Source organism: Chitinophaga agrisoli, assembly GCF_008386695.1.
In the GTDB taxonomy this organism is placed as follows: domain Bacteria; phylum Bacteroidota; class Bacteroidia; order Chitinophagales; family Chitinophagaceae; genus Chitinophaga; species Chitinophaga agrisoli.
Genome location: NZ_VUOC01000002.1, coordinates 1,287,223 through 1,517,908 on the forward strand (window position 1 = coordinate 1,287,223; position 230,686 = coordinate 1,517,908).

The window sequence follows — 230,686 nt, forward strand, 5'->3', positions numbered from 1 at the left end:
ATCGCCCTCGTGGCGGGGAAATCCAAGACGGTAATGCAACGCGCCTTTCCACCATACGGAAGTATTGCCCTCGTAGGCATTACCGGGGTGGATGGTTTGCAGCGTGTCTTTTATCGCGGGGTATACCCGTACACCGGCCAGGGTATGGAAGGCGGTTGTTTCCGCCGCTTGCAGGAAGCGGGGATCTTTTGTGAGATCATAGAGGTCCAGCAGATCCCACCAATAGGCGTAAAAGGAAGCGTTGTAAAAAGGCTGTTTGCTTAAGGGCGTGGTTTGCGCACCATACACCGCCCGGGTTATATACGCCGCCGCATCCCGTACGGTAGCATCCAGCCAATGCTGGTCTTTTGTTAAACGGTAGGCTGCCAGCTCCTGTGTCCATTCCGGTATCTGTACGGAGTAGCCGTTGGCCAGTCTTATCTTATCGCCGGGCAGGGCTACCTGTTTTAACCAGGGATTGGCCCTGCCTAACAGTTGATCTAATCCCTCATAATAAGCGGTGGTGAATTGTGTGTTAAAAGGGCTTAGCAAAGCGACCTTCTTATTAACGGCATGGCCTGCTACAAAACGCTGGTACCCCCATCTAAACCCGTTACGCGACAATGTATATTCAATAGCCGGCAATGCCCGGCTGGTATAAAAACTTTCATCATGCGCCAGCACGGCGGCAGATACGAGGGCCAGCGGCGCTGCCTGTACTACGGTAATGAGCTGCGTTGGGTCTGCTTCTATATCATAAAAACCTTTTAGTACCGGGTCCCAGCCGGCGGCGGTATCATTACGGATAAGATCTGTGATGTTGAAGGCTGTTTCCGTTAATGAAACTGCCTGTGTGCGGTAATCCTTTACGCGATAGATGCTGTCTGAAATATATTCCAGCGCATCATTCCAGTTGGCGGCCAAAATACCCAGCGCAAAATGGCGGGTAAGGGATTGCCCGGCCTGTACCTGTGAGTCGTTTAAACCTAATATAGGCGAACAGCTGACCGGCTGCACCTGGTTCCGTTCGTTTTTAATAGTAAAACCCATGGGCGAGGTATATGCCTGCGCCCAGTCCAGCGGAAAGCTGGCAGGCGTACCGCTGATGAAGCTGGTCATCACCCCGTTACCTTGTTTAACTTCTGCCATGGCCAATGGCTGTGGCATCATAGCGGAGGGCAGCAGTATGGGTTGCGCGGGGATACGCTGGTACTGGAACATGGGCGGCAACTGTATATTGGTCACCTTGTCCAACGGGAGCTCATTAAAGGCGGATACCACCAGGCTATAATACCCTGTTTGTTGCGGTGTATATGTGAGCGTTAACTGCAGGTGACTGGCCCCGGCATTTAGCTGCCAGGTACCTTGCAGGGTATCGCCATCTGTTGTTTGATAGGTGACCGATAGCTTGTTTGCTGATGCTTGTTTTACCGCTATGGGCCGGCAGGCTTTTAGTGTACCTGCCAGGAAAGGATTGCGCAGGCTTTCCGGCGCCAAAACGGCAAACTTTTTTCCGCGGCTTAGAAAACTGCCATAGGAACGGGTACCGTTCCAGGAAGGGAAGAAACTGCCAAACCCGATCTGTGGTTTGACAGCGCTTAGGAGGAACACGCGGTTCCCCTCGCTTCCCCCGGCTATAGGAATCCATTGATTGGCTGTGTTGTGAGCCGCCGCCTTAACAGCGCTACGTGCAAAGATGCCGTTGGCGTTCTGTACAAATTGCAGGCGCAGCCGTTCATTGCTGATGGCCGCCACCACGCGGGCCGTTGACGGGATCGCCGCAGGCCCGGCAAAGGGTGGAGGCGCAGGAGGTGTATACGGCGCTGTTAATGGTTTTAGTTTATACCGCCGCAGCTCCGCCACCGGCTGCGCGTTGGGATCAACATTATCTTTAGCCAGGAAGATAGCATCGCAACGTCCAAAATTGCCGCGGGTATCTTCCAGCGTTAGCACATTTTCACCCGCGGTGAGTATAGTACTGCCTATTTTCTCCCAATAGTACCCTTCTTTGCCATGGCGGCCTGCCTCCTGTTCCACAGGTTGCTCATTCACCGCCACCCTGAACAGGCGGGTACCGGGTTTGTTGGCCGGATAATCCACCGCGCGTACCCATACCGTGTAGTTGCCTGCTGTTTTAACAGCGATCACGGTAAAGGCCGGCGCAGCCTTGCCGGAGAAAACACGCAGTATGCTGTCGTTAGAAGCTTGCATACCAGCGGCCCTTTCTGCCTGCCATCCGCCTTTAAACTGAAAATCCTCCGCTTCCACCAGCATAGGCGTTTGCGCCAGTACTGTTGGCATATAACCTATACCGGCAAACACTGTGAGGAATAGATATATTGCTAAGTGCGTACGCATGGTTTATTGATAGTCTATCTCTATAACATTCAGTCCGTAAGATGGTAGCTGCACATGGAGCGTGGCGCTGTTTTCCAGTTGCCGCCGTTCTCCGTTTGCGCTGATATTGTACATGCGTAAGGGTTGTAAGGTCTGGTGATCCATCACCCCGGCATAATTGACCTGTATAGTCCCCTGCTGCGGGTCATCATCGTCATTCAGCAGTAGCAGGAACAGTTTATGTTGTGTAGTATTAATAGCGCAGTAATAATCCAGGTAAGGGTTATCCGTTTGCAGCAGGCCTTCTTTCAGTAAAAGATTGGCAGTAGTGCCGTATATATTACCCGGCGCAAAGCCGTAGGTTTGGTGCGGCCCAACCTTAGGAGCAATAAATCCACGGGGAAATACTATTTCACCGTGAGAGCGCAGCTCCATTTCTGACAGCAGGTAATCCGTGATCCAGCCTATCTGCCACCAGGCATGGTGTGGGTAAGGGCCTGCCCCTTTATTCATCACATCCCAATAATAAGACGCTACCCCGGTGGCCGTATCTACAAACGCATCCCGGCCCAATGCGCCGGCCCTGGCCATATCCAGGAAAAGAGAGTCGCCTGTTAATGTAAACAGCCGTACAAACATACCGGCATGGCTGGCCAGCAATATAGGGCCGCGTTTATTGGCGGAGCCCATGATACCGCCATGCTCAAAGCTGAGGCCCGCCTGGCTGATCTCCCAATCCTGCCGGGGCGTCCCATTCACTGTTTTTGCGGTATTGTTGGGAATAGGATGTGTGTAAATGGAAGTAGTGTATAACTCGGCGGTGCGGATAGCTGCCTGCAGGTATTTATCTGCTTTGGTCAGCGCATACAGATCCAGCAATGCCTGTGCGCTTTGTCCGGTGGCAAAGTCCGGCGCAAACCGGGTATCGCCGCATACGCCCAGGAAATGCCCTTTGTCTGTGGCATTCTGGATATACCAGTCCGCACCGCGTTTAGCAGCGGCCAGGTATTTAGGATCGCCCAATATTTTATAGGCTACCAGCAGCCCGTAGAAAGTAGGGCGCAGGTCTTCTACCTCGGTAAACATTTGCCGGCCGGTACCCTGATCGTAGGCTACGGCCCATTGCCCGTTTTTACCCATCCAGCTTAGCAGGCGGTCTGCGGCTATTTGCAGCGCATGTTTTACAGCGGTATCGCCGGGGTTGAACAACAGCATATTGCCCATATCCAGCATCATGTAATAGGTAATCGCAATAGGCTCTACATAGGGGCCCCATTCTTCAGAGAAGCGTTTGCTCTTGTACAGGTAATATTGTCCGGCGGCAGCACCGTAGAAAAAGCCAGCGCTATCTTCCTGCTGCTGTAGTTTAAAATTGCGCGCATAGGGTAATCTTGTTTGACGCAGGATGGAATCGCCGGTAACGGTAGCCAGCATCCACATGGCGCCGTAGTCTGCATTCTTCATCGCGTCCTTATCAGAACCGTATACGCCACCCAGGTAGGCTTGTGCGCCTATTTCTTTCCCTTTATAGTTCTCCGTATGCCACATGGAGGTCTTATCATCCACCACATAACGGTGCATGGCGAGTATACGATTGGTAAGGGAGCGTTTGGTTTGTTTAAGCGTTAGCCCGTCATGAAAGTGGTAAATATCGTTGACTGCGTGTTTATATACCTCATACCAACCCCCATAGCGCAGGGTATAGCGGAAATTAAAACTAAGGGTGTCGCCACTCCGCAGGTAAGAGCCTTTTTCGCCCAATACAGGATGATATGCCGTAGGCGTAAGGGCCGCCTGCCGGTTCATGAGGGATAAGCCCAATAACCAGTCCAGCTGCGTATTGGTGTTTTGTACCCAGGGGTCGCGGCCCGTACCCGGCTCCGGTATTACGGCCAGGGTGAAACCTTGTTTGGTATTGATAAAGGGCGATAGGGTGGCGGCCGTTCTTTCCCTTACGATCACCGGTTTATCAGGGATACCTTGCATATATGCATAGGCTTTTATCAGATCATGTGCTATGGCATCACTTTGAAAATAGCCGGGAATGCCGCCCCATGCCAGCATATTTTCCGGTATGGTAGCCAGGGTGGGCGTTGCCAGGGAATAATAACCATCCTGCCTGGCCTGCAATTTCATATGCACCTTTATATCCCCGGGGGACTGTTTGTCCAGTTCCCAGGCGGCGGTGATGACCGCCTTCTCATTTTCTGCTGCAAAAATGAACGGACCGGTAATGCCACCCTTCATAGCGGATGGATAAAACTGTATGGCCTCGCCGGCGGTATTCATAGGCACGGGTCGCAGCGCCTCTTCCCATACACCGGTAACATACTTGTACTGTGGCTCCGGAAAGTTTATTGCCTTGCCCTGTTTATCGTACAGGGTTAGCGGCGTATTACCTGGTTTTTCTTTTGAATACAGCAAAGTATACTCCCCGCTGCAATGCGGGAACGTACGCCACTTTTTACCATCTTTTACGCTGATGCTTTGCAGCTGCCATTGCCCTTTATTATTGGCCCAAAGCAGCTGCAGGGAACCATTTGACAGCATAACACCCCTGACAGGGCTTGTTTGTGCAGCGGCTTGCCTGTAATACCCGCAGGCGGCCAAACATACGAATGCGATCGTTAATAACTTTCTTACCGTCATATATTAATTCAGTACGCTTTCAACTATCTCTCCTACCCTGGCCGCCTTGATCTTTCTGGCTGCCCGTAAGGGTAAAAGCGCAATCAACAGAATGGCTGTAGCAATACCGGCTACTAGCGGGGCGCTCTGTTTGGAAAAGAAACATAAGCCGTATAACAGCAACGCAATAAAGGCCAGGGAAAAAGCGATCACTTTTAAACCGAAACGGTTCTGCTCCCGCACGGCTACTTCTTCTGCCGCATCTATCTGCAGTACGGTTGCCTTGCGTTGTGCCTTTACTTTGCGTAGCCGCAGATATTCCATGCTGACATGTCCCCGGGAACGGGCGTACGCCTCATACAATACCAGCATCAGGAATGGCAGCCCCACGCCCAGCACCATTTCATTGGCGCGGCTTAACCCATACCCAATGGTAAAGGGGAGCAGCATTTTAAATACCAGGTTTACGCCAAGCGTTATACAGGTAATATACAGGGTTGCCTTCCCAGTTAATCTACGGGAGAAAAGCGCCCATATAGGCGGCGCGAGCAACGGCCCACCTGTAACGGCGCCTATGCTCAGGGTAAACTCTACAATGCCGCCAATATAAGGCACTATCAACGCAATGCCTATCATGCCCAGGCCAAAGAACCAGGAAGAGGCCCGCGCTACCTGCATGAGCTTTTTATCAGAAGCATGCGGATTGATACTGCCTTTATAAATATCATTGGTAAATACAGCGGATACTACGTTGAGGGCGGTATTGGCAGAAGCGGAAGTAGAGAAATACATGCCTGTAAGTATAAGGCCCATCAACCCCGCGGGCAGCACATGCTTACAGATCATAAGATAAGCATTTTCCGTTTCCAGACCGGTGAGCCCGGGGTTAATGCTCCGGTATAACATAGGCGGCAGCATCCATAATACCGGGCTGATAATATACAGCGCCGCAAACAGGTAAGCTACCTTACCGGCCGCCTTTGGCGTATCTACGCTGGTATAACGCTGTACAAAGGTCCAGTTGCCGCCTATATAGAAAACATGATATAAGGCAAAGGCCAGGATAAAGCCCCAGGAGTATTCGCCATTTACCACGTTAAAGAACCCTTCCGGCGAGAAGTGCAGGAAATGGCTCATACCACCGGAGGCGTCAAAAGCCAGCGGGATAATGATCAGCACCGCCGCCGTTAAGATCACAAATTGCAGGATATCCGTTACCATTACCGCCCATAAACCGCCTACGGCAGTATAGGCGATCATGAACAGTCCCAGCACCACGGTACTTGGCATGAGCGGGAAACCCAGTGAAGCGCTTACCAGCCTTGCCACGGAATACAATACAGAGCCTTTGATCAGCAAAGACACCACCATAAAAATGTAGATGTAACTTTTTTGCACCGTAAAACCCAGCCTTTCGCGGATAAACTCCGCCGCGGTGAGGTTGCCGGTGGCTTTCCATTTGGGGGCCAGGTATAAACCGGTGACCAGGCCGCCAATACACATGGTCCATTGTATGGTAACGGCCACCCATCCGTATTTATAAGCAATGGAGCCCCAGGCCACAAAAGTACCCGCGGAGAAAAAGCTCATAAACAACGAGAGGCCGCCAATAAACCATGGCACTGATTCGCCGGCGGCAAAAAAGGATTTCAGGTTGCGGCCTGTCCTCGAAAAGGAGAAACCCACCAGCATGATGAATAAAGAAAACACTACAATTACGGAAGCATCAATTACAGGGCTCATCAGATGATAGTTAAGGTCAATTCTTTGGTTAAACGCCGGGCGCCGTTATAACGTACGCTGGATATTTCAAACGTTATTTTATACGTGCCCGGTTTGGTATAAACGTATTTATAAGACGGCAGCGTGGTGCTGATATTCTTCAGTGCTACGCCGGCATCCGGCGATACAGAGGTTACATCAAACCCTTTTGAGATCACCCAATCCTCATTATCGCCGGTGTTCTTGCTGCTGGGCATGAGCAGCTGCGCGGTGGTGATGGACCATACGTAGCCGGGATTCTTAAAATCCACCACCTTCCATCCGGCGGTAGCCATGGTGGCCAACGGGCTCACTACGCTGTCTTCTGACACATTATTGGCCGTGAAGGTCCGTACTACCCAGCGGTTCTGACCCTGTGGCTTATCATAATCCGTATACCGGAAAGCCACATAGATCAACGAAGGGTGTTCCTGGTTGGTGAACTCCTTCAGGCTAAGGACCCCGGACGGCGTATTATCCTGCCCGGTGGAGAAAACAGCGCGGTCAGAGATATCCGTCCAGGTGGCCGCTTTCACATTTGTGGTATCTGTAATGCCGTTAAAGTTATTGGATACCATCAGTTGCAGGTTCTCGCGGATCATACCAAACTGCACCAATGTCTTAAAATCTATCTGCAGGTCATTATTAGCCGTGGTACGGTTCCGGTATTCGTATTTATGGCCGGGTTCGCCGGAGTAAAAAGTGATGTTATCCGGGTTGCCTGTTAACAGAAAAGTGACCGTATCCCCTGCTTTATAGGTGAGCGCATCTGTGGAGATCTCCAGCTCCGGGTCTTTCACCTTTTCCTTGGCGCAGGCGGCCAATGTTATTACAGCTATCAATATATAAAATGAGTTCCGCATAATTAAACGTTTAAGGTCATTACTTACCAACCCGGGTTTTGTGTAACGGTATGGTTAATAGTAAGCTCTGTGGTTGGGATAGGGAATAATACGTTCCTGGCAGTTACATTCTTAGCCGCATTGCCCGCATACTTATAAGCCGCAGGGGCGGTAGCCGCAATATCCGGCACCAGCGATTGCATGTTGGACACATATAGCCCCCAGCGGATAAGATCGTGTTTACGCGCACCTTCAAAACACAGCTCGCGGCCACGCTCATCCCGCAGCGCTGCCTGAAAACTTTCCTTGCTCAGACCGGCCGCCAGGTCTACTGCCGCATCCGGCGTATTTACCGGTTTACCGTAGCCTCTTCTTCTCACCATGTTGATGGCATTATAGGCGTCCGCATTGGGGCCGTTCACGGCATTCTCCGCTTCCGCTTTCATGAGCAGCACATCTGCGTACCGCATTACCGGGAAGTTAGTCGAGTTGTACACCCGGTTCTTAGGCGATTGTGTTTCATACTCGCGACGCCATTTACCGCAGGTGCGCTCATAGATCTGTGCAGCGGTGTAGAACGATTTTGTAGGCACGCCACCGGTCACCACGTATTTATACGGGGCAATGGCCCAATCCCGGCGCGGATCGTCCGCTGCAAACAGGTTAAATAACCTGGCTGTAATATGCAGCGCCCCGCCGGAGTAGCCGATATTATCATCCGGGCATTCCAGGCCGTTTTCAATACCTACCGAGCCGGCCAGCTGTACCGCGCCTTGCTGATTGCCGTACATGCCTATTTCCCACAGGCATTCTTTTGGTTCATTAATATCCCTGGAATGGTTGATGAAGATCTGGCTATAATCCGGGTTCAGGGAATGTTTGCCAGATGCGATCACTTTATTGACATAGGTAAGCGCATCCTGGTATTTTGTTGCATCGTTCAGGGGCGCACCGGCCATGGTCAGGTACACTTTGGCCAGGATAGCCTGCACCACCGTGGTGGTTATGCGCTCATTATTGGTATAACTGCTGATATCATTTACCAGCGGCTCCGCCTCTTTCATGTCCGCTACAATTGCCGCATACACATCCGCTACGCTTGCACGCGGCAGGGCCGCTTCTGTAGGTGATTTAGTGGAAGACAGTTTCAACGGCACCCCGCCAAAATTATCTACCAGTATGAAATAGTAATATGCCCTTAGAAAAAGCGCCTGGCCTTTGATGGCATTTCTTTTCGCCTCGTCCATTACCGGTTTGTTCACATTCTCCAGCAGCAGGTTGGCCCGGTCTATGCCCGAATAGGCCACTTCCCACAGCTTGCCTACATCCAGCTGTCCGGCGTCAAACTCCATTACCTTCAGCTGGTTTACGGTAATGCTTTTGTAAAAGAACTCATCGCTGATCACCAGGAAGCTGAATAAACCCCGGCAATACATCCTGCCAAAATTATCTATGAGGCGGTTATATACGCCGTTCAATGCGCGGTCCAGGTCTGCTTCTGTGTTAAAGTAATTGTCCGGCGTAACAAAGTCTTGCGGCGCCGTATCCAGGAACTTGTTGCAGGCGCTAAAAACGCTGCTTGTAAGCACCAATAGTAAGATGATAGATCTCTTCATGATCGTAGCGTTTTAGTTCGTTAAAAGGTCAGGTCAAGCCCAAAGGTGATCGTTCTTGCTTTGGGATATGCGGACCAGTCAAAGCCCGGCGTAAGGGCAGATTGCCTTACAGATACTTCCGGATCCAGCCCGGAGTAGCTGGTCCAGGTAACCAGGTTCTGTGCCGATGCGTAGATCCGCAGGGACTTGATGCTGACCCTTCTCAACAGCTCAACAGGCAGGTTATACCCCAGGGCTACTGTTTTCAGGCGCAGGAAAGACCCATCCTCTATGGTACGGGAAGAATATACCAGCGGCCCCTGCCCGCCTACTTTGTATAAACTGTTGTTCTGGTTATCCGGCGACCAGCGGTTAGCGTAGGAAGCAAACATATTCAGGTATTGCCGTTGTACATCGCCGTTCTCAAACTCTATACGGTTGGCATTCAGGATATCATTACCGTAACTCCACTGGAAGAACACATTCAGATCAAAATTGTGGTAAGTGAAATTATTGGAGATACCGCCGGTATGGATAGGGTTGGGATTGCCCACAATGGTGAGATCCTGGTTATCCACCTGGTTATCGCCATTGATATCCTTGTACTTGATATACCCCGGTTGTATGCTGGCACGGGGGCTGCCATTGTTGGGCACATTGCTTTTTAACACATAGCTGCCATCCGGCTGCTTGTTAAAATCACTGTACTGATAAATGCCATCAAACATAAAGCCGTAGAATAAAGCAATGGGATGGCCCGGAATAGCGATATAGGGATAAGCGTTGTTGAAGTTGCCCCAGGTGATCCGGGAAGCGTAACTGGGCTCGCCTTCATTCAGCTGCAGCACTTTGTTACGGTTAAATGAGATATTAAAACTGGTGGACCATGAGAATTTTCTACGTTGGATATTCATCGTGTTGACCGTAAACTCCAGCCCCTCGTTGGATACCTTACCTATGTTACGGATGCCGCTCAGGTAACCGGTAGAAGGCGCCAGGGTGGCATTTAACAGCAGATCGCGGGTATTCTTCTTGTAATAGTCCGCGCTGAGCATGATCCTGTTCTTAAAAAAGCCCAGGTCCAGCCCGATATCCGTTTGCGCGGTAGTTTCCCATTTCAGCTTTGGATAGCCCAGGTTGTTGGGAATAATACCCTGTGCTGTTGAATTACCAAAGCTATACCCGGAGTAAGGGAACAGTTGTAAAGAGGTGAGATAGGCGAAATCAGACACACGGTTGTTGCCCGTTAAGCCATACCCTACACGCAGTTTAGCATCAGATATAAACCGTACCGGTTTCATAAACGATTCTTCTACGATACGCCAGGCCACCGCACCGGAGGGGAAGTACGCCCAGCGGTTATTATCCGGGAACTTAGAAGAACCATCCGCGCGGAAGGAAAGGGTGAGCAGGTAGCGGGATTTATAACCATAATTCACGCGGCCCAGGAAAGACATCAGCGCATTGTCTGATTTTGCTGTGGGGGCGGTATTGATGGTACCTTCATCCAGGCCGCTGATGCCCAGCAGTTCATTGGGCACCTGGCTGGCAGAAAAGCCGTAGCTGTAGGCGGACACTTTCTGCAACGTCATACCGCCCATTATATTCAGGTTATGATCCCTGTTGATGACCCTTGCATAGGTAAGCGTATTCTCATTGAGCCAGCTGCTTTTTTCCGCGTTGATCACGGAACCGTTCACCCCCAGGTTGCTGCTCTTGGGATTACCCAACCGGGTATTGGCATTATAAAACAATTCTCTCCTGATGGCTTCTTTGGTAAGGCCGCCCGTTACCCGTAAGGTGAGGTATTTAGCCGGCGTATACTCTATATAGGCATTAGCGATCATGGTATTGTTGAACACCGGGTTATACTCATTCTGTGTAGAGATGATCGGGTTCATACGGTATTCGTTCAGCGGGTCCACATCCGGGTCAAACGGTTCTGTGATGAGCGAGCCATCTGCCGCAGAATCGCCAGTCACCGGGCGGTAGCCCCACACGCTGTACATAAGGCTGGACGTAGGCCCATTGCCGGTGGTATTTGAAATGGTGCCAAAAGTTCTGGTAGCGGTGTAGTTCACATTCACGCCCGCTTTGATCTTATCGCTCACCTGCTGGTCTACCACTATCCGGCCCTGGTAACGGCGGAAGCCGCTGTTGATAATAATGCCGTCCTGATCCAGCAAGGAACCAGACAGCGCATATTTGGTACGCTCATTACCGCCTCTTAAAGACAGGCTGTGGTTTTGCATGAATGCTTTACGGAATACCTGGTCCTGCCAGTCAACGCCTGCTACATTCCTGTAATCCTCCAGGGTTTTACCGTTATTGAGGTATACCGGTGTATAAAGGGTAGGATTCAGATCCAGCTGGTATCTCACAAACTCGTAGGGGCTCATCATCTCCTGCTTTTTAATATTCTGCTGTGTGCCCATCCAGGTTTGATAGGATACTACCGGCGCGCCGGTCTTTCCTTTTTTAGTGGTGATGATGATAACGCCGTTGGCGCCCCTGGCGCCATAGATAGCCGTAGCCGAAGCATCTTTTAATACTTCGATAGAAGCGATTTCCTCCGGGTTAAAGATGTTATTGGAAGGGTTTTCGATAGGGAAACCGTCCACTACATAGAGCGGGGAGTTTTCCTGTGTTACCGAGTTATTGCCGCGGATCACCACATTCAGCGGTGCGCCCGGCTGTCCGTCATTGGCGGATACCTGTACGCCGGCTACCCGTCCGCCCAGGGCCTCTTCAAAAGAAGGCACCGGCGCTTTAGTGAGATCAGCCATCTTCACCTCCCCTACGGAACCGGTAACATCTTTACGCCTGACGGTACCATAACCGATCACCACTACATCATTCAGGCCCCTGATGGCGGGCAACATGGTGGTGTTATACACGCTTCTGCCGGCTACCGGTTTTATCTCTTTACTCAGGTAACCCACATAAGAGAAAAGCAGTGCAAGACCGGGCGTTTCAGGCAGGTTCATATTGTAGATCCCGTCTTCGTTGGTGATGGCGGATACCGCGCCATTTTTTACGCGAACGGTTACGCCTACCAGTGGCGTACCTTCCGCATCCGTGATCTTTCCCGTGATGGGTCTTGTTGTTTTTGCAGAGGACGCAGCCGGCTGTTGCGCACGGGCGTCCATCCCCAAACAGATGATAAAAAAAGAAAGCAGTATGTATCCCGCTGATAAGACAATACTTTTATGCATACCCCCAAACTTGTTTTAGTTTTTGATTGATAATACGGCATAGGCCCCCTTAGGGCAGTTTAAGCAGCGACATGGCGCATGAGTGAAGGAAAAGGTAGGTGTACAGGTGTAGGGATCATCTGCCGGGAGCAGATCGTTAATAACGTTTTTTTCATATCGTGTGAATTTATTATTCCAAAGATTATAACTAACCCTTATCCGGGGAACAAAAAAATGGATGTTTTAACATTGGGAACATTCCCAATTAGTGGGAATGTTCCCAAATATGGAATTATTTTGTTTCTTTATGGCAGGCACTTAAATCACCCTTGATGAAGCGGCACCAGGTAACTATCGTTGACATAGCAAAGCAGCTCAATCTTTCCAAGTCCACCGTTTCGCGGGCCCTGACCGGGCATCCCAGCGTACATGCCGCCACGCGGCAGGCCGTGCTGGAGCTGGCGGAGCAGCTGGATTACCAGCGGAATATGCTGGCCATTAGCCTTATCACCAATAAAACCAATACCATTGGCATTATTGTGCCTGAGTTCTCCAGCTCATTTTTCCCGAACGTGATCATAGGCGCGCAGGAAATAGCCAGTAAGGCCGGGTATAATACGGTGATCTGTCAGTCTAACGAAACCTACGAAACAGAGGTAGCCAATACCAAAGTAATGCTGGCTAACCAGGTAGATGGGTTACTGGTGTCCATCACTAAAGAAACAAAAAACTTTGACCATTTAAAGGTGTTTCAGCGAAAAGGTATTCCCATCGTATTCTTCAACCGGGTATGTGACGATATGGATGTGCCCAAAGTAATTGTGGATGATTTTGATGGCGCTTACCGCGCGGTGACCCACCTGATCGAAAGCGGCCGCAAACGGATCGCTCATCTATCCGGGCCGCCGGCTTTAAAAATAAGCGAGAAGCGGCTAAACGGCTATAAGGCAGCCCTGCGAAAAAATAATATAGAGCTGGATGAGGAGCTGGTGATCCCCTATGATCTGAGCCTGGAGAAGGTGCCTATCTATGTGAACCATCTCCTTAACCTTGATAATCCGCCGGATGCTATCTTTGCTATTAATGACCCTACGGCCATAGAGATCATACAGGTGATCAAAAAAAGAGGGTTGAAGGTGCCGAAGGATATTGCGGTAGTGGGTTTCAGTAACGATTATGCATCCGGGCTTATTGACCCGGCGCTGACGACGGTATCACAGCCGGTAAAGGAAATGGGGAAAACAGCGGCGCAGCTGTTGCTGGACCAAATGAACCGGGATGTAGCGGATTGGAAGAGTATAATAAGGGTGTTGAAAACAGAATTGATTGTGAGGAATTCGAGTTAGATATATTTTTATATTATGAGATGATAAAATAACATTTAGGACAGGACCTTTGTGATTACTCCGGCACTTTAATTTTGCCAACACCCCTCAATTTCCTAATATTAAACCATGAAAATAGCTACTTATAACGTGAACGGCGTAAACGGCCGCCTGCCGGTACTGTTGCGCTGGCTGGAAGAGACCCAACCTGATGTGGCCTGTTTACAGGAGCTGAAAGCTCCACAGGAAAAGTATCCTTTACAGGCTATCCAGGATGCGGGCTATGAATCTATCTGGCATGGGCAGAAAAGCTGGAATGGCGTAGCCATTCTGTCGCGTATAGGGACGCCGCTGGAAGTAAGGCGTGCGCTGCCCGGCGATCCGGAAGACCTGCACAGCCGTTATATAGAGGCCGTTATCAATGGTATTACCATTGGCTGCCTGTACTTGCCTAATGGCAACCCGGCGCCGGGGCCTAAGTTCGATTATAAGCTGGCCTGGTTTAAACGCCTGCAGGCGCATGCACAGGACCTGCTGAACCAGGATATGCCGGTGATACTTACCGGCGACTACAATGTAATGCCAACAGAACAGGATGTATATAAACCGGAACGCTGGGTGGATGACGCCCTGTTCCGCCCGGAGACACGGGAGGCTTTTCATACGCTGGCTGCCCAGGGCTGGACAGATGCCATCCGGACACTGCACCCCAAGGAAACCATTTATACCTTCTGGGATTATTTCCGGAATGCGTATGAACGGAATGCCGGATTGAGGATAGATCATTTTCTGCTTAGCCCGCAGCTGAAGAAACGTTTAAAGGCGGCGGGGGTAGACAGGCATGTACGGGGATGGGAGAAATCGAGCGATCATGCGCCTACGTGGATCGAGCTGGCGGAGAAATAAATATCAGCCTTCTAAATAAAAAAAGGGTGTATCAGCAAATAAACTGATACACCCTTTCTGTTTCCCTATCAATATTCTTTTACATCTTAATAAACGTCTTCGCCACCAGACTTCCCTTCACCAACATCCTGATCACATACACACCTGCGGGCAGCCGGCTAATATCCAGTTTATTATCATAAGCAGGCACCGCATAACGCTGACCCGTCATTTTGCTATAAACAGGATATACCGCCTTGCCGGACATGTTAACACCATCCGCAGCCACCGTGAGTGTATTGCTGGCCGGGTTAGGATATATGTTCAGATCTACCGCTGCATCAGCGGCAACTGCCTTATCCAGTACCAGGCTGCCGCCGGAAGCACCATTGTTAGCTTCGAACCAGTTGATATTCCATCCTCCCGTAACGGCAAACACGCGTAAGGTTTGGCTACCAGCAGACAGTGTTACCGTAGCGGTTTGTGTGATCCAGGTCTGCCAGCCATTAGTGGCGGGGATATTTACGGTTGCCAGGCTACTGGCGCCGGAACGCAGCTGCAGCTGTCCGCCGCCGGGGCTGGCTACTCTGAAGCCGATGGTATAGGTACCTGCTGTTTTTACGTTCACTTTGTAATCCATCCAGTCATTAGCGTCTATGAAGCCTACGTCTTGTATGCCGTTTACATCGGCGGTGTTTTCCAGCTGTATGCCGGTCATGGCGTCATATTCTTCTGACTGTATGCGGCCGGGTAAGGTCTTACCTGCCTGCGGGTTGGCATTGTTGATGAATGTAAGATAGTTGAGATTAAAGCCGCCTGTTTCCATAACGATGCGTAATACCTGTACGCCGGTAGTGAGCGCAGGGGTAGTGACAGCTACCGTTTGATAAGCCTGCCAATCACCGGTATTAGGCACATTGATAGAGCCGGAGATGTTTACGCCATTCAGCTCTACATGGAAATGAGAGCCGTTGTTGGGAGAGGCTACGCGTGCCTGCAGCGTATAAGCGCCGGGGAGGGTAACATTCACAGTGTAGGCGATCCATTCGCCATTGGCAAGACCACCCACATCATAACCGCCTTCTGAGCAGCCATCTAGGTCTACTGCTTCTGTGGGGCGATATTGCCAGGGCTTGGATACGGTGTCTGCATCGAAGTAAGCCAGGTTCTGACCGCCCAGGTCAAAATCTTCTGCTTCCAGTTTGCCCGGCAGGGTGACTGCGCTGCCGTTGAAAGGCGTACCGCTGGCCACTACAAAGGTTACTGTTTTTGTACCCGTACCGCTGGCATTGGTAGCGCTCAGCGTTACATTATAGGTACCCGGTTGTGTGGGTATGCCGCTGATCAATCCAGTAGTGGTATTAATGCTAAGACCCTGGGGCAAACCGCTGGCGCCATAACTGGTTGGGTTGAAACTAGTCTTTACCGTATCTGTAAACGGCAGGGCTGCCACTGCCTGTATGGTAGCGGCATGCTCTATCACCGGTTTGTTAACGGAGAAGTCGAGGTAGTTGATATTAAACCCGCCATTTTCAATTACCACACGTACCACGTGCGCACCGGTAGCCAGCGATGGGGTTACCGCGCTTACGGTTTGCCAGGTCTGGTAGCCCCCGGTATTGGGCGTATGGATAGTGCCGGAGATATTTGCGCCATCCAGCTCCACATGCAGGGAGCCATTAGCGCCGGGGTCCGCAACACGTACCTGTACGGTATAGGTACCAGCTGTAGTGATGTTTACGGAGTACTTGGCCCATTCTGCCGGTTGTATATAACCCATGTCATAACCGCCTTCTGAGCAAGCTTCCAGATCCACGCCTTCATTGGGTCTGAACTGACCGCCCTGGTTAGCCGTGTCCGCATCACTGTATGCAATGCCTTGGCCGCCGTTATCGTATTGCTCTGCCTCTATACGGCCCGGTAGTGTAAAGGGGGTACCGTTAAAAGGCGATTGCCCTGCGGGTTTGTTCATGGTCAGCACCAGGGTCTTAGTACCGGTACCATCCGTATTGGTAGCGCTGATAGCGATATTAAACACACCGGATGATACGGCGGTACCGCTGATCAATCCCGTTTGTGTATTGATGCTTAGCCCATCCGGCAGGCCGGTGGCGTTATAGCTTTGCGGCGTATTAGTAGCCGTGATGTTGTACTGGAAAGCAGTACCCGCTGTACCGGTGGCAGTGGTTGCGCTGGTAACTACCGGTACCAATGTGCCGGCTGCTGTTACAGCGCTAACCGTGTTGGAGAATGAGCTGTTGCCTACAGCGGTAGTTGCGTATACGCGGTAATAATACCGGGTAGTAGGCGTAAGGTTCTTATCCTGGTAAGTGCTAGTATTGGCCGCAACGGTAGCTACATCATTCCAGTTTATACTATCTGTGCTGCGCTGGATCTTGAAATTGGTTTCGTTGGTACGGTCTGTCCAGTTGAGATTGATCTGGCTCTTAGAGGCAACGGTAGCGCCCAGGTTCACCGGCGCAGCCAGCACACGCGCAATTACTTCCGCTATTTTGCGGGCGCCGGTGGCGTTAGGATGGATGCCGTCGCTCTGGTACCATTCCGGATGGCCTTGTAATGGCGTGTTGAGATCAATAAGGCCCGTGCCTTTCTGCGCAGCGATCTGTTTCACCAGCGGGATCACGCCGTTGGTAATGATGCTGTCATTGATATCAAAGTTCATGGAGAAGGCCGGGATAGGCAGGCAGATGTAGATAAACGGATGTGATGGCAATGACCGGAAGGTATCGATCAACTTTCCGTAATCGGATACAAAATCTGCTTTGTGCACCCAGTTGTAGTTCTTGGCATCGTTAGAGCCCAGCTCTATGGTAACGATGTTCGCATTGAAATTAAGCGCCAGCGGGTAATTGGGCCGCTGTACATAGGGAAAATCCGCGCTGGTCATTAAGGTAGCGCCACTTTCTCCAAAATTGCCCACGTTCCAGCCATTGCCCAGGATAAGGCCTACCTGGGCCGGATAAGCTTCTGAGGGGGCTACGCCAAAACCGGCGGCTACGCTGGCCCCTATCTCGGCCACTTTAACCTGTGCCCGGCTAAGGGACTGGCATAACAACAGTACGGACGTAAAAAATAGTACGCCTAAACGTTTCTTTTTGTAATAAGGTAACATTGTTCAAAGGATTTAATTGATGGAATGGATAAATATCTGGGTTAAAAAAGGTTAAGGTTTTCCGGATCTAAAGCTGGTCAATTGTGGTATAGTTTTCACTGTTCTTTAAATACGGTTTTCAATATGGTTCTATAGCAATATTAAGCATATATCGGGAAATTTGCAATATGGGATAAGATGGAATACCCTATTTTGGGGATGGTACAGACTTATAACGGCAGCTATGAGGAATGTAAAAAAAACCGCCATAACGGCGGGTTTTTTATTTATAAATCTATTTAAGATCAGGCTACGCCACCATTAACAGCGATGTCTTGTCCATCGATCCATTTGGCGTCGTCGCTGGCCAGGAATACCACCACTTTGGCAATATCTTCCGGTTCGCCCAGGCGGTTAAAAGCGGCCATTGCTTTGTTGCGGTCAATTACTTCCTGTGGTTTTCCTTTCAGGAACAGCTCTGTATTGGTAGGGCCGGGAGATACGGTGTTTACATTAATGCCCCTGGCGCCTACTTCTTTGGCAAATACCCTCGACATTTGGTCCACCGCGGCCTTAGTAGCGGTATAGGTGCTATAGGTAGGCACCATTAAACGTTTGATGGTAGTGCCAAAATTGATGACAGAGCCATTATCTGCCAGGCGGGTAGCGGCTTCGCGCAGGGCATAGAACACGCCTTTTACGTTGATATCGAACTGGCGTTCTACATCTTCATCTGTAGTATCCTTTAGCAGCTTGGTGATCATGATACCGGCATTATTTACCAGCACGTCTATCCTGCCAAAATGAGCGATACCGGCGTCAAACAGGGCTTTTACCTCTGCGGATTTGCTTACGTCTGCCTGTACGGCGATAGCCTCGCCGCCGTTGGCTTTAATTGTTGCTACTACTTCTTCTGCCGGGCCCTGACTGCCAGCGTAGTTAACGATCACTTTTGCACCGGCTTTTGCCATATGCAGGGCCATCGTTGCGCCAATGCCACGGGAGGCGCCGGTAATCAGGACTACTTTGTTAGTGAGAGTGCTCATAATATGCTGTTTTTATTTTTGTTTGATTTGATGATACAAAGCTACTACTGAAGCAGCCCCTTTGGGGTACAAGAATTATAGGAAGAGGTGCAAAATTTAAAGGTAGGGGTAAAATATAAAGAAAATGCTTAAGTTTAGTATAAGTATATCAACCACGTATGAGAGCGCTCCTTTTAATTACCGGCTTACTATTGCTCATTGCGGTAGAGATCCTGCGCGTATACTTTATTATGCCGTTCCCCGGCAGTCAGCAGGGAGATACTATCAATATTGCTTACTGGCTGCATAAGAACATTAACTGGTTAAGGTTGCTGGGTGGGTTACTCATCCTGTATCCCATGATCCATATTTTCCGTCATTCGCGGGTATGGAAGAAGATCGTGCTGGTAGCCGGCCTGCTGTTATATGCAGCGGTAGTTTACCTGTTTAACTTCCGCTTCCTGGCGGATAAAATGTTCCTGCCGCCCAACCGGCAGGATTATGCAGCCGCGGACAACAACCGCATACCGGCGGAAAAGCTGGTGATAGGCGTGGTGATCAATAACGAAGCGAAAGCCTACCCTATACAACTGATAGGCTACCATCACCAGGTAAGGGATACGGTTGGCCATACGCCGGTAATGGTGACCTACTGCACCGTATGCCGCACCGGCCGGGTATTCAGCCCTGTGATCAATGGCCGGGAAGAGCAATTCCGCCTGGTGGGTATGGATCATTTTAATGCGATGTTTGAGGACGCCGGCACCAAAAGCTGGTGGCGGCAGGCCACCGGCGAGGCTATTGCCGGCCCGCTGAAGGGCAAACACCTGCGGGAGCTCCCCTCCCACCAGCTTAGCCTGCGGGCCTGGCTGCGGCTGTACCCCAACTCCCTGGTGCTGCAGGCAGACACCACTTTTAACGAGCAATATGCACAGCTGCACCTGTTTGACAAAGGCACTATTAACAGCGGACTTGAAAAAAGGGATCCCGCATCCTGGCGTTTTAAGTCATGGGTGATCGGTATACGCCACCGGCAACATGCCAAGGCCTATGACTGGAATGAGCTGACCAGTAAACAGCTGATCCAGGACTCTATACCGGATCTGCCCCTGCTGATCGTGCTGGACGGGGATACCGCCTCCTTCCGTGTATGGGACCGCCGGGTGAATGGCGCCCCGCTGCAATTTGTGAAAGGGCATGGCATGGATGTGTTTACAGACCTTAACACACAATCTACCTGGGATGTTAGCGGCCGCTGTATTGCCGGCCCGCTGCGGTCACAGATCCTGAAGCCTGTACAGGCCTACCAGGAGTTCTGGCATTCGTGGAGAACATTCCATCCAAATACGTTACACCAGGAACTACAATAAAGATGCGCTTATAAGCGCAGGACAAACAGGAACAATGAAAAACAAACACATTTGCGTGCTCACGCTGATCAGTCTTTTTATGGCTGTACCTGTCCATGGGCAGGACCACTATATTCCCACGGCAGCCTGGTACCTTCCCGGCATCTCCTATGAAGCCTCCTCCAGATTCCGTTTCGTGACCCAGCTGGGGTACAGTGAATACGTGAAGGGCTTTCTTGCTTATCCACAGGCGCTTTATGTGCCTAACAAATACCTTACCCTGGGCGCCAGTTATTTTTATTACCGGTCTGCCCTTATTGCCGGAAAGCCCTATACAGAGCACGATGTGGTGGGGAATGTCATAGGCTGCTTACCGCTGCGGAAAATTGTGCTGGAAGACAGGAACCAGGTCTTTGCCGCGCTTTATAGCAGCGCCGAAAAGCGTCAGCTGTACCGGAACCGTTTACGTTTACTCGTACCTTATACCCTGTTCCGCAACCAGGGGAAGGCCTATGTGTTTGATGAAGGGTTTTACCTGTTTAACGAAGGTAAATGGTACCGTAACCGGGTGGCCATTGGCAATAGCTTTGACCTGCAGCGATGGCTGAACCTCGATGTTACTTATATATGGCAGTCAGACAGCTTTAGCGGACGGCTTAACATGGTGTTTGTTGCGTTAATGGTACAACTGAAGCGCAAGCATTGATCCTGTCTATTGCCCCCTTTGTATGCCCCAATGTTTATTGGGCTGGCTGCCCATTTCCAGTATTAAGGTTTTGCCGGCGTTGATATCGCTTTGCCGTATATAAAAAGCAGATAAAGGCTGCCCTCCTACCGTGGCGGACTGCACATACATATTCTCCGGCGAGGCATTCCTGGCCACGATGGTAAACTGTGCCGCTTTATAATACTCAGGTTGCAAATGGATGGTAATGCTGCTGAACACCGGGCTGCCAATTTCATATTTAGGGTCCGGCTCACAACCGCCGTTCATCTGGAAAAGACCCATTTTCATAAGCACGCATAAAGAGCCCATCAGCCCCTGGTCTTCATCCCCGTTATATCCAAACTGCGGGGAAAGATCGCTGTACACACTATCCAGCACGGTACGGCTCCAGTACTGTGTAAGCCATGGCGCGCCGGCGTAGTTAAAGATAAAGGCGGCCTGCATATTAGGCTGGTTGGAGTAATTGATCCAGAGGCGTTTGTTATTCACAAAGCCGCCGGGCAGTTCCGGATGCTGATCACAAAAGCCATATTGCCTTGCCACCTCAAACTGTTGATTCAGCCGGGTTATGGCGGTATCCTTTCCACCCATCAGCGTAAAAAGCCCTGGCAGGTCATGCGGTACAAACCAGGTCCATTGTGCGCCATTGCCTTCTTCAAAACCATGCTCATATTGCAGCGGGTCATAGTTGGCGCGCCAGTTGCCGGCACGGTCTCTGGGGACAATAAATCCAGAATGCGGGTTATAGAGATGCTGATAATTCTTTGCCCGCTGCAGGAATAGCTGCGCATCATCCGTTTTGCCCAATGCCGTGGCCAGCTGGGCCAGGCACCAGTCCTGGTAAGCATATTCCAACGTCATGGCGGCGCCATCCTGGTGCATGCCATAAGCGGTATCAGATACAGGATAAGGCACGTAACCATTGGCTATATAATGCTCAACGCCGCCGCCTTTTGCCGTATTATGCTCATAACCGGCCTTGCTCATCATACCGCCGGGGAAATGATCTTTCCGCAGCCCTTCATAAGCCAGGTGCATATCAAAACCCCGTATGCCCTTTTGCCAGGCAGATACGTAAAAAGGCGTGGTCTGCGCGCCGGTCATTACATAGGTGTAATTGCCACCGGCCGGGCCGCGGGGTATTAAGCCGCCGCTTTTATAATATTCCAGGAATGCGTTACAAAAGCTTTCCACTATCTCCGGGTATACTAAAGACCATAAGGTGTTCAATGTCCACTGCGCGCCCCAGAAGGAATCTGAATTGTACATAGGGAAGCGCGGATGGCCCGCAGCATCCAGGGGTACCTGTTTAAGGGCGCAGGCAGCGCCGGTGCAATCTGTCCATTTACCATCCACATCAGAGATCACGCGCCGGCCCTGCAGGGCATGCCACAGGTCCGTATAAAAACGGCGTTGCTGTTGCAGGCTGCCGCCCGTAAGCTGGATCCTGCCCAACAGCTTATTCCATTCCTCCTTTGCAGCAAGGGCCACTGCATCAAAATTCCAGTCCGGCGCTTCGTGCTGCAGATTAGCCGCAGCAGCTGCCTGGCTGGTATAGGATAAACCAACTTTCATTAGTACCTGCGCCGTATTGTTGCCCGTTAGCTGTACCAGCAGTTTGCCCTGCTGCCCGTTCCATTTAAGCGGCGCGGGCGCGGACTTACCATTTTGATATAACACCAGCTGTTGAATGGGTTGTTGGAATTGAGCGGCAAAATAGACCGTATAAGGTTTGGGCCTTCTTGAGGTAGGGCCATTGATAACATACCCCCTGATCTCCCGGTCGCTGATACGCTCAAAACCACCGGTGATGATATTGGAAGGCCCCAGCAGGCCGCCCAGTTCAAAGATCACACCGCGCTGTTTATTTGCGGGGAAAGTATAGCGGTGGAGCCCTGCGCGGCTGGTAGCCGTCAGCTCTACTTTAGTAGCATAACGTTCCAGCACTACGGCATGATAACCGGGCGACACCGTTTCATTTTTATGGGAGAAAGGCGAGGCCGCATTCCGGAACAGCTCCGCATACCCATTGGCAGAAAACGTTACGGGCATCACCGCCACACCGGCCAGCTGCCATTCATGGATATGACTGAAATCGCTGATCGTATCCACCTTATACCGGTAGCCTGCATCCCAGTCGCCCCCGGCATGATTATCCGGGAACAGGCTCACCATACCAAAAGGCCTGGCGGCGGATGAAAAGTAAAACCAGCGGGAGTTTTCCGCATCCAGCTGCGGGTATACCAGGTCTGCCGGTTGCTGTTTTTCCTGTGCCGCCAAGGGCAGAAATCCTGCTAATAAAGCAGGGAGCAGCCATCTTCTTTTTCCAGTCATGTGCATCGCTTTAAGATAGGCAGGAAACGTTTAATTGATATTGCCGGGCCCTGCCATACAATTGTTAATTTTACAATTATAATCGGTTTCTTACAATTATTATTTTGTGCTGAAGACCGGTTGCCCGGCACATAATGCACGGGCTGCTACATGGCTTAATAATCCATCTTTTTGAAATGTTTGTCCATTTACGATTTGTGTTAGTATGACTAGGTTTACAACTAAATAATTCCACCGAACGAAAAACAATAAAAGGCTCAATTCCACATGGGACAACGAAAAACGTCTTATAAGGGTAATTAGTACCGTCAATCCATTTTCTAAATCCAATTTGAACCACCATGCACAGCGCCACGTTCCTTATTTGGAAAAAAATTCCATTCGTGCCCATCCTGTTGATTGTCTTTCTGACATTAAACAGCTATGGACAGCAGCAGGTTACTGTAACCGGTGCGGTAACGTCAAAAGATGACGGCGCCCCGCTTCCCGGCGTAGCCGTTACTATTAAGAACACCAACCAGGGCGTTGCCACAGACGCCGACGGCAAGTTCTCCATCCGTACCAGTTTGGGAAGCACGCTGGTATTGAAAGCCCTGGGCTTTGCGCCCCAGGAAGTAAGCGTTACCAGCCAAAAATTGAGTATCGTGATGGAATCATCAAAAAGCGATCTCAATGAAGTAGTGGTGATCGGTTATGGTACTGTGAGGAAAAAAGACCTTACGGGCGCCATTGCCAATATCAAGGGGGCAGATATAAAAGCGCAGGGCGTAAGCGATGTAACCAAATCCCTGCAGGGCCGGTTACCGGGCGTAACGATCGAATCTGCCGGCGGTAACCCGGGCGCAGGCACCCGTATCCTGATACGGGGCGTAGGCACCTTGGGCGACGCCGCTCCCCTATACATTGTAGATGGTGTGCAGGTACCCAGCATCAATAATCTAAGCCAGCTGGATATACAATCCATAGATGTATTAAAAGACGCATCCGCCGCTGCCATTTACGGCTCCCGGGCCGCCAACGGCGTAGTACTGGTGACCACCAGGAACGGGAAGAGCGGACCTCCTGTTGTACAGGTGAATGCCAACTATGGGATACAGAACCTTGCGCATAGAGTGGATGTACTGAATGCAGAACAATGGGCTAACGTCAGCAATGCTGCGCATGACGCCGGTGGCCTGACAAGGCTGGACATTGCGCAGAACCCATCGTCCCTGGGCGCCGGTACTGACTGGCAGGATGTGATCTACCGGACCGCACCTGTACAACAATACCAGATACTAACCAGCGGCGGCGGCGATAAAGGCACTTACAGCATATCCGGCAGTTATACGGATCAACAGGGTATTGTAACGGTAACTGGTTATAAACGTTACAACTTCCGCGCAAAATCAGAAACAACCAAAGGCCGGTTCCGGTTTGGTGAAACCGTATTGTTAACGCGGGAGAAAACGATCAACATGGCCGGTGGCTGGGGTGGCCAGGGAGGTAACCCTGTAGGCTCCGCGGCCAAGATGATCCCGGTATTCCAGGTTTATGACAGCAGCGCGCTGGGAGGATTTGCGGGCGCTTATGGCCCAGTGGTGAACGTGGCCAATCCGCTGGCGCAATTACATCTGGAAGACATTAATACCACGTCTTCCAATGTGCTGACAAATGTATTTGGAGAAGTGACCATTATCCCCGGCCTCACTTATAAATTGAATATGGGATACACTGCCAATTTCACCACGGATGAGGATTACCAGAAACGGCATACAGTTGGCACCCTATTTACGCATGCCACCAATGATCTTAGCCTGACCAAAGAAGAGACCCAGCTGCTGTTGCTGGAAAATACGCTGAATTACAGCAAAACATTTGGCAAAAGCAGTATCCAGGCCCTGGCAGGTTATACCTATCAGAAAACGGATTACAGCTACCTGTTAAACGCCCGCACTGATCTGCCGGATGGTTTAAGGAATATAGACGCCGGCAGGGGCACCTCCACTAACCAGGGCAACGGCCTGGAGAGCGCCCTGTTATCTACCCTGGGCCGTTTGATCTACTCCTATGACGACCGGTACCTGTTAACGGCCAGCTTCCGGAGGGATGGATCCTCCCGGTTTGGCGCCGCTTACCGGTATGGCAACTTTCCTTCTGTTGCCGCGGGCTGGAATATCTCCAACGAAAAATTCTTTTCGTCACTCACCAGCGCTATTCCCGTGCTTAAGCTAAGGGCCAGCTACGGGATACTGGGCAACCAGCAGATAGACGATTACCAATATAGCGCAGTGATCTCCTCCAATATTAACTACGTTACCGGCCAGGAGCAGCAAAAATGGTTTGGCGCCATACAAACGGCTTTTGCCACGCCCAATATTAAATGGGAGAGTACCAAAACCTCTAACGTGGGCGTAGACGCCGCCTTTCTGAAAGGCCGCCTTACCCTTACAGCAGATTATTTTGTTAAAACCACGAGCGATGTGCTGTTAAACGTACCCATACCCGGCTCTACCGGCTCTATCAGTGACCCGGTGGTGAACGCCGGCCGGCTAAGAAATAACGGCTTTGAGCTGGGCCTGGGTTATGCTGACCATGCGGGCAAATTAAACTATAGTGTGTTTGGCACTTTCTCCAGGGTGAAAAATAAAGTACTGGAGTTGGGCACCGGCTCCCAGAAGATCTTTGGCGGACAGCCCACCCACCACGGCGCATCCAGCACCTTAACAGAAGCCGGCGGGCCTATTAGCGCATTTTACCTGATAAAGGCAGACGGCATATTTAATTCCCAGGAAGAGATAGACGCCTACGCTAAAAACGGCGCCCTGATCCAGCCCAACGCGGCGCCGGGCGATATTAAATTCCAGGATACCAATGGCGACGGTCAGATCAGCGATGAAGACAAAGTGTATGCCGGCAGCCCTTTCCCCTCTTTTGAATATGGCTTTGGCATCACCGCCAACTACCAGCATTTTGACCTGAATGCCATTTTCCAGGGAACACATGGCAATAAAATCTACAACGGCCTGCGGCAGGACCTGGAAAGTATGAGCCTGGAGTTCAACTATTCTACCGCCACGCTAAATGCCTGGACGCCGGAAAAACATACCGATATACCGAGAGCGGTGACAGGCGACCCTAACATCAACGACCGTACGTCTACCCGTTTCCTGGAAAGTGGCTCATATCTGCGTATGAAAACGCTGCAGATAGGTTATACCATTGGCGATCCATTGAAGAATAAATTGAAGATCAGCTCCCTGCGAGCTTATGTAAGCGCGGACAACCTGTTCACTATTACCAACTACACAGGCTATAATCCGGACCTTGGCAGAACAGGCAGCATATTTGACCGCGGCGTGGATTTTGGCCATGTGGCCTATCCCATTGCCCGCACTTTATCTGTAGGACTGCAATTAACTCTTTAGAAAAAGTAATACTGATCACGTATGAAAAACATTATCATTTTTATAGCGGCAGCCAGCCTGGCCCTGGGCTGTAAAAAAAGCACCCTGGAGCTGTTGAATCCCAATCAGCTCACCACAGAGACCTACTGGAAAACGGAAACGGATGTACAAAGCGCCCTGGCGGCCACTTACGGCCTGTTAAGGGATGTGAACGGAGGTTTCTGGGGCGTGCGGGGTATTGAGACCAGCAACGGCCGGGGCGATGATTTCTTTATCCGTAATGACGTAGCAACATTATACCAGCTTTCTACTTTTACCAATACGCCTGATAATGGCCCGGTAAATGATATGTGGAATACCTGTTACAGGGCCATTTTCCGCGCCAACCAGATCATGGAGAATGTTGACAAAGTAAGCGAGCTCTCTGCAGATGCAAAAGCGGCTTACGTAGCGGAAGCTAAATTCCTGCGCGGGTTAAACTATTTTATCCTGGCCATCAATTTTGGCGATGCGCCTATTAATTTAAAAACAGCGGCTACCAAAGACGATTATTTTGTAGCGAAGTCCCCGGAAGCGGATGTATGGGCACAGGCAAAACAGGATTTTACGGACGCCGCCGCCGGCCTGCCGGTTGCCTATGATAAGCAATGGGTAGGCAGGGCCACCCGTGGCGCTGCTATCGCCTATCTGGGCAAAGCCCAGCTATATACAAAGGACTGGCCGGGTGCTGCCACTACACTGGCAAAGCTGACAACCGCGCCTTTTAACTATCAGCTGATGCCGCAGTACGGCGATAACTTTGTGGTAGCCCACGAAAACAACCAGGAGTCTGTATTTGAAATACAGCTGGGCGATGTAGGCGGCACTGACCCATGGGCCGGCGAAAACTCTGCCCAGGCCCTTGGCGTTACCACCGCCCAGGAGTTTGCGCCTGCGGAAGTGGCCGGCTGGTTTGAAGTAAGCCCAACGGATAAGCTGTTCAATGAGTTTAAAAAAGAAAAAACCGTGGACAATGATTTTGACCCGCGTATGTATGCTACGCTGATATGGGATTATCCGGGCGCTACTTTTTACACCAAACCATTCACCAGCTTTAAATTGATTTTTGGCTACAGTTCCATGTTCAAAAAATACCAGAACTATACGCAGAAAGATGAGATCACGGGCGCCAGCGGCGCATCCAACTACACCTCCAGCAATAATGAACGGGCCCTGCGTTATGATGATGTGCTGCTGATGCTGGCAGAAGCGCTTACCATGCAGGGCAAACCGGGCGAAGCTTATCCATTTGTAAAACAGATCCGCGACCGGGCCAAACTGGCGCCCCTTACCGCCGGCCTTACCCAGGATCAGATGATGGCCGAGATCAGGCACCAGCGTATGCTGGAATTCGCACGGGAAGGCCAGCGTTTCTATGATCTGAAAAGATGGGGATTACTCAAACAGGAGATCACCAATAGTGATAAAGTAGGAAAACAATTTTATGTAGCGGGTAAACATGACTATTTTCCCGTACCGCAGCAAGAAATGAATTCCAATCCCAAGATGGTGCAGAATTCACATTGGTAATTTAAACGACTGATCCAATTGTAGGTATTATGAAGATAACAGCCATCTTTTCTATTAGTACATTTTTGCTACTGGGCTCCTTATTGGTAGCCCGGGGCCAGCAATGGACCGCCACTCCGCCCTTTAAGGAGGAGACAGACCTTTCCGGCGACTGGCGGTTCCGCACAGACCCCCAGGACAAGGGCGAGCAGGAGCAATGGTACAAACAAACGCTACCGGAAACGGTAAAACTCCCCGGTTCTATGACCACCAACCAGAAAGGGGATGATATAACGGTGAATACACCCTGGACAGGCAGCATCTTTGACTCCAGCTGGTTCCATGACCCGGCGTACAGCCAATACCGTATAGCCGGAAAAGTAAAAGTGCCTTTCTGGCTGCAACCGGACAAATATTACAAAGGAGCCGCCTGGTACCAGCGTACGATAGACATACCCGCAAACTGGGATGGCCGCGAGCTGGAACTATTCCTGGAGCGCTGCCATTGGGAAACAAAGGTATGGATAGACGATACCTATGCAGGTATGCAAAACAGCCTGGCTACCCCGCATGTATATACGCTAACGGGGAAATTGGCTCCAGGCCAGCATACACTCAGCATCCGGGTAGATAACCGGGTGAAGGATATAGACGTTGGTCCCAACTCGCACAGCATTTCAGACCACACACAGGGCAACTGGAACGGGCTGGCCGGCCGGCTGCTGCTAAAAGCGAAAAACGATGTTTACATCAGCGATGTACAGCTGTATCCGGATATAGCCGCCAAAAACGTTACCGCGCTTATAACGGTGCGTAACAACAGCGGCAAGCCGGTAGCTGCCAATGTGAGCCTGCAGGCGATGGCGCAAACACAGGGAGCTGAAACTTTACAGCAGGTAGCCGCCAGTCAGCAGGTGGATACCAGCGCGGTTATTAAAGTGGTATATCCTATGGGCCAGCATCCCCTGTTATGGGATGAGTTCCATCCCAATGTGTACCAGATGACGGTTGCAGTATCTGCCGGAAAGCCGCCGTATGATATCCGGCAGGTGTTATTTGGTATGCGGGAGTTTGCCACCAAAGGCACGCACTTCACAATCAACGGCCGCCCCACTTTTTTGCGGGGCACGCTGGAATGCGCGGCTTTCCCTAAGACAGGTTATCCGCCTACGGATACGGCCTCCTGGATGCGTATATTCCGCATCTGCCGGTCCTATGGGCTTAACCACCTGCGCTTTCACTCCTGGTGCCCGCCGGAGGCCGCGTTTGAAGCGGCAGACCGCTCCGGCTTTTACCTGCATATAGAATGTTCTTCCTGGGCCAACCAGGGGGCTGTTATTGGCGATGGGAAACCGCTGGATGCATACATCTATGAAGAGAGCCGGAAGATCGTGAAAGCCTATGGCAACCACCCCTCTTTTTGTATGCTGTTATACGGCAATGAACCGGCCGGCAAACACCATGTGCAGTACCTCACGGATTTTGTAAAGTACTGGAAACAGCGGGATAGCCGCCGGTTATACTCTACCGGCGCCGGCTGGCCCATCATCAGCGAAAGCGATTTTAACAGCACGCCCGCGCCCCGCATCCAGCAATGGGGAGAAGGGCTGAAGAGTATCATTAACAGTCAGCCGCCGCGTACGGATTATGACTGGTCTGCCATCATCAGTAAATGGCAGCACCCTACCGTAAGCCATGAGATCGGCCAATGGTGCGTATACCCGGACTTTGACGAGATCAAACAATATGATGGCGTGCTTAAAGCCAAAAACTTTGAGATCTTCCGCGATCAGCTGCAGAAGAACGGGATGGGTAAACTAGCCCATGATTTCCTGCTGGCCTCCGGAAAATTGCAGGTATTGTGTTACAAGGCAGATATTGAGGCCGCGTTGCGCACGCCTGGTTTTGGCGGTTTTCAACTGTTAGGGCTTTATGATTTTCCGGGACAGGGCACCGCATTAGTAGGTGTGCTGAACCCCTTCTGGAGAGATAAAGGTTATGTTACCGGCCCGGAATACAGCAGCTTCTGTAATGCGGTAGTGCCGCTGGTACGGCTGCCTAAAATGGTATACCTGAGCAATGAGCATTTAAGCGCGGATGTGGAAATAGCGCAGTTTGGCCCGGCCGTATTAACTGGCGCTACGCCCTCCTGGCAGATCAGTAACAGCGAAGGGCAGGTGCTTTTTAAAGACGATCTTCCCAAAAAGGATATTCCTTTTGGCAATGCCATCAACCTGGGACAGATCAACACCAGCTTATCATCCATCACCAAACCATCCCGGCTTACACTAACGGTTGAAGTGGCCGGTTATAAAAACGCCTGGGATATATTTGTTTATCCAGCCTACCTGCCCGCTGCTGACCCGCATATACTGGTTACGCAGGAGCTGGATCAACAGGCGCAGGATGTGCTGAATAGTGGCGGTAAGGTATTGTTATCGCTTAAAAAAGGCGCGCTTAAAGCAGACAAAGGAGGCGATATCGCCATCGGATTTTCCAGCATATTCTGGAACACCGCCTGGACAAAACAGCAGCCACCGGTAACGCTGGGCATCCTTTGTGATTCAACGCACCCCGCGCTCCGGGAGTTCCCTACGCAAAGCTTCAGCAACTGGCAATGGCAGGATGCTATGTCGCACGCCGGCGCGATAAAACTGGATGCTGTTAAAAAGGGTTTACAGCCCATTGTAAGGGTGATAGATGACTGGGTAACGGCCAGATCACTGGGGTTGCTGTTTGAGTGTAAAGTAGGCAAAGGCAGCCTGCTGGTGTCCGGCATAGACCTCGTTACAGACCGCGCACGTCGGCCGGAAGCCAGGCAGTTGTTATTCAGCTTACAACAGTATATGCATTCCAAAGATTTTAAGCCGGACGCGAAGGTGGATCTGGCGCAGATCACCGCGCTGTACCAGTAAACAAACGCGCTGAGGGCTGTTTAATACACGCCTGTATACAACGAGGGCGTCTCTTATGCGGAGGCGCCCTTTCTTTTAGCTTTTCTTATGCTGATTTTTATAAGAGGCGGGCGATTTCCCCATTAATTTCTTAAACAGGCGGGAGAAATAATAGGGATCCTGGAACCCCAGCTCCGCACATATCTCCTTAATGTTACGGTCACTGAAATAAAGGTACTGGCAGGACTGCTGTATTTTAAGCTGGCTGAAATACTGGTTGGGAGAGCTGCCCATTTTGGTCTTGAACAATCTTGAATACTGAGATACAGAAAGATGTTGCTGCCTGGCCAGCTGCTCCAGCGTGAACATCTGCCGCAGGTTGCGTTTCATAAATGCAATGGAGTCTGATACCACATCATCGTCCTGGTAAGCGGGATTGATCTCCTTAAAATAAATAAATGATGAAATGTAATTAAACAGCTTGATGTTGGCGATCTCCAGCTCTTTTTCATCAAAGCTGCTCTCCAGCAGGGATATGATCTCTTCAAAATCCCGGATCCGTTTTTCATCGTAAGGGATGGAGAGCATGCGGGTCTTATGCTCATAATACCTGGCTGTTAACAGATCCGCCGCCTCTCCTGTAAAATGCACCCAATAGATGCTCCAGGGATCATCCTGTGCGCTTTTATAGTGATGCGGAACATTCTTTGGGATGATAAAAAAAGTATTAGGCGCCAGATCAACGGTTGTTCCCGGCAGCTGGATCACCCCCTTCCCTTCTGTACAATACAGCAGGATATTCTGGTGGCAGCCTGCTTTCCGCTCCCGGTCGTGATTTACGGCATGCGGATAAAAGCCCATATCTGTGAGATAGAACCGGTTAATCAACCCATTCTTAATAACGTTCTTTCTGATGTTGGGCGGAAGCACGATCATCCGTTGGCCGATGAACCCTTCCTTGATCTTTTTTGAAATACTTTCAACACTATTCATAAGATCAATATTCTTTCATGAGTGGAACTGTATACAATATCACTATTTAACCATTAAGGCCGTTACCGGTAATAACATTGTCCATTATTGTGCGAAAATAGTCCATCCATAAAATATATTTTGTCAACCGATCGGTTGCATTTATATTTGCAACCGATCAGTTGCTTATACAATGAGGAGAGATGTATTCCAGGCCATTGCTGATCCTACCCGGCGGGAGATCATTGGCGTTATTGCAAAGGAATCGCTTACGCTAAATGCGGTGGCGGCCACTTTTGACATGAGCCGGCAGGCGGTATCCAAACATATAAAGATCCTGGTGGAGTGCGGGCTGATAGAGCTGGAGACCCAGGGCCGGGAGCGATATTGCAAACCTCGCCTGGAAAAACTGGGCGAGATATCCGGGTGGATAGCCCAATACCGTCAATACTGGGCCTCCCACCTGGATTCCATGGAAGACTACCTGAACGAAATACAAAAAACTGCTAAACCTAAGCAACATGCCACAAGAAAGAAATAGCCCTACCGCAGACCGGGAACTGTATATTACCAAACTGGTGAATGCGCCTGTTTCCCTGGTGTGGGAAGTCTGGATCAACCCCGAACATATAGCAAAATGGTGGGGACCAAATGGTTTCAGGAATACAATAGAGAAAATGGACATGCGCCCGGGCGGCGAATGGGAGTTTGTTATGCATGGACCTGACGGCACTGACTACCGGAATAAGAATGTATTTACGGAAATAGTGAAGGAAGAACGGATCGTATACGAACATGTAAGCGCGCCCAAACATACCGTTACTGTGACTTTTAGCGCGCAGGGCGCACAAACGCTGATTACCTGGCATATGGTGTTCCCTACCAGAGAGGACCTGGAACAAACGGTACGGATCTTTAAAGCAGACGAGGGCCTGCGGCAGAATACAGAAAGAATGGCCGCTTATTTAGCCAGCATACAAGCTGCGTAAAATCACCATCATGCGATACATTATCATCCTTATAACTTTAACCATGCTAACAGCAAACAGCACTTACGCACAAACCGCCAATGCGGGTCACTATGCAGATATAAACGGCCTGCATATGTATTATGAACTACATGGCGAGGGACCGGCGCTGGTACTGATCCATGGCGGCGGCTCTACCATCAACACCAGTTTTAGCCAGCTGTTACCCGCCCTTGCCAGACATTACCAGGTTATTGCTGTAGAAATGCAGGCACATGGCCGTACAAACGACCGGAACCAGCCGTTGAGCTTTGAACAGGACGCAGATGATGTTAGCGCACTGCTGGATCATCTTAACATCAAAAGCGCGGCTATCTTTGGCTTCAGCAATGGCGCTACTACAGCTTTGCTGATGGCTATACGGCATCCGCAACAGGTAACGCGGGTAGTGGCAGCCTCCGGTGCATACAAACGCACTGGTTGTGATCCCAGGTTCTGGGAAGGTTTTCAGCACGCGAGCCTGGACAATATGCCGCAGCCATTAAAGGACGCCTACCTGCAGGTAGCCCCCGATCCTAAAGGCCTGCAGACCATGTTTAACCGGGATGTGGAACGCATGCGCAATTTTGAAGACATGAAGGATGAAGAGATCCGTTCCATTACTGTGCCTGTACTGGTGCTGCATAGTGATCACGATGTATCAAGTCCGGAGCATGCCGTGGAAACATACCGCCTGTTACAACATGGCGAGCTGGCCATATTACCCGGCGGCCACGGCGAGTACATGGGCGCAGCGGAAACCAGCCAGGCAGGTAATACCATGCCAGCCGCCACGTTGACTATCTTAACCACATTCCTCGATAAGCCCATCGCAAAATGAACCCGGCAGCCAATTTAATTACGCAATTCAATCATACCATAGACCAATGGATCGCTTTCCTGGACGACTATACGCTGGAGATGTTATGCCAGCCGCCCCGGGAAGGATCCTGGTCACTGGGACAGGTATACAGGCATATCATAGACGATACCAATTACCAGGTGGAACAAATGCTGGCAGCAGCTGCCAGCACCGCTAACAGTGAAGGAGAAATGCGGCCGGACGGGCAGGCTATGTTCCTTCGTAACAGTTTTCCGGACATCATGATAGAAGGCCCTGCCACTGGTTCCTATATTCCGCAGCCGGCAGATAAAGTAATACTGCGGCAGGAGTTGCTGGCGATCAGGAAAACAGTGAATGACTTACACACATCCACAGATCTGAATGCTGCTGCCGGCAAAACGGAACACCCGGGCTTCCGTTTCTTTAGCGCGCTGGAATGGCTGCAGTTCGTAGAAATGCATATGCGCCATCACCTGCGGCAAAAGCAGCGGATCGATGGCGCATTGTTGCCCGGCGAAAAAGAGCAGGGATAGCAGCTATTTTTTTAATAAGGTGTTCTCATATTTAATGGTTTTTCCCTGCTCATCAGCATACCCTTTTAAAGATGTAGCAGGCGGTAATTTCTCATGCTGATAGCTGGCTATTATTGGCAGGGTTTTGACAATCATTAATGCCGTATGCAGATCGTCCAGCTTCAGGGTACCTGCCTCTATTGCTTTTAGTAAAGCCGTGTGTTGTGAAACAGACATATTATACCTATCCTCGCTGGCGGTTATCAGGTCTACAATGCTTTTACGCAGCACGGAGTCGCCGATCCGCTCAGAAAGCGAAGTGGCGCTTCTGTAATAATCCTCATTCTTGTTGCTATACCAGTTAAAGACTCTTAAAGAGTCCTGCTTGCTATCTGACAAGCTGTCCAGCTTATCTTCCAAATGTTTTAACGCAGGGGTGTTCCCTTCCAGCTCTTCATACAAGCTCCTCACTATGCTTATGCCTCCTCTTTTTGATGAAAGAAGGTCGTACGCGGATGACCGGCTATCATCCAATGCCTTAGGAGTAGGATGCGTAGTGGTCTTTTCCTGCGGATGGGACCGCGTACAGGAGGCCAAAGCCAGCATCAAACATGCGGCGATAATTATGGGTAGTTTCATATAGGGATATATTAAGACATAAATAAGTTAACCGGTTATTTTGTCACCACTTCTATCCGGCCGCCATTCCTGAACAGCTCATGCGGCACAAAGTATCCGTTCAGTTCCTTTCCGTTCACTTTTATAGCAGTAAGCGCGCGGCCTTTACCGGTTTTGGTGAGGGTAAGCAGTTTACCGGTGCTGGTCTTCCACTTTACTTCATCAAACAGCGGTACGGTTACCAGGTATTCCGGATCTGTAGCAGAGAAGGTGTACAGGCCGGAGGCGGTGAACACATACCAGGCAGACATTTCCCCGGCATCGTCCATGCCGCATAATGCGAGGCCATCATCCCCTATGCCATAGAGGGTATTGAGGATAGTATCGATCATCTTCTGGGATTTTTCCGGTTTGCCAATGAAGTAGTAAGCAAAAGGCGCTTCATGATCCGGCTGGTTACCGTGGCAATACTGGCCTATCATGCTCTCTACGTTGCGGGCAATATAATGCGGGTTCCAGGGCAAGGTAAAAAGAGAATCCAGTTTTGACTCAAAGCCTTCCTTACCGCCGTACAGCGCTATCAGACCCGGCATATCGTGCGGGGCAAAAAATGATACCTGCCAGGCGTTGGCCTCCCGGTACATATATTCATAATACGGATACTGCGGGTTAAAGGGTGTGATCCAGTCGCCGTTTTCCAGCCGGCCCCTCATAAAACGGGTGGCGGGGTCAAACATATTCCGGTAGTTCTTTGACCGGGCCATGAGCAGGCGGTAGTTGGCCGTATCGCCCAGCTTTTTGGCTATCTGGGCCACGGAGTAATCATCGTAGGAGTACTCCAGTGTCTTGGATACGCCGGCATGCGCTTTTGTTTCCACGTTAGGGTTGGTGATATCCGGGTCTGAGATGTATCCTTTTTCTTTATACTCTTCAATGTATGGGCGGGCGCCGCCTGCAACATTCGCATTTTTTAACAGGATGGCATAGGTACCTTTTACATCAAACTGATCGATGCCTCTCAGGTAAGCGCCAGCAATGGAAGAAGCGCCATGATCGCCATGGAAGAACGTAGGAATGAATCCTCTTTTGTCGCCCACATCCTTCATGGATTTGATCACATCCAGCGTTACATGAGGAGAGATCAAACCCAGCAGCACGTCCTTATTACGGTAGGTATCCCACAGAGAAGGCTCTGTATAATAGTTAAAGTCTGCTTTTGCTACTTGTTTTTTAGCGTCTGTGAACTCGCCGTTCACATCGCTGCGCAGGGCCGGCCACAGGAAAGAGCGGTACAGGCAGGAATAGAACATCCGCCGTTGTTTGTCCGTTCCGCCTTTTACCTGTATGGTTGATAATAAGGTCTCCCATTTTTGATTGGCCTCGTTACGGATCTGGGTGAACGATTTACTACCGATCTCTTTTTCAAGGTTCTGTTTTGCGTTCGCCGTGCTTACAAAGGATAAACCTATTTTCAGCTCCACTGTTTTTGCCGGGCCATCTGCCAGGTGCACCACGGCAAAGCCGCTACGTTGTCCTTCGTCCTTTTTCTCCAGCTTTGCTACCGGCGTGTTCAGTACTGCGTAGAAATAGATCTTTTCACCTGTTTGCTGGTATCCCTGCAGGGCCGTGTTGCCTACCTGCTCAATGCTCCAACCGGAGATGCGGTTGTTGGCCTTTGCCAGATCAAACAGGATCTGGCGGTCCTTGTTGTCTTTATATTCATATTGATGATAACCGCAGCGCAGTGTGGACGTTAACCGTACATCCACATCGTAATCTTTCAGGTAAACCTGGTAAAAGCCGGGCGCGGCGCTTTCCTGTTTATGGGAGAACCGGGAGCCAAATGTGCTGCCGGGATGCGAGAGCGGCAGAATGGGAATGTTGCAGAGATTCCAGTGACCTTTGTTGGTATGCGTAAAGCCGTAGATCACACTGTCTTCATACTGGTAACCAGCGCCGGACCCGTATGCGGTAATAGGGCTCAGCTGCACCATGGCATTGGGCAGGGAACTACCGGGAAAGGTAAGACCGGCCCATGAGCGCCAGTCCTTAGGCAGCTCATACCCCAGGATCTTGGGGTCTGTCATTGGCGCGGTACCAATGAAGGTGTTTACATATTTTGTATAACTGGTGGCTGACTGGGCTTTAGCGGTGGTCACAGCTATCAGCATCCCTAACGCGAAGGCGGAAAAACGGCTTATTGAGTACCTCATTTAACGTGAAAAGTTTTCGTCCGCGTTAAATGTATAAAAAACACGTCTAAAATTATAACCGCCCTTACTATTAAAGGGCGGTAAATACTGTTATTAATCAATCATCTATCCTGGACCGGTCTGCTTTCTTCACCCACTCTTCCAGGCGCTCCAGGTCGGCAAATATGGGGCTTAGCAGGTTAGCGAACTTTTCCTGATTGGCCTGCGTATCCGCAAAGGCAAAAAAGCCGCCTGCTTCTGAATCAAATTCGATATGCGACAACAGTTCCGGATCCAGCGCCTCCACTATTTGCGTGGCATGCGCTTCCCAGCAATAACCGTTGCCTTCGTAATCATTTCTTTCAAACAGATAATAATAGGGATAGAGGTCTTCCCTTTCAATTTCAACGGCTATGCTAAACTGTCCTTCCATATCATGCAACTGGAAAGGAAAATATGGCTCCATGCTTTCTCATTTTTGCCCGAAAGATAGCCAAAATATGTTTTTCCTATTTCTTTTCTACAATAGCGGTTGTTACGTAATACATTTTTGTAATAGCTGCCGTATCAAACAAAGGCGCTTCATTGGCTTTTAATAACTGCTTCTGCCAATGCTCTGTAGGAACCACCTTTAGTTTTGCCTGCTCATTTTTCAACACCAGCGGCATGTTAAAGCCGCCTACACAATTAGCCCAGCGGTATGACACTTCTTTGTGAGCCTTATCAAAAGAAAGCTCCAGCCGGGGGATCTGGATGGTGCGCAGGTATTGGTCAAATACTTTGTTGTAGTTATAATGCGCGTTCTGTGAGATATAGTTTTCGATCTGTTGTGTAGTGACCGTCTGGTGATAGAAGGTCTTATTCATACCCCGCAGCATTTGCCGGAAAAGGGTATCGTTATCGATCCCATGCCGGATAGCATGCAGCATGTTGGAAGCTTTGGGATACATATCGCCACTACCCTGCGCGTTTACATTATAAGGGGGAATGATAGGCCGGTCATTATGGATACCGCGCCTGATGCCGGCATTGTATTCATTGGCGGCATCCTTGCCAAAGATATAATCGATGAACAGGGTTTCGCTGTAATTGGTGAACCCCTCGTGGATATACATATCCGCCAGGTCTTTACTGGTGATATTATTGCCAAACCATTCGTGCCCGCTTTCGTGGATAATGATAAAATCCCATTTCATGCCCCAGCCTGTGCCGGAGCCGTCCTTGCCGTTATAGCCAAAATGGTATTTATTGCCATAGGATACGGCGCTTTGGTGCTCCATACCGGAATGGGAAGTTTCCACCAGCTTATAACCATCTTCATAGAACGGGTAAGGGCCAAACCAGAACTCCAGGCTTTTGAGCATATTATGCACCTGTTCCGGCATATAATCTCTAGCTTTATCCAGGTTATAATCCAGCACCCAGTAATTTACATCCAGCGGGCCTTTTTCACCGGCGTAGGTTTCACTGAAGTTCACATATTTACCGATATAGGGGATGATGCAGTAGGTGCTGATGGGATTTACCACCGCCCATTTATAGGTAGTACTGCCATTGCCATTCTCTTTTTTAGACTGCAGCCGGCCGTTGGCCACTGCCACCAGTGTATCCGGCACGGTGATGCTAAGGGAGGCTCCATGATCCGGCTCATCGCTCTGATGGTCTTTACAGGGGTACCAGACAGAAGCGCCACCACCCTGGCAGGTGACCGTCATCCAGGGGCGGCCGAGAGAGTCCTTGGTAAAGGTCCAGCCGGCAGACCAGGGCGGACGTACCGCCACCTTTACCTGGCCATGGTAAAATACGGTCAGTTTACCTTCTGTTGCCTTTTTTTGCGCGGGCGCCTGCACGTGCCAGGCATTCCCTTCTCTTGTAAAGGATAACCGGGCGGTGTTATTTAATAAAATGCTGTCTATCTCCATGGGCTCCTGCAGGTCCAGCTGCATGGGCAGGCGGTTATTATCCTTTACCACTTTGTAGGTAATGGTGCTGGTACCGCTGATGGTCTTGTTATTATAATCCGGCGTAACAGTAATATCATAACGCATTACATCCCACCAGGCGCGTTCCGGGGTGATGGTACCCCGCAGGGTATCTGCTTTGGTAAAGATCCTGGCTGCCGGTGTTTGCGCCTTAGCTGGCTGCAGGAGCAGCAGGCACAACAGACCGGTGATCATTGCTTTTATAGACATGGTGCTCATAGCTGGTGTAAGATGTTGCATAAGCACTAACTTAACTATTAATGGTTAACCAGGCTTATCCGCGTTTGGCTGAAACTTTACGAAAATTAACCTTATGGCCACCTGCCAAATAATTCATTCAGATCCGCATACGGTTTAGCATCGTCCGCATAACTGAATGTACCTTTTCGCAGTATCTCTTCTGCCGCTCTGAAAAAAGCGCCATAGGCAGCCCTTACAACGGATGAGCCTACGCTTACGCGTTTTATGCCCAACTGCTGGAGCATATCCAGGGACAATTCCATTCCGGAGATCCCCATGATCACGTTTACGGGGCGGGGCGCCACGGCTTTTACCACTGCCGTTATTTCTTCTGCGGTTTTGAGGCCGGGCGCAAACAGCACATCAGCGCCGGCATCGGCAAAGGCTACGAGCCGGTTGATGGTATCCTTCAGATCCAGCCGGCCGCGGATCAGGTTTTCTGCGCGGGCGGTTAAGGTAAATGGGGTGGATAGGCTGCTGGCTGCTTCCACGGCTGCCTTTACACGTTCTACGGCCAGTTCAAAAGGGTAGATGGGATCTGCAGGGTTACCGGTGGCATCTTCAATGGAGCCGCCAGCCAGGCCTGCCTCCGCGGCTAATAATATGGTGGCGGCGCATACTGCCGGGTCATCTCCAAAGCCGTTCTCCAGATCGGCGGATACCGGCAGGCTGGTGGCCTGGATGATGCTTTGGGCGTTCCGCAGCGTTTCTTCGCGGGTAATGGCCGAGTGGCCATCCGGTTTGCCCAGCGAGTAGGCTAAACCGGCGCTGGTAGTAGCGAGCGCTTTGAAGCCAAGCGCTTCCAGCACCCTGGCAGATCCTGCATCCCAGGGGTTGGGCGTTACAAAAATGCCGGGTTGCTGATGAAGGTTCCGGAACTGCCTGGCCCTTTGCTCCCATGTGGTATTATTCATAATATGGATAATTTAAATACTATCACACAAGTTAGAACATCACCAGTATAGAAAAGTCAACAATACGTGTCGGCAACGCAACAGTCTGGCAGCGGCCATTATCCTGCCGCCGGCGCTGGCCCGGGATTTGACCTTTATAATGGATTAAAATGATGTGATATGCCCTGGTATAACGGAGATTACCCGCCATCTTATAAAAACCAGCCGATAAAGCTGCGGGAAAAAGCCGTGGAGATAGCCAATAAATTACTGGAAGAGGGCGTGGAAGAAGGGGAAGGGATTGCCATCGCCACGGGTCTGAAACGCGCCAGGGAGCATTTCAAAAAACAACCATCATCACCCAAAAAGAAATAAGATGCATTTATTCCGGTCATTGGCTGGCGGTTTAGCCGGCGCTATTGCACTCACTATTTCCCATCAGCTGCTGAGGCGTTATGTAAATGACGCACCGCGGATGGACCTGCTTGGCAAACAGGGGCTGGAAAAGCTGATCAAGGCTTCCGGCCGCCGCCTGCCCTCACAGGCAACCATGTATGCGGGAACGCTGGCGGGCGATATTGCAGGTAACGCCTTATATTATGCCATGGCGGGTATTAAACCCAAAGCCGGTTTATTGACCGGCGCCGCACTGGGGCTGGCTGCCGGCCTGGGCGCAGTAGCCTTGCCAGATAAACTGGGCCTTGACCCGGTATACAGTAATAAAACGAATGCTACCAAATTGCTGACCATTGGCTTGTACCTCACGGGCGGGCTCGTAGCCGGCGCTATGTATACCATCACCGCAAAAAAGACCACATGCAGGACCAAAGCTTTAAGATCAAGGTTGGGGAACAGGAATATATTGTGATACGGTCATCCGTACCGGTTGACGAACGTATTTACCGGATAGAAACGGGTTGCGAATACCTGTTCTCTATACGCTATAACGGCCCAGGCAACTGGGAGCTTACGGACAGTAAGGTGGTACCTATTGATGATGACCTGGTGCCGGCTATTGGCGCAGCTATTGAACAAACGGATGTGGAAACCTTTATGGCCTGATCTTTTACATGCAGCAGATAAAAAAAAGCCTATTCAGATCGGGTACCAGCGGTCTTGTATTACCCGTACCCAATAAACAGTTTTTCCCGCCTGCCTACCAGGACAAAAGCCGGCTTTGTTATTACAGTTCCCTTTTTAACAGCATAGAGGTTAACAGCTCCTTTTACAAAATACCGCAGGGCGCTACTGTAAAAAAATGGGCAGACAGCGTAACGGAAGATTTTGTATTCACTTTTAAACTCTGGCGGGAGATCACCCATGTAAAAGGATTAGCGTATAACCCTGCTGATATTCCCCGTTTTCTGGACGTGATCGACAATGCAGGCCCTAAAAAAGGGTGCCTGCTGGTGCAGTTCCCACCTTCGGTAACAGTGGATCTGTTTGCGGAAGTGGAGCAGCTGCTGGAGATCCTGCAGGATAACACCCGGGCGCATGACTGGAAGGTAGCATTGGAATTCCGGCACCCCTCCTGGTACATAGGCGAAGTATATGAGCTGGCAGACGAATATAGCTGCAGTATTGTATTACATGATATCCCAAAATCGCGGAACACACAATTGAATAAACAGGCCGGCTTTGTGTACCTCCGTTTTCATGGCCCCACGGGAGATTACCGGGGCGGTTATACCGATGCATTCCTGCAGGAGCAGGCAGCCCGGATTGGCCAATGGACCAAAGCGGGTAAGGCAGTATATGTATATTTTAATAACACCGCCGGCGATGCGGTCAGCAATCTTATGACGCTGAATAAGCTGGTGGCGGCTACGGGCACATAACTATGCCCCCTCCTCCTGCTTGAGCGGCAAGACAATAGTGAAGATGGCGCCTTCGTTCTCTTTTCCGCTGGCCTGGATAATGCCGCCATGCCGTTCTACGATCTTGCGGCACAGTGATAAACCAAGGCCGGTGCCTTCAAACCGGTCTTTTGAATGCAACCGGGAAAAGGCCTGGAAGATCTTCTCCGCATGCTGCTGGGCAAACCCGATCCCATTATCCTCAAAACTGATCCTGATATAGGGTTTGTGCCCATCTAAACCGGCTGTCCGCGCTTCTTCCGGCAGCAGCTCCCGGGCAGACATCCGGATGAGGGGCGGGTTATCAGGCCGGGAGAATTTCAGGGAATTATTGATAAGATTAAAAAACAACTGCGAAAGCAGCACGGCCGAACCCGCTATAACAGGCAGGCGGCCGTATTGAACCGCGGCCTGTTTTTGCTGGATCAGGATCTCCAGGTCGCTCTCGATCTCGCGGATAGTATCATTCAGATCTACCTGCTCTGACATGAGCGCGGTACCCTCGAACGAAGAATAGGAAAGTATACCTTCTATCATCGTATACATGCGGGTGGCAGCGCGTTCCATTGAATTTATAAAGCCTACACCCTTTTCGTTCAGCTGCCCGTTGCATTCGCTGCGCAGGAGATTCGCGAACAACTTCATTTTACGCACCGGCTCTTTCAGATCGTGGGAGGCTACATGGGCAAACTGCTGCAGGTCTTCATTAGAGCGGTGCAGGGCACGGGTGCGCTCTTCCACCAGTGCCTCCAGTTCTTCCCGGCTGCGTTTAAGCGCTTCTTCTACCAGGCGGATCTCTGTTATATCCCGGGTAGTGCCCGCCACCGCCTCCACTTCTCCCCTGTCATTCAGCACCGGAACAAATATGTAATCGTAGATCCTTTTGCCAAAGACGGCATGGGGAAAGGAAACCTCCCCGCGTATGGGTAACCGGGTAGCGACCACCTGGTCAATCTCCCGTTCGTGCATTTCCGCGTGCCAGTCTTCATAACCATTTTCACGCAATCTTTTCCCAACGGCCTGGTCCCAGGTTTTTCCCCACATGGTCAACAGGGCTTCGTTGGCATAGGTAAAGCGGTATTGCAGATCGAATACATAGATCAGGTCAGGGGTATTATTGGTAACCGTTTCGTAGAGCCGTTTGCGCACATCTGATTCCTCTTTTGCTAACCGGAGCGCGTCTTCCATCTGCCGGCGGGCGGTAATATCGCTGGCTGCGCCAAACCATTCCACTATTTCACCTTCCCCGTCAAATATTGGCACTGCGCGGGAGAAGGTCCAGCCCGGGGTGCCATCCGCCCGGAGCACCGGGTGCTCCAGCTCAAAAATGCTTTTGGTGGCAATGGCTTCCGCTATGACCTTTAAAACACGCTGCTGATCCTGGGGCTGAATATATTTATCCAGCCAGTCATCGATCGGTTCTCCCGTATTAGACAGGAAACCCCGGCCTTTCAGCTCACGCATCACCTTCCAGTCAGGGCTCATCCGGTACACCACCTCTGAGGTAGCCGTTACCAGTGCCCGGAACCGCTCTTCGCTTTCGACCAGCGGATCCTGGGTTAACCCGGAAAAGGGAGATGAATGATCGGTTTCTCCTGGCTTCTTCGACTTCATATAGCTAAGATATTTCTGGAAATTAATAAATTCCAACAATTATTGTTCCAGCCAATGGTACCCCTCATTCCGTGGTAGGGTGTAACGTTTATATGCAGTTGCAGTAACGTTGCTAAGCAGTAGCGATGCAATTACGCCCCGTAAGACAGCCCCGGTCAGCCCCATGACTGCAGAACCCGGCATTTAGGGCCGTTTCTTTGAAATTCATAATTCTTTCTTTGCTATTGCTATCAATCCCGGGCGGTATGCGCCGCAACTTTGTACCATCAAACAGCTAATAACAAAGCATATTATGAAAACGCAAAAAACATGGTTTATCACCGGCGCCTCCAGGGGTTTTGGCCTGGATATCACCGCCGCAGTACTGGCATCCGGCGACAAAGTAATAGCAACCGTACGCAGCCAGCCGGAACAACTGGCCGCCAGTTTTAATAACCACCCGGACCTGTATGTAGTCACCCTGGACGTTACCAACGAAGCCCAGGCAAAAACAGCTGCGGAACAGGCTATCAGCCATTTTGGCCGTATTGACGTGCTGGTGAACAATGCCGGTTACGGCATCCTGGCCGGCGTAGAAGAGGCCACCGCTGAGGAGGTAAGGCAAAATTACGAGGTGAATGTGTTTGGTATCCTCAATACGATCCGGGCCGTGTTGCCGTATATGCGGAGGCAGGGCACGGGGCATGTGATCAATATATCATCTATTGGCGGCCTGGCTGGTTACGCCGGCTGGGGCGTATATGGCTCTACCAAATTTGCCATAGAAGGTTTAACGGAAGCGCTGGCGCAGGAACTGGCGCCCCTGGGCATCTATGCCACCGTGGTAGCTCCCGGGTTCTTCAGGACCAATTTCCTGGATAAATCCTCGCTTATCAGAACGGCAAACGAAATAACCGATTACGCCGCCACCGTGGGGGCCGTACGGGAATTTGCCACCCAGGCTAACCGTCAGCAGCCCGGCGATCCTAAAAAGCTGGCGCAGGCCTTTATTCGCCTGGCCGCCGCGGAAAAACCGCCGGTACACCTGCCGCTTGGTACAGATACTTACCAAAAATTCTACGAAAAGGCCAAAGCCTATGAGCAGGAAATGGAGGCATGGAAGGCCGTTGTTACCAGCACTGATCATGAAGATGTAAAGGCCACAGCCTGATATAACGTGGATGTTACGGGGCGGCAGTATCAAAAATATGATACTGCCGCTTTTTGTATTATTTTCCGCCTTATTTATCCGCTATGGAAAGGCTACTGCAACAACTGAAGGACATACATCATTTAAGTACGGAAATACAACAACAGCTACAGGAGTGTTTTACTAAAACAGTACTGCCAAAAGGAGAGTTCCTGATCACGGAAGGAAAGGTTTGCCGGCACCTGTATTTCCTGGAGCAGGGCTGCCTGCGGGGTTTTTATAACCTGGATGGGAAGGAGATCACCCATTGGTTTGGATTTGAGAATGATTTTGTGACCTCTTTCCACAGTTTTATTACCCAGGAACCAGCGGTGGAGAACATACAGCTGCTGGAAGGTTGTATTTTATGGGCCATTTCGAAAGAGTCCCTGGCTACCCTGCTGAACACCTATCATGAAGCAGAGCGGCTGGTGCGGATCGCTTACGAGAAGTATTACATCCGGCTGGAAGAGCGGTATGTGAATGCCCAGTTCAGGACCGCCACGGAGTTGTACGAAAACCTTTTACAACGCGCGCCCCATATTATAGAAAGGATCTCCCTGGGTTATATAGCCTCTTACCTGGGCATGTCACAAGAAACCCTTAGCCGTGTACGTAGCCGGCTTTAACAATTACGTTACCTGTTTTTGACTATTGTCAAAAGATGTCTGCTACCGGGACTATAGCTTTGTGTTCATAATGTTACTCTATGGAACACAAAACCACACAACAGCCCTCCGGGGCCTTTATTGCCGCCGCCTGGGTAGCCCTTATAACCGGTGTAGTCGCTTTTATCATCGGTTTATGGAATGCAGAAATGCAGCTCAATGAAAAGGGATATTATTTTACGGTATTGATGTTTGGCCTGTTCTCCGCCGTTTCCGTACAAAAAGCCGTACGTGACCAACTGGAAGGTATCCCTGTTACCAACATCTATTATGGCCTGGCCTGGTTTTCCGCTTTATTATGTATCGTACTGCTCACAGTAGGCCTGTGGAATGCTGATATGAGCAAGAGCGAGAAAGGATTCTATGCCATGTCATTTGTGCTGAGCATGTTTTCCGCCATTGCTGTGCAGAAAAATACGCGGGACATGAAAGCATCGCAACCACAACAACGTCCGGATAATGAACAATACCATTAATGGCTTCCATTGCAGATAACCGCTGAGCGCTCCTTTTGGAGCGCTTTTTTTGGCTGTAAAAAGAAGGCCGGTCATTGCGACCGGCCTTTATTATTAGTATGCATATTTACTATTTAACCGCTTTCACCTCAAAATCCTCAAATGTTACCGGGAAGCTTTTTTTGCCCGGCGCTGCGGCTACCATGCCTATCTGCGCTTTTACATTGGGCGGAAAATAGGCCAGGCGTAACATATCATATTTCTGACCATCGAATGAATATTTTATTTCCACGTAATCGCCTTTTCTTAACAGCTTCAGCCAAACAGCAGCGGGGCTGTCATGACGGGGCACTACGGACCAGTCAGACACTTCGCGGGTTACCACGGCGCTTACATTCTGCACCCCATCCACATATTCTATACCGGTCTTGATCCAGTTCTTATTATCGATCCTGATCATTAAACCGGCCTGGTGAAAGAGCTCCTGGTAATGACCGCTGATCTTTACGCTGGCTTCAAAATCGCCCTCCTGTTCCTGGTAATAAAAAGGGCCGTTATCGCGTATAAAACCGTAGTGTGTAACGCGCCAGTAATCTGTGGCCGGGTCAATAGTGGCGTCCAGCTTTTTTGCGTTGCCGGACCATTTAGCAGGTTCGTTATACCATTTCATAGCGGGTGATTGAGCAAACAGGTTACCAATACAAAAACTAAGTACAAAAACAACTAACAGGCTTTTCTTCATAAATGGGTTTGTTTAAAATAACGGCCAAAGTTAATCTATTTTGGATGCCAGCAGGATGGTGCTGGCGCCAAAGAGGGCAATTAATGCAAATGACCAGCGCAGGCTCAGTGCTTCCGCTATAAAACCGATGAGCGGCGGGCCTATGAGGAAACCCAGAAAGCCCACGGTAGATACGGCGGCAATAGCCACGCCAGGCGGTAACGTTTTGGATTTACCTGCTAATGCCAGCACCAGCGGCACAATGGAAGAAACGCCCAGCCCCACCAGCAGGAAACCCAGCGTAGCCGTGATGATACCGGGGGCAAAGATGGCGAGCAACAACCCCGTTGTACTGATAAGGCTTGCGCATTGCAATACATGCTTTGTACCAAAGCGGGTTACAATACCATCCGCCAGGAAACGCCCGCCGGCCATAGTGCCCATAAAAGCAATATACCCCACGGTGGTCAATGATTCCGGGGCCTCTACTATCTTCTGGAAGTATACGCCACTCCAGTCGAACATAGTGCCTTCTGTTACCAAGCTGGCAAAGGCGATCAATCCCAGTAGCAAGATCTTACGGTCTGGCCGGGCAAACAGCGGCTGCGCTTCTGCCGGCGCATCTTCCGGCAGCAAAAACCGCCAGCCGGTTAATACCAGTAGCCAGCACGCAAGACCGATGATCCAGAAATGCTGCCATACCGGCCAGTTGAGATTAACGGCCAGGGTACCCACCGCCACACCGGTAAAACCCGCCAGGCTCCATAAGCCATGAAAAGAGGCCATCACGGATCTGCCATACAAGGCCTCCACCCCTACCGCCTGCGTATTCATGGCTATCTCAAATACATTGTTCATAAACCCAAACAGGAACAGGATAATGACCAGCTGCCAGATCTGCGTGGCCAGGCCTATCATCCCCAGCATAAAAGGGAATAACAGCCCCGCGGCAATGAGCACGCGGCGGCTTCCCAGGCGGGTCACCATCCAGCCGGATACGGGCAAACTAACCATCAGGCCTATGGGCAATGCAAACAGCACCCCTCCCAGCCCGGCATTATTGAGCCCAAAATGGGCTTTCATATCATGAATACGGCAGGCCCAACTTGAATAAGTCAGGCCTGCGATAAAGAAAAAGATACATACCGCTATGCGATAGGTACGTTTCAGATCAGTGGTTAATGAAAACATAAGCAGTTATTTATAATGGCGCTGCATATTGTCCTATATGCTGGTAAATGTCGTCATAATCGGAGATCTTCACAATATCTTCCAGGTGCGCTAATTTCTTATTGGCAATACCGATGAATTGAATGCCCATATCCCGCGTGGCCAGGTAGTCCCAGTTGCCATCCCCTACATAGGTAATGTCTGACAAACCCAGCTGCAGGCCATGCCGTTCATTCATGCGGCGGATGGTATGCCCGATGATATCCTGCCTGGCCAGTGCATCCTGGGCGAAAGAAGCTGCTGTACAACCCTCAATATTAATGCCGGCGCAGCGCAGCTTAAACAAGGCAGACTCCCGCCAGCCACCGGTGGCCAGCCCTATGCTGAGCTGCGGTTGCCGGCAGAGGAAGGCCAGCGTGTTGCCGGCTTTACGGATCTCGCGGATACTATCCGGCTGGCTTTGATAAGCCTGTTGCAGCAAACCGCAAAAATGGGCGATGAACCGCTCCCGCTCTTCCGCGGTGAAGGTACGGCCCAGTCTTTCCCGGAAAAGCTGGTCAATGATACCCGAGTCTGTGGTGTTTTTGTAATAACCGTAATTGGTCTCAAAATCCCGGAAGCCAAAAGTTTCCTCTATGGCGCGGGTATAACAATGATCGTCTATTTCAGTGGTATCGGTCAGGGTACCGTCTATATCAAAAATGATGTATTTCATAACAAGGCGTTTAAGAGATGCGTATTACAGATTTGAGGCTGCTGATATTGTTGCTCCGTTGCCGGTTATCCAGGTCACAGCCCAGGTCTTTAATGGCGGCGCTGAAATTATCCAGGTCGTACTCATGGGTGATGATCTTCTGCAGGCCCAGTTTTCCGCTGTTGATCAGGTCCACTGCGTGCCGGAACGTATCCTGTGAATCGATAGAACCGATAATGGAAATACTGCGGTCCGCAATCTCCCTTGGGTTGATGGTCTGCTGGTTATTACGCAGGCCCATGAGCGAGATCTTACCACCATCTGCGATGGCCTTGATGGACTGCTCCAGCAGGCTGGCGGTGGTATCAACGATAAGATCGTACTGGTCCTTCTGTGGCACAAATGCGGGCGCGATGCTCCATCCGCCGGAGAGGATATTGTTCTGTTCTATGAGCTTTATCCGCTGTGGCGATGCTTCGTAGATCACGCCATCCTGTATGCCGTATTGTTTTAAGGCCAGGTAAAACAGCAGCCCTATGGGACCGCCGCCCAGCACAGCGGTACGCATAAAAGGCGTAACGGCCAGTTTTTTTACGGCTGTTAATACACAGCTTAGCGGCTCTGACAAAGCGCCCTGTTCAAATGGGATATTATCCTGCAGCGGATAGATAAAACGTTGTGTGGTCTTAAAGTACCGCGTAAACGTGCCGTCTATGGAAACGCCTGCTTCTGTAGTTGATTTTAAGAGGCAATGGTTGCGCAGCCCTTTTCGGCAATTTTCGCAATAGCCGCAGTAGTAAGTAGGATCAATGATCACCCGGTCGCCAATGTTACAATTATCAACGCCGCTGCCTTTGTCTACCACTACGCCGGCAGACTCATGGCCTATGATCACCTGTGGCCGGGCCAGGTATTCGCCGGAAATAATACTGAGGTCCGTACCGCAGATACCCGTAGCGCGCACCTCCACGATCACCTCGTCCGGCAACATGATAGCCGGTTCTTCTTTCTCTTCTAACCTGATATCCCAGGGATTGTTATATACGATCGCTTTCATGGATATTTATTTTACAGCTGGCTGAATAATTTGTCTAATCTTTCGCAGATCTCTGCGATATCATCGAGGGTGGCAGTAAGCGCAGGCCTTACCTTCACCACGTTCCCAAATCCATAACGGGAGCCGCGGAGGATAAGGCGATGATCTTCCAGGGCCAGATCGATGATACGGTTAGTGAGCTTAACATCCGGGGCGCCTTCTTTATCTACGATCTCCAGTCCCCACATATAACCAACGCCACGTACATCACCGATCACATGCCCGTATTTCTCCCCGAGCTGCTGCAATAGACTGCCCAGCACTTTACCATTCTCCCGCACAGTTTCCAGGAAACCGTCCCTGGATACTACTTCCATTGTTTTTTGCGATGCGGTGAGCGAAAGCAGGTTGCCGCCGGATGTATAGGAGTGCTCGAACTTTTCCAATACGGCCAGCTCTGCGCGGTACAGGATGGCTGCCGCCGGTATGCCAATACCGCCCAGCCCTTTGGCCAGGGTAATGATGTCTGGCTGTATATCAAAATGCGCACTGGCAAACATGTAACCTGTTCTGCCAATGCCTGTTTGCACTTCATCTGCGATGAGCACAATATCCAGCTCATCACAAATTTTGCGGATGCGCTCAAAATACCCTTCCGGGGGAATGATGTTGCCGCCGTTACCAAGAATAGGCTCCATGATCATGCAGGACACGTTGCCTGCGCTGGCGTACTGCGCGTAATCATAGATCGCTTCTGTACAGAGGTAACCACAGGCCGGCGCGCCTTTGGCGGCGTAAGGACAACGATAACAGTAAGGGGCCGGCACAATACCATTCTGCGTGACCATGGTATTGGAAAACGATTTACGGCGGAAGGCATTTCCGGAAATACTGGTGGCAAACAACGTCTGTCCGTGATGGGACAGCGAGAGGCTGATGACCTCATTTTTCCCGTTGTACTTGTTGGCGATCTTTACGGCGCCTTCATTGGCGGTGGAGCCGATAATGTCACGCATCCAGCCGTCTGTGATGTGCTCCGGCGCGTGCTCCAGGATACTGTCTAATACATCCTGTGCCAGCTGGCCGGTGAAAGAGGATGATACGTGGATCAGGTCTTCTACCTGTGTTTTAAGGGCGTCTACGAGCTCGGGATAACTGTAGCCTAATGCGAGGTTAAAGGTGCCGGACACGGCATCGATGTATTCTTCCTGCGTTGGCGTGTAAAGGCGGATGCCACTGCCTTTTGTAAATGTTACATTGGACATGGATAAAGGTTTTTGAGGGTGAGGTATGCGTTTACGGTGAATAAAGGCGATATGCTATTGCTGCGGACAGCGCATGCTATTACCAGGGTCTTTCATGGTTTTGTTTTTCATCAAAATATGGAAACTAAATGCTTATGTACACTACGGGTTACATAGGATAAAGTTGGATACTGCTCATATACAATTTTTAAAAATGACGTAGAATTTGTAACGGGTTAAATACGGGTCCTAAAATAAAATCCATTCCGGATAATTTATTTTTTTTGTTTTAGAAAAATGAGGTACTATAAATAACAATGGAGGGTGATCAATGTTTTGTAGTCACTGCCATGATGTGCGGGCTGAGGGCAATAAGATCTTCATTTGATTCTATTAATGCTATAAGGCGTTGCACCTTATCGTTATAGCGCTGATCGCCTATCTTCTGCTCAAGATCACCGATCATCCAGCCAACGCTTTCAATAGCGGTCAGTGATACTAAGTCCAGGCCGCTGTCTGCTATCTCCTGTTTTATCTCTGCTGGTGTATGAAAGCTGGCGGTGGTAAAGTATTGCGGGTTGTCAGTGGTGTTTACATGTATTCCGGTTTTCAGGTCTTGTATTACCAGTTTCTCAAATTCATCATCCTGTATCAGATCATGCCGGAAGCCATCAAATAGTGACGCATAACGGGAGATAACTGCTGCTAATAAAACACCGCCTTTTTTCAGCACTCTTTTAGCTTCTATGAGGGCTTTAATACGATCCTGCCGTTCTGTAAGATGATATAGTGGGCCTAACAGCAGGACTATATCAAATTGATCTTTTTCCAGATCAAGATGGGTGGCATCCCCTACGCTGCAGCTATCGAGTTGTACATTATGCTTATGCGCGTATTCACTGGCCCAGGCGATATGCTCCGGGCTCAGATCAACTAGGTGGACATTATGTCCCAGTTGTTTTAGCCAGAAAGAATATACGCCGGTGCCGCCACCAATGTCTAAAATATTCAGTGGTCGGGATGTTAAATAACGGCTGATGATCTGTTTTGTTCTCAGGCCTTCCAGCAGGAAATCGGGTTGTTCCAGCCGGTCCTTTTCCATTCCTCCGGCGTAAAATTTCAGGATGGTATCTTTGTGCATGTACTAATTTAATAAATTAAGGCGATTTTATGCACGGGTCTTCCTCAAGCAAACGCAGGGCCAGGTTATTGCTGCTGGCTGCTGGCAAGGGAGTTATATGAAAGTATGATGGTACGGGAAAATAAAAGCTGTTTCATTTTAGAAATTTTTACTCCGGTTGAAATTACGAAGCAATTAGGCATGATCAAAAATCAAAATACATATCTTTATAAAAAATAACACTAACAATATCCCTCCTATGTTTCAAAATAAGAATAGCTGCTTGTACGGTCTGGTATTGCTTATCTCATTATTTAGCTGCAGACAACAAGCCGGCAACACGGAGTTTGAAGGAATCATTACTTATAAGATCATTTACAAAGACTATACCTTAGGGGATTATGGAGATACCTTAAAGGTTTTCTACTCCAAAGGCAATATGATCAGGGCATATAATACCAAAGACCCCAAGGGACTAAGAAAGGAAATCTTTCTGGCTAAAGGCCCGCGGTATTTTATGAACATAGGACCTTCCGATACCCTTTATAGTTATGATATCACAAGTAATAACTTGGTGTTGACCGATACAAAGAAGTTGCAAAGCAAAAAGATACTAAATTATACCTGTGAGCGGTTTGATATGTATGCGACCCTTACAACTAAGTCCGGGGCGCCTGTATTCACAGCGCAAAGCACCACCTTTTCCAGGGATGCGCTGAAAGTAAACCCACTGCATTTCAAAAACTGGCGTTTTGGTAACTTTAATATTTATGTGGAGCACGCAGGATCCCTGCCTTTGCGGTCTGAGTCTACAACAAAGTACAGTGACAAAACCAGCATGGGGACTAAGATCTATGAAGCCGTTGCAATAGCGCCGCAGCAATTAGATCCTAAGATGTTTGAAATAGATGAATCAATGGTCAGGGAGTTTGTTATGCCGCAATAAATATAACCGGCTATTTCTCCCTTACATAGCGCTCAATGATCTCGTGATCTACACCAGCGCCTTCTACCTTTTCTATTCCTTTTTGCGTGAGCGTATCATTACTGATATCAACCGTAAAGGTAAAAGTCTTTCCTTCCCAGTTCCGATCCGAATAGTAATCCAGGTGCTCTGTGTAGGTAACGCCTTCCAGGGTATAGCTGCCGCCGCCGGCGTCGAAATGGTTGGCGGAGTCTTTAGGCGCGTCAATATCGTGCTTCAGAAAAGCAAAATGGTGGTCGTTGATGATCTTTATCATCCGGGTGCCCTTTGTATAGTCTATAGTGACGGTATCTCCTTTTGTAATGGTGGCGCCGGAGATCAACCGCCAGGTGCCGTTAATGGGCTGGGTGACGGTAACAGATGCATTACAGGACAACAGCAGCCCAAAGGGCAGCAGCAACATAGGTAAGAACGTGTGTTTCATGAGATAAATATAAAGAATAATCCTAGTCTTTACCGGTACATGATGTCCGTTCTCAGTAACTAAATGATCTCTTTTCTACTACGCCAATACGTTGCGTAGGCCCCACCTATTTTTGCCAGGCAAATCCAAATTACCGTTAACCTTAAAAAAACTGAAGTATGACCCCGGTGTATTTATGTTCCCGTTTAGCGGGTTGGTTCTTCCTTGTAACCACGTTTTCCTGTGAAAATAAGGACAGCCTGCTGCACAGCGCCCCTCCTGTTAAAGCCAATACCTTATCAACAGTAATTGCGTACAATGGAGAGGCTACAGTTCCCCTTTCCTGGTATCAGCTGGAGTTGAAGCTGATAAAAGAAAGCAAGGAGCACAATTTCCTGATGACCGCCCGTACCATTGCCTATACCGGCATTGCCTTACGTGAAGCCGCCGGCGCCGGCGCTTTTGGTATCCGCCGTTTAGGTGGCCCGCAAGTGTTTCCAACACCAGAGAAAGGCAAAAAATATATTGCTGCTATTGCCGCCAATAGCGCCATGGCCAATATCATGCGTGGGATATTCCAGCATGCGGGTATGGAAAACCAGCACCTGATCACGCAGCTGGAGAATGATAACCTGCAATTGTTAGCGGGTAATTATTCCCAGGAAGAGATCCTGCGCTCCGTTAATTTTGGCAGGCTGGTAGCTATTGCCGTTTATCAATGGTCTAAGACGGATGGCAGTTGAAAATAACTGCGCTATAAAAAAGCCCCCCGTAGCAATAATAGCTGCGGGGGGCTTTTTAGTTGCAGGAGTAGGCATTAATGCGCTAATGCCTTTTCCAGTTGTCCGATCTTTTGCTGCTGCGCTTTTATCTGTTTATCCTGTTCTATCAGATGCAGGCTCAGTTCTTCTATTTTCTTCAGCAGCATGGCCTGGTTCTTTACCAGGTCCAGCCCGTCTTTTTCCACTTCTTTTGCAGACGGGATCTCCGGCAGGTGATGATGCTGTAAAATGAATGCTTCCAGCTGAGGCAACGACATCGCCGGGCGGTCTTTCTCAAATACATAGTCCGGCCAAAGACCTGCGGGCACCTCTATTTTAGTAAGGGACGCTCCCACTGGCCGCCAGTTGGCCACTCCGTTAAAGTCAGACATGAGCACATACCCGGGAACAGCGCCGGTAGGTATCCTTAACCCGGTAGCGAAAACACGGCCATTTACCTGCAGTTTGTCGCCATTATCCTCTGCGGTACCAATCAGGGTGTTACCGCCTTGTGAATTAAAACGGTTCTGTCCATAAGTGTTTTCTATACCAATATGGGTAACGCCGTTCAGGTTATCCAGCTGAGGATTATAATAGATACCACGTGCGATATAAGTATTACCGGATGTATTGGCTATTGGCGGGTCTATCAGCAAAGTGGCCACTTGTTTTCCACTGGAAGAGCTGGGGTTACCCCATCCCTGCCGGATACGTACAATGCTGGCATCATTAAAGAAATCACGCGTTTGGATCTGGGAGCCTTCAAATACCCAGTTAGCTTCCAATGCGCCAAAAAAAGAAGATTGGAAATGTACGGAGGATATTTCGGAATCATCCAGGCGAATGCCCTGGTGCAGGCCCATTAATTGGGTTACATTCATGCCCTTGGTAATCGAAAAGTTATTTATCTGCATATGGGATGTTACCCGTGCAATGCCATCTACATCCAATTTAGCGCTGAGATTAGGAACACTGTTACCTAACTGCAGGTTACCGCCGGATGTAAGCGTCATCTGTGTAATATTGCCTGTTTTGAAGACGATGGGCATTTCATCTATGGTGCCCAGGAAGCTGGGCGCGTTATTGATAGTATTACCAGAAGTGGACCAGGCGCCGGTAGCACTGCCGCCCCCATCATTTACCAGGATCACGTTGCCACTGCCGTCTACCGATAATACCTTGCCATCTCCGGTAGTGGCCGGGGATGCGCTGGTCAGCTGCATCAACTGCAAACCACTGGTATTAGCTACCGGGCTGTTAATAGATACGCGGTTGGCCGGGGATACCGTACCAAAGCCAAAATTGCCGTCAGCGTCCAGCACCAAACGCATGCTGGTAGCATTCTGATCCCAGATAAAGAATTTATTGGCTACGCCAAAATGCGGTTCAAAAGCGTTGCCTGCACCTATATGGTACTGGCGGCCGGTGCCTTTGAAGCCCAGCATCGTATAACCGTCGCCCAGGCCATCTTCCAGCATGGCTACCGGGTTATAATTACCGCTTTGATGTTTATATACATGCAGGGGCGCTAATGGCGATGCAGTGCGGATACCCAGGTTACCAGCGGCGCCGTCCAGGATCAGGTTATTGGCGCCCAGGTTCAGGGTAGTAGTGCCGGTAAGACTGCCCCCCAGGGACACGGTGGCAGCGGTACCGGTACCACTGGTGCTAAGGCCGTTACCGGATAAATAAAGCTGGGCATGCAGGCGGCCGGAACAGGCCAGGCAAAAAAGGGCGATAACAAGGAAACGGTTCATGGGATAAGAGATTGGGATTAATCGTGATGGTTATTTTGATATACCTAAAATTATACAAAGTTTTTAATCGTGCGGGAGGCTTTTGTTGTCTGATATAGTTAAATACGAAAAAGAAATTTTGCATGCAATATTAAAAATGCATAAAAAAAGATGCAACTTTAAGCAGTGAACAATTGACCCGTTAAAACCCGTGTTCCAGTTTTTGTAAACCTATCTTTAAAACCCATGAGCCCATACCTCGCGTAGTATAAACATCCTATATCATTGATCTAAAACCCTCATAACAATGAAAAACCTATTCATCTTTGCATTCCTTGCTAACATTATCCTATTGGGGCCGTTACAGGCACAAAACAGCGGACCTATTGCGTACTGGAAGCTTGACGAAAGCAGCGGCAACACAGCCGCAGACAATTCCGGTAATAACCAGAACGGCAGCCTGACGGGCTGTACCTGGCAACCCACAGGCGGTAAGGTAAACGGCGCCCTGCGTTTTAATGGCAGCTCCGACCTGGTAAATATCAACACCGCTACCGGCTCCGCGCCGGCGCTTTCCGTAGCGCTTTGGTTAAACGCATCCACCGTTAAATACCAGATCCCCATTGACAAATTACCATCCAATGGTACGGCGGGATGGTCTGTAAAAATGCGTGAGAACGGAGAGATATGGATCCGGATCGGCAGTGAAGGCAATCATTCGGACCTTATATTATCCAATGCCTATACGGCCAATACCTGGGTGCATCTGGCCTTTACTTTTCAGAACGGCAACCTGGCCGCGTATATCAATGGCGCCGTTGCCGGCACGCAGATAAACATTCCCCAAACAGTGAATAATACTACTACGCCGCTACGGCTGGGGATCTCCACCATTAATGGGAGTGAAGCATTTGGCGGATTGCTGGATGATATCAGGATCTATAACCGGGTGTTGAGTTATGAGGAGGTTATGCAAATGAATGGCATTACCCCGCCGGTATTGCCACAGGTTGGCGACCTGACCATGTGGTATAATACAGAGTCCGGAACGGAGTTCACCAATGCCTTACCTATCGGCAACGGCCGTATGGGCGGTATGGTCTATGGAAATATAGCCCAGGAACGGATCGGGCTGAACGAAGCCACGGTATGGAGCGGCAACCCCGGCGCCAATAACCGGGCAGGCGCCGCTAATTTCCTGGCGGAAGCCCGGAGCCGGATCTTTGCGGGCGATTATACCGGCGCAGACAACCTGGTGAACAGCAACATGATCAGCTCAGGGAACCAGGCCTACCAGCCGGTGGGCAACCTCACCCTCAATTTTGCAGGTCATACGCCCGGCAATTACTACCGGGAACTTGATCTTAAGACCGCTATTGCAAAAGTTACCTATGTTTATAACGGCGTTAACTACACGCGTGAGTATTTTGCCAGCTATCCTGACCAGGCGATCATTATAAGGTTAAGCGCAGATCAACCGGGAAAGATCACGTATACCGCCGGTATGAATACCCCGCATACACCCGGCAGCGTTGCGGTACAGGACTCTAATATGCTGATCCTGAACGGGCAGGCGGATGCTATCCGGTTCCAGTCTCGCGCCAGGATCCAGCATGATGGCGGTACTATCACCAACAACGGGTCCAGCATTACCGTAACCGGCGCCAACAGCTCTGTTATTGCCCTTGTTATTGGCACTAATTTTAACAGCTACAATAATGTAAGCGGCGACCAGGCCGCCAGGGCCAGTCAATATGTTGCTGCCCTTGGCTCAAAAACATATACGCAAATAAAGCAGGACCATATTACGGCTTACCAGCAATTGTTTAATCGTGTTACGTTTAATCCCGGTCCGGCCAATACTGCTTTTTCCGGTTATCCTACCAATCAGCGGATTGCCACATTTGGTCTTTCCAATGACCCGCAGCTGGTAAGGCTGTATTATCAGTTTGGCAGGTACCTGCTTATCTCCTCTTCGCAGCCCGGCTCACAGGCGGCGAATTTGCAGGGCGTTTGGAATGACCAGATGAGCCCACCCTGGGGTAGTAACTATACAACCAACATCAACACAGAGATGAATTACTGGCTGGCAGAATCTGCCAATCTGCCGGAATGTGCCACGCCGTTAATTGATAAGGTAAAGAACATGGTACCGCAGGGTAAGCTCACTGCGCAGGCGCACTGGGGCGTGAACAGCGGATGGGTAGCCCACCATCAGACAGATCTCTGGAACCATACTGCCCCTATGGATGGCCCCTGGGGCTTCTGGCCTACCGGCGGCGCATGGCTCACCAAACATCTGTGGGAACATTATCTTTTTGACCAGGATGCCAGCTACCTGGCGGACGTATATCCTACGATCAAAGGCGCCGCAGAATTTTTCCTGGCCAGCATGGTAACAGAAACCGTGAGCGGTAACAACTACCTGGTGACCTGTCCCAGCCCTTCGCCGGAGATCATGTTTAACGGCAACTCCTGGTTGAGCTTTGGACCTACTATGGATAACCAGATCATCCGGGATGTTTTTAACGCCACTTTACGTGCATCTGAAATATTGAATATAGACGCCTCCTTCCGCAGCCAGCTCACTGCCGCCATTGCTAAATTGCCGCCCAATAAGATCGGCCAGCATGGGCAATTGCAGGAATGGTTCTATGACTGGGACAACCCTGCGGATCAGAACCGGCACGTTTCTCACCTGTACGGTTCTTTCCCCGGCAACCAGATCACCAAACGCGGTACGCCTGCTTTTTCAGACGCCGCCAGAACAACACTGATAGAGCGGGGCGATCTTAGCACCGGCTGGTCGCTGGCATGGAAGATCAATTTATGGGCAAGACAGGAAGATGGTAATCACTGTTATGATCTGATCCGCCTGTTACTAACACCTGCCAGGACCTATAACAACCTGTTTGATGCGCATCCTCCTTTCCAGATCGACGGTAATTTTGGCGCGGTATCCGGGATTGATGAAATGCTGCTGCAGAGCCAGAACGGAGAGCTGCAATTATTACCTGCCCTCCCATCTGTATGGGCCAATGGCGTTATTAACGGCTTAAGGGCCCGTGGCGGGTTTGTAGTGGATTCCATGATATGGCGGAACAGCCGGCCGCTGAAGACCGTCATTACCGCTAATAATGGCGGCGTATGCAATGTGCGCTACGGGAATGTGGTGAAGCAATTCAATACTGTTGCTCATACCAGTTATACGCTGGATAGCTCGCTCAACGTGATCAGCCAAACCAGTGGCGCCCCTGTTATCTCCGGCAGCGACAGCAGCTCCGGTACAGCCGGCAATACTTATACTTATGCCATTGTAGCCAGCAACAGCCCCACCAGCTATGGCGCCGCAGGTTTACCCCCGGGTCTTACCATTAATACCAGCACAGGCGTGATCAGCGGCAAGCCTACGACCGTTGGCAGTTTTAATGGCACTATCAGTGCGGCCAATGCAAACGGCCGCAGCACCAAAAAGCTGGTCATCACTATTAGCAATGGCCTGACATTCACGCGCACCGGCGCTGCCACTAAACTGGCCATGGCGGATGCCGGCACAGAGAAGGATACAAAGCTTGCCTACTGGCCAACGCCGGTATCGCGGGAATTCCATATCCGTATGGATGGTTCCTATACTATGGTGGAAGTGGTGGATGTTCTTGGGAGGGTACGCTACCAGGATAACGCTATCAAAGGTGCTACCGCACTTAACCTGGACCTTGGCCACCTGGAAAGCGGGGTTTATTTTGTGCGGCTGCGTTCTGGTGATCATGCAAACACTATACGTATCGTAAAAACGCGGTAGATTTATTATAACAGGACGGCTGCATCATATCTGGTGCAGCCGTCCTGTTTTGTGTTATGCCTCCAGTTTGCGGGCCAGGTAAACAGCAGTGCGGCCGCCCTTTGCCGCCGCTACCTGCTCCGGGGTTCCGGCGGCCACTATTTTTCCGCCCTCCTCCCCTGCGCCGGGGCCGATATCAATGACCCAATCACTTTCTGCAATGACGGTCATATCATGTTCTACTACTATGACGGTATTACCCGCTGTTACAAGGCCGTTCAACTGTGTCATTAACTTCTCCACGTCTGAGGGATGCAGGCCTGTAGTAGGCTCATCCAGCACATATAGCGTATGCCCGTGCTGGGCGCGTTGCAGCTCTGTGGCCAGCTTAATTCGTTGCGCCTCTCCGCCGGACAGTTCCGTGGCCGCCTGACCCAGGCGAAGATAGCCCAACCCTACCTGCTTAACGGTGTCCAATGCATGATAGATAGCCGTATCCTGGGCAAAGAAATCTGCCGCCTCATCTACCGTCATATTCAGCACATCCGCAATATTCTTGTCCTTATAGGTGACCTCCAGGATCTTTTTGTTGTACCGTGTACCGTTACAGGTGGGACAAGGCGTATACACGCTGGGCAGGAAAAGCAGCTCTACCATCACAAAACCTTCTCCCAGGCAATGCGGGCAACGGCCTTTGGCCACATTGAATGAAAAACTGCCGGCGTCGTATTTACGTGATCTGGCCATTTTAGTAGCCGCGTATAAACGCCGCACATGGTCAAAAAGGCCGGTATAGGTAGCCAGGTTAGAGCGTGGTGTGCGGCCTATGGGTTTCTGATCAACCGTTACCAGCCTTTTTATACCCTGCATGCCGGATACGATCCTGCCTTCCAGTGTTTGAGGGGACAGCTGTTCCAGGCCCTCTGTTTCTTCACCGGCGGTTGTATCCCGTGGCATGCCCAGCTGCTCCGCCACCAGTTCTACCAGCACCTGGCTTACCAGGCTGCTTTTGCCTGAGCCGGATATGCCGGTCACGCTGCTAAAAACGCCCAATGGAAAAGCCGCCTCCAGTTGGTGGAGGTTGTTTCTTGTTACGCCTTCCAGTTTTAGCCAGTCCTTTGGCTGCCGGTACTGCCTTTTTTTACCGTTTGTTGCCGTATTGCGGAAAAAATATTTTGCTGTCAGCGACTGATTTATTGCCCGTAATCCATCAGTGGGGCCGCTGTACAAGATCTCTCCACCGCCGACTCCCGCGCCGGGGCCTACATCCACGATCCAGTCTGCATGGCGGATCACATCTGTTTCATGTTCCACCACAAAGATGGAGTTGCCGGATGCTTTTAGTTTGTCCAGCGCCCGTAACAAGGCTTCGGTATCCGCAGGGTGCAGGCCGGCGGAGGGCTCATCCAGCACATATACTACGCCAAAGAGATTGGAGCGCACCTGTGTGGCCAGGCGCAGGCGCTGCAGTTCGCCGGGAGAAAGTGTAGGCGTTTCCCGCTCAATGGTCAGATAACCCAGCCCCAGGTCCATCATCACATCCAGGCGGGCCAGCATATCTTCTGCAATGCGCCGGTAACGATCTCCTTTTCCGGGTGTTTCTTGTCAATCTTATGCGAGCTGGCATATTTAGCGAACAAACGATGCAACGCGGCCAGGGGCAGCCTGGATAACTCCGTTATATCCTGTCCTGCAAATTTTACAGCCAGGGCTTCTTTACGCAAGCGCTTTCCGTTGCATAAGGGACAGGCGCTGCTGATCATGTACTGCATCACGCGTTTTTTCATGAGCGCGCTCTGTGTATTGGCAAATGTTTGCAGTACATACCGCCGCGCGCCCGTAAAGGTACCCATATAACTGGGTTCCAGTTTTTGTTTGCGCGCCCTTTTCATCTCCTCTGCCGTAAAACCGGAATAGACCGGTACGGTAGGCTGCTCTTCTGTAAACAGGATCCAATCCCGGTCTTTCCGGGGCAGGTCGCGCCAGGGGATGTCTACATCATAACCCAGGGTCATCAGTATTTCGCGGAGGTTCTGGCCGCCCCAGGCGGTAGGCCAGGCGGCGATGGCCCTTTCGCGGATGGTCAGCGAATCATCCGGCACCATCGATTGTTCTGTTACTTCATATACCCGTCCTAAGCCATGACATTGCGGGCAGGCGCCTTCCGGCGTATTGGGTGAAAATCCTTCTGCATAGATGATGGGGGCGCCGTCCGGGTAATCGCCTGCGCGGGAATATAACATCCGCAGCAGATTGGACAGGGTGGTTACGCTGCCAACAGAGCTGCGGGTACTCACGGCGCCCCGCTGCTGTTGTAATGCGACCGCAGGTGGCAGCCCCTCGATGTTGTCCACCTCTGGTACCGTCATCTGGTGAAATAATCTCCTGGCGTAGGGAGACACAGATTCCAGGTAGCGGCGTTGCGCCTCTGCATAAATGGTCCCAAAAGCGAGCGAAGACTTGCCGGAACCGGATATACCGGTAAAAACCACCAGCGCATCCCGCGGGATATCGAGAGAAATGTTCTTAAGATTATGCTCACGCGCTCCCTGTACGCGCACAAAGCCGGTAAATTCACTATGACTTTTCTGTTTGTACATGCGGCAATTTAAACAAAAATCAAGGTTGTGATAAGTTGGCGTAGACTTTTGGGGATGCCAATATGCGGAAAGTGAGGTTGATACGGCCGGCGGTTTCCTGTTTGGTCTTGGGTACATGATGCTCATAGTGGTCCTGCATGGTATCGCCCATCAGCAGGAGGCTGCCATGGGTAAGCGGGATCTGCAACTGGTTCACATCTTTACGGGTCTTATGGCGCACTTTAAACAGCCGGGTAGCGCCAAAAGTAACAGAGGCAATGGTATGATGCCTGCCGTCTGCAGGAAGGGTATCGCTATGCCAGGATACGGAATCGTTCCCATCCCGGTAGTAATTGAGCAGCACACCGTCAAAGCTGCATTTGCAATGCGCCTCTACCAGTGCTTTGATCTCCAGCAGGGGGGCTGTCCAGGGCAGGCCGTCTCCGCCGCCGAACCAGGCGGTCAGCCTTGGATCCGGCAGCATCTTATCATACATTTTACGCGTGCGCTGCCGCCAGGGGGTACTGTCTTTTAATATTTGAAAATAGTGGTCAGCTGTGGATCTTGGGAAGAACTGTTCCCACAGCTTCAGCTCCGCACCGGGCAGCTGAAAATCAGTAAATCTTCTTTTTCCTTCGTCAAATAAAGCCGTCTCCTCAAATAGATTCATACCACAAAGGTACAGAAAATACTAAAAATATTAGCAGGCTGGTCAAACAAAAATGCCGGCTTAAAGAACCGGCATTCTATTAGCCCATTACAAAGGGATATTTTTTTCAATTGTTCAAAACAGCTTTTCACATAAAACATGCATTACGTTTGCGCGGCCCCCTGCCTGTACCCCATGGGACTGCATTGCGTATGTTTTTTGAAATAATTACAGAAGTGCTGGCTTTCGGCAAAACCCAGCCGGTAGGAAATTTCTTTTACAGGAAAATCTGAATACCGCAACAGCGATTTTGCTTCCGTAATTGTTTTTTCTGTTATCCAGGTGCTGACGGATCTGCCCGTTTTACTCTTTATCACATTATTCAGATAACTGGGATGCAGATTAAGCTGGCTGGCGTATTCCTGCACCCGGTATGCTTTGTCCAGTATGCCCTGACTAAGCTCCCGGTAGTGTTTTTCCATTATCTTTTTAAAATTGCTCACGATCTGCGAAGATCGGTTGCCTTCCAGTATAGGGCTGTAATCCGTCCAGAAATATTCTTTGATCTTAATAAGGATGGCAACAAATAAATGGCCGATCAGTTTATTACGTAATGGAGAACCGGAGAGATAGGCCCGCTCAATCTGCAGGTACAATTCTTCGAACTCACGGAACTGCGCAGGCGGCAGCACCTGTGGCGGCACCAGCTCTGACAGGATGAAAGAAAACTCGTCAAAAACATTGGCATGTACGTTCTCTTTCAGGAAGCTTTCACTTAAGGTAACAAGATAAAGCTCCTTTACCTCATTCATCGTGAATTGTTTGATATGCCCGGGATTGTTGAAGTAAACGGTGCCTGGCTCCGTGATAAAAGCATTGCAGTCTGAAGAGCAACAGCCGGAAGCGTTTTTTACGAACACAAAGGAAAAGAAGTTGGCCCTGTATACCGGCGACCGGTAGCCGCGTGGTATAGGGAAATTGCCCAGGTTATAGATGGAGAATTCACTATTGGGCGGCAAGCTGTCAAGATTAACCCCCATTTGATCGTACAGCTCATATACTTTATTAAATACTAACATTGCTGCATGGTGCAGTGGCATATCCAAGCGGTTTAAATTTGTAATGTAAATAAAGGGCTCACATTGGTTCGTTAACATACTGGCCTGCCTTAAGGGGGATGGCAGTCAGATTGTTCACTGGTGTTATACTGGCGGCAAATTACTTTATTTTGGGGTTGGCCGGGCAAGGTTTTACATACCTAAATGCCTGTTTTACATATCTATTTTGCCTGATTTTATGTATGTTTGAGTGCAATTCATCTAACCTGTACCTATGGAAGAAAAAGATTCGATTTTCGACGCGGACTTTGAAACTCTTGCCTTTCCCCGTAGAAAAAAGCTGTTACCCTGGTGGATAAAGACCTTTGCCTGGATCTTCCTCATACTATCTTTTTTTGTACCGGTGGCGTTTGTGCTCAGCTTTCTTGGGTTTAGTTCCCAAATGGAATTATATGGCATAAAACCGGAGAGAGCCAGTTCGGTGCTGGGGCTTATCCTGATGGCGCTCTTTGTGTTTAAAGGCATTGCGGCATTTGGGTTATTAAAAGAACGTGATTGGGCAATAATCGTTGGAATGACAGACGCCGTTATTGGTATTGTTATCTGTACTTTTATGATGATCATGCACCCCTTCGGAGAAGGCAACGGGTTTACGTTTAACTTCCGGCTGGAATTGGTGTTGCTGATACCGTATTTGATAAAATTAATTAAGATAAGGGTTCCATGGGCACAGTCGCGTGGAAGGAATGTTGTTTAATGCTGGTATGTCCATAATAAAGCCCTCGGGGCAGTTCCTGAGGGCTTTACCAAGGCAGTCCTTTGTTTGCTTATTTCTTTAGATCCGTATCAATAACGGAAATACCAAATTCCGGGCTGAGCTTTTTGTACAGCGCCTCCGGCTCAACGGTCACTATGGCCTCCAGGGTGGGAGAAACAACAGCTTCGAGCAGGTGCCCGCCGCGTACGGTACCGTCTTCTGTGCCAAAATTAACATGCCCATGTACCACCGGCGTACCGTTATACAGCGCAATATCCCCTACCAGGGAGGTGATCTCCGCAAAATTATCGATCTTAAATACTTTGAACATTTGCCGGGATTTATCGTACCAGCCGTATTTTGATGAGATGGCGTCTCCAATGGCCGTAAAATGGGCGCTCTGTACCTTGTATTTTATGGCAAATTCCTTTAGCCCGGACAATACCTCATCACCAGCAGCAAATATGACCGCGTATGTTTTGGTAGTGCCGTTATCGCTTATCAACTTAACTTTTACACCCGGCGATCTGCCGGTAAGCGGCGGTTTTACAGGGGATACATATTCCTGTTCCTGGGCATTAGCGGATAAACACACTAACATGAAACCTAAAAAGGTGATGGCCAGCGCCGGCCGGATTGACAATCTGATCTTCATGTGATCTTACAATTGAACGAGTGAGAGAATATTAGACCTATCAAATTACCCCTGATAAGCAGCGGAGAAAATACGGCGAATTTTTATTAATTTCTGCATCCGCTGTATTTTAGCGCTAATAAAAGCCAACTCATCGCACCATGAAACTGAAAGATTTTGCTGTAGAGCGCTATTTTGCCAGGTATGAGTTTACCACGCACCATCAGAACGCCAGCTCCCCGGTTTCCAGATCCATACGCGTAGCCTCCGGGCATCCGTTAGTAATATAGGGGTTAGCAGTGACGGGGAACACCCCTTTATGAGGACTTACTACCACGCGGCCTGTTGCAATACCGTCCAGCGCATCCATCAACCTATCCTTGCTCTCTTCATTGTGAGCGTTTATATAACCGGAGATCGCAAAACCTTGTCCATAACGCTCCAACGGAACCAGTGCATCGCCCTGGCATTTATATATTTTCCCGTTCATACACAGGCCCCACGGATTTTCTATCAACCTGCTACTATCAGCGCCAATGGCATACACGAGCAGCTTCCCGAATATGTTCTGTTTGACCTTAAAACTGTCTATAGCAGGCGCATTGTCCAGGAATTGTTTGTAGGTAGTGTACACCCCGTGGGTATAACCGGGTGAGGTTAAAATAGGCGCCTGGAAACGCTGCTGTTCCGTTGCAAGCACACCTGCCAATGTTTGCGGCGACCATTCATCTGATGGTTTGCCTGCCGCCTGGGCACTACTCTCCTTAAATAACAGCCGAAGGATATCGGCAATGTTGTCATCATGCTTATTTTTTATGCCCCCTCCTCTTTTAGCAATGGTGCGGTCAAAGATGGTCAGTAAGCGGTACTGGTCCTGGCCGGCAGACATATAAACAGTTGCTTTTAACTGGACATATGCCCTCGAAGGAATCATCCCCTCACTGATCCGCAGTTCATGCACGATCCACAACAGCTGTACCCCGGTATCTTTAAAGACGCTTTTATATTGTGCATCCACAAAATCCTGTAAATACTGCTGCCATGGTTTATCTGTAACACCGCTGACCAACTTGCCCATGGCGCCCACTTCTACAAATCCCAGCCGGCTGGTATCACTGCATATGGGGATTACGCGGATCCCGCTTACGGATACCGGGGGCAGTTCCAGGTTTTTACCTGTATCGGCAGATAGACTGATGATCTTTACCCTGTCTGCAACGGGGAGTTTATTTTGCGTTTGGGCATGTGCGGCGCTGGCGCAGGTAAATAGCAGGGCGGCGGTAACAAAAGACTTCATAGGTTCACAATTATCAGATCAATGGATTTTATGCGTCAAATATAAGTGTTTTTAATTATAAATACCGCCGCCCCTTATCTCAATTTACCCTTCTTTTCTCCTCTTCCGTAGCCGTGTTTCTTTTCCTGGAGGCTTCGATCTTTTTACCAAAACGGTAAGAAAATGAAACACTTATGCTACGAGTATCATTACCCACCCGCATGCCGTTATGCTGATCCAGGTAATTATTACTTAAACGGTATGGATTGCCGTTTAAGATATCGCTGCAATTGAGCTTTACGGACCCCTTGTTATGCAACACCGTTTTGCTGAACCCGATACTTATATCATTGTTGCTGGCTACATATAAAACGCCCTGGTTAATGGGCGACCTGTAATAGGTCTGCAATTCTGCTTTCAGACCAGCAGTTTTACTCAGCACAAATGATTGTGTGGCGCTGAGCTCTGTAGCCCAGTTATGCGAGGTATAATAACTGGTGAGGAAATCCGTACCCTGCTGCCTGTAAAATCCGCTCAGGGTGAAGTTGGCCTCCCACCAGGGCGCCGGGGTCAGATTTACCAGGAAAGTGAGGAAAAAGTCGTGGATATATCCAAGATTCAACTGCGTGTCATAAGAGGTGTGCTGTACATTATCCTGTATGTTTACATTGCTGAATAACCCCTGCATACCAGAGTAGGATGCAGATACAGTATAAAGCTCCTTTAGCGTATAATTCATTTCCGCATTGGTGGTAATATAGGGTTGCAAAGCCGGGTTGCCCTGCTGAAAGCTGTATGGGCTGCTGTAAGCCCGGGCTGGATTCAGCTGTTTATATTCCGGCCGGTCAATACGCCGGTTGAAGTTAAAGGCAAACTGGTGATCATCAGAAGCTTTATAGCTCAGGGAAACCGTAGGGAACAATTTCAGGTAATTGTTATGGTTCACGGAATCCAGCGTAATAGCGTTGCCTGTAGTGCGGGTATATTCCGCCCGGAGCCCTGCCTCTATACTCCACTTGCCCATATGCGCATTGGCGCTGGTATAAGCCGCCGCTGTGTTCTCACTATATTTAAAATGATTGCTACGGCTAATATCATATACGGGTTTACCGCTGCCCATCTCGTAGTAGTCAAACTGGTTATCGGTATGGATGCCGGTATATTTTACTCCAGACTCCAGGTTCCATTTATTTCCCAGGGCATAGGTATAATCCATTTTTCCGGACCATATATCAATATTCTGAAATGAGGGTGTGTAAATATCAAAAGACCTATAGGATGCGCCATCCGGCAGCACCGTATTGGTGCTCACGTAAGTGCCTGCGCTATTCCGGTACGGTACATAGTCAAGATCTACGTTAAGGCTTTTGCCTGCGCTGTCCAGCTTTACTTTATAGTTTACGTTATAGCTGTACTGGCTGGTGGTCCCACCAAGCTCGCTATGGGTATTGAGCGTGGAATCTGCCTGTGGGCGATGGTTATTAAATACCGGGTTAGTAATGTTATACGGGCTGCTACGGTCCGCATTATAGCCGTTTACCAGTACGCCTATCACCTGGCCGGCGCCCAGGTCATAATCCGCACCCAGCTGGTAGCTGTGCGCCCGGATCTCCGGCACTACGGTACGGGTATTTTCCCAGTAAGCATAGCTGTTGGGGGTTTCGAAGATCGTATATCCTTCTATAGGGCGCCGGATCTTTTTATCGGAGTAGCCATAGTTGCCATAAACATTCAACTTATCCTGCCGGTAATTGAAGGTAGTGCCGGCGTTATAGCTGCCATAGGAAGCCTGTGTATAGCCTGCGTTCACAGTACCATTGAAGCCGTTAGCCTTTGGTTTTTTTGTGATGATGTTTATAATGCTGCCGCCTTTTGCATCATACCTGGCAGATGGGTTGCTGATCACCTCTATCTTGGCTACCTGGTCCGATGGCAGGCTGCTTAAATAGTTTACTAAATCTTCACCGCTCAGCTGTACGGGCTTATCGTTCACATAAATAGTGGCGCCCTTACTGTTGGCGGTTACCTGCCCCTGATCGCCTGTTTGTACGCCGGGGGCTTTCCGCAGAGCGTCCCATACGTTACTGCCGCTGGCCAGTATACTATTCTGCACATTAAATACAGTACGGTCTGCCTTATGCTCTACCTGTGGCGTATGGCTAACTATTTCCACCGCTTTAAGCGCTGTTTGCGTTTCGCTCATTTTTAGCCAGAGGGTATCTTTTGGCAAGCTAAAAGCCCCGGACAGTTTACCATAACCTATTAGGGTGGCGGTAAACTGGTAAGGATCATTATTGAGGTGGTTGAAGACAAATCTTCCCTGGTCTGATAACTGTTGATCCACCTGTTTACCGTGCTGGTATAACATGATAGTGACCACTTCCAGCGGATTGCCTTTAAGGTCTGTCACCAGTCCGCTGATCCGTTGCTGGGACATAACCGGTATACTAAGCAGCAGGAGGAATAAGAAATATAATGTTTTCATGTCGTTGAATTTTCTGATGCAAACCTATACATAGGCTGTGTAAACGTCGGTTAAGCTGCGTTAAATACCGTTAAATCGTAGCGCGGCCACTGGCATATGCATCAAATTTTGCGAACTTTGGATCATGAGATCATTTTCAGCAAAATATGCTTACCCTTTGGTGGTGCTTTCTTTACTGGTGAGCATTGCGTTACAGGTAGCCTGGTTACGCCAGCTGTTTGTGGAGCAGCGGGCCCGTACTTTTGAAGACATTGAGGAGCTGGTAGCCGTAACAGCAAAGAACAATATCTATAAGTATGTGCAGGCAGAGCCCAGCGATAAAAGCACGTTTCAGCAATTCCTTTTATCGCCGGCCTGGATGCAGATCAGACAGGGTTTTGACGATGCTTTCGTAAAGGGAATGTCGCGTACTTTTTCTGAAGACCGCGGGCCAGACAGCTCTGTGATCGAGCTAAAATTTACTTTTTACACAAAGCCCAGCCACCGGCCCCATGGCACACAGTTCTGGCAGGATCTTCCTATGGACCAGAAGCTGCGGGAGGATAGCCTGTCCCTAATACAGATGAACAAGACGGTAGAAGCCGGGCTCCGGAAGCTGGGCGTTACCGCGCCGCACTATTACCTCTTACAGGATTATGCAAATAATAGTACCGATGTCAGTCATCCGGAGGCACGTAAAGCCGCTTTTGTGAGCAAACGCTATTCTTATAATCTCCAGCACCTGAAAAGGTACCAACTCGTAGTGAGCGCTGTGGATGGCCTTGTATGGTATAAAATGCGTTATTATGCAGCCTCCAGCATACTGATGCTGTTGCTAACCGGCGCTGCCTTTTATTTTATATTAAAACTTATGCGCAACCAGCGTTTGTATGCAGAAGCACGGGTGGCATTCACCAGCAACATGACGCACGAGATCAAGACCCCTATTGCTACCGTAGCGCTGGCCATTGAATCTATCAACAAGTATGACCTGATCAATGATCCTGTAAAACTGCAAACCTACCTGGATATCAGCCGGCAGGAATTGCAGCGGCTAAACCTTATGGTAGAAAAAGTGCTTAACCTGAGCCAGGAAAACAGCGCGGAACAATATCAGCTTAAACCGGCCCTGTACGACGTACAAACCGGCCTGCAGGAGGTCATCAGCTCCATGGAACTGCAATTTGCGGCTAAGGGGGCCAGCTGTACCTTTACTCCCTGGCAGGAGCCCTGCTTTGTTTATGCAGATGCCGTGCATTTGACAAATGTTTTTTATAACTTGATAGAGAACGCGGTGAAATATGCCGATAAGCCTTTACAGCTAAATATCACCTGCAGCTGTAACGACACTGAAGTAAAGATCAGCTTTACAGATAACGGCCCGGGTATTGAACCTATTTACCACGACAGGGTATTTGAGCGTTATTTCAGGGTGCCATCCGGGGGCGACCGGCATAATGTAAAAGGATCCGGCCTGGGGTTAAATTATGTAAAACACATCATAGAAGCGCATAAAGGCGCCATCCTGTTAAAAAGCGAAGCAGGTAAAGGGAGCACATTTATCATCAATCTACCGGTAGCAGCATGAGTGTTAAAGTACTATACGTTGAAGACGAGCCTTTTTTATCCCGCATTGTAAGCGATGGTTTAGCCAGCAGCGGGTACCAGGTTGAACTGGTAGCTGACGGCAGCCAGGTTATGCAAACCTTTAGCAGGTTTAGTCCTGATATCTGCGTATTGGATATCATGCTGCCTTCCAGGGACGGTTATGAGCTGGCGGTAGAGATCCGGGGACAATACCCATCCCTGCCCATTATTTTCCTAAGTGCCAAATCGCTTACAGAGGATGTGGTAAAAGGTTTTAAAAGCGGTGGCAACGATTACCTGAAAAAGCCCTTCAGCATGGATGAATTGCTGGTACGTATGGAAGCCCTGCTGAACAGGATACCTGCCAGCGCCGGGGCGGGTACTCAAAAAAACACCGTATATACATTTGGCCCCTGTAAACTGGATACTGTACAGCAAACCCTGACTACCTCAAAAGGGGTACATGCCTTATCCTTCAAAGAATCTGCCTTGCTTGAACTATTGATCCAGAAAAAGAATGATACCCTCGAAAGACAAGAGGCATTATTAAAGATATGGCAGGATGATACTTACTATAATACCCGGAGCATGGACGTATTCATGGCGCATTTGCGCAAGCTGTTAAAAGATGAACCGGGCATACAGATCCTGGGGCTGAGGGGTGTGGGGTACAAATTGATCTGTTAGTACCAGACCGGACACTGCAATGTAGCATGCCCGGTCCGGTTTGTGGAATATATTTTACGGTTGCTCTTCCTTGTCCGTATCATTCTTATCCTCCTTATCGCCAGCTTCTGCAATTTTCTTGACAATAGAAGATACAGGCCCTTCCATCTTTTCCTGTGGATCAGGCCCCATTGTTTCAGGATCAGGCTTCACGGGTGAATGGTGCTTTTTCTGCTCCTTCTTAGCCTTCTGTTCAAGTTTTTTCTTGTCAGCCATAATACACTGTTTACTGTAATACGCGTTAAAATCATGCCATCATAGGGTGATTTATTGCTTTTATTGGAAAGGGCTGTTACTTTTGCGATCTGGAACGGCATTCTGCCATCTTTATAGACAGCCGGGGAATTGACATATGATAAATTTTAACACTGAAATAGGCGGATTCAATTTTGAGTTCAAGACGATGAATATACGGGAATGGAAATTATTCCAGGTATATGTAAGCATTGAGGGCGTTAAGCGCCGTTTTCATATGGCCGGCAATGAGCAGGGTTTCAGCATCACAGATAGTTTCCCGGAGATCAAAGCGCTGGAGCAGGAACTTTCCGATGCCATACTACAGCAGAAAAGAGCTACGGTCTAATCAGCATTACCACTATTTAAGGGAGATAAATAAATCTCCGGCACTAAATCAACTTGTCCAATTCCGCCCGTTATCATGGCTGGTTAACACCCGTATAGCTTATTATCTGGATAGTATCTTTGCAATACCATCAACGAAACACGATATGGTAAAGAAGATGAAGACTGCGGAATTTATTGCTTTGTCTGCCTGCTCCATGGCGCTTACGGCAATGGGCATTGATATTATGCTTCCTGCATTTGCAGCGGTCAGGATCCATTTTCATCTGCCTGCGTCTTCTACGGACACGGCCAGGATCATCTCATTCTTTTTTATGGGTCAGGTAACGCAGATCATTTTTGGCGTGTTGTCTGACCGTTATGGGCGCCTGTCCATCCTCCGGGTTGGATTTCCGTTCTATATTATCGGTGGCGTCGTTGCCGCTTTTGGCCCCAGCCTTCATATCATATATGCCGCCCGTTTTTTGACGGGCATGGGCGCTTCCGCCGTTTTTATGTCAACCATTGCGGCGGTGAGGGACCGTTTTGTCGGGGATGAGATGGCGCGGATCATGTCGCTGATATTTACCATTTTTCTATTTACGCCGGTAGTGGCGCCTTTTCTGGGGTCCGCCATACTGGCCATTTCATCCTGGCAGGGAGTGTTCCTGGCGCCTCCGCTGATGGCGGTGATCGTATTTTGCTGGTCGTTCCGGCTGGAGGAATCCCTTCCACGGGAACACCGCGTACCGCTTGATTGGGCAAGCATTGGAAGGTCTGTCAAAGCGGTATTAAGCAACGGGGCTTTTCTGCGGTATACCGGTATTACCACCATTCTTTTTACGGCTTTAAGCTCCTATGTGGCCAGCTCAGAACATATTGTAGGAGAGATCTATGGCAGGCCAAAGCTGTTCCCCTGGATCTTTGCGGGCACCGGGTTACTGATGTCCGGCTGTACGCTGTTGAATGCCCGTCTATCCGCTTTGTATGGATCACGGCGTATCATCAGGTGGCTGTTGAGCATCTATACTTTAATAGGCGGTTTGCTGCTGCTTTGCACATTTATGTCAGGCGACCCGCCGGCCATGCTTATATTCTTTGCGGCCGTAGCTATTATGCTGGGTATTAACCTTGCTGTGGAGCCTAATAGCAGTTCCCTGGCACTGGAGCCCATGGGGGATGTGGCGGGCATGGCCGCGTCTATTTATGGCACCGCCTTCTTTTTCTTAGGCGCCACGCTGGGGTCATTTATCAGTCATTTAATGCACCATAAGGTACTGCCGCTTGTGCTGAGTTTCTTTATCATGGGGGTGGCGACCGTGTTGCTGGTATTTAGCGATGTTCGCCCACTGCGTGAGAAAGTGACCAGACAACAGGTATAATACAATACATTTTCATATAAACTCTACTTGTGAAAGCAATACAATTAACGCAATTCGGCATACCTCATTTACAGCTTACAGACATTCCCACGCCTGCCATCGGTGAGAGCGAAGTATTGGTAAAGACCACTGCTGTAGCGCTTGAATATCATGATCTGATCATAGTGGAAAACAGGATACCCTTTGGCATACCGCTTCCACTCGTCCCGGTTTCAGAGGGAGTAGGTATAGTCGAAAATGTTGGCAGTAAAGTGACCCGCTGGAAAAAAGGCGACCGGGTGATCATCCCGTTTATTTCCCGTTGGCAAGCAGGAAAGAACACGCCCTATAACGACCAATTGAGAACCAGCTTTACGCTTCCCGGGTTGCTGGCGGCATACAGCGTGCAACCGGAAAATACGCTGGTCCGCACGCCCGGTAACCTTACAGATACAGCCGCAGCCTCATTGGCGGTTGCAGGGCTGACGGCCTGGACCTGCCTGGTTGAACAGGCTAATATCCGGGCCGGACAAACCATTCTGGTACAAGGTAGCGGTGGCGTTTCCCTGTTTGCGATACAAATAGCCAAAACATTCGGGTTAAAAGTGATTGCCACCACCGGCAGTCAGGAAAAGGAGCAGCAATTAAAAGACCTGGGCGCTGATGAGGTGATCAATTATAAAACATTCCCTGCATGGAGCCATGAAGTAAAGCGCCTGAACGGAGGATCCGGCGTGGATGTAACAATGGATATGGCTGGTACTGATACTATTGAGCAAAGCATCCTTTCCGTAAAACAGCATGGTTTTGTTGGATTGATAGGCCTGCTGACAGGCACTAAGCTGACCATAGACCTGATCCCGCTCATTACAAACTATATCCGGCTGCAGGCCTATTCTGTGGGTAATGCCCAGGAATTACACGACCTGGTGCGCGCCATTGAAACGAATAATATTAAGCCTGTTGTGGACAGCGTGTTCCCAATCGAAAAAGTGCAGGACGCTTTCCATAGATTCAAATCAGGAAAAGCATTTGGAAAGGTGGTCATTACATTCTGATATTGAACTATTTGTTATCATAAAAAAGGTATGATCAATATCTAAATTATTAACTTGCAATAGTTAATATCTTAAAACAAGGCTAATGGATATTGATGCTATCATTGATAACGTATATGTGCTGCCGGAAAAGTCAAGGGAGCGCCTGAAGGCCAATATATCAGAAATAACCTATCCCAGGGGGCATTTGCTGTTTAAGGTTAACAAGATAAGCTCCCGGATCTATTTCATAAAAACGGGCATTGTGCGCGCCTACGCAGAAACGCCAGATAATGAGATCACTTTCTGGTTTGGCAAGGAAGGCGATACCGTGATCTCCATGAAAAGTTATGTATATGACCAAAAAGGCTATGAAAATATAGAGCTATTAGAACCCTGTGAGCTGTATCAAACGGACGCAGAAGACCTGCGCAAGTTATTTAATGAGGATATCCATATTGCCAACTGGGGAAGAAAGTTTGCCGAGCAGGAGCTGGTAAAAGTGGAAGAGCGGCTTATTTTCAGACAATGCAGAACGGCGATGGAACGCTATAAAGAGCTCATATCCACAGACCCTGCATTACTGCAACGGGTACAGCTGGGCCATATTGCTTCTTACCTGGGCATGACGCAGGTTAGTTTAAGCAGGATCAGGTCTGAACTAAAATAGCCGGCTTATTTTTTATCATTTGTAAAATTTTTACCCGTTATAACTTGCGAACTTGCAGTTATAAAATCAATTACTGTGAACTGGATCATTTTAATCATCGCGGGCTTGTTTGAGGTAGCCTTTACCTCCAGCCTGGGCAAAGCAAAAGAATCAACAGGCACGGCCATGTATCTGTGGTATGGCGCTTTCCTGTTTTCATTAACAGCCAGTATGCTGTTGTTAATGAAAGCCACCCAGAGCCTGCCCCTGGGAACCGCTTATGCCGTATGGACAGGCATTGGCGCGGTAGGTACCGCCCTGATAGGGATCTTTGTATTTAATGAGCCGGCTCATTTCTGGAGACTGTTTTTTGTGGCAACGTTAATAGGCTCGATCGTAGGATTGAAAGCTGTTTCTGAATAAACAAGCGGCATAAACACCGTTCCTTCATAGGCTGAAACGATGTTTATGCCGTTTTTTTTAATGAAAATACTGCCGCAGGTCTGCTTCGTACACCCGGCCGGTTTCATCAGAAGCCAGCACGATCCACGGAGCATCCGCAGGGAATGGCGCCCTGGATACTGTACAATTGTTAACCCTTGCCTGCAGGGAGGCGTCCGCCACAATCACTACCTGTTTCCTGACCAATATTCCGGCCCTGGTGGTATCTATCTCTGCAAATTCAATACGGTCTTTATTCCTGCCGGTTTTATCATAGATGGTATGCCCTGTCAATAATAATCCGCGCTGCGCCACGGCGATGATAACCGGACGGCTGGGCTCTGCTTCCGCCGTGCGGGGCGCATAAGGGAAGTTTGACCATACGCCGGCGGGGTTGCGTACCCGCAATACCAGCTGGGGACAGCTATTGCTATCAATGCTGTTCTTACTGACCATCCATACTGTTCCGTCGGCCGTTAGCGCGGTATGCAGGTGATCATCCGCCGTTTTATTACCCGCTTCCACAATCCCCTGCCCTTCCCAGTCATTGGCGGCATGGCCGTTCCGGTGCAGGCGGTATTGTACCGCATCCTCCTTTTGGTTGGACCAGCTAACCATCACTGCCCCGGGCAGGGCCGTAATTACGCTGATATCGTCCTTACCAATGCCGCGCTTCATGCTGATGGCCTGGCTCCAGGCGCCTTTAGCACCAGCATGCCAGGCGTATACAGTGGTGGCGCCATCCGCCGCCACCCACCATTCTCCGGCGTCATCCCTGGCTATAGTGGCCGTTTCAATATCCTCTTTTGCGGGCGTTTTTAATACGGCCAGTACCGTAGCCTTCCATGGCTTATCCGGACCAGATGAGGTGAGCCTGAATACAACCAGTGAATCCTGCGCTACCCCTACGGCTGTAACACCATCCTTATCCGCCCATACATCCGCCCTGCCGGGCACAGCTTTCAGTGAACCGTTCACTTCCGGATGTTCTTTCCAGCCACCGGTAGTGCGCTGCCACAGCGAAGGTCCGTTAGACCGGGGCAGCAGCGCCCACCAGCAGTTATCCTGGAACCACAGTTTTGATTGCGGTTTATCGGCAGTAGGATTGGCGGCGTCTACTGAGAAAACCGGTCTGTCTGATGGCGCTGTTTGCGCATACACGCTGCTACTGAACAGGGATACGCATAACAGTGATATTTTTATGATCCTGTGCATATGTTTGATCGTTTATTTCGCGCCGGGGTTTTGGTCTATTTTAGCAGGGTTAACATCGATCTGGCTTAAAGGCACCGGCAATACCAGCTGCGCAGGCATCAATCCGCCCTGCACTTTTGGTCCCAATACGGCAATAGCCCTATCTGTTCTTACCAGGTCAAACCAGCGCTGTCCTTCAAAAGCAAATTCCACTCTCCGCTCCTGCTCCATCGCCAGCCGGAAATCCGCCTGGGAAGCGATCCGCAGGGCCGGGTTGGCATTAGTGGCCGTTTTTTCCGGCAGGCCTGCGCGCTGCCTGATCCTGTTTAGCAGGCTAAGGGCCATACCATCCGCTTCAAATGAAAGCTCGTTCAGCGCTTCCGCATACATCAGCAATACATCCGCATAACGTAATACCGGCCAGTTATCATTTGAGCCGCCACTTTTGATGGACTCATCATGGAACTTGTATTCAAACCGGCCCTGTAAACCTGTTACCGGCTGGCCGTTTGCATTTGTATAACTTTCCCGCAGGGAGGCCGCTTTCCGCAGATCGCCGCTTTCATAGGCAGCGATCAAATCCTCCGTAGGGATGTTATAACCGCCACCCGTAGTAGAGAAAGAAAACAGCGGGTATTGATAAGGGAAATACCTTTCCGTAAAGTTAGCGCCTGTACTGGTGGATATGCTGGCCAGGAACTGAACGGCAAAAACAGATTCCTTGCTGTTCTTCTTTTTGGCATCCCACAGGTCTTTATAATCCGGCAGCAGATCGTATTGCCCGGAGCTGATCACCTTATTGAGTATATCCTTTGCGCCGGCATAATTATGCATGGTCAGGTATACCTTGCCCAGCAAAGCGCCGGCTGCCCCTTTGGTGGCCCGGCCTTCCTGCCCTGTCACCTGCAGCGGCAGTACGGCTTCCGCAACAGTGAGATCGGTCACTATCTGCTTATATACATCCGCCACATCCGCCACATCCGCACGGCCAAAAGAATAGGCTTCTTCGATGGTCTTGAGGCTTTTGGTGACCAATGGCACTTTCCCAAATACGCGTACCAGGTTAAAATAGAATAATCCTCTCAGGAACTGCGCCTCCCCTGTTATCTGCGTTTTTACATCCGCTGAGATACCGGCGTCCACTATCCTGTCAAGGATCATATTCACATCCCTGATGCCTACATAGTTATCGTTCCAGATGCTTTCAACGATAGGGCTGGTGGGCTGTACGTTGAACTGGGTAAGATCATAATAAGAGAAGCGGGTACTGGCTGTTGTGCCCATCTCCGTATTATCTGACCGCAGATCACCTACCAGCTGCATATTATCATCATACTGGCCACTGGTCTTTAAGGTAGCATAGGCGCCGTAAATAGCATTCAGGAAATCATCCTGCGTTTTGTAAAAGTTCCCCTCATTTGCATTGGAGATAGGATTGAGCTCAATAAAATTCTTGGAACATCCCTGTATAATAAGGCCTATACATAACAGGCTCAGAAATTTGCGATTAAGTTGCTTCATTGCTGCAATATTTAAAAAGTTACATTGAAACCTGCAGAAAAGGTTCTTGCCAGCGGGTAGTTGAAATAATCAACACCGGGCGTAAGGGCGCTATGATAAGAGCTTACCTCCGGGTTATATCCTACGTAGTCAGTAAATGTGAAAGGATTCTGCGCGCTGAAATAAACCCTGGCTGCAGACATGCCTATATGACCGATCAGCGCAGCGGGGAAATTATAGCCCAACGTGATATTCCGTATGCGCAGGTAAGAACCATTCTGCATGTAGAAGCTGGAGGCGTCGCGCCTTACGCCATATACGTCCGTAATGGCCTTGAAGACTTTCCCGTTGCCTGGTTGCTCCGGCGATCTCCATCTGTCCCGGGCAATGCCCAGGTTATTGGTCCTGCCGGTCATTGACAGGGACTGCCGCATGCCAAGGTCCATGATCTCTGCCCCCTGCACGCCCTGCAGCATCACGCTCAGGTCTACATTGGCAAAGGAAAAATGGTTGGTGATGCCGTAGGTAAAATCCGGTTGATAGTTGCCGAGGATGGTACGGTCTGCCGTTGTGATCTGGCCATCTCCGCTTACATCCCGTACGATCGGATCGCCGGGTCTGTCTGTGGACAGGTGGGCATGATGATCTATCTGATCCTGGGTATTGTACACGCCGTCAAAGATGTAACCGAAAAAGTTACCGATGGGTTTTCCCACTTCTGTGATATGTGAATCCCCGCTGGTGCTGGCTATGATGGGAGCGCCATCAGCGCCTAGTTCCAGCACGATGTTCCTGTTCAGGGAGAAATTGAGGTCTGTGGACCATTTGAACTTGCGGTCAATATTCCTGGTATTGAGCCCTATTTCCAGACCACGGTTCCTTACTTTTCCTATATTTTCCAGCGAGTTCACCAGCCCTAATATGCTGGGCACCGGCACGTCTAGTAACAGGTCGTTGCTCACACGCTGGTACAGGTCTACCGTAAGATTGATACGGTTGTGCAACAAACCAGCCTCAATGCCTGCATCTGCCTGGGCTGATTTTTCCCAGCTCAGGTCCTGGTTAGATAAGGTGGAAGGAGAGATCCCGGAAACATGTTTACCGCCTATTACATAATCGCTGTACCCCAGCAGTCCAATGGCGCCATAGTTGGCAATATCATTGTTACCTGCAAGCCCATAGCTGGCGCGTACCTTCAGGGAACTTACCCAGGGCAGGGAGAAGAATTTTTCGTTCGATACCATCCAGCCCAGGGACAGGGAGGGGAACACACCCCAGCGGTTGTCCGCACCAAACCGGGAGGAACCATCGCGACGGATGGTAGCCGTAGCAAAATACCTATTGCTGTAAGAATAGTTTACCCTGGCCAGGTAGGACAGCAGGGACCATTCTGACCGGAGGGTACTGCCACCGGAGATCTGTCCGGCATTGAGCGTAGGTACCAGATTGTTGGGAAAATTAGTAGCGCTTAGGGACACCATCTCTGTAGTGGCTTTCTGCGCGGTAAAACCCATTAAGACCTCAAAATTATTTCTCAGGCCCGCGTTGAAATTATAGTTCAGCGTATTCTCTGACAGCCAGCTAAAATCCGTCCGTGAGTCATAAGAGCCTGATGCCTGCGTTACCTGCTTTACCTGTCCGGGATTGGCCGGCAGGTCATTTACGTAGCTGTTAAAGAACTCGTTAATACGGTCTGAGTTATAGTCAAAGCCCGCCATGGATTTAAACTTCAGCCCCGGCAGCAACTGTAGCTCAGCCGCTATATTAGCGGTGGTGCGGTTACGGTCGTTCCTTTTATTATCCTCGTTGATGAATGTCATGGGGTTCGCTACCTCAGATACGCCATAACCAAAACCTACAAACGAAGGATAACTGCCGTCCGGGTTCCTGGTGCCGTAGATGCCCGGCGTGTTGATAAGGGTACCCAGCACGCCATCATTGAACTGTCCTTCGTCCTGGGCCATTTTATCATTTACAATGGCGGTGCTGAATGCGCCGCTTATATGCAGGACCTTCAGTGGCTGTGCATCTATATTTCCCCGCAATGAGTAGCGTTTAAACCAGGAGTTCTTTATTACGCCATCCTGGTTATAATAAGCGCCGGAGAGCATGTATTTAAAATTATCTGAACCGCCGGAAACGGACAATTCGTTATTGTTCACCGGGGCGGTCCTGAATACCTCGTCCTGCCAGTCTGTTCTCACCCAGTCTTTCTGATCATATAAATAGGGAGAGATCTGGTAAAGCGGCGATCTTACGCTATTGGGATCGCTGGCATGCCCACCCAGGTATTCCCATGCGTTGTTCCTGGCCTCTATGGCAAAATCCACAAATTCCTCCGGCGAGAGCAGGTCGAGCTTTTTATTTATCTGGCTCAGGCCCACGTAAGAATTCAGGGATACTTGTGGTTTACCGCTTTTCCCCCGTTTTGTTGTGATAATCACCACGCCGTTAGAGCCCCGTGAACCGTAGATGGATGTGGCGGAAGCATCTTTTAATACGCTGATGGTCTCAATATCGCCCATATTAAAATTGCTCAGGGATGATTCTTCCAGCGGAAAACCATCTACCACATATAACGGCTCGTTACCAGCCGTTATTGATCCTGTGCCACGTACACGTATGGATAAACCCGCGCCCGGCGCACCGGTGATCTGGCTTACCTGCACACCCGGCAGCTTACCCACCATGGCTTCTGTAAGGTTAGCGCCGGCTGCATTTTTAAGGTCTTTTTCGCCCAGCGTTGCCACGGCGCCTGTTACTTTTTCTTTCAGCTGTGTGCCATACCCTACCACCACTACTTCATTCAGTTTGGTGTGGGACAGCTCCAGCCGGATCAATAGCTCTTTACCGTTACCGGGCCTTATCTCTTTTGCCTGGTATCCGGAAAAAGATACGATCAGTAAGCTACTGGCAGCGGCTTTTATATGAAACCTTCCTTTATCATCCGTGAGGGCTACATTGCCGTCTTTTATCCTTACCGTGGCCCCTGGCAGCGGAAGGCCGGTCTCCGCTTCCACCACCCTGCCGGAAATATCCGTCAGCTGCTGGCTACCGGTGGCCTCCATTTGCACGGAAATCGTTTTGTCATTCACGGCAAAGGATAGTCCTGCGGTCCGGTGCAGATAATCGAGTACGTCCTGCAAGGATGTTTCGTCGAACTTTAGATCATCCACAGATACCTGTTTCAGTTCCGAAGGATCATACAAAAAAGAATACCCGGATTGTTTCCTGATGGCGTTGATCACCTCATCCGCAGTGCTATGCGGCAAATGCAGCGTGATCTTTTTGTTCAGCTCCTGCCGTTTTTGGGCCATAAGGCTGTTTGCCGGCAAGCAGGTAAACAGGGTAAACCCTAAGATCAAATAATAAGCTCCCAGTTTCATCTATTTAAATTTATTTTTTCAATGGCAATATTGTCCCTTCAGCCCCGGGGGGCCTTGCATTTACCTTATCCTTTATTATTTACAGATCAGCTTTTAGTAGATAGTATATCCCCCGTCTTTTGTGTGGCTGAATTTCAGATTGTGTACGAAGAGGACAGACCTCAACACCACAGGGAGCGTATCCCTGTCAAATTCTCCCGCTATATATTTATCCTGTATAAGCTTATAATCATAGTGAATAGGCACATGGTATAAATGGCTTAACCTGTTCAATGCCTCTGGCAATGGTATTTTATTCAGCACGATCTTACCGGTGACCCATGCCGCGGGATCCGCTGTGATAAAATTGCCTACCGTCATACTGCCGGATGCGTGCGTATACAATGCCACCTGTCCGGGAGTCAGTATACAGGTTGTATCGGCTGCATGAATGGCTACTTTACCATTGAGCAAGGATACACGCACTTCTTCTTCGCCGGGATATGCTTCCACATTATACGCTGTTCCTAATACCTGCGTGGTAACCGCGCCGGCTGTTGTATAAAAGGGATGGGCATTATCCTGCTTTATGTCGAAAAAGGCTTCCCCTGTTAGTTTTACCCGGCGTTCCTTTTTACCGAAATCCCGGGCTATATATACATGTGCGCCGCTATTCAGCCACACGGTGGACCCATCCGGTAATGTTGCCTTGTAGGGTCTTAACCCTTCATTGGAGATGCTATCCTGGTAGGCCAGTGCACTACCGCCTTTTGCTCCGTTAAACAGTCCCACTCTGAAAAAGAAGGTACATGCCACCAGTATCGCCAGTGTTGCCGCCACTGCCACCCGGTAAAACCATTTACGGCGGGCTGCCAGCCGCAGGGGATTAGCCGCCTGTATATTATCCCCGAGCCTTGTCTTTAAGCGTTGTGCCATATCTTCCGGCATCCGGCCGGATGTTTCCTGCCAGTCTTCCCAGAGCCATACCTGCATCTGCCGGCTGTTCTCTTCATGCTTCAGCCATTCTTCCACCAGGGCAGTTTCTTCCGCTGTACATTCTCCGCCGAAATACCGGACCGCAAGTATTTTATCTACAGAATTGTTCAAGTATCGTTTTTAAAGATGAACAAAATTGTTCCCATCTCATTTACGTATGAAGTAGACGGAGGGTAGTATTCGCCTGCGTTGGTTAACGATTTGGTAATATAGGAGAACTTAACAATTCCGTAACAGTGGATGTATAACTTTGCTGCGATGTCTGCAAATCCACATCCATACCGTCTTTTCAATCAGTTATTCGAAGCCACAAAGGACAAGCTTTATGCATTTGTACTGAAGCATACGCGGGATAAACACGAAACGGAAGATATCCTGCAGCATTGTTACATGAAGTTATGGGAGCACCTGGAGCAAGTGGATATTGCACGTATAGACAACCTTTTATTCACCTATGCCCGGAATGTGATCATAGACCAGGTAAGAAAAAAGAAAGCTTCTATCATTGTATTGGAACCAACGCTTGCGGATACAGATCTGCGGGCTGACAACACTTCTCCTGAAAAGCAGCTGGATCTGAAAGAGCTGAAAGCGCAGGTAGGATCTGTTATTGATAAATTGCCGCCCAAAAGAAAGCAAGTATTTATACTTATCCGGATGCAGGGTATGAGCTATGATGAAGTATCCAGGCAGCTGGGTATTTCAAAGCTTACTATCAAACAGCATATGCACAAAGCGTTGCAGTTCCTGTGGAAAGAAACAGGGCATCACTATGTTCCCTGCCTGATAGCATTGTTCCTGGCTGCGAGGTTGATCTGATCTTACCCTTCTTACTAAATTAGACATATAAGCCATATATTTGATCCCCGGAGTACCCTATTTGCCTCCCTTTGCGATATCCTTAATGTAAATGTCGTCGTGAATGTTACTCCTATTTTATCATCCCTCAAACTATTACAATGGCTACAAAAACCGTTCAATTTACTGTAGAGGTCAGGAATCTTGTAATCACTTCAGGCCTTTATGCGGTCCGGGGTATTGTCACCGGATATACTGACACTGTTCGCACAGAAACATTCCAGGGAAATACGTTTACTGTTCCAGTGAATGAAAACGAATCTGAGTATTTTTCCGTAACTGTTTTGATAAAATCATTTACAGTCAATGGCGCCGCCCATGGCATACCAGAGAAACCTATCACGCTCCTGGCCACTTTTTATTTACCAGCTGTGAATGCTGCAGTAAAGATCTGCCCGGAGTCATCGATCGCATCTATCTACACATTTGCCCGTATGACGACTGTTGACAGCCGTGGTAACGTAGAGATGAATGGCAGCATGCGCAATATGAAGATCGCGTACGGCATGAAGCAAAACATTTACAAGACAGAAGGCGGCGTGGCAGATATGATCAAACAGTCCCCTAATGGATTTGAAACTAACAGTTACCCGATGTTCAACTCGCTGTGTAACCTGTTTTATTACTGCCTCATGAACCCCGTGTCAGACACGGGAAAACTTTACTATGACCAGTTCCTCGCATACGCCTGGCATGAAGCAGATACCCCAAATACCACTTTCCTTGGCGCGGTAAGGAACATGTTGTATGAGCCATTCGAGAATGCGGACAAGATCTACCTGATGCTTGTTAACAAGGAGGAGATCTATAAAGATTCACTGATCTCCATGAATATCGCTGATGCCCGGAAAGTACCAAACCAGTGGACGCTTACCCTAAAGACCAATTTATCCGGTTCAAAGAATTTTATACCCGCCGGTACCGCTTATGTGGTATTTGACGCAAATGATAATGCCTGGGTAGCCAATAATTTCAGGGCCGGTGGCGGCGATTCCGGCACCCATTGCCTTGTTTACAAACACGACGCTACACCCGCAAGCTTCTCCCCGGTGCAAGGCGGAGGGCTGTTAGGCGTAGGTTTTGGCGTGGCAACAGACCCGAAAAAAGAATATATATCTTTTGGCAATTTTGGCTGGGGAACTGAGTTTAATAATCCGCAGGAAGGGAGCATTTCCCGGTTCTATTATAAAGACGGCAAGCCGGTAAGCCCATCCAATGGCTATACGCCAGGGCTTTCCCGCGTGCAGGGCATGAACTATGATACATCCGGTAACCTCTGGATGGCCTCTGTTGGCTGCCAGGATCCGTTTGCGCCCGCCCCCACCGTCCCTTATGCATTTAAGAGCGAGCCCAGTGCGGTGGTGGTTTACCTGAATGGTGAGCCTACCGTTGAAAATATGCTCATTTGCGACGAGTTCCCTATTAAGAGATCGGGTGATTCAGATGAGATCCTGTCTGCAAGAACACCTTATCTTAAGGTATTTCATGTACTGCCTGACAATAAAGGGAATGCCTATGTTTCCTGTATAGGCAACTATGATAAGGACGTGAAAGAGAACTGCGTGGCTTCTGCCGTATACAAAGTAGCGATGGAAGGCAAGAAGCTGGTGGTAAAAAATGCCTGGTACAGTGATTTTTACAGCGATGTCAATAAACAGTACGGCTTTGAATCGCTCCGTCAGCTGGCTATTAATGCCGACGGCGACGTAATTGTAGTGGGCGTTGCCAGCAGCCGGGCTACTATATTGAGCAATGATCTTTCCACCGTGAAGGGGTATTACAACATCAATACATTTAATCCCTGGGGCATAAAGATCGATAAACAGCAAAACGTTTTCCTGGCCAATTTTGGGCCCGACAACGCGCCGCCGGCAGCAGATAATACCTTCGATATGGATAGCCCCTTTGGCGTAACCATGCTGCGCAACCCTTCTGACCCGGCATCCGCACGACTGCTTACTGTACCCTCAGGCGGTGCAGAAGTAATGCTGGCTAATGGTCACCCGCTGTACGGCACGCAAACCAAACCAATGCCTCCTGGTTCAAAGCTGGAACCCGTTCGTATGGTATCTTACCAGCCCATTATGCGGCTTACCTCTACCAATATAGACGGTGCGGGTAACCTGTGGTGCATGAATAACTGGAAACCTGCTGCTATAGTGGATGTTAAGGAAAACCCGGGCGGGGATGGCGTGGTGATCTTCCTGGGGATCGCGGAGCCGGAATAAACATATAAAATCTATCGTATATTCGCGGCGGGTAGGTAGCTCAAATGGAAGAGCACCTGCTATGCAGGCAGGAGGTTGTTGGTTCGATTCCTTCCCTATCCACTTTATAAGTATAGCTATATGCCGGAATTTTCGCAGCAAGAGTGGGATAAGTTCTATGAGATCTTACAGTTCCTGGGTAAACACCCTTTTGATTCCCCGGACACGGACCGTTTAAAGGGCCTGGTCACTAAAATTCACAAAACGGCTAAAAAGAGTATAAAACAAGCGGCGGCGGCCAGTCGTAAGGCGGCAAACCTGACAGCTGTGCAACAAACCACTGTTTTTAAGCTTTCTGTCAGGCGATCGCCTGCCAATACCATTCCCATTCCGCTGCAACATGCACTGCCAAATGCGATCGTCTGTTATGCCTGCAGGATCCTTTACAGGGATCTACACCATCATTACCACCGGTTATGCCCGGACTGTGCGGATATCCATCTGCAAAAAAAAGCGCAACGGCTGGAACTGAACGGCAGAACGGCTATCGTTACGGGCGCCCGTATGAAGATAGGGTATGTAACAGCGCTGAAACTGCTGCGGGATGGCGCTACCGTAATTGCCACCACCCGCTTTGCGGCAGATGCGCTGCTGAACTATAGCCGGGAACCGGATTTTAATAGCTGGAAACACCGCCTGTTTATTTATAGCCTGGACCTTATTTCCATTCCACAACTCGAGCTATTCCTGCAATATGTACAGGATAATTTTACCAGCCTGGATATGATCATTAACAATGCGGCGCAAACCATCTCCTACCCTGCGGCCTATTATAAACCGCTGCTGGACAAAGCAGCCGCGCTGGGCGCTGTTGCACAGGATGATCAATTACGGATGCTCGTGAGCCCCATGATGACCGCTCCGCTTCAAATTGAGGCAAATGAGCAGCTGCTGGCGGCACATACATTCTTTCCCGCACACAAAACAGACACCTTCAATCAACCGCTTGATCTGCGTACCAGCAACTCCTGGACAATGAAACTGGAAGAAGTGGATACAGCGGAGGTACTATCTGCCAACCTGGTGAACAATATAGCGCCGTTCATGCTGAATAGCCGGCTGAAACCCATGCTGCTGCGCTCTGCATTTGCGGATAAATATATCATCAACGTCAGCTCTTCCGAAGGGCAGTTCAGTTACAAGGGGAAAACCATCTATCACCCCCATACGAACATGACAAAGGCCGCCTTAAATATGATGACCCGCACCAGTGGCCAGGACTATGCTGATGACGGTATTTATATGAATAGTGTGGATGTAGGCTGGGTATCCACCGGTAACCCCATTGAAAAACGCAGCCGCCTGGAAGAGAAAGGTATTATTCCGCCCCTTATGCTGGACGACGCCGCTGCCAGGATCTATGATCCGCTCTGCCGGGGCATGCAGGGCGAGGTATTGTTCGGGAAGTTGTTTAAGGACTATGTGGAAGTTAGCTGGTAATTAGCGCGTTCACCAATTCCACCGCCTTTGCGAACCGTTGATCCCAATCCCCCGATATTTCTACATAAGAGATCCCGTATTGTGTTAACACCTGCCGGTGTGATGCATCCAGCAAATTCCGCTCTTTCTCGCTAAGACGTGTACCATCCTGGTAATAAGGCACATCATTATTCAGATATAAATAAAGTGCAGCTTTGTTGGCAGCAAAAACTGACGGGCTTATCTGCAATGTTTCGTTGAAGGTAAAAGCAGCGTATGAGATGGTGGTGTGAATATCCGTATCAATGATCAGCAAAGGGCTGTTTCCGGCCATCATTGCTGTTATGCTGGCAGCATGCGCATCTGCCACCTTATACAGGTCCTGCACGCTAAAATGATTCGAATCCGGGATCAGCTCACGGCCCGCCTCCATTACCGCGTTTGCATTGAAATGCGCTGCCAGCTTCATGGCCAGTGTAGTTTTACCGGTGGACTCCGTTCCCAGCAGCACGACTTTGGTAATATAACTCCGTTTTACGGCATCCGGCAAATACTCCCAGTAAGTCCACAGATCAGCCCTGATCTTAGTTGCGGACACCGGGAACAGATCCTTTTCCATATTGAAAGGGATATGCCGTATACCCATAAAACCTGCCACCAGGTCGCCATAAGGCTCTGAAGTGACCACGATATTCCGGCCTGGCAATAATTGGCTGAATTGTGCCGCCCACAATTCAGCAACACCGGCATCCGTTTCGGAAGTATTTGGCAGCAGTGTTTCATCATATTCAAAGACCGTTACCCTGATCCGTACACTGGCTGCAAAAGAGCTTTCTATCCAATGCTTCCGGGTAGCGGCGGGTATTGTTTCCTTTGTGCTGCAACAAATAAGTACCGTAAGCTCATCGCAAACAGACAGGGCAAAACGGATCATGGCCTCATGACCCTTATGAAAAGGCATAAATTTCCCAAATACAAAACCCCTATTCATATACCAGTGCTTTTTTCCATGCTACGAGGCCCAAAATGGCCAGTCCCAGAAAGATCAGATATTCCAATGACAGGAAATAGACTCCCTTAACAAAATAAAGCGTTACACATATCACATCTACCGCTATCCATAATACCCAGGTCTCTACCTGTTTTTGGGCCAACAGCATGGTAGCCAGGATGCTGGCCATCATCACAAATGAATCGATATAAGGATAGGCGGCCGGCAAAAGAAAATAGCGCGGCAACCAAACATGTAAACGGCTGATCACACTGCCAATGGCCAATGCGCCTATCAGCAACAAAATACTATACCAGGCAATGCCATTGCGGGATAAGCGGCTCACGGGCAGCGTAGCCGACCTTGTTTGCCAGTTATACCAGCCAAACAGGGTAACCACCAGGAAATAAACCTGCAGGAACATATCCGCATACAGCTGTACCTGGAAGAACAACACAAACAAGGCTATTTCATTGATGATGCCTGTGGGCCATGTGAGTACATTCGTTTTGGAAGCATAATAAACGGATATCAATCCCGATATCACCCCTATCAGCTCTATATAGCTGATCTGGTAGCCTATTATCCCGAATGCAATATGATCAATATTAAAAAAGCTCATCAGAAAGTATATTTGAAAGCAACATATACATTTGCCGGCGCCTGTACAAAATAGCTCATTGATCCATCTGCCGCCAGGGCGCCATTGTTGTAATAACGCGCGTTGGACAGGTTATTGATGAATAAAGTAACAACATATTGCGGAAACGTGTATTGTATCCTGGCGTTGAACAACGTGTAATCCCGGATAAGGCCCATATTGGCAAAATCGATATAAGAGCTGCTTTGATACCTGCCGGAAATGCCCGCCAGGAAACGCTGGCGCTGGTAAATAATTTCCTGGTTGATGATCAGTGCCGGCGTCAGCACCGGTTTGAAAGCACCCGTTTGTTCCGTGATCTTGCTGTAGTTCCAGGAACTATTATTAACCAGGCTAAAAGACCTGCTTAACTGGTAGCTGGCAGATACTTCCATCCCTGTTCTGAAGCTGCTTTTAACATTATCAGTGAGTACCAGGCCGTTGGGGCCTATCTGCCCGTTGAGCACGATCTCATTTTTGAAGCGCATATAATAAGCATTCAGCTGCAGCGCCCCGCGATTTCCGCGGATCCGGGCCCCCAGCTCCTGGTCCACCACAAACTCAGGGTCTTTGTTATAGATCAGTGGTTTTAACAGGCTATCTGCCACCAGGTCGTCATTGCCTCCAAAAATATCATTCCGGGTAGGCTCCCGGCCGGTGCGGCCAATGCTGTAGTAAATGCTGGCCTGTTTGCTAACGGCATAACTGATACCCGCTCTGGGATTCAGGAAATGCCATTCCAGCCTTTCCAATGGCACGCTACCCCTATATTGAAAACCGGCATAACGGTATTGCAGATCCGTATAAAAAGTGAAGCCGCCCAGGTAGTATTCAAGTTTGCTAAAGGCGCTTAGTTCCTGTTTATAGCCGCTGTTCCGGTACAGCTCACCCGCCACATCATCTACCCCCTTATGCTGCCTGGTATACCAGTTACCATGGATGCCGGTGGTCCATTTGTTATGTGTATGCGTTAAGGTGTAATTGCTAAAGAGGCCCACAAAATGAGAGCGGAAGTTATAGTGAAACAACTCGCCATTGGAAGGCAGACCTATAAAATTGTTGCCGTCAAAGCCATACCCGCCTTTCAGGTAGGTATAGTAAATGCTGGAGATGATGCTGGCATGCATTGAGGGGTGCCATTGATGCTGCAGCTGCGCCAGCCCCTGGAAAAATGCGTCCTTCTCCGCTTTTGTATTCGCATTGGTTTTCCGGTTAATGGAAATGAGGCTGTCAGCCACCGGCAGCCAGGCCATCCCATTCCTTTGATGCCCGGCCATAATGTTAAGCTTCCAGATACTTTTATCATAAAACAGGCCCCCGCTGGCAAACAGGGACCGGGAGTTATTGAAGGCATTTTCCTTGTAGCCATCCGTATACACCTGCGAGGCGCGCAGATACATAGCTCCATGCTTTTTAAGACCGCTTTTATACTCGCCAAAAGCCCGCAGGCTGTTATAGGACCCATATCCCGCGCCCAGCGTAAAGCCTGCAGAATCCGTAAGATCAGGCGAAAAAAGCTGCACACTGCCGGCATAGCTGGCTACGCCATTTTGAGAAGTGCCGGTACCGCGCTGGATCTGCACGCGGCTAATGGAGTTCAGTATGTCCGGGTAATTGGAGAAATACGCGCCCTGGTCTTCCGGCTCGTTCAATGGCATCCCGTCCAGGGTGGTATTGATCCTGGTTTGATCGATACCGCGTAAACGGTAGTAGGAATATCCCTGTTGGCTGCCCGCATCGGAATATACGGTGATAGCGGGTGTTTCCGACAACAGAAAAGATGGTTCCTGGCCAATATTCTTTGCCTGTATAGCCGTTTTGCCCAGGTTCAGAAAACTAACCGGGGTAGCTTTATTGGCTTGGTAAATAACTATTTCATCCAGGTGTTTAATACTGTCTGATTGTGCATAGGCGCTCATGCCACCCAATAGGCAGAACAGGGCCAACGTAAAAATTATCTTCATATAAATATTAAGCCCACCTCAATTAGGAGATTACCTGGGGTGATATTGTCCCATGAGTTAAAATTACAATATTTATTTAATTGGCCAATTGTCCTGGTTTGAATAATTATATATAAAAAGCCGGGCGCCCCAGGAAAATATCCCAGGGCGCCCGGCCACAGATATGCATAGTCTTAATTCTGCGCGTCTATCGCCTCCTGCAAATTATCAATAGGCGGTTTGTTGAACTCATATCCTGAATAACCGAAGTTCTGGTTAAGCTGGCCTTCCCTGTTGGCGTTTATTTCCGCCTGGGATATGGGCCACAGGATGTGGTAGGGACTTGCCGTGAAGGTAGCGCCATACACGGTCTTTACGCCTTTATTATAAAAATTGTTATACTTCGTAACACGTTCATACCAGTAGCTGCTTTTAGACAGATCCGCCACGGTGTATGTTTTGCCAAATTCATCCGCCTTATGCGTGAGGGCGAAGATATAGGATACGCGGCTCAGTTCCATATGCCGCAGCTCTTCATAAAAAAGCTCCCTGGCCCTTTCGTCCATGATGGTTCCCATGGTAATATCCGCAGCTGAATACATTTTTGTGCAATGCGCCCGGCGGCGGATGGTATTCAGGTCTTCCGCAGCAGCGCCCTTATCGCCTTTCCAGAAATAGGCCTCTGCACGCAGCAGGTAGGTTTCCGCCAGCCTGTATATGTACCAGTCAGCGGCGCCCCCGCTATAGTTATCCACGGTCTCGCTCCGGGGTGATTCTATCCACACTTTATAATGCGGCCAGTCATACCAGCAGCGGATGGTATCTGTTACCAGCAGCTTACCAGCGCTGTTATATTTCTCCAGCGGCTTTCCATAATACGGATCTCCGGATGTGAGCAGGGAAGGATTGTTATACACCATGTCTTCCATCCGCATCCAGTTACCGGTAGTGGAGCTGTGGCGCAGATCGTCTGTATCATCCCAGATACTGTTGGTGCTGTACCAGGTGGGTCTTAATATGCCAACACCCCGGCCATAGGTCTTGCGCAGATCAATCTTATCATGCGTTTGGGTATAGCTGGTACTTGTACCGGACTTGCCGGAAGGGGTATTGATCAGCTGATTGCCGGTGCCTGAAATAAAGGGCAGTACGTTCCTCATGACGATCAGATCCTGCCGGCTGTTGGCAAAATCTTCCCGGTCAATAATATTATAGATCGTTTCCTTATTGGTAGCAATGGATTTGTTGGGGCCACGGTGCAGGTCCCAGATCACGTTCCTGGTGATGTTATGCACGGCTGGCATGGGGTTTACAAAGGTACCAAACGGCGCCTCCATCAGGGAATATCCGGAACTGGTGATAAGGCTGTTAGCCACCGCTATAGCTTTGTCGAATTCCCCAACGGCCAGGTAACATTTGATCAACAGTTGCTGACAGGCGCCTTTGGTGACCATTCCAAAATCGCCGGTAGCCGGTACATGTTCCACCGCAAACTCCATGTCTTTTACTATCTGTTGCAAGATCACTTCCCTTTTGGTAGAGCGGAAATTGAATTTGGGAGAGGTGATCTCTTTTGTGAGCAGCGGCACATCCCCAAAATCAAATACCAGCCAGAGATAGCGGAAAGCGCGGTGAAAATATGCCATGCCCAGGATCTGATCCCGTAAAGTAGGGTCCAACCCAGGTACCTTATCCACGTTGGATATGATGGTGTTTGCATATTTAACGCCTTTATATCCTTCAAACCAGAAAAAATCAATTTTATTGGTATTGAGATCGTTGTTATTGGAGGTAGGCGTGATCAGGGCATTTAAGTCCTGCGCCGGCCCGGATTTATCGGTAGTGCCGATGACAGCCACATCTGAGAAAATGAGGTCTGTGACAATGGGCGCCGCCTCTCCTGTCCATACATGGCTAAGGTTCCTGTTGCAGCTGGTAATGGCAGCCTCCAGCCCTTCCCTGGAAGTGAAGGTGATAGTAGGCTCATAAAAGGACAGCGGATCCGGTTTCAGCCAGCTTTTTGAACAGCTCATTGGCAGTTGTACAGCTATCAGCAGTAATAAAATCCTGGCAGTTTTATATAGTGTGATCTTCATGTTGAACTCTGTTTAATACTTTTAAAAAGTGGCAGTAAGCCCTACTGTATAATACCTGGGCATCAGGTCCGTAGTTTCAGGATCCCAGTACTCCCATTTCCTGGCCCATACTATTGCATTGCGTACGCCTGCATAGATCTTGAACTGGCTCATATCCAGCCTCCGGGCTATAGCTGTGGGCAGCGAATAAGAGATGGATACATTATCCAGGCGGATATATGTTTTATCAATTGCGCGCTTAGGCGTTATATTCTGCACATTAGTGGAGTTGAGCCTGGCGTAGGTATCAGACGGGTGATCCGGCGTCCAGTATTTCCGCACATAGGAGCTGCTCCAGGTGGTGCCTGCGCCAAAATTATTCAGGTAATCATCAGAAATTGCCTTATGCCCCCAGTTAGCGTACATATTGAAGGATACTTCAAAGTTCCTGAACAGGGTGAAATCATTGCGCAGCCCCCAGCGAAAACGTGGGGTGGTGTAACCCAGGAACTGTTTATCTTCATTCGTATATTTTCCGTCACCGTTCACATCCTCCACTTTCACATCCCCGGGTATTTCGCCGTATTTGGCAGCCTGCTCCCTTTCGCTTTCCTGCCATATGCCCTGTACCTTATAATCCCATATGGTGGCAATATCATGCCCAATGAACCATTTGTTGGATATATCATCAATCTCCCTGGATCCCGTTACTTTGCCGTTGGCGTCTACCACATCCTCATACGTATAGTATAGGTGTTTGATCTGGTTCCTGTTAGCGGATAAATTGAACGTGGTGGTCCATTCAAAGTTCTTCCTATCCATGTTCAGCGAGGTAAGCCCCAGCTCGAAACCCTTGTTCACCACTTCACCCAGGTTGGTAGTTACAACGGTGAACCCGGTAAAATCAGGCAGGTTCTGGTCCATGAGTAGGTCTGTAGTTGGCATATTATAGAACTCCAGGTTACCCGTGATACGGTTCTTGAGGAAACCAAAGTCCAGTCCTATGTTCCAGGCTGAGGTAGCCTCCCATTTCAGGTTGTAGTTGGCCATCCGGTCCACGTACAATTGTGACAGTTCATATACTGTGCCATCCGGCTGCACGTATGGATAACGCCCGGTACCAGTGGTAAGGTTAGATAAGGCCTGGTATATATCGATGGAACGGTTACCGTTCATGCCCCAGGACAAGCGCAGCTTGCCGGTGCTCATGGGCGCCCAGTGGAAAAAGCTTTCGTTGGCGAAATTCCACGCAAACGCCAGCGAGGGGAATGTAGCCCTTGGATTAGACGCGCCAAATGCGGAGTACCCATCCCGGCGTATAGACGCGGTTAGCATATACCGGTTATCGTATGAGTAGAACAAGCGGGCCATCAGCGCATCGCCGGTGCTTCTACGGTCATCACTGCTGACAGTGGTCTTTAAAGGATTACCGGCGCCCACGTTATGAAAGCCCAGGGCGTCTGTTGGGGAAAAATCCCTGGCCACGATCTTATCTTCCCATGACCGGTGCTCCTCCGCATTCTGTAAGAGCGTTACCTTCACGCTATGCTTTTTTGCAAAAGTGTAGTCCCATGAAATGATGTTATCTATCTGCCAATCAAATTTCTTTTCATTTTCCCGCACCACTTTGCCATTATCCGTCCACAAGGGGTTCAGCGCAGACTCGTGATACCTGTAATAGAACCACTGCATGCGCGGGGAGAAGTTCAGCTGGTAAGAGATATTAAAAGGCAGTTTAATAGTCTGGTAAAGGGTGGTGTTTAAAACGGTAAATCCCCTTTCATACTGTTTATACTGGTTATTGTAAGCCGTACTTGTACCATGGTTCACGCTGGCTCCCATGGGATAGGGATCCAATATTCCGTTGGAGTCATAAGGTAGTGCAAAAGGCGAATTATTGATGATCTGGCCTTTCCAGTCTGTAACGAGGTTGCCGTCGTTGTTATCCGGGTCCCGGTCTGTACGGTCCTGGAAATTGATGTTCACGCCGGTATGCATCCACTTGTTCACCTTTCCGTCTAATTTGATGTTACCTCTGTAGGCGCGGTATTTATCCCCCACCACAATGCCCTCGTTATTCAGGTAGCCCAGTGACATATAATAATTGACCGCATCCTTATGCCTGCCGGAAAAGCTTACGTTATAGTTCTGCTGTAATCCGTGCTGGAAAGAGTGGTCGAACCAGTCATAGGTCTGGCCTTTAGCATAGTTTGCCCGCTCTTTGTCAAACAGGCCTATACGCTGCAGCCAGATATCGTCCGGGCTGCCGGTGAGGGCGTCATAAGCCAGCCAGTCATCCATTGAAATACCGTATTTCGCCAGATTTTCGGTCGTGGGTTTCACATATTTTGCCGGGGTGGCCCACCGGGAGGTACTGTTAAACAGGTCCGTACGGTAGTTCAGGTAGCCCTGCGCGTCATACACGGGCCTTTTTTTGCCCAGCACGCCTACACCGGTACTGGCGTCAAAGCGGATGGTGGGTTTATCTGTTGCGCCTTTTTTCGTGGTGATGATGACCACGCCGTTAGCCGATTTGGCGCCATAAATGGCGGCGGCGGAGGCATCTTTCAGCACATCAAAGTGTTCTATGTCCTGGGGATTTATTTCAGAGAGCTCTCCAAAGAATATAACGCCATCCAGCACAATGAGCGGGTCATTGCTGGCCTTCAGGGACCGTTGGCCGCGTACCTGCATTTCGCCCCCGCCTTTTGCGGCGTTATTCTGCTGAACAGATAGCCCCGGTATGCCACTCCGCAGCAGGTCCTGTACGGAGCGCGGGCTTTCTTTTTGCAGTTTGGCCGTCTTTAGCTGGCTGATAGCGCCGGTAAGATCTTTCTTCTGCATGGTGCCATAGCCCACTACCACCACCTCATTCATGTTTTGCTGCTGGTTCTTTAGCTGCACCCGCAGGGAGAAATCGGCGCCGGCCTTGAGCGTATAACCGGAAATAATTTGCGTTTCAAACCCAATGAAGGAAAAAGTAAAACTGTATCCAGCTCCCGCGGGTAAACGGTTAAAGGTAAAAACGCCGCTGCTGTCTGTTTGCACAGCAGCTGAAAAATTGTTTGTTGCATTTTTAACGGTAACGCTCACTCCCCAGAGCGGCACTCCCTCCTCTTCGCTTCTTACGATGCCGGTAACATCCGCACGGCTTTGCGCACGAAGCAGGAGCGGGAAAAGGCAATAGATCGCTAATATGCCCAGCAGGGCATACGTGGAATTCCATTTTTTCATGTTTACGTGTACTATCTAGTTAGGCAATAGAAGATCTGTCGTTGACTTAAGCAACGTCACAGGAAGTTGACACCCGTATATTTTGGTTAATTTTTCTTTTTTATGATATAACTACCGTCTTCTTTTTCAATGACAAGATTGTTGAGCAGACCTATATCTTCCAGTATATTTTCCAGGCTGTCTGTTTTATGCATCCTTCCTGAAAAATACTTAGTGTGTATGTCTGACGGATAGTAATAAATATCTACCTGGTAATAGCTGCTAAGCTGATCAAATACTTCTGACAGCGGCGAGGTATCAAAAGTGTACCAGTCCGGCCTCTGCACCGTGCGGGCATTATTATTGGCAATACCTGCTTTAACCAGATGCTCCGCGGGTATATGGCGTGTTACGCTGGCCAGCATGGTGTTTTTATTATACGTCAGCTCATCGCCCGGTAACAGGATCACCTTTTGCTTCCATGTTATCTGCGTGGTGTCAGCCGCCGCTACCTGCACTTTCCCATCATGCACTTTTACCTTTATTACATTACTTTCCGTAAATGCCTGTACCGTAAAGGAAGTGCCCAATACCGTTGTTAACAGCTTGTCTGAATACACGGCAAAGGGCCGGGCTTTATCCGTGGCAGCGTCAAATAAGGCCTGCCCGGATAAAAAAACAGTCCTGTCTTTTTCTGATACAAATGGTTCATAATACCGGATGCTGCTGTTTGGCGATAATGTTACGGCAGAACCATCCTCCAACATTATCTTCATCAGCGTATCTGTAGTATTCCTTTTTTCCACCATCTGCTCCGTTCCGCCCACAGCGGCTCCGTTCTGTGCCACAAAGGCTTTTTTGCCGGATGGATATAACCACAGCAATCCCACTACCAACCCGGCAGACGCCGCAGCTGCCAGCCAGGCCGTTTTAACCCTTCTGCCTTTCTTAAAAGAGTGCCTGCTTACCGTTTTAAATAATCTGCCGGAAAGTGCTGGATCCAGCCCGTCTTTTGCCTCAAAATTGTCCCAGTCCTCATCCGTCATATAGTTATTCCATTCTTCAGGATTATTCCGAAAATATTCCAGCACCAGCGCTTTCTCAGCCTCACTGCACTCATTCCTGAAATACTTGTCAATTAATTCCCGTTGTATCATTTCCAGTTAAGATTATTGGGGCCTTCTTAATTATATCGTGTGAAAAAAGGGCATCCCCTAATGAGAAGAAAAGTTTTTTTTACCGCAGCAGGTATACCAGTAGCAGGAGTGTCAGAATATTGCGCAAATGCTTGATAGCGAGGGTCATATGGTTTTCTACGGTTTTTACGGACAGGGAGAGCAATTCGGCAATTTCTTTATAGGATTTAAATTCATAGCGGCTGAGCTCGAACACTTTTCTCCGGACCGGGGGCATCTTATGGACCAGTTGTCTTATCCGTTGCTGCAGCTCTTTTACCTCTACCGCCTCCGCGCTATTGGACGTATCAGCTTCCGTAGGCTTTTCCTGTTGCTGTAATTTGCCTCTGACAGCTTCTTTCCGGAACAGGTCAATGGTAGTGGCGCGGGCAATATGGAATATGAGCTTAGCTACCGGCTCTGACTCGTTCAGGTGCTGCCGGTAATTCCATAATTTAATGAAGGTGATCTGGGTAACCTCTTCCGCCATATATTCAGAATGCGTCTTGGACAGCACATATAGGTACACCTTTCCGTGATATTCATTGAATAATTCTTTGAAAACGGAAGCATCCCCTTCTTTCAATGCAGCAATCGTGGTAAACGTGGACATGATCTAAATATGAAAACCGCTATTGCCTGGTAAAATACAAAAAAAACAACAGGTTGCTAATGTGTGGACAATTATAGCACAAACGTACCAATGCTTTTAATTATCTTGCATTTACCGCTTCAACACAAGCACCTCAATTACGTTGAAGCACCCAATCACTTTCTCTTAACCTAACTATGTGAACTATGCGCAACCTTTACCCCCTATTGCTGCTGCTCCTGACGGGAATGCACAGTTACAGCCAAAACACCTCGCTCAGCCCCAGGTATACAACGCCAGACAGCGCGCAGATCCTGGATTTCCGGTATGGCAAGGTGTTAACCGTTAAACAAAATGGCGCTACAGCCACCTACCGGTTGGCAGATATAGCCACCGGCAACGCAATTACCGTTCCTTTTACGGGCAATACAGCCCCAATACCCGGCAACCCATACGGATATGTTTTCCGCGGATGGGTAACGCCTTATGGCGCCCTTATACAAGCACCCTCCAGCTACCTTGGCCCCTATACTACTCCCTTATATGAGTATAACCAGGGTACGGTTACCCAACTTACGCAAGTAACAAACAGCGTAAGCACGGCGGGCGATTATGTGTTGTGGACAAGCACCGACTCAGCCAGCCATGGGCTGATCCTCCGCAACATGGCCAGTCATCAGCAGCAGCTGATAGCAGATAGTGTAATAAGCGGCTCTGCAGTGGCCGCTAACGGCCTGGTGGCATATGCAACCCGTGGCGATTTTAGCAGCGCGCACCTGTACCGTTATCAGAACGGGGCAAATACCTTAATTGACCAATGGGAACTTCCGTATCCTAATCCTGATTATCCACCCCAGTTCTATAGCATCAGTACAGATGGCGAAGGCATTGCTTATCTGAGAAGCCCGGATGAAATTGGCTCCCGCGTGTACGTATACAATCACGATTCCGTTAGCTATGTGCTCACCCAGGGCGATTACGGCGGCTATGCTGATTTTCCCATAGCCAGCTATGGCGCTCCGCTGATCAACAACGGGTATGTAGGCGGCATCCTGCTTTCTGCCCCCTACTATTATAATGTACAAGGGCAGGTATATACGCGCGATCAGCAGGGCGTGCTGCGGAATGTGCTACCCATACAAACAGGATCCGCTGTTGGCATCGCCAACATGCTTGCCATTTCGCCCCAAGGTGATATTGCCGTAGCCGCCAAATCCGGCAATAATTATGCAACCTATATCATTAACCAGGATGGCAGCGCGGTAAAAAAGGTAGCGGATGAGAGCCTGCGGGCGTATTATGAAGATAGTACCTGGTTTGTTGCCAGCGACCGGACCATATATGCTGTTAACCTGGATACCGCTGCGCGGCATTACATTACGCCTATCACCAAACAGGTATACACCCATAACCGGGTACCCATTACATCCGCTGATTTCCTGTCGCATTATATAGGCCCTGACAGCGGCATGGGGCGCCTGGAAAAGATCCAGTTCCTCTCCCTTCCTAAAAAGGGACTGCTTGTTGCAGCCAATAACCAGCCGGTATACCCCACCAACATCAGTTTTAACCGGGATATGCTGGACTCACTCAAATACAGCGCTTTTAGTGTTCCGGGCAAAGATACCATCCGCTGGCGCGCGTTTGATGGTTTAAAGTGGACAAACGATACTTCTATTTATGTGACAGTGCTGCCCGCGCCGGATACCATCACGCCTTTTGAGCGTACCACGCTGGCAGGTAAGCCTATCCGGTTCTGGTCCGTAAACTTTAAACAGCATTTTACGGGCAAGCTGGCCGGCATCCGCATCAACCGCCTGCCTGCTTACGGTAAGCTCACCATTGGCGGCAAACAAATTTTTTATGAAAGAAGCCGGGATATTACCCTGGCAGAGATAGATAGCATGTATTATACGCCTAACCCCAATATCATTGGCGTAGATACTTTACAGTGGATGGCTTATAATGGCACAAGTTATACGCCCAATGATACGCCGGCCATTCTACGCGTATTCCCGGAACTGAATACACCGCCTATTTTAAGAACCGTAGAAAGCAGCTACAGCCAGAGCGGAGCGGCCGATACTATTCTTATTTCTAATTACCCCAGGGCACAGGCATATACCGATGTAACGGCAGTGGTGGATAATATACAGGCGCTGCCCATTGCGCCCGACCATAGTTTTGTGATAGTACCATCGGATCTTAGCGTGGGCGCACATCAGCTGAAGGTGTTGTTCAAAAACCGGCTGGATAGCATTAGCGTATTAAAAAGCTTTACCATTACCAGTCCGTTTGCCCCTATGATGGTAGGTGGAGAACTGCACCGGCCGTTAACGGCGGAGCAGGGGGTACAGGTATGGCCTAACCCATTCAGCGGGCAGTTCACGATCAGCGGGTTGGATGCCAATAACAACTATACGCTGCGGTTGTATGATGTACAGGGACGGCTGGCGCTTACTGAGCGCTCGTTTAATTTAAGCAGGAAGGTGGTGTTACCAGGCGTTAACAAGGGAATGTATGTGCTGGAAGTGTATGATGATAAAAATAAGAAAGTGGTAAAAAGTATACAGCTATTGAAGTTGTAGTATATAGTAGCCCTGCGTATAAGCTTACGCAGGGCTATTTTTCTGACAACTAAAAACCTCAATACTCATCACTGGTAATCCCAAAACCCAGGTTCATATCCGCCGTATACTCCGGTTGCTCCTGCACGGCTGTCATCACAAATTCAAACGTAGGCTCCAACCCCATGCTTTGCCTGGTTTGACCACCCAGCACAGTAACCGTATACCAGCCATTGGGCAGCGCTATATTGGCTACCCGGTGCTTTTTTAGCAAGCGCACCTTTTCCGCTGTATAGTCCCGTAAATAGGGAATGGTATACAAGTAGACGCTTTCATGGGCTACCTTAAGAATATACCCCTCCCTTTTTATCTGCAGATCATTGCCTTCTTTCATTAACTCAGGGGTTTCTCCGGAGAGGTTGAAATATATGGTATATGGGTAATTTTCAATACCCGGTAATGGCACCATAATACCTTCTTTGACAACATTATCCCCCTCCTCACTGGTTGTAAACTCCGTTACCAGGTCATTGGGCAGGTGGTGCTCCTCTTTATACTGCAAAAGCAGATCAGGATCTCCCAGGATGAAATAATTAACAAGGTCATTGAGAACTTCTTCGAATTTTACGACAGCCATGGTTTAACAGTTATACGGGAAATTACATAAAATATTTTCCTTCCGGGGTATCCGGCTAATTCCACCCTGGACCCCGGCCCTTGGCCCATACTGGACCCCTAACCATCTGCACATTGCCTGTAGCTTTGTATATTATGCCACCGTTTTACCATCTTATCGTTACGGACCGTCATCTGAAAGTTCCCATTGCAAGACAGATCAGCAATCAGATCGTAAACCTGATCCGTGATGGCGTTATTGTGCCGGGGGCTGCCCTGCCGGCTACGCGGTCATTGGCGGACTTAATTAAGACCAACCGGAAAACGGTGGTAAGGGCTTACGATGACTTGTTAAGCCAGGACTGGATAGAGGCGCTGCCCCGCCGCGGATACCGGGTTAAGCAGGACCTGCCGGTACTTAAACCAAGATCATTTCAACCACCCAATAAGTTTGCCGCCGTTACTGAAATACCGCCCGCGGTAGCCGCTAATGAGGATATCTATGCCCTGATCAGGACCACGGTACCGGAACACGAGATCATTGTTAATGACGGAATGCCGGATCACCGGCTGACGCCTGTGCATGATATGCTCCGCGAGCTCCGCAGACAGGCAGATAATATTTCACTGGCCCGCTCCATGTATTACCTGGATGATGGCGGAGCCCCCACCCTTAAAGCCGCTACGGCCAGCTTTATAAACAGCTCCCGGGGATTAAATGTGAACGACAGGAACGTTGTTATCACCAGAGGGGCACAAATGGCCATCTTCCTGGCAGTTTCACTATTTGTTAAACCGGGTGATCATGTTGTGGTAACTGATCCCAATTATATTTTCGCAGACGAATCATTCCTGCATGCCGGCGCCATCATCAACCGGGTAAGCGTGGACGCAGAAGGTATGGTGGTAGAAGAGCTGGAAGACATTCTGCAGCAGCGGAAGATCAAGATGTTATATATCGCGCCCCACCATCACCACCCTACAACAGTGACCATGAGCGCTGAAAGACGGCTGAAATTATTACAGCTGATCAACAAATATGATTTTTATGTGATCGAGGACGATTATGACTACGATTTCCACCATGAAAACCGCCCGATCCTCCCGCTTGCCGCAAGTGGCCATGGCGGTAAGATCATCTATGTAGGCTCATATGGCAAACTGGTGGGCCCCACCGTGAGGATGGGATTCCTGATCGCGTCGCCGGAAGTGGTAAACCAGGTAAACCGCCTGAAGCGTCTCATTGACCTGAAAGGCGATACCCTTATGGAGTATGTGATTGCCGACATGATAGTTTCCGGGGCACTGGACAGGCATATTAAAAATACCAACAAAATATACGCTCAGCGGCGCAAGCTTTTTTCGCATCTATTAACCGAATACTTAGACGATGAGCTGCATTTTGAGCCGCCGCAGGGAGGGCTTGCTTTATGGGTAAAGCTGGCTGCGCGGCATGATCTAAAGCAGGTCATGAGAAGAGCCGGTAACAACGGGCTTCATTTACTGGGAAGTTTTTGCCTGGACCCTGACAATCCTCATGGCAATTCCATCCGGTTAGGATTTGCATCCCTTTCTGATGAGGAGATTGCCCAGGTGGTAGAGGTACTGCGCACCGTGTTAAAGTAGCGCGGGCAATTCTCACTAATTCACTGGACCATCCCGGACTGCTATAGCTGGACCCCGGATCACAGCATAAGCGGCAATATCTTTACGCCGCTTACTAATAAATAGCAGACTAACATGAAAACCGTAAAGGCGTTACTTTATTATCTTGGGATCAGCAACGGTGTAACCGGTATCTGGGCACTCTTTTTCCCCAAGCAATTTTACACCAGCTTTCCAGGGTTCGGGTTTCACTGGATTGATATTATGGGACCATTCAGTGATCACCTTACCAGGGATGTGGGCGCGTTCTTTTGTGCGATAGGTTCAATGGCCATTTTTGCTGTTATAAGACCAGCTATAAATAAAATCAGGCTAGCCTGCTATTCCAATCTTGTTTTTGCGGTTCCGCACCTTATTTATCATTGTTACATGATCCATATGTTCCCTACTGCCGCGGATAAGTTCTGGGGAATTCTGGCGTTGGCACTGGGTGCAATTGCGCCGGTTATCATCTTGCTGAAACTGAATGTAACAAAATCCATCTGATGAAAAAGAGCATCTTCTTATCCGCCATAGTATGTTTACTGGCAGGCGCCATCACCGCATTCAACACCATAAAAGCTGATAGCGGAGAACTATCCCTGAATTTTAAACATGTTGTAAATGGCGTTCCCTTAAAGCTTAATGATAACAGCGCCCACTACGCCAACGCAAACAACGACGAGTATACCGTCAGCACTTTCAAGTACTATATAAGTAATATCACGCTTACCACCACAAAAGGAAAAGATGTAGTAATACCAAACATCTGTTTCCTGATAAATGCGGCCGATCCCGCCTCACTTAAACAAAGCATAACGGGCGTACCAGCCGGCAAATACAAGGGTATTAGCTTTACTATCGGCGTGGACAGCGCCCGTAATTTTGCCGGCGCTCAAACGGGCTGCCTTGACCCGGCTAATGGTATGTTCTGGACCTGGAACAGCGGATATATATTCCTGAAACTGGAAGGGTACTCACCGCAGTCAACTGCCAAACTGCACAAGCTTACCTTTCATGTAGGCGGTATAAAGCGGCAAAATACCCTTCGCACTTTTTCGCATTCGTTTAATAAACCGTTGCAGATACATGGAAACGAGCCGGCAGCAATATCCATCACCACCGATGCCGCCGCCCTGTTCAAAGGGCAAAACCTGGTAGACTTTGCAAAGTTGAACTCCACCATGGGCGGGCCTAATGCCGTGCTCATAGCAGACAACTACAAGAACGGGCTTTTTTCTATAACAAATGTGCAGCAAGGTAGGTATGAAAATTAAACTATTGGTGTTTGCAGCGGGTTTGCTATTTATTGCCGGCGTTAATACATTTAGCGGCCTGGCAGACAACGCGTTCAATACCGGCGACACCGTATTGTTTAAAACACCGGAAAATTTCCCATCTCCGGTGTATACGTTCCAGGGCAATCCGCTTACTTTAAATGGCTTTAAGCTAGGCCGGGAACTGTTCTACGACCCGATCCTGTCTAAAGACAGATCAATATCCTGCGCCAATTGCCACCAGCAATTTGCAGCGTTTGCCCAACTGGATCATCCGGTAAGCCATGGGGTGGATGACTGCCTTGGTACCCGCAATACCCCTGCCCTGTTTAACCTGGCCTGGCAGCAGGAGTTTATGTGGGATGGCGGCGTCAATCATATTGAAGTATCGCCGCTTAATGCGCTCACGAGCGATTGCGAGATGGCTAATAACTTACCGGAGATTGTGGACCGGTTAAAAAAGTCTGATAAATATATAGCGCTTTTTCAACAGGCTTTTCATACCACTGACATCAACTCCCAGTTACTGCTTAAAGCGCTTACACAATTTACAGGAACGCTTATATCTGCCAATGCTAAGTATGATAAGGTGATGCGGCATGAAGAGGGCGCACAGTTCGATAGCGAAGAAGCAGCCGGCTATACTTTGTTTAAAGCAAAGTGCGCAGCCTGCCACCGGGAGCCGCTGTTTACAGACCTTTCGTACCGTAGCAACGGCCTGGACACCCGTTCTGATGACGCCGGCAGGGATACCATTACACACCAGGATGCTGATCATGGGCTGTTTAAGGTGCCTTCCCTGCGGAATGTGGAAGTATCCGGCCCTTATATGCACGACGGGCGCTTTGACAATTTAGCGCAGGTGCTGGAGCATTATAATGCCGGAATGGCCAGTCCGGACAATCTGGACCCGCTGTTTAAACCAGCGACCAAACCGGGCATCACGTTAAGCATGCAGGAGCAAACGCAACTGACCGCTTTTCTGAAAACATTGACAGATCACGAATTTTTAACTGATCCTGCATTCCAGGACACCCATAAAAACAATGAACAATATGAGTAAAAGAGTAGTTATCCGGGAGAAAGAGCCAAAGGCCTATGAGATCATGTTTGAGTTTGAAAAGTATCTTTCCAAAACCAATTTAGCGCCCTCCTTAAAGGAGCTTATCAAGATCAGGGTTTCTCAGATCAACGGCTGTGCATTCTGCATAGACCTGCACACGAAAGACGCCCGGAAAATGGGAGAAACGGAACAGCGGATCTTTGCGCTGAGCGCATGGCGGGAAACGCCGTTTTTTAATGAAACGGAAAGGGCGGTGCTGGCGTTGGCGGAAGAAATTACATTTATACACAAAGGCGTTTCTGACGAGACTTACCAACAGGCCGCCAGACTGATGGACGAACAAACACTGTCACAGGCCATCATGGCAATTATTGCTATCAACGCCTGGAACAGGATTGGTATTACCACACACCAGCAGCCCAGTTTAGATTAACGGATCTGCGCATAAAAAAAGGGAGTTGCCACATGATGACAACTCCCTTTTTTTTGAATGCTAATATCATTCCGGAGCGATGAAAGGTTTGCCTTTGTCGCCAATGAAAACAGCGAGTAATTTAACGGGTTTGGTCTTGCTCAGATTCTTCGTGGACCCGTGCAATTTGTTAGGCTCTTCATAAAAAGCATCGCCGGCTTTATAATGATACACCTTACCGTCAAATGTAGATTCAAATTCGCCTTCTATCACATAAGCGAAAGTAGGTATCGGGTGACGGTGGCCGGGAGACACTTCACCTGGCTCAAAAGTTACCAGCACCATTTTCACTTCCTGGTTCTTCAGGGAGGCCGTATTTAACAATTTTGTAAGCACTACCTGCGGTGGCGTTTTTGTAACGTCGTCATGCTGTTGTGCCTTTACGGAGGTGATGAAAAAGCCGGTAATTGCCAATGCGGTCAATGCTAATTTTCTCATGATCTTTAATTTTATCAGGCAAAATTAGCTGCTGCGCTGGACCCGTTCAGGGTCCAGTTATGAAAGAGTGGATGGGCCACGGGCTGGCCCCTACTCTGCTTTAAGGCTGTTTACAGGGTTCACAACAGCCGCTTTTACCGCCTGGTAGCTTACGGTTGCCAGTGTGATCAGCAGTGCGCCGATGGCCGCGATCGCAAATATCCACCAGGATAGTTGTGTGCGGTAATTGTATTGCAGCAGCCAGCGATGCAGGAAGTACCAGGCCAACGGAATTGCGATGGCACAGGAGATCACCACCAGCCCTACAAAATCTTTCGACAGCATTTGCCAGAGATTGAAGACAGACGCGCCCAGCACTTTGCGTATGCCGATCTCCTTTGTACGTTTTTCCGCCACAAAAGACGCCAATCCAAACAGCCCCAGACAGGAAATAAAAATGGCCAGCACCGCAAAGAAAGTGATCAGATTACCAACACGCTCTTCGTCGTTGAATTTTTTGGCATATTCTTCATCTATGAATTTATATACAAAGGGACTGCCGGGATTGTACCGGGCAAATACGGCTGATATTTTGGCCAACCCTTCCCGCAGGGGAACACCGGGTTTGATGCGAACAGTGATTATCCGGGCCCAGGCAGGGTTAAGGTGAAAAATAACCGGCAGTACGGGCGCATAGGGAGATTCCATCACCATATCCTTTATTACACCAATGATAGGATGATCCTGGCCAAACACACGGATGACCTGTCCTATTGGTTCCTTAAAGCCGGTGAGTTTAACAGCAGATTCGTTTAATATAAGCGCGCCGGTATCGGCAGGGTAACTCCGGGAAAAGTCGCGTCCTTCCTTTATGGTCCAGCCAACTGTATTACCAAAATCATGAGACACGGCAATGGTGCCGGGGCTTACTACAGTGGCAGGATCCTTCCCTTTCCAGTCGATCAGGTTATTAGACCATACTTCTGTAGTGGCACTGTTAGACTGCGCCATATCTGCAACGGCGCCGGTTTGCAGTAGCTCATTCCGGATGGCGTCATAATGTTCCTGCCCTTGTATATCCGGCGTATTCATATCAATTGTGATAAGGCCTTCGCGGGTATACCCCACCGGCCGGTGGCGCGCGTGCTGTACCTGGCGGTAAACGATAAAGGTGCTGATCATTAGCGCTATGGACACCGTGAATTGTATTACTACCAGCGCTTTGCGGGGAACTGCCGCAAAACGGCCTGCCCGGAAAGTACCTTTCAGCACCTTTACCGGTTCGAAACCGGAAAGGTAAAATGCCGGATAGCTGCCGGAAACAAGCCCGGTCAGTAAAGTGAAGCCCAGTACAAACAACCAGAACAGTGGAGCGCTCCAGGGAATGGACATCAATTTATCAGAGAGGCCGTTGAAGAATGGCAGGGATAGCTGCACCAGCAAGAGGGCAATTACCAGCGCCAACAATGCCACTGTCAGCGATTCGCTGAGGAACTGCCCGATCAGCTGCCCGCGGAATGAGCCAATGGCCTTGCGGATACCTACTTCGCGGCTGCGCTTTTCACTGCGGGCGGTGGAAAGGTTCATAAAATTAATACAGGCCAGCAGCAGTACAAATATGCCAATGGCGCCTATCAGCCGTACCATGCCGATACGGCCACCCGTTTGAAGACCGTCCTTAAACTCGCTGTAGAGATGCCATTTTTCCATAGGGATCAACACCAGCGCCTCCTTGGTAAATGTAATATGCACGGTAGGCACAGTTGCAATCTTACGGTTCACGTTATCAATATTGGCATGGTCCGCCAGCTGTACAAACAGCCGGCACATATGATTCTCCCACTCCGTTTGCGCCTTTTTTATCCATTCCGCGCCATTGACATATCTGCGCCAGGGCAGCAGCAGCTTCACGTTTCGATGCGTGGTATTATAAGGCAGGTCTTCATAGACGCCTGCCACTTTCATATCTATTTTGTTATCCAGGCGAAGTATCTGGTTCAGGGGATCAGCATCGCCGAAAAGCGCCCTGGCGGTTGATTGCGCCAATAGCAAAGAAGAAGGGTCTTTTAATGCGTCCGGCGTGCCGCTTACCATTTTCAGGAACATATCAGGAAATGCCTCCTGCGCCCATACGCCTGTTTGCGAGATCTTTTTATCACCTGTGGCCAGGATATGCGCCTCTTCGTACGACACCAGGGTTACGTGTTTGAAATCGTCCGCATACTTATCGCGGAGCTCATATCCCATCGGTATGGAGGCGGTTCCCCCTGTATAAACAACATTATCAAACGTGGCCTCTACCATTACCTGTGCTATCCGCTTATAATGCCTATGATAGGTATCAAAGGAAACCTCATCCCAGATCCAGAGCCCGATCAGTAACGCCACCGCCATGCCGGTGGCCAGGCCCGTAATATTGATGGCGGAGTATAATTTGCTGTGCCGCAGGTTGCGGAAGGCAATCTTCAGGTAGTTTTTCAGCATAAACGTTTCATTATAAGGCAGTGATGTAAAGGGAAAGCGAACAATGTACCAAAGAGCTAAGTTATTAGTGCTCAATAGTGTTTTAATGATCTTACTATTGGAGTTGTCCGGAATCGGACACTGGTGTTCATTAATGAAAACAGGACAAGCAGTAAAATACCACTTGTCCTGTTTGGAGATATTATCTGCCGGCGTTATTAGCGCGCTGTTTTTATCTCGCCGCCTTTTAAATTTATCAGGCCTGTATATACCTGGCCGTTTTTAAGCACTATGGCTTCCACCTGATGGATGTCCTGGTTAATATTATACTTACCCAAACGGGACATCATATTAATTTTTGTGACGCCATTTTTCTCTGCTGCCTGGAATTTAAGCAGGCTATAAGCGCCGGTTTTAAAACCCCAGCCCTCGCCGGCATCCCAATATAACTCGCCACTGGCTTTACCCTGGGCATCCAGGCATATAAACAGGGTTAGTTTGTCTATTGACTGTTCATTGGTATGCTGGATAGTTTTTCCTGCAGGAATAATGCTGCCGCCCTTGAGCAGCAGTTTCGCCTGATAGGGATCAGACTGATCGCCATCAACCAGCTGTAACGGTTCCCAGATCCCTTTAGGCAGTTGCGGGTCTTTGGCAAAAGAAGGTATCACCAGCAGATCTTTGCCGAGCAAAAATACCTGGTCCTCTGCCCTTAGCCCTGGATCTGCAGGATCGTCAAAAAACACGGGACACATTAACGGCAAGCCGGTTGTATGTGCATTGTAGAACAAGGTATAGAGGTAAGGCAGCAAACGGTATCGCCGTTCCAGCGCTATCCTTGACGTTTTTTCAATATCTGCGCCAAATGCCCAGGGCTCTTTGTCATTAGTGCCCGCGCAGGCATGGCCCCTGGCAAAAGGCATGAATACGCCAAAGCCCAGCCATTTTGCCCACAGATCTGCGCTGGTATTGCCTAAGAAACCGCCAATATCCGGTCCGCTAAAAGGCTGTCCGGATAAGCCAAGCGTAATGGACATGGGTACGGATACTTTCATAAACCGCTCATCGGCATAGTTATCCCCGGTCCAGGTGGCTGCAAAACGCTGCCCGCCCAGCAGGTTAGCCCGTGTTAAAATAAAGGGCCGTTTATCGGGTTTGGCAGCCATCACCCCCTCCCGGGTTGCCTGCACCATCAACCTGCCAAAAGCATTATGGTATAACAGGTGTGGCCCTGCCGGTAAGCCGCCGCCACCACGATGAGGCGTGTTATACGGCATGGTGCCCAGCCGCAGCTCCTTAGGGAAGTCGTTATCATTCACTGCAGGTTCATTCATATCATTCCAGATCCCATCCATACCGTTGGCCAGGAAATCACGATACAAGCCGGCCCACCACTGGCGGGTGCGGGGCATGGTAAAATCCGGAAAGGCGCAGTCGCCCGGCCATACTTTTCCATGGTATTCTTTTCCGGTGGTATCCTTCACCCAAACGTCCTTTGCCGTACCTGATTGATACACGGCGTAGCTGCTATCGAACTTAACGCCGGGATCTATCATAAACACGGAATGAAAATTCTTTGCGTGCAGGTCTGCATTCAGCTGCTTAGGGTTGGGGAAATTCTTTTTGCTAAAGGTGAATACCCGGTAACCTTCCATATAGTCGATATCCATCCAGATGGCATCACAGGGGATCTGTTTTAAACGGAAGGTATCCGCAATCTCCCTTACGCGTTTTTCCGTGCCATAGGAGAAGCGGCATTGCTGGTAACCTAAGGCCCACCTGGGCGGCATTTCAATAGTGCCGGTTAATTCCGCCAGCCCTTTTACTACATCCTGCGGAGATTTCCGGTCTATCACAAACACCCGGAACAGGGCGCCTTCCGTATTAAATTCGATCTTATCCGGGTTGGTGGTCAGCTCAGATTTCCAGGGGCTGTCAAACAGGATCCCAAAGGCGGTGCCGTCTTTTCTTACGCCCAGTACCCAGGGGTGGGTTTGGTAAAGCCGCTTGCCATCGTCTGTACCATAGGCGCCGTTATCTGTGTTCCAGAGTTTGATGGTTTGACCATTCCTCAGCAGCGGGCCGGTTACTTCTCCTCCCCCATACAGGCTGATCTCGCCTTTCAAACGAACACTGGCATTTGCCTTACCATCTGTTAAGGAAAATTCAGGGATGATGCTCCAGCTGGCCGGCACGGCGGCATGTATGGATGGATTGCCCTGTAGCATCAATGACGGCGTTTTGGATGCATCAAAACCGGCCGGAATAAAGGCCGCAATTGAATTGCCTACTAGGCCGGATTGTTTGATTGGAATATCCTGCGCATAAGACGCGGACCATAGAAAGAACGCAATAAAAAACAGGTAATATCTCGACGATCGTGTCATGAAATAACTGGCAGTTAGGTGAATGAATTGAAAAACCTGCTGCCCCATACCATAACACGGTTGGGACAGCAGGTGGAATGTTAGCACAAAGGACTTTAGTAGCCCGGGTTTTGTACAAATTGCGGGTTGGCGCCCATAATATCGCGGCCTATCGGGAATATGATCGTGTGGTTATCTGGATCTGGTTTCTTATCCCACCAGGTGCCGGTAGTAAATACGCCCCAGCGGATCAGATCCGTACGGCGGCGGTTTTCGCCAAAGAACTCGCGGCCCCATTCATCCAGCATCTCCTGGTCAGTGAGCTGGCTGCCATCTGGTTTATACAGGCTTGGAGAACCGGCCGGGTAGTTGCGCTGGCGCACGGCATTCAGCAGAATTGCGGCGCCCGCCTTATCGCCCGTGCGGTATTTACATTCCGCAAGCGTATAATAGATCTCTGACAAACGCACCTCTGCATAGGCGGATGTAATACGGTTAGGATCAGGTGTAGGATACAGCGGATATTTCAGGAAAAATACACCGGAGTTATGGTCCGCATGATCCATATTTGATGTCTTATCCGAAATTTTTGTCCCGGGTTTTGCATCAAAGAACCATCCCACCTGGTCGCGGATAAACAGCGGGTAGTTGCCCTTATTGCCCTTCACAGAGTCCGTTACCAGCCGGCCGTTCACCTGGTGCTGGTATGGCAGGTAGCCGAAAAGGAACATGCCTTCACGTTTACTGTTGCCCAGGTTCTTGTACAGTTTCAGGCGATAGTCATCGGGGTAATGCTGGAACTTAACAAAAGGTTTGCCCAGTTTAAAGCTATATTCAACGCTATCTACATCCCTGCCGGGTTGCAGCGCGTATTTGGGATTGGACTGACCAAAGTCCGTAAATCCGCAATATAAGGGCGCGGCATCGTAGGTCAATGCCCAGAAATACATACCGCCATCATACTGCCAGTGCGTACGCGCCAGCGTGGATGGGAAGCCATAGATCACTTCTGACTGAGGGCCGGTATTGGTATAATCAAAAGGCGCATCCCAGCGGGTATCCAGCTGATAGCTGCCATATTTGCCGTCTATGATATCCTGGCTAAGTTTGGCGCAATCTGCAAACTTGTCCTGGTTAATATACACTTTGGCGTTGAAATACAGGCGCATCAGCAATGCGGCTGCGCCAGCCTGTGTCCAGCGGCCAATGCTGTTATTGGTGGTTCCGTCAATGACCAGTGCTTCGCGTTTAGGCAGATCCGGCAGGGCTGCCTTCAACTCTGACTCAATGTAGTTAAAGGTTTCTTCCGGAGTTGATTGTTTGTTGCCCTGGGTGGTATGTTTTACATCTGTTATGATCTCGATATTACGGTAAAAATCAAAAGCCCTTAAATATAACCAGGCCCGCAATGTTCTAAGCTCCGCTTTAAAATCGGCCAGCTCTGTTGCCGTAACATTGAGTTTAACCGGGTCTGTAATACTTTCCATATCCTGCAGCGAGTTGGTGCAGAGTACTATACCCTGGTAAAAAGCGGTCCAGGAATCACTGGTGAACCTATCTGTTGTATTCCAGGTGTGATAGTGCATGCGCTGGTAGTAACCCCCATCCTGCCAATCGCCCTGGCGGTTAAAGGTGCCTATCTCGTCCGTGCTGTTTTCCTCAACGGAATAACTATCGCCTCCCTGTATGCTCCAATAAGAGTGCTCAAATGGCCGCAAAAAATCCCTGATCACATCATCGCGCCTGGTAAGGAACTGTGACTGATCCACTTTATCATAAACATGCTCATCCAATTTTGTGCAGCTTCCCAGCATCAGGGCGGCGGCCAAAGTGGCGTTTGTTATATATTTCTTATACGTGTTTTTCATACTGTACCGGTTGATTGTTTAGAATGTTGCCTGTATGCCGCCCAGCATCTGGATGGTAGACGGGTAAAAGTCCAGCTTATAACCGTCTTTTATATTGCCTTGTACACCGGGTGTTAAGCCGTTCACAGGGTACAGGTCCGGGTCGCCGCCTGTAAAGCTGGTAAAGGTATGCAGGTTGCTTACGGCTGCATAGATCCTTAGCGCCTGCAGGTATTTAGAGTTGATCTGGAGGTTATAACCCAGCGTTATGTTGTCGATCTTGACAAAAGAGCCTGACTCCAGGTAATAATCTGAAGGACGCAATGTGGTTCCCGCCTGTGTGATCTTCGCATATTTGTTGCCCGGATCATAGGCTGATTTTAAGGTATTGGAGCCGGCTTGCGCAACCGGGGTACCTAAGTAAAACGCCCGCATGTTGAACAACTTGTAACCAAAGTTGCCGCGAAGGAAGATGTTAAGGTCCCAGTTCTTATACGTGAACTGATTACCCAGCGAGCCCGTGAATTTAGGCAGACCATTGCCTACAAACTGGTAATCATCCCTGCTCGTTTGGTTGGCCGGTACAATCGTTCCATCTTTTTTATAAGCCAGCAGAGAGCCGTCTTTATCTATACCCGCGGATCTTAACATATAAAAATCCCCGATACGGTGGCCTTCCTGCAAACGCTGGATCTCACCGGGCGTACCTGGCGAAGGCAAACCAGCCACATCCTGGAAGGGAGCGCCCTGGTACAATGCATTGGAGAAGGAAACGAATTTGTTACTATTATAAGCGGTGGTAAAGGATACGTTATAGTTAAACGCCCTGTTCCGTATTACCGCTGCGCTCAGCTGGATCTCCAGGCCGGAGTTCTTCATGGTTCCTACATTCGTAAATGTTTTCGCCTGCGCGTTCGGTGGCAGCGGCACATTATAGTCGCCCAACAGGTCTTTGTTGGTACGTACATAATAGTTCACGGAACCGGATATACGGCTGTCAAATATTTCAAAGTCAACGCCTACGTTAAAGTTGATCGCTTTTTCCCAGCCCAGCAGGGGGTTAATGTTCTGTGAGGGGCCATATACCTGGTAAGGCACTCCGTTAAAGGTGAAATAACCGTACCCGCCATATAAAAGCAGGGATTTATAGCTGTCAAAATCCTGGTTGCCCGTTATACCATAGTCCGCCCTCAGTTTCAGGTCGTTCAACCAGCTGATCCTGTTCTGCATAAACCCTTCATCAGAAATACGCCAGGCAACTGACACCGCCGGGAAATTCCCCCATTTGCTATTGAGGCCAAATTTTGAGGAGCCTTCGTGGCGGAGGCTGGCGGTCAGGATATACTTATTATCAAAATCATAGTTTATCCTGCCGTAGAATGCCGCCAGTTTGGAATCATTCTGGGTAGAGGATACTGCATCCTGCCCATAGCCCGCGCCGCCGCCATTATAGGTACCTGAGCCCAGGTTGTTCCACTGGTAGAAATCAAACGGGATATCGTAGTTATGAGCTTTGAATTGCTGGTAGTTGAAGTAGCTGTAAGAATAGCCCCCGAGTACCTTAAAGTGATTCTTTTTAATATCGAGCGCGTAGTTGACCGTCCATTCCAGGTTCCGCTGATCGTTGTCTATCTGTTCCTGGGAGGCCTCGTTTGTTTTAGTGGTCAGATCGGAATGCACAACGGTTGTCAGTGTAGACGGGCTGAAATTCAGATTCTTGTAGGACGATTTGATATTAGATACTGTTACCGTAGAATACAGATTCTTCAGAAGATTCACCTTCAGGGAGCCGCTCATATCCAGTTCCTTTATCTCTGCCTCGCTCTTTATAAGCTTGGCCCTTTCAACCGGGTTATTTGCGTTGAAGGGCTGGTTGTTAATAAAATTATATCCCACGCCATCGTAGACAGGTATAGTAGGGTTCAGCGTGATCGCATTGGTAAAATTGCCCTTGTCAGCGTTGCTGGTATGCATATACCGGGGCGCCACGTTCAGCGAAACCGTATATACATCGCTTTTGGAGGTATGGTTCAGGTTCACACGGGCGCCATATTCCTTTTTATTGGCGCGCAGATCGATCCCGTTGGCATACCGGTAGTCGCCGGAGGCAAAATAGTTATCCTTTGCCGTTCCGCCGGAGATCTGTACCGTATGTTTCTGCGCATAGGCCACGGAACGGGTAACCGATTTTATCCAATCCGTGTTACCTCCAAAGTCGGTAGCCTGGGATTGCGGCACATTCACCCGGTACTTACGGAACTCGTCGGCTGTAAGCAGATCCGGCGCCATGGTCAGTTTATCCATGGTGAAATAGCCGTTGTACACCAGCTTTGATTCGCCTGTGCCTTTTTTGGTAGTAATAATAATAACGCCATTACTACCACGGGTACCATAGATAGCCGAAGCGGCGCCGCCTTTCAGCACGTCAATAGACTCTATATCATTTTGGTTAATATTATCAATATTACCACCCGGCACCCCGTTTATAACGTACAAGGGGCCCAGGCCCGCGCTGCGGGACGACACTCCGCGCAGCTGGATATCCGGCATGGAGTTCGGATCTGCAGTGGCGGTGTTGGAGATAGTCAATCCCGCTACTTTTCCCTGGAGAGCCATCAGCGGGTTATTGGCAGCGACGGTTTTCAGATCCTTGGCGCTCACGTGTGTGATGGCGCTGGATACCTCTTTCCTGGATAATGTACCATAACCCACACTTACTACCTCAACGCCTTCAAGATTCTGGCTTGACGCCGACAGCTTCACTGTTATGGCGCCCTGGTCGGTCACAGGGATCGTCTGTGTAGTGTAATTAAGAGAAGAAACGATCAACTGACGGGCATCTGCCGTCAACGTTAACCGGAAAGTACCATTTCCATCAGTGGCGGTACCCGTACTACCGCCTGCAATTCTGACAGTCGCCCCGGGTATGGGAGTACCGGTAGCGGCATCAATCACTTTTCCATCTATGACCCTGTTTTGCGCAATTGCCGGAAGTACGAGGGCAAAAATGAGCGCGAGAGTACTCGATAATCGTAGAATTTTTGTTAGCATAACAAGTCTGCTTAATTGGTTCATAAACGCGGACATTCATCGTTCATCGCTGCAGCGGATGATTGGTGACGCCAACCGCCGGTCATGGCGTTTTTATTGGCGGACCAAATTAAATCACTAATGAGGCGTGTGATCCCCTACCGGCGCCGCCCGGTACGAAAATCTAACCGTTTCTAAAATTATTTGTTTGATAACCAATTATTTATTTCGATCATTGCACTGGAAAATCTAACGCTTCGGGAGGCGTTTTTACTGGGTTATTGAACAAAAAGCGGCTATTTTTACCGCAACAGCATACGGAAATTGGTTTTCAGGCAGTATGGCCAAGGGGACAAAAATGGTCAGGCCACTGATTTTAGAGCGGGTTAAATTAATTTCGAATCGGGAAACATCATTTGGGGGACCACCGCTATATACGGCGGGAAAATTACGCATTACCTTAAAATTAGATCGCTGATCTATATGAATAAAGTATTATCTATTCTACTCCTTCTGCTTATATACATTAATGGATTTTCACAAACCAGTAAATCTGACAGTCTGCTAGGGGTGCTGAAATTTGAGCTGACCAGGGAAAACGCCTACAACCTGGACAAAGAAAAACGGATCAACCTATTGCGGTTTGAACTGCTGCAAACGGACAGCGCGGATTTTGATGCGCAGTTTGACCTCTATTCCCGGATCTTTGAAGAGTACCGCTCCTTCAAATTTGATTCTGCCTTTGCTTATGTGAGACGGATCATCCGCCTGTGCACCAAATTCGGGAAAGAGGACCGCCTGGTCCGGAGTAAGCTCCTGCTGGGAACTACGCTACTCAATTCCGGCTTTTTTAAGGAAGCTTTTGATGTTACCGGCGAAATAGACACGGCGATCCTGTCCCAGGCGCTAAAAACCGAATACCTGATCCTGCATGCGCGGCTGAATGCCGGTATTGCAGAATATGATAATGACGCTTACTTCTCCCCCAGCTATCGGAACCAATCGGAGGCCGATTTTAAAAAGGCGGAGATCGTTACCCCTTCCAATGATTTTGAGCAGACCATTAACCAGGCCTTCCTGCCGGATTCCGTCAGGCATCAAAAATTAACGGCGGACTATTTCTATGATTATATTATCCGCCGGCGCCTGCCGGAACATACTGTTGCCATGGTGGCCACCCGGATCAGTTTTGCCTACACGGGCCGGGACCGGGTCCGTTTTCTGGCGTTGGCCGCCATCAATGATATCCGTTCCTCCACCAAAGAAACGCTGGCCATATTTTTATTGGGACAGGAGCTGTTTAAAATGGATAACATCAATGACGCCTATATCTGCATGCAGGAGGCCGCCCGCAATGCCAAATTCTATGGCGCCAGGAACCGCGCGGTACAGATTGAATCCATTCTGCCGCTGGTCGCCAGTAAACTGATCGATCAAAAACAACATGAAAAGGATAAGTTGCTTATTGGCCTGCTCCTGTTTTTGATCGTTGCCGTGGTATTATTCTTCCTGCTGGTGATCTACCGCAGGCAAATTTTACGGATCAAGGCCAATGAGCGGGTGATAAAGGAGAAAAACAGTGAATTGGAAACCGTGAATGGGAAGCTTTGGGAATCTTCTAAGATCAAGGAGGAATTGATCGGGTTGTTCTTTAAGACCTGCTCATCATATATAGATACCTTAGATAAAATTAAACATCAAACCCTGCATAATATCAAACTGGGGAAATATAAGGATGTTGGCCAGTTTTTAAACAATGTGCATATAGACGAGGAAAAAGGGAATTTATACAACATGCTGGATAGCGTATTTTTAACGATGTTCCCCAATTTCATTGCTTCTTTTAATACGCTGTTGAAAAAGGAAGACCAGATCTGGCCTAAGTCAGGAGAAACATTGAATGCTACGCTGAGGATCTTTGCCCTGATGCGGTTGGGAATAAGCGAGCATGAGGCCATTGCCAAGATACTGGATTATAGCGTTAGTACGGTGTATACGTATAAAACGCGGATCAAGTCGCGGGCATTGGTACCGGCAAATGATTTTGAGCAGAAGATAATGGAGATCAAGTTTATTGATAGTAATCAGTATTGAGCAGGTGTTAACGATTGCTGTCTTCCGTTTGTTTATTCCAGATCCTTGCTACTTTTTCGATTTGTGCGCTTGTCATCTGTTGCGTCCGGATCACTGTCCGTACGCCGTGTATCATTATCATTGAAGCTTTTCCTGTTTCTATGAAGTATCTGAAGTCCGATCCGTTGCTCAGTTTAATACGGCCGAATGTAAATATGCCGCACCTATGCCCTTTAAACTCACCGTAAGACGAATCTGCAGCATCCAACAGGTTGCCCGTTATTTCAATTCCGTGTTCCCTCGTAATTAATTTTTGCGTTGTCAAAATACTAAAATTGTCATGGTCCAGAATAGTAGAGCAGATTATTAGCTCATTTTCCAGGTATTCCATTTTAAAACCAGGGTAGCTAGCTTCGAACTCCGCATTGGATGGATAAAATTTAGTCCATTTATAGTCGTAAGGCTTCATTGTGCTCCTTTTGATCGCAGCAATGCAGATGTTGTGTATCGATTTGTCTGATTTTGTCATATAATCTAATACTATTAGATTCAACGATCAATAATGCTGGAAATAATGCTGCCCTTTTTTAGCGTAGTTTCAACAAAGTACATTGAACGCAACGGTGATGATGATTTAAAATCGGTTACGGCAATATCGCTAAAATTTCCTCCTTTATTAATAGGCGCCTTAGGGCTGGGATGGATCAGATCACCCATTTTCAGGTGATCCGATCCGTCTTTAAGCTTTATCCATTTCCCATTATTATAATCATAAACTATAATGCGGGCGTTTTCTCCCTCGTAACAGATCAGATAATTTATGAGACGTATCCTTTCTCCGTTCTTTCTTACTTCAATAACTGACCAATCCTTATTTCGCCAGTCAAAATCCGTACTGATCTGCTCCAGGAAGAGCCATCTCAAAGTTTTATCATTAAGGCTGCCAGGTTTGATCACCCAGATATCTGACATTGCGGTTAATGTGCTTTCATATAATTTCCTTTCATCCTCGCTGTCTGCCTGTTTTACAGCAGCATTCAGGGCGGCCAGGCTAATCTTATTCCAGTGATAGAATAAGTTGTAAATACCTGGATCCGACGAATAAAACACCCCTAATATACAGCAATAGCAACTGAATAGTATGTTCATTGTTATTGGGTAACAGGCTTCTGATATTGATAATCATACTGCTTCAGTATCTTACCATCCTGATCCCGGACCAGTTTTAACCTGCCGAAACCATCATACTCATAGGTATTTGTTCTGCCAGCCGGATCTGTAATGGTATTCACGCCATATAACGGGGAATACGCGTAAGTGGTAATAAGGGCATTTTTTAACCTTGCATCCGTACGAAGCGGAGCAAGAAAATTCTTTACTGCCACATCTGTAGGGCTTACCTGGTTACCGAAGCTGGAAACGGCGGCTGCGCCTCCAAGCACACTCTCAACAGTGGCGTAATCAGCATTTTTGATCTCAGCTATAGGAAACTGACGGTTATAAGCCCATACAAAACATGTTGCCATCCCATTTTCCTGACCAACCGATTGAGGGTTTTCTTTGTTGTCATATGCATAGTATCTTAACCGTACATCCACAGGATTAGCCTGGACTTGTGTCTGAACCGTTTGCGGCAAAATAGAAACGGCGTTATTAGGCCAGTTTTTCTTGTAGTTGGTCGATAGCTTTTGTTGCATCACCTGGTTCACCTGTTGTTCTGTTTCTACAACAGGATTGATCATATTGCGGTTAAGCATATCCTGGTAAGGATCTGTTTGTCCGGCCGCCACCTTATCTGCCGGATAGGTATAGATTTCGACCACCGGCTGGTTCTTGCTATTTGTGAAATTCTTTTTCTTCACATAATAGTAATTGGGATCATATTCATTGCCGGTCGTAGTAGTGATAGTTTGCCCGGTTGCAGGATCCCGCTCTGTCACAACGGTGCTTTCAATATCCGTTCTGCCTGCCATGGGCAGATAGTCATTATATAAAAAAGCGATGGCAGGGTAATTCGCCACTTTAACGGAAGTATACCCTGCGTCAAAACCATCTGGCACATTATATAACACCGGCGCGATGGAATAGGAAGTAAAATTATGCAGCACTGCCTCGTCTGAATAATTGGGCATCAATTTATCCGTATAGTTATAGGTGGTGGTTTTAACTATATTATCATTTGCATCATAAACTACCTCCTGTTTTAGAGATCCAAAAAGCCATGTGGCATTTGTTGCCGGCACAAATGGGAAATTACCGTTTGAACCGGTGCTGGCAGAAGAGAAAAAGCGCTCGATCTTACCATTGCTCTTACCATTATTTTTCAAATATTCAATGGTACGCCTGTAGGCGACAGGGCTTCCTGCAGTATACATAATATCGTAAGCAGAGGTACTTTGACGAAGACGGATCAACGGCGGCCCTCCCATATAAGTCTGGCCAGCCGACACTGACACATTCAGCAATCCTTCATAACGTGTCGTGTTGGTATAGGTGGGATAGGTTAAAAGGGCGCCTGAAGAAAGCCCATCCAGCCCTTTATATTCATATTCCCTTACTGAAACCGGGGTTGCAGAAATGCCGTCATAGTCAGAGATTTTCTTTGCCCGCAGCCCTCCAACATATGGCTGTAAGTGGCTATATTCTATGGTGTGCGATGTTGCTGGCTGCTTTTCTTTCCATTTTAAGTAAACTGTTGCACTATAATTGGGAACAGTAAGCATGGTGTAGTAGAAGCGTATAGTGTATTGTGTACCCTTTACAAGGGTGGGAAGGTTGAAGGTAATAGAGGACGATTGACCAAAAATAGTGGTAAAGTCCCTTGAAACCAGAGGAATCCCGTTAGGCTGCAATATTTCAAATCTTAATGCGCAGCTGCCATTACAGCTCCCTGAGCTGTTGGGTTGCAGTGTCATAGTAAACTCATTGGCATCCGGTTGCTCTCCATTGAATGTAAAATAGACATCCTGGTAGGAAGGCGTAGTATTTTGGGTGAACAAGGGATAGGATTGCACCTGGTCAATGTATGGCGGGCCTTCCACCACTACAGAAACATACTGGGTTAACCAGCCATCATAAGCCTCATTGGGCTCCATTTCAAATTCAGTCCAGCCTCCGGTGGGATACACCATCCTGGTTAGAGAGCCAGCCCGGCAAGCACTCGAGTCTGTATCCCGGTTAACGCCCGGCAGTTCGAATAATCCACCAACACCCGCGGGAATAATTTCATGCGGGATCCTCCGTTCATGTTCCGAAAATATCCAGCCGGTGGGATAGCCCCAATGATCCTGATGATTATCCAGCCGTGGAGGTAAATAAGGTTTATAAAAAAACTGGTAGGGGGCGTCTTGCACTTCCGCATTTAACCCGGCAAAGGGAATAACTTTTGTTAGCGTGGCCCTGCTGTTACTCAAGGAGTAATCCTGCTGGAGTATATATCCCCTCCCCAGCTGTTTATTAGGGTCCTGTATTAAGATCCTCGAAAGCAGATAATCCCCCGGCAAGTCAGTTCTTTGCGTAGTATTGTAAATGAATTGAATATTGAGCCCCTGCGGCAGGGAAATCTTTTTTAGCCTTTTTCCATAAACTTCCTGGTCATGGGCAGAATATGACCATAATACCCCAGGCGAGAGGGTTGGGACAAGATCAGTTGCCTCTGTTTCTGTTATAGATGTAGTATAACTGTTAATATGTGTATCGTCGTATTCCAGGGTAATATTATCCTGTCCGGATGGCGACTGAATAGCTGTCAGATACCAGGATGAAATAAACTGGCCATGCAGCGGCGCGCCGCCAAGCCATGTAACTTCATAAGCGCTGAAAGTATATTTAACGCCATTTTCGTCGGTGATCGTAAACTTTGTGATCCCCGCATCTCCACCAGGCACTGAGTTGGGGGTTATCTCTTTTTCTATCTTCAGCTTCTGCGCATCTATCATTAAAACATCGCCGTTCCTTCCAATAACAAACCTTCCGGACCGGCCGTTAAAATTAAAGTTGAAAAGGTCCTCTTCAATATCAAGTACCCTATTATAGGCCCTTACAAAAGGAGAGAACGAGGGGGAATTGTGAGGGTCGTTACCCGTTGCGCCATCAAAATATGGCGTATTCAAAAAGCCAGCGAAAGATTCGTCGGGAAGGCCCCTCATTACCCTGGATATCACACCACCGGCATTCAGCGCCCAGCCCAGGCCAATATTGGAGGCAACTTCATCTACTCTTACTCCTCCCTCATGATAGTCAAGTGATACCGCCAGCGATAGTCCGTTGTTTTTTCCGGCATATTGGTATATGGGAACGTTTATCTGCGGAATACCTGTTGCAGGCCCTACCGGTATATTACCAAATTTGGCAAAGGCGGCGGCGTTGGGAGCTGGCGGCGCCGGGTTGTCAAATGTTGGGTTAAGGTTATTAGGTGTTGTCTGGCTAAAAGCGGTTGTATAAAGCACAACCAGCAAACATGATATAAGGAACTTTCTCATCTTCTTATGTGTCGTAAGGATTCATTTTTTATTCTCTTCCTGTAACTGCCGGATCATTTCCAGCTGTGCGTCACTATTTTTCTGGAGCTGGATGATGTACAGGGTTAACTCCTCCACCTTCTGCAGCAGTTTCTTATTTATCTCGCCCAGGTCCAGGCCGTTTTCCAGCACTTCCTTTGCAGAAGGGATATCCGGCAGATGTTTATTTTGCTTTACAAATTGCTCAACTTCGGCCAGTGGCATAGGCGTATAATTATTTTCAAATACAAAATCTGACCAACCTGTTTGTGTCACCTTCACTTTTGTGGAAAAAATATCTCCATTTACGGCCAATTTAGCCTGTGGATTGGCGGTCCCTATTCCTACATTACCATTCGAGGCTATCCGCATACGCTCTTTACCAGCTGTGCCCATTGTTAAACTCATATACCGTTCGCCTCCAACAGACATATAGCCGGAGAGGTCGATAAAGGTCTTGGTAGCCGGGTTGCTGCCCCCGCCTGCACTCAGCCTTAAAAAGCCATCATCGCCCAAATGAAATCCTGTACCGCTGATCCCCCTTATTTCCCCTGTTATTGTTCCACTACTAACAGCCGGCCGGGGCATTGTATTATCCAGGCCGGACGCTATGTTTATCCCTCCATTAACTGAGAGTTTACTGGTTCCGGTAGCAGACATGCCTATGCCTACGGTACTGGCAAAATAATTGAGGCCTGATCCATTGAAATAACCTGAATTTGTGTAGGATACCCCTCTTCTGTTAACGTACGGGTCTATAACTGTTTTATAGCTATTATCGATATAGGTAACCGGGTCCTTGCCTGCTGGCTCTTTATAAGGCAACGGCTGCTGTACGCCATCATATACTGTTGGGTTTACGTTATTATCAGACTTGCAGATATAGCTGGTACCTCCGCCCCTTAACCAGATAATTATAACCCCGGCATTATTTGCCGCAGTGGCATCCTTCCAACCTGCAATAAACGTACTATGGGCGGTATCAACACTATTGTCCTGGTGAATATCCGCATCAATGAAATTTGACTTGCTGCCCCAGTTCGTGGTATGGAACCTGAACCTGGCAATAACGGATCCCCGCCAGTCTGCATCGATGTGCACATTGGAACGGCCTAACTCTACTTCCGTGGCTACGTTCGCGTTCCAACTCTCATCAAAAAAAGTAACGGGATAAAATTTATCCAGATCTCCATTTACGGTAATGGTTTGTGCTGTCTGCGCAAGGATGATCTGAGCGAAAAAACAGCAAGGCAAACAAACGGTTAAGTATTTAAGAAACTGCATCATAGGTATAATATGTATAGGGTGTAAAATTGAAGCATGGGTACGCATACAATCTGCATTGGTTGCAATTATATCCCGCCTCAATTTAATGGTGCTTGTCCTTGGTACGTGCTCGTCATACGGTCCGCGTTAACAACTGAAAAAAGTATAGGTACAGTGGGTAACAACATCACCCTCCCGGGACACTAACACAAAGGAATATATTTTTTCTTAAGGTTGCAATAACCCTTTTGATATAATATTCGTTCATATATGTTCATGGAATAATATATCCATTTCCCCGGATGGTATTTAATATAAAAACACCTTTGAAGTAGTAAAAGGCCGCCCCAAAATCAGTTTTGAAGCGGCCCGTTATCAGCCTACTTCCCTAGTGCAACGGCGCCGCCGTCCACGAAATAATTATGGCCTGTCATCCACTCGCCGCGGGGAGATACCAGCAATGCCACCATTTCCGCTATTTCATCCGGCCGGCCTATTCTACCTAACGGCACTGTCTTAAACAACGCCTCCGGAGGAATGCCCATGGCGTCCGTGATGGTTTTACGTACATCGTTACCACCTGGCGTATCCACCATACCAGGCGTTACCACATTCACCCGGATCTTGGCCGGCGCCAGCTCTGCCGCCAGGCCAAGCGACCAGGCATTCAATGCAGCTTTTGCTGCGCCGTAATGCAATAAAGGAGCGGGAAAAGGCCCAGCCCCTCCGGCGGAGATATTTACAATAGCCGCTGCCGCCGACTGTTGAAGGAAGGGCATTAAGGCCGCCGTCATCCTTACGGCGGACAAATAATTAATGCTAATGGCATCCTGCCACTCTTCATCTGGAATGGCAGCCGTGCCTGGCAGCAATGTTCTGGCAGCGCCAGCATTATTGATGAGGATATCAAGACCGCCCAACCGGCCGACCGTTTCCCGGGCCAGCGCTCTTGCGCCTTCATTGGTGCTGATATCCCCTTTGATAAAGATCGCGTTCACCGGCGTATCTGACGTTTTGCTGCGTGCGGATACTACCACTGTTGCACCGGCGTCTAAAAGCCGTTGTGCAATAGCGGCGCCTATGCCGCGGGAGCCTCCCGTTACCAAAGCTTTCTTTCCCTGTAATTCTTTTGTTAAGTCCTGCATTGTATTTGATTTTAATTTCAATGCAAAACTGAGGAGATATGAGGCCTTAAAAAATGAACTAATTCACTTAATTCGTGTGAATTAGTTCACATTGTTTGATGAATCTGTAGTTTGCTGAGCTGGCGGCAGGTTACGGTTACGTATTTTAGACAGGAATTCCCTGGTCATGCCCAGATAAGAGGCGATAATATATAAAGGGAAACGTTGGAGTAACTGAGAATATCGCCCGGCAAATGTTTCATACCTTTCTTCGGCTGTCTGGCTGATATTGGAGAGTAATCTTTTCTGTGCGTGGATGGCGGTAAGCTGGGAAGTAACCCTGTAAAAACGTTCAAATTTCGGATACTGCTGCATCAGCTGCTGTTCCGCCTCATAGCTGATCTGCACAATCGTGCTGTCTTCTACAGCTTCAACGAAAAAAGTACCCGGCTCCCGTAAGATAAAGCTGGCCGGATCGGCAATCCACCAGTCCTCTATCGCCAGGGAGATAGTATGCTCCTGCCCGTTATTGTCAGAAATGAAGGCCCTTAATGCGCCTTTTAATACATAGTTACGATATTGACAGATATAACCTGGCTGGTGTATGTATTGCCTCTTTTTTACTTTGGTAACCTGCAGCAGGGAGATGAAAAAAGACTCTTCCCCTTCCGTTAACGGGATGTATTTCTTTACGTAATTCACCAGCGGCGTTAAATCTTCCATAGACAAGTTAAATTAACACAAAGATCGTATTTATGGTATCAATAATTACCCGGCATTATGGATTTTACCAGGTAAATGCATCTAATTTTAAATCTAAATGGATGAAAGAACTATCCCTAAAGTACCTGGCCATTGCCGCCATTAACATGGTAATATTAACCCTATTGCAAGCATTATGGACGGACAAACTTGAATTGATATTAAATAATTGGTTCCGGCCAATAGAGTTTTTAAAAATCTGGGGCGCGACGGTAATATCAGTGTCCGGAATATGGTTATTCTTGTTATATACGAAAAGGAGAAGTATAAATTCCGTCAAATTTAAACTAACGGGCGCCATCATGGTCACATTAATAGCGTCATCGTATCTATATACAACTTATATACAAAAAGCCGTCCGCAATATTCTTGTAAATGAAACACACCCAAAAAGCACCATTAGCAAAATAAGGTCCGGAAATCTCCTTGCAAATGGCACAATGGCGGATGGCTTATCGCTATATGAATACCGGGAATTAGCGGAGATGAATCGATTCCCACCGGTTCCTGACCAGGCCCAAAACATTGAATACAGTTATCAATATGACGGGTTTCTTCCCGATTATAGTTTTACCTTACTGTATGAACTGCCCAAAGGGGTTAAGGTTGATTCATTTAATTACACAGAAAAAGGAATTTCGAGAAATCAGTCGGTTGATACTTTAGAAAATACGATACGTGTAATATATACTGAAGTGGTGTATTGAAGTTCACATCCTTATTCGTCAGATAGCGAAGCCTTGAAAGCATTTGCGCTTGCATTTAAATCAGCTTGTGAAGATAAGACATTGATAATGGACCTGTTTTCAAAGGCGGAGTTAGATTAACACCAATAAACCGGATGAAATCTGTTTCAGACGAGGAATATGCCAGCCTGCAAACAGCTTAATTCCGCCCCTGGATCTGTACCTGGCTTACGTATTGACCGCACGCCCGCGCAGAATGTCGGTAAAAAAAACATAAGCAGCCCCGCAGGGCAACTCACTGTCTAGCAAATAAAAAGCACCTATTGAATAAAGTTCAATGTGTGCTAAAAATTAATAATAAGTTTATAGGTCACTACCGGTTTATGGCGCTATATTTGCAAAGCCATCGTTAACTCATCTATTTGAATTGTTTATGCAGGAAAGCTCTACCAAAACCTTCAGCGTTCGTTTCCCCGACATATATCAGCGTATACAGGCCATGTGGGAAACCATCAGGGGTGAACATACGCAGGAAGACGGATCCTCCTCTTTGGCCGCCATTGGCCTCAATGAAGTCAGTTTTTACGACAAATTCCCCGGAGCAGACCTCCCCTCCCGTTTCCGGCAAGGCTGTATGGAACAGCGTGGCGATGTGGAACTGATCGCAGACAAGACCTTGCCCCTGGCCGGCCTGGCTTCGTATATCCGCACCGTGAAGTCAGACGAGTTTTACTTTTATTTCGGCCTGGTACAGATTAACAATGAATACTGCTATACAATTACCGGCGATTGCGGGGTGAAAGACCAGGCCTTCTACGAACCGCTGTTCGACGAGATCTGGCAAAGCCTCCAATACTTTGGAGATCCCGGAGAAGAGTTTGCCAAACAGCAAGCCGCTATCGATGCGATGTTTGCAAAGTATGCGCCAGCTACAAAAGAAGCAGAAGAAAAGAAAACAGCGTCTCCCTTCCACATTCCGGCGGATGGGCAGGATTCCTGGGAGCTGGGCGGTCATCAGTTCCGCCTCCTGCCAGACAGCAAAGTACATATCTCTGAAACAGATGGGGCCCTGTATGTAAGACTGGATGGTGAAATGCCAGGTTATAGCGATGACGCGCACGGACATCTGCTGAATGATTATGAAGACGGCAAAGTGTATCTCCAGTTCTATTTCAAAGGGATCTACAATAACGGCACCCCTACCGGTACATTCATTTTTGAGCAGGAAAGAGATGAAACATACCGCTCTTATTTATGGAAAGGCGGCTTCCCGTTCTCCTTCAATTTTAATGGTACTGCTACACTGCAGGATGGCTGGCTGGGCATCAGCGGGCATTTTGACAATTACCTGCTGCAGGTCGCCAAACGCCTGCCCGTAGAAGAGCTGGAATGGACGAAGTACCGCTTTCTGAGCGCCGAAGAGCTGGAAACCGCTACGCCGGACATTGTGCATCATATTCAGCTAACCAATCCAGACCCGGCCCTGCTGAACGATACGCTGCATCCATTTACCGAAATGGAAACATTGACTGTTTTCTATTCGTCAGACAATGAAGCCGCCACCAGTCTGCTGGAGGTACCCACAGCGATCAAGGGATTTATGTCCCTCCGCGAGCTGAACCTGACAGGCATCCGCGGCATAGACAGCCTGCCACAATGGATCGGTGACCTCAAAGAACTGGAGCGCCTGGACATCGCAGGCAGTCAGATAGCGGACATCCATCCTTCCATTTTTCAGCTGCCGAAGCTGCAATACTGCTATCTGTCCAATAACCGACTACAATCTATTCCACCAGTGCTGCCGGATACGCTGAAAACACTGGTACTGGAGAATAATCAGCTCACTTCATTACCTGCGTCTTTGTCAGCGCTGCCACAGCTAAGGCACCTGAATATTTCCAGGAACCCGCTGCAGGAGCTGCCACCAGGATTGGAAAAGATAGCAGATCTCAACCTGGAGCTGGAAAAGAAAATGTCCCTGCTGGACTATACCTATCACGGAGCCAATGGCAAAGGCGTCATTCCTTATGACGGTACGATGTTCCAGGCCATTAATGATACCGGTCTGCGTCAGACGCTGGAGAATGCGGTCAAAGCCCTTCAACTGGGCGACTATCAACAGGGGCTGCTGCAACTTGCCCGTCAGTCTGTTGCCCTTGCCACTACAGCGCCAGATGATTATGCCAACACAGGCAATCACCGCTTTGGCGGGCTGCCTGATCTGCCGCCGGATATCGCCTATCCTTCCTTTACTGATCAGAATGGCCATGAGAAAGGCCTGCAATTCATCGCACAGCTGAATTGCGCGGATATCAGCCATTTGCAGGATTATTTACCGCGAACAGGCATGCTGTACTTCTTCATCCAGGATCAGGAAGAGATGGGCCCCAAGGTCATCTATTTTGATGGGGATCTGACCACCCTGCAATCCGCAGCCGGTCTGGATATTGAAGAAGATTACATTTTCGATCAGAACGGCATTTACACACCGTTCCAGGCAGCGGCAGACAAATACCCCGGCATACCGTTCTTCTATAATGCACGGGATTATTTCCAGGATAAAGCCCCTGAGCTGGAGGCTTTGGAGGAGATGTACGATGAAACGAAAGCATTGAAAGAAGCGCTATATCCTTCCGTTAACCCGGTACACAGTGTTAACAGTTATGTATTCAAACAGCACGATACGCCGGAAGCAGAGGCCGTGAATGCGCTGAAAGGCAAACCGGAAGATTGGATGGTGTTGCTGCGCGTAAGTAGTGATGACAATACGGGGTTTAATTTCTGGGACGCGGGGGATATTTATTTTATGATACATAAGAGTGATCTGGTGCAGGGGGATTTTTCGAATGTTTATTGCGGGTTGGAGAGTAGTTGATAGCTATACGTTAATACCCATTTGTTTATTAGCTGATTGCCTGGTCCAATTCGTTCCGGATAAAATTTACAGGGCGGAAGCTCAGTTTAGCCACCACTATTATAATATCCTCCTCCAGCACGCTGCGGCCACAGCGCTCCTTCGTCAGCGTCAGCAAGTGCCGCCAGGTTACAAAAGGCGCCGGAAAATCGTCATCCGTAAATTCAATTCCCAATTCAGCTTCTAGCCCCATGATCAATTCCAGGAAGCGGGCATACCAGTTCTGCTCGTCTATCATGGCACGCGTTTGTGCTATTGTTTCCTGAGAATTGATTGCTATATGGCCACAGTGCTCACAAGCGATCTGCGATAGCAACATATCTGATACCTGGAAACAAGATCTGCCGGCGCACTGTTTACATGTGAGTAGAAACGGCCCCATATATTATTTTGTTTCTTCGTTATCCTTACACATTTGGAAAAGTAGAAGGCCACGCTGTAGCCGGAATTCTCTTAACCATGCATCTGCTCTTTCCCCTGACCATATCTCTATCTACAATACTAACTACAATTCCCTTATCCCCATTGGGAAAGTTTACCCTATCTCCCTGGTGCCGGTAACCGTCAAGAATAACCTGTTCGGGAACAGAAGACAGCGTTTCCTCTGCAAGGAATGGTGACGGTGGAGGGCTTGCATAACCTGGGTAGCTATGCCGTTGAGGATCTGTAAAATCCTGCCCCATATGATGAACAGGGGGAGCCTGGTATGGATGAGTTAAGGCAGACTGACGGCCCATTTCTGTCTGGTAGGCCTGTTGCCCCATACGTTTAGGACGCGCGCCGCCCGTGTTCCGGTAATCTGTGGTCGCTGTATTATCCAAATGAAGGTCCTTATTTGATCCGCCTCCCTGATCTAACCTGAAGTGAAGGGAGTCTGGTCTCACAATTCCCATAGGCCCCATCGCCGGGTTGCTATTGATCTGCGTAAAAGGCATTCCGCTTTGGACAGCTTTTTTTTCAACTTCATTATAACGCCAGCTTGATATACCTCCTTTTGTTTTTGTTGAATCGCTTTCGTCTGTATAAGTCCTTGCATCATTGTCAAAGTTTCTACCGGGATCGTCTGTACTTTTTTGGTTTTGGTCCAGCTCAAAAGGATGGCCTCTAACCCTATTTGTCACAGACGGTATACCCGCATATCTGGTTTGACTTCTTTTCACATCATGAATATAAGCGCCATTGTTCGTAGGCTGAATATGCATGCCAAGATTTAATCCGTTCTGGTGCATCACCAGAGATGGCGCCCCAGGATCACCAAAGGTAAGTGGTGAAGTAGGCTGCGGCGGCTGCAGCTGATTCTGGTAAAGCACATATTCTGAGCCATGGGCAGAAGGATCCTGCCTGTGTCCCCAATAGTGGCCCTGTCCTGGAGGAGGCATCATTTTTTCAGGGATCGCATGGGCGCCTGATGCGTTTGTTGAGATCTGGGAAGGGCCTGGTTTATAAATTGTTAAAAACCGCATATCCTGGGCCATTTCATGCCCCTGCTGTAGTTGTTCAGGAGAAAGTTTGTGTATGAAGGGTGTAAACACCGTTCCGGCAGGCACTTTTCCCGCCAGTTCCTTCAGATAATTGATCAAATGTGCTTTGTCAGAGAAAACATAGATCTTGGTCCTGTCGTCGTTAAGTGTTACAAATTTTTCATAGAGCCCGTCTTTCTTCAAATCGTCCACAATATCTGAAGGAGTTGCATTTGTTCGTGGCAAAGGATTGTTACCAACGGTGATCGCCCTTTGTATTATGCCCTCATCATTCTTAGTATCCATTTTTTGAAGTGGCTGAACCGCAGGTTGAGATACCCCTGAAGCATTATTATGATATGCCGCTGCCCGGGAAGAAGCGGATGAGGCGTCGTTACTTTGGCTTTTATTGGACATGGTATGGAGGACCGGGCTATTTATTGTAATATACGCTAATTTCTATAAAATAGTTTTGCCGTAGGCGATTACATGCCTCCAATTGCTATTGGCCTTCGGGCATTTTGGACCCATCTCCGGGAAATGTATGCATTGTTCAGGCGCCGTAAGTGCTCCATCTTTGCAGGTGCATAAGATAAGATAAAATGAAACATTTTCAGATTCCCGGATATGCAGACGTATCATTACAGAACCGTCAATATTTTGACTTTTACAAAAAGCAATTGGGCAGCCTGCCCAACCTGTATGCGATGCTGGCGCATTCTGATACGGGGCTGGACGCCTATCTCCGCTTTCATGATCATAAGCAAAGCCTTACCATTCCGGAAAAAGAGATCATCGGCCTTATCGTTGGAACGGTCAATCAATCGGTCTATTGCCTGGAAACCCATGTTATGATCGCCCGGTTGAACGGTTTTACCGATGAGGAGATCAGGGAGGTCAAGGGAGGATCGGCACGGTTTAACGAACGTTACCATGCCCTGGCACAGCTGGTCTTTAATATTATGAGCACTAAAGGCCATCCGGCAAGCACACAGCTGGAGGTATTTTTTGAAGCCGGTTATACCAATGAAAGCCTGGTTGATGTGATGCTGTGCATCGGCGATAACATGATCACCAACCTGCTTAGCTGTACCATGCAGGTCCCATCCGACTTTTCTCCCGGCCAGGTTTAAAGTAAACGGCATTATGCGCTCTGGCCGCGATCAAAACGCTGAATGGGCACATTGCCAGGTAGTTACAGTCTCTTTTATTCAAATTTATAAATTAGCTTTGATGCGCCAGGAGCCAACCTGGTTCCGGTCACCAACTTAATTGAATGACACAGATTTTTCTCCATAGTCCGACCAATGCCCAGTTCAGGCTGGTTTATGATGAAGCTCATTTCGACCGCGTTTTTTATGGAAAAGACAGGAAGGATAAGCTGCTTACTATTGCCTGGAACAAGGGAAAGGACCAGCAGGTCAATATCGACAACGTGGTTTATTTGTTTCCCGCCAACACGATCCTTTGCCTCATGGTCAACGAAACCTTTCATTTTGAAGATCCGTCAACGATCGTAGCCTGGCAGTTCAACAAGGAGTTTTACTGTATCGTCAATCATGACAAGGAAGTAAGCTGTGTGGGTTTTCTATTTTATGGCTCGTCTCAAAAGATGTTTGTCAGCCTCAATGAACATCATCAGGAAAAGATAGAAGCCCTGCAACATGTCTTCCTGGACGAGTTTTCCACCTCGGATCATATCCAGGGCGAAATGATGCAGGTGCTGCTCAAACGTTTGATCATTATTGTTACGCGGCTGGCCAAAGAACAATATATTACCGAAAAAGAGCTGACCGGCGACAAGCTGGACCTGGTCAGGAAATTCAACCTGCTGGTCGAGAACCATTACCGCAAAGAACACCAGGTCAAATTCTACGCGGAGCAGCTTTTCAAATCTCCCAAGACACTGTCGAATATGTTTGCGCTATATAATCATAAAAGCCCGCTGTTGGTGATACAGGAAAGGGTATTGCTGGAAGCCAAAAGGCTGCTTTTTTATACGGAAAAAACGTCCAAAGAAATTGCAAATGACCTGGGCTTTGAAAACGCCAATCACTTCAGCAAATTCTTCAAAAAACACACCGGCAAGGTGCCGACCGAATTTAAGAAGGTCAGCCCGGTTGCCTAATTCTATGCTCCGCCTTTATCGCTAACCGCCGGTTCTGGCCTGGCATCTTACCCATTCCCCCCTTCCCATGCCTATTTCGGGAAATTGGGACCATTCTTCGGGCAATCCGGGTATTGCCCACCCTTCGTTTTCATCTGACCTTTGGAGTATCAAAAAAACAGCAAAAAACACTTCAAACAATGGAAACGCTCACCACTTCTACTTTGTCTCAGGACGCTCCACAAACCGCACAAAGCAACTTAACCAAACTGGCCGCCTGGATAAGCGAAAAAAATCTGCCCTTCCTTATTACCAGTATTACTATGATCGTGATGCTACTTTGGGCAGGTTCCTTTAAAATGACCAGCCCGGGCGCCGAAGGCATTATACCACTGGTGTCAAACAGTCCCTTCATCAGCTGGCATTTCAAATTATTCGGGCCTTATATCGGCTCAGACATCATTGGCCTTACCGAAATTATTGCCGCCCTCCTTTTCATCACGGGCTATTTCAAACCCAAAGCCGGCATCCTTGGCGGCCTGATAACAATAGTCATGTTTTTCATTACCAGCACCATGCTTATCACCACACCTGACACGATAGTAAAAGTCAATGGCATGGGGTATATGAACAACCTGGGCCTGTTCCTGTTCAAAGACACCATCTCACTGGGGGTATCTTTTTACCTCATCAGCTATTTTGGTAAAAAGGCTATCCTTTCCGAAAATAAAAAATAACAACCCATCGCCGCAATTTGAATCAACAAAAACAAGCAAAAATAACGATATGAAAGCTTTCCCAATTCCAACCAAAGATCAGGTGTCTCCCGCTAACCAGGCTATTTTCGATAACCTGACTAAAGTGGTTGGCCGCGTGCCCAACTTATACGCCACCCTGGCTCATTCAGAAAACGCACTGGGCAACTACCTCGCCCTGCAGAACGGCAAATCATCCCTGCGGGCTAAAGAACGCGAGGTAATAAATCTCGTAGTCAGCGAGGTGAATGGATGTTTATACTGCTTAAGCGCCCACACCGCTTTGGCCAAAATGCAGGGTTTTACTGATGAACAAATATTAGAGATCCGCCGTGCCGCGATAACATTCGACTCCAAACTGGATACGCTGGCTAAACTGGTTAAAAGCATCACCGAAAACAGGGGACATGCGGACGGGGTATTGCTTGACAACTTTTACGCCGCCGGTTATAATGAGGGCAGCCTGGCCGATGTGGTGATGGCAATCGGCGATAAGATCATTACCAACTATATGTTTGCCTTAACTGCCGTCCCCATCGACTTCCCGGTAGCACCTGCGATCTAATCATAAAGATTCATTCACGCTCTATTCATTTCGATATGGAAACTTCAATGATACCTGCATACTTTGAACGGTTTGGCCATCTGAATATGAGCCGGACTGCAAATGGCATATTAACCGTACGTTTTACCACCGATAATGGTCCGATCGTATTTACCGGAACTGACCACCGTGATTTTGTCGAAGCCTTTAGCCAGATAGCCCAGGACCGGGATAATAAAGTAGTTATCCTGACCGGGACCGGTGATGAGTTCTTTGCGCAGATTGACGGCCCGAGTTTAGGTGATATTACGAACCCGAGAGACTGGGATAAGACCTGGTGGGAAGGTCAGCAATCATTACAAAACCTGACCAGTATTGGCGTACCTGTAATTTCAGCCATTAATGGACCAGCTACCGTCCATTCGGAATTTGCTTTAACGGCTGATATCATCATTGCAAGCGAACAGGCGTATTTCCAGGATTATCCCCATTTAACCTTCGGCATCGTGCCCGGCGATGGTATGCAAACCGTCTGGGCCAGGGCGCTGGGCGAGTACCGCAACAAATACTTCCATTATACACAACAAAAGATCACTGCCCGTGAAGCGAAAGTCCTGGGCGTAGTTGCCGAGGTATTACCCGATAACGCATCGCTGATGGACCGCGCAAATGCACTCGCAGCGCAACTGCTCTCTATACCGGAACTTACGCGCCGGCACATGCGGGCTATGTTTGTTGCACCGCTCAGGAAAGCTTTGCTGGAACAAGTAGGTTATGGTCTGGCTGTCGAAGGCATTACGGCTACAGATCTGAGGATCGCGGCGGAGGAAAAGAACAGGTAGATACGTTAGGGGATATAGTTTCAATTCTTTTCGCATTTAAATCAACGCGTGAATGGCATAGAAAGAGGGTGTCTCAAAACTAAAGAGACACCCTCTTTCTCATCGTATCCTTATACATTTGGAAAATTAGAAGGCCTGACCATATCTCTCTGGTACTTGATTGTTGATTGCATTTAGAAACCATACATACCACCGGAAACGGAGATGAGTTCACCGGTGATCCAGGCTGCGTCATCAGAGGCGATAAATACAGCTGCTTTGGCGATATCCTCCGGCTGCCCCCTGCGGCCAAGCGGTGTATTGGTAATAAACATCTTCTCGTAGTCACTACCAGGAGTAACACCAGCACTACGTGCACCTTCAGTATCCGTCGCCCCCGGGAGGATAGAGTTGATCCGAACGTTTCTTCCGCCGAGCTCTTTTGACAAAGCTATGGTGAAGGCATCTAATGCCGCCTTGGTGGAAGAGTATAAAGAGGCTGCCGGAAGCGGGTACTTGCTTGCTCCCGAACTGATATTGATAATATTCCCCCCTTTATCGCCAAACAGTTTCAATGCTGCCTGAGTGGTGAGTACCGGCCCTAATACATTGACATTATAACTCTGGTGAAAAGCTTCTACTGATATTTGTTCAATAGGCGCGTAACCTTGTGCAACAGCGTTATTCACCAGGATATCCAATGTACCGAAGGCCTTTTCCGTTTCAGCAAACAGCCTGCTTACATCTGCTTCGTTTGAAACATCGGCCTGTACAGCAATGGCGGTACCGCCATTATCGGTGATGGCTTTCACCACCTTGTCAGCGCTTTCTTTGCTGGAGGCGTAATTCACAACAACTTTTGCGCCTGCTGCGGCAAAGTATCTGGCGATGGCTGCACCAATCCCTTTGGACGAGCCTGTTACTATTGCTACTTTATTTTCTAATTTGCTCATTTTCCGAAAGTTTAAAAGATTTAAAGGCACGGCTTCTAATTCGTGCCAGTGAGGATAATTATTTGGCGAGATAGGTCATACCGCCATCAACAAGGAGTTCGGCGCCAAGCAAAAACGAAGAATCATCAGAAGCCAGGAAAACCGCCGTTTTACCGATGTCAGCGGGTTGCCCGATCCTGCCTATCGGCATTACGCCTGCGAAGTGTTTTTTTACCGCTTCAACTTGTTCTGCCGGAACAAACTTGTCAAATGCCGGTGTATCTGTCGTACCGGGTGTGATGACATTTGCCCTGATCTTTCTATCTAACAAATCATTTGAAAAGGATTTCGCAAAAAAGATCACCGCTGCTTTTGCAGCGCCATAAAGCCCGAATGAAGGATACGCCCGATGTGCTGCGTTTGACCCGATCAGGATGATAGAACCACCATCATTCATATAAGGGAGCGCTTTATTGACAGTGAAGAAAACACTTTTCAGGTTCAGATCTAACAGCTTGTCATAGTCGGCTTCGCTGGTATCTGCGACAGTTCCTGTAGTTCCAGCACCTGCATTAGCAACAATCACATCTATCTTGCCCAACTTTTCAGCAGTATCTTTAAAAACGCTCTCTAACTCAGAAAGATTGGTGACATCGGCATTAAGGCCTATGAAATTGTCCCCCAGCTGCGCCACCGAACTTGCTAAAGTTTCCTGGTTTCTGCCAATGATCGCACCTTTGGCGCCTTCATTTTTAAATGCTTCAGCGATGCCAAAACCAATACCGCTATTACCGCCTGTAATCACGGTTACTTTGTTTTTTAACTTATTCATTGTTTCTTTTTAAATGTTGCGACAAAGGTAGAGGGTCCAAGTTATTTTAAGTAACTTTGTACTGAAAAGTAATGGTAACACCGGTGTAACTAAGTAACATATGAAGTGTGCAATAACAGCGTTTCAACAGGAACAAAAAAAGAGAACCAGATCAGTTCAGGATGCCATGTACGCGCTAAATGGCAAATGGAAGATCTCAATTATTTCATCGATCTGCTGCTTTGGGAAAAGACGATTTTCCGATATTTTAAATGACGTGGAAGGTATTTCCAATAGGATGTTGAGTAAGGAGTTAAAGGAACTGGAAATAAACCAGCTCGTGAAACGGACGATTTTAGATACGCAGCCTATAACAGTTCAATATGAATTGACGGAGCACGGCAATACACTGCAAACCATTATCAGCAACCTGGCAGAATGGGGTGTTGTACACCGTAATAAAATCACCGGTAAAAAGGTAGAATCGATTGAAACTTCTTGTAATGAAAAAATAGATGTATGATGGGAATTGGCTGTTCAATTGCTATCAGCAACCTTATATGTAGGTGATCTCTACATCTGGAGTTAAACGGCATACGAACCACTGGACTCCATGAAACAATCCGGTTAATTTATGCGTTGGATAAGGCTTCCAGTGGCCCAAAAAACAAACAAAGTGGGCAAAAGCCCACTTTGTCAAGTGATGTCGGGATGACAGGATTCGAACCTGCGACCTCGTCGTCCCGAACGACGCACGCTACCGGACTGCGCTACATCCCGAAATGGGTTGCAAATTTACTCTTTGATTCCAAATATCAAAAAAATATTTCCTCCAGGCGCCTCCATTCCCTTCAAAAACACCCCGTTTTAACCCAGTTACCTAATCCGGCACCCAAGGACTTGTAAACCTATTTCAGGACTAGACCACTTATAGATAACCGGTATATAACCCGTATCTGACCCGTATGTAACCCGTATATAACCCGTCCCTTTATAGATACGGCTTATCTACCGCTTATATTCCTTTTTGCTACGAATTAAAAACCCCTTATATTGCTATATATCAACCATTTATTAACCGTATACACCCCAGTAATTACATGGCTATTCTTAAAGAAGGTATAGACTTCACCGGCAGCATCGGTAACATGACTGCCTACAAAATGAAAGGATCAGACAAGATCATCCTGCGTAAAAAAGGCGGGGCATCAAAAGAAAAGATCCATAACCACCCCAGGTTTGAGCTTACCCGCCTGAACATGAGCGAGTTTGGCGGCTGCGCTAAAGCCGTTAAAAGCATCCGGAAAACACTGTGGTATGTGAAATCCCTGGCGGATCACAACTTTACGCCCTCGCTTACGGAGTTATGCCTGTACATCCAAAAACAGGACACACAGAGTAAACGGGGTAAGCGCAACGTATACGTATCCCGCCACCGCCCGCTGCTGGAAGGTTTCCGGCTCAATGAGCAAACAAAGTTCGGGGATGTGGTAGCCGGTACGCTCGCCTGTACCATAGACCGGGAAAAGGCATCAGCCACTATACAACTGCCTGCCCTCCTGCCCGGCCTTAACCTGCAGCTGCCCTGGAAGCAGCCGCTTTTCCGCTTTATTTTTACCCTGTGCGTCGCAGAGGACGCCATTTTTGACGCCAGACCCGGATGGGAAAATTATCCGGAACCGGAGCAACCTGCTATTGCCCATCTGTATACAGACTGGCATATGAAGGAGGAGCCCTTTGACGCACGTAAGCTGGCACTGGAATTAAACCTGCCCACGCCATTGGAAGACCGGCATACGCTTATTGTAGCCGCAGGCATTGAAATGGGCCTCCCTGTCTCCCATAATTTCGTCAAAACAGTAAAGTATGCCGGTTGTGCGGAAATACTGGCAGCGGGTTAACAGCTCGGGCCTTAGAACCACCATCTAGTGGCCCAACAATACTGCCGGCAAATTAATGCATAATCTCCAGGGCGCCCATCCCGGCGATAATTATTACTTTTAGTTCATGAAAGTACTAGTCATCGAAGACGAACCCGCCCTCCAGACTGCCATCCGGGAGTACCTGGAGCAGCAGGGCTATGTTTGCGAGACAGCGCCGGACTTTCCGCAGGCGCTCACCAAAGTAAATGACTATGATTATGACTGCATCGTAGCGGATATAGGCCTGCCCAAAGGCAATGGGCTGGATATTGTACGGGAGCTCAAAGTACTGGAGTCCAGGGCCGGTATAATAATCATTTCCGCCAAAGACTCCCTGGAGGATAAGCTGAACGGCCTGGACCTGGGCGCAGACGATTATCTCACCAAACCATTCCACCTGTCAGAGCTGAATGCCCGTATTAACGCCATCCTGCGGCGCAAACACTTTGATGGCAATACCACCATCCAGTTCCAGGAGATCCGGATCCTGCCGGCCTCCAAAACGGTGCTGGTGCATGATACGCCGGTGCTGCTTACCGGAAAGGAGTACCAGCTGCTGCTGTATTTTATAGCCAACCAGCGCCGCGTAGTAACAAAGACCGCCCTTGCGGGGCACCTGTGGGGGGATGTATACGACCAGGCAGGCTCTTACGATTTTATCTACACGCATATCAAAAACCTGCGTAAGAAGCTGCTGGAAGCCGGCTGCGAGGATTATATCAAAACGGTGTACGGCACCGGCTACCGCTGGTCTGATCAGTAAACCGATCGTTATTTATGAAACTGCTTACCAAAACCACCATCTACTTTCTGCTGATCATGCTGCCGCTGCTGACCGTCAGCGCCTTTTACCTGTTTTCGCAGTTTAATAAGCAGATCCGGCATGAAATAGATGAAGAGCTGCTAAACGACCAGATCCAGTGGATACGTTACCTGGATACGGTGAACCTGCGTAGCATGGTGTTTCACTTCTCTACGCCGGAGTTCAGCCTGCAGCCGGCGGATGGGGCCACGCAGCAAAAGCCCGTAGTACAAAGCGTAATGCTGTACCAGGAAGTAGAAGGGGAAAAAGTGCCTTACCGCCAGCTTACACAGCTTATTCCCATACAGGGTAAAACCTACCTGCTCACCCTCCGTAAATCGCTGATAGAGCGGCGTGATCTTATCAAGAATATCTTTTTTGTGATGATGATCGTGTTTGGCGGGCTGCTGGGTTTTATTCTGCTATTGAACTGGTTATTGAGCAAGCGCCTCTGGCGGCCTTTCTATCAATCCCTGGAAAAAGTACAGGGCGTACAGCTGATGCAGCTGGGAAACCTGCGCTTCTCCCCCACTTCCACGCATGAGTTCAGCCGCCTGAATGCGGCCTTGAATACGATGGCGACCCGCATCCACCGGGATTACATCAGCATAAAAGAACTAACGGAAGATGCCGCCCATGAAATGCAAACGCCCCTGGCCATTGCAGAAAGTAAGCTGGAGGTGCTGCTGCAGGATGAATCCCTAAGCGAGGCCCAGCTGCATGCTATTGGGCAAAGCACGGAGGCCCTGGAAAGGCTAAGCCGCCTTAACCATTCCCTGCTGCAACTAGCCAAGATAGAGAATCATCAGTATGATAAAACGCAGTCCCGCAGCCTGCAACAGGTTACCAACCAGTACCTGGGCCTGCTGGATGAGCTGATAAAGGATAAACAGCTTACGCTGGATACCAGGCTGAGTGGCCCTGCAGCCTGGCAGATGCCGGATGCGCTGGCGGATATGCTCGTGAGCAACCTGCTGGGTAACGCCATCCGTTATAACTATACGGGCGGCCAGATCAGGGTACAGCTGGATGATCAGCAGCTTGCTATCAGCAATACCAGCGATGCGCCGGCCATACCGGAAAACCAGCTGTTCCAGCGCTTTAAAAAGGGTACGCCGGTAAGCGATCATTCCAACGGGCTGGGCCTGGCCATTGTGAAAAAGATCTGTGATACTTATAACCTGCCCATCCGTTACCAGTTTGAGAATGGCGTGCATACGTTCACGGTCTTCAGATTCTCTCCAGATTCAACCGCTTCTTTTGCAGCGTAGGGTTCATGATCCTACGCAAAAAGTAAAGCATGAAACAACTGTTCATAACCCTAACAATATTCATCTGCTGCTTTGCCGCACAGGCCCAGCAACTGACCCTTATTGTAAGGGATAGCGCCAGCCGGCAACCCCTGCCCGGCGTTTCCGTGCTGAATACCGGTACCCAAAAAGGCGGCGCCACCAGTAACACTGGCATTTTTTTACTGAACCGGCAAACCAGCGGCAGCGCACACATGCGTTTTTCCTTTATAGGATATGAGCCGGCCAGCCTGGAAATCTCTTTTCCCTGGACGGGGGCAGACACCATTCCCGTACTGCTGAAAGCACAGGGGGAAAACATCAATGAAGTGGTGATCAGCTCTACCCGCACCAACAGCCGCATAGAAGACCTGCCCATGAAAGTGGAAGTGCTGGGCCAGGATGATATGGAGGAAGAAAGCGGCATTAAACCTGGCAATGTAGCCAGCATATTGGGCGATCTGTCTGTGATACATATCCAGAACACCTCTGCCGTTAATGGCAACAATGCCATCCGTATGCAGGGACTGGATGGTAAGTATACCCAGCTGCTGCGCGATGGTATGCCGGTGTACGAAGGTATCAGCGGTAATTTTGGCGTACTGGCCATTCCGCCGCTGGACCTGAAGCAGATAGAGATCATCAAAGGCTCCGTATCCACGCTGTATGGCGGCGGCGCTATTGCGGGCATGATCAACTTTATTGCCAAAACGCCCGGCCCGGAGCCGGAGCTGACGGTATTACTGAACCGCAGCACATTAAAGGAGAACAATGCGAATGTATATTATGCAGAGCGTTATAAAAATACCGGTCTTACCCTGTTTGCAGGGGCTACCGTGCAGGATGAAAGCGATGTGAATAAAGATGGTTTCAGCGATGTGCCGCGCCTGCGGCAGTATACCCTGCACCCGCGTTTCTTCTGGTATGTAAACCCAAATAGTACGCTGGTAGCCGGTTACACAGGTACTATTGAAAGACGTGCCGGCGGTGATATGCAGGTATTATCTCATGAAGCAGATAACATCCATCAATATACGGAAGTGAATAACAGCCAGCGCCATAGTGTGGACATACAGTTCACCCGCCGGCAGCTCTATGGCGGCACACTGACCATCAAAGGCGTGGCCAGCCTGTTTCACCTGGATAATACCGAAGGCGGCTTTGGCCTGCGCGCCAACCAGGGCAACCTATATGCAGAAGCAGCCTATAACAAAAAAAGCGGGCGGCATAATTTTGTACTGGGGCTGAATGAAACCGGCGAAAAATACAGGCGGGCCAAAGGCGACAGCACCCTGCTGAATAATTATACCTATAGCACTACCGGCTTTTTTGCGCAGGATGGTATTGATATTACGGACAAACTGCTGGCAGAAGCAGGTATCCGCCTGGACTATCACAATGTATACGGCTGGTACCTGCTACCCCGCCTGGCCCTCGTGTATAAGCCTGTAGAAGGCCTCTCCCTGCGCCTGAGCGCCGGTACCGGCTATAAAACGCCGGCCATCTTTACCATGCAAACACAGAATATCGCCTATCGCGATCTGCTGCCGCTGGCAGGTGGCATGGAAGCAGAAACCAGCCAGGGGCTGAACTTTGACGCAGGTTACCACACTTCCATAGGCCCGGTGGATGTAACGCTGAACCAGGCCCTGTACCTGACCCGTATCTTCCACACCATATTGCCGGTATTACAGGCGGATGGAAAATATCTGCTGGCCAATCAGCCTTACCATGCCAACAGCGCCGGTACGGATACGTATCTACGTCTGGAATACGAGCACCTGGAGCTCTACCTGGGTTATAATCATACTACCTCCAAGTATCGTGATCCCGCCCATACTTTTGTACCCTTTGCACCGCGGGATAAATTTGCCAGCACCCTGGCCTATGAAATACCGGAAAAATGGCGCTTTGGTATAGAGAACAGCTGGGTAGGCCATCAATACCTGTACAATAACCAACTGGCGCCTGATTACTGGTTTTGGGCCGCGATGGTCTCCCGCCAATTTGGAGAACATTTTACAGTGGTGCTGAATTGCGAAAATGTATTTGATGCGCGTCAGGGTAAACATGAGGCCTTATATACAGGCAGCGTTAGCAACCCGGTGTTTCAACCTTTATGGGGGCCGATAGATGGCCGTATCACCAATCTTTCTGTGAAGTATACGTTATAACATACAGAACAAGTTATGCACATGCTGCGGGTTTTGTTGTTTATTTTAGTAAATTTATTTCTCCTCGTTTGATCAGTACCAGTAAGGACACAATTACACACGAACGGATGCTCGCATAACACAATTTATTGGTTTACCCCTAAATGTAATTAGTACATGATGTCTGACCATTTACACACGGCGGAGCGTATTGCCGCTCCCCTGGCGGAGCATTGGTTAAGCAGCGACCTGGAAGCATTGCTTACCACCCTGGACGATATCGTATTTGAATTAAATGAGCAAAAGATCTTTACGCGCGTATGGTGTAATAATGACGCGTTGTTGTTCTGTCCGCGGGAAGAGATCACCGGCCGCAGCGTACATGCCGTATTAGGCCCGCAGAGCGCTGTATTTTCCTCCCTGATAGATGAATTATTGAGCACCGGCGAGCCCCAGGAACTGGAGTACCAGGATTACCGTCCCGGTATGGATAAATGGTTCCGGCTGCGTATCACGCTTATCAAACGCGGGCTGCAATACAGCGGTAAACATGTGATGGCTGTCATCAAAGACATTACCCCTTACAAAAGGGCCCAGCTGGAACTGATCCATGCCAAGGAAACGGCAGAAAAAGCCGCCAGCGCCAGAAGCGAGTTCCTTTCCGTGATGAGCCACGAGATCCGTACGCCCCTGAACGGTATTATTGGTATTGCCAACCTGCTCGAAGAGACCACGCAACACGGTTCCCTGGTACATAGCCTTAAATACTCCGCCCATCACCTGCTGGCCCTTATTAATGATATACTGGATTTTAGCAAGATAGACGCCGGCAAAGTAGAGCTGGAACAGATACCGCTGGACCTCAAAAGCCTGATCAAGGATATTGAAAGCAACTATCAGCCCCTGGCAAAATCAAAACATATACGGCTTTATACTTCTATTGATCCCGACCTGCCGGATAGGCTCACGGGCGATCCGGTAAGGCTGGGACAGATCCTCAATAACCTCATCAATAACGCTATTAAATTCACCCATCGCGGCGGCGTTTTTATAGAAGCACAGCTGCTGAGCGAGGACGCCGGTACGGCCACCATCAGCTTCTGTGTGCGGGATACCGGCATTGGTATTGCACCGGAGATGCAGGGCCGCATCTTTGAAAGCTTTGTACAGGCGCAGTGCGCTACTACCCGGCAACATGGCGGCACAGGCCTGGGACTGGCCATTACCAAAAGCCTGGTAGAATTGCATAACAGCAGCATTGCTGTAGAAAGCGAGCCGGGGCAAGGCACGGCTTTCCGGTTTAATATCAGCTTTCAGCTGCCACCCGTTGTACCGCAAGACTGTCCACCGGATAATCAACTGCAGCTGCAGGCCTGGCTAAAAGATAAACAGCTGCTGGTAGTGGAAGATAATTCCATCAATGCCATGGTGCTGGTATACCAGCTGCAACGCACGGGCGCATCCACCGTTACGGCCACCAATGGCAGGGAAGCGGTGGAAAAGATGCGCCAGCAGCATTTTGACGGTATTATCCTGGACCTGCATATGCCGGAAATGGACGGTTATGATACCATCCCCTTCATCAAACAGCTGCAACCCCAGGCTTTTATTATTGCGCTAACGGCGGATGTGATACCGGAGGTAAAAGAAAAGCTGCAACGCCTGCAGGTGAATGCCATCCTCCATAAACCCTATGATGCGCCCGCCCTGTACCGTACCCTATGCCGGCTGGCGGATGTATGAAGCCTGTACACTTTAAATAATTTATCTGTTAACTTTGCGCCTTCAGCTAATTATCAATCTAATTAATGATGGCTACTACACTGAGTGAACGGGACCTGCAGGTGATCTGGCATCCGTATACGCAAATGCAAACGGCGCCTGCCCCCATTGGGATCGTGCGCGGAGAAGGCGCTTCTTTATACGATGAGGAAGGCAACCGTTATATAGACGCTACCTCCAGCTGGTGGGTGAATATACACGGGCATGCCCATCCCTATATAGCGCAACAGCTGGCCGCACAGGCCCTACAGCTGCAACACTGCATCTTTGCAGGCTATACGCACCCTACAGCAGTGACCCTGGCGGAAAAGCTGCTGCCCATACTGCCCGGCCGACAAAGCCGCGTGTTTTATTCTGATAACGGATCTACGGCGGTAGAGGTGGCCCTTAAAATGGCCTTACAATACTGGCATAACAAGGGCGTGCAACAGCGGAAAAAGATACTGGCTTTCCACCACTCCTACCATGGCGATACTTTTGGCGCGATGAGCGTAAGCAGCCGCAGCGTGTTCACTGCGCCTTTTGATGAGCTGCTGTTTGATGTGCATTTTATTGATACGCCTTCGGCGGACAATATAACGGCACTAAAGGCAACCATCCAGTCACTGGGAACGGATGCCATTGCCGCCATTATATTTGAGCCCCTCTTACAGGGCGCGGGCGGTATGCTGATGTATGAAGCATCCGCACTGGACCAGCTGCTGAGCTGGTGCCAGGAGCAGCAGATCCTGCTGATTGCGGATGAGATACTGACAGGTTTTGGACGTACGGGCAAGAACTTTGCCATGGAGAATGTAGCTACGCCGCCGGATATGATCTGCCTCTCCAAGGGATTAACAGGCGGCGCCATGGCGCTGGGCATTACTACCTGTACCGCTGCTATCTATGAAGCTTTCTTATCAGAAAATAAATTAAAAACGCTTTTTCACGGGCATTCCTTTACCGCCAATCCACTGGCCTGCAGCGTAGCATTGGCCAGCCTGGACCTGTTCCTGGATCCCAATTGCGCACAGCAGCGGCAGCGGGTACAGGCGCAGCACGAAGCGTTTATACAACGGCTATCGGCCTCCAGTGCGGTAAAACAGATCCGTTTGCTGGGGACTATACTGGCTTTTGAGATCGTTACGCCGGGGCAGGATACTTATACGAACCAGCTGGCGGATGAGTTGCACCGGTTCTTCCGGCAAAAGCGGATCATGCTGCGGCCATTGGGGAATACGCTGTATATACTGGCGCCTTATTGTATTACGGATAAGGAGTTGGGCGAGGTGTATGGGGCGATCATGGAGTTTCTGGAGCGGTATTGATACATGTAATGCGCTAATGTGCTGATAAGTATATTACCAGCACATTAGCACATCAATACATTAAGATTTTACGGGCACTTCTACTTTTGTTTTATCCCACTCCACTACCAGTTTATTGGCCGGTAAGGTGATGGTCAGCTTTTCTACCGGGCTGCCTACAGTAGTGGCAGGCGCGGTTACCTTTAATACATCGTTGCCTTTGATCTCATTGTATTTGAAGGCGCCCCACTGTTTCAGCGTGCTATTCAGGATAAAGGTCCACTCGCTTTTACCAGGGATGGCAAACAGCGTGTAGGTACCTGCTTTTACCGGTTTACCCCCAAATGTGGCGTTTTTGGCAAAAGTGATCTCTGTAGCTTCGTTAGCGCCAAGACGCCAAACTTCGCCATAAGGCACCAGTTTACCAAAGATCTCCCGGTTCCTTTTGGAAGGTTGGCCGTAGCTTACCTTAACGTCCTTGCCTTCGGCGGTGATACGCGGACTTTTAGGCGCTTCTTGTGAGAATGCCATGTAGGAGGTGGTGCCTAGTATGGCCAGGAATAAAAAAATCTGTTTCATATAGTTGCATTTAATTTAATGGCTAAAAACCGTGCAGGAATTTACAGCTATTCAACAGATATACCCGTACCACTCATCCAATTTCAGGAACGCTTATATTACCTGCATTATTTATTACGCTCACAGCGCTCTTTTAGTTCAGTAAGGCCCTGTTCCACCTGGGGGCCCATAAGACGGTCCGCCATAAAACCACGGAATTTCCACCAGGGCAGCCAGCCCAGTTTTGTCACCAGGTACCAATGGATAACGGTACCGTCTCCATTTTTAGTGGGTTTTATCTCCAGTCCGGAGCTAACCGGCCTCATATCATTATACAGTAGCTCATAGTATACGCCTTTAGCGGGCTCGCTGCGTGTGATGGTCAGTTTACCGCTAGTAACGCCTTGTTTTTTAGGATTGGCCCAGCTATACCAGGCGCCGGTACCGTAAGCCGGTTCAGAGAACTCCAGGGAATTAGTAGCCTCCATTTTAGTCCAGGGGTTCCATTGGGACCAGGTACGCAGATCGTTGATCTGGCCGTACACTACCGTCATAGGCGCATCAATAACGCCGGAACGCTCTACCACCGCCTGAGAAGGAAATAATAGGGAAAGCAGGGAGATCAGTATAGCAAAACCTACTATACTTATCAGTATAAGTTTGATAAAACGCATGCGCGAATTTACATATAAAAGGGGAAGCTAAAGGGGGATAATGTTTGTTTAACAGGGATGGTTGCGGCGGAATGCCTAGCCTCGTGAGGCAGTGGCCAATTGTTGCAAGCCTCTTTCAAAATCTTTTCCTACCCATTTATCCATCATCAACCCCATCAGTTTGCGGGCGGGATGCTGCCCTACCGTCATTTCCATGCCCCAGGTAACCCGGGTGCCCTCTCCTGCCGGCTCAAAGCGGAAGTATCCTTTGCTGCCGCCCTGTTCCATAAAGTTGATATTAGTGGCAATATATTCATAGGGTCTTGACTCCGTGATAATAAGGCTGCCTTTACCTACATTACGCTTTTTGCTTTCCCAGCTATAACCGGCGCCGGCGCCGCTCTCCTTTTCACCGTAGGTGATCTTCATCTCCGGGTCCAGGTTATGCCAGGGCGACCAATGCTCCCAGTTGCGCAAGGTATCTACCTCCCGGAAGACCACTTCCGGACGGGCATCCATGAGTAAGGACCTCTCGATCTTTAAACGGGAAGGCAGGTAAAGGGAGAAAACGAATAGCCCCAGGATCAGTGCCGCTAAAGCACCCAAAATGAGATACAGGACTTGCATGTAGTCAATTTAAGTAAAAAAGCAAAAATTAAAAAGAAAAAGACAGCCGCCCTTTACTTTTAACGCTTGCCCCTACCGGCTATTCCCACTTGAATACTTTGATGGTGATGGCATAGATGACAATGCCCCAGAGTACCATTACGCCCAGTTCCAGGCCAATGTTCCAGAGGTGCAGCCCTTCAAAGGCCACTTTGCGGAAAGCATCGTTCAGGTAAGTGAGCGGCATAATGCGGCAGATGGGCTGCAGCCATGCAGGCAGGGCATCCACAGAAAAGAAAGTACCCGCCAGCAGGAACTGCGGCATGGTGATGATATTGGCAAATAAAGGGATCGTACTTTCTGTACGGGCCACACTGCTTACCAGGAAACCAAATCCCATAAAGATGCCCAGGCCAAATAAAGACAGGACCAGCATCTCTGCAAACGTAGCCACGCCATGCACCAGCGTAAAACCAAAAGCAAAATACCCCAGGCCAATGATCACGATGGCGCCAAATAACTGGAACAATAAGCGGGACACTGTTTCGCCCAGGATGATATAGGTACGTTTTACCGGTGTGGCAAAGAAACGTTTTAATACCAGGGTTTGCCGTAAGCTAAAGAACAGGAAGGCGGTGGTAAATACGCCGCCGCTGAGCAGGGAAAAGCCCAGCATACCGGGCAGCACAAAATCGATAGTGCGGTATACCCGGCCCGGCACAACCGCCGTGCGGATCTCCGCTACGGAGGGGCGTTTGTAGAACTCGTCGTCCGTACGGTTGATCACATCCTTTAAAATAGATTGGAATACCTGGATCTTATCTGCACCGGCGGTGGATGTACGCACCGCTATATCATAAGCAGGAGCGGCCGTTTGTGCGGCCTTGCGGGTAACGTGTACGATGGCGGTGATACGGCCTTTGATCATATCGTCCTCCATTTCTGCAGGCGACTCATACACCAGCTTCACGCTTTTGGCGGCGCTCAGGCCCCGGAACAGTTCACTGGCCGTATCCGTACCGGGGGCTACGCCCACCTTTACGGTTACCGCGCCATTGCCGATGAAACCGAACACCAGGATAAAGATCAACGGGAAAACTATGCTAAAAACCACGGTGGAAGGGCTCCGGAACATCGCCCGTAAACTGCCTTTTGTAATGGCCATCATGGCCTTCCACTGACTGTACTGCACCGCCATAAATACGATCTGCTTTAAAAAAATTGCGTAAAACTAAGCTGTTTTATGCCATTTCCATAAAAAATCCCGGGGGGAGCCCGGGATTTAAGAAGATTTTAATGCAATGTGCTGATTTGCTGATCTGCCAGTATGCTGATAAAAATGCAGGATCTCCGGCTTTCATTAGCACATTATTTTATTAGTAGATCGAACGGCAGGCGGGCCTGTATTTCGCCTTCCATTTCCTGCAGGCGTTTGATCTGCTGGTAAATGCTGTAATTGGCGCCCAGTTCCTTTTTAACGTAGCTGGCGCTGGCATCGCTGCCAAAAGTCTTCATCAGCTTTTCCAGCGGCTCTTTCACCTCCGGGTACTCCCGCAGGCGGTAAGAGGATACTTTGGCCATTTTGGCGGCGCAGGCCACCGCTTCGTTCAGGCCGCCGATCCGGTCTACCAGGCCTAACTGTTTGGCCTGTACGCCACTCCATACACGGCCCTGGGCTATGCTGTCCACCACGGCTGCCTGCAGCTTACGGCCGGCTATCACCCTGGATTTAAAGGTGCTGTAAATGCTGTCTATCGCTTTTTGTATAAACTGGCGCTCCGTTTCCGTCATAGGGCGGGTAGCGGAGCCCAGATCTGCGTACTGGGCCGTTTTTACCCCGTCAAAGGTAACGCCCAGCTTATTTTTGAAGAAGTTCTGCAGGTTGGCCATCATGGCAAACACGCCAATGGAACCAGTGAGGGTATTGGGCTGTGCAAAGATGGTATCCGCCATGCAGGAGATATAGTACCCGCCGCTGGCCGCATAATCACCCATGGATACCACTACCGGTTTGGCCTTTTTAGCCAGCTCCAGTTCGCGCCAGATGGATTCTGAAGCCAGGGCGCTGCCGCCGGGGGAGTTCACCCGGAATACGATGGCTTTGATGCTTTTATCTTCGCGCAGTTTGCGGATCTCTTTGATATAGTCCTCGCTGGCGATGATCACATCTTCATTGCCGGATTTGCTCACGATAGAGCCCTGGGCATAGAGTACGGCTATCTTGCTATCACCGGAGGTAGATTTATAATCTGCTCCGCTCTCATATTTGGTGAGGGATACAAAGTTGATATCGTCGCCTTTTTCCAGGTTCAGCTGTTTGCGCAGCTCATCCATCACCTGGTCGTCATACCGCAGGCCGTCTACCAGCTTTAGGTTCACTGCATCGTGGGCGTTCTGGATCAGTCCTTCGTTGGCGTAGCGGTACAGAGTGGCGGTATCCAGGTTACGGCTTTTGCCGATGTTAGCCAGGTAGTGGCCATACAGATCGCTCAGGTAAGCGCGGGTCTGGATGCGGTTAGCCTCCGTCATCTGTGTTTCGCGGAAAGGCTCCGTAGCGCTTTTAAAGCGGCCATCGTAAAAGATCTGAGGCTGGATCTCCAGCTTTTCCAGGGTGCCTTTCAGGAACATGATGGTAGTGGAGAAGCCTTGAAAATCCACGCCACCTTGCGGGTGCAGGAAGATCTTATTGGCGGTGGAGGCCAGGTAATAAGCCTGCTGGCTCATCCCCTCCCCATAAGCATATACGAATTTACCGGATTTGCGGAATTGCAGCAAGGCGTTGCGCAGCTCTTCGCTGGTGGCAAAGCCATTAGGATTACCGTCTGTTTTAAGATAGATCCCCTTAATATTATCGTCCTTGGCGGCATGCTCGATCATACGCACGGCGTCGTATAAGCCGGGCGTTTCACTGGCGTCCCTTTGCAGCAGGGCGCCTATCGGGTTGTTTGTTTTCTGTTCACCGTAAGGCTGACTGGTTTCCAGCACCAGCACGCTGTTTGGGTCGATCACTACTTTTTCAGGGGCCAGGGCCTTGCCTATCATCGCCAGCATAACGATGATGCTGATAACCCCAAAAACTATTAATGCCAGCAGGGATGCAAAGAAGATCTTGAAGAAGTTACGCATATGAATCAGATTGGTTGTGCTGTCTTTAGTTGCAGCTTGTTAAATTGTCCAGTAACCAATCACAACTGTTTTTTTCAAAAATAAGGAATATGGCTACTTTTGCGCCGATAAATATACATGAATACTGCAATATTACTTATAGGTGGCAATTTAGGGAACCGGACAGCTCATTTGCAGCAGGCGGTACAGCTGATAGATCAACAAGCTGGCCAGGTAACAAAGGTTTCTGCCTTGTACGAAACAGCGCCCTGGGGCAATGTGCAACAACCGGATTACCTGAACCAGGCATTGCAGATAACCACTCCGCTGGAGCCACTTGCCCTGTTACATGCCGTGATGGAGATAGAACGCGCTATTGGCCGTATACGGCAGGAAAAATGGGGCGCCCGTGTAATAGACATTGATATCATCTTCTATAACGATGCGATCGTATCCGTGCCGGAGCTGAAGCTGCCGCATCCGCGCATGCAATACCGCCGGTTTGTGCTGGCGCCGCTGAACGAGATAGCGCCGGACTGGATACACCCTGTGTTGCAGCAACCGGTGAGCGCGCTGCTGGAAGCGTGTAAGGATGATCTGCCGGCGAATAAAATTAATTGATGTGCTAATGTGCTGATATGCTAATGTGCTGATGGAATAGACAGCCTGGCAATTCAGCACACTAAACACATTAGCACATTAGCATATCAGCACATTAGCACATTAAAACCCATGAATTACCGGTTCATTACCATAGAAGGCAATATTGGCGCTGGCAAAACCACGCTGGCCAATATGCTGGCGCGTCATTATCATGCTAAACTTATCCTGGAAGAGTTTGCGGACAATCCTTTTTTGCCTAAATTCTATGAGAAGCCCCGGCAGTATGCTTTTCCACTGGAGCTGTTCTTTATGGCGGAACGTTATAAACAGTTGAAGGATATGCTGCAAACGCAAGACCTTTTCAGCGATGTGGTCATATCCGATTACCTGTTTATCAAAAGCCTGCTGTTTGCGCGCATTAACCTGGCGGAGGATGAATATAACCTGTACCAGAAACTGTTTGAGATCATTAATCCCCAGCTGGTGCAGCCGGACCTGCTGATTTTCCTGAATGCCCCGGTAAGCCGCCTGCAGCAGAACATCAGGAAACGCAACCGTTCCTACGAGCAGCAGATCGAGGATGAATACCTGTTGAAAGTACAGCAGATGTACACCCAATACCTGAAACAACATGCCGTACGCACGTTGATGATAGATACCACACAAATTGATTTTCTGGCCAACCCGGGTCATTTTACGCTGATCTTACAGGCCCTGGAGAAAGAATATGCGCCTGGCATCCATTACCTGGAGGCCAACGGGCAGTAACCCATTTACGCGATGCGGTGAGCAGCGGGCATTTCCCATGATATAAAGATTCTCTATGCGAGGATAAATATTATTGTTTAGCTCTATATCGCAAAGACCATTACTTTTGTTCTACAGTTGAACAGTGAGGAAAGAGATGATCCCTGAGAACGGCATTTGGAAAAGGATTAATAGATAGCACGGACTTAGAAGCACGAGGGAATTACGACAAAATCTTTTGCCAGCGTTAGGGTATTACGAATTATTAGTTACCAATTACAGCGGCGCTTCCGTAAGGCAGCAACCGCAGGTCTTGATGGGCAATGGGATATAGAACCATTAGCAATAGCCAATAAGGTGAACAATGAAAAAACGGCTTGCCTATCATTTGTAATTTGTAATTGATAATTCGTAATTTTTTTATGCCTCCTCCTGTGCGGCAATGCTGCTGGCGGCAATGAAACCGCTGGTCCAGGCATGCTGAAAGTTAAAGCCCCCCGTTATCCCATCCACATCCATCACCTCTCCCGCAAAATACAGGCGCCGCGCCAGTTTGCTCTCCATGGTGGAGGGATTGATCTCCGTTAACCGGATACCGCCGCAGGTCACAAATTCCTCTTTAAACGTTGTTTTTCCCTGTACGGGTAATTCCATGGCGGCCAGGTTTTTCACCAGCTGCTGCTGCGCTTTGGCAGGCATATCCGCCCAGCGGGTGGCGTCTGTGATGCCGGACTGCAGCAGCAGGAACTGCCACAGGCGCTGCGGCAGCTCAAAGGGGTTTTTATTGAACATTTTCTGCGGGCCTAATGAAAAGCGCAGTGCCTGCAGCTCTTCACGCAGGGTATTTTCATTAAAAGCGGGCGTCCAATTTATAAGGGCGGTGAAGCGGTACTGCAGCTGCTGCAGATCGCGGGCGCCCCAGGCGGAAAGGCGCAATACGGCCGGGCCGCTCATACCCCAGTGGGTAATAAGCACGGGGCCCTGCTCCTGCAGTTTAGCGCCGGCCACCTTTACATGGGCCAGGGGCACGCTTACCCCCATCAGGGCGGTAATGGCATGGCCGGGCGTATTTAAGGTGAACAGGGAGGGCGCAGGCGCTTCTACCTGGTGGCCGGTAGCTTTTAACCAGGCAAATTTATCTGCCTGGGCATACCCGCCGGCAGCTACGCAGAGGTAATCTGCCTGCAGGGGCGGGCCTTGCTGGAGGGTTAGCTGCCAGCGGCCGTTTTCCTGTTGCTGTATAGCCGTAACATCCTGGTGCAGGGCCACTTTTACCTTGTACTGGTCCGCCTCCCGCAGCAGGCAGTCGATAATGGACTGGGAACTGTCTGTAACGGGGAACATACGCCCGTCTGCCTCTGTTTTCAGCATTACGCCCCTATCGGCAAACCATTGAATGGTATCCGGCACAAAGAAGCGGCCAAACGCCTTTTTTACAAAGTGCTGGCCACGTGGGTAGTGTTTGGACATGTAGGGGATATCAGGGGCAGCATGCGTAACATTACAGCGCCCGCCGCCGGATACCTTTACTTTAGATAACAGTTTACCCGTCTTTTCCAGCAGCAGTACCTCCAGCTGTGGGCACAGACGGGCTGCATTCACGGCGCAGAAAAAACCTGCCGCGCCGCCACCGATAACGATGAGTCTTTTTTTCATATCCGCCGCTCCTTCCATTCGTAATCCGTAATTGGTCATTCGTAATTATTTCCCTTGCCTTAAAATTTTCTTAAAATAGTTTAGCTGCCTGCAATAATAGCTAAAGCTATTGTATTCTTATATTCTATAACCTATATAGCATATTTTTTGCTATTATCGCATTTTAAATTTCTTTGCATGCAACACCTACGCGCCGTTTTGAAGCAGTTGCGTTTGCAGTGGTGGCTCCCTGCCTTTACGATAATGCTGATCAGTGCTTTTGCCCTTTTGCCTGCTGACGATTGGACTGACCGGGTGGTAGAAGCCCTGGACGAATTTGCTAACCGTTACCCACAGGAAAAAGTATACCTGCACCTTGACAAGGACTATTATGCCTCCGGAGAGACCATCTGGTTCAAGGCCTATATTACCCTGCAAGGCCTGCCCGATACCCGTGCGACCAACCTTTATGTAGAACTGGCAGACCGCAGCGGCGCCATTGTACAGAAGAAATTGTTTGCGGCCGGTAATGCCGGCGCGCCGGGTAACCTGGATCTGCCGGAAACGCTGAAACCCGGTATGTACCAGCTGCGGGCCTATACTTCCTGGATGCTGAACTTTGACCAGGCATTCCTTTATTCCCGCACCATCGAGATCTTTGACCCGCAGAAGCGGAATAACCCGCCCACCCGCGACAGCGTTAGCTCCACCGCGTTTTCCGTACAGTTTTTCCCGGAAGGCGGCGATATGATCATTGGGCAGAATAATATAGTAGCTTTTAAAGCCATTGACCAAAGCGGTTATCCTATAGGCGTTAGCGGTATAATAAAGGACAGCAAGGGCCAGAAAGTGGCCGCTATAGAAACCCTGCATGACGGTATGGGCCAGTTTGAGCTGATGCCCGCCAAAGCCGGCGAAACCTATAGCGCAGTCATAAAAGCCGCCAATGGACAGGAGAAAAGCATTGCCCTGCCGGCCGTAAAGACCACCGGCGCGGGCTTGAAAGTATATAACCGCGGGGCCCGCGTATTTTACCAGGCGATGGTAGCCAACCCGGCAGATACTGCTTATGATGAACTGCTGCTGATTGGCCAGATCAACCAGCAGCTGGTATATAAAGCGCCGTTAAAGGTGTCTGAAGGCCGTATCAGCGGTTTTGTGCCTACGGCATCCATGCCATCCAGTATTATGCAGCTGACCCTCTTCAGCAAAAGCGGCCAGCCGCTGTCTGAAAGGCTGGTATTCATCAGCAAACCGGACCGTCTGCCCCTGGCCTTACCGGATGACGCCTCCATTGATACGGAAGAACGCGGCAAAAATACCGTGGTGCTGAAAGTGCCGGACAGCCTGCAATCCATCCTGTCCGTAGCCGTTACGGACGCAGACCTGGTGGTAAAGGACCCGGATCAGAACACCATCGTATCCAACCTGCTGCTTACCTCTGACATGAAAGGATATATCCATAATCCGGCCTGGTACTTCACAGATACCTCCAAACTGGCCACGCAGGCCCTGGACCTGGTGATGATGACCAATGGCTGGCGGCGTTTCAGCTGGGAGAAGATCCTGAACAAACAGTTCCCTGATACCCGTTATCCCTATGAGCAGGGCATTTTGCTGAAAGGCACCGCCTTTACCAATAACGGCCGTTACCAGCTGGCAAACGGTAAAGTGGACTTCATCATTAAACAGATGACTGACAGCAGCACCATGATCGCCTCTGCCCCTACCAACAGCATGGGTGAATTTACCCTGCAGAACATGGTATTTGCAGATACCGCCCTGATCTACTACCAGGGCAATGATGCGCAAAAACGCTGGAAAGACGTTACTGTGAAGTTCAATACCCATTTCTTTGAGAATACGGCATCGGTAGCGGGGCCTTTCCCCTTCCGTATACCGCCGGCCATCGATAATAATACGCTGAAAGCTTACCTGACCACCGCTTTTGACGCTAACAGGGTGAACCGGTCCATCAATAGCCGCACCATTTTCCTGAAGGAAGTGAACATCAGCGAGCGGAAAGTGACCAAGGAAGAGTCTATGGATAAGAAGTACGCCAGCGGCTTGTTTTCCGGCGGCGATGGGTACTCCTTTGACATGACCAAGGAAAATGCCAGCTATATGAACGTTTTCCAGTACCTGCAGTCAAGGGTAGCCGGTTTGCAGATCACCGGGGACCTGAACAATCCTTCCCTCTCCTGGCGCGGCGGAAGCCCTTCCCTGTACCTGAATGAGATGCCGGTGGATGTATCCATGATCAGCAGCCTGCCTGTAACGGATATTGCGCTGGTGAAAGTATTCCGCCCGCCGTTCATGGGCGGTATTGGAGGCGGCGCGGGCGGCGCTATTGCGGTATATACCAAAAAAGGCGGCGAAGGCGGTGATAATACCGTACGCGGCTTTGAGATGTATAAGAAACCGGGCTATACCGTAGTGAAGGAATTCTACTCACCGGATTACGCGGTGCATAAAGAAGTGCATTCCCTGCCCGACAAAAGGATGACCCTTTACTGGAACCCGAACCTGCCAATCGATACCAGCACCCATACTGCCAATATCGTTTTCTACAATAATGACTTCTCCAGGCATTTCCGTGTGGTGGTAGAAGGTATTGGCGCAGACGGGACGGTAGGCCGGGTAGAAAAAGTATACTAACCCCCGGGTATAAGTTGTTAGTCGTTAGTCGTTAGCCATTAGTAAAATCAGATACAATAAATATCTTTATACTAATGACTAACGACTAATTATTTTACGTTATGACGAATCATGTGTTATCGATTGCCATAGATATGGACGAGACCATTGCAGATCCGATCACCAAAGCCCGGGAATGGTATTACCGGGATTATGGTAAAGTATTCTCCGAAGAAGAGCTGTATGGCAAAACCCTTTCTGAAGCATTACCCATTGATCATAAGGGCAAGATCCTGGAGTACCTGAACACGCCCGGCTTTTTCCGCGACCTGGCCGTATATCCGCATGCGCAGGAGGTGCTGGAAGAGCTGAACAAGAAATACAAGCTCTATATCGTATCTGCCGCTATGGAGTTTCCCCACTCCCTGAAGGATAAGTATGACTGGCTGATGGATAATTTTCCGTTCCTTACCTGGCGGCAGTTTTGCCTGTGCGGCGATAAGAGCCTGGTGCAGACAGACATCATGATAGACGATCTTATCCGTAACTTTACGCATTTTAAGGGTAAACCGTATCTGTTTACCGGCCATCATAACGTACATATACAAGGGTATGACCGTATCCTGAACTGGGAAGATGCGGCGGCCAAATTATTGTAACCATTATTGTGCAAGCTATGCGTATATTAAAACGCTTACTGGCGGCCTGGATCTACAGTATATTGCTTTATTGTTTGCCGGCAACGGCACAAAAGCTGCAGCCAGGCTTTGACCCCAAAGAATATGAACAGCTGCTGCGGGTAACGGCCCTGCAGGGAGATACTCCCTGGACAAAGCTCGTGGTTCCCTACCCGGACAATTGCCGGCTCATATACCGCTCGCCGGTAGTGGGCATGCTGAACCGCTGGGATCTATGGTTGCACGAGGACCATACGGCCATCATCAGTATACGGGGTACCACCGGCACAGCGGTATCCTGGCTGGCGAATTTCTACGCCGGCATGATCCCTGCCATGGGCACACTGCAGTTAAATGACAGCACCCGCTTCCCTTACAAACTGGCCAGGGACAGCGCGGCGTATGTGCATGCCGGCTGGACGCTGGGCATGGCCTCCATAGCGCCCGATGTAGTAAGCAAGATCAAAGAATACCATAAGAAAGGCATACGCAACTTCCTCATCGTTGGGCATAGCCAGGGAGCGGCCATTGCCTTTTTGCTGCGCTCATACCTGGAGTACCTGGATGACCCGGACTTTCCCAGGGATATCCTGATCAAGACCTATTGCAGCGCTGCGCCTAAACCCGGTAATCTGTACTATGCATATGACTATGATTTTATTACCCGTGACGGCTGGGGCTACCGGGTGATCAACCCACGGGATTGGGTACCCGAAACGCCTTTTTCCATACAGACCACTAATGATTACAACAGTGTAAATCCGTTTGTGAACCTGCATAAAGGGTTGAAGAAACAGCGGTTTTTTATACGGTTGGCTGTGAACTATATGTATGGCCGGCTGGACCGCTCCAGCAAACGGGCCAGCCGCCGCATGCAGCGGGTATTAGGCAAACTGGCGTATAAGCAGGTACATAAGACACTGGCGGAATATGGCCGGCCTGATTTTGTGAACAGCCATAATTATACGCCCGCAGGATCTCCCATTATACTGTACCCGCAGGATGGGTATGACGCTAAATTTCCGTTCGATGGTAAGAACCTGTTCGTGCACCATATGGTGGCGCCGTATGTGTACCTGCTGAAACAGATCTATAAGATAGACTAACGTATGTATAAAAAAACGGTAGCGCAAACGAGATCCGTCTGCGCTACCGCCATCACTAACTAATACTTACTTATTTCTTGCCATTGCCGCCGCCATGGCCTCTTCCGCCACCACGTTGTTTCTTCATTTCTTCCATCTTCTCATTGTACTTTTTGAACTGGTCATCGGTCAGGAAACCTTTTACTTTGGTATCGCGATCGTCACCCAGTTTTTTGAACGCATCCCTGTCAGGACGGTTGCCAGTGGCTTTTGCATCTGCGCGCAGCTTTTCCATAGCTTTATAGAACTCGGTATAAGCGTCGTTCAGTTTAGTTTTCTGATCGTCTTTGAGGGCCAGATCAGGAGACAGTTTTTCTACTGTCATCTTTGCCCTTTCTTCGGGCGTACGGCGTTGATGATCGCCCTGATCCTGTGCCTGTACTCCAACGTAACTGGCGAATAAGCACGCCAATGCTAACATAATCCTCTTCATGATGATTAAATTTATATTTTAAAAAATGGTGTATGTATGTCTGTAATTGGTTAACGTCGCGGGTTGCGGGGATGGAGGTTATCCCTGCGGAAAGGAGCGGTCATCCGGTATACCACCTGGTGGATGAGGGTATCAAAACCAGGGCGCTGGGATGAGTCGCACAGGTTACGTACCTGCTGAAAGTGGTGGAAGGTCTGCAGATCAATGGCAGCCTGCCTGCGCCCGATCTCTGCCGCGGCCAGCTCCAGCACGGAGTCTGTAGTTTCCGGTGTATACAATAACCGGTAAAAGCTATCCTTGGCGTTGCGCATATCGGTGAGCAATGGTTTCATTTTTGTCCAGTGCTGATCCCGGAGCTGCTGATAGGCGCCCAGCTGCTCTTTTGAAAAACCGGCCTTTTCTTCCAGTATCTGTACCAATCCTTGTCTGCCTGGCTGATCATGTTTGCGGGAGCCATTCTGTTTCATGTTAATGAACACCAGCAATACAATCATGTTGGTTATTAACAGCACTCCTACAATGATCAGTAACACCTTGTTTTTAGCTATTGCCATTTCACTCCATTTTATCGTCATCGTATATTGTTGGAACCTCCAACCGGTATTCCTCTGCAAATGCCTGTAAGGAAGCCTGGTCTGTGCCTGTCGATTGCTGTTCGAACTGCCGTATCAATACAATGCTGTTCAGCAGCAGGATAATAAAAAGCCCTGTAATGGCTACGGAAGGCCGTGCTATCCATCCCAGCACGCGCTCCCAGGCGCTGCTGCCTTTCTGTTGTAAACGCGCCTGCAGACGGGTAAAAAAGAAATCTCCCGCAGCTGCCCTGTTTGCGCCATCGAGGCTATTCATGGCAGCGTTTACTTCATCCCTTATTTCATCTTCTCTTTTCTTCACGGTATACAGTTTAAAGATCCTGTTTCCTTTCTCTGTTCCTTACTATTAATTAGACGCCATTCTTTCAAAAAACCTTCGCTATTTTCCTTCTTCCGAATAATATTTTTCCAGTAGTTTGCGCAAATTAGCTTTAGCGCGATGCATAAGCCCTTCTACGGTGGCCATGCTCATATCCATTACTTCTCCTATCTCTTTTGCAGGCAAACCTTCCAGTTTGTGTAATACGAACACGGCCTTTTGCCGCTCCGGCAGCTGATCCAGCGCTTTGAACAATACGGCGGCCCGCTCTTTATTCTCCATTTGCACGCCGGGGTGGTGAAAGTCCGGCGCTGCGTCTGCAATGGCCTCCTGCCTATCCCCAAACAAGCTGGACACAAGGCCCCAACGTTTTTTGCGGTTCCTTTTCTTCACAAAATCCAACGACTTGGTAACCGCAATGCGGTACAGCCAGGTAGACAGTTTGGCGTCTCCCCTGAAAGAACCGATGGACTGGTATACCTGCACAAATACTTCCTGTGCCACATCCTCTGCATCCGCCTCATGCTGTACAATGCCTAAGACGGTATTATACACCATATCTTTCCAGGTTTCCACCAACTCCCTGAAAGCCGCCTGGTCTCCTTTCTTTAGCGCTTCCGATAAATCCTGTTCAGTGAACGAGCTCATTTTTTTTAGCTGCGTAGCTTTTAGCTTTTAGCCGTTAGCCATTAGCTGTTTAAGAATTAGTCCGCGTGATAACAGCTGTTGGCTGTTGGCTTTGGGCCTTTAGCGTTTGGCTGTTGAATAATTAGTTCGTTAGTTGATAGTAGCTGTTAGCTATTCCTGCCTCGTTCTGCCGCCGCCCATACCACCGGTCCTGCCACCACCGCCGCCAGGCCTTGTGCCATCGGGTGATAAAAAGAGCCCGTTGGGATGCCGCATCATGTTCCTTTCGTCTTCCTGTTGCTCTGTTGTTTTATCGGTCTTATAGTTCTTGATCTTGTAAGTAAATGTAAGCATAAAGTACTGTTTCAGTACCTGGGTCTGCACGTCCTCCACATAGGTTTCCGTAGTGGTGCGGGTAATGCTGCGGTTCTGGTTCAGCAGGTCAAAGATGGTGAGGCGGATGTCTGCGCGCTGATCCTTCAGGAACTTCTTACCGGCGCTTACATTCCACAGCCAGTACTGCTGGTTATATCCATCTGTTAAACCGCTGTACAACTGGTTGGTAAGATCGTTAGAGAATACCCATCCGTTCTTTGACAGCAGGTTTAGGCGTAAACCGGCGGCAGAAGAGAAATAGGTATTATTCAGCGTGGGCTGTATACTGTTCTTCAGATCGTTGAAGTTAGCGGAGTAGGACAGCGTAAAATCCACATACTCGCTGATATTGCTGGAGAGCACTACGCCCAGGTTATAATTATAACTGTTAGAGGTATTGGTGATGTTATTCACGATACCCGGCGTACGTGCCCAGGTAAAGCCTGCATTCAGGTTCACATTGGTCTTGATGGGCTGCACGGGCATACCAAAAGTCAGGAAAGACCGTACGCTCCAGTAACCATCCATATTTACCGGTTTGGACAGCTGCGAGCCTTTGAACAGCGTAACGGTGTTGGTCAGCGCAGAGTCTTTAGAGGCAATATAGGTGGCGTTGGTCACATAATCTTTTGTGTTCTGCACAAAGATGTTGGCAAAAAAGCTCATGCCCTTATCCGGTTTGGTATAGCTATACCGGGTGATCAACTGGTTGGTAGCCTGCTGTTGCAGTTCCGGGTTACCCGTAGAGATAAACAGCGGGTTGCTGTTATTGATCACGTTCTGCAGCTGGCCTATGGACGGGTTGCTGGTAGATACCCGGTACATCAGGCGCAGGTTGTTATTATCGTTAAACTTCCAGCGTAACATGGCATTAGGCAGCAGGTTGCTGAACGTTCTGCGCACATCTGTATTAAGCGGGAAGGTCTGGTCGCTATTCAGTTCTGAATACTGGTAAGAAACGCCTACGGACAACATCACGTCGCGGGTACCGTAACGGTAGGTAACGCCGCCATTCTGTGTTTTATAGGTATTCTCAAATACGTTGGATAAGCTGGTATCCGGCAGTATGTATTTACCGGTGAACTCATCAAAGTGGAAGGTTTCCTGGTCCGCATTATTCTTTGACCAGGAAGGGTTATAGTTCAGCTGTAATTGCCCATGCTGGCCAACCGGCTCTGTATAGGCAACGTTAGCGGAGATCTGGTAGCCATTGCTGTTAGGGCTGGATTGCTGCCGGGTAGAATCATTCAGGCCCGTTTGTCCTTTAAAATAAGTATTATAGGCAGTCAGGTTACGTTCTCCGTCCTTATCATTTAAGCCCAGGTTAAGACCTACGGAGATGGTACGCCCGCGTTTGCTAAAGGCATGGCGGAACAGGATACCTGTGCTGGCGTTATAACCGGAGGTGCTGCTGTTCTGATAGTTCTCAGAGCGGCTTACCAGGCTGCTGTCCGGCAGGGAGTTTACACCGTTTGTTTCCGCATAGGAATTGTATTTCTGGAAGCTCACATTGGGCGTAAACAGCAGGCTGTTGGCGGAATCTATCTTATACTCCACGCGCATGTTAATACGGTGGTTATAGTTCTTGTTGCTGGTTATCTGGTGCTCATTATACAACTGGCTGGAGTCCCCGGTAAGGAAGGTGCGCCTGTTGGTCAACTGATCGTTGGCGTTATTGGTATTGTTAAAGAAGTAGCTGCCGCTGGCGGTTATTTTTTTACCCCATACATCAGAGAAGTTTACGCCAATGGAATTGGTTTTGGTAATACCATCCTGTTGACCAACGAGGAAGTTACCGGCGTTACCGCCGCCACCTCCACCGCCACGGCCACCTCCGCCGCGACCACCTCTTCCACCACCACGGTTACCGGCAGCATTGCCTACCACACCCAACAGATCCTGGGTAGAGAAGTTCTGCTGGTTAATGTTATTGGTAATACCGATGATGGAGATCCGGCGGTCGCCATTAAACAGGCTTACGTTGCCGCCTGCGGAATAACGGTCGTCTGTGCCATAGCCGGCAAATACCCGCCCGAACTGGGAGTTCCGCATCTGGCCACGTGTTACGATGTTAATGGTCTTGTAGGAGTTACCATCATCAAAGCCGGTGAACTGGGCCTGATCGCTCAGGCGGTCAAATACTTCTATCTTATCTATCACTTCTGAAGGCAGGTTACGAAGGGCGGCCGTAGCATCGTCCCCAAAATATTCCTTACCGTCCAGTAATACTTTCTTTACGTCTTCGCCCTGTGCTTTTACGCCTGTGCCATCTACGGTAATACCGGGCATTTTCTTCACCAGGTCTTCCGCGGTAGCATCCGGGTTGGTTTTATAAGCGCTGGCGTTATAAGCAAGGGTATCCCCTTTCTGTTGTACCGGAGGTACCATACCGGTGATGGTCACGCCTTTAAGAGCTGTGAACCCACGGTCCATCATGATAGTGCCAAGGTCCTGACGGTTGGCATTCACCCGGATGGTCCTTGTTATATTCTTATATCCCAGGAAGGTCACGGACATTCTGTAGGCCTGTGCGCTGAGGTTAGGGATGGTAAATACGCCGTTACCGTCTGTAACGCCGCCTACTATCTTGGTAGAATCTTTTACGGAGGTAAGCTTTACCGTAGCGCCGGGCAAAGCGAATTTCTCTGTCTTATCCTGCAGCACCCCTTTTAACAGCAGGTCCTGTGCAAACACCGCCGGCGCAGCGGTCAATACTAAAAGCCCCGTGAAGGCGATGCGTTGTACTATTGTACTCATCAGATACGATTATACCTTATTGGACGACGGATTAAAGCAGAACCTTTGCTCTATGAAAAAAAATTTTAATGATTTAACGTGGTATGGACCGCCGGCCATCAAGTGATCGACGAAATGGCTTCTTTTTACTGCCAGCCGGCAGGGATCAACTGCGGATGGTTTTATTAAAAAAACGGTTTAACATCCGATTAACCATTAAAGGATTTTTAAAGTTTAAGTTTGTAAGGCACGGTTATCAAACAGTGTATTTATCAAGTCACATTTAGTTTTCGCAGCATAGTTACTCGTCCCGAAAGGGAGGGGAGCATTATCAATCAGGGCGCAAAAAAGGGGCACCGTTACCGGTACCCCTTCTTTTTTTGCGTCAGGTGGAGAACCACCTCCATGAAAAAAAGGCCGCCTCTTATGGCTGAGGCGACCTTTGACGGTTATTTAGTGTAAGTATGACCCTCCGTTTATGGCGGCGTGGCACACTTAATCTATATTAATCCTTGAGTTTATGCAGGAAAGTAGATAAGCGGAACAGCAGCTCGTCCTGCAGGCCGGCACGCAGTTTGGCTTCCTCATCGGTAATGCCTAAACGGCGCAGGCGTTGATAATGTACATAAGAGCCGCCTATCAGTTCCAGGCATTCCTGGATCTTTTCTTTGATCTCCACTTCTTTTGAGCGTTTATCAAATTCTTTCTTGGTCAGGATTTTATCCACGAAGTAGAAATTATCCTTATCCTCTATCCAGTCTGTGCCTTCGCGGTGCTGGGGTTTATATACCTCCAGGTAGCAGCTGTCCAGGCGCAACATCTTGCCAAACTCGGTGCGTATATCTATCACGGTGGGCTTACCGGAGGCGGGGCCTGTCATTTTCTTCTTAATCAGGTTGCTGATGGCAACGCCCATTTCGCCGGCGCTCATCAGGATCTGGTTAAGCTCTGAGAATTCCAGTCCGATAGTGATACGGGTATAGCGGTTGCCGGTCCTGATCTTGCCAAACAGGTGGGGGGCTGCATGCTCATCGAACACGATGTCCTCTACATTCAGTTTGGCAATAGTGCGGTAGTTGGGGGTATACCCTTCTTCTACCGGCGTAGGCCTTTTAGCGGGAGCTTTAGCGGTTACCTGGCGGTGGCTGAACTGGATAAAATCATCCACGAAACGCAGCTGTTGCTTACGCAACCTGGCGTACATTTCATGGGTGGAATAATTGCTGATCTTGGTGAGGAGCGTCAGGTCGTTCCAGCTATCAAAATGCTGTACTTTTTTGAGCTCATCCAGTACGTCCACGGGGGCCATATTACGGCGGTAGAGCAGTTCGCCCACCAGGAATATGGCGTAATCATGCACCACATAACCCAGCTCAGGCAGCACGTCGTAGGGACTGCGTTTCTGATCGCGGGCGAGGTTCAACACTTCAACGTCTGACATAACCGGTGATAATAAATATGTTCTGGCTGCGGAGCGCAGCTTTTTGCTTACGTAGTCCAACAGGTGATCGTTCACCTGTCCATGATTCACAAAATCGTGCAGGATCTGTACAAAACGTTTGGATGCGGGAAGCCCAAACTGCGAAAGGATATCGTTCTCCATATCCCCCACGTCTTCTTTTCCTGGCTTCACGTGCCCATCCAGTTGCTGATAACGGTGATAATACTCCTGCAATTTCAGTTTTAGCTGATCCATATATGCTATATTATTTTATTATTTATACATTCATTAACAATCCGATCCGGCTGCTGCATAGCAATAGCCAGTTTTTCAAATACTTATAGTTGTTATAAGTACACAATCAATAACTGATTCATCATCAGTGAAATAATGGGTAGCGGGCTAGTAGTAGGTAAGTTTATATCTAAGGGAACCTTTGGGTTAGGTATAGTGTTTATCCCCTTGATTTTCAACTCATATTAATAGAAAAGCCCAGCAATCCGCCGAGCTAGTAAGTAGATTTTGCGAATGCAAATATAAGCATTTCCCCCGGAAAAGCCAACCGGAAGGCCGTAAAAACGGCCGCTTATCCCAAAAAATCAGCCTGTTTGCGCGGTGGTCATTGAGCGCCAGGATAATAGCCAGATCTGCTTATCCCAAAAAAATTGCGTGACCCGGCGGGCATGGATTACCTTTACCGGATGTCTATCCAGGCGGTACAATATGACAAAGGGGCTTATGTAGGGCAAAAGGTGCAGGAGCGGCATTTTGGGCCTATCATTACCACGGAAACAGTGTTCCCGGAGGGTTTATCATCCGACTGGCATTATCACAGCAATCCCCATTTTTCACATATCCTATCCGGCGGCAGCCGGGAAATTAGACCGGGTAGCGCGCAAGTGCAGGGAGCAGGCGCCGGGCTGTACTATTATCCCGGTATTGCGCACCAGAATGTGGATTACCGGCCAGGCACCCGCATTTTTAACATAGAGCTGGAACCGGCATTCTTTGATCAATACGGCAGCCTTATACCAGGCGAGTCCCTGATGCTGGGCAATCACCGTCCTATTAATACCAGCGGCCTGTTGAAGATCTTAAAAGAGCATTATCTCCATGATACCGAATCCGGGATAGCCATTGCGCAATTATGCCTGGGCCTGGTGCAGGATCATGCGCCCGCAGAGAAATTGTATCCAGAGTGGACGGAAAAGATCCGCGAGGTACTGAATGACCAGTGGGACGCGCCGTTGACACTGACACAACTGGCAGAACATTTATCACTGCACCCGGTTACCATCTCCCGTTACTTTACCCGCTATTTTACCTGTACGCTGGGCGAATATCGCCGGCGTGTAAAAGTAGAGCGGGCCTTGCCTATGGTACGGGAAGGCCGTTTATCGCTTACTGAAATAGCTTATAGCTGTGGCTTTGCGGATCAGGCGCATTTTACCCGCACTTTTCAGCATATTACCGGTTTGTTGCCCAAACAGTATAAGCACCTCTGACAGTCCCCCTCCTGAAAAGGCCGCTTATCTCCCATTAAAAAATTCCTCCAGGTTAAATCCATTCAATTCTGCGCCGGTATGCCCCGCTAATTTTGCCGTATGCAAACTGCTACCATACGGCTCATACAACCACAGGACGATCCCCAGCTGGCCATTATTATCCGGCAGGTGCTGACGGACTTTGGCGCCAATAAACCCGGTACCGCCTTCTTTGACGCAGGCATCGATCACATGTATCGCAGTTTCTGCACTCCTTCCGCCGCCTATTGGGTGCTTACGCAGGATGAGCAGGTACTGGGCGGGGCAGGCATCTACCCTACCCCTGGTTTGCCCGCAGGTTGCTGCGAGCTGGTAAAATTATACCTGCTGGCCGCTGCCAGGGGAAAAGGGCTGGGTAAACAGCTGCTGGAACAGTGTTGTATAAGCGCCGGGGAAATGGGCTTTACACAGCTGTACCTGGAAACGCTGCCAGAGCTGTATACCGCCATCCCCTTGTATGAAAAGATGGGTTTTGTTCACCTGTCTGCGCCGCTTGGGCAATCCGGCCATTATGGTTGTTCTGTTTGGATGATAAAGGATCTATAAAGCAAAAAACTACACGACATGTACCTTAAGCGATGGATTGTGTGCGTCTTGTTATTATCAGCCGCCAGCACCAGTTTTAGTCAGGCCCGCAACGAGGCCCTTCAGCGGGTATTTGAAAATTATTATCAGCAGCGGCTGGCGCTGTCACCGCTGGACGCCACTTTTAGCGGCGATCACCGGTATGATGATCAGTTACCGGCGGAGGGCGCCGCCAATACCGCCACCATGGCGCAGTTTTACCGGCGCTACCAGGATTCGCTGCGTTTATTCCAGCGGGAAAGCCTGGATATGACAGACCGCATCTCCTACGATGTGCTGCAGGCGCAGCTGCAAACCGGGCTGGATGCGGCAAAGCTGCACCTGGAGTACCTGCCCATTAACCAGTTTATCTCCACCCCCGCCCTGCTGGGCATGCTGGGCTCCGGCGCCTCCGCCCAGCCGTTTAATACCGTGCATGATTATGATAACTGGTTTAAACGGGCACAGGCCGCCGTACGCTGGATAGATACCGCCATTGCCAATTTTAACCAGGGTAAGGCCGCCGGGGTTGTGCTACCCAAGGCACTAGTGATAAAACTGATCCCGCAAATGGCGGCCCTGGCCAAAAATGACAGCAGCAACCTGTTCTACCAGCCGTTAGGGAAGATGCCGGCCTCCTTTACGACTACGGAACGGGCGCATATTACGCAGGGTTACCGGGAGGTCATAGGCGGGCAGCTGTTGCCGGCTTTTGACAAGCTGACCAAATATCTGCAACAGCAATACCTGCCAGCCGCCACTACCGCCTCCGGTTTGTATGCCCTGCCTGGCGGCAAGGAGATGTATGCCTATTGGGTGCATTATTATACCACTACCGACGAGACCCCGGAAGAGATCTACCAAACAGGCCTGCGGGAAGTAGCCCGTATTACCGGGGAGATGGAAGCGCTGAAAAAGCAGGTAGGTTTTAAGGGCAACCTGCAACAATTTTTCCACTACCTGCAAACGGACAAAAAATTTATGCCTTTTACCACCCCGGAGCAGGTGCTGAACGCCTACCGCCAGATCTACAAAAAGATCATGCCGCACCTGCCGGAATTGTTTGACGTTCGCCCTAAGGCAGGCTTTGAGATCCGCCGTTTTGAAGCCTTCCGGGAGGCCTCACAGGCCGGCCCCGCCTATACCATTGGCTCTATTGACGGCAAACGGCCCGGGGTGCTGTATGTACCCGTACCGGACGCCCGCAAGGTGAATGTTACTTTTTATGGCCTGGAAGCCACTTTTATGCACGAGGCCATCCCCGGGCATCATTACCAGATATCCCTGCAGCAGGAGAACACGGCGCTACCTACCTTCCGCCGGCAACCAGCCTTTAATGTATTCCTGGAGGGCTGGGCCCTGTATGTGGAGACGCTGGGCAAACAGCTGGGCTGTTATACGGACCCCTACCAGCAGATGGGGGCGGTTAATATGGAAATACACCGGGCCATACGGCTGGTGCTGGATGTAGCCCTCCATACCGGTAAAATGACGCGGGAACAGGCTATTGATTATATGATGCAGCATGAAGCAGTGAGCGAATCCATTGCAGTGGCAGAAGTGGAGCGTTATATGGCAGCCCCGGGACAGGCGCTTTCCTATAAAATGGGGTCTTTGAAGATCCTGGCGCTGCGGGATAAATACCAGCGGTTACTGGGAGCAAAATTCAGTTTGCGTAAGTTCCACCATGCGCTATTAACGCAGGGGGATATGCCACTGACAGTATTGGAAAGCTATCTTGACAAGTGGGCTGCCACATTGTAACTGCCAGTTTGTAATGGTACTGTATTTGCTGCTGAACTGGTATGAAAACACGTAAACTAACAGTACCCTATAAGGGAGAAGCGTACGATGTGGACATAGCCATCGTACACAAAAAAGCGGCAGAGTGTAGAATTACCGCCTGCGTAGCCGGACAGGAGATACTTTTTGTATCCAATAACAAAAACTGCAAGCACGCGGTATACCGTGAGAATATTATAGCAGAGGGTTTGATGGATGAGATAGGGAAACGCATTTGCGAGGAATGCCTGTAAGGTGTTTATACCGCCGGTTTAGGCATTCTCCTGATCTCATCCTTCAGCCATTTTGCAGCCTGGTCTTCCAGGGGCCGGCTGGATTGCCCCTGTATTAACCGTAAGCCCCATTTCCTGCCCGCCAGCTCAAACAAAGGCTTATCCTCCGTAATAGTCCACAACACATGGGGCTTATGACAAATGAGGAAACGGCAATCCCAGGTAAGGTAAAAAGGCTGTAAACGGCCGTTATACATGTTATGCGGGTTAGTTCCCCCTTCCTCCTGCGGCTCATCCTCCTTTTTCTGCAGCGGTTCTCCAAAAACCCAGAACCAGATGTTCTGCAGTTGATGAATGTATTCCACATACCGTACTTTTTCATAACCGGTGAACTGTAGTATCCAACGGTTGTTGTTACCGGCTTTAAGGAAAACGGGCATGCCATTATGGCCTTTTGTCCAGTTATTGAAATCGCCACCGCGCACCAGGTTAAAACCCAGTTTGGTGAGCCGGTTGGCTTGTATACGAAGGGGCTCTAATTGCAGGCACAAATGAGGCAGTATGGGGTAGTGATGCTCCGTTACTTTTACCACTTCCCGTCCCAGGGCAAAGTAGTTACCCAACCTGGCCTCCTCTAATTCCACTGGCATAAACTACAGGTTAATTTTCTCCGTAAAACTAATATTTTTAGCAAAACAAAGAAAAACCGTTTGATCTATGGCATCCCGTGTTTACAAAAAGGTAATATAGTTATGCAGATATAGATATGAATTTCTTTTATATTGTAGTTTCATCCCAACCTAATCTGATCATTTTATGAAAACTTACCAGGAACATTTTGAGGAGAGCTGTGCGTTGCGTGACAGCTATTGGCAAGCTGCGGGAGCGGTGGACGCGGACGTAATGGCCCCCGTAATAAACCCTGCGTTCATGGGCGGCCCCGCCTGGCCATCCCTGCGGCAGGCTTACCTGACCATACGCCGGCCAGAGACGACCATTATGGCCAGCGACGGTTTAAGTGATCCTTATGAGGATATGGACAGCAACCCTGACAATGCGGAGTACAATGGCTTTGGACTGGAAGTCTATGTGGTAGCCGAAAAAGTGACCGGCAGTATACAGGGTACCTGGGAGCTGCAGCTGTTAATGCAGGCGGCAGAGATCCTGGCGCGGCAAGGTAATGTGGTAAGCCTGCTGGATGAGCTGACCTACATCACCACAGAATTTTACAATGTAGATGTACCAAAGGAGTTTGTAAACAGCGAGGGCCGTATAGGCGCTATCTTTGGGCTGCCGGATGAGCAACTGCCCGGCATGCTGGAACTTTCGCTGGAGCCGGTAAAGATGGTGAATGTAAAGTTGCTTACCCTGGCAGAGCTGAACTATATTGTTGAGCATGGAGAGGCCGGCCGCATGAAGGTAGCGGAGCTGCTGATCCAACAAGGTAATGCCACCTTATCTTCCCTGAGCAGGCCATCTGTAATATAATTACCCGTTTACCTGGAGCGCACGCCGTAATAGCCGTTCATAAGCATATCAAAAACAGCGGCCGGCAGCATACATTTGAGCGTAGGTATCATGGTCTGGGCCAGCCGGCCGGAGAAGTAGCGGTGCGCCGGGTTACGGCTTTCCACGATGCCGCAGAGCTTTCTGGCCAGCCCTTCCGGGCCGGGCGCCGCGTACTTATCCTTTTTTGCTTTGGATACCGCATTCTCGTAATCGCGCTGCAGCCCCGGATCATCCAGCACAAAACCCGTTTTGCTGTCGTTATGGGCAAAGCCTGATTTAAGATCGCCGGGGTTAATGACCACTACTTTTACGCCGGTAGCGCGCAGTTCCATACGGAGGGTATCTGAATACCCTTCTATAGCGTATTTAGAGGCGCTGTACATGCTTTGATAGGGCCAGCCGGATAAACCCGCCAGGGAGCTGATATTTACGATAAGCCCCTGCTTTTTGCCGATCATACCGGGTAATACGGCGCTGCACATACGAACAACGCCAAAGAAGTTCACTTCAAACTGTTTTTTTGCCGCAGCTACCGGCATGGTATAGGCAGGGCCTGCGCTGTAATTGCCCGCATTGTTCACCAGCACGTCCAGTTTACCTTGTGCTGTAATGATCTTTTCTATTGCGTTACTTACTGAGGCATCGTCTGTCACATCCAATTGAATAGGGCGGAAGGGTACTGTGCTTATACGTTTCAGATCGCGCGTAGAACCGTAAACAATATGGCCTTTGAGGTGTAATGCAGTGGCACAGGCAAAACCGATACCGGATGATGCGCCTGTAACCAGGATCACTTTCTTCATTTACTGATGCAATTAATTTTTCTGATGCAATTAATTTGATACAGTAAAGCTAAAGGCAATTGAGCAGTCACAACATCACCAAACCCGGGTACCCCGGGAAAAAGGAAACCGGCATGCGCCAGGCCAATAAGCGCATACCGGATATTTTCAATAAACGACGGGTTTCCAGCAAGTGTGAGAGTCGGGGTTATTACACAATGGTTTGTTCTTCTGTTCTATGTCTGTTAGTCTATTGTTCTACTGTTCTATATGGATAATATATTCTATAACACGGCCTCTACCAGGAAAGCGCCTTTCCTGCCAATGGCCTTACTGAAATGCTGATTAAAATCTTCCAGGGTGGCTACACAGCTAGCCTCCAATCCTATTTCCGCGGCAATTGTTTGCCAGTGCCAGCGCTGCCTCACTGCTTCCGCAGCGTGTGAATACATGACCATGGTAATATCCAGGTTGCCGCGTGCGATGATCCTTAATGCCAGCAGATTATCCATAGCGCTGCCCCCAGCGGCCAGGCACAAGACCTTTCTGCCAGGGCTTGCAATGGCCACGCCCAGGCTAATGCTGAGCATACTGCTCTCCGGCCCTGCCGCCTGCCACAGATAATCATGGAAGCGGCCGTCGTGGGCCAGGTTTGGATAAGGCCAATGAGCGGACAAGGATTCATCACAGATGATCGTATTCTCCGGCAGGTGCCGGGCTGCGATCCGTATAATATTTTCAGGGGTCAATGGACCATCCTGGGGCGCCGCCTGCAAGGATTGGGTTAGCCCAGGCGTGCTTTTAATAACTTCCCTCCCCGTCATGTATAGCCTATCTTTTGATTTAATAACAGGGGCAAAAATAATTTGCCGGAGGAAGCTATCCTATCACCAAAAGCGGTGATCAGATACCAATACGGGGTTATACAATACGCTGGTTAATGGCCAGCGCCACCGTTTCGGTAAGCGAGCCTACGCCCAGCTTTTCGTAGATGTGTTTCATGTGGCTGCGTACTGTCTCGTAACTGATATTGAGATCGCCGGCAATCATTTTATAACTCTGGCCATTGACCAGGCAGGCGATGATCTCTTTTTCGCGGGGTGTAAGCTTATAATCCACCACTTTATCTTCCGTTTTAGATGCATTCTGCTGCAGCACGCGGAATACTTTACGCGCAATACCGGGGCTCATGGGCGCACCGCCAGCCAGTACATCCTTGATGGAATCGATCAGCGTGGTATTGATCTGGCCTTTGATCACGTAACCGGAAGCGCCGGCGATGATAGATTCATAGATACGCTCTTCGTCTTCAAAAACGGTCTGCATCAGGATCTGCACGGCGGGCACTTCTTTTTTGAGGCTTTTTACTGCTTCAATACCGTTAACGCCGGGCATTTCAATATCCATTAACACTACATCCGGCTGGCATTGCAGCACATCTTCGACACAGTTTTGCGCGTTTTCAAAAACGCCTACCAGTTCAAACAAAGGATCTGTGCCCAGCAGTAAGGCAATACTGTTCCGGATACTACTGCTGTCGTCAAACATCGCTACTCTTACTTTCATACTTTACGTTTAAATATTAAATATTAACCGGATGGCGCATCCCGCTCCGGGCGCGCTGTTTATATCCAGCCGGGCATTCAGTTCGTCTGCCCTGTGTTTTAAGTTAACCAATCCGTTCCCCGACAAGGATTCCAGGCGGCGCTCCGGCGCTGACGCCGGGTCAAAGCCCGCTCCGTCATCCTTTACTTCCATCTCGATGACATTATGCTGGCGCAGCCTGATAGCGACGTCCAGGTTGCGGCAATTGGCATGTTTGATGGCGTTATTAATGGTTTCTTTGAGTATGAGGTAAAAATTCTTGCGCACTACCATGGCCAGGCTTGTTTGGGCCAGCTTCTGATCCGCCTCCAGGGAAAAACATATACGTTTGGCGTCGCATAAAGGTTGCGCGTAGGCCCTGATCCTTTCCACAATACTGGTAAAATTATCATTGCGGGGATTAATCGCCCATACGATATCCGCCATTTCCTGGATCATACCGGTAGAGGATTCCCCTATGGCCAGCAGCACTTTTTTCAGATCGTCCGGTTTATTTTCTTCGTGATAGATCTTGGCTACTTCGCTGTAAATGCTGATGCTGCTAAGGGTAGCGCCCACATGATCATGCAGGTCCTGGGCAATCCGGTTCCGCATGGCCTGGCGTTTAAGCATTTCCTTGATGCGGTATTGATAGAACAGGTATCCCAGCGAGAACACAAACAGGAATACGAGCAGGTAAAACCACGTGGTACTCCAGAAAGGCGGCAGTATTACAATGGCCAGGGTTTCGAAATGCTGCACCTTACTGCCCCGCCAGTTGCTGGCCTTTACTTTAAAACGGTATTTGCCGGGCTCCAGGTTGGAGTAGCTGGCCACATTCTGTTTGCCGGCGGCTACCCAGCCTTTATCATACCCTTCCAGCATATAGGCATAGTTGAGATTATCCCCGCTGTATTCCGGCGCTGCATACTCTATGGAAAAATAGTTCTGGAAATGGTTAAGCGTGATCTCCTTCTTCTGCAGCAGCTGGTTATTGGATTTGTCAAAGATCCTGAAGTCTGTGAAATATACTTTGGGCTCATTCCAGATTCCGGCTACTTTATCCGGGCTGAAACTGAGGTAAAAATTCTCTCCGCCCGCATACAGCGTGTGATCCTTATCCTTGTATATGTAGCCCATGATGCCGCCATTGGTCTGGAGGCTGGGCAGATCATAACAGCTATATGTTTTGGTAGCAGTATCATATTTATGCAGGTGACCGTTGCAGATCATCCAGATATTGCCCTGTTTATCCGATTGCAGGCCTTCTGTAAGGTTGCTGGATTCCGCGATATGCATGAAGCTGCGGGCAGAGGGCTGGTAGTAGTTTAAACCGCCGCCATAGGTGCTGATCCAGAAATTGCCCCTGCCATCCTGCTGAATATCATATACATCGTTATTGCTGATAGAGGCATTGTTGCCCGTATCATAGGTGTGATATTGTATAGGGGTAAGGTCCTGTGGCTGCCATTCTCCCAGGCCGGATTTGTTGGTAGCCAGCCAGAGGGCGCCGCGGGTATCGCGGTAGAATTTCCGGATCATATTATCCCGGATATTGAAATGCCGTACGATGTTCCGGGTAGTATCCACGCGGGACACCCATTTTTTGTCTACCAGGTCATAATACGCGAAATACCTTCCGTAAGGCAATACCAGTAGTACCGGGTGCTGCGCGATGGTATCCCGTACTACAGATACAATGCGGGAACCGGTAAGATGGCGCATAAGCGGATCATTTTCCGTATTGGGCAGCAGCGCTACGGTATTGGTACGCTCATCATACCTAAACAGGGAATAATCCGTGCCTATATAGAAGCTGCCATCCACATCCTTATAGAATTTAGTGACGGATAATTCCTGGCCTTTATAAATGATCTTACGATGCTCATATGCGGCGCCATCGCGGCGTTGCACATAAATACCATCGCTGGTGCCTATCCATAGTGTATGATCTTCATCCTTATAGAAATCGTATACATACACGTCTACATCCTTACTGGTTTTAGGGAAGACATGCTGTTCAAAAGGCGCAAACAGGGGGTTCAGGTAGCTGACGCCCAGGTTAGTGCCTATCCATACGATACCGCGGCTGTCTATATATACATCATTCACATGGTCATTGACCAGGGATCCATCTGCCGATGCACTATGCACGTAGTGATAAAGGGTATCCCTGTTCCTGTCGTACACGGTAACGCCCTGGTCTTTACCCGCCATCCAGATACTGCCTGTCCTGTCTTCCGCGAATGCAGCTATTTCGTCTGATGGATAGGCTTTCTCTGCCGCTGCACCGGCGGGCTGGCGATATACGGTATTGCTCCAGGAGCTAAACCAGTAGTTCTGTTTGCTGTCTTTAAAAATGGCCGGGATAGCCAGATGGGGCAATCCGGCATAAGCGCCCTGGTAACGCTGATCTTCCCGTGACCGGAGAGTACGGGTATTGATCTTTAGCAAACCACCTTCTGCCCGGCCTGCCAGCAGCGTATCGCCGCTATCCATAAGGAGGGAGAGGATGCAGCAGGATGTATGCTGCTGTACGGGCATATCGAATTTTTCTGTCTTTTTATTGAACCGTATGGGATTGCTGCCGGTGGTGGCCAGCCAGAGGTTACCCAGGTGATCTTCTGCGATCTTATTCACCCCTTCGCCCGGGAAATTGGCGGAATCACGGGCATTGTAGACGTATTGTTTGAATTGCTGTGCTGCGGGCAGGTTGTAGTTATAGCGGATGAGGCCCGCATCTTCTGTGGCGATCCATATAATGCCGTCCTTATCTTCATAGAGGTCGTTAATGGTATTGCCTGCAATACCCGGCTTTTTGTTATAAGGCTCATTCTTAAAAACGGTAAAATAGCGGCCGTCATAGCGATTCAGGCCATCTTCCGTGCCAAACCACAAAAAGCCGCGCTTATCTTCCAATATGCAGTTTACCTTGTTATGCGACAATCCATTCTCGTGCCTGAGCGTCTTAAAAAAGGGTAAAACTGTCTGGGCGCCTGCGGAAATGGGTACAAACAGGAATACAAACAGGACAAAGCGGATATGGCATAACATCTCCTGGTTCTTAATTTTCATTGTTCTCTAAGTTGTAACCGCGCTATCTACCTCGCAAAAATATCTCAATGCCTCCGGGTGCATTTTGTTTTGCGGTTCTATATTGTTTGTTCAATAGTTCAAAAAGTTGGCATCAACAAAAGAAGGGGGCTTCTTTTCCTGATACAGTTTGCTCAGATCTTAAGCATCTCTATCTGACATATATCTGATAAGGGCCGGAAAATACCTGAAAAACAATGCTTTCAGATACCCATTATACTACGATGATCTTGTGAATATGGTTTCCCCGAAAGGTTTTAAGACTGCAAATATAATGGTGTAATTGAGTATCGCGCAATAAAAAATAATAAACCTGGCCGTAAAACGGCCAGGCGCATACGATTTAGGGGTTATTTAAGGTTAAACCTAATGCCACCGCCACCATCACGCAAGGAGGAGTAGCCCGCGTACAATTCCAAACGTTTTGTTAAAAAGAAGCCCAGGTAGATGCCGCCGCCCGCCGTGAAGCGGCCATTATAGTCATAATAATATTTTTCGCCATAATCGTTTACGTAGTTACTATAATGGGTACGGCTACCCAGGGAGAGGCAAAGCTCTATATTGAAGCGGTCTGTAAAAAAGCGACTGTAACCAATATCCACGGTGGAAGTAAGGTAACCATGGCTGGTTTCTGTATACCCATCCTCCAGCACCGGCTCTCTGTATATGCCTCTCATCCGCAGGGGGCCAACGGTATATGCGAGATGAACACGCCCCTTATCAGACTGAAAGGTAAGCTCCAGGGTGCCGGTTTCGTGGTTGTGAACGCCAAGGCCTACACCCATGACATTTTGAGCATTCAAGGCTGCCGGGGTAACCGGGAGAAAGAGGAGGAGTAACAGATGTTTCATGCGCATAGGTTTGTAACAGGTGTAAATATAGAGCAATTAGATAATGGATAACGCGGCCCGGGGATAAGTATAACAGTATTTAACGGGGTATAACATTGGTTAACGGAGGGACAAAAAAATGAGGATGTATCTAAGACACATCCTCATTAACAAAAAGGCTTTATTTACTTAGCCAAGTCCGTAAACCCGATATCATCCAGGATGATCACACCGGATTTAGACCTGTCAAAGATCAAACGGACGTTATGCAGTTTGTCTAATACAAATTCCGGGTGTTTCTTTTGTAAAGCATCCAGGTTAAAATAGAAGAAGTCCGGGATGGACTCTGCATCATCATTTGAGTTCAGGTATGCGAATTTTGTAAGTTTCTTTTTTATCTGTGGCTGCAGCGGCGCACAATCACTAAGGGGGAACCGGATCTGATGCCCCTGTTGATCTGTTAACTCGAGGGTAAAGTCGATGGCTTTCTTCTCCCCTGCTTTTTCCTGCTTAGCATCTTTTTTCTCCGCTTTCTTTTCTGTAGTTGATTGCTTACCTTTTTTAACATGGCTGGCGCTTTCATCGCTTTCCGCCAGGCTAAAGACCAGGGATTTGCCAGCCAGCTGCAAGGCGGCGCTATCCGGTAAGGTAAAGGTATAAGTGGCCGGCAGGGAATCTGCCCCTTCCCTATCCCATCCAATAAAGGCCGCACGGGTAAGCTCACCATCCCACATCAGTTTATGCATGGCCTCGCGCCAAACGCTCAGGTGCTCTGCCGTGATGGATACGCCGGGCATACTGGCTGTTTCCAGGTTCAGGTCTTCTTCATAACGGGCAAGGAAAGCAGACTGGCTGTTCTCAAACTGGTTAAAGTAGATCTGTTTAGGCAGCCATTGACGGCCATAGCGGTAGTCCTCAAACAGCGGTTTATAAGCGGAGTCTCCTTTCAGGTTCAGATCCAGGAAGGCGCTGATATATACTTTGGCGATCTGCTGCTGATCTGCAGGCGGCATTAAATTGGTGATGTTATACAGGTTAGCATAAGGACTGCTTTGATCATACTTTCCCCAGGCAGTGCTGAACTGGCCATGGTTGGCGTGATGTACATACAGACCCGCTTTAACGCCGTTAAAGGAGGGAGAATACTGGATACGGGTAAAAGGGCTTAAACCACCGTATGACTGCATATCCATATCATGGGTACCCTGGATCACGAAATAGTTGATATCCTTTAACGGGGCCAGTATAGCGGCAGGTTTATACTGCCCGTCCACCGGTGCAATGGCTACATACGCTTTTATGTTAAAGTTGAAATGGAAGACCTCATTGGCATTATCCGGGTAGCTGGGCAATGTGTTAAACAATGCCGCATGGGACATGGCCTCGCCGCCCCTGGAGTGGCCCATTAAGGCGATACGGTCCATATCTACCCGGTGGTAAAAAGGGTTACCTGGCTCTTTGTTCCATTTTTGCCAGAGCTCCAGGTGTTTGAGCATCAGCCAGCCCCGCACGCCGTTCTCATTTTTAAGACCGCCCCAGGGCATGTCTGTAAAACTGGTATTCATAAAATTCTCATCCACGGAGGCCACGATATATCCCCTGCTGGCCAGCAGCTCTGCCAGGTAATCATACCCTCTTTCTGACCAGTCCTGCGCAAGGTGGTTACCATGCACTACCAGCACCAGGGGCGCGGGGCCCTGTAGATCTTCCGGGTACCATACCATAGCATTCAGCGGCAGCTGTGTTTCATCAAACCCAAAGAACCAGGTACGCAGCTTACCAAATGTGCCGGTCCAGGATTTAAGCATAAAGGAAGCGTCAACAGTAGGCGTTTTTATTTTAGCGTCTTTATCATACATCGGGCGGCGCTTATCCTTTCCTGAGCCATAGGTGAGGAAAGATACTTTATGGCCCCCCGGTTTGGAAGGATCGCCAACGGTAAGCGGCGCGGGCAGCGCGGCCTGCATTTTATAATTGGTGACCGGTTTAACAGGCGTACCGGGATACAGGAACAGGTAGAGGCCTATGATGGCGCCTGCCAACCCGGTCAGCAGCGCTGCGAGGGTGATGATCTTTTTAGACCGCGGCCATGCTGTGCCGCGATGCCTGCGCCAGGCAGACAGCCCGCCCACGATCAATGCCGGGAACAGGATCAGCATGATCATGTATGTCCAGCTGGAAGGCCCCAGGCGGTAGAAGAAATAAATGAAAAAGAAAGTGAACGCAATGCCGAATCTGAAATAAAAGGGCGTTCTTCCCACCACCGATACTACCCAGCTTATCAACCATGCCAATAGCAGGATGGGAATAGTATAGGCCAGCAGGGTTAGCAGATAATATCCAAACCCAACTCCTTTGGGCAGCAAACCATCTGCCATGGTAAGGATGATGAACAGTAAGGCGGCGGTCAATATAGCTATACCACTGGCTTTGAGTGATATCTGACCTGGTGTGATAAATGAGATGGCAGCCTGTAACCGTTTTTTGAACCGGCCCCAGGCAGAATTTTGGTTGTCCTGCATAAGCGTACTTTATGATGCCTGTAATAGGTGTATAAACGTAGGGGCACAAAATATATAATTATGCGCAAAAAAAAGGCTAACCTTCCCGGTTAGCCTTATACGATGGTCAAATCCCCTGTTATTTCAGCAGGTCCCTTGCAAAGAACACATGGGTGGTAATGGAGGAACCACAGCCGCAGCTGAGTACGTGCACCACAATGATGTTACCACTGGGCAGCGTGAGGCTGCCTTCATAATTCTGGCAGCCGTTGCTGTCGCCCTGGTAGGTGAGTACGATCAGGGTAGGGCTGGCGGTGCTGCCGGACTCCTTTACAAAGGCGTGGGCTACATTGCATGCTGCAGATGTTTCCACGCAGTAATACTTACCGCCTAAAGCGTCGTAATAGTTACAGCTGTAATCGGCGGGTTTGCCGGTGGCAGGTTTGCTGGCAGCCATGGCGCTGGTAAATTGGTACAGGCAAAAAAATGCGCATAAAAAGGCGGATAGGGCTAAGGATCTTTTCATAACTGTTTGGTTTGGGTGTAGGGTTTGTGAATTGTTTAAGGTAAGGGATGCCGGGTGTGATGGGACCGCAGTTGCCGGGGAGGATGGTGTACCAGGCAATTACTTGTAACTTTTTTTTGTTAGCATTTGGAAATAAAAAATGATTTACCTTATCTTTGCAGTCCCGAAAACAAAAATGGTGGCCATAGCTCAGTTGGTTAGAGCACTAGATTGTGGTTCTAGGGGTCGAGGGTTCGAACCCCTTTGGCCACCCAAAAACGGGAAAAGGCTTCTGGTAACAGAGGCCTTTTTTTATGCCCGTTTGTATAGCCGGTAGCGGGCAACCGGCAGCTGGATCATCTGCCTGCTTTATGCCGGTTTGTGTACATGGCGGCCGGTACCGGAAAGTAAATCCTCCCGGCCGGGTCTACATCCCTGACAAAACCGGTTTTTTTCCCTTTCTTTGCGCTCTCAAAACTGTCAAGCAACACAATGTCTATATACCTGATCCCCTTTTTCACTGCTTTTGCAGGATGGTTTGCTAACTGGATAACTATCAAGCTGCTATTCCATCCCCGGGAGCCTAAAAACCTGGGCTTTATGACCCTGCAGGGCATTTTTCCCAAACGCCAGCGGCAGCTGGCAGAAAAGCTGGGTAAGCTGGTGGCAGAAGAGTTGTTCTCGTTTGACGACATCCGCCAGAAACTGACGGACCCGGAAAAGATCAAAAACATTATTCCCCTGGTGGAGGATCACCTGGAGCAGTTCCTGCGCGTAAAGCTGCCCGCGGCTATGCCGGTACTCTCCATGTTCATTGGCGACAGCACCATTAAACAGGTAAAAGATGTACTGGTAAAGGAGCTGGATACCCTTTTCCCTATCATGATAGACCAATACCTGCAGAATGCGCAAAAGGAGCTGGACCTGGAACGGATGGTTACTGAAAAAGTGGCCGCTCTCTCCTCAGATAAGCTGGAACAGGTGCTGCAGGAAACCATGTCCCGGGAGCTCCGGCTCGTGGCGGTGTTTGGCGGAGTAGTGGGCTTTATCATCGGCCTTGTCTATTTATTGTTGACACTGGCTTTTTAATACAGGTGTAGCACAATTCCTCAAATCGTTAACTACTGTTAAAACCTCTCACCGCCATTTTTTGTGATTTCCTCGGCGCAAAACCCCCTTTCGTCATATTAGACGATTATGCATACAAAATGCATTTATTTTTGTGCCCGATTTGAGCCTGGAACAGATTGTTGAACCACCCAACAGGCTGCACACCGTCGATGGCCTGGAAACAACATACTAAAATTTACAGAATAGCATATAAAGAGAGAATAACTGATGAAAAAATGGTACCTATTACTGGCTGCCGTCCTGTTGGGACAGATAGCCTTACATGCACAGATACCCGTAATGCCGGCCACCGGCACAGGCGGTAAACCCGGCGCCGCCGGGCAACGTGCGCTGCCCCAGATTGGTCACATCTACGGTAAACTGGTGGATGCGGACACGAAAAAGCCGGTTGCCTATGCGGCGGTAGCCCTACTGAAACTACGCGATTCCAGCGTGGTAACGGGTATGCTCACCAAGGACAACGGGGAATTCAATTTTGAGAACCTGCCCTTTGGCACCTTCAATATGCGCATCACCTTCATGGGTTATGAAACCGTGATGAAACGGGTGGCCATCGGCCCCAAGACCATAGACCAGGACCTGGGCAACCTTCGCCTGCAGCCCAATACCAAGCTGCTGAACACCGTAGAGGTAACCGGCCAGAAAAGCGCGTTCACGATGGGCATTGATAAAAAGGTGTTTAACGTAGACCGCAACCTGGTAAGCGTAGGCGGTACGGCACAGGATGTCTTGAAAAATGTGCCCGCCGTGAATGTGGATATAGACGGTAACGTAACGGTACGTAACGCCGCTCCCACCATTTTTGTTGATGGCAAACCCTCTACCCTTACCCTGGACCAGATCCCGGCCGATGCGATCGAGAGCGTAGAGCTGATCACCAATCCCTCCGCTAAATATGACGCGGAAGGTATGTCCGGCATCCTGAATATTGTGCTGAAGAAGAACAAACGGGCTGGCATCAACGGTATGATAACAGCAGGTATAGGCACCGGCGATAAGTATAACGGCGGCGGCAATATTAACGTACGCCAGGGCAAGCTGAACGTATTTGCCAACTATATGATCAATGCCAACCGCAACTGGGGTGACGGTACAACTGACCGTACCAATTTCTTTGGCGGGGATACCAGTTTCCTGCACCAGCAGAGTAACAGCACCAGCTCCCCTGTATTCCAGTTTGGGCGGGCCGGTATTGATTATTACCTGGATAACCGGAATACCATCTCCCTGTCGCAGGCAATTGTAGACGGTAGCTTCAAGAACCATGAGGACCTGCGCAGCACTTTTAATAAAGGCGATTCCCTGAGCAACCGTATCAATAACAACAAGTTCGGGTTCCGTAACTACACCACCCAGCTGGACTTTAAGCATACTTTTGCCAAGCCCAACCAGGAATGGTCTGCCGCGGCTTACTATAACTACAGCACCAACGACCGTAACGGCGACTTTAACACGCAGGGGCTTACGCCAGAGGGCGTGCCCGCAGGCAAATCCGTGCTGCAGAACAACAATTCTGACGGTAAGACCACCTTTATTACCCTGCAAACAGATTACACGGACCCGGTTGGTAAAACTGGCAAACTGGAGCTGGGCCTGAAGACCACGCTGCGTAATTACACCAGTAACTACAATGTGTTTGACCAGGATACCACTACCGGCCAGTACAATTTTAACAACCAGTTATCCAACGACTATAAGTACAAAGAGCAGATCTATGCGGGTTACGCCAACTACTCCGGTACTGTTGGCAATTTTGGCTACCAGGGCGGTTTACGTGTAGAGCAGTACGTATATTCCGGCGAGATCCCCAGCGAGGGCAAGGAATTTAAGCCGACCAAGGCCCGGCCGGGATTTTTCCCCAGCGTATACCTGTCGCAGAAGTTCAAAGGCGACCAGGAACTGCAGCTGAACTATTCCCGCCGTGTTACCAGGCCCAACTTTTTCCAGCTGATCCCTTACCGTGACTATACGGACCCGCTGAACCAGCGGGAAGGTAACCCGAACCTGCGGCCGGAGTATACCAACAGCATTGAGTTCTCTTACGCCAAGAACTGGAAGAACAGCAATGTACTGGGCTCCATTTATTACCGGAACACCAATAACCTGCTGTCTACCATTGCCACGCCGCTGGGTAAGGATACCCTGTTAACGACGTATGTGAACGCTAACAAGAACAATTCCTATGGCGCCGAGCTGACCGGCAAGAGCACTTTCTTTGGCATCTGGGATGTAATGGGCAATGTGAACCTTTACCGTACAGAGATCTCCGTAACGCAGGACAACCAGACCTATTCGAACAGCAATTTTAGCTGGCTGGCCAAGATCAACTCTGATACCAAGCTGCCGGCTAACTTTACGCTGCAGGTGACCGGTACTTACCAGTCGCCCACGATTGCCCTGCCCAACTCTGGTGGCGGTGGCCGTGGTGGTGGAGGTGGCGGTTTTATGCAGATACCCACTTCTGCCCAGGGCACCATCAAAGGCTTTAGCTATGTAGATATAGGCCTGAAAAAGGATTTCCTGAAGAACAAGATGGCCTCGCTGACCCTGGCCCTGTCTGACGTGTTTAACACCCGCCAGTATGAGCTGAACCAGGTATCGCCGGCTTTTGCCCAGGACTATATCCGCAAGCGTGAGTCCCGCATATTGCGCCTCACTTTTGCATATCGTTTTGGCAAGTTTGACGCGCAGATCTTTAAACGTAAAAATACCAAAGCAGACAAGGAGAACCAGCAGCAGAACATGGGCGATCCCGGTCAGAGCTTCTAAATATTCACCCGATTGCATACACTATAACGCCGGTCCTCCATGTGGGGACCGGCGTTATAAATTGTAGACATTCTCCCCAAATTGCCCACTGTCGCTACATACTGCCTTTTACCCCCTGAACCGCCTATCTGTCCTATAGCCATTCATCATATTTAAAAAACCGTTAGTCCCTTACTGGGTATTTTTACCCCACAATGCTATCATTCCACTTGATCATGAACAGACGCTTACCTATAGTATGCGTGTTGTTGTGTTGCTATTCCTTTGTGATGGCGCAGGACAATAACAGTAGTACGAAGACGAAGGTTTCGGGAAAGGCACAGGATGCAGTAAGCAACAAGCCGATTGAATTTGCCTCTGTGGTGCTGCTGCACCGCAAAGACTCCAGTGTGGCATATGGCCAGTATACTGAAACGAACGGCAGTTTTAACTTTGCCGCGGTAGCCCCTGGGGATTATGTGCTGCGTATCACCTTTTTAGGATATAACAAGCTCGAGAAAGGCCTGCATGTAAACAAAGGCCAACCAGCCCTCGCCGTAGGCGCCCTGAAGCTGCAAACAGGTGGCAAACAGCTGGATGCGGTGGAGATAAAGGCGGAAAAGCCCGCTTTTTCCATGCAGATAGACCGGCAGGTATTTGACGCAGGCAGTATAGTGACCGCAGAAGGCGGCACGGGTGCGGACATACTCAAAAACATTCCAAGCGTAGATGTAGATATAGACGACAACGTATCCTTACGGGGAAAGAGCGTGACCATCTATGTAGATGGCAAGCCCTCCCCATTTGGAGACGCCAAGACAGCGCTGGCCATGATACCTGCAGCCACTGTAGACCGGATCGAGGTGATCAACAACCCCTCTGCCAAGTATGAGGCGCAGGGCGGCGGTGGTATCATCAACATTATCCTGAAAAAGGATAAGGCTATCGGCTATAACGTAATGGTGAACGGGGGCTTAGCTACTCGGAAACAGTATAACGGTAGTGTGAATGCCAGCCTGCGCATGAAGAAATTCAATTTCTTTGGCAACTACTACGGCCACTATGGCGAGCAAAGCGGTAGCGGCTACAGCAACCGCCAGAACAAAATACCGGACAGCACCAACACCTTTTTCTTTACGCAGGCCAACCGCAGCAAGAACAGCGACGGCGGCCATGGGGGCCGGCTGGGGCTGGATTTCTATATGGATGACCACAACACGTTCACCCTTTCCGAAGGCATTAACTACAACAACGGGTATAGCCAGGACGATTATCTGCTCAACTACCTGGATGCCGCACAACAATCCATCCGCACCGGTAACCGGAACAACAACAGCCATTATTATAATACCAATAATAATACGGCCTTTAATTTCCGGCACACCACCAATAAAGAGAACGAGGAGTTGACCGCTTATGTAAGCTATAGCAATAACAAAGGCGAGAATAACAGCGACTACCATACGCTGTATGCCAAACCCGGCAGCGGTCCGGAAGCAGACCCGGACCAGCAGACCAACCTGGGACTAACCCATAACCAGTTCTGGAACCTGCAATCCGATTACACCACGCCGGTAGGCGACAAAGGCAAGCTTGAAGCCGGGGTGAAGACCACCTTCCGCAATAATAATAATGATTACGATGCAAGGCTGTTTAACTGGGACACCCAGCAGTTCGAAAAAAGCAACGATCTTTCCAACGCCTTTAAGTATAACGAAAACATCTACGCCGGTTATGCCAACTTTTCCGGGGCCCTGGGCAACCTGGGATACCAGGTAGGCGCCCGTGTAGAGCAATCCCAGTTAAAAGGATATTCGTTTACCCGGGATACTTCTGTGAACAATCACTACCTGAACCTGTTTCCCAGCGTGTTCCTGAAATATAACCTGCCGCGCAACCAGGATCAGAGCCTGGTATTCAACTACTCTACCCGTGTGGACCGGCCGGTTTTTGATCAGTTGCTGCCTTATGTAAACAACTCAGACCCGCAGAACCTGCGGGTGGGCAACCCCAATCTGAAGCCCTCAATCACGCATAAGTTTGAGATGAACTATTCCCGGTACTTCCCGATATCCCGCGATTTCCTGAATACCGGCGTATATTATTCCCAGGCGAATGGCGATATAGACCGCATCAGTACCCTGGACTCCCTTACCGGCGTAACCACCACCATGCCGGCCAACCTGGCCACTGACCAGGACTGGGGCGCCAACTTCACTTACCAGCTGCATTTTTACCGCTGGTGGGACCTTACCAGTAATTTTAACCTGGAATACAGCCGGCTGACGGGGAAAGGTAATTTCAGCAATATCTCCAACGAGTACCTGAGCTACGGCGTGCAAATGAACACCAATTTCCGGCTGCCGGGTAACCTGAGCATACAGGTGCAGGGGCACTACCGTTCACCACGGGTAACGCCGCAAGGCACATTTAAGGCCTATAACGGCGCGGATCTGGGCATACGCAAAGAGCTGCTGAAGAATAAAGCGCTGGCCATTTCCGTAAACATCTCTGACCTGCTGAATACGCAGCAGTACAGCAGCCACTACGAAACAGACGCATTTATACAGGACTATGAACGTAAGCGCACTACCCGTTTTTTACGCATTAACCTGCGCTACCGCTTTGGCAAAATGGACCCGAACCTGTTCAATAAGAAGAAGAAAGCCACGGAAGACCCGCTGGAAGAAGATCAAATGCAGCCGCAACAACAGGGGAAACAACAACCGCAGCAGCAGGGAAAAGAAGGGGAACACAGATTATAGAGAGAGTCACTTTATGGTAATATCAATAAAAAGGGTGTATCTGTTGATACGCCCTTAGTTTTTTATGATTTTTTGCCGCTGAGCATGGGCACAAATGAGAAGTTATCAAAGGTTTCCTGTTCGTACTCATCCTCCCCTACTTTGGTAATACGCAGCATACGCTGGATATCCTGGGCGCCCACAGGGATCACCATCCTGCCGCCGATCTTAAGCTGTTTAAGCAGCTTCTCCGGTATCTGGGGAGCGGCCGCGGTTACCAGTACTTTATCAAAGGGCGCAAAAGTGGGCAGCCCTTCGTAACCATCTCCATAAAAGAAGCGGATGGTGGGATAGCGGGATTTAAAAGGGAACTGTTTTACGAGGTCGAACAGCTTTTTCTGGCGTTCGATAGTATAGACATTGACCTTCAGCTCTGCCAATACGCAGGCCTGATAGGCACTGCCAGTACCTATTTCCAGTACTTTTTCAAAAGGTTTTACTTCGAGCAGCTGGGACTGATAAGCTACAGTATAAGGCTGGGAGATGGTTTGTCCCTCGCCTATCGGGAAAGCCCGGTCTTCATATGCAATGCCGTCAAAAGCTGTATCAAGGAAATAATGCCTGGGAATGTTGTTGATGGCCGCTAGTACATTTTCGTCTGTAATCCCTTTCTGCCGGATGCTATCTACCAATTGTTTACGTAATCCTTTTTGTTTATAGGAGTCTTCGTACCGCCTCATAGCCGCAAAATTAACCAAACCGGTCAATTTTCAATGATATGTGGAATACTTGTTTTACTAACATTAGGAAGGCGGAGGCTGACGAAAAACGTTTTTTCCTCTTTATATTTGACCACAAATAAATTAGGACCATGGATACCATTATTGAAAACAAAGTAACGCAATGGCTGGAAGGCGGGTTCGATGCAGACACGGTAGCCGCTGTTAAGGAGCTGCAGAAAGGCAGCCCGGATGAGCTGGCTGACGCCTTTTACCGTAACCTGGAGTTTGGCACCGGGGGCTTGCGCGGCATTATGGGCGTAGGCACCAACCGGATGAACAAATATACGGTAGGCATGGCCACACAAGGCTACGCCAACTACCTGAAACAGGCCTTTACCGGGGATATAAAGATCGCCATTGCCCATGACAGCCGTAATAACAGCCGCTACTTTGCAGAAGTAACGGCCAATGTAATGGCTGCCAATGGTATTAAGGTATTCCTTTTTGAGAGCCTGCGCCCCACGCCGGAGCTTTCCTTTACCATCCGCCACCTGAAATGCCAGGGCGGCGTGGTACTGACCGCCTCCCACAACCCCAAGGAGTATAATGGCTATAAAGCCTACTGGGATGATGGCGGACAGCTGGTGCCCCCGCACGACAAGAACGTGATCAAGGAAGTAGAAAAGATATCCTCCATAGATGAGGTAAAATGGAGCGGCGGCGAAGCCAACATCAGCCAGATAGGCAAAGAGGTGGACGAAGCTTACCTGCAGATGCTGAAAGGCCTGTCCATTAACCCGGACGTGATCGCCAGACAGCACGACCTGAAGATCGTATACACACCCATACACGGTACCGGCATCACCCTGGCGCCAGAGATCCTGAAGCGTTATGGCTTTACCAATGTACATATCGTAGAAGAGCAATCCACCCCGGACGGCAATTTCCCTACGGTAGTATATCCTAACCCGGAAGAAGCCGAAGCCATGAGCATAGGCCTTAAAAAGGCAAAGGAACTGGATGCCGCCATACTGCTGGGCACTGACCCGGATGCAGACCGTGTGGGCATTGCCGTAAAAGACCTGAAAGGTGAATGGGTACTGCTGAACGGTAACCAGACCGCCGTGCTGTTGTTTAACTATATTATCGAAGGCCGTAAGCAGAAAGGCCTGGCAGGCCCTACTGACTTTGTAGGCAAAACCGTTGTTACCTCTGACCTTATAGACGTGTTCGCAGCTAAACATGGCGTACGCTGCTACAATGTGCTGACCGGTTTTAAATGGATAGCCGATCTGATACGCCATAAAGAAGGCAAGGAAAAATTCATATGCGGCGGCGAAGAATCCTACGGTTATATGATCGGCGACAATGTGCGCGATAAGGACGCCATTGCCTCCGTAGCCATGATCTGCGAGATGGCCGCTTACGCTAAAGACCAGGGCCGTACACTGTACGAACAGCTGGTAGACATCTATGTAAAATATGGCTACTATAAAGAGCAGCTGATCTCCATCACTAAAAAAGGCATGAAAGGCGCGGATGAAATTGCGGAGATGATGCGCGGTTACCGTGATGCGCCCCCGGCTACCATCAATGGTTCCAAGGTAGTGAAGCTGTATGATTACCAGCTGCAGCAGGTAAAAGACCTGAACACCGGCGCTACCCAGGCTATAGACCTGCCCCGCTCCAATGTGTTACAGTTTATACTGGAAGATGGCAGCAAGATCTCTGCCCGACCGTCTGGTACTGAGCCTAAGATCAAGTTTTATTTCAGCGTACGGCAGCCGCTGGCGTCTGCGAAAGACTTTGAGCAGGTGAATGGGCAACTGGATGAACGTGTACAGGCGATCATCAAGGATATGAAATTGAAATAAATTAAAAATAAAAAGCAAAAAGAAAAAGTCGATCGTAGCGGTTTCGCTGGATCGGCTTTTTCTTTTTGCTTTTTTATTTTTTACTTAAACGAGGTAGGCGGATCTGATCTCCTCTCCTTCCACATCCACCATCACCATATCCTGCAGGGTGGTAGAAAGGGAATAACCCACAAAATCTACGGACAGGGGGAATGATTTATGCCGGCGGTCCACCAGCACGGCCGTCTGGATCTTACGCGGCAGGTATTGCAGGAAAGGTTTGAGGGCGTACAACATGGTACGGCCGGAGTTAGCCACATCATCTATCAGGACGATCACCTTATCTGTAAGGTCCATATCTGTGGACAGCTTTACTTCCAGCGGATGCTGTTTATCCAGCCGCAGCTCTATGAGATGTATTTTAAAAGGCGCGATCTTTTGCAGGATGGCCGCAATCTTCTGAGCCATGATCAGGCCACGGTCCCAGATACCGGCCAGTATGATTTCCGGCTCTGCGCTGTTGTGCTCATATATTTCATAAGCGATACGCTCCAGTTTCTTTTGTATGATATCCTCCGTGAGGATCACATTCTTTGTAGCCATAAATGTACTTTACTGGTTGTAAAAATAGTCTTTCTTTAAAAATTACTTACATTGCCAATAAACCGTAAATTAGTAGTATTACGAATTACTATTATAAATAGTAGGCCGTAAAAACGTCAAATCTGATCTATGCATCTAGTACAGCAGCTCCTGTTTGTCATCGCTTTTGCCGCGGCCGTTTACCTGTTTACCCGTAAAGCGCGGGAGATCAGGCGTAACATTTTGCTGGGGCGCGATGTACAGCCCTATGACAATCCCGCGCAGCGCTGGCGCAATGTATTACTGCTGGCCTTTGGTCAAAAGAAGATGTTCAGGAATCCACTGGTGGCAGTACTGCACTTTTTCGTATATGCGGGCTTCCTTATTATTAATATAGAGATCCTGGAGATCATCCTGGATGGAGTGTTTGGCACCCACCGGCTCTTTGCCCCCCTGTTGGATGGCCTTTATCCGGTGCTGATAGGCTGTTTTGAGATCCTGGCCGTACTGGTGCTGAGCGGTTGTGCTATCTTCCTGGTACGCCGTAATTTCCTCAAACTCAAACGTTTTATTGGGCACGACCTGGACGGGTGGCCCCGTTCCGACGCCAATTATATATTGATCACGGAGATCGTGCTGATGGTGCTGTTCCTGACCATGAACACTGCGGACCTGGTGCTGCAGAGTCGCGGAGCGGACCATTACGTGGCGGCCGGCCCTTTCTGGATCTCCGGCATGTTAACGCCCATCCTCAGCGGCCTGTCTGATGGCAGCCTGGTAGCCCTGGAACGCGGTTGCTGGTGGCTGCACATTTTGGGGGTGCTCGCTTTCCTCAACTATCTCCCCTATTCCAAACACCTGCACATCATACTGGCCTTCCCCAATGCCTATTATGCCGATCTGCGGCCTAAAGGCAAGATGGAGAATATGCCAGCCATACAGAAAGAGGTACAGTCTATGCTGAACCCGGAGCAGGCCACGAACGATACGGCTGTGGAAGGCATTCCTAAGTTTGGCGCCAAAGACATACAGGACCTTACCTGGAAAAACCTGCTGGATGCTTACAGCTGCACGGAATGTGGGCGTTGTACCGCTGCCTGTCCGGCAAATATCACCGGTAAAAAGCTGTCTCCACGTAAGATCATGATGGATACCCGGGACCGGGCAGAAGAAATAGGCCGTGTCATTAACAAACAGGGAACATTCCAGGAGGATGGCAAGGCCCTGCTCCGCGATTATATCTCTGAAGAAGAGCTGCGCGCCTGCACCACCTGTAACGCCTGCGTACAGGAGTGCCCGGTGAGCATTAACCCGCTGCATATTATCCTGCAGCTGCGGCGGCACCTGGTAATGGAAGAATCCAGCGCCCCGGCGGAATGGAACATGATGTTCAGTAATATCGAGAATAACATGGCGCCCTGGAAATTTGCCCCGGATGACCGGGACCAGTGGGCGACCGGCAACTAACCATCAACAATAACGCATCAGCGGCGGTAGCCATCGCCACTGTAAATAATATAAACGCATGACCATAAAAACAATGGCCGAATACGCCGCCAGCGGCGAAACACCAGAGGTGCTCTTTTGGGTAGGCTGCGCCGGCAGCTTTGACCAACGGGCACAGAAGATCACCAAAGCATTTGCGACCATCCTGGATAAAGCCGGCGTACGTTTTGCCATACTGGGCAAGGAAGAAAACTGCACCGGGGACCCTGCCCGCCGGGCAGGCAACGAATTCATCTTCCAGATGATGGCCCAGAATAATATACAGGTGCTGAATGGATACGGTGTACAAAAGATCGTAACGGCCTGCCCCCACTGTTTTAACATCATCCGCAATGAATACCCGGAACTGGGCGGTAACTACGAGGTACTGCACCATACCACTTTCCTGCAGCAATTGATAGACGCCGGCAAGATCCGGCTGACGGACGCCAGCTCTTTCAAAGGCAAAAAGATCACCTATCATGACTCCTGCTACCTGGGCAGGGCCAATAATATCTATGAAGCCCCCCGTAAGGTGCTGGAAGCCCTGGACGCGGAACTGGTGGAAATGAAACGCTGCCGCAGTAAAGGCCTGTGCTGTGGCGCCGGCGGCGCCCAGATGTTTAAGGAAGAGGAAAAAGGCGATACGCGCATCAATTTTGAGCGGGGCCGGGAGGCGGTAGCCACCGGGGCCAGCGTGATAGCGGCCAATTGCCCTTTTTGTATGACCATGCTAACTGATGGCGTAAAGGAACAGGGCAAGGAAGACAGCGTACAGGTGCTGGACATTGCCGAGATAGTAGCCCGGCAACTGGGCGATTAACGGTAATATCGTAGCTTTGCAGTATTATGATGACACAACAGATACAACAATTATTGCCCGCGGACTTCTCTCCGTCCTCCCGGGTATGGATATACCAGAGCAACCGCCCGTTCAACGAACGGGAATCTCTTGAGATCAATGAGCAGCTGCATCAGTTTGCAAGCCAGTGGCTATCGCACGGCGATCCTGTAAAGGGATATGGCCAACTGTTCTTTAACCAGGTCGTAGTACTGATGGCAGACGAGAGCGCCACTGGGGTAAGCGGTTGCAGCACAGATGGTTCTGTACGGCTGGTGAAGAGCCTGGAGCGCCAGTACGAGGTAAACCTGTTTGACCGGCTGTTGCTGGGCTTCATAGTGAAGGATAAATTACAGCTGTTACCGATGGCGCAGGTAGCACATGCTTTTGAGAATGGATATATCAATGAGGATACGCTGTATCTGAATAATACGGTGCTGACCAAGCAAGAATTAGAAGAGAAATGGCTGCAACCTGTAAAGGATAGTTGGGTGATGAAAAAGGTACAAACCGTTTAAAATATTTCTTACATTTGAAATCCGGTTCATCTGTAGCAGGATGGACCGAAAAGCGGAAATAGCTCATTTGGTAGAGCGACGGCTTCCCAAGCCGTAGGTGGCGGGTTCGAGACCCGTTTTCCGCTCTGAAGAAATTAAACCTGTACGAAAGTGCAGGTTTTGTTATTTATAGCATCATCCCATACAATAAATCCCCGCGCTGACATTCTGTCATTTTTCCATTTAATTCATTACTTTTGCTATTCTAAAAATTTCTGACTGGAAATGCTGGAACAGGTTACTAAAGTGCATGACGAGAGCCGCCAGGGTGAAGCATTCGCCCCGGAAAGCGCTGCTGACCAAACTTATCAAAAGAAATTCTATATAGAAAGCTATGGTTGCCAGATGAACTTCAACGATAGTGAGATCGTGGCTTCCATCCTGAACCAGGAAGGTTTTGGCGCTACCCGCAATTTTGAGGAGGCCGACCTGGTGCTGCTGAATACCTGTTCCATCCGCGACAAGGCGGAGCAAACCGTACGTAAGCGTTTACAGGAGTTCCGTAAAATAAAACAAAGCAATCCTGGTTTACTGGTGGGCGTGCTGGGCTGTATGGCCGAGCGCCTGAAAGCCAAGTTGCTGGAAGAGGAGAAACTGGTGGATATGGTGGTAGGCCCGGATGCGTACCGCACCCTGCCAGCGCTGATAGAAGAAGCGGAAACCGGTCAGAAAGCGGTGAATGTACTATTGAGCCGGGAAGAGACCTATGCAGACATTAACCCTGTAAGACTGGATAGCAATGGCGTAACCGCTTTTGTATCCATTATGCGGGGCTGTAATAATATGTGCACTTTTTGCGTGGTGCCCTTTACCCGCGGACGGGAACGCAGCCGCGATCCCTACTCCATTATACAGGAAGCGACAGACATGTTTAACAGGAATTACCGCGAGGTGACCCTGCTGGGCCAGAATGTGGACTCCTATTATTGGGTGGGCGTTTCGCCGGAGAACGGGCAGGAAGAGACCATCACCTTTGCCAGCCTGCTGGAAAAAGTAGCCCTTATCAGCCCCCTGCTGCGCGTGCGTTTCAGCACATCCCATCCCAAGGATATCACAGATGATGTACTGCATACCATGGCCAAGTATGAGAACATCTGCAACTACATTCACCTGCCGGTGCAAAGCGGCAGTACCCGGGTATTGCAGCTGATGAACCGTACGTATACCCGCGAATGGTATATGAAGAAGGTAGAGCGCATCCGCGAGCTCCTGCCGGACTGCGGCCTGTCTACCGATATTATCACCGGATTCTGCACGGAAACGGAGGAAGACCACCAGGATACGCTGAGCATGATGGAGTTTGCCCGCTACGACCTGGCCTATATGTTCTTCTACTCTGAGCGCCCCGGTACGCTGGCTGCACGCCGCTACCAGGATGATGTGCCGGAGGAAGTTAAAAAACGCCGGCTGTCCGAGGTGGTGGAATTACATCGCCGCCAGGCATTGGAGAGCATGCAAAAAGACCTGGGTAAGACGTTTAAGGTATTGATAGAGGGAACGTCAAAACGTTCGGAGCAGGACCTTTTTGGGCGTAATGACCAGAATAAGGTGATCGTTTTCCCCAGGGAGCACTATGAAAAAGGACAGTATGTGCAGGTAAAAGTAACAGATTGTACGGCGGCTACCTTAATAGGAAAGGTAGTGTAGCCTGATGATATTTAAAACATTAAGCCGGAGGCAGCTGATATGGAAATACAGTCGATTAAGAACAGATTTGGCATTATCGGAAACTCACCTGCATTGAACTATGCCCTGCAGGTGGCGGCACAGGTAGCCAACACAGACCTGACGGTAATGATCTTCGGAGAAAGCGGTGTAGGTAAGGAAGTATTTTCCACCATCATCCATGCGTTAAGCGCCCGTAAACACAACCCTTTTATTGCAGTGAACTGCGGCGCGATCCCCGAGGGTACTATTGATTCAGAATTATTTGGCCATGAAAAAGGCTCGTTTACCGGCGCGGTAGATAGCCGTAAAGGCTATTTTGAGACCGTGAACGGTGGCACCATCTTCCTGGACGAAATTGGGGAAATGCCCCTGGGCACGCAGGCGCGCCTGCTGCGCGTACTGGAGACCGGGGAGTTTATCCGCGTGGGCTCCTCCAAGGTACAGAAAACGGATGTACGCGTAATAGGCGCTACCAACCGTGACCTGCTGGAACAGACCCAGCATGGTAAATTCCGTGAGGACCTTTACTACCGTCTTAACACGGTGCCCATCCGGGTACCATCCCTGAAAGACCGGAAAGAGGATATCCCTATGCTGTTCCGCAAGTTCTCTGTGGATTTTTCAGAACGTTACAAAACGCCTTCTATACAGTTGGAGGACGATGCACGTAATATGTTGGTTAACTATCCCTGGCCGGGTAATGTGCGCGAGCTGAAGAATATGGCGGAGCAGATCTCTGTGCTGGCCCAGGATAAACTGGTAACGGCCCAGGAGCTGCAACGTTTCCTGCCATCGATCCCGCAAACCTCCCGCCTGCCTATGCTGGCGGCGCCTCAACAGGGCACGGGTGATTTTGCCAGCGAAAGGGACATCCTCTACAAGCTGTTCTTTGATATGAAAAAAGACGTAACAGAGTTGAAGAAGATGTTCTTTGACATTCTGCAGAATCCGAGCCTCGCCCATGCGGCCCCCTATCACCAGGAAAGTAACCACGAACCGGTGCTGCATGGTTATTCCGGCGGAGAAACGGCCAATGTGCTGCCTCCCCCCTCTCAGCATCAGCATATCATCCTGCAGGATCATAAGATAGATCATCACGAAGAAGTGGAGGAAACGCTGTCTATTGCCGATAAGGAAAAAGAACTGATCGTAAAAGCGCTGAAAAAACATAAAGGAAAAAGAAAAGACGCCGCCCTTGACCTGGGGATCTCAGAAAGGACCTTATACCGCAAATTGAAGGAGTATAACATTGGCGATTAATTTACCTTTGTAGCCACCATTAATTTATTCATTACTCATTTTACGCATAATGCTCAGACTACTGAAAGGAACTGTGGCGGCCGTATTGCTGTTATCGCTGGCCGGCTGTTCCATTAAATACTCCACTACGGGCGCCAGTATTGACCAGGGCGCCAAGACGGTGAATGTGCGTTTTGTGGAGAACCGGGCGCCTATCACCAACCCTACCCTAAGCCAGAAGGTAACGGAGAAGATCCGTTTGAAGATACAGTCACAAACCAAACTTACCCAGGTGAATGAAGAGGGCGCGGACTATGAGTTCCGGGCTACCATCACCGGTTATAATTTCTCCAACGCCGCGGTGACCAATGTGGACCAGGCGGCTACTTCCCGTTTGACGGTGACCATTAATGTAGTGTTCATTAAGCGGGTAGGCGACAAAAAGGGCTGGACCCAACCCTTTTCCCAGTCTGCCGACTTTGCTGCCAACCAGCTGCCTAGCCAGGTGGAGAACCGTTTGTTAGATGAGACGATCATCCCACAGATCACGGACGCTATATTTAACCGGGCTTTTGCAAACTGGTGACAAACAGATATTTATTTTTTTCATACTTTAGCAGCTTATGACCGCAAACAGGATCATTCAGCATATATTTCAGCAACCTGCCCTGCCGCAGGTAACCGAAGCTGCATTGGAAGAACTGGTATCAGACTACCCGTATTTTACGGCAGCCCGGCTGCTGCTGGCGCAGAAGAATTATGACCGGTTCCCGAACCTGTATGCGCCTGCTATAAAGAAAGCGCAGTTATACAGTAGCAATCAGCATTATTTTTACCAGTTTGTCACCGGCGACCTGGAAAAAAGGACGGCGGCGCCTGTTGCTGCGGCTGGAAATCAGCCTTTTACCGTACCTTCATATAGCGAACCGGAGGCAACAGCACCTACGGCGGCCACTTCAGGTAACTGGTGGGACCAACCGGTGGAGGAAGCAGCACCGGAAGTGAAAGAACCAGAGGTGTCCGCATCCAGTACCAATGGAAACTGGTGGGAGCAGCCAACGCAGGAACCAGAGCTGGAAACCAGCACGCCCACGGCGGCTACTACAGGCAACTGGTGGGACCAGCCGGCGCAAGAGCCGGAACCGGAAGTCAGCAAACCGGCGGCAACAACTTCAGGCAATTGGTGGGAGCAACCTACCCAGGAGCCTGAACCAGCGGAGAAAGCTCCGGAAGCGCCCCCATCCACCACTGGTGGCAACTGGTGGGAGCAACCGGCGCCCGTTGATAATGAAACAGTTACAACAACAGCTATAACGAACGACACATTGAATGTTCCTCCCGCTGCAACAACTACCGTAGCCGGAGAGACTGCCGCCTCCAGATCAGAGCAGGCAGAAGAGCCTATCAGGATATTCCCCCTTGAAATACCGGAAGAAGAAACCACGCTCACCTTCCAGCCATTGTACTCGGACGACTATTTCGCGTACAAGCGGTTGAAAGAGCCAGAGCAAGCGGATGAACTAAATGAAAAAGGGATGGCAGAAATGAGAAGCTTTACGGACTGGCTGCGGGAAATGAAAACAGGGTTTGCGCAGAAAGCCAACCGGGACTGGTATCACCAGCAGCTGCAGCGTATCTACGAGGATGAGGCGCCTGAGGTGTCTGAAGCCGTGGAAAAGGCAGCTATGGAGTCCATTACACTTAATGATGATATCGTATCTGAGACACTGGCAGAGATCTGGGCACGGCAGCGCCAGTACCAGACCGCCATCCAGATATATCAAAAATTAAGTTTGCTTAATCCCAACAAAAGCGCTTATTTTGCGCAAAAGATCCAGGAACTGCAGGCGCATGCGGTGCAGTCCGAAACTGGTAAAATTTAACAGGAAATACTTATATACTTATGTTATTACTCTTTGGTATTGTGATCATTCTGGCCTGTGTACTGCTTGGTTTCTTCGTGCTGATACAGAATCCTAAAGGTGGCGGCCTGTCCGGCACTTTCGGTGGTTTCGGCAACCAGGTAATGGGTGTTCGTCAGACCACCGACGTACTGGAAAAAGGCACCTGGGTATTGGCTGCCATCATAGCAGTGCTTTGTCTTACTTCTTCTTTCTTTGTAGACAAGAACGCAGCTACCGGCAACCAGACCAAAACCATCATGGAACAGAATGCCAGCAGGCCTTTACCGGCTCCGGCCACGCCGCTGCCTGGTACTCAGCCGGCCCCCACTAAAAAATAAACGCCGTTTATAAACTATTTTCAGCACCTCGCCGTTAAAAGCGAGGTTTTTTTATGTGAACGAACCTATGAAAACCGGTTGTTAACTATTAGCTTTCAGCTGTAAAGACCACAGCGGGTTAAGCATCAACCATTGCACCCAGTGTCTGGGACAGCAATGCTGCGGCATTGACCTCTTTGTTATCACGGTCTGCAGGCTATAGATCAAACAACTGCCAACTATTGCAATCTGAATTATGGCAAAGAAAAAAAGCAAATCCAAGCAATCAAACAAAGGAAGATGGATCAGGCGTGTATTGGTGCTCATTTGTGCGCTGATAGCGGGCGTAGCGGTATACGTTGGCTATCGTGTATTTGGGCCTAATACCAAGGCATTCAGCGACAAGAAGTACTTTTATGTGCGTACAGGCAGCACCTACCGCGATGTGCTGGAGGCGCTGGATGAGCAGGAGATCGTACGCAGCCGGACCAGTTTTGACTGGGTGGCACGGCAGCTGGACTACCCTTCCCGGGTGAAAGCAGGCCGCTACCAGATAAAACCGGGCATGAGCAATTTTGAGATAGCAAGGCTGTTGCGCTCTGGCAAGCAAGCCCCCGTAACGATCGTGATCACCAAGCTACGCACCAGGGAAGACCTGGTAAGGAAACTTTCCACCAACCTGGAGGCTGATTCCAACACCCTGCGGGCACTGACGGAAGACCAGGTATACCTGCGCCAGTTTGGGCTGGACTCCAACACGTTTATGTGCGCAGTGGTGCCCAATACTTACGAGTATTATTGGAATACCTCTGCAGAAGCGGCTTTTACCAAACTGGAAAAGGCAAAAGAGGAATTCTGGACAGAAGCGCGCAAGGATAAAGCCCGTCATCTGGGGTTGACCATTAACCAGCTTATCACGCTCGCCGCCATTGTAGAGGAAGAAACCAATAAAAACGACGAAAAACCCCTGATAGCCAGCGTATACCTTAACCGTTTCCGGAAAGGCATGCCGCTGCAGGCAGATCCCACGGTGAAGTTTGCCTTACAGAATTTTGCTTTGAAAAGGATCCGCCAGGGGCATCTGGAATTTGACTCTCCGTATAATACTTACCGTTATAGCGGCCTCCCTCCAGGGCCTATCTGCACCCCCTCTATCAAAACGCTGGATGCAGTGTTAAATACACCGGAGACTGACTACCTGTATTTTTGCGCGAAATGGGATTTTTCCGGTTATCATGCCTTTGCCGCTACTTACCAGGAGCATTTGGAGAATGCGCATAAGTACCAGGCGGAGTTGAATAAGAGAGGATTATAACGAATGTGCTGATATGCCAATATGCTAATGGATTATAGGAAGATCAGCGATACTAATATCTGGTATTAATAACTGGCGGTTAGCTGTTTGTGATTGCAGGGGATCATTGGTCTTATTGCAGATACAAAAAGCTAACCGCTATCGTTCTCTGCTATGGTTAAAAATTCCTAATTTTAGGCGTCGTTTTTCACTTTTATGCTCAATCCTAAGGAACTGTTACACCGCACAATGATTGTCCGCACGCTGATAGCTATCAGCAAAAGACTGGTGCTGCCAGGCTTTGAAGGACTACCCCTGTATGATGTACTGAAGTTTTTCCTGAAAGAGACCAAAAGTAAAAGCCTGGGCGACCGGGCGGCGGCTATTTCCTTTAACTTCCTGCTGGCTATTCCGCCATTTTTCATCTTCATTTTTACATTAGTGCCGTTTATACCCATGCGGCATATAGAACCAGCGTTGTACCGGCTGGTGGAAGATGTGACGCCTAACTACAACACCTATATGATCATACGGAACATGATACATGATTTCCTGTATACAAACCGTACAGGGTTATTATCTATCGCTTTCCTGACAGGCTTTTTTTATTCTTCCAATGGTCTGATGGGCATCATGCGTTCCTTTAACAAAACGCAGCCCGGCTTTAAACAGCGTAAATGGTGGCAAACCAGGCTGCTGGCCCTTCAGCTGACTGCTGTACTGGTACTGCTGCTATTACTGACCCTTATCCTTATTGTAGCACAGGGTACCGTTCAACGTTATCTCTTTAACCTGCTGAATATCCACAACCATTTTATACGTTCCAGCATAGATGCGGTACGCTGGCTGTTGATCGTGCTGTTGTTCTTTTCCATGCTGGCCGTGATCTATCGCTTTGCGCCGGCTACTACCAAGAGATGGAAGTTTATAAACGCCGGTTCCACATTTGCCACTGTGTTAATGATCCTGCTTACGCTGGGGTTCTCCTTTTTTGTGAACAACTTTGCGAACTACAACAAGATCTATGGCTCCATAGGTACGATCCTTATACTGATGTTGTTCCTTTATTTCAATTCTTTTATACTGCTGATAGGTTTTGAGCTGAATGCCAGTATCCGTACGCTCAAGGAAATAGCGGCGGAGCGGCTGGTGGAGCATCCGGTGGAAGTGAGAGGGCTGTCGTAATTGATGTGCTAATGTGCTGATGTGGGTTAGGGCCCGTAAACCATCATATGATCGTCGCATTTTTATACCGGAGCCCAACTATTCAGACCGGGTAATGTATTGATGAATAAGCTTTTATTTCGGGAATCTTGTCAACCCATAGAAACGGCGCAGTGTGTGCAGACAGCGTTCATAAATAAATTATCATCATTCGACATATTAACATTATCTTTATTTTAAATATTTTTGCCATATACCTATAGACTGGGCGCCCAAAACCTGCAACATGAAAAGCAGCTGTATTTTTTTAATCTGTGTTCTATTTATCCTTACAGCCTTCCGGCCGGTGGAAGCCGGTCTTGAAATAGGCGCACCTATCCCTAAATCAGAAGTAAAGCTCCATGATATCAGCGGCCGGGAAATTACGTTGAATGCTGCCCGTGGCAGCAATGGGTTATTGGTAATGTTTTCCGGTAACCGTTGTCCATATGTAGTACGTAATCAGGGCAGGACCACTAACATATGCGCCTATGCGCTGAAACACCAGGTGGGCGTGATCCTGATCAACTCTAATATAGCATTGCAAGGCGGTGAAGAATCCCTGGAAAATATGCAGGCTTATGCCGCACAGCAGCAATATACCTGGTTCTATGTAGTGGATAAGAAAGCGGAAATAGCGGACGCCTTTGACGCGGGGCATACGCCGGAATGTTTCCTGTTTGACAAGAACGGTCGGCTTTCTTATAAAGGCGCAATCGATGATAACCCGGGTAATGCGGAGGCGGTCAAAGTGCAGCATCTTCTTAATGCGCTCAATGATATGCTGGCAGGTAAGCCTGTAAAGGTAAGCACCAGCAGCACGATGGGATGTAATATAAAGCGGTTTTGAGAACAGCTGTTAGCCGTTGACGATATCGATCACAACACATGCACCCTGATTGATCCAATAAATATAAAGCCCGCCGGTTTAAACACTGGCGGGCTAAATTTTTTGTCAAGGTTATTGTTATTACTTGCGGGGATATTTACTGTTGTAATCCTACTGCACCAGGAATACCGCATTGCTGAACAGCAATTTCCCATTTTCCCAGAAGCTGCGGAAGAGCGGGTCATCTGCCAACATAATGAGCTTTCCATCTCCTATCTCCTTTACGCCAAACAAGAGGCCATCTTTCAGGCGGGCGCGGGTATCTACGCCTACAAAGCCGCTCAGGTAGTTGTCTTTTTTTAGTACCCCTACATTCCAGCCATCATCGGTAAGGAACTCATAGATATTATCGTCTTGTTTAAGGGTGTAGTAAGTATCCGGATAACCTAAAGCAAGGGGATGCGTATTGTCCAGCTGCACCCTGTATATAGCGCCGGGGATCTGTTGCCGGGCACTTTCGCGCTCGCGGTTACCGTATGGTTTGATAACAGCGTATGGGTCTTTTTTGGTGGCGCTGTCGCTATCTTTTCCCTTTTTGAGATGAATACCCCAGTCGCCATCAGCCAGGCCGGCAAGGGCGCCTTCGAGGGCAATGAGCCTGCCGCCGCCTTTTACCCATTCCCGGAGGCGGGCTACCGTATTTTTATCTTCCAGGAAATCGTAATCGCCATCCGGTAAGATAAGCACATTGATGCTGTTCCAGTCTATGCGGCGGAGATTGCGCACATTTACCAGCGTAAGGGGATAATCGATCTGCTGCTCAAAGAAGTGCCATATTTCCCCGGCATTCAGGGAAGATACACCCTCTCCTACCAGCATAGCTACGTGTAAAGGCTGTATGTAGCGCACTTTATCGGAGCCAAAATCTGTTCCTTTGTCAACAAAGCCGGTGGTCACCGCATCGAGCTGCATCTTTGCCTCGTTCGCGGCGTTCGTGATAATACCGTCAAAACGGGCGCCCAGATCCGTGTTACCGGAACGGGGTATGATGAGCGTACCAGCCGGGAAAGTACGGCCGGCGGTGGTGAACGGCGCCTCTGCGTAACGCACCTTCACATGCTGGCGTAGTAATGCCGTAAGCAGGCGTACATCCTTTACACTGTTCCAGCGGGCCAGGTAAGCATAAGGTTTAGTAGCTGCCAGGGCCGTGTTATTATTGGCCGGCAGGGAGTCTGTTGCGGGGCTTAGTTGCTGCCGCACAGCATACGCCGGCAGGCCATATGCATAGGGTACCGCCCAGGCAGTAATATCGTAAGTAACGGAATCTGTTAACCGGGACTGTGGCTCGAACAGCACTTGCAATAAGTTAGAACGTGGCTGAAAAGCGCTGATAACCATATCTTCCCGGCTGATGTCGAAGCTCTCCGTTTTGCCATTGAAATAATTGAGGCCATTGGCTTTGGATACATTGGCGCCGTAGCCAAAGCTGATATTATTGCGACGCAGCAGCGTAGCCAGGCTGGCCAGCTTTTCGGTATTACCAGCGGCCTTTATTACATATGCTTTATAGGGGCCATCCGGCGCGGTAACGGCATCACGGAAATATTTACCAAATTCCTCCATGATCTTTTGCGCTTGTCCGGAAGCCATTTCCAGGGTAGACAGGCCGGTGGTAACATGGTGCGCAATACGGTCCGTGAGGGTGAGGGTATCGTTATCTTCTTTGAGCACGGCCACGCCACCGCGGCCCCCTCCACCCTGCTCGTAGGTCATGCCAATGGCGCCGTTGTAGGTGGGATAGGTATCCCCGTAGCTGGGATAAAACAGGTCAAAACGTTCTTTGGTAAAGTACAGCCAGCCCTGCTCATCAAAATACTTTGCATTGTTTTTCCCGATGAGGGTTTGCATCTCGCGCTGCCAGGGTTTGATCACATCATGGAAAGGCTCTGCGGCAGGGGCAAAATAATAAGGCTCATCGATGCCTTGTTCATGAAAGTCTACGTGTACCTCGGGCATCCATTGGTTATATACGGCTACCCGCTGCTGGGACTCTTTTTGTGTTTGCCAGGCCCAGTCGCGGTTAAGGTCAAAGAAATAGTGGTTAGCGCGCCCACCTGGCCAGGGCTCATTGTGCTCCCAGGCATACCGCAAAGGATCCGGCGGTATGCTCTGTACCTGGTTGTAGAAGCTCACATAACGCTCCCGCCCGTCGGGGTTCAGGCAAGGGTCGATGACAACGACTATATTCTTTAACCATTGCTGCGTTTGCGTATTATTTTTGTCTGCCAGGAGGTACAGGGTGCGCATGGAGGCTTCTGTGGATACGGCTTCGTTTCCGTGGACGTTGTAGCTGAGCCATACGATTACGGGATTATTCTGGCTGCCGGTGGATTTACCGGTAGTTAAGGCGAGGTTCTGCTGCCGGATGGCATCTAACTTAGGGAAGTTCTCCGGGGAAGCAATGACAGCCATCATGAGTGGGCGGCCTTCATAGGTGGTCCCGTATTGCTGGAGCTGCATATTGGGCGTAACCGCGGCCACGGCCTTAAAGTATTCCAGTACCTTGTAATGGGGAGTGAAGCGCGTTCCCAGGCGGTAGCCCAGGAATTGGTCTGGTGTGGGCAGGGAATGGGCGGTGGCGCTTAAAACCCCGGTGATTAAGGTGATTGCAAGGAATAAGTGTCTTAACATACAGGCGAGTGGTTCAGTGTTCTAAGATAAGGATTAGGTGGCAATCGTTCAATAAATAACGGGAGTCCCATAGGCGTTGCTACCGCAACGGTAAAATACGTCAGGTTATCCCATCCATCACCCGGATCATCACTTGAAAAATTATAGTAGATCTCTAGTGTATAAAAAAAGTCCTTCTCATCATCCTTATTTTCTATTTCTACATGTTCCCAATTAAAATCATGTACATGTATTTGCAACATATTTCCCCAATTTCTAATAATAGAATAAATCAATCCGATTGAAGATAAAGCCGTGCAGGCATTATATAAATTACTCTAATTGTATGCTTAAACTAAATAAAGGCATTCTCTATTTAGCTTCTATTTTTCCAATAAATTCTTCGCGTAACGCTTGTTCATTAAATATCAGCTCAACTGTAAAATCTTTCTCTCTTATATAATTAACAAAATCCTTATCAAGTTTATAATTAGGGCATTCCTTCAGATAGTATTGGTAGTAGGAAGGCCATATCCATATACCATCTGATAAGTAGGCATGTGGTGCAATATGCTCTTTTGTTTGTAAATCCACAAAATGCCCCATCCATCCTAATACCAGCTTACCCTTTTCCAAATAAGAGACAATGTTATTTATTAGTTCTACAGCAGCATTATTTTCGGCTAGCTGATTATCAAATGGTGTTGCCCAAGGATAATTATCTAACTCTTTAATAAAGCCTACAAATCTCATTTTATATTTTTATTACTGTGTTATAAAGCATTCCCCAAGCTCCCTGCAGATCGACAGCTTCTTTAACCAGGCATTTTCAGTAAAGCCCGGGCGGCAATTGACCACATTGCCTACGTATAATTTTGAGATAACTCGAATCGTAAGTAAGCACTACCTCGCTATCCAAATTTGGAGATAAATCCACCAACTCTCCAGTTTGCAGATCCAGGTTTAATATTCCAATTAACGCACTATCATGGTCATCAGCGTTATAAATCCGGATGCCTAGTGCTGAGTCACCAGGTTCACTAACATGTATTCTATAGTCTGACAGGTGCAAGCCGGAATCCGGTTGGTAACTGCTTGTTTGAAACATCAAGTTTAGCGCCTGATCGCACTCCATAGCACTGTTAGCTCCTGATTGCTCTTTTGTGGTATCAGCCTCCCTGGTAATTGAATCAATCTGGCCAGTTGCAATAATTATGCTATCGCCCGCTATAGCAGCTTTTTTACCCTCGGCCGTCTCATTACACGCCCAAACACTAAGGCAAAAAAACAAAAACCAATATCTATTCATTTGAAACTTATTAGACATCCGTTAACGCAATGGCACTGCATGATCATGAATTATCATAACCAATCCTAAACTCTACTAGTATACCGTTATTAAATGTATAAACCGCCAAATAGGTTTCATACTCATTATGAAACGTGTACTCTTTCACTCCCCCCTTTTTACTGACCTCCCACTTTTTACCGCTATATATGTTTATAAAATCTGCTTCAGACATCCCCAATCTGATCCCATTTTCCGTTTTAAACTCCTTGACGTCTAAAAATGATGAGGAATCACGTTTATTAAATGATGAACTATATTTGACATTATATACATCATACTCGTATTTCCTACCTCCATATGCGCGATAGAGGATCAATGCTTGAGATTTATCCCCGTTATAAACAGTCGCGCACTCACATTCACCGGGAATATCTACCGGATCAATGGGACCAATTTCCTTTAAAACCGACTTAGGATCGGACAGAAAAATCCCATTTACTGAGGAATCCAGCAATCCTAACGTATCCCTTTCCTCTTCGAAAGTATATTTAGGGACAGGTATTGAATCCTGTACTTGCTTTTTTTCTTCAGGCAATGTATCGGCTGGCTTAGTAGAAACTGTATTTTTAGCCGTCTCCTTGGGATCTACCTGAACACATCCGATTAACCATAACGTTACAATTAAACATGCTTTATATCTCATATTAATAAACTAAAATCCCTTTTTTTTTCACCTTGGCGTCCGCACCCAGGACTCGTGCTGCAAAGCCAATACCTTATTCTACAAATAATCCTAAGTCCTCTATTTGTCTTTTTAATTGTTCATTACCCAATATATCCAACCCATTACTATACATGTAATAATCATAACCAAATCGTATCGCACAATTATCGTCCCAAAACAACTCACACCATGCATATTCCCGTAAAATTAAGGTCATCAACGGAGGCAACTTGTCTACATCCAGTATCATCCCGTCGTGTAACTCCTTATACAGAGAAAGATAGTCGACAGGCACCTCTCCCTCACTATAAGGTTTTTCTACATTATTAGTGCATACACGACTACATCCCACCTCCCGAAGGAGCAACAATGCTGCCGCAATATATTGCGACTCCACTTTTAGATATGTATCTTCCGTCAACACTCCATCCTTGAACGTCTTTCCTATGTCATGAAAAGATGTCCAATCATTTTCCAAAAACGCCCCATTCGCCGATCTTAAACGGGGATCATACTTGGTAATACGCCGTGCTGCAAGTCTCCAATTATCCATAAACTAACAGGTATATATTTGCCGCTATTTATCCGACCTTAAATCAAACTAAGAAATCGTAAACAATACCTTTTGCCTTCTTTAATATTTCCCTATCAAGTTTCCATAGGTATAAATTTTCAGCAACCCTTTTAATATTGCCAAGAAAATTATTTGATATGACATCTTTCAGCGAAACACCTTCTATTTCCTTTTTAAGTTGGGTCAAATGAATTAAATTTTCCATATACCCCCCGGATATATCCAATATTTATTTTTTCACTGTTAGCACTCCAGTTTTTCATTCCCTTTTCCGACTCATCAAAGAGCTTGCTAACATCTTTAGAATGTGTCCAATCAGCTATAGCAAAAGAAAATATCCATTGGTCCATTTTAACCGGATAACTAAATCCATACTTGATATCAAAAAACGGGAGGACTTCTTTTATAAATAACGTGAGATCAAACATTCCATCAGTCTCCCCGTTAAGACAAACCGTCAAGGTTACATGACGAGAAATCTCAAATTCAACAGCAACTTTACGATCAGCTGACCGTATATCTTCATCATCTAAACTAAAATTACAATTTCGTCTACCCTTACCTGACGAAGCTTCTTTTCGATAGCATCAACTGATCCATATTTCTCTTCACAATGCTCGTCATAAAACCCTGCTTGTTTAAAACTCACATTCAGATCTTCAAAAAAATTCTTGATGATTTTGAATAAATCATAAGTTAGGGACCGTTCAAAATTATAGGTATAAAACACGTAACATTTCGCCATATTTTCTTCTCTTTTTTGTAAAATCACCGTACCATTTAGAAGGTAATATACATGATCTTGTTAGTCTTAATGGCTATCCCTAACAATCTAAGCATATCCTGCAATATCTCTTTCTCCCTACCACTGCTGATCGTTTCCACATAACTGCTCAACCGTTCAAAAACCCTCAACTTCTCCTCTGGTGAAACAATCCAGTCATCTTCTCCGGGGCCCAACATACCGTCAATCTCTTCATTAATGATATCCAGCGAAGCACCCGCATTTAAGATATAAACATCCTTTTGACTTAACAGCAACACGTTGGGATGTGAGCGATTCTCGTTCATCCAATTTATTGCTTTCTCATAAAAGTTTTCCTGCTCCTCATCAAAATTCGCGGGAGCAACAAAAACGGGATACATATGTTCGTTGATTGTATTCATACCACATCAGACCAAATAATACCCACTATAATAGCGGCTACCATCATCAAAAAGCCAACTACGCCATTAATAAAACCATCTTCCAATACATCGCGGAACCGCCGCCTGCATCCCGTACATAACCAGCGAACGGATGCGCCTACGAATTTGACTGCCGAGGCCAGGATCTCTTCAACAATGAAGTGCATAAGGGAGGATTAAAAGGTATAGGCAAAAAAACACGGATAGGCAACCTCCCATCCGTGTTAAAAATATACTGAAATCTCCATTCTTACAAATTCAACTCCAGTCTCGCAAACAGAAAACGCCCGTTGTACCCGAACTGGGTAGCCCGGCGGCTATACAGGAACTGGTTATTATTAGTATTATTGGGATTAGACACTTTATCCGGATAGATATCAAACACATTGTTAGCGCCGATACTCAGCTTTATCGCCGGTGTAAAACGGTAACCCACAGCTACATCTGTTACTACCTTAGGTTGGTAGGTTTGGAAGAACGCCGGATCAATGGTCGCTTCTTCTACGCTACCAAAATAAACATTCCGCACAAATACATTAAAGCGTTTAATGTTGTATGTGAGGGTAAGGTTTATCTTCTCCCTTGGTACGCTGCGCTCCAGGTAAATGCGGCTGGCGCGGCTGAAATAAATGTTCTCCTTGCCGGCCAGTTTTGCGGATGCCTTTACGTCGCCCACTTGTTGGGTATAGGAGTACGTGCCGGCCAGGTCTGCCCGGAAATGGCCTGCGCCCAGGCGGGTGCCGTAGGTCAATACCAGATCCACGCCCCTGGTCTCTGAGTTAATGGCATTGGCGAAGAACGCAGCGCGGTTGGCATTAGCCAGCAACAGCAGCTGGTAGATCTCCTTATCCACCGGGGAGGCATTGGGGGCATTGCTGCCGGAGAATTGGTCTGTGTATACGATACGGTCATTTATCCGGGTATAATAACCATCCACCGTAAGATTGAACTTACCAAATGCACCGGTAAAGCCTGCGCTGAGGCTTTGAGACTTTTCCGGTTTAAGGGCCGGTATGCCCAGCAGCTGCGCCGGGCGGCTGTCATTGGTGAAGGTGCCTACTTCATAGGCCACGCCATCCACAAACAGCGTAGAAGTACTGGAATAGAAGCGCTGATGCAGGGACGGCGCGCGGAAACCGGTGCTGCCGGAGGCGCGCAGTGCGGTGTTCTCGCTGAGCTTATAACGGGCGGTGAGTTTGCCATTGAGCGTAGAACCGAAATCGTTATAGTTCTCAAAACGCAGCGCCCCACCCAGGAGAAAAGCGTTGCTGATGTTGGCCTCAACATCTACATATCCGGCAATGGCGCTACGGGCGGCATTTACGGTATTCTCCGGGCGGAAGCCGGGAAATACCTGGGCGCCGCCTGCACGGGCGGTACCATCTGGGCCAAATTTGGTGTTAATGGCGCCTTGCGGATCAGGTACGAGGATATCGTTGCCATTAACATCCTCCCCTATTTTGGTAGCGCGGCCATAGTCCGTGTAGGAGTTCTCCGCGCCGGCTACCAGTTGGTAGCGCTCAAAGCGGTATTCTGCGCCAAACGCTACATCCAGGCCCTCCAGCACATCAAAGCGCTGGGAGAAATCGAGGTTGGTGGTGTTCTGGGCGAATACCGGGCCGCCTGCATTGAAATGAGTAGGCGAGGCTTTTTCTAACGAAGCGTTAAGGGAGTTCTCCACGCTAAAGATGAACTGGTTCTGGCCGTAGGTATTGCTCACATCTACTTTCCATTTACCCAGGTTACCGCGGATACCAAAGGCCAGGGATTTGTCGTAGATGTCAGAATGGATCTCCGGCAGAAAGCCAAGCGGGTAGATATCCAGCACATTGCGGCTATCGCTGGGCAGACGGTATACGCCGGCCGCCTGGCCGTTGCGGTAACCCAGCCCACCGAAGAGGTAGAATTCCGCATCGTTCTCCATGGGAATACTGGCATTGACAAATAGCTGGCCGCTGCGCAGTTTTGACTGCCCTACCCGCATGCGGATATCGTCGCGGGTTTTGTTATTGGCCAGCAGAAATGAGTCTGTACGGTCTGCCCCACCTGGGTAGGTGCGGTAGATGGGGCCCTGCCAGGGGCCGGACCGGTTGGTGTAGTTGCGGTAATCGTACGAGCCGCCAAAGTTGATGAAGCCACCTTTATCGCCTACGGGAATGCCATAGTTGACGGCGGTTTGCACCGTTTGTCCGTCGATGTTATCTACGGACTGCGGCGTAACGTTAGCACCGGTAGTAACGCTTACGTTTAAACGATTCACGCTGTTCTTGAGGATGATGTTTATCACGCCGGCAATGGCATCGGAGCCATACTGCGCGGCGGCGCCATCCCGCAGGATCTCAATACGGTCAATGGCGGCCGTAGGGATGGCGTTCAGGTCTGTACCTACCGCTCCACGGCCAAAGGTACCGTTTACGTTCACCAGCGCGGTGTTGTAACGGCGTTTGCCGTTTACGAGCACCAGCACCTGGTCTGGCCCCAGGCCACGCAGGGAGGCAGGATCGATATGATCCGTACCATCCGCCACTGTTTGGGTACCGGAGCTGAAAGAGGGCGCTACATAGTTCAGGATCTGGTTAACAGATACCTGCGGCGCATCTGCCGCTACCCGTTTAATGTCAATAACATCCACCGGCACGGGCGTTTCTGTTTGCGTGCGAGGCAGGCTGCGGGAGCCCAGTACCACCAGCTCATTCATAGTAGTGCTGGAAGAAAGGGCTGCATCCAGCTGCACGGTTTGGCCAGCAGCTACGGTAACAGGCTTGCGTTGTGAGGCATAGCCAATGTAGCTGAAGGTGACCGTATACGTGCCGGGACTGATGCTGAGGGAATATCCCCCGGCGGCATTGGTATAGCCGCCTTTGTTTGTACGTTCGATCTGTACGGTGGCGCCGGCCAATGGCGCTTTGCCGTCTGTTACAGTACCCTGGATCATGCCGGTTTGTGCCTGTGCGTGCGAAATATAGGTTATCAGGCAGGTTAACAGCAATAAGGAGGGTCTAAAGCTGGGCTTTGGGCGTTTCATGAGGGTTTAGATTTGGTTATATTCTAAGATACGAAAAACAGGGCGTTGAAGCCGGCGGCACATAGACAGTAAAACGGAAAAATGTAAGGGTAAAACGGAGCGTGAAAAGCTAAAGGCTAACCGGTTTTTATGTATATTAGACCTAAACGAAACGCTACTGATGCGCACAATTACTATGCTAATAACTGCTTTGGTGATAACCTTATCTGCCAGGGCCCAATCCGTTGATCCTTATCAATATAATATCCGGAAACAGATGACGGTATCGCATGGCGCGGTAGTATCCGCACACCCGCTGGCCAGCGCCGCCGGTGCGTCCATACTGCAGGCGGGCGGTAATGCTGTAGATGCAGCTATTGCCACGCAGCTGGCGCTGGCGGTAGTATATCCTACAGCGGGTAACCTGGGTGGCGGCGGCTTCTTAGTAGGGCACCTGCGCAACGGGCAGAACATAGCCATTGACTACCGGGAAATGGCGCCGGCTAAAGCGCATCGTGATATGTACCTGGATGGCAGCGGCCAGGCCAATACAACGCTTAGTCAGCTGGGGCACCTTTCCCCTGGCGTACCTGGCTCCGTGGCGGGTTTCTTTGCCTCCCTCCGTTATGCCAAACTACCCATGCGGCAGCTGATAGCGCCGGCCATCCGGCTGGCGGAAAAAGGTTTTGCCATCAGCGCGGCAGAAGCCCACAGACTCAATAGCGAGGCAGCGGACTTCCGCCGCCTGAATACCCAGCCCAATGCTTTTGTGAAAGAGACGCCCTGGAAAGCGGGCGATACCCTTATACAAACGGATCTGGCCAATACCTTAAAACGTATCCGCGACAAAGGCATGGCCGGTTTCTATGAAGGCGAGACCGCTCAGCTGATCGTTGCGGAAATGCAGCGCGGCAATGGTCTCATCACTACAGCAGATCTTAAAGCCTATAAAGCAAAGGAAAGGAAGGCGGTCGTGTTTGCATATAAAAAATACACCATCGTGACCATGCCCCTGCCCTCCAGCGGCGGCGTAGCCCTGGAGCAGATGATGGGTATGGTGGAACCGTATCCTATTGCCAAATGGGGCTTTCATTCTCCCCAGGCCGTACAGCTGATGATAGAGGTAGAACGCCGCGCTTATGCTGACCGTGCAGAACACCTGGGTGATCCTGATTTTGTGAAAGTACCCGTAGCGGCGCTCACAGATAAAAAATACCTGCTGGAGCGTATGAAGGATTATGATATGCACAAGGCAGGCTCCAGCGTGGCTGTAAAAGCAGGTGCAGTAGGGCCGGAAAGCGAAGAAACCACGCATCTTTCCGTAATGGACAGCGATGGTAATGCGGTATCTGTGACCACCACCCTTAACGGCGGTTATGGCAGCAAAGTAGTGGTAGGCGGCGCAGGCTTTTTCCTGAATGATGAGATGGACGATTTTAGCGTAAAACCAGGCGTTCCCAATATGTATGGGTTGGTAGGCACAGAAGCTAATGCCATTGCCCCGGGCAAACGAATGCTTAGCTCCATGACGCCAACTATTGTATTACAAAAAGGCCGCCCCTATGTAGTAACCGGCACGCCGGGCGGGGCTACCATTATCACTTCTGTATTTCAAACGTTGATGAATATACTGGAATTTAACCTGTCTGCCGCGGATGCAGTGAACGAAACAAAGTTCCATCACCAGTGGTTGCCTGACCAGGTGGATGTGGAGCAAAAGTTCCCCACGGAGCTGATCTCTTCACTGGAAGGAATGGGTTATAAGGTGATACCCAGGAAAGGGTCTATTGGCAGAACGGAAGTGATCCGGGTGAATGCACAGGGGAAGATGGAAGCAGTAGGCGATAACAGAGGGGATGATAGTGTAGCAGGATATTAATTATTAGCAACTAAAAATATTTGTCTTATGTCACTGGCAACTATTTACCTGGATAGCATCAAAAAGCGGTTTATGACCTATAAGATGCTGGGGGATCAGACACTGGCAAGGCTGAACGAAGAACAATTACACTGGCAGCCGGACGGCAGCTGCAACAGCATTTACCTGATCATTAAACATATGAGCGGCAATATGCTCTCGCGGTGGACGGATTTTCTGACCAGCGATGGCGAGAAACCCTGGCGGAACCGCGATACGGAATTTAATGAACAAACAGCTTCTAAGTCAGAAATACTGGCCATGTGGGAAAAGGGCTGGACCTGTATGTTTGATACTTTTAACAGCCTGCAGGAGGAAGATCTTGAAAAGACCATCCACATACGTACAGAGCCACTGATCGCCCTGGATGCCATCAACCGGCAGTTGTCACATTTACCTTACCATGTGGGACAAATCGTGTATATTGGCAAAATGCTCCTGAAAGATCAATGGGAAAGCCTCTCGATCGCGAAAGGAAGATCTGATGATTTTAATCAACAAATGGCCTCCGGCAATAAATAGTCTCTTTTTTATATGGCTCAATTGAAACGCTTATTACCTGTATGGCTGCTTGTAGCTGCTGTTGGCCTGCTATCCTGCAATGGCAATCGCGCCAACCACTTATTACTGCACAAAAAATGGCGGGTGTATGATGTGCAGATCCCGGCCGGCGATCCTTATGATATTACACAGGTAAGCCAGGCGGTGGATCTAAAAAAAGGTTATTACAGTGATGTGTATTACCAGTTCCTGGATGATAACCTGTTCATTGCTACCATTGCCGGGGTACCGGACTCCGGGAAGTACTCGCTGCTGAGCAACGGCAGCATTATCAGCGTAACAGCCAGTAATGGCCTGCGGAGCGCGGAGCACCTGGTATCGATCGTACACCTGGATGAGCAGCTGTTTGATATGAAGGTAAAGTCCGGCGATTATAATTTTGTGTTGCGGACAAAAGCAAGCCAATAATTTAGCATCAATAATTACGTATTACAGATGGATTCAAAAGGATCGATGAAGATCGTTGCTCCTCTCATTTGTAACAGATGATCCATCATCAGTAATTGAAAAACCCTCACTATGTACCCCTTACAGACTGATATTACACCAGGCAGGACAGCCATGATCAACGACAGGAGTTGTCTTTTTTTCTCAGGGTTCTCTTACCTGGGCATGCATGTACTGCCAGCCTTCCGCGAGGCCTTTAAGGCTGGTATGGACCTGTATGGCCCGGTATTCCTATCCTCGCGGGTAGCCAATGTGCGCCTAAGCATTTATGAAGAGCTGGAACATGCGCTGGCCGTATTATTCCGGCAACAGAGCGCGGCGGCTTTTTCTTCCGGATACCTGGCGGCGCAGGCGGCCATCCATTATGCCCATCAGTTTGGAGAGATCTTGTATGCCCCCGGTACACACCCGGCGCTGCGCGTGTATGGCGCAATACTGCCGGATCTGCCCTGGGAGGCATGGACGGCACAAACGGTCACAAAGATCAACAGCGCCCCCGACCATACATATGTGATAGCAGCAGACGGTGTAAATCCGCTGACCAGCACTGTAAATGACTTTTCATTTTTATCGGCAATAGAAAGAAAGGTATTGGTGGTGATAGATGATTCCCATGGCGCCGGCATATTGGGGCCGGAGGGAGAAGGTACTGTACATGCGCTGCCGGTACATGGGCCGCTACGTTACCTACTATCTGCATCGCTGGCCAAGGCTTACAGTGTGGAAGGCGGACTGGTGGCCGGGCATGCGGCGGATATTGCCGCCATGAAAAAGCATCCCTTCTTTACTGCCAGCACACCCATGATGCCAGCCAATGCTTACGCCTTCCTACAAAGTAAGTCCTTATATGCTGCACGCCGTCAGAAGCTGCAGCTCAACACACACTATTTTAAGCAGCTAACTGCTCATCATCCTATTGTATATAATCCTCATCAATTACCGGTGTTCCTTTTGCGGCCACCGGCTGCCCACAAGCCTGGTATTGAGCAATACCTGCTGGAGCATGATATCATCATCTCTTCTTTTTCCTATCCTCATCCTGACAGCCCGGCTATTCACCGGGTGGTGCTTTCCGCGCTGCATGAACAGTTTGACCTGCACACGCTCAGCGAACTGATTACTAATTACGAGGGACGCCACTGAAGCGCATTATGAATGCGATGTTTTTTCCCCCCACACCTATCCTGTGAATAACCTGTAGCGCTTGTTTTCCCTTGTGCTTTGCCTTAACCCAAGCGCTTACTTTGCTAAGAGGTGATGTCCGTTCCGCGCATATATAACTGATCGCATTCATAATGTCGCTTTATGGCGTGCCTGAAACGAGCCGGGCCTGTAATCAGCTGCCGGCTTGTTCTTTATCTCTAAGGATAGCTGCTTGTTCATTATCCATAAGATCACCATTATGGTTGATCAACCGCATATCATTACGTTCTACAGCAAGGTATTGACGGATACTGTCTGCATTGGCTTCTACCAGGGCTTCATCCCAGGTGATGCGTTTACCGATACGGGCAGCCCTGGCAGTATGTCCGTTATCTAAAGCTTTCTGCTGTTTGTCCTGCAGGAACTGCAGATCACTTAACAGGCCCTCTTTTTCTTTAACGAGATCAAATATCTGTGTTTGCTGATCTATGATGCTTGCTTGCAGCTGGTCATTCTGTTGTTGCTGCTGCTGGATCTCTATCCGGTTCAATACTTTATCAGTGTGTGCATCCCTTCCGCCGGTGCCGGCAAAAGCGCCGGTGGTGATCATGGCTGAAACTGCCATCAGACTCATCGTTTTCATACTATCTGTTTTTCTGAGTTTCTTAATAAAAACGTCGGTACTAAGACGGACGGTAATGCCATGCGTTTAATAGACCATTGGTTTTTAAGGTGTTCTTAATTTATGTTAAAGGAGTGCTGGGGTTATGTTAAAAGAGTGTAAACATATTATCTTTAGGCAAATTTATGTATGCGTCCGTTTATCCCTTTGATCCTATGTGCCATATTGTTGCAGGCATGTAAAGAAAAGCCGGCTCCCTCTTCTCTATTATGGCGGGTAACTGGTAATGGCTTAACACAGCCTTCTTACCTGTTTGGAACAGTACATGTACTAAGCAGCCGCGACAGCATATTCCCGCCTACTGTAATACGGGCCTTGCACGATTGCCGGCAACTGTCGCTGGAAGCCGGCGTGGATGATTCCATAGACAGGAAAGCACTTCTAAAATTGGCCCTTGGGCCGGAGGGTTATTCCTATAAGCGCCTGTTTACAGCAGAGCGGTACGAAAAACTGAAACAGTTCTTCCAAACGCGGATGAATATAGATATTGCTAAGCTGGACCGCTTAAAGCCCGGCCACATCTATACGATGGCCTCTGTAGAGTTACTGGCGCCTGAGAAGAGCCATCCTTTCCGGATGGATATGGATCTGCTCAAAAAAGCCCGGTCAGGCCATATGCCAGTGAAGCATCTTGAACGTGCAGAAGATGTCATAACTACCCTGAACAGCCTGCCTGACAGTCTTACGGCGACAGTGATGATGTACATTGTATGCTATCCTGATTTCATAAAGGACCAATTTAAACAAGCGCTGGCTGCTTATCGTGAACAAGATATTGAACAGCTATACCGGCTGGGACGTGGCAATTGGCAAGTCGATAAAACGAGCCCGGTAATGGAAGGCCGTAATCACAAATGGATCCCTGTAATGCGGCAGCAGATGCAGGAAGCGCCTACTTTCTTTGCATTTGGTTGCGGCCATTTGGGCGGGCCGGAAGGCGTAGTAAAATTACTGCGGCAACAAGGATACACGGTAGAGGCGGTCCGTGAATAAATTCACTAAGCGCCCCGCACAGCTTTATTCTTTATAGATCTTCACTTCTATCTTCCCATCCGCAGTCACACTGCCACGGTACATACCAGCAGTATTAAAAGGCATAGCTATATTCCCGTTCTTATCAATCGCTATCAGCCCGCCATCGCCGCCCAGTGCGGGTACTTTCTGCATGATCAGCTCATGTGTGGCCTGTTGTACGGTCAGGCCCTTATATTCCATCAGATCACTTACGGTTTTGGCTACACAAAGGCGGATGAAGAATTCGCCCCAACCGGTGCAGGAAATGGCGCAGGTGGCATTGTTGGCGTAGGTGCCGGCCCCAATAATAGGCGCATCTCCAATACGGCCAAATTTCTTGTTGGTCATACCACCGGTAGAGGTAGCAGCGGCCAGGTTGCCCTGCTTATCCAGCGCTACCGCGCCTACGGTGCCAAACTTGCTATCCTTGTTCTCTATACCCAGCAGGGAGGTTTTATGATCATCGTGGTCCAGCTGTGTTTTGGCGGAGTCTGCGGCTTTTACCCGTAGCAGGCCTTTCCAGCGGTCTTCCGTGTAGAAATAGGAAGGGTCTACTATCTCAAGGCCGGCCTCTTTGGCAAACTGCTCTGCCCCACGGCCTGCCAGCATTACATGCTGGGATTTCTCCATTACCGCGCGGGCGGCCGTGATAGGGTTCTTAATGACCGTTACCCCGGCCACGGAGCCGGCAGCCAGCGTTTTACCGTTCATGATAGCGGCATCCATCTCATTCTTGCCTTCATTGGTAAACACGGCGCCTTTACCGGCATTGAACAGGGGATTGTCTTCCATCACTTTAATGGCCGCTTCTACGGCATCGAGGCTGGCGCCGCCGCGCTGGATAACGGCATAACCGGCTTTGAGGGCCTGTTCCAGTCCGGCCTTATAGGCGGCTTCTTTTTCGGGCGTCATATTGGCTTTGAGGATGGTGCCGGCACCGCCATGGATCACCATTACATACTTGGGCGCTGCGGTAACAGTATCATTGGGTATGGCGTTCGTGCCTGGTCCGGTCATCATGAGGAGGGTTGTAACGAGGAATGTAGCTAACATGCTTAAAGTTTTCCTAAAAATAATGATAACAATAATAGGATACAGGTTTATACGTTTTGCCCTTAGGATTTAGTTATTTTTGCCGGATAAATGTAGGTTGAGCTGAAAAAAGTACGCAAAATATTATCCATTGTCCTGCTTTCCTTGCTGGGCATCATCATATTAACGGGCATCCTGGTCAATATTCCTGCGGTACAAAACTGGCTGGTGCAGGAGGCCACACGGCGATTATCCGAACAATTACACACCAAAGTTGAGATCAAGGGCGTAAGCCTGGGATTATTTAACCGGGCCAAACTGGAGGGAACTTATATCGAGGACCGCCACCAGGATACCCTGCTGTATGCCGGTGTGCTGCAGGTGCGTATCACGGACTGGTTCTTTTTCCAGGAAAAGCCGGTGCTGAAGTTCATAGGGCTGGAAGATGCAGAGGTGAACCTGGTAAGACGCCGGAACGACTCCCTGTGGAATTACCAATTCATTATAGACGAATTTGGCTCCTCTAAACCTGATACCAGCAAAACACCCGGGAGCAGCAAGGGCATATCCCTGGACCTGCGGAAAATAGACCTTAAGAACATCCGCATCAACCAGATAGACGCGTGGGTGGGCGAAGATATGCGGGTGGCGGCCAAACGGATCTATGTGGACGCCAAGAACCTGGACCTGCAGCAGCATAATGTAGATATACAGGAATTATTACTGGATAATCCTTCGTTTACCGTATCCCGTTACGCTTCTTCCCCTTTGCGGAAACGAAGGCATAAAAGCGGCGCCCAGCCTACCACCGCCGCCGTAGATACCAGCGGCCAGCTGCGCTGGAACAGCAGCAACTGGAAATTGCTGGTAAAAGACCTTTCCATCAAAAACGGGTTAGTAGGCGTATATGACCTGGAAGACAGCTCCCGCCCGGAGCCGGGATATTTTGCCCCCAACCATATTGAATTTGGCAAGATCAACCTCACCCTTAGCAATACCAGCCTTATAAAGGACAGCATTATAAGCGATCTGACCCTACAAACCAGGGAGCGCAGCGGGTTTGAGGTAAAGAAGCTGACCGCCAGGTTTAAGATGTCGCCGGTGGAGATGGAGTTCTCACAGATGGACCTTATCACCAACCGGAGCCACCTGCGCAACTATTACACCATGCAGTACACGGACCTGAGCGATATGAGCGACTATGTGGACCTGGTGTTTATGAAGGCGCGTTTTGTGAACAGCACCCTCTCCTCTGATGATATTGCCTATTTTGCCCCTCCCCTCTCCGACTGGAAAAAACAGATCTCCCTGAATGGCGTAGTGGAAGGGCCGGTAAGTAACCTGGACGCAGACAGCATTAGCCTGCAGGCGGGCAATACCACCAGCCTGAAAGGCCGTTTAAAAATGCGCGGCCTGCCGGAGATAAATGAAACGTTTATCGATTTCCAGGCGGAAGACCTGGTCACCACGGGTAATGATGTGCGCAGCATCTTTCCGCAGGTACGCGACGTACAGCCGCTGCAGATAGACCGCCTGTCAGCTATCCGCTTCCAGGGCAGCTTTACGGGCTTTATCAATGACTTTGTGGCCTATGGTAAGTTCCAGACCAACCTGGGCAACCTGAACTCTGACCTTAACTTTAAAACCAGCGGAGACGTGCCGGTCTATTCCGGGAGCCTGACCACTGCGAACTTTAATGTAGGGACCCTGCTGGATGTGCCACAGCTATCTACTATCTCCCTGAGCGGGAAAATAAACGGCGAAGGCTTTAACCTGCGTACCCTCAAGGCTACGGTAGATGCGGATGTACAACAGATCTCCCTGTACGACTATTCCTACACCAACATTAAGACCCAGGGAGAGATGAACCGTAAGTTCTTTAATGGCTCCCTCACGGTGAATGATCCCAACCTGGATATGGACTTTGCAGGCACTATTGACCTGAATGATACGGTGCCCATCTTTAAATTTAACTCGGAGATCCGCAAAAGCAACCTGAAAGCCCTGCACCTGACCAAAGACTCTATTACCCTGCAAACGCGGGTAGAGCTAAACTCTGCCGGTAGCAATATTGATAACTTTAACGGTATGGCCCGGGCCTACGATGTATCGCTGTACAAGAACCAGACCCGCGTAGACTTTGATTCGCTGAACATCAGCACCCGCATGGAAAACAATACCAAGGTGCTGGACGTAGTGGGCAGCGAGATCACCGGGTATGTAAAGGGTAATTACAACGTATCGCAGCTAATGGCCGCTTTACGGCTGTTCCTGAATAAATATTATCCCAGCTTCTTCCCTGCGCCCGAAACCCAGGATATACAGGAGAACTTTACGTTTGCCTTCCAGTTCGGCCAGGTGGACAAGTTGATAAAAGCCTTTACCAACGATGTAAGCGGCTTTGACCAGGCCAGGGTATCCGGCGCGCTGAACACCCTCCAGGGCAATATCTCCCTGAATGCCGCCATTCCCCTGGCCAGCTATAAAGGGTACAGCGTGCAGGACCTGCAGGTGAAGGGAGCCGGCAATTTTAACAAGATAGATCTGAGCACCAGCATGGGCAAAGTCTCCTCCGGAGACCGTATCTGGCTGCAAAACCCGCTGATACTGGCTAGTTCCGGCCAGGACACCTCCTTTATAAAAGTGGATATGCAGTCGCTGGACAGCAACTCGCTGGATGGTTTCTATGCGCGGGTGGTGACGGTGAACGAAGGCGTAAAGATCAATTTCCTGAACAGCGCCTTTACGGTAAATGAACGCCAATGGAATGTGACACCAGGCAACGAGATCTACTGGAGCAAGGACTTCCTGACCATACACAACCTGAAGGTGACCCGTAATGACCAGAGCCTGACGGTGGAAACCAATGAATTTAACCCGGATGAAAACCGGTTTATCGTCACCCTGAAAGATCTGAACCTGGCAGATGTGATCCCCTCCCAGCTGGTCACCATGCCCATAGAAGGCCAGGCCAATGGCGTGATCAACATATCCGACCCTATGCACCACCTGGACATAGACGCGGACCTGACAGCCAGCAACTTGAAGCTGAATAACGATACCCTGGGCCTGGTAACACTGAAGGGCGACTACCGGCAGCAGACAGGAGAAGCCACCTACGAAGTACTGTCCAAAAACATCGGCCGCAGTTTTGCCATAAATGGCATCGCCGGCCTTACTAAAGAGAATAATAAGCTGTCTGGCACCGTAGACCTGAACGGCGCCTCCATAGATCCCCTGAATCAATACCTGGGGGATTACGTGACGGATCTCTCCGGCCTGGCCACCGGTAAGCTAACGGTGAGCGGCACCACCAGCCAGCCCTCTGTAAAAGGAAAGGTACAGCTGGACAGCGTGGGCATTAAGGTGCTATACCTGGGCACCACCTATAAGATACCCCGGCTGAATATCAACGTAGATGATAACCTGATAGAATTCGGCAACTTTAATATCCTGGATAAATTCAATAACAGGGCCAGCGCCAGCGGGTATATCTCCCATGACCATTTCAGTAAGCTGAATTTCGACTTTGACGTAACGGGACGGCAGTTCATGTTCATGAATACCTCAGAGGCCGATAGCGACCTGTTTTATGGGGATGTGCTGGCGGATGGTAAAGTATACTTCTCCGGCCCGCTGAACGACATGCAGCTACATATACTGGCGCGCCCGGTAAAAGGCACGCATTTTTACCTGCCTATGTCAGACAGCAAGGATATTGGTAAATACGACTACATCACCTTTAAGACCTACGGCACAGAAATGCAGCCAAAGAAGAAAAAGAAGGACGATGTGAACCTGAACATACGGCTGGACATTGCCGCCAACCCGGATGCCCAGATAGATGTAATACTGGATGCCACCACCGGCGACGTGATCTCTGCCAACGGGAACGGTAACCTGCAGATCAATGTGAATACAGACGGGGACTTTACCATGTTTGGCGATTATGAGATCAATAACGGATCGTATAACTTCACCTTCCAGCGGCTCACCAGCTGGAAGTTTGATATCACCAAAAGCAGTACCATCACCTGGAACGGCGATCCGCGCGAGGCGCGCATGAACATCACCGCCAAATACAGCGTACCCAAAGTAAGTCTGTACAACCTGGTGGGCCAGTTAGGCTCCGTGACCAGCGATAAGCTGGCTACCCGCCAGGAACGTGTTGACGTGGTAATTAACCTGCGGGGCGAGATGATGAAACCGGATATAGCCTACGAAATACAGCTGCCGGATGTGGGCTCCCTTTCCTACGAGAGCGGCGTGGCGGCCCGGCTCCGCGAGATCAACCAGGACCAGAACAAAGCCCTGCTGCAGATGTATGGCCTGCTATTGTTTAACCAGTTCATACCGGACGATAATACCGCCACCGGCGGCGCCAGCGTAGTAGGTAAGAACAGTGTGGGCCAGGCCTTGTCTGCCCAGGCGTCTGCCATATTAAATAATATCACCGGCGCTATCCTGAAAAATAGCGGCATAGGCGTGAATGTGAACTACCGTGCCTACAATATCGGCAACCAGGATAATACCAATTATGACCGTAACCAGCTGAGCGCGGGCATTACCAGTAACCTGTTCAACAACCGCGTGCGGTTGTATGTAGGTGGCGACTATGACTGGGGCCGCACGGCCAGCAGCGCCAGCTCGAACCGCTTTGCGGGCGACTTCCGGGTAGAATACCTGCTGACCCAGGACGGGCGTGTGCGGGTGAACGCCTTTAGTAAAACGGATTATGATGTATATAACCTGGTGAACCGCAATAAGGCGGGCCTTGGTATATCATATGTGCGGGAGTATAACCGGCTGCGGGAGCTGTTTGAATCGCGACGGCCATCAAGACGGATGCTGGACTCCATGCAGCGGCGGGCAGCGGTGGATAGCGGCAGGGCGCGGAGCGAGGATTAATTAATAGATGCATGTGAAGCAGATGCAGCAATACAAGTTTGCAGCGGCGTCTGGAAAATATATTTATTTTTACGAACACAGGAACAATGGGAACAATACTTTCTTCAACAGGTGAGCACCTGGTAGGATTAAAGCAGGCAGCAGGTTTAGAACTGGGCACGCCAGTGCAATATCCGGTCTATACGGTGTTATTCATCCCTGCCGGCGAAGGCAAGTTCCATGCGGACTTTGGCACCTTCCCCTTTAGCGGGCCAACAATGTTGTTCTCCACCCCTTTCCAAACGCTCCAACTGGCATCTTCGTCTCCCCAGGCCCCGGTAATGCTGCAATTCCATGGCGATTTTTATTGCATTGCCTATCATCATAACGAAGTATCCTGCAACGGCCTGTTATTCAACAATGTATATATCAGCCCCATGATAGGGCTTAATAATGAGGATGTACGGAGTATAGAGCTGATCCTCTCCCAGTTTGAGGAAGAGCTGCGCCAGCCCTCGCCCTCAGAAACGGTGTTACAGGCCTACCTGCAGCTATTACTGGCCAAAAGCAGCAGCATTAAGCTGCGCGCCATGGCAGACGGATGCGGACAGGCGGGTAAGGACGAGCAAATGGAGCGTTTCCGGGAACTGCTGGACGAAAACTATCTTACGTTGCACAAACCCAATGACTATGCGGACCTGCTAGCCATGTCGCCCAATACCTTTACAAAACGCTGCACACGTTATTTTAAGAAACCGCCTTCCCGGTTGATCCAGGAGCGGCTGATCCTGGAGGCCAAGAAACAGCTGCACCTTACCCGGCGTAGCATCAAGGAGATCGCATATGCCCTTAACTTCGAGGATGAGTTCTACTTTAGCCGCATGTTCAAAAAGTTTACCAACGTATCCCCCCAGGCCTTCCGCGACCGGACAGGTATCTCCATTGTAGCGGACCTGACGCCCCAATAATGCAGGCAGATATGTCCATGTAATATCCATCGACGTCCATGTTCCAGCCCTGCAGGCTGCAGTACCTTTGTTTCATAAAGATTATCACCTTATGAAACAGTCTCTTATACAGTCTATCGCTAACCTGGATCAATTTGGCAAAAAGGCCGTACGGTTTGGTATTGTAGTCGTATTCCTATGGATAGGCGGGTTAAAGTTCTTCGCCTATGAAGCGGATGGCATTGTACCCTTTGTAGCAAATAGCCCGTTTATGTCCTTTTTCTATCAGCATCCTGCTGACTACAAGACACATATGAATAAAGAAGGGGAATTGATACCAGCTAACCATGCCTGGCATGAGGGGAATAATACATATGGATTTTCAATAGGGTTGGGCATTTTCCTGGTAGGACTGGCCGTGCTGATAGCATTATACCGGGTAGTACCCCTGGTTAGTATGGTAGCCAGCGGGCTCATATTCCTGATGACGCTTGGAACTTTATCCTTCCTGGTGACCACACCGGAAAGCTGGGTACCGCACCTGGGAGATGCGCAGTGGGGATTCCCCTACCTGTCTGGCAGGGGCCGGTTGGTGATCAAAGATATTGTGATCCTGGGCGGCGCTATCATAACAATGAGCGAAAGCGCCCGGTTGTACCTGCAGCGGCGGGAAGCAAAACGATAATGTTGAAGTTTGTTCAGGGTTTTTTATATATACAAGCACAAGGGGATGTCAGTTTTGACATCCCCCTTTTATTTTATAAGCCATGCCGTTGCCGGCTCCTGAAGTCTTTACTAGCTCCGCAGGATCTCGTGACCCAGTTTATCGCGTTTAGTCTTGAGATAGAATTCGTTATGCGGATTGGGATGGATCTCGATGGGCACATTTTCAACGATCTCCAGTCCATAACCAGCCAGGCCTGCCCGTTTGCGGGGGTTGTTGGTCATGAGGCGGATCTTGCTGATGTTGAGGGCGCGGAGTATCTGGGCGCCAATGCCATAGTCGCGTTCATCCATCTTAAAGCCCAGCTCCAGGTTGGCCTCTACGGTATCCCGGCCTTCTTCCTGCAGCTTGTAGGCGTGCAGCTTGTTCAGCAGGCCTATGCCGCGGCCTTCCTGGTTCATGTACAGGATAAGGCCTTTACCTTCTTTTTCCACCATGGTCATGGCAGCATGTAGCTGTTCGCCACAGTCACAGCGGAGGGAATGGAGGATATCGCCGGTGAAGCAGGAGGAGTGCACGCGCAGCAGCACGGGCTCATCCTTTTCCCAATCTCCCTTCTTAAGGGCCATATGGGTATCGCCGGAGTTGATCTGTTTAAAGGCGATCAGCTCAAAATTGCCGTATTTGGTAGGCATCTGTACCCTTACCTGTTCTTCGATAAGGCTTTCTGTACGGAGGCGGTATTCTATCAGGTCCTTAATGGAGATAAGCTTCAGGTCAAAACGGGTAGCGATCTCACGTAACTGTGGTAAACGGGCCATAGAGCCGTCTTCGTTCATGATCTCTACCAGTACGCCGGCGGGCTCAAATCCAGCCAGGCGGGCCAGGTCAATGGTGGCCTCTGTATGGCCGGAGCGGCGCAGCACGCCTCCTTTCTTTGCTTTAAGCGGGAAAATATGACCAGGTTTGCCCAGGTATTCCGGGCGGGTAACGGGATCAATCAGGGCCTGTACGGTTTTGGCCCTGTCATGGGCGGAAATGCCGGTGGTGCAGCCGTGCCCCAGCAAATCTACGCTTACGGTAAAGGGAGTTTGATGGAGGGCGGTATTATCGCGTACCATCATTTCGAGGCCTAATTCATCACAACGTTCTTCTACCAGGGGGGCGCAGATAAGGCCCCGGCCGTGTATGCTCATGAAGTTGATGATCTCCGGGGTTACGTTGCGGGCAGCGGTTACAAAGTCTCCTTCGTTCTCACGGTCTTCATCGTCCACCACTATCACCAGTTTCCCTTTTTTTATGTCTTCTATAGCTGCTTCGATTTTGTCTAGCATGTTAGATCAGTCTGTTGAAATAATGGGCAAAGTTAGGAATAAGTTGGCAGTTTGTTGCAGGCGTCAGCCAGGCTGGAGGGGTTACATAGAGGTAAGCCCCATCTGAGGAAGCACCAATGTGCTGACTGTCCGTTGAATAGCATCACAAAACATTTAATTTATTAGTTATCAATTATTTAATAGCCTTCTTTATTAATTGCTCTCCTCCCCTGCTGAATACTTGTATGCTTTATACGTAAGCGCCGGTCCCCGCGTTGCTCATTGACTCTTTCCTTGTTGTAAAAAGGTATTTCGCCGGTACCTGACCCGTATCTAACCGGTAGATAACTGGTATCTTTAAAGGGACGGCTTATATACGGGTTATATACGGGTCAGATACGGGTTATATACCGGTTATCTATAAGTGGTGATCGTCCTGGGATAGGGTGGTCTGGTCCTGGGTCTAGTCCTGATATAGGTTTACACGGATTGTCAGAAGACCTGGTCTGATCCTGAAACAGCTTTACAGCCTCCAGGTCAACCTTCTATACACATAAGAAATAATCAGATTTGAAAAGTTCTAATTTATCGAGTGCCCTGTTTGATTAATGGAATTTTATCATCTTATAAATTAAAATCCGCTTAAATAATGGGCTTTCAACTGAGGTAATCTCTACAGCTTAACAATTTGTTAATTTCCCGTTAAAATTCGGAATCGATTATTTCTCAATTTTGCTCCTAAATCAAAATTGTTTGAAAATGGGATTTCGCAAAATTCTACTCACAGTTTCCCTCTTGTTGAGTGTAATTATGTCCTATGCACAGGTTACGACAAGTAGTCTGACCGGTGTTGTAAAGGACAGCAAAAATGAAGGACTGATAGGCGCTACGGTTAAAGCGACCCACGTACCCTCCGGTACCGTATACGGTACCATTACTCAAAATGAAGGCCGGTTCACCATTCCCAACATGCAGGTGGGCGGTCCTTACAAAATTGAGGTTACCTTTATTGGTTATGTTACAAGGACTTATAACAACGTTGGCCTGGAACTGGGTGTTCCTGGCAAACTGAATGTTCAGCTGGAGGATAATTCCAAATCCCTGAACGAAGTAGAGGTGATCTACAACAAGAACGCCATTATTTCCAAGGAAAGACAAGGCACCATGACCAGCTTGTCCTCACAGCAACTGGCCACCCTGCCCACTGTTAGCCGTAATATCAACGACTTCGTAAGGCTGGTGCCTCAGGCGCAGCCCAGAAGGGACGCCAATAGCGGCAGCACCATGGGTATTTCTTTTGCCGGCCAGAGCAACCGCTATAACCAGTTTACCGTGGATGGCGCCAATGCTACAGACGTATTTGGCCTCGCAGCCAGCGGCACCAACGGCGGACAGGCTTCCATTAACCCCATCCCATTTGACGCAATTGAGCAGGTACAGGTGATCCTGGCCCCCTATGACGTTACCCAGGGCGGTTTCACCGGTGGCGGCGTGAATGCGGTTACGCGTTCTGGCTCCAACGATTTCCATGGCTCCGTATATGGATTTAACCAGAATCAGGGTTTTGTAGGTAAAAGCGCTGATACCAAAGCTAAATACGGCGATTTCCATGACTGGACCTATGGCGCACGCCTGGGTGGGCCCATCATCAAAAACAAATTATTCTTCTTTGTAAACTATGAAGGTGAAAGACGCAGCGCTCCCCTGGACTTCCAGCCTGGTACCGGCGTTTCCTCCATTGATACAAAAGTGCTGGACGATCTGAGCGGTTACCTGAAAGACGAATCCAAACACCCCGGATGGAGCTATGATCCAGGACGTTATAATGGTATTGATATCCCTAAGAAATCCGACGCGGTATTTGCCCGTGTTGACTGGAATATTAACTCGAAAAACAGGCTGACCATCCGTCACAGTTTTGTGAAAGGCAGTAACCTGATCATCAGCGACAGCCGCACCGCTATGAGCTTCCTGAATAACGGTTACAACTTCAACACCACCAACAACTCTTCAGTAATAGAACTGAACTCTAACATATCCGCCAGGTTCTCCAATATGTTGCGTGTAACTTATAATGCTACCCGCGATAACAGGCAAACGCCTGGAGATCCCTTCCCGGCAGTGACCATCAACGAAAACGGCGCTACCTACAGGTTTGGTACTGAATTCAGCTCACAGGCCAACTCCCTGAAACAGAACAACTACACCATTACTGATAACTTCAATATCTATAAAGGTAAACACACCATCACCGTAGGTACTGATAACCAGTTCTACAATACCAACAACGTGTTCCTGCAAGGTGTGCTGGGTAGCTATACTTATAATAGCGTGGCTGATTTCAAAGCCAACGATAACCTGGTTAGCTATTCCACTAACTACTCTACCAAAGGTCAGGGCGACCTGGCTGCTTCTGTGATGCACGCAGCACAGTTCTCCCTGTATGCACAGGACGCTTTTGATATTGCCGATAACTTCAAACTGACCTATGGCATCCGTGCAGACATGCCTGTTTTCTTCAACAAGCCTGCTGCCAACGATTATTTCAATAGTTCTGACCTGGCCAAGAATAACGGCGTAGCTACCGACAAAATGCCGAAAACGCAGATTCTGGTGTCCCCCAGGATTGGTTTTAACTGGGATGTGATGAAGAACGGTACCACCCAGGTACGCGGCGGTGTTGGTATCTTTACCGGCCGTGTTCCGTTTGTATGGATCTCTAACCAGTACTCCGGTACCGGTGTTGCCAGGATCAGCTACTCTGCTAACAACGCAGCCGCTGTTGAAGCAGCAGGTATCAGCTTTAAACCCGGCGCTCCCTTCCAGCCGGCATCAACCGGTGGTACACCAGTGCCTACGGAAATTGACCTCACTGCCCGTGACTTCAAATTCCCCCGCGTACTGCGCGCTAACCTGGCTATAGACCAGAAACTGCCGTTCGGGTTTGTGGGTACCATTGAAGGTATGTATAACAAGACCCTCCAGGATATCCTGTTTACGGATCTGAACCTGGCCCCTTCTACCAGCACCATTACCATTGAGAACAGCACACGTCCTTTCTACGGCAGCAAACGTATAGATCCCCGTTTTAACCAGGTACTGCAACTGGGTAATACCACCAAGGGCTATGCCTATAACGTAACAGCACAATTGCAGCGGTCATTTGCTAACGGTTGGTCTGCCAGCCTGGCCTACAGCCTGGGCCACTCCTACGCGCAGAATGACGGTACCTCTTCCGTGGCGCTGTCCAACTTCCGTTTTGCGTATAACATCAATGGCCTGAACAACCTGGATGTTGCCAGGAACAACTATGACCAGGGTTCCCGCATCATCGGTTACATTGGCAAACGCTTCAAATACGGCAAGTTCTCTACTAACATCGGCCTGGTTTACACCGGTCAGTCCGGCCAGCCGCTGTCTTATGTATACTTTGGCGACGTGAATGGTGATGACGGTACTACCGCTACTTCTGCCAACACCTCCAACAGTGCTGACCTGATGTACATACCTACCAGTGCAGCACAATTTGCTACCCTGACCACAGGTGGTAAAACATATACTCCGCAGGAGCAGTTTGCTATGTTCCAGGATTATATCAATTCCGACAAATACCTGAAGGAGCATCAAGGTAAAAACACAGAAAGAAATGGCGACCGTCTGCCCTGGGAAAATCACTTTGACCTGAAAGTTGCACAGGATTTCAATTTCATGAAAGATCACACGATCAGCCTGACCTTTGACATCTTTAACATCAGCAACCTGCTGAACAACGATTGGGGTCATGCTTACTATCCCGGCAACTCTAACCAGGAACTGCAGCCGCTGAACCTGACCAAATCTGATCAGTGGATCAATCCTACTACGCCTACCTTTACCTTTAACCCGCAATTTGGGGTAAACCAATATACCAACAAACCTTATAGCTACGCCAACTTCCTGTCTCGCTGGAATATGCAGATAGGCCTGCGCTACAGCTTCTAAGGCTTATTTCAACATAATTGCTACAGGAAGGGTACTTATCCAGCGATAAGTACCCTTCTTTCTTTTTATAGCCCTTAAAGGATGCGGTTAGGGGCAATGTAATCCCGCCTTTTTTCCCTATTTTTAATAGGTGACAGAAAACTACTACAAATGGCATTCGCCCCACCTGGACAGGGAGTTCGAGATGCTGGTGTTCGGAGATGAAGGATACCCATTGATCCTGTTCCCCACGTCCATGGGGCGGTATTATGAACATAAGGACAGAGGCCTGATAGCAGCGTTGAGCTGGTTTGTAGACCAGCAACTGGTGCGTATCTATTGTCCGGACAGTATAGACAGCGACAGCTGGTATAACAAACAGATCCCGCCTGCTGCCAGGGCCTATAATCACACCCTATACGATAAAGTATTGTTGCATGAAGTGCTGGAGCGCGCTGTGCAGGAAACCGGCGTACAGCGGGTGGCCGTGGCGGGGTGTAGTTTTGGCGGCTATCATGCAGCCAATTTTGCCTTCCGGTACCCGGAAAAAGTATCTTACCTGTTTAGCCTGAGCGGCACGTTTGACGTGCGTTCCCGGCTGGAGGGCCATTATGACGACAACGTGTACTACCATAACCCATTGGACTATATGCCGGATAATGCGGACGCGGCGCTGTGGCGTATGGGCATCATTCTGAGCGTGGCGGATAATGATGTGAACCGGGTGCAGAATGAGCGGCTGTCCCGCATACTGGCAGCCAAGGGCATCAGCCACTGGCTGGATGTGCGGCAGCAGGCGGTGCATGACTGGCCTTTGTGGAAAGAAGTATTACCCTATTATTTGTCGTTGATAAAATAGCGCAGAGATTGGGTAAATTGCGTGCGGAAACCGCGATCTACATTAAAGCGATTATAATTATTCAAAAATATTGACCGATGAAAAAGATAGGCGTACTCTTTGGCCGGGAAAGCATCTTTCCGAAGGCATTAATTGACAGGATCAATGAAAAGAATGTGCAGGATGTCACCGCAGAGCCCATCCTGATCGACAAGGTGATACAGGGAGAGGAAAACGGGTATGCCGTAATACTGGACCGTATATCCCACCACGTGCCGTTTTACCGTGCCTGGTTAAAACATGCCGCCCTGAACGGCGCCGCTGTGGTGAACAATCCTTTCTGGAGCAGCGCCGATGAGAAACTGGTCAATAACGAGCTGGCCCTGAGAGCCAGTATAGCCGTGCCTAAAACGGTATTGCTGCCCAGTTACGAACATCCGCCGCACACGGCCGGCGAGAGCTTCCACAACCTGGCCTATCCTTTTGACTGGGACGCCATATTTGCGTACACTGGTTTCCCGGCCTACCTGAAACCCATTGCAGATGGGGGCTGGCGCAATGTGCACCGCGTTACCAACCGGGAAGAGCTTTTTGCCCAGCACGCCACCACCGGTCAGCAGGTGATGCTGCTCCAGGAAGAGATCCCGTTTGAGGAATATTACCGCTGTTACTGCATTGGCGGGCAGCAGGTGCGCATTATGCCGTATGACCCGCGCCGCCTGCACCACCATCGCTATGAGGCCGATTTTAAGCCCAGCGAAGCGTTGGAGCAGATCCTGATAAAGCAGGTGACCCGCCTGAACCAATACCTGGGATATGATTTTAATACGGTAGAGATGGCCATGCATAAAGGCATCCCCTATGCGATAGATTTCTTTAACCCCGCGCCGGATGCGGATGTACATGTTATAGGCGAAGCGCATTTTGAATGGATAGTGGAAACCAGCGCGCAATTCCTGATAGATAAAGCCCTGGCGCATAAACCCGGCGCAGAGAACCTGACCTGGGGAACCTTCCTGCAAGAGGTAATACAGCCGACAGCACCGGCAGCGCCTGAAGAGAAAAAAGCGCCCGCGAAAAAAGCAGCGGCAGCAAAGCCCAGGCCGCCCAGGGAAAAGGCCGTGAAGGAGAAAGCGGTAAAGGAAAAGGCAGTAAAAGAGAAAGCGCCGGCAAAGAAGAAGCCGGCGGAAGGGAAATAATGAACAGCTGAATGCAGGGCAGTATTTTTATAGTGTAGGTCACATGGTGGATGTGACTTACATTTGTAATCCCTAATAAAAAAATATGTTCCAGCATTTCACGCTCGGTATTGAGGAGGAGTATATGGTGATGGACCCGCAAAGCCGGCAATTGTGCTCACATGAGCAAAAGATCGTAGAGCAGGCCCACAAGGTGATACGGGATAAGGTAAAGGCGGAGTTCCACCAGGCAGTGGTGGAAGTGGGCACACAGATATGTACAAATATTGAAGAAGCCCGTGAGGATATCTCCCTGTTGCGGAAAACCATCCGCAACATTGCCGGAGACCTGGGCTATAGCATAGGCG

General features: G+C 49.2%; 185 protein-coding genes, 4 tRNA genes and 1 pseudogene (2 of these 190 running past the window's edge). 94 read left to right on the forward strand and 96 right to left on the reverse strand.

The features are described 5' to 3' along the window. The 6 genes in view from F0L74_RS12415 to F0L74_RS12440 are tightly spaced (at most 23 nt apart) and all read right to left on the reverse strand, a layout consistent with a single transcriptional unit that may run on beyond the window. A protein-coding gene (locus F0L74_RS12415) for a hypothetical protein (protein ID WP_149838180.1) crosses the window boundary here: on the reverse strand, positions 1–2,337 show its 5' portion. The gene continues 1,068 nt to the left of window position 1, outside the view; the window shows 2,337 of its 3,405 coding nt (coding positions 1–2,337); it begins with the start codon at positions 2,335–2,337; its stop codon lies beyond the left edge, outside the window. A 3-nt stretch (positions 2,338–2,340) separates the two neighbouring features. Next, on the reverse strand, positions 2,341–4,965 hold the full coding sequence (locus F0L74_RS12420) for a YyaL domain-containing protein (protein WP_149838181.1): 2,625 nt from the start codon (positions 4,963–4,965) through the stop codon (positions 2,341–2,343). 3 nt (positions 4,966–4,968) lie between these two features. After that, the gene (locus F0L74_RS12425) at positions 4,969–6,687 is read right to left on the reverse strand and encodes a sodium:solute symporter family protein (RefSeq protein ID WP_149838182.1); all 1,719 of its coding nucleotides are present in this window, start codon (positions 6,685–6,687) and stop codon (positions 4,969–4,971) included. Further along, positions 6,687–7,568, reverse strand: coding sequence for a DUF5017 domain-containing protein (locus F0L74_RS12430; protein ID WP_149838183.1), 882 nt, complete (start codon positions 7,566–7,568; stop codon positions 6,687–6,689). Before F0L74_RS12430 ends, F0L74_RS12425 begins: the two co-directional genes overlap by 1 nt. 23 nt (positions 7,569–7,591) lie before the next feature. Next, complete coding sequence (locus F0L74_RS12435) at positions 7,592–9,163, reverse strand: RagB/SusD family nutrient uptake outer membrane protein (RefSeq protein WP_149838184.1); 1,572 nt, start codon at positions 9,161–9,163, stop codon at positions 7,592–7,594. 20 nt (positions 9,164–9,183) lie between these two features. After that, complete coding sequence (locus F0L74_RS12440) at positions 9,184–12,357, reverse strand: SusC/RagA family TonB-linked outer membrane protein (RefSeq protein WP_246197690.1); 3,174 nt, start codon at positions 12,355–12,357, stop codon at positions 9,184–9,186. Between the two features lie 311 nt (positions 12,358–12,668). On the opposite strand from F0L74_RS12440, the gene F0L74_RS12445 reads away from it, so the two are divergent. After that, the gene (locus F0L74_RS12445; RefSeq protein ID WP_149838185.1) at positions 12,669–13,682 is read left to right on the forward strand and encodes a LacI family DNA-binding transcriptional regulator; all 1,014 of its coding nucleotides are present in this window, start codon (positions 12,669–12,671) and stop codon (positions 13,680–13,682) included. Positions 13,683–13,790: 108 nt separating this feature from the next. After that, the gene (gene xth, locus F0L74_RS12450) at positions 13,791–14,567 is read left to right on the forward strand and encodes an exodeoxyribonuclease III (RefSeq protein ID WP_149838186.1); all 777 of its coding nucleotides are present in this window, start codon (positions 13,791–13,793) and stop codon (positions 14,565–14,567) included. Positions 14,568–14,646: 79 nt separating this feature from the next. On the opposite strand, the gene F0L74_RS12455 is transcribed toward xth, so the two are convergent. Both F0L74_RS12455 and F0L74_RS12460 read right to left on the reverse strand, forming a co-directional pair. After that, positions 14,647–17,679, reverse strand: a complete 3,033-nt coding sequence (locus tag F0L74_RS12455; protein WP_149838187.1) for a carbohydrate-binding protein — start codon at positions 17,677–17,679, stop codon at positions 14,647–14,649. Positions 17,680–17,963: 284 nt separating this feature from the next. Next, positions 17,964–18,704, reverse strand: coding sequence for an SDR family oxidoreductase (locus tag F0L74_RS12460; RefSeq protein ID WP_149838188.1), 741 nt, complete (start codon positions 18,702–18,704; stop codon positions 17,964–17,966). Between the two features lie 158 nt (positions 18,705–18,862). Between F0L74_RS12460 and F0L74_RS12465 the strand changes: the two genes are divergently transcribed. Both F0L74_RS12465 and F0L74_RS12470 read left to right on the forward strand, forming a co-directional pair. Further along, positions 18,863–20,053 carry a DUF3179 domain-containing (seleno)protein gene (locus F0L74_RS12465; RefSeq protein ID WP_149838189.1) on the forward strand — a complete coding sequence of 397 codons (1,191 nt, stop codon included), beginning with the start codon at positions 18,863–18,865 and terminating at the stop codon, positions 20,051–20,053. A gap of 34 nt (positions 20,054–20,087) precedes the next feature. Then, the gene (locus F0L74_RS12470; RefSeq protein ID WP_149838190.1) at positions 20,088–20,738 is read left to right on the forward strand and encodes a DUF2490 domain-containing protein; all 651 of its coding nucleotides are present in this window, start codon (positions 20,088–20,090) and stop codon (positions 20,736–20,738) included. Between the two features lie 6 nt (positions 20,739–20,744). Here the strand turns inward: F0L74_RS12470 and F0L74_RS12475 are convergent, their stop codons facing one another. Continuing rightward, positions 20,745–23,093 carry a GH92 family glycosyl hydrolase gene (locus tag F0L74_RS12475; protein ID WP_213086951.1) on the reverse strand — a complete coding sequence of 783 codons (2,349 nt, stop codon included), beginning with the start codon at positions 23,091–23,093 and terminating at the stop codon, positions 20,745–20,747. Positions 23,094–23,476: 383 nt separating this feature from the next. On the opposite strand from F0L74_RS12475, the gene F0L74_RS12480 reads away from it, so the two are divergent. The 3 genes from F0L74_RS12480 to F0L74_RS12490 are packed head-to-tail and all read left to right on the forward strand — an operon-like array spanning position 23,477 to position 30,942. Then, positions 23,477–26,500, forward strand: coding sequence for a SusC/RagA family TonB-linked outer membrane protein (locus F0L74_RS12480; RefSeq protein ID WP_188315981.1), 3,024 nt, complete (start codon positions 23,477–23,479; stop codon positions 26,498–26,500). 21 nt (positions 26,501–26,521) lie between these two features. Continuing rightward, positions 26,522–28,048 (forward strand): RagB/SusD family nutrient uptake outer membrane protein, encoded by a 1,527-nt coding sequence (locus tag F0L74_RS12485; RefSeq protein WP_149838193.1) that lies wholly within the window; start codon positions 26,522–26,524, stop codon positions 28,046–28,048. A 29-nt stretch (positions 28,049–28,077) separates the two neighbouring features. Then, complete coding sequence (locus F0L74_RS12490; RefSeq protein WP_149838194.1) at positions 28,078–30,942, forward strand: DUF8487 domain-containing protein; 2,865 nt, start codon at positions 28,078–28,080, stop codon at positions 30,940–30,942. Positions 30,943–31,017: 75 nt separating this feature from the next. Here the strand turns inward: F0L74_RS12490 and F0L74_RS12495 are convergent, their stop codons facing one another. After that, positions 31,018–31,914, reverse strand: coding sequence for an AraC family transcriptional regulator (locus tag F0L74_RS12495; RefSeq protein WP_149838195.1), 897 nt, complete (start codon positions 31,912–31,914; stop codon positions 31,018–31,020). A 172-nt stretch (positions 31,915–32,086) separates the two neighbouring features. On the opposite strand from F0L74_RS12495, the gene F0L74_RS12500 reads away from it, so the two are divergent. The 4 genes from F0L74_RS12500 to F0L74_RS12515 are packed head-to-tail and all read left to right on the forward strand — an operon-like array spanning position 32,087 to position 34,277. After that, positions 32,087–32,434: an ArsR/SmtB family transcription factor gene (locus F0L74_RS12500; protein WP_149838196.1), complete on the forward strand. Its 348-nt coding sequence runs from the start codon at positions 32,087–32,089 to the stop codon at positions 32,432–32,434. Beyond that, positions 32,415–32,882 carry an SRPBCC family protein gene (locus F0L74_RS12505; protein WP_149838197.1) on the forward strand — a complete coding sequence of 156 codons (468 nt, stop codon included), beginning with the start codon at positions 32,415–32,417 and terminating at the stop codon, positions 32,880–32,882. Before F0L74_RS12500 ends, F0L74_RS12505 begins: the two co-directional genes overlap by 20 nt. A gap of 43 nt (positions 32,883–32,925) precedes the next feature. Then, the gene (locus tag F0L74_RS12510) at positions 32,926–33,741 is read left to right on the forward strand and encodes an alpha/beta fold hydrolase (RefSeq protein ID WP_213086952.1); all 816 of its coding nucleotides are present in this window, start codon (positions 32,926–32,928) and stop codon (positions 33,739–33,741) included. After that, positions 33,738–34,277 carry a DinB family protein gene (locus F0L74_RS12515; RefSeq protein ID WP_149838199.1) on the forward strand — a complete coding sequence of 180 codons (540 nt, stop codon included), beginning with the start codon at positions 33,738–33,740 and terminating at the stop codon, positions 34,275–34,277. The genes F0L74_RS12510 and F0L74_RS12515 overlap by 4 nt, the downstream gene beginning before the upstream one ends. Before the next feature lie 3 nt (positions 34,278–34,280). Here F0L74_RS12515 and F0L74_RS12520 read toward each other — a convergent pair whose 3' ends face one another. From F0L74_RS12520 to F0L74_RS12540, 5 genes are all read right to left on the reverse strand, one after another. Beyond that, positions 34,281–34,895, reverse strand: a complete 615-nt coding sequence (locus tag F0L74_RS12520; RefSeq protein ID WP_149838200.1) for a hypothetical protein — start codon at positions 34,893–34,895, stop codon at positions 34,281–34,283. A 35-nt stretch (positions 34,896–34,930) separates the two neighbouring features. After that, positions 34,931–37,087: a GH92 family glycosyl hydrolase gene (locus tag F0L74_RS12525; RefSeq protein WP_149838201.1), complete on the reverse strand. Its 2,157-nt coding sequence runs from the start codon at positions 37,085–37,087 to the stop codon at positions 34,931–34,933. A 97-nt stretch (positions 37,088–37,184) separates the two neighbouring features. Beyond that, complete coding sequence (locus tag F0L74_RS12530; RefSeq protein ID WP_149838202.1) at positions 37,185–37,532, reverse strand: Imm51 family immunity protein; 348 nt, start codon at positions 37,530–37,532, stop codon at positions 37,185–37,187. A 43-nt stretch (positions 37,533–37,575) separates the two neighbouring features. Further along, positions 37,576–39,288 carry a M1 family metallopeptidase gene (locus F0L74_RS12535; RefSeq protein WP_246197691.1) on the reverse strand — a complete coding sequence of 571 codons (1,713 nt, stop codon included), beginning with the start codon at positions 39,286–39,288 and terminating at the stop codon, positions 37,576–37,578. A gap of 71 nt (positions 39,289–39,359) precedes the next feature. Continuing rightward, the gene (locus F0L74_RS12540; RefSeq protein WP_149838203.1) at positions 39,360–40,202 is read right to left on the reverse strand and encodes an isocitrate lyase/PEP mutase family protein; all 843 of its coding nucleotides are present in this window, start codon (positions 40,200–40,202) and stop codon (positions 39,360–39,362) included. Between the two features lie 159 nt (positions 40,203–40,361). On the opposite strand from F0L74_RS12540, the gene F0L74_RS12545 reads away from it, so the two are divergent. The 4 genes from F0L74_RS12545 to F0L74_RS12560 are packed head-to-tail and all read left to right on the forward strand — an operon-like array spanning position 40,362 to position 42,019. Further along, positions 40,362–40,556 (forward strand): DUF2188 domain-containing protein, encoded by a 195-nt coding sequence (locus F0L74_RS12545; RefSeq protein WP_149838204.1) that lies wholly within the window; start codon positions 40,362–40,364, stop codon positions 40,554–40,556. A 1-nt stretch (position 40,557) separates the two neighbouring features. Beyond that, the gene (locus F0L74_RS12550) at positions 40,558–41,049 is read left to right on the forward strand and encodes a hypothetical protein (protein ID WP_188315982.1); all 492 of its coding nucleotides are present in this window, start codon (positions 40,558–40,560) and stop codon (positions 41,047–41,049) included. Further along, the gene (locus tag F0L74_RS12555; RefSeq protein ID WP_149838205.1) at positions 40,998–41,243 is read left to right on the forward strand and encodes a hypothetical protein; all 246 of its coding nucleotides are present in this window, start codon (positions 40,998–41,000) and stop codon (positions 41,241–41,243) included. Before F0L74_RS12550 ends, F0L74_RS12555 begins: the two co-directional genes overlap by 52 nt. Positions 41,244–41,251: 8 nt before the next feature. Then, positions 41,252–42,019 carry a DUF72 domain-containing protein gene (locus tag F0L74_RS12560; RefSeq protein ID WP_149838206.1) on the forward strand — a complete coding sequence of 256 codons (768 nt, stop codon included), beginning with the start codon at positions 41,252–41,254 and terminating at the stop codon, positions 42,017–42,019. On the opposite strand, the gene F0L74_RS12565 is transcribed toward F0L74_RS12560, so the two are convergent. Continuing rightward, positions 42,020–43,651 (reverse strand): sensor histidine kinase, encoded by a 1,632-nt coding sequence (locus F0L74_RS12565; RefSeq protein WP_149838207.1) that lies wholly within the window; start codon positions 43,649–43,651, stop codon positions 42,020–42,022. 292 nt (positions 43,652–43,943) lie between these two features. Here F0L74_RS12565 and F0L74_RS12570 point away from each other — a divergent pair, with 292 nt between their 5' ends. The 3 genes from F0L74_RS12570 to yiaA all read left to right on the forward strand — a co-directional run bounded on the left by F0L74_RS12570 (position 43,944) and on the right by yiaA (position 45,963). Continuing rightward, positions 43,944–44,801, forward strand: a complete 858-nt coding sequence (locus tag F0L74_RS12570) for an oxidoreductase (protein WP_149838208.1) — start codon at positions 43,944–43,946, stop codon at positions 44,799–44,801. Between the two features lie 83 nt (positions 44,802–44,884). Further along, a complete protein-coding gene (locus F0L74_RS12575) occupies positions 44,885–45,448 on the forward strand; it encodes a Crp/Fnr family transcriptional regulator (protein WP_149838209.1) in 564 nt (187 codons plus the stop codon). Positions 45,449–45,528: 80 nt separating this feature from the next. Then, positions 45,529–45,963 carry an inner membrane protein YiaA gene (gene yiaA, locus F0L74_RS12580; RefSeq protein WP_149838210.1) on the forward strand — a complete coding sequence of 145 codons (435 nt, stop codon included), beginning with the start codon at positions 45,529–45,531 and terminating at the stop codon, positions 45,961–45,963. Positions 45,964–46,072: 109 nt separating this feature from the next. Here the strand turns inward: yiaA and F0L74_RS12585 are convergent, their stop codons facing one another. The 6 genes from F0L74_RS12585 to F0L74_RS12610 all read right to left on the reverse strand — a co-directional run bounded on the left by F0L74_RS12585 (position 46,073) and on the right by F0L74_RS12610 (position 51,948). Then, the gene (locus F0L74_RS12585) at positions 46,073–46,684 is read right to left on the reverse strand and encodes a DUF1349 domain-containing protein (RefSeq protein WP_246197692.1); all 612 of its coding nucleotides are present in this window, start codon (positions 46,682–46,684) and stop codon (positions 46,073–46,075) included. Between the two features lie 30 nt (positions 46,685–46,714). Then, positions 46,715–47,854 carry an MFS transporter gene (locus tag F0L74_RS12590; protein WP_149838211.1) on the reverse strand — a complete coding sequence of 380 codons (1,140 nt, stop codon included), beginning with the start codon at positions 47,852–47,854 and terminating at the stop codon, positions 46,715–46,717. A gap of 10 nt (positions 47,855–47,864) precedes the next feature. Further along, on the reverse strand, positions 47,865–48,548 hold the full coding sequence (locus F0L74_RS12595; protein WP_149838212.1) for an HAD family hydrolase: 684 nt from the start codon (positions 48,546–48,548) through the stop codon (positions 47,865–47,867). Positions 48,549–48,558: 10 nt separating this feature from the next. After that, positions 48,559–49,584 carry a zinc-dependent alcohol dehydrogenase gene (locus F0L74_RS12600; protein ID WP_149838213.1) on the reverse strand — a complete coding sequence of 342 codons (1,026 nt, stop codon included), beginning with the start codon at positions 49,582–49,584 and terminating at the stop codon, positions 48,559–48,561. A gap of 11 nt (positions 49,585–49,595) precedes the next feature. Then, complete coding sequence (locus F0L74_RS12605) at positions 49,596–50,828, reverse strand: aspartate aminotransferase family protein (protein WP_149838214.1); 1,233 nt, start codon at positions 50,826–50,828, stop codon at positions 49,596–49,598. Positions 50,829–51,135: 307 nt separating this feature from the next. Continuing rightward, a complete protein-coding gene (locus tag F0L74_RS12610; protein WP_149838215.1) occupies positions 51,136–51,948 on the reverse strand; it encodes a class I SAM-dependent methyltransferase in 813 nt (270 codons plus the stop codon). A gap of 238 nt (positions 51,949–52,186) precedes the next feature. Here F0L74_RS12610 and F0L74_RS12615 point away from each other — a divergent pair, with 238 nt between their 5' ends. Next, positions 52,187–52,873: a hypothetical protein gene (locus F0L74_RS12615; RefSeq protein ID WP_149838216.1), complete on the forward strand. Its 687-nt coding sequence runs from the start codon at positions 52,187–52,189 to the stop codon at positions 52,871–52,873. A gap of 10 nt (positions 52,874–52,883) precedes the next feature. On the opposite strand, the gene F0L74_RS12620 is transcribed toward F0L74_RS12615, so the two are convergent. Then, positions 52,884–53,336, reverse strand: a complete 453-nt coding sequence (locus F0L74_RS12620; RefSeq protein WP_149838217.1) for a lipocalin-like domain-containing protein — start codon at positions 53,334–53,336, stop codon at positions 52,884–52,886. Between the two features lie 158 nt (positions 53,337–53,494). Here F0L74_RS12620 and F0L74_RS12625 point away from each other — a divergent pair, with 158 nt between their 5' ends. After that, positions 53,495–54,058, forward strand: a complete 564-nt coding sequence (locus tag F0L74_RS12625) for a hypothetical protein (RefSeq protein WP_149838218.1) — start codon at positions 53,495–53,497, stop codon at positions 54,056–54,058. Between the two features lie 74 nt (positions 54,059–54,132). Here the strand turns inward: F0L74_RS12625 and F0L74_RS12630 are convergent, their stop codons facing one another. Beyond that, positions 54,133–55,833, reverse strand: coding sequence for a hypothetical protein (locus tag F0L74_RS12630; RefSeq protein WP_149838219.1), 1,701 nt, complete (start codon positions 55,831–55,833; stop codon positions 54,133–54,135). Between the two features lie 286 nt (positions 55,834–56,119). On the opposite strand from F0L74_RS12630, the gene F0L74_RS12635 reads away from it, so the two are divergent. Continuing rightward, positions 56,120–59,614 carry a glycosyl hydrolase family 95 catalytic domain-containing protein gene (locus F0L74_RS12635; RefSeq protein WP_149838220.1) on the forward strand — a complete coding sequence of 1,165 codons (3,495 nt, stop codon included), beginning with the start codon at positions 56,120–56,122 and terminating at the stop codon, positions 59,612–59,614. 54 nt (positions 59,615–59,668) lie between these two features. On the opposite strand, the gene F0L74_RS33895 is transcribed toward F0L74_RS12635, so the two are convergent. From F0L74_RS33895 to F0L74_RS12650, 4 genes are all read right to left on the reverse strand, one after another. Beyond that, entirely contained in the window at positions 59,669–61,150 is a 1,482-nt protein-coding gene (locus F0L74_RS33895) for an ATP-binding cassette domain-containing protein (RefSeq protein ID WP_246197693.1), read from the reverse strand. Beyond that, positions 61,129–62,193: an excinuclease ABC subunit UvrA gene (locus F0L74_RS33900; RefSeq protein ID WP_246197694.1), complete on the reverse strand. Its 1,065-nt coding sequence runs from the start codon at positions 62,191–62,193 to the stop codon at positions 61,129–61,131. The genes F0L74_RS33895 and F0L74_RS33900 overlap by 22 nt, the downstream gene beginning before the upstream one ends. A gap of 19 nt (positions 62,194–62,212) precedes the next feature. Then, a complete protein-coding gene (locus tag F0L74_RS12645; protein WP_149838221.1) occupies positions 62,213–62,842 on the reverse strand; it encodes an alpha-ketoglutarate-dependent dioxygenase AlkB family protein in 630 nt (209 codons plus the stop codon). Positions 62,843–62,985: 143 nt separating this feature from the next. Beyond that, complete coding sequence (locus tag F0L74_RS12650; protein WP_149838222.1) at positions 62,986–63,921, reverse strand: helix-turn-helix domain-containing protein; 936 nt, start codon at positions 63,919–63,921, stop codon at positions 62,986–62,988. 232 nt (positions 63,922–64,153) lie between these two features. Here F0L74_RS12650 and F0L74_RS12655 point away from each other — a divergent pair, with 232 nt between their 5' ends. Beyond that, positions 64,154–64,636, forward strand: coding sequence for a hypothetical protein (locus tag F0L74_RS12655; RefSeq protein ID WP_149838223.1), 483 nt, complete (start codon positions 64,154–64,156; stop codon positions 64,634–64,636). Between the two features lie 70 nt (positions 64,637–64,706). Here F0L74_RS12655 and F0L74_RS12660 read toward each other — a convergent pair whose 3' ends face one another. The 3 genes from F0L74_RS12660 to F0L74_RS12670 all read right to left on the reverse strand — a co-directional run bounded on the left by F0L74_RS12660 (position 64,707) and on the right by F0L74_RS12670 (position 69,031). Then, a complete protein-coding gene (locus F0L74_RS12660) occupies positions 64,707–65,291 on the reverse strand; it encodes a PPC domain-containing DNA-binding protein (protein ID WP_213086953.1) in 585 nt (194 codons plus the stop codon). Positions 65,292–65,493: 202 nt separating this feature from the next. Next, on the reverse strand, positions 65,494–66,567 hold the full coding sequence (locus F0L74_RS12665) for a hypothetical protein (protein WP_149838224.1): 1,074 nt from the start codon (positions 66,565–66,567) through the stop codon (positions 65,494–65,496). Positions 66,568–66,646: 79 nt separating this feature from the next. Beyond that, a complete protein-coding gene (locus tag F0L74_RS12670; RefSeq protein WP_149838225.1) occupies positions 66,647–69,031 on the reverse strand; it encodes an outer membrane beta-barrel protein in 2,385 nt (794 codons plus the stop codon). A gap of 124 nt (positions 69,032–69,155) precedes the next feature. Here F0L74_RS12670 and F0L74_RS12675 point away from each other — a divergent pair, with 124 nt between their 5' ends. Together F0L74_RS12675 and F0L74_RS12680 are read left to right on the forward strand one after the other, a co-directional pair. Beyond that, positions 69,156–70,598, forward strand: coding sequence for a sensor histidine kinase (locus F0L74_RS12675; protein ID WP_149838226.1), 1,443 nt, complete (start codon positions 69,156–69,158; stop codon positions 70,596–70,598). After that, positions 70,595–71,284: a response regulator transcription factor gene (locus F0L74_RS12680; RefSeq protein ID WP_149838227.1), complete on the forward strand. Its 690-nt coding sequence runs from the start codon at positions 70,595–70,597 to the stop codon at positions 71,282–71,284. Before F0L74_RS12675 ends, F0L74_RS12680 begins: the two co-directional genes overlap by 4 nt. A gap of 54 nt (positions 71,285–71,338) precedes the next feature. Here F0L74_RS12680 and F0L74_RS12685 read toward each other — a convergent pair whose 3' ends face one another. Then, on the reverse strand, positions 71,339–71,539 hold the full coding sequence (locus F0L74_RS12685) for a hypothetical protein (protein ID WP_149838228.1): 201 nt from the start codon (positions 71,537–71,539) through the stop codon (positions 71,339–71,341). A gap of 136 nt (positions 71,540–71,675) precedes the next feature. Between F0L74_RS12685 and F0L74_RS12690 the strand changes: the two genes are divergently transcribed. From F0L74_RS12690 to F0L74_RS12710, 5 genes are all read left to right on the forward strand, one after another. Next, the gene (locus F0L74_RS12690; protein WP_149838229.1) at positions 71,676–71,906 is read left to right on the forward strand and encodes a hypothetical protein; all 231 of its coding nucleotides are present in this window, start codon (positions 71,676–71,678) and stop codon (positions 71,904–71,906) included. 145 nt (positions 71,907–72,051) lie between these two features. Then, a complete protein-coding gene (locus tag F0L74_RS12695) occupies positions 72,052–73,266 on the forward strand; it encodes an MFS transporter (RefSeq protein WP_246197695.1) in 1,215 nt (404 codons plus the stop codon). Positions 73,267–73,295: 29 nt separating this feature from the next. Further along, complete coding sequence (locus F0L74_RS12700; RefSeq protein WP_149838230.1) at positions 73,296–74,303, forward strand: zinc-dependent alcohol dehydrogenase family protein; 1,008 nt, start codon at positions 73,296–73,298, stop codon at positions 74,301–74,303. A gap of 85 nt (positions 74,304–74,388) precedes the next feature. Then, positions 74,389–74,952 carry a Crp/Fnr family transcriptional regulator gene (locus F0L74_RS12705; RefSeq protein ID WP_149838231.1) on the forward strand — a complete coding sequence of 188 codons (564 nt, stop codon included), beginning with the start codon at positions 74,389–74,391 and terminating at the stop codon, positions 74,950–74,952. 75 nt (positions 74,953–75,027) lie between these two features. After that, positions 75,028–75,354, forward strand: a complete 327-nt coding sequence (locus F0L74_RS12710; RefSeq protein ID WP_149838232.1) for a DMT family transporter — start codon at positions 75,028–75,030, stop codon at positions 75,352–75,354. Between the two features lie 57 nt (positions 75,355–75,411). Here the strand turns inward: F0L74_RS12710 and F0L74_RS12715 are convergent, their stop codons facing one another. The 4 genes from F0L74_RS12715 to F0L74_RS12730 all read right to left on the reverse strand — a co-directional run bounded on the left by F0L74_RS12715 (position 75,412) and on the right by F0L74_RS12730 (position 82,538). Next, positions 75,412–76,587: a hypothetical protein gene (locus F0L74_RS12715; protein ID WP_149838233.1), complete on the reverse strand. Its 1,176-nt coding sequence runs from the start codon at positions 76,585–76,587 to the stop codon at positions 75,412–75,414. A gap of 12 nt (positions 76,588–76,599) precedes the next feature. After that, positions 76,600–78,087 carry a RagB/SusD family nutrient uptake outer membrane protein gene (locus F0L74_RS12720; protein ID WP_149838234.1) on the reverse strand — a complete coding sequence of 496 codons (1,488 nt, stop codon included), beginning with the start codon at positions 78,085–78,087 and terminating at the stop codon, positions 76,600–76,602. Between the two features lie 11 nt (positions 78,088–78,098). Beyond that, positions 78,099–81,452, reverse strand: coding sequence for a SusC/RagA family TonB-linked outer membrane protein (locus F0L74_RS12725; protein ID WP_149838235.1), 3,354 nt, complete (start codon positions 81,450–81,452; stop codon positions 78,099–78,101). Between the two features lie 93 nt (positions 81,453–81,545). Further along, positions 81,546–82,538, reverse strand: coding sequence for a FecR family protein (locus F0L74_RS12730; RefSeq protein ID WP_149838236.1), 993 nt, complete (start codon positions 82,536–82,538; stop codon positions 81,546–81,548). A 147-nt stretch (positions 82,539–82,685) separates the two neighbouring features. On the opposite strand from F0L74_RS12730, the gene F0L74_RS12735 reads away from it, so the two are divergent. From F0L74_RS12735 to F0L74_RS12750, 4 genes are all read left to right on the forward strand, one after another. Further along, a complete protein-coding gene (locus tag F0L74_RS12735; RefSeq protein ID WP_188315983.1) occupies positions 82,686–83,246 on the forward strand; it encodes an RNA polymerase sigma-70 factor in 561 nt (186 codons plus the stop codon). A 323-nt stretch (positions 83,247–83,569) separates the two neighbouring features. Then, positions 83,570–85,513, forward strand: coding sequence for a hypothetical protein (locus tag F0L74_RS12740; protein WP_149838238.1), 1,944 nt, complete (start codon positions 83,570–83,572; stop codon positions 85,511–85,513). A 29-nt stretch (positions 85,514–85,542) separates the two neighbouring features. Continuing rightward, positions 85,543–85,615, forward strand: a tRNA-Ala gene (locus F0L74_RS12745). Positions 85,616–85,633: 18 nt separating this feature from the next. Continuing rightward, a complete protein-coding gene (locus F0L74_RS12750; RefSeq protein ID WP_149838239.1) occupies positions 85,634–86,992 on the forward strand; it encodes an SDR family NAD(P)-dependent oxidoreductase in 1,359 nt (452 codons plus the stop codon). Here the strand turns inward: F0L74_RS12750 and F0L74_RS12755 are convergent. From F0L74_RS12755 to F0L74_RS12785, 7 genes are all read right to left on the reverse strand, one after another. Continuing rightward, entirely contained in the window at positions 86,982–87,962 is a 981-nt protein-coding gene (locus F0L74_RS12755; protein WP_149838240.1) for an AAA family ATPase, read from the reverse strand. The two genes, F0L74_RS12750 and F0L74_RS12755, sit on opposite strands and share 11 nt — an antisense overlap. After that, positions 87,955–88,584 (reverse strand): nicotinamide riboside transporter PnuC, encoded by a 630-nt coding sequence (gene pnuC, locus F0L74_RS12760; RefSeq protein ID WP_149838241.1) that lies wholly within the window; start codon positions 88,582–88,584, stop codon positions 87,955–87,957. Before pnuC ends, F0L74_RS12755 begins: the two co-directional genes overlap by 8 nt. Continuing rightward, positions 88,584–90,566: a TonB-dependent receptor gene (locus tag F0L74_RS12765; protein ID WP_149838242.1), complete on the reverse strand. Its 1,983-nt coding sequence runs from the start codon at positions 90,564–90,566 to the stop codon at positions 88,584–88,586. Before F0L74_RS12765 ends, pnuC begins: the two co-directional genes overlap by 1 nt. A 173-nt stretch (positions 90,567–90,739) precedes the next feature. Continuing rightward, the gene (locus F0L74_RS12770; protein WP_149838243.1) at positions 90,740–92,641 is read right to left on the reverse strand and encodes a RagB/SusD family nutrient uptake outer membrane protein; all 1,902 of its coding nucleotides are present in this window, start codon (positions 92,639–92,641) and stop codon (positions 90,740–90,742) included. A 21-nt stretch (positions 92,642–92,662) separates the two neighbouring features. Next, complete coding sequence (locus F0L74_RS12775; protein WP_149838244.1) at positions 92,663–95,854, reverse strand: SusC/RagA family TonB-linked outer membrane protein; 3,192 nt, start codon at positions 95,852–95,854, stop codon at positions 92,663–92,665. Positions 95,855–95,940: 86 nt separating this feature from the next. Continuing rightward, positions 95,941–96,990 (reverse strand): FecR family protein, encoded by a 1,050-nt coding sequence (locus tag F0L74_RS12780; RefSeq protein WP_149838245.1) that lies wholly within the window; start codon positions 96,988–96,990, stop codon positions 95,941–95,943. 79 nt (positions 96,991–97,069) lie between these two features. Next, a complete protein-coding gene (locus F0L74_RS12785; protein WP_149838246.1) occupies positions 97,070–97,621 on the reverse strand; it encodes an RNA polymerase sigma-70 factor in 552 nt (183 codons plus the stop codon). Between the two features lie 185 nt (positions 97,622–97,806). Between F0L74_RS12785 and F0L74_RS12790 the strand changes: the two genes are divergently transcribed. After that, positions 97,807–100,188 (forward strand): T9SS type A sorting domain-containing protein, encoded by a 2,382-nt coding sequence (locus F0L74_RS12790; RefSeq protein WP_149838247.1) that lies wholly within the window; start codon positions 97,807–97,809, stop codon positions 100,186–100,188. 58 nt (positions 100,189–100,246) lie between these two features. Here F0L74_RS12790 and F0L74_RS12795 read toward each other — a convergent pair whose 3' ends face one another. Further along, the gene (locus F0L74_RS12795) at positions 100,247–100,804 is read right to left on the reverse strand and encodes a hypothetical protein (RefSeq protein WP_149838248.1); all 558 of its coding nucleotides are present in this window, start codon (positions 100,802–100,804) and stop codon (positions 100,247–100,249) included. Between the two features lie 134 nt (positions 100,805–100,938). On the opposite strand from F0L74_RS12795, the gene F0L74_RS12800 reads away from it, so the two are divergent. From F0L74_RS12800 to F0L74_RS12820, 5 genes are all read left to right on the forward strand, one after another. Beyond that, positions 100,939–102,408 carry an aminotransferase-like domain-containing protein gene (locus F0L74_RS12800; protein ID WP_149838249.1) on the forward strand — a complete coding sequence of 490 codons (1,470 nt, stop codon included), beginning with the start codon at positions 100,939–100,941 and terminating at the stop codon, positions 102,406–102,408. 114 nt (positions 102,409–102,522) lie between these two features. Then, a complete protein-coding gene (locus F0L74_RS12805; protein WP_149838250.1) occupies positions 102,523–102,933 on the forward strand; it encodes a hypothetical protein in 411 nt (136 codons plus the stop codon). Then, positions 102,933–103,703 carry an MbnP family protein gene (locus F0L74_RS12810; protein WP_149838251.1) on the forward strand — a complete coding sequence of 257 codons (771 nt, stop codon included), beginning with the start codon at positions 102,933–102,935 and terminating at the stop codon, positions 103,701–103,703. The genes F0L74_RS12805 and F0L74_RS12810 overlap by 1 nt, the downstream gene beginning before the upstream one ends. Beyond that, the gene (locus tag F0L74_RS12815) at positions 103,693–104,766 is read left to right on the forward strand and encodes a cytochrome-c peroxidase (RefSeq protein ID WP_149838252.1); all 1,074 of its coding nucleotides are present in this window, start codon (positions 103,693–103,695) and stop codon (positions 104,764–104,766) included. The genes F0L74_RS12810 and F0L74_RS12815 overlap by 11 nt, the downstream gene beginning before the upstream one ends. Further along, positions 104,759–105,199 carry a carboxymuconolactone decarboxylase family protein gene (locus tag F0L74_RS12820; protein WP_149838253.1) on the forward strand — a complete coding sequence of 147 codons (441 nt, stop codon included), beginning with the start codon at positions 104,759–104,761 and terminating at the stop codon, positions 105,197–105,199. The genes F0L74_RS12815 and F0L74_RS12820 overlap by 8 nt, the downstream gene beginning before the upstream one ends. Positions 105,200–105,265: 66 nt before the next feature. On the opposite strand, the gene F0L74_RS12825 is transcribed toward F0L74_RS12820, so the two are convergent. The 5 genes from F0L74_RS12825 to F0L74_RS12845 all read right to left on the reverse strand — a co-directional run bounded on the left by F0L74_RS12825 (position 105,266) and on the right by F0L74_RS12845 (position 115,382). Then, on the reverse strand, positions 105,266–105,676 hold the full coding sequence (locus tag F0L74_RS12825; RefSeq protein WP_149838254.1) for a cupin domain-containing protein: 411 nt from the start codon (positions 105,674–105,676) through the stop codon (positions 105,266–105,268). A gap of 90 nt (positions 105,677–105,766) precedes the next feature. Then, on the reverse strand, positions 105,767–108,139 hold the full coding sequence (locus F0L74_RS12830) for an ABC transporter permease (RefSeq protein ID WP_149838255.1): 2,373 nt from the start codon (positions 108,137–108,139) through the stop codon (positions 105,767–105,769). Between the two features lie 197 nt (positions 108,140–108,336). Beyond that, the gene (locus tag F0L74_RS12835) at positions 108,337–110,505 is read right to left on the reverse strand and encodes a TIM-barrel domain-containing protein (protein ID WP_149838256.1); all 2,169 of its coding nucleotides are present in this window, start codon (positions 110,503–110,505) and stop codon (positions 108,337–108,339) included. Between the two features lie 95 nt (positions 110,506–110,600). Next, positions 110,601–112,352 (reverse strand): RagB/SusD family nutrient uptake outer membrane protein, encoded by a 1,752-nt coding sequence (locus tag F0L74_RS12840; RefSeq protein ID WP_149838257.1) that lies wholly within the window; start codon positions 112,350–112,352, stop codon positions 110,601–110,603. An 18-nt stretch (positions 112,353–112,370) separates the two neighbouring features. Further along, a complete protein-coding gene (locus F0L74_RS12845; protein ID WP_149838258.1) occupies positions 112,371–115,382 on the reverse strand; it encodes a SusC/RagA family TonB-linked outer membrane protein in 3,012 nt (1,003 codons plus the stop codon). Positions 115,383–115,844: 462 nt separating this feature from the next. Here F0L74_RS12845 and susR point away from each other — a divergent pair, with 462 nt between their 5' ends. Continuing rightward, positions 115,845–117,455, forward strand: coding sequence for a SusR family glycan utilization regulator (susR, locus tag F0L74_RS12850; RefSeq protein WP_149838259.1), 1,611 nt, complete (start codon positions 115,845–115,847; stop codon positions 117,453–117,455). Positions 117,456–117,462: 7 nt separating this feature from the next. Here susR and F0L74_RS12855 read toward each other — a convergent pair whose 3' ends face one another. The 6 genes from F0L74_RS12855 to F0L74_RS12880 form a co-directional block, all read right to left on the reverse strand. Then, complete coding sequence (locus F0L74_RS12855) at positions 117,463–117,903, reverse strand: hypothetical protein (RefSeq protein ID WP_149838260.1); 441 nt, start codon at positions 117,901–117,903, stop codon at positions 117,463–117,465. An 80-nt stretch (positions 117,904–117,983) separates the two neighbouring features. Continuing rightward, a complete protein-coding gene (locus F0L74_RS12860) occupies positions 117,984–118,583 on the reverse strand; it encodes a hypothetical protein (RefSeq protein ID WP_149838261.1) in 600 nt (199 codons plus the stop codon). 2 nt (positions 118,584–118,585) lie between these two features. Next, positions 118,586–121,882 (reverse strand): RHS repeat domain-containing protein, encoded by a 3,297-nt coding sequence (locus tag F0L74_RS12865; RefSeq protein ID WP_188315984.1) that lies wholly within the window; start codon positions 121,880–121,882, stop codon positions 118,586–118,588. A 54-nt stretch (positions 121,883–121,936) separates the two neighbouring features. After that, positions 121,937–123,187 carry a hypothetical protein gene (locus F0L74_RS12870; protein WP_149838263.1) on the reverse strand — a complete coding sequence of 417 codons (1,251 nt, stop codon included), beginning with the start codon at positions 123,185–123,187 and terminating at the stop codon, positions 121,937–121,939. Between the two features lie 392 nt (positions 123,188–123,579). Continuing rightward, positions 123,580–124,344 carry an oxidoreductase gene (locus tag F0L74_RS12875; RefSeq protein ID WP_149838264.1) on the reverse strand — a complete coding sequence of 255 codons (765 nt, stop codon included), beginning with the start codon at positions 124,342–124,344 and terminating at the stop codon, positions 123,580–123,582. An 81-nt stretch (positions 124,345–124,425) separates the two neighbouring features. After that, the gene (locus F0L74_RS12880; protein ID WP_149838265.1) at positions 124,426–125,046 is read right to left on the reverse strand and encodes a Crp/Fnr family transcriptional regulator; all 621 of its coding nucleotides are present in this window, start codon (positions 125,044–125,046) and stop codon (positions 124,426–124,428) included. Positions 125,047–125,147: 101 nt separating this feature from the next. Between F0L74_RS12880 and F0L74_RS12885 the strand changes: the two genes are divergently transcribed. The 3 genes and pseudogenes from F0L74_RS12885 to F0L74_RS12890 all read left to right on the forward strand — a co-directional run bounded on the left by F0L74_RS12885 (position 125,148) and on the right by F0L74_RS12890 (position 128,646). Further along, complete coding sequence (locus F0L74_RS12885) at positions 125,148–125,792, forward strand: hypothetical protein (RefSeq protein WP_149838266.1); 645 nt, start codon at positions 125,148–125,150, stop codon at positions 125,790–125,792. Positions 125,793–125,816: 24 nt separating this feature from the next. Continuing rightward, positions 125,817–125,912 (forward strand): annotated as a pseudogene (locus F0L74_RS34460) (hypothetical protein); the annotation flags it as partial. 292 nt (positions 125,913–126,204) lie between these two features. Beyond that, a complete protein-coding gene (locus F0L74_RS12890; protein ID WP_149838267.1) occupies positions 126,205–128,646 on the forward strand; it encodes a DUF1963 domain-containing protein in 2,442 nt (813 codons plus the stop codon). A 28-nt stretch (positions 128,647–128,674) separates the two neighbouring features. Here the strand turns inward: F0L74_RS12890 and F0L74_RS12895 are convergent, their stop codons facing one another. Both F0L74_RS12895 and F0L74_RS12900 read right to left on the reverse strand, forming a co-directional pair. Beyond that, entirely contained in the window at positions 128,675–128,923 is a 249-nt protein-coding gene (locus tag F0L74_RS12895) for a hypothetical protein (protein ID WP_149838268.1), read from the reverse strand. Between the two features lie 169 nt (positions 128,924–129,092). Continuing rightward, positions 129,093–130,562, reverse strand: coding sequence for a hypothetical protein (locus F0L74_RS12900; RefSeq protein WP_149838269.1), 1,470 nt, complete (start codon positions 130,560–130,562; stop codon positions 129,093–129,095). A 185-nt stretch (positions 130,563–130,747) separates the two neighbouring features. Between F0L74_RS12900 and F0L74_RS12905 the strand changes: the two genes are divergently transcribed. From F0L74_RS12905 to F0L74_RS12925, 5 genes are all read left to right on the forward strand, one after another. Then, entirely contained in the window at positions 130,748–131,278 is a 531-nt protein-coding gene (locus F0L74_RS12905; protein WP_149838270.1) for a carboxymuconolactone decarboxylase family protein, read from the forward strand. A 143-nt stretch (positions 131,279–131,421) separates the two neighbouring features. Next, positions 131,422–132,273, forward strand: coding sequence for a helix-turn-helix domain-containing protein (locus F0L74_RS12910; RefSeq protein WP_149838271.1), 852 nt, complete (start codon positions 131,422–131,424; stop codon positions 132,271–132,273). A 179-nt stretch (positions 132,274–132,452) separates the two neighbouring features. Continuing rightward, positions 132,453–132,989 carry a DUF417 family protein gene (locus tag F0L74_RS12915; protein WP_149838272.1) on the forward strand — a complete coding sequence of 179 codons (537 nt, stop codon included), beginning with the start codon at positions 132,453–132,455 and terminating at the stop codon, positions 132,987–132,989. 49 nt (positions 132,990–133,038) lie between these two features. Next, positions 133,039–133,572 carry a carboxymuconolactone decarboxylase family protein gene (locus F0L74_RS12920; RefSeq protein ID WP_149838273.1) on the forward strand — a complete coding sequence of 178 codons (534 nt, stop codon included), beginning with the start codon at positions 133,039–133,041 and terminating at the stop codon, positions 133,570–133,572. Positions 133,573–133,607: 35 nt separating this feature from the next. Then, positions 133,608–134,393, forward strand: a complete 786-nt coding sequence (locus F0L74_RS12925) for an enoyl-CoA hydratase/isomerase family protein (protein ID WP_149838274.1) — start codon at positions 133,608–133,610, stop codon at positions 134,391–134,393. 173 nt (positions 134,394–134,566) lie between these two features. Here F0L74_RS12925 and F0L74_RS12930 read toward each other — a convergent pair whose 3' ends face one another. Next, complete coding sequence (locus F0L74_RS12930; protein WP_149838275.1) at positions 134,567–135,325, reverse strand: SDR family NAD(P)-dependent oxidoreductase; 759 nt, start codon at positions 135,323–135,325, stop codon at positions 134,567–134,569. Between the two features lie 58 nt (positions 135,326–135,383). Further along, a complete protein-coding gene (locus F0L74_RS12935) occupies positions 135,384–136,136 on the reverse strand; it encodes an SDR family NAD(P)-dependent oxidoreductase (RefSeq protein ID WP_149838276.1) in 753 nt (250 codons plus the stop codon). Positions 136,137–136,236: 100 nt separating this feature from the next. Between F0L74_RS12935 and F0L74_RS12940 the strand changes: the two genes are divergently transcribed. Beyond that, positions 136,237–136,638, forward strand: coding sequence for a winged helix-turn-helix transcriptional regulator (locus tag F0L74_RS12940; protein ID WP_149838277.1), 402 nt, complete (start codon positions 136,237–136,239; stop codon positions 136,636–136,638). Between the two features lie 183 nt (positions 136,639–136,821). On the opposite strand, the gene F0L74_RS12945 is transcribed toward F0L74_RS12940, so the two are convergent. Next, a tRNA-Pro gene (locus F0L74_RS12945) sits at positions 136,822–136,895 on the reverse strand. 320 nt (positions 136,896–137,215) lie between these two features. On the opposite strand from F0L74_RS12945, the gene F0L74_RS12950 reads away from it, so the two are divergent. The 6 genes from F0L74_RS12950 to bioA all read left to right on the forward strand — a co-directional run bounded on the left by F0L74_RS12950 (position 137,216) and on the right by bioA (position 145,370). Next, a complete protein-coding gene (locus F0L74_RS12950; protein ID WP_149838278.1) occupies positions 137,216–138,016 on the forward strand; it encodes a hypothetical protein in 801 nt (266 codons plus the stop codon). Between the two features lie 106 nt (positions 138,017–138,122). Then, the gene (locus F0L74_RS12955; RefSeq protein ID WP_149838279.1) at positions 138,123–138,800 is read left to right on the forward strand and encodes a response regulator transcription factor; all 678 of its coding nucleotides are present in this window, start codon (positions 138,123–138,125) and stop codon (positions 138,798–138,800) included. A 14-nt stretch (positions 138,801–138,814) separates the two neighbouring features. After that, complete coding sequence (locus F0L74_RS12960; protein ID WP_149838280.1) at positions 138,815–140,110, forward strand: sensor histidine kinase; 1,296 nt, start codon at positions 138,815–138,817, stop codon at positions 140,108–140,110. Positions 140,111–140,139: 29 nt separating this feature from the next. After that, positions 140,140–142,302 carry a TonB-dependent receptor gene (locus tag F0L74_RS12965; protein WP_149838281.1) on the forward strand — a complete coding sequence of 721 codons (2,163 nt, stop codon included), beginning with the start codon at positions 140,140–140,142 and terminating at the stop codon, positions 142,300–142,302. Positions 142,303–142,458: 156 nt separating this feature from the next. Continuing rightward, positions 142,459–144,024 carry an ATP-binding protein gene (locus F0L74_RS12970; protein WP_149838282.1) on the forward strand — a complete coding sequence of 522 codons (1,566 nt, stop codon included), beginning with the start codon at positions 142,459–142,461 and terminating at the stop codon, positions 144,022–144,024. A 65-nt stretch (positions 144,025–144,089) separates the two neighbouring features. Next, positions 144,090–145,370 (forward strand): adenosylmethionine--8-amino-7-oxononanoate transaminase, encoded by a 1,281-nt coding sequence (gene bioA / locus F0L74_RS12975; protein ID WP_246197696.1) that lies wholly within the window; start codon positions 144,090–144,092, stop codon positions 145,368–145,370. Positions 145,371–145,430: 60 nt separating this feature from the next. Here the strand turns inward: bioA and F0L74_RS12980 are convergent, their stop codons facing one another. From F0L74_RS12980 to sppA, 5 genes are all read right to left on the reverse strand, one after another. After that, on the reverse strand, positions 145,431–145,928 hold the full coding sequence (locus F0L74_RS12980) for a DUF2911 domain-containing protein (protein ID WP_149838283.1): 498 nt from the start codon (positions 145,926–145,928) through the stop codon (positions 145,431–145,433). Between the two features lie 107 nt (positions 145,929–146,035). Beyond that, positions 146,036–146,581: an SRPBCC family protein gene (locus tag F0L74_RS12985; RefSeq protein WP_149838284.1), complete on the reverse strand. Its 546-nt coding sequence runs from the start codon at positions 146,579–146,581 to the stop codon at positions 146,036–146,038. Between the two features lie 75 nt (positions 146,582–146,656). After that, entirely contained in the window at positions 146,657–147,187 is a 531-nt protein-coding gene (locus F0L74_RS12990; protein WP_149838285.1) for an SRPBCC family protein, read from the reverse strand. A gap of 79 nt (positions 147,188–147,266) precedes the next feature. Beyond that, the gene (locus F0L74_RS12995; RefSeq protein WP_149838286.1) at positions 147,267–148,364 is read right to left on the reverse strand and encodes an ABC transporter permease; all 1,098 of its coding nucleotides are present in this window, start codon (positions 148,362–148,364) and stop codon (positions 147,267–147,269) included. 170 nt (positions 148,365–148,534) lie between these two features. Then, positions 148,535–150,292 (reverse strand): signal peptide peptidase SppA, encoded by a 1,758-nt coding sequence (sppA, locus tag F0L74_RS13000; protein WP_149838287.1) that lies wholly within the window; start codon positions 150,290–150,292, stop codon positions 148,535–148,537. Between the two features lie 117 nt (positions 150,293–150,409). Here sppA and folK point away from each other — a divergent pair, with 117 nt between their 5' ends. Both folK and F0L74_RS13010 read left to right on the forward strand, forming a co-directional pair. Next, complete coding sequence (gene folK, locus F0L74_RS13005; protein WP_149838288.1) at positions 150,410–150,892, forward strand: 2-amino-4-hydroxy-6-hydroxymethyldihydropteridine diphosphokinase; 483 nt, start codon at positions 150,410–150,412, stop codon at positions 150,890–150,892. Between the two features lie 111 nt (positions 150,893–151,003). Then, on the forward strand, positions 151,004–151,642 hold the full coding sequence (locus tag F0L74_RS13010; protein WP_149838289.1) for a deoxynucleoside kinase: 639 nt from the start codon (positions 151,004–151,006) through the stop codon (positions 151,640–151,642). A gap of 399 nt (positions 151,643–152,041) precedes the next feature. On the opposite strand, the gene F0L74_RS13015 is transcribed toward F0L74_RS13010, so the two are convergent. Then, positions 152,042–153,316, reverse strand: a complete 1,275-nt coding sequence (locus F0L74_RS13015) for a BaiN/RdsA family NAD(P)/FAD-dependent oxidoreductase (RefSeq protein ID WP_246197697.1) — start codon at positions 153,314–153,316, stop codon at positions 152,042–152,044. A 138-nt stretch (positions 153,317–153,454) separates the two neighbouring features. On the opposite strand from F0L74_RS13015, the gene F0L74_RS13020 reads away from it, so the two are divergent. From F0L74_RS13020 to F0L74_RS13030, 3 genes are all read left to right on the forward strand, one after another. Then, on the forward strand, positions 153,455–155,914 hold the full coding sequence (locus F0L74_RS13020) for a hypothetical protein (protein ID WP_149838290.1): 2,460 nt from the start codon (positions 153,455–153,457) through the stop codon (positions 155,912–155,914). A 101-nt stretch (positions 155,915–156,015) separates the two neighbouring features. Then, the gene (locus F0L74_RS13025; RefSeq protein WP_213086954.1) at positions 156,016–156,552 is read left to right on the forward strand and encodes a 5' nucleotidase, NT5C type; all 537 of its coding nucleotides are present in this window, start codon (positions 156,016–156,018) and stop codon (positions 156,550–156,552) included. A gap of 17 nt (positions 156,553–156,569) precedes the next feature. After that, positions 156,570–157,676 (forward strand): lipase family protein, encoded by a 1,107-nt coding sequence (locus tag F0L74_RS13030; RefSeq protein ID WP_149838291.1) that lies wholly within the window; start codon positions 156,570–156,572, stop codon positions 157,674–157,676. Between the two features lie 70 nt (positions 157,677–157,746). Here the strand turns inward: F0L74_RS13030 and F0L74_RS13035 are convergent, their stop codons facing one another. The 6 genes from F0L74_RS13035 to F0L74_RS13060 form a co-directional block, all read right to left on the reverse strand. Next, positions 157,747–158,148, reverse strand: a complete 402-nt coding sequence (locus F0L74_RS13035) for a DUF4890 domain-containing protein (protein WP_149838292.1) — start codon at positions 158,146–158,148, stop codon at positions 157,747–157,749. A 50-nt stretch (positions 158,149–158,198) separates the two neighbouring features. Beyond that, complete coding sequence (locus tag F0L74_RS13040; RefSeq protein WP_188315985.1) at positions 158,199–158,702, reverse strand: periplasmic heavy metal sensor; 504 nt, start codon at positions 158,700–158,702, stop codon at positions 158,199–158,201. Position 158,703: 1 nt separating this feature from the next. After that, on the reverse strand, positions 158,704–159,042 hold the full coding sequence (locus F0L74_RS13045) for a hypothetical protein (RefSeq protein WP_149838294.1): 339 nt from the start codon (positions 159,040–159,042) through the stop codon (positions 158,704–158,706). 78 nt (positions 159,043–159,120) lie between these two features. After that, positions 159,121–159,708: an RNA polymerase sigma factor gene (locus tag F0L74_RS13050; RefSeq protein WP_149838295.1), complete on the reverse strand. Its 588-nt coding sequence runs from the start codon at positions 159,706–159,708 to the stop codon at positions 159,121–159,123. Positions 159,709–159,858: 150 nt separating this feature from the next. Further along, on the reverse strand, positions 159,859–162,819 hold the full coding sequence (locus tag F0L74_RS13055) for an outer membrane beta-barrel protein (protein WP_149838296.1): 2,961 nt from the start codon (positions 162,817–162,819) through the stop codon (positions 159,859–159,861). 484 nt (positions 162,820–163,303) lie between these two features. Further along, a complete protein-coding gene (locus F0L74_RS13060) occupies positions 163,304–164,494 on the reverse strand; it encodes a hypothetical protein (protein ID WP_149838297.1) in 1,191 nt (396 codons plus the stop codon). A gap of 428 nt (positions 164,495–164,922) precedes the next feature. Here F0L74_RS13060 and F0L74_RS13065 point away from each other — a divergent pair, with 428 nt between their 5' ends. The 4 genes from F0L74_RS13065 to F0L74_RS13080 all read left to right on the forward strand — a co-directional run bounded on the left by F0L74_RS13065 (position 164,923) and on the right by F0L74_RS13080 (position 168,383). Beyond that, positions 164,923–165,744, forward strand: coding sequence for a helix-turn-helix transcriptional regulator (locus tag F0L74_RS13065; RefSeq protein ID WP_246197698.1), 822 nt, complete (start codon positions 164,923–164,925; stop codon positions 165,742–165,744). 99 nt (positions 165,745–165,843) lie between these two features. Next, complete coding sequence (locus F0L74_RS13070) at positions 165,844–166,329, forward strand: GNAT family N-acetyltransferase (RefSeq protein WP_149838298.1); 486 nt, start codon at positions 165,844–165,846, stop codon at positions 166,327–166,329. An 18-nt stretch (positions 166,330–166,347) separates the two neighbouring features. Further along, positions 166,348–168,111, forward strand: coding sequence for a DUF885 domain-containing protein (locus F0L74_RS13075; protein ID WP_149838299.1), 1,764 nt, complete (start codon positions 166,348–166,350; stop codon positions 168,109–168,111). Between the two features lie 41 nt (positions 168,112–168,152). Further along, complete coding sequence (locus F0L74_RS13080) at positions 168,153–168,383, forward strand: hypothetical protein (RefSeq protein ID WP_149838300.1); 231 nt, start codon at positions 168,153–168,155, stop codon at positions 168,381–168,383. Positions 168,384–168,388: 5 nt separating this feature from the next. On the opposite strand, the gene F0L74_RS13085 is transcribed toward F0L74_RS13080, so the two are convergent. Then, positions 168,389–169,012, reverse strand: a complete 624-nt coding sequence (locus F0L74_RS13085) for a hypothetical protein (protein WP_149838301.1) — start codon at positions 169,010–169,012, stop codon at positions 168,389–168,391. 166 nt (positions 169,013–169,178) lie between these two features. Between F0L74_RS13085 and F0L74_RS13090 the strand changes: the two genes are divergently transcribed. Continuing rightward, a complete protein-coding gene (locus F0L74_RS13090; RefSeq protein WP_149838302.1) occupies positions 169,179–169,850 on the forward strand; it encodes a suppressor of fused domain protein in 672 nt (223 codons plus the stop codon). Between the two features lie 8 nt (positions 169,851–169,858). Here the strand turns inward: F0L74_RS13090 and F0L74_RS13095 are convergent, their stop codons facing one another. The 7 genes from F0L74_RS13095 to F0L74_RS13125 form a co-directional block, all read right to left on the reverse strand. Next, positions 169,859–170,674, reverse strand: a complete 816-nt coding sequence (locus F0L74_RS13095) for an SDR family oxidoreductase (protein ID WP_149838303.1) — start codon at positions 170,672–170,674, stop codon at positions 169,859–169,861. A 263-nt stretch (positions 170,675–170,937) separates the two neighbouring features. After that, positions 170,938–171,477: a thiamine pyrophosphate-dependent enzyme gene (locus F0L74_RS13100; protein WP_149838304.1), complete on the reverse strand. Its 540-nt coding sequence runs from the start codon at positions 171,475–171,477 to the stop codon at positions 170,938–170,940. Positions 171,478–171,574: 97 nt separating this feature from the next. Then, positions 171,575–172,219, reverse strand: a complete 645-nt coding sequence (locus F0L74_RS13105; RefSeq protein ID WP_149838305.1) for a response regulator — start codon at positions 172,217–172,219, stop codon at positions 171,575–171,577. A gap of 9 nt (positions 172,220–172,228) precedes the next feature. Further along, entirely contained in the window at positions 172,229–175,312 is a 3,084-nt protein-coding gene (locus F0L74_RS13110) for a ligand-binding sensor domain-containing protein (protein WP_213086955.1), read from the reverse strand. Positions 175,313–175,680: 368 nt separating this feature from the next. Further along, positions 175,681–176,181: a hypothetical protein gene (locus tag F0L74_RS13115; RefSeq protein WP_149838306.1), complete on the reverse strand. Its 501-nt coding sequence runs from the start codon at positions 176,179–176,181 to the stop codon at positions 175,681–175,683. A gap of 164 nt (positions 176,182–176,345) precedes the next feature. Further along, on the reverse strand, positions 176,346–178,682 hold the full coding sequence (locus F0L74_RS13120) for an alpha/beta hydrolase family protein (protein ID WP_149838307.1): 2,337 nt from the start codon (positions 178,680–178,682) through the stop codon (positions 176,346–176,348). 118 nt (positions 178,683–178,800) lie between these two features. Beyond that, a complete protein-coding gene (locus F0L74_RS13125; RefSeq protein WP_149838308.1) occupies positions 178,801–179,187 on the reverse strand; it encodes a hypothetical protein in 387 nt (128 codons plus the stop codon). Between the two features lie 178 nt (positions 179,188–179,365). On the opposite strand from F0L74_RS13125, the gene F0L74_RS13130 reads away from it, so the two are divergent. The 4 genes from F0L74_RS13130 (at position 179,366) to F0L74_RS13145 (ending at position 185,810) form a co-directional block, all read left to right on the forward strand. Beyond that, positions 179,366–179,439, forward strand: a tRNA-His gene (locus F0L74_RS13130). Between the two features lie 219 nt (positions 179,440–179,658). After that, positions 179,659–180,255 carry a DUF445 domain-containing protein gene (locus F0L74_RS13135; RefSeq protein ID WP_149838309.1) on the forward strand — a complete coding sequence of 199 codons (597 nt, stop codon included), beginning with the start codon at positions 179,659–179,661 and terminating at the stop codon, positions 180,253–180,255. Between the two features lie 249 nt (positions 180,256–180,504). Next, positions 180,505–183,066 (forward strand): TonB-dependent receptor, encoded by a 2,562-nt coding sequence (locus tag F0L74_RS13140; RefSeq protein ID WP_149838310.1) that lies wholly within the window; start codon positions 180,505–180,507, stop codon positions 183,064–183,066. Positions 183,067–183,281: 215 nt separating this feature from the next. After that, a complete protein-coding gene (locus F0L74_RS13145) occupies positions 183,282–185,810 on the forward strand; it encodes an outer membrane beta-barrel family protein (protein ID WP_188315986.1) in 2,529 nt (842 codons plus the stop codon). A 62-nt stretch (positions 185,811–185,872) separates the two neighbouring features. On the opposite strand, the gene F0L74_RS13150 is transcribed toward F0L74_RS13145, so the two are convergent. Further along, positions 185,873–186,529 carry a protein-L-isoaspartate(D-aspartate) O-methyltransferase gene (locus tag F0L74_RS13150; protein WP_149838312.1) on the reverse strand — a complete coding sequence of 219 codons (657 nt, stop codon included), beginning with the start codon at positions 186,527–186,529 and terminating at the stop codon, positions 185,873–185,875. Between the two features lie 131 nt (positions 186,530–186,660). On the opposite strand from F0L74_RS13150, the gene F0L74_RS13155 reads away from it, so the two are divergent. After that, positions 186,661–188,385, forward strand: a complete 1,725-nt coding sequence (locus tag F0L74_RS13155) for a phospho-sugar mutase (RefSeq protein ID WP_149838313.1) — start codon at positions 186,661–186,663, stop codon at positions 188,383–188,385. An 84-nt stretch (positions 188,386–188,469) separates the two neighbouring features. On the opposite strand, the gene F0L74_RS13160 is transcribed toward F0L74_RS13155, so the two are convergent. Continuing rightward, complete coding sequence (locus F0L74_RS13160; protein ID WP_149838314.1) at positions 188,470–188,967, reverse strand: phosphoribosyltransferase family protein; 498 nt, start codon at positions 188,965–188,967, stop codon at positions 188,470–188,472. Positions 188,968–189,096: 129 nt separating this feature from the next. Here F0L74_RS13160 and F0L74_RS13165 point away from each other — a divergent pair, with 129 nt between their 5' ends. The 12 genes from F0L74_RS13165 to F0L74_RS13220 all read left to right on the forward strand — a co-directional run bounded on the left by F0L74_RS13165 (position 189,097) and on the right by F0L74_RS13220 (position 200,304). After that, on the forward strand, positions 189,097–190,413 hold the full coding sequence (locus F0L74_RS13165; protein WP_149838315.1) for a 4Fe-4S dicluster domain-containing protein: 1,317 nt from the start codon (positions 189,097–189,099) through the stop codon (positions 190,411–190,413). A 58-nt stretch (positions 190,414–190,471) separates the two neighbouring features. Continuing rightward, complete coding sequence (locus F0L74_RS13170) at positions 190,472–191,254, forward strand: (Fe-S)-binding protein (protein WP_149838316.1); 783 nt, start codon at positions 190,472–190,474, stop codon at positions 191,252–191,254. A gap of 26 nt (positions 191,255–191,280) precedes the next feature. After that, entirely contained in the window at positions 191,281–191,790 is a 510-nt protein-coding gene (locus F0L74_RS13175; protein ID WP_246197699.1) for a hypothetical protein, read from the forward strand. A gap of 52 nt (positions 191,791–191,842) precedes the next feature. Continuing rightward, a tRNA-Gly gene (locus F0L74_RS13180) sits at positions 191,843–191,915 on the forward strand. Positions 191,916–192,054: 139 nt separating this feature from the next. Continuing rightward, positions 192,055–193,476 (forward strand): tRNA (N6-isopentenyl adenosine(37)-C2)-methylthiotransferase MiaB, encoded by a 1,422-nt coding sequence (miaB, locus tag F0L74_RS13185; RefSeq protein WP_149838317.1) that lies wholly within the window; start codon positions 192,055–192,057, stop codon positions 193,474–193,476. A gap of 39 nt (positions 193,477–193,515) precedes the next feature. Beyond that, on the forward strand, positions 193,516–194,757 hold the full coding sequence (locus F0L74_RS13190) for a sigma-54 interaction domain-containing protein (RefSeq protein ID WP_149838318.1): 1,242 nt from the start codon (positions 193,516–193,518) through the stop codon (positions 194,755–194,757). 49 nt (positions 194,758–194,806) lie between these two features. Beyond that, positions 194,807–195,322 carry an LPS assembly lipoprotein LptE gene (gene lptE / locus F0L74_RS13195; protein ID WP_149838319.1) on the forward strand — a complete coding sequence of 172 codons (516 nt, stop codon included), beginning with the start codon at positions 194,807–194,809 and terminating at the stop codon, positions 195,320–195,322. Between the two features lie 37 nt (positions 195,323–195,359). Further along, the gene (locus F0L74_RS13200; RefSeq protein WP_149838320.1) at positions 195,360–196,619 is read left to right on the forward strand and encodes a DUF8458 domain-containing protein; all 1,260 of its coding nucleotides are present in this window, start codon (positions 195,360–195,362) and stop codon (positions 196,617–196,619) included. 20 nt (positions 196,620–196,639) lie between these two features. After that, entirely contained in the window at positions 196,640–196,978 is a 339-nt protein-coding gene (secG, locus tag F0L74_RS13205; RefSeq protein WP_149838321.1) for a preprotein translocase subunit SecG, read from the forward strand. Positions 196,979–197,213: 235 nt separating this feature from the next. Beyond that, entirely contained in the window at positions 197,214–198,272 is a 1,059-nt protein-coding gene (mltG, locus tag F0L74_RS13210; protein ID WP_149838322.1) for an endolytic transglycosylase MltG, read from the forward strand. A 228-nt stretch (positions 198,273–198,500) separates the two neighbouring features. Further along, positions 198,501–199,436 carry a YihY/virulence factor BrkB family protein gene (locus tag F0L74_RS13215; RefSeq protein ID WP_188315987.1) on the forward strand — a complete coding sequence of 312 codons (936 nt, stop codon included), beginning with the start codon at positions 198,501–198,503 and terminating at the stop codon, positions 199,434–199,436. Between the two features lie 265 nt (positions 199,437–199,701). Then, complete coding sequence (locus tag F0L74_RS13220; RefSeq protein ID WP_149838324.1) at positions 199,702–200,304, forward strand: redoxin domain-containing protein; 603 nt, start codon at positions 199,702–199,704, stop codon at positions 200,302–200,304. Between the two features lie 150 nt (positions 200,305–200,454). Here F0L74_RS13220 and F0L74_RS13225 read toward each other — a convergent pair whose 3' ends face one another. From F0L74_RS13225 to F0L74_RS13275, 11 genes are all read right to left on the reverse strand, one after another. Further along, positions 200,455–202,974 carry a M14 metallopeptidase family protein gene (locus tag F0L74_RS13225; RefSeq protein WP_149838325.1) on the reverse strand — a complete coding sequence of 840 codons (2,520 nt, stop codon included), beginning with the start codon at positions 202,972–202,974 and terminating at the stop codon, positions 200,455–200,457. Further along, the gene (locus F0L74_RS13230; protein WP_149838326.1) at positions 202,968–203,216 is read right to left on the reverse strand and encodes a hypothetical protein; all 249 of its coding nucleotides are present in this window, start codon (positions 203,214–203,216) and stop codon (positions 202,968–202,970) included. Before F0L74_RS13230 ends, F0L74_RS13225 begins: the two co-directional genes overlap by 7 nt. Before the next feature lie 109 nt (positions 203,217–203,325). Continuing rightward, the gene (locus F0L74_RS13235; protein WP_149838327.1) at positions 203,326–203,706 is read right to left on the reverse strand and encodes a hypothetical protein; all 381 of its coding nucleotides are present in this window, start codon (positions 203,704–203,706) and stop codon (positions 203,326–203,328) included. 76 nt (positions 203,707–203,782) lie between these two features. Further along, positions 203,783–204,262 (reverse strand): hypothetical protein, encoded by a 480-nt coding sequence (locus tag F0L74_RS13240; protein WP_149838328.1) that lies wholly within the window; start codon positions 204,260–204,262, stop codon positions 203,783–203,785. 43 nt (positions 204,263–204,305) lie between these two features. Next, positions 204,306–204,947, reverse strand: a complete 642-nt coding sequence (locus tag F0L74_RS13245; protein WP_149838329.1) for a hypothetical protein — start codon at positions 204,945–204,947, stop codon at positions 204,306–204,308. A gap of 73 nt (positions 204,948–205,020) precedes the next feature. Beyond that, on the reverse strand, positions 205,021–205,521 hold the full coding sequence (locus F0L74_RS13250; RefSeq protein WP_149838330.1) for a hypothetical protein: 501 nt from the start codon (positions 205,519–205,521) through the stop codon (positions 205,021–205,023). A gap of 43 nt (positions 205,522–205,564) precedes the next feature. Further along, positions 205,565–205,747: a hypothetical protein gene (locus F0L74_RS13255; RefSeq protein ID WP_149838331.1), complete on the reverse strand. Its 183-nt coding sequence runs from the start codon at positions 205,745–205,747 to the stop codon at positions 205,565–205,567. Further along, complete coding sequence (locus tag F0L74_RS13260) at positions 205,716–205,892, reverse strand: hypothetical protein (protein WP_188315988.1); 177 nt, start codon at positions 205,890–205,892, stop codon at positions 205,716–205,718. Before F0L74_RS13260 ends, F0L74_RS13255 begins: the two co-directional genes overlap by 32 nt. A 430-nt stretch (positions 205,893–206,322) precedes the next feature. Next, entirely contained in the window at positions 206,323–206,709 is a 387-nt protein-coding gene (locus F0L74_RS13265; RefSeq protein ID WP_149838333.1) for a hypothetical protein, read from the reverse strand. Next, a complete protein-coding gene (locus F0L74_RS13270) occupies positions 206,706–206,897 on the reverse strand; it encodes a hypothetical protein (RefSeq protein WP_149838334.1) in 192 nt (63 codons plus the stop codon). The genes F0L74_RS13265 and F0L74_RS13270 overlap by 4 nt, the downstream gene beginning before the upstream one ends. 83 nt (positions 206,898–206,980) lie before the next feature. After that, positions 206,981–209,755 (reverse strand): TonB-dependent receptor, encoded by a 2,775-nt coding sequence (locus tag F0L74_RS13275; RefSeq protein ID WP_149838335.1) that lies wholly within the window; start codon positions 209,753–209,755, stop codon positions 206,981–206,983. 193 nt (positions 209,756–209,948) lie between these two features. On the opposite strand from F0L74_RS13275, the gene ggt reads away from it, so the two are divergent. From ggt to F0L74_RS13295, 4 genes are all read left to right on the forward strand, one after another. After that, positions 209,949–211,613, forward strand: a complete 1,665-nt coding sequence (gene ggt, locus F0L74_RS13280; protein WP_246197700.1) for a gamma-glutamyltransferase — start codon at positions 209,949–209,951, stop codon at positions 211,611–211,613. 27 nt (positions 211,614–211,640) lie between these two features. Then, entirely contained in the window at positions 211,641–212,174 is a 534-nt protein-coding gene (locus F0L74_RS13285; protein WP_149838337.1) for a DUF1572 family protein, read from the forward strand. A 12-nt stretch (positions 212,175–212,186) separates the two neighbouring features. Further along, positions 212,187–212,621, forward strand: coding sequence for a hypothetical protein (locus F0L74_RS13290; RefSeq protein ID WP_149838338.1), 435 nt, complete (start codon positions 212,187–212,189; stop codon positions 212,619–212,621). Positions 212,622–212,732: 111 nt separating this feature from the next. After that, positions 212,733–213,803, forward strand: coding sequence for a pyridoxal phosphate-dependent aminotransferase family protein (locus tag F0L74_RS13295; RefSeq protein ID WP_149838339.1), 1,071 nt, complete (start codon positions 212,733–212,735; stop codon positions 213,801–213,803). Positions 213,804–213,996: 193 nt separating this feature from the next. Here the strand turns inward: F0L74_RS13295 and F0L74_RS13300 are convergent, their stop codons facing one another. Continuing rightward, on the reverse strand, positions 213,997–214,446 hold the full coding sequence (locus F0L74_RS13300; RefSeq protein ID WP_149838340.1) for a hypothetical protein: 450 nt from the start codon (positions 214,444–214,446) through the stop codon (positions 213,997–213,999). A gap of 168 nt (positions 214,447–214,614) precedes the next feature. On the opposite strand from F0L74_RS13300, the gene F0L74_RS13305 reads away from it, so the two are divergent. Next, positions 214,615–215,478 carry a TraB/GumN family protein gene (locus F0L74_RS13305; protein ID WP_149838341.1) on the forward strand — a complete coding sequence of 288 codons (864 nt, stop codon included), beginning with the start codon at positions 214,615–214,617 and terminating at the stop codon, positions 215,476–215,478. Between the two features lie 24 nt (positions 215,479–215,502). Here F0L74_RS13305 and F0L74_RS13310 read toward each other — a convergent pair whose 3' ends face one another. Continuing rightward, complete coding sequence (locus tag F0L74_RS13310; RefSeq protein WP_149838342.1) at positions 215,503–216,552, reverse strand: isoaspartyl peptidase/L-asparaginase family protein; 1,050 nt, start codon at positions 216,550–216,552, stop codon at positions 215,503–215,505. Positions 216,553–216,696: 144 nt separating this feature from the next. On the opposite strand from F0L74_RS13310, the gene F0L74_RS13315 reads away from it, so the two are divergent. The 3 genes from F0L74_RS13315 (at position 216,697) to F0L74_RS13325 (ending at position 223,050) form a co-directional block, all read left to right on the forward strand. Beyond that, on the forward strand, positions 216,697–221,439 hold the full coding sequence (locus F0L74_RS13315; protein ID WP_149838343.1) for a translocation/assembly module TamB domain-containing protein: 4,743 nt from the start codon (positions 216,697–216,699) through the stop codon (positions 221,437–221,439). 86 nt (positions 221,440–221,525) lie between these two features. Next, the gene (locus tag F0L74_RS13320; protein ID WP_149838344.1) at positions 221,526–222,386 is read left to right on the forward strand and encodes a helix-turn-helix domain-containing protein; all 861 of its coding nucleotides are present in this window, start codon (positions 221,526–221,528) and stop codon (positions 222,384–222,386) included. Between the two features lie 91 nt (positions 222,387–222,477). Next, complete coding sequence (locus F0L74_RS13325) at positions 222,478–223,050, forward strand: DUF417 family protein (RefSeq protein ID WP_149838345.1); 573 nt, start codon at positions 222,478–222,480, stop codon at positions 223,048–223,050. 110 nt (positions 223,051–223,160) lie between these two features. Here F0L74_RS13325 and F0L74_RS13330 read toward each other — a convergent pair whose 3' ends face one another. Then, positions 223,161–224,363, reverse strand: a complete 1,203-nt coding sequence (locus F0L74_RS13330) for a bifunctional 3,4-dihydroxy-2-butanone-4-phosphate synthase/GTP cyclohydrolase II (protein ID WP_149838346.1) — start codon at positions 224,361–224,363, stop codon at positions 223,161–223,163. 789 nt (positions 224,364–225,152) lie between these two features. Here F0L74_RS13330 and F0L74_RS13335 point away from each other — a divergent pair. The 4 genes from F0L74_RS13335 to F0L74_RS13350 all read left to right on the forward strand — a co-directional run. Beyond that, positions 225,153–228,323, forward strand: a complete 3,171-nt coding sequence (locus F0L74_RS13335; RefSeq protein WP_188315989.1) for a TonB-dependent receptor — start codon at positions 225,153–225,155, stop codon at positions 228,321–228,323. 130 nt (positions 228,324–228,453) lie between these two features. Next, positions 228,454–229,161, forward strand: coding sequence for an alpha/beta fold hydrolase (locus F0L74_RS13340; RefSeq protein ID WP_149838348.1), 708 nt, complete (start codon positions 228,454–228,456; stop codon positions 229,159–229,161). Between the two features lie 77 nt (positions 229,162–229,238). Further along, positions 229,239–230,339 (forward strand): ATP-grasp domain-containing protein, encoded by a 1,101-nt coding sequence (locus F0L74_RS13345; protein ID WP_149838349.1) that lies wholly within the window; start codon positions 229,239–229,241, stop codon positions 230,337–230,339. Positions 230,340–230,424: 85 nt separating this feature from the next. Then, a protein-coding gene (locus F0L74_RS13350; protein ID WP_149838350.1) for a carboxylate-amine ligase crosses the window boundary here: on the forward strand, positions 230,425–230,686 show its beginning. 839 nt of this gene lie beyond the right edge of the window; only the first 262 of its 1,101 coding nucleotides appear in the window; it begins with the start codon at positions 230,425–230,427; its stop codon lies beyond the right edge, outside the window.

Coding starts and splice junctions, on each gene's coding strand:
- F0L74_RS13140 (WP_149838310.1), top strand. CDS start 180,505: ATGAAAAAATGGTACCTATTACTGGCTGCCGTCCTGTTGGGACAGATA.
- F0L74_RS12540 (WP_149838203.1), bottom strand. CDS start 40,202: ATGAATAATACCACATGGGAGCAAAGGGCCAGGCAGTTCCGGAACCTT.
- F0L74_RS12510 (WP_213086952.1), top strand. CDS start 32,926: ATGCTAACAGCAAACAGCACTTACGCACAAACCGCCAATGCGGGTCAC.
- F0L74_RS12470 (WP_149838190.1), top strand. CDS start 20,088: ATGAAAAACAAACACATTTGCGTGCTCACGCTGATCAGTCTTTTTATG.
- F0L74_RS13035 (WP_149838292.1), bottom strand. CDS start 158,148: ATGAAGAGGATTATGTTAGCATTGGCGTGCTTATTCGCCAGTTACGTT.
- F0L74_RS13065 (WP_246197698.1), top strand. CDS start 164,923: ATGGATTACCTTTACCGGATGTCTATCCAGGCGGTACAATATGACAAA.
- F0L74_RS13125 (WP_149838308.1), bottom strand. CDS start 179,187: ATGAAAAGATCCTTAGCCCTATCCGCCTTTTTATGCGCATTTTTTTGC.
- F0L74_RS12515 (WP_149838199.1), top strand. CDS start 33,738: ATGAACCCGGCAGCCAATTTAATTACGCAATTCAATCATACCATAGAC.
- F0L74_RS13050 (WP_149838295.1), bottom strand. CDS start 159,708: ATGAGCTCGTTCACTGAACAGGATTTATCGGAAGCGCTAAAGAAAGGA.
- F0L74_RS12550 (WP_188315982.1), top strand. CDS start 40,558: ATGCATTTATTCCGGTCATTGGCTGGCGGTTTAGCCGGCGCTATTGCA.
- F0L74_RS12900 (WP_149838269.1), bottom strand. CDS start 130,562: ATGTCCAATAAAAGCCAAAGTAACGACGCCTCATCCGCTTCTTCCCGG.
- F0L74_RS13310 (WP_149838342.1), bottom strand. CDS start 216,552: ATGTTAGCTACATTCCTCGTTACAACCCTCCTCATGATGACCGGACCA.
- F0L74_RS12980 (WP_149838283.1), bottom strand. CDS start 145,928: ATGAAACAGATTTTTTTATTCCTGGCCATACTAGGCACCACCTCCTAC.
- F0L74_RS13150 (WP_149838312.1), bottom strand. CDS start 186,529: ATGAGGCGGTACGAAGACTCCTATAAACAAAAAGGATTACGTAAACAA.
- F0L74_RS12500 (WP_149838196.1), top strand. CDS start 32,087: ATGAGGAGAGATGTATTCCAGGCCATTGCTGATCCTACCCGGCGGGAG.
- F0L74_RS13220 (WP_149838324.1), top strand. CDS start 199,702: ATGAAAAGCAGCTGTATTTTTTTAATCTGTGTTCTATTTATCCTTACA.
- F0L74_RS13095 (WP_149838303.1), bottom strand. CDS start 170,674: ATGAAGAAAGTGATCCTGGTTACAGGCGCATCATCCGGTATCGGTTTT.
- F0L74_RS13215 (WP_188315987.1), top strand. CDS start 198,501: ATGATTGTCCGCACGCTGATAGCTATCAGCAAAAGACTGGTGCTGCCA.
- F0L74_RS12465 (WP_149838189.1), top strand. CDS start 18,863: ATGAGAGCGCTCCTTTTAATTACCGGCTTACTATTGCTCATTGCGGTA.
- F0L74_RS12525 (WP_149838201.1), bottom strand. CDS start 37,087: ATGAGGTACTCAATAAGCCGTTTTTCCGCCTTCGCGTTAGGGATGCTG.
- F0L74_RS13160 (WP_149838314.1), bottom strand. CDS start 188,967: ATGGCTACAAAGAATGTGATCCTCACGGAGGATATCATACAAAAGAAA.
- F0L74_RS12655 (WP_149838223.1), top strand. CDS start 64,154: ATGGAAGAAAAAGATTCGATTTTCGACGCGGACTTTGAAACTCTTGCC.
- F0L74_RS13190 (WP_149838318.1), top strand. CDS start 193,516: ATGGAAATACAGTCGATTAAGAACAGATTTGGCATTATCGGAAACTCA.
- F0L74_RS12635 (WP_149838220.1), top strand. CDS start 56,120: ATGAAAAACCTATTCATCTTTGCATTCCTTGCTAACATTATCCTATTG.
- F0L74_RS12575 (WP_149838209.1), top strand. CDS start 44,885: ATGGAAAGGCTACTGCAACAACTGAAGGACATACATCATTTAAGTACG.
- F0L74_RS12890 (WP_149838267.1), top strand. CDS start 126,205: ATGCAGGAAAGCTCTACCAAAACCTTCAGCGTTCGTTTCCCCGACATA.
- F0L74_RS13225 (WP_149838325.1), bottom strand. CDS start 202,974: ATGTTAAGACACTTATTCCTTGCAATCACCTTAATCACCGGGGTTTTA.
- F0L74_RS12840 (WP_149838257.1), bottom strand. CDS start 112,352: ATGAAAAACACGTATAAGAAATATATAACAAACGCCACTTTGGCCGCC.
- F0L74_RS12715 (WP_149838233.1), bottom strand. CDS start 76,587: ATGCACAGGATCATAAAAATATCACTGTTATGCGTATCCCTGTTCAGT.
- F0L74_RS13290 (WP_149838338.1), top strand. CDS start 212,187: ATGGCTCAATTGAAACGCTTATTACCTGTATGGCTGCTTGTAGCTGCT.
- F0L74_RS13305 (WP_149838341.1), top strand. CDS start 214,615: ATGCGTCCGTTTATCCCTTTGATCCTATGTGCCATATTGTTGCAGGCA.
- F0L74_RS13075 (WP_149838299.1), top strand. CDS start 166,348: ATGTACCTTAAGCGATGGATTGTGTGCGTCTTGTTATTATCAGCCGCC.
- F0L74_RS12620 (WP_149838217.1), bottom strand. CDS start 53,336: ATGAAACACACGTTCTTACCTATGTTGCTGCTGCCCTTTGGGCTGCTG.
- F0L74_RS13080 (WP_149838300.1), top strand. CDS start 168,153: ATGAAAACACGTAAACTAACAGTACCCTATAAGGGAGAAGCGTACGAT.
- F0L74_RS13055 (WP_149838296.1), bottom strand. CDS start 162,819: ATGAGTACAATAGTACAACGCATCGCCTTCACGGGGCTTTTAGTATTG.
- yiaA (WP_149838210.1), top strand. CDS start 45,529: ATGGAACACAAAACCACACAACAGCCCTCCGGGGCCTTTATTGCCGCC.
- F0L74_RS12930 (WP_149838275.1), bottom strand. CDS start 135,325: ATGAGCAAATTAGAAAATAAAGTAGCAATAGTAACAGGCTCGTCCAAA.
- mltG (WP_149838322.1), top strand. CDS start 197,214: ATGGCAAAGAAAAAAAGCAAATCCAAGCAATCAAACAAAGGAAGATGG.
- F0L74_RS13170 (WP_149838316.1), top strand. CDS start 190,472: ATGACCATAAAAACAATGGCCGAATACGCCGCCAGCGGCGAAACACCA.
- F0L74_RS12425 (WP_149838182.1), bottom strand. CDS start 6,687: ATGAGCCCTGTAATTGATGCTTCCGTAATTGTAGTGTTTTCTTTATTC.
- F0L74_RS12685 (WP_149838228.1), bottom strand. CDS start 71,539: ATGGCTGACAAGAAAAAACTTGAACAGAAGGCTAAGAAGGAGCAGAAA.
- F0L74_RS12950 (WP_149838278.1), top strand. CDS start 137,216: ATGGCTATTCTTAAAGAAGGTATAGACTTCACCGGCAGCATCGGTAAC.
- F0L74_RS12790 (WP_149838247.1), top strand. CDS start 97,807: ATGCGCAACCTTTACCCCCTATTGCTGCTGCTCCTGACGGGAATGCAC.
- F0L74_RS12660 (WP_213086953.1), bottom strand. CDS start 65,291: ATGAAGATCAGATTGTCAATCCGGCCGGCGCTGGCCATCACCTTTTTA.
- F0L74_RS12680 (WP_149838227.1), top strand. CDS start 70,595: ATGAGTGTTAAAGTACTATACGTTGAAGACGAGCCTTTTTTATCCCGC.
- F0L74_RS12440 (WP_246197690.1), bottom strand. CDS start 12,357: ATGCATAAAAGTATTGTCTTATCAGCGGGATACATACTGCTTTCTTTT.
- F0L74_RS12590 (WP_149838211.1), bottom strand. CDS start 47,854: ATGTTTTCATTAACCACTGATCTGAAACGTACCTATCGCATAGCGGTA.
- sppA (WP_149838287.1), bottom strand. CDS start 150,292: ATGCGTAACTTCTTCAAGATCTTCTTTGCATCCCTGCTGGCATTAATA.
- F0L74_RS12535 (WP_246197691.1), bottom strand. CDS start 39,288: ATGCAACATCTTACACCAGCTATGAGCACCATGTCTATAAAAGCAATG.
- F0L74_RS12600 (WP_149838213.1), bottom strand. CDS start 49,584: ATGAAAGCGATCGTATATAACAATCCCTGGGATATCAGGTTAGAAGAG.
- F0L74_RS12755 (WP_149838240.1), bottom strand. CDS start 87,962: ATGAATAGGGGTTTTGTATTTGGGAAATTTATGCCTTTTCATAAGGGT.
- F0L74_RS12490 (WP_149838194.1), top strand. CDS start 28,078: ATGAAGATAACAGCCATCTTTTCTATTAGTACATTTTTGCTACTGGGC.
- F0L74_RS12780 (WP_149838245.1), bottom strand. CDS start 96,990: ATGATACAACGGGAATTAATTGACAAGTATTTCAGGAATGAGTGCAGT.
- xth (WP_149838186.1), top strand. CDS start 13,791: ATGAAAATAGCTACTTATAACGTGAACGGCGTAAACGGCCGCCTGCCG.
- F0L74_RS13165 (WP_149838315.1), top strand. CDS start 189,097: ATGCATCTAGTACAGCAGCTCCTGTTTGTCATCGCTTTTGCCGCGGCC.
- F0L74_RS12650 (WP_149838222.1), bottom strand. CDS start 63,921: ATGCCACTGCACCATGCAGCAATGTTAGTATTTAATAAAGTATATGAG.
- F0L74_RS12910 (WP_149838271.1), top strand. CDS start 131,422: ATGACACAGATTTTTCTCCATAGTCCGACCAATGCCCAGTTCAGGCTG.
- F0L74_RS12505 (WP_149838197.1), top strand. CDS start 32,415: ATGCCACAAGAAAGAAATAGCCCTACCGCAGACCGGGAACTGTATATT.
- F0L74_RS13155 (WP_149838313.1), top strand. CDS start 186,661: ATGGATACCATTATTGAAAACAAAGTAACGCAATGGCTGGAAGGCGGG.
- F0L74_RS12835 (WP_149838256.1), bottom strand. CDS start 110,505: ATGACACGATCGTCGAGATATTACCTGTTTTTTATTGCGTTCTTTCTA.
- F0L74_RS13025 (WP_213086954.1), top strand. CDS start 156,016: ATGACGAATCATGTGTTATCGATTGCCATAGATATGGACGAGACCATT.
- F0L74_RS12545 (WP_149838204.1), top strand. CDS start 40,362: ATGCCCTGGTATAACGGAGATTACCCGCCATCTTATAAAAACCAGCCG.
- F0L74_RS13120 (WP_149838307.1), bottom strand. CDS start 178,682: ATGCAGGACAACCAAAATTCTGCCTGGGGCCGGTTCAAAAAACGGTTA.
- F0L74_RS12845 (WP_149838258.1), bottom strand. CDS start 115,382: ATGCTAACAAAAATTCTACGATTATCGAGTACTCTCGCGCTCATTTTT.
- F0L74_RS12560 (WP_149838206.1), top strand. CDS start 41,252: ATGCAGCAGATAAAAAAAAGCCTATTCAGATCGGGTACCAGCGGTCTT.
- F0L74_RS12925 (WP_149838274.1), top strand. CDS start 133,608: ATGGAAACTTCAATGATACCTGCATACTTTGAACGGTTTGGCCATCTG.
- bioA (WP_246197696.1), top strand. CDS start 144,090: ATGATGGCTACTACACTGAGTGAACGGGACCTGCAGGTGATCTGGCAT.
- F0L74_RS12990 (WP_149838285.1), bottom strand. CDS start 147,187: ATGCAAGTCCTGTATCTCATTTTGGGTGCTTTAGCGGCACTGATCCTG.
- F0L74_RS13100 (WP_149838304.1), bottom strand. CDS start 171,477: ATGACGGGGAGGGAAGTTATTAAAAGCACGCCTGGGCTAACCCAATCC.
- F0L74_RS12625 (WP_149838218.1), top strand. CDS start 53,495: ATGACCCCGGTGTATTTATGTTCCCGTTTAGCGGGTTGGTTCTTCCTT.
- F0L74_RS12805 (WP_149838250.1), top strand. CDS start 102,523: ATGAAAACCGTAAAGGCGTTACTTTATTATCTTGGGATCAGCAACGGT.
- F0L74_RS12915 (WP_149838272.1), top strand. CDS start 132,453: ATGGAAACGCTCACCACTTCTACTTTGTCTCAGGACGCTCCACAAACC.
- F0L74_RS12555 (WP_149838205.1), top strand. CDS start 40,998: ATGCAGGACCAAAGCTTTAAGATCAAGGTTGGGGAACAGGAATATATT.
- F0L74_RS13015 (WP_246197697.1), bottom strand. CDS start 153,316: ATGACCAATTACGGATTACGAATGGAAGGAGCGGCGGATATGAAAAAA.
- F0L74_RS12530 (WP_149838202.1), bottom strand. CDS start 37,532: ATGGAGCCATATTTTCCTTTCCAGTTGCATGATATGGAAGGACAGTTT.
- F0L74_RS12475 (WP_213086951.1), bottom strand. CDS start 23,093: ATGACTGGAAAAAGAAGATGGCTGCTCCCTGCTTTATTAGCAGGATTT.
- F0L74_RS12705 (WP_149838231.1), top strand. CDS start 74,389: ATGGATATTGATGCTATCATTGATAACGTATATGTGCTGCCGGAAAAG.
- F0L74_RS13010 (WP_149838289.1), top strand. CDS start 151,004: ATGAATTACCGGTTCATTACCATAGAAGGCAATATTGGCGCTGGCAAA.
- F0L74_RS13265 (WP_149838333.1), bottom strand. CDS start 206,709: ATGAATACAATCAACGAACATATGTATCCCGTTTTTGTTGCTCCCGCG.
- F0L74_RS12905 (WP_149838270.1), top strand. CDS start 130,748: ATGAAACATTTTCAGATTCCCGGATATGCAGACGTATCATTACAGAAC.
- F0L74_RS13110 (WP_213086955.1), bottom strand. CDS start 175,312: ATGAAAATTAAGAACCAGGAGATGTTATGCCATATCCGCTTTGTCCTG.
- F0L74_RS12520 (WP_149838200.1), bottom strand. CDS start 34,895: ATGAAACTACCCATAATTATCGCCGCATGTTTGATGCTGGCTTTGGCC.
- F0L74_RS12670 (WP_149838225.1), bottom strand. CDS start 69,031: ATGAAAACATTATATTTCTTATTCCTCCTGCTGCTTAGTATACCGGTT.
- F0L74_RS12965 (WP_149838281.1), top strand. CDS start 140,140: ATGAAACAACTGTTCATAACCCTAACAATATTCATCTGCTGCTTTGCC.
- F0L74_RS12585 (WP_246197692.1), bottom strand. CDS start 46,684: ATGAAGAAAAGCCTGTTAGTTGTTTTTGTACTTAGTTTTTGTATTGGT.
- F0L74_RS13230 (WP_149838326.1), bottom strand. CDS start 203,216: ATGTTGCAAATACATGTACATGATTTTAATTGGGAACATGTAGAAATA.
- F0L74_RS13235 (WP_149838327.1), bottom strand. CDS start 203,706: ATGAGATTTGTAGGCTTTATTAAAGAGTTAGATAATTATCCTTGGGCA.
- F0L74_RS13105 (WP_149838305.1), bottom strand. CDS start 172,219: ATGAAAGTAAGAGTAGCGATGTTTGACGACAGCAGTAGTATCCGGAAC.
- F0L74_RS13040 (WP_188315985.1), bottom strand. CDS start 158,702: ATGGCAATAGCTAAAAACAAGGTGTTACTGATCATTGTAGGAGTGCTG.
- F0L74_RS12815 (WP_149838252.1), top strand. CDS start 103,693: ATGAAAATTAAACTATTGGTGTTTGCAGCGGGTTTGCTATTTATTGCC.
- F0L74_RS13255 (WP_149838331.1), bottom strand. CDS start 205,747: ATGGAAAATTTAATTCATTTGACCCAACTTAAAAAGGAAATAGAAGGT.
- F0L74_RS12885 (WP_149838266.1), top strand. CDS start 125,148: ATGAAAGAACTATCCCTAAAGTACCTGGCCATTGCCGCCATTAACATG.
- F0L74_RS12485 (WP_149838193.1), top strand. CDS start 26,522: ATGAAAAACATTATCATTTTTATAGCGGCAGCCAGCCTGGCCCTGGGC.
- F0L74_RS12565 (WP_149838207.1), bottom strand. CDS start 43,651: ATGAAGTCGAAGAAGCCAGGAGAAACCGATCATTCATCTCCCTTTTCC.
- F0L74_RS12690 (WP_149838229.1), top strand. CDS start 71,676: ATGATAAATTTTAACACTGAAATAGGCGGATTCAATTTTGAGTTCAAG.
- F0L74_RS13090 (WP_149838302.1), top strand. CDS start 169,179: ATGAAAACTTACCAGGAACATTTTGAGGAGAGCTGTGCGTTGCGTGAC.
- F0L74_RS13070 (WP_149838298.1), top strand. CDS start 165,844: ATGCAAACTGCTACCATACGGCTCATACAACCACAGGACGATCCCCAG.
- F0L74_RS12970 (WP_149838282.1), top strand. CDS start 142,459: ATGATGTCTGACCATTTACACACGGCGGAGCGTATTGCCGCTCCCCTG.
- F0L74_RS12855 (WP_149838260.1), bottom strand. CDS start 117,903: ATGAAGCCTTACGACTATAAATGGACTAAATTTTATCCATCCAATGCG.
- F0L74_RS13030 (WP_149838291.1), top strand. CDS start 156,570: ATGCGTATATTAAAACGCTTACTGGCGGCCTGGATCTACAGTATATTG.
- F0L74_RS12445 (WP_149838185.1), top strand. CDS start 12,669: ATGAAGCGGCACCAGGTAACTATCGTTGACATAGCAAAGCAGCTCAAT.
- F0L74_RS13085 (WP_149838301.1), bottom strand. CDS start 169,012: ATGCCAGTGGAATTAGAGGAGGCCAGGTTGGGTAACTACTTTGCCCTG.
- F0L74_RS13115 (WP_149838306.1), bottom strand. CDS start 176,181: ATGAAACATCTGTTACTCCTCCTCTTTCTCCCGGTTACCCCGGCAGCC.
- F0L74_RS12830 (WP_149838255.1), bottom strand. CDS start 108,139: ATGCTGAAAAACTACCTGAAGATTGCCTTCCGCAACCTGCGGCACAGC.
- F0L74_RS12630 (WP_149838219.1), bottom strand. CDS start 55,833: ATGAACCGTTTCCTTGTTATCGCCCTTTTTTGCCTGGCCTGTTCCGGC.
- F0L74_RS12940 (WP_149838277.1), top strand. CDS start 136,237: ATGAAGTGTGCAATAACAGCGTTTCAACAGGAACAAAAAAAGAGAACC.
- F0L74_RS12920 (WP_149838273.1), top strand. CDS start 133,039: ATGAAAGCTTTCCCAATTCCAACCAAAGATCAGGTGTCTCCCGCTAAC.
- F0L74_RS12695 (WP_246197695.1), top strand. CDS start 72,052: ATGGTAAAGAAGATGAAGACTGCGGAATTTATTGCTTTGTCTGCCTGC.
- susR (WP_149838259.1), top strand. CDS start 115,845: ATGAATAAAGTATTATCTATTCTACTCCTTCTGCTTATATACATTAAT.
- F0L74_RS13345 (WP_149838349.1), top strand. CDS start 229,239: ATGAAAAAGATAGGCGTACTCTTTGGCCGGGAAAGCATCTTTCCGAAG.
- F0L74_RS12875 (WP_149838264.1), bottom strand. CDS start 124,344: ATGCAGGACTTAACAAAAGAATTACAGGGAAAGAAAGCTTTGGTAACG.
- F0L74_RS13145 (WP_188315986.1), top strand. CDS start 183,282: ATGAACAGACGCTTACCTATAGTATGCGTGTTGTTGTGTTGCTATTCC.
- F0L74_RS12430 (WP_149838183.1), bottom strand. CDS start 7,568: ATGCGGAACTCATTTTATATATTGATAGCTGTAATAACATTGGCCGCC.
- F0L74_RS12785 (WP_149838246.1), bottom strand. CDS start 97,621: ATGTCCACGTTTACCACGATTGCTGCATTGAAAGAAGGGGATGCTTCC.
- F0L74_RS12725 (WP_149838235.1), bottom strand. CDS start 81,452: ATGAAACTGGGAGCTTATTATTTGATCTTAGGGTTTACCCTGTTTACC.
- F0L74_RS12775 (WP_149838244.1), bottom strand. CDS start 95,854: ATGAAAAAATGGAATTCCACGTATGCCCTGCTGGGCATATTAGCGATC.
- F0L74_RS12960 (WP_149838280.1), top strand. CDS start 138,815: ATGAAACTGCTTACCAAAACCACCATCTACTTTCTGCTGATCATGCTG.
- F0L74_RS12795 (WP_149838248.1), bottom strand. CDS start 100,804: ATGGCTGTCGTAAAATTCGAAGAAGTTCTCAATGACCTTGTTAATTAT.
- miaB (WP_149838317.1), top strand. CDS start 192,055: ATGCTGGAACAGGTTACTAAAGTGCATGACGAGAGCCGCCAGGGTGAA.
- F0L74_RS13285 (WP_149838337.1), top strand. CDS start 211,641: ATGTCACTGGCAACTATTTACCTGGATAGCATCAAAAAGCGGTTTATG.
- F0L74_RS12955 (WP_149838279.1), top strand. CDS start 138,123: ATGAAAGTACTAGTCATCGAAGACGAACCCGCCCTCCAGACTGCCATC.
- lptE (WP_149838319.1), top strand. CDS start 194,807: ATGCTCAGACTACTGAAAGGAACTGTGGCGGCCGTATTGCTGTTATCG.
- F0L74_RS13200 (WP_149838320.1), top strand. CDS start 195,360: ATGACCGCAAACAGGATCATTCAGCATATATTTCAGCAACCTGCCCTG.
- F0L74_RS13245 (WP_149838329.1), bottom strand. CDS start 204,947: ATGAGATATAAAGCATGTTTAATTGTAACGTTATGGTTAATCGGATGT.
- F0L74_RS13325 (WP_149838345.1), top strand. CDS start 222,478: ATGAAACAGTCTCTTATACAGTCTATCGCTAACCTGGATCAATTTGGC.
- F0L74_RS13335 (WP_188315989.1), top strand. CDS start 225,153: ATGTCCTATGCACAGGTTACGACAAGTAGTCTGACCGGTGTTGTAAAG.
- F0L74_RS13300 (WP_149838340.1), bottom strand. CDS start 214,446: ATGAAAACGATGAGTCTGATGGCAGTTTCAGCCATGATCACCACCGGC.
- F0L74_RS12895 (WP_149838268.1), bottom strand. CDS start 128,923: ATGATAGACGAGCAGAACTGGTATGCCCGCTTCCTGGAATTGATCATG.
- F0L74_RS12675 (WP_149838226.1), top strand. CDS start 69,156: ATGAGATCATTTTCAGCAAAATATGCTTACCCTTTGGTGGTGCTTTCT.
- F0L74_RS12570 (WP_149838208.1), top strand. CDS start 43,944: ATGAAAACGCAAAAAACATGGTTTATCACCGGCGCCTCCAGGGGTTTT.
- F0L74_RS13330 (WP_149838346.1), bottom strand. CDS start 224,363: ATGCTAGACAAAATCGAAGCAGCTATAGAAGACATAAAAAAAGGGAAA.
- F0L74_RS12880 (WP_149838265.1), bottom strand. CDS start 125,046: ATGGAAGATTTAACGCCGCTGGTGAATTACGTAAAGAAATACATCCCG.
- F0L74_RS12985 (WP_149838284.1), bottom strand. CDS start 146,581: ATGCGTTTTATCAAACTTATACTGATAAGTATAGTAGGTTTTGCTATA.
- pnuC (WP_149838241.1), bottom strand. CDS start 88,584: ATGAGCTTTTTTAATATTGATCATATTGCATTCGGGATAATAGGCTAC.
- F0L74_RS12455 (WP_149838187.1), bottom strand. CDS start 17,679: ATGTTACCTTATTACAAAAAGAAACGTTTAGGCGTACTATTTTTTACG.
- F0L74_RS12665 (WP_149838224.1), bottom strand. CDS start 66,567: ATGAAGTCTTTTGTTACCGCCGCCCTGCTATTTACCTGCGCCAGCGCC.
- F0L74_RS12935 (WP_149838276.1), bottom strand. CDS start 136,136: ATGAATAAGTTAAAAAACAAAGTAACCGTGATTACAGGCGGTAATAGC.
- F0L74_RS12495 (WP_149838195.1), bottom strand. CDS start 31,914: ATGAATAGTGTTGAAAGTATTTCAAAAAAGATCAAGGAAGGGTTCATC.
- secG (WP_149838321.1), top strand. CDS start 196,640: ATGTTATTACTCTTTGGTATTGTGATCATTCTGGCCTGTGTACTGCTT.
- F0L74_RS12810 (WP_149838251.1), top strand. CDS start 102,933: ATGAAAAAGAGCATCTTCTTATCCGCCATAGTATGTTTACTGGCAGGC.
- F0L74_RS13260 (WP_188315988.1), bottom strand. CDS start 205,892: ATGGACCAATGGATATTTTCTTTTGCTATAGCTGATTGGACACATTCT.
- F0L74_RS13275 (WP_149838335.1), bottom strand. CDS start 209,755: ATGAAACGCCCAAAGCCCAGCTTTAGACCCTCCTTATTGCTGTTAACC.
- F0L74_RS13135 (WP_149838309.1), top strand. CDS start 179,659: ATGTCTATATACCTGATCCCCTTTTTCACTGCTTTTGCAGGATGGTTT.
- F0L74_RS12995 (WP_149838286.1), bottom strand. CDS start 148,364: ATGGCGGTGCAGTACAGTCAGTGGAAGGCCATGATGGCCATTACAAAA.
- F0L74_RS12595 (WP_149838212.1), bottom strand. CDS start 48,548: ATGAAATACATCATTTTTGATATAGACGGTACCCTGACCGATACCACT.
- F0L74_RS12605 (WP_149838214.1), bottom strand. CDS start 50,828: ATGTCCAATGTAACATTTACAAAAGGCAGTGGCATCCGCCTTTACACG.
- F0L74_RS12770 (WP_149838243.1), bottom strand. CDS start 92,641: ATGAAGATCACACTATATAAAACTGCCAGGATTTTATTACTGCTGATA.
- F0L74_RS12820 (WP_149838253.1), top strand. CDS start 104,759: ATGAGTAAAAGAGTAGTTATCCGGGAGAAAGAGCCAAAGGCCTATGAG.
- F0L74_RS33900 (WP_246197694.1), bottom strand. CDS start 62,193: ATGTACAAACAGAAAAGTCATAGTGAATTTACCGGCTTTGTGCGCGTA.
- F0L74_RS12800 (WP_149838249.1), top strand. CDS start 100,939: ATGCCACCGTTTTACCATCTTATCGTTACGGACCGTCATCTGAAAGTT.
- F0L74_RS12420 (WP_149838181.1), bottom strand. CDS start 4,965: ATGACGGTAAGAAAGTTATTAACGATCGCATTCGTATGTTTGGCCGCC.
- F0L74_RS13320 (WP_149838344.1), top strand. CDS start 221,526: ATGGGAACAATACTTTCTTCAACAGGTGAGCACCTGGTAGGATTAAAG.
- F0L74_RS12750 (WP_149838239.1), top strand. CDS start 85,634: ATGCCGGAATTTTCGCAGCAAGAGTGGGATAAGTTCTATGAGATCTTA.
- F0L74_RS13295 (WP_149838339.1), top strand. CDS start 212,733: ATGTACCCCTTACAGACTGATATTACACCAGGCAGGACAGCCATGATC.
- F0L74_RS12735 (WP_188315983.1), top strand. CDS start 82,686: ATGTCTGCAAATCCACATCCATACCGTCTTTTCAATCAGTTATTCGAA.
- F0L74_RS13240 (WP_149838328.1), bottom strand. CDS start 204,262: ATGAATAGATATTGGTTTTTGTTTTTTTGCCTTAGTGTTTGGGCGTGT.
- F0L74_RS33895 (WP_246197693.1), bottom strand. CDS start 61,150: ATGCTGGCCCGCCTGGATGTGATGATGGACCTGGGGCTGGGTTATCTG.
- F0L74_RS13250 (WP_149838330.1), bottom strand. CDS start 205,521: ATGGATAATTGGAGACTTGCAGCACGGCGTATTACCAAGTATGATCCC.
- F0L74_RS12435 (WP_149838184.1), bottom strand. CDS start 9,163: ATGAAGAGATCTATCATCTTACTATTGGTGCTTACAAGCAGCGTTTTT.
- F0L74_RS12765 (WP_149838242.1), bottom strand. CDS start 90,566: ATGAAGATAATTTTTACGTTGGCCCTGTTCTGCCTATTGGGTGGCATG.
- F0L74_RS13060 (WP_149838297.1), bottom strand. CDS start 164,494: ATGGATCAGCTAAAACTGAAATTGCAGGAGTATTATCACCGTTATCAG.
- F0L74_RS12720 (WP_149838234.1), bottom strand. CDS start 78,087: ATGAAGCAACTTAATCGCAAATTTCTGAGCCTGTTATGTATAGGCCTT.
- F0L74_RS12615 (WP_149838216.1), top strand. CDS start 52,187: ATGTTTCAAAATAAGAATAGCTGCTTGTACGGTCTGGTATTGCTTATC.
- F0L74_RS12610 (WP_149838215.1), bottom strand. CDS start 51,948: ATGCACAAAGATACCATCCTGAAATTTTACGCCGGAGGAATGGAAAAG.
- F0L74_RS12860 (WP_149838261.1), bottom strand. CDS start 118,583: ATGAACATACTATTCAGTTGCTATTGCTGTATATTAGGGGTGTTTTAT.
- F0L74_RS13175 (WP_246197699.1), top strand. CDS start 191,281: ATGATGACACAACAGATACAACAATTATTGCCCGCGGACTTCTCTCCG.
- F0L74_RS13020 (WP_149838290.1), top strand. CDS start 153,455: ATGCAACACCTACGCGCCGTTTTGAAGCAGTTGCGTTTGCAGTGGTGG.
- F0L74_RS12645 (WP_149838221.1), bottom strand. CDS start 62,842: ATGAATCTATTTGAGGAGACGGCTTTATTTGACGAAGGAAAAAGAAGA.
- F0L74_RS12825 (WP_149838254.1), bottom strand. CDS start 105,676: ATGAGAAAATTAGCATTGACCGCATTGGCAATTACCGGCTTTTTCATC.
- folK (WP_149838288.1), top strand. CDS start 150,410: ATGAATACTGCAATATTACTTATAGGTGGCAATTTAGGGAACCGGACA.
- F0L74_RS13270 (WP_149838334.1), bottom strand. CDS start 206,897: ATGCACTTCATTGTTGAAGAGATCCTGGCCTCGGCAGTCAAATTCGTA.
- F0L74_RS12460 (WP_149838188.1), bottom strand. CDS start 18,704: ATGAGCACTCTCACTAACAAAGTAGTCCTGATTACCGGCGCCTCCCGT.